Below are 229,686 nucleotides of genomic sequence, written 5' to 3'. Positions count from 1 at the left end.
AAACGCTGCGAGCCGCGCCAGACAATTTCTTTGCCAACCAATGCGTTGAGCGGGATGGTTAAGTCGCCGGTGACGCCCACCTGCACGATAGTGCCGCGTGGACGCACGCACGCAAAGGCGGTGCGAAGCGCAGGAGCTGCCGCCGAGCAGTCGAAGATGACGTCGAAGTATCCTTTACTCTCCTGATACGGCAGAAGGGCATGGGCATCTGTCGCAACGTTGATCGAACGATCAGCACCCATGGCCGGCGCGCGTTGCAAGGCTGCATCGGTAAGATCTGTGGCGACGATGACGCCGGCTCCCGCGTGGCGGGCAGCTGCGATGGTGAGAAGGCCAATAGGTCCCGCCCCGGTCACAAGCACCTTGGCCCCTCTGAGGTCGCCGGCCTGCGCCACGGCGTGCAGGCAGACGGCGAGCGGCTCGGTACAGGCGGCCTCGGCAGGCGAAGTCGCGTCTGAGAATGTCACGCATTGTTTTGCCGGAACCACCAGCCGGTCGCGGAACATGCCCTGCTCATGCGGCAGGCGCATGGCGCTGCCCATGAAGCGCATGTCGAGGCAATGGATGGGTTGGCCCTTCTGGCAGAACTGGCAGTGGCCGCAGGGCTGCGAGGGATTGACGGCGACGAGTTGGCCGATGGCGAGCCCGCTAACGCCTTCCCCCAGCGCCCGCACATGGCCGGATGCCTCATGCCCGCAGATGATCGGCTCGCGCACCCGGACCGGGCCGAAGCCGCCATCCTGATAATAATGAAGATCGGAGCCGCAGATGCCGCCCGCCGCCATGGCGAGCAGCACTTCGCCGGGTCCCGGCTCGGCGAGATCCTGCGTCTCGACGCGAATGTCCTTCTCACCGTGTAGACGTGCCACGCGTGTCTGCATGACCATGCCCTCATGTCTCGATATGGAATGATGAACCCGCGCGGCGATCCGCGCGGGCAATAATGTTATGTTGACGTCAGCGGATCAGGCCCATCTCGGTCGGCAGCCATAGGGTGATTGCCGGAATGAAGGTGATCAGCAACAGTGCGACGAACAGAGGCACCAGCCATGGCAGGATTGCGACGGTCGTGCGTTCGACGGAAAGTTTCGCCACGCGCGAGAGCACAAAAAGCACCATGCCGAGCGGCGGATGCAGCAGACCAATCATCAGGTTGAGTGTGATGATCAGGCCGAAATGCACCGGATCGATATGAAACTGCAGCACAAGCGGCAGAAGGATCGGCACGAGAATGGTGATGGCCGCAATCGTATCGAGGAAGCAGCCGACGAAGAGCATCAGCAGATTGACCAGCACGAGGAAAATCCACTTGCTGTCGGTGATCGTGAGAATTGCCGCCGACAGAAGCTGCGCTGCCTGACTGACGGTCAGCAGCCATGCGAAAACCGAGGCAGCCGCGACGATGAAGAGCACCGAAGCGGTGGTTTCGATGGTGTCGAAGGTCGATTTCGCCAGCGTCTTGAAGGTCATCGTCCGATAGCGGACGAGGCCGAGGAACAGTGACCAGAGAACGGCCGCTACAGCCGCCTCCGTCGGCGTGAACCAGCCCATGGTCATGCCGCCGATCAGGATCACGGGTGTCATCAGCGCCATCACGGCGGAGAAGTCGAAATACCAGTCGCAGGCGAGCAGGATGACCAGCGCGATCAGGATCGACAGGTTGAGCGACAGGCCGAGCGCCGTGAGGATATAGATGCCGAGCGGCACCATCATCACCACGAAGACTTCGATCGATGCGCCGAAGATGGTTCTGAGACTGAACGGCGTATCGGAGCCCCAGCCCTTAATATAGGCGAACACCGCGACCGTGATCATCATCAAAAGCGTCATGACGACGCCGGGCACGATGCCTGCCATGAACAATGCGCCGATCGAGACATTGGCCATCATGCCGTAGATGACGAAGGGCAGGGACGGCGGAAAGATCGGGCCGAGCGTTGCGGAGGCGGCGGTGACACCGACGGCGGCTTCGACGGGATAACCGTGGTCCTTCATGGCCTTGATTTCGATGGTGCCGATGCCGGCCGCATCGGCAAGTGCCGTGCCTGACATGCCGGAAAAGATAACCGAGCCGATAATGTTGACCTGGGCGAGACCGCCCTTCATCCAGCCGACGAGGGCGACGGCGAAGGAATAGATACGTCCTGTCACGCCTGCCGTATTCATCAGGTTACCGGCAAGGATGAAGAAGGGCACGGCGAGAAGCGGGAAGCTTTCCACACCCGCGATCAGGCGCTGCGCCGCGATGATATCAGGCGCGACATCGTAGATGATGATGTAGAGCAGCGAGGCCGAAGCCATGGAAATGGCGACGGGAAGGCCGATCAGCATCAGGAGAAGAAATGAACCGATAAGAAGCAGCATCTGATCAATCTCCCGCGCTCTGGAATTCTTCGGGCCGTTCCAGAACGGAATAACCGCGCCTCATATTGGCGACGAAGACCTGCACCGATCGGAAGAACATCAGAACGAAAGCGGCCAATACCGTGTAGAAAACGATATTGCGCGGCAGCGCAACGGTGACCATCTCCTCATCGGCAACGATTTCCAGATAACGCCACATCAGCCATGAGGTGTAGGCGAAGAAGAGAATACGCAGAACGTCGACGAGGATCGACATGGCACGGGCGACCTGCGGCGGCACATAGTGATAAAGCACGTCCACCTGGATGTGGCGCGACATGCGCACACACATGACCGAACCTAAAAAGACGACGCCGATCAGGCAGTTGACGGCGATTTCTTCCGTCCAGGCGTAGCTGTCGTTGAGCACGTAGCGGGTGAAGAACTGAAGGAACACGCACCCTGTCATCAGCCAGAAGAGGCCGAGCGTGACCCAGTCCTCGAATGAATAGACCTTGAGATCGACCTCGGGCGGCGCCTCATCGAATGAATGGGCGAGCTCCTCAGGCGTGACCTGAGTATGGATTTCCTGCGACATTGAGATATCCCGTCTGAAGAGAAAGGGCGGTGCGGCAACGGGGCCGCACCGGATCTTGGCTCACTTGACGGCGCGAATGGCTTCCCAGTCGGCCTTGTCGTAACCGAAGTCTTCGAACTTCACTTTTTCGATGACGTTCTTCTCGAAGTCGGCCTTGTCGACTTCAGCGACGGTCAGGCCGCGCTTCTTGAACTCTTCAACCAGTCCTTTTTCGCGTTCATCAATGGTCTTGGTGGTCCGCTCGGCCGCCTGCTGCATGACCTCGGTGAAGATTTTCTTGTCTTCATCTGACAGCTTGGACCACAGGTTCTTTGAGATCACCGTGTTGAGGTGGTCAACGATGTGGCCTGTGAGCACGATGTTCTTCTGCACTTCGAAGAACTTCTTCGCCTCGATGGTGGTCAACGGGTTTTCCTGCGCATCGACGGTGCCGTTCTGCAGTGCCAGATAGACTTCCGCAAATGCAATCGGCGTCGTGTTGGCGCCGCAGGCCCGTGGCATGGCCAGATAGGCTGGAACGTCGGGAACGCGCATTTTCAAGCCCGCCATGTCGGCGCAGGCGGCAATCGGCTTGTTGGATGTCGTGTGCCGCGTGCCGTAATAGCTGACGGCGGCGATGTGGTTGCCGGTCTTGTCTTCGTAACCCTTGGCGAGGCGCTTGAAGATATCGCTCTTGGTATAGGCGATCAGATGGCTCGGATCGCGGAAGATATAAGGGAAGTAGGTCACGCCGATCGGCTTGTAGTCACGCGCCGCGAAGCTCGAACCGGAGATGATGATGTCAACCGTACCGATTTTGAGGCCCTGGTTGATATCGGCTTCCTTGCCAAGCTGCGAGGCCGGGAAGACATCGATCTTGTAGCGACCATCGGTGCGCTTGGCGATCTCTTCCGCAGCCCAGACCGAATCCGTATGGAACGGCTCGGAGGTCTCGTAAACATGGGCCCATTTCAGCGTGGTCTGTGCCTGCGCAGTTAGCGCGGATAGCAGGATGGCGGCGGTTGCGCCCATCAAAGTCGACAATCTGATTTTCATTCTTAACTCCTCCCGAATTAAAGCCAGATGTGCTGTTTTCTCCGTCGCCGGTGGTGGCAACGGTCAGTCTTCCCCGATTGCTTCCTCCCCGAAGCTCTCGGAAAATCTCTTCTGCGACAGTGTCAGGTGCTGCCGCATCGCCTCGCGGGCGCGCGCAGGGTCGTTTGCTGCAATGGCGTCGCGGATCACCCGGTGTTCCTGCACGGCGAGGTTCCAGGTGTGCGGACCTTCAAAATAGCTGGCAAGCTTTTCGAAAAAAGGGGAAAGGCTGCGCTCGTCGTAAATCAGGCCGGTGAAGCGATTGAGCGCGGAATTGCCGATGATATCGGCGATGGCAGTATGGAAGGCCCGGTCGAGATTAAGCGCCTGCGGAGAATTATCAAGCGCACCGGCCATGCGTTCAATAATATCGTTAATTTTGGCGATACAGTCCGGCGTAGCAAGCCGTGCGGCTTCCTCCGCAATCGCGCTCTCGATGATGCAGCGCGCCTGCAGGATTTCGAACGGACCATGCGCATCCGGCACCGGCGCTTTTTCCCGGGCCTGTCTTCCAGCAGAGCTAACGTAAACGCCAGACCCCATGCGGATATGGATGTGGCCTTCCACTTCAAGAACGATAAGCGCTTCCCGGACCGTGGGGCGTGATACGCCAAAGCGTTCCGCAAGGTCGCGTTCTGCCGGCAGGCGCTGACCTTCGGTCAGTTCCCCGCTTTCGATGAGCAAACGAATTTGTTCCGCGACCAGCCGATAAAGGCGGCGCGGCTCCAGAGCCACGAACATGATGTCCTCCCAGCGCGAAGGTCTCCCCCCGTTCGCGCAAGCGGTAAGATGGTCTTACCAATTTTATTAGGACGCATTTATGCCGGGCTGTCAATTAGCCGCTATTTAAAAGTCTGCTGTTATCCGGAAATGCCTTATTAGGCTCTGCTACCCGTCAGCTTCAGCTTACCGTTCTCACCAATGACCACAGTTACCTCGCCGTATCCAGAAATGGAAAGATGAGGGGTTTCTATCGGGTGAGAGTGAGTGACGTTAATCACCACGACCGCAGCACCCATCCGCTCCCCAGCCTCAATGCCTGCGGGCGCATCCTCAAAGACAACACACATTTCCGGGGTAACACCCAGCCTGTCGGCGGCCTTTCGGTATCCTTCCGGATCGGGTTTGCCGTTGACCACGTCGTCGGCGCAGATCATGACGGCCGGAGGAGTGATGCCGGCCGCAGCAAGCCGTCGCTCGGCCAATGCACGCACAGCCGAGGTCACGATGGCCCATTTATCTGCCGGTAAAGTCGCAAGAAAATCTGCAGCACCCGGTATCTGGATGATGCCATTCACATCGTCCATTTCCGCACGCAATATCATGTCCGCCTCAGCATCGACATCAAGGCCGGGAACTGCCTCGCGGCGGATCACCTCCGAGGCGCGCATGCCGTGAATACGCTGCAGGAAAGCATTCGGCTCGATGCCATTTGCGATGGCCCATTCCCGCCAGACTCTCTCGACGACGGCTATCGAATTGACGAGAGTTCCATCCATGTCGAACAGGAAGGCCCCGAACTCTTGCGAAAATATCTCGTTCTGGAGCGGGACTTTGCTGTGCATCTTATTCTTCCGTTAAAACTGTCGGGGCGGTCCGTGTCTATCTTATCCGGAGACGGAACGGAATCGGTTTTCGGTGAGGACGTCGATGAATGGCTCAAGGGACGGTAGGCGGCGTTGTACCGGAATCGGACAGCCATGATTCTATTGGTGCGCGCTGCGGGCGCACCCCCGGTTCAAAACACGCCCAACATGACGCCACGTCAGCCTCCTGCAAGGATGAAAGGGCATCATAGGCGTTCGTGGGTATCAGAATGGTGTGTAATCAAAGGGATGACCAGGAATTCGAAAGTTCCCTGCGAAGGAATTCCCGGCGGAATTTTCTTAACGCTACCGCCCATTTAGGGTCCGCGTTAACCTTTTGTTAACCATATTCGAGGTACCTAATTGTCAACGATTTGTTTACCAAGATGACCAAAGTGCTAACAGACCAGCGTTCGATCCGTATCAAAGGCCGCTCTTTTCTCGCGGTCGTCCTTTCTCCCGAATCTCCGGTCGATCAGTGGCTTGAAAGGCTCGATGATCTGGCGGCGCGCTCGGCTGGCTTCTTCCTGTCGCGGCCGGTGGTACTGGATGTGTCGGAGCTGGCGCTCGACAAGGCGGGGCTGAAAGAGCTGCTGGCGTCACTGCGCGAGCGCAATGTCGGCATCATGGGTATCGAGGGCGTTCGCCCGTCGATGATCGAGCCCGGCATGCCGCCATCGCTGAAGGGCGGGAAGCCTGCCTCCGATGTAGAGGTTGAGCCGGTCGCGGCCGCTGCCGAACTGCCGGAAGAAAAGCCGCACACGTCCGGCGAGGTCAGGGCTGTCGTCCAGTCGCTGGTCATCAACGAGCCAGTTCGCTCCGGCCAGTCGATCATGTTTCCTGAGGGCGACGTCACTGTCATCGGTTCGGTCGCTTCGGGGGCGGAAATCATCGCCGGCGGTTCGGTGCATATTTACGGGGCGCTGCGCGGCCGCGCCATGGCCGGTTCACTTGGCAACACCTCGGCGCGCATCTTCTGCCGCAAGCTCGAAGCGGAGCTCCTGGCCATCGATGGGGTCTACAAGGTGGCCGAGGACATTGACGACAAGCTGCGGGGCCAGCCGGTTCAGCTCTGGCTGGAAAACGATACGATCAAGGCCGCGAAACTCGGCTGATAACACAGAAACGAACAGGAACAGGAGAGAGCCATATGGGGAAGGTAGTCGTTGTTACTTCCGGCAAGGGCGGGGTTGGTAAGACCACCTCGACCGCAGCGCTTGGCGCCGCATTGGCGCAAAACAAAGAGAAGGTCGTGGTCGTCGATTTTGACGTCGGTCTGCGTAACCTCGATCTTGTCATGGGTGCCGAACGCCGCGTGGTCTACGATCTCGTCAACGTGATCCAGGGCGATGCCAAGCTGACGCAGGCGCTGATCCGCGACAAGCGCCTCGAGACGCTGTTCCTCCTGCCCGCCTCGCAGACGCGCGACAAGGATAACTTGACGCCGGAAGGTGTGGAATGGGTCATCAACGAGCTGAAGAAGCATTTTGACTGGGTGATCTGCGACAGTCCTGCTGGCATCGAGCGCGGTGCAACGCTTGCCATGCGCCATGCGGACGTCGCTGTCGTTGTCACAAATCCGGAAGTCTCCTCCGTGCGTGACAGCGACCGTATCATTGGCCTGCTCGATTCCAAGACGCTCAAGGCCGAACGCGGCGAGCGCATGGAAAAGCACCTTCTCATCACCCGTTATGACTCGGCCCGTGCGGAGCGGGGCGATATGCTGAAGGTTGACGACGTTCTCGAAATCCTGTCGATCCCGTTGATCGGCATCATTCCCGAGAGCTCGGATGTCCTGCGTGCTTCCAACGTCGGCGCGCCTGTGACGCTTGCGGATGCCCGGTGTGCGCCGGCGATGGCCTATTTTGACGCTGCCCGCCGCCTCTCTGGTGAGGATATTCCGGTGGTCATTCCGGGCGAGAAGCGTGGCATCTTCTCCAAGATCTTCGCAAGGAGGGCCGCATGAGTCTCTTCAATCTTTTCCGCAAACAAAAGTCGGCGCCGCTCGCGCGTGAGCGTCTGCAAGTGCTGCTCGCCCACGAGCGCGCATCGTCAGGCTCTGATCTTGTGGCTATCCTGCGGGAAGAAATTCTCGCGGTCATTGCCAAGCACGTGCAGATCGATGGTGACCGCGTGCATGTGAAGATGGACCGCGACGAGCATTTCTCGATTCTCGAGATCGATGTCGAAATTCCGCTGGGTGCCGACCTGCGTGCCGCCTGACAAGGATTCTGCGATGAAAGCCGCCCTTTCTCGGGCGGCTTTCGTTTTTATTCTGCCGTCGTATCAACCGGTCTTCTAAACGACTCCTTCAGGTCCCCGGGCAATGGGCGCTTGAGGTTGATCCCATCAGGTGCGATCGGCGCGTTGAACCACTTGTCGTAAATCGTCTCGATTTCGCCGCTGGCATAGATTTGTCCCAGCGCCTCGTTGACGGCATCCCTGAAGCCGGTGTCGCCGTGGCGGAGCATCAGGCCATAGGGCTGAGGCGGGGCAAGATATTCGTCGGAGATGACGTAATCATCAGGCCTGCCGGTTTCAGCGACGAAGGATCGCAAAAGTATATCGTCCATTACGAAAGCCGAGGCGCGATTTTCCGTCACCATATCGAAACTACCTTCCGTGCTGTCATTTTGCAGGACGGCGATGTTGAGGCCGAGCTTACGATTGAGCACGTTCAGCTGGCTGATATTGATGGTTCCTGTCGTCACCACCACCGTTCGCCCGGCAAGGTCAGCAACCGTTTTCAGACCGCTCGATTTCAGCGCCACGTAGCGCGTGCCGGTAATGAAATGACTGTAGGAAAACCATACCGCCTTTCGCCTCTCCTCCGTGTTCGTGCTCGCCACACACTCCATGTCCATCGTGCCGTCGTTCAGAAGCGTGATGCGATTGCTGGGGGTGCGCTTGACGAACTCCACCTTCAATTCCGGCAAACCCAGCCTTCTTTTGATGGAGTCAGCCACTCTGAGGCACAGCTCAATGCTGTAGCCGATCGGCTCCGTCCCCGTTCCCAGATAGGAAAAGGGCAGGTTGCGGTCGGCATAACCGAGCTTAATGGTGCCGGTTCTGGCGATCGTCTCAAGCGTCGGCGGCTGGGTATTGTCGCTGGCCGCGCGGGCGGGCAGAAGACTGAAGAAAAATAACAAAAGCCATAATGTCGATCTCAGCATCGCTCATCTCCAGCTAAAATAATCCGTCAAAATATTGTTGTTAAAATCATTGCGGCCAACCACTCCGGGCTCTTAATCCCGGTATTCGCTTGGATCTTCATAGGCCCGCCTCAACGACGCGGCCATCGGCAGGTTCAGGTTCATGCCGTTCGGAGGAATGGGTTTCGCGAACCATTTCTCGTAGAGGCCGTGAATATCCGGCCCGGTGAAGATGTGCCTGAGGCTTTCATTGACTGCCGCCTTGAAGGCCGGATCGTTGCGCCGGAAGACGAGACCGTATGGTTCAGGCGCGCTCAGCGTTTCCTCCGACAGCGCATAAAGCTCGGGTTTCTGCGATGTCGCTGCAAGTGCCGCGAGCAATATGCCGTCCATTACAAATGCGGAGGCCTTTCCGGCGACGACCAGTTCAAAAGCCTCCTCGTTCGTTTTTGTCGGCATGACCGAGATATTGAGGTTCTTCGCCCGGTTCACCGCGTTCAGCTGCTCGATATTGACGGTGCCGGAGGCTGATGTGACAGACCGTCCTGCAAGATCGTCCAGGCTTTGCAGATTGTCCTCCTTGCGGGAGAGAAACTGTGTCGCGGTCATGAAATTGGGGTAGGAGAAATCGACCATCTTGCGGCGTTCGCTGTTATTGGTCGTCGCCGCACATTCGATATCGATCTGGCCACTGCGAACGAGGATAAATCGGGTCGCCGGCGTCGCCTTGACGAACTCCAGCTCGATCTTGTCGAGCTTCAGCTTCTTTCTGATGTCCTCGCTAATGATCCGACAGAGATCAGTCGAGAAACCGGTGACCTCGCCGTCGGGCAGCAGGTACGAAAAGGGCGGCTCCGCCTCACGATACCCGATGCGGATTTTTGCTGTTTTGGCAATTCGCTGCAGGGTATCGATGTCGTCGGCGGCCTGGACGGGCGGGATGGGGATAAAGCATGTGAGTAAAAGGCAAAATACTGGCAGACGCATTTTATGTCCTTTGGCCTGTGGCCGGTTTCTCAAATCGCTTTCTGTGTTGGGCAAAAGGTATCCGTCGCCGCCGGACCAAAAACATCCGGTCCGCTTCTTACGATTGGAGGGATAGTGCCTCGGTTTTTCAGAATGTGGGCAAGCGGGGCGGGCTCGGCGAAATAGTAGCCCTGCGCCTCGTCGCACCCGACGCGCCTCAGGACGTCGATCTGCTCACTGTTTTCCACGCCTTCGGCTGTGACTTTGAGACCGATCTGCTCCGCCATATCGATGACGGTGTTGACGATGGCTGAGCACATCGGATTGTCGGGCAGACCCGAGACGAATTCCCTGTCGATCTTGATCTTGTCGAAGGCCACATGGGTCAATGTGCTGAGCCCGGCATAACCGGTACCAAAGTCATCGAGTACCAGACGAACGCCTCTCTCTTTCAGCATGTTCAGCACGCGCGTGCTGCTGTCGCGCTCCAGCATGGCGGTTTCAGTGACTTCGAGTTCAAGCCGCCCAGCCGGCAAGCCGGACGCCTCGAGTGCCTGATCGACGATAGGGACGATATCGTCGTTATAGAGCTGAACGGCCGATAGGTTGACGGCAAGCCTGACATCTTTCGGCCAGCTCATTGCATCCATGCAGGCCTGAGCGAGAACCCACTCGCCCAGCGGTTTGATGAAGTTGTTCTCCTCCGCAAGCGCTATGAAACGGTCGGGCGCAATAAGTCCGAGCTTGCCGTGGCGCCAACGGGCCAATGCCTCGTAGGCGACGATGCGGCCACTCTCAAGATTGACCACGGGTTGATAGTGCAGCTCGAATTCCCTGTTTTCCAGCGCGGACTTCATGTCGATTTCAAGCGCATGCTTGTGCTGCGCTGCCATGTCCATGCCCGGCTCATAGAAGACGAAATAGCCGCAACCCATTGACTTCGCGCGATACAGACCGAGATCGGCATGTTGCAGAAGCTGCGTGGCGGATGTGCCGTGACCGGGGGCGCAGGCAATGCCGATGCTGGTATCGATGCTGATCGTGCTGTCTTCAAGGCTGAAACTACGCGAGACCGCGTGAACCACCCGGGCCGCGAGCATTGCGGCATCACTTTCGCAGTCGCCTTTCGGTGTCTGGATGATCGCAAATTCATCGCCGCCGAGACGGCTTACCAAGTCATTTTCACCAAGGACGGCGGAAATTCGTGACGCGACCGCGACGAGCAGGGCATCGCCGGCGGCGTGTCCAAGCGTGTCGTTGACGGCCTTGAAGCGGTCGAGGTCGAGCAGCATGACGTTGAACGGCTGGCCGGAGGCCGAAAGATGGTCAAGACGGTTTTCCAGCGTCTTCATCAATAGCACGCGATTTGGCAGGCCGGTCAGCGCATCGTGATGGGCCATGTGCTCCAATTGTTGCGCCATGTCACGTATCTGCCGCAGGCGTCCGCGTTCCAAAACCGCCTCACGCAGGGTCTCGACGGCGCGTGCCATATCGCCGATCTCATCCCGCCGTCTCTGAAAAGGCGTAACGACATCAGTTTCCTCACGGGCAATTCTCAGCGTCGCCTGCACCAGCGCCGGGACCGGCTTCAGGAAATGCCGTGCGATAACGGTCACAACGATGCCGGTGACGGTCAGCACCACGATGAGCGCGGCAAGAGAGTTGTAGATCAACTTGCGTTGCGCGCCGTAAAGCGCATCTGAAGCACCAATGCTGACGGCGACGGCGCCGATCGGCTTTTTCGTTTCCGTGCTGATGATTGGCAGCAGGCCGATATAATGGCTCGAGTCGCCAATGGTCGCAAAGCCGGTGGAAAATCGTGCCGCAACCGCGTCACGGGAAAAGATCGGGTCGGTCGCAAGCGGCTTTTCGTCGTCATCGGTGGCGTTATCAAAGGCTGCTGCGATCTGCCTGAAACCGGAATCGTCTTCGTCGTAGCGGAACAGCGACACGGCATTTTTGGTTTGCGCTCCGATGAGCGCCAGAACGTCGCTGGGGTTGAAACCGGTAACGAGAATGGAGTCATCATCACCGATCGGTTTGTCGGTCAAAATGCCATTGACCTGTCCGTCCGCGTCGGCGGTCACGCTGACATAGGTATAGATGCTGCGAAGTGTTGCGCTGGCGATCTGTGAGTTGACGCGGGCTTGATTGAGCCATTGCTCGCTGGCGGCGGCCACGAACATGTACCAGCCGACGAGTGCGCCGATGCTGTAGGAAAAGATCACGCCGCCCAGAAAAATCAGGATAATCTTGCTGGCAAGCGAACGCCGCCGCGAAAACCGGCCTGTTTCCGGCTGTGTCGGTGAGCGAAGCGTGCGGCCCGATTCAACCTGTCTATCCGTCCCGCGATAGGCAGTCTCTTCCATTCGCGATAGTCCCCCGCGATGTCGCGTTATAATTGTTATTTGGAATTTTATAGGGCATGCGTTTCATCGATGTCTGCTAAATAATTCAACAAAGTTTAGAGGCAATTAAGAATTAATCCGTCTTTTTATAGTCGTCGCTTATATATAAATCGCGTGATGCACACTGCAGGTTGAAGAAATCGTGCCTCTTTAACGCGTTGAAGCGCAAAGTCGACCAAGCTCCCGGTGCGTCCGGCTTCCTTCGGATCAGAGGTTTGGAGCTTCGATATCGCGCCGATTGAACTTGCCAAGCAGACGATAAACGGCATCTTGTGCGAAACATGCCGCGTCAGGGAAAACATCATGGCTCACACTAGAAAAAACATCGCGCAGCTTTCGGTTTTGATCCAGAGCGGTCAGCTTGATCCGCGCGAGTTGGCGGAGGATACACTGAGTGCGATCCGCAATGACAAAGATCAGTCGATTTTCGTCGCGTTGACGGCGGAGCGGGCCATGGCGGAAGCAGAAGCCGCCTCAAAGCGCATCCGTGAGGGTCGTTCCTGCGGCGTGCTCGATGGTATTCCAGTGGCATGGAAGGACCTTTTTGATCTTGAAAACATGGCGACGACTGCGGGATCGACGGTTCTTGCAGATGATGCGGCTGCGACCCACGACGCGGATGTGGTTGCCGCGCTGAAGCAGGCGGGCATGGTCTGCATCGGCCGCACCAATATGAGCGAGTTTGCTTTTTCCGGTCTCGGTATTAACCCGCATTATGGCACTCCGCGTAATCCAGCCTCGAGGGATGGTCACCGACTGCCGGGCGGTTCCTCTTCCGGTGCGGGCGTGAGTGTCGCCGCTGGCCTGGTGCCTGTGGCGATCGGCACGGATACCGGCGGATCGGTCCGTATCCCCGCTGCTTTCAACGGCGTTGTCGGCTACAAGGCGAGTCGCGGCCGTTATTCGATGCGGGGAGTCTATCCCTTGGCAAAAAGCCTCGATTCGCTCGGCCCGCTGACGCACACCGTGCAGGACGCCGTCTGGGTCGATGCCGCGATGCGCGGCAAGGTCGCGGCTGATGTCCAGCGCGCGCCTCTTGCCGGCCTTTCGCTGGTGGTGCCTGAAACGGTGTTTTTCGACGGTATCGAGGATGGGGTCGCCGCGGCCTTCGAAGAGGCGGTAGACCGTCTTGTTCGCGCTGGTGCTACCGTGCGGCGGCAGTCATTCCCGGTCTTTTCAGAGCTGTTCGACCTGATCAAGGAAAAGGGGGCGCTGGTGACGGCGGAAGCTTTTGCTTTGCATAAGACACGGCTGGAAAGCGCAGATGCCGCGCGCATGGATCCCCGGGTGGTTGCTCGAACACGGCTGGGTGGCAATATGTCCATGCCTGATTACATCGCCATCATCGAGGCGCGCCAACATATGACCGCGGCTTTTGCCGGTATGATCGGCAGGCACGAACTGCTCGTTTCTCCGACGCTGCCGCATGTCGCCGCCAAGGTGGAACCGCTTCTCGGTGATGACGACGCCTTTTTCGCCATGAATGCAAAAACGCTGCGCAACACGCAGATCGGCAATTTCTTCGACCTCTGCGGTGTCTCGATCCCCTGCGGAACCGGTGAGGCGGGCATGCCGGTTGGGTTGCTGCTTTCCGCCCTGCACGGGATGGATGAACATGTTCTCAGCGTGGCGATGGCGGCGGAAGAGATTATTCGCGGCCGATGAAAGGAAAAGGCGGCCTTGTTCGGCCGCCTCTCCACCTATGCCTCAGCGGGCCGCCCAGTTGGCACCGCGGCGGAACATGGTTTTCATTTGCGGGACGGAGAACTCCTTGGCCTGGTGGCCGAGTGCCGAATAGAAAACCCGGCCCTTGCCGTATTTGCGTTTCCAGACCACTGGCATCACGACACCGTCGATCCACCAGGCGTGGTCACCGGTGAACGTCGTCGTCGCCAGCACCTCGTTGGAGGGGTCGACATGCATGTAATATTGCTCCGACGTGTAAGGAAAATCGGAAATCCCCTCCATCAACGGATCGTCGGGGCGGGTGATGTTGACGGTGTAATCGATGATATTGCCGGGATGGGCGACCCATTGCCCGCCGATCATGAACTGGTATTCCACGCATTCACGGAAACTGTCACCCGCACCGCCATGGAAACCGGCAATGCCGACGCCGTTTTCGACGGCAGCCGTCAGGTTCTTGATCTCTTCTTTCTCGATCTTCGACATGGTGACAATAGGCACAACAAGGCTGAGATCATGCACCGAAGGATCTGCAAAAGCTTCCGTTGAGTGCTCCACATAGACCTTGAAGCCATCCTCTTCGAGGATGTCCTTGACGATGGTCGCGCATTCCTGCGGTTCGTGGCCGCTCCAGCCGCCCCAGACGATGAGTGCTTCGCGCATTTATTTCCTCCTCAGGATTATTTGCCAAGCTGGCCGTCGACCAGCGATGTTTCGAGCGGGGCAGGGCGCTCCGCCTTGGTGGTGATGGAAACGGTGGCGCCGCTGTCCGATGCGGTCTGGAAAGCTTCCATGACTTCCAGCACATGCAGGGCAAGATCGCCATTGGCGCGGTGCGGTCGGTTTTCGCGGATCGCATGGGCCATGTCCGCCACACCGATGGACCGGTAATTGCCGTCGGCATAGGGAGATGATAGCGCCTGCGTCTCGAACTGGCCGCCCTTTTTCAGCAATTGCACCTCGCCGCCGAAATGGTTGGGGTCAGGCACGATGAGCGTGCCCTCGGTGCCGTAGAGTTCCAGCGGTACATGCTTGTGGCCCGCCACATCGAAGCTCATGCCCATCTGCACCACCGCACCGTTCTCGAAGGCGAGAACGCCGGAGACGTGGGTGGCGACATGAACGGGGATTTTCTCACCGTTCTTCGGCTCGCTGGTGATGAGACGCTCATTGCGCGGCGCTATGGCAAAACCTGCCACCTTGGCCACCGGGCCGAACAGATTGACGAGATCGGTGATGTAATACGGGCCCATATCGAGCATCGGACCGCCGCCGACCTCATAATAAAAGGCGGGGTTGGGGTGCCAGCGCTCATGGCCGGGGCACATGAAGGTTGCCGTTCCGCCCACCGGCTGACCCAAAACGCCCTCATCGATCAGGCGACGCGCCGTCTGATGGCCGCCGCCAAGGAAGGTGTCCGGGGCAGAGCCGATGCGCAGGCCTTTGGCCTTTGCCGCATCCGCAAGGCGTTTGCCTTCGGCGAAATTGATGCCAAGCGGCTTTTCGGAATAAGCATGTTTGCCGGCGTCCAGCGCCCGCAGACCGACTTCGACATGCGCCTTGGGGATCGTCAGATTGACGATGATCTCCACTGACGGATCGGCGAGAAGTGCGTCGATGCTTTTCGCCTGGAGGCCAAATTCATCCGCCCGCGCCTTTGCGGCCTCCGCGTTCATATCTGCAAGACCACGAATGTCGAGAATGGGAAACGATGCCATGGCCTTGAGATAGGCGCTGGAGATGTTTCCGCAGCCGATGATGCCGATACCGACCTTGTTCATATAGTTCCTCCCGTAAATCAGAAATGCCTGCGCCCGTGCTCGCCCTGCGGGCTAGAGTGCCGGCCCGGTTGTGTTCCATGGCGATTCGTAAAGTTCGTAAAGCGCAACGGCCGCGGCCCCCTGCGCCCACAATTCGTCGCTCGCAACATCGAAAACCAGTTCCGCCACACCGGCCAGAGATGGCGGCACGGCGGCGTTGTAGCTGTTGCGGATGCTGGCGATGAAAGGTTCGCCAAGTTCGAGGCTGGAGCCGGTAATGATGACCCGTGGCGGCGCAAACAGCGTGACGATATTGGCTAGTGTCAGGCCGAGGGCGGCACCGGCGCGCAAGGCGGCCGTGATGAGATCGTGGTCTTCAGCCGCAATCAGTGCATGGGCATGCTGCATGCCGCGGCCGAGCCGGATCGCTTCGGCAAAACGTCCGTCGGCCGGGCGGGAGCCCAGAATTGCGTTTTCGCCCGCCTGGCTTGCCAGCCGCACCGTGCCCTCATTGGCAAGGCCGATGACGAGGTCACCGAGATTGTGGCTAAGGCCGCCCGCGCCGCGAAATAGCTGGTTTTGATGCAGGACACCCAGCCCAAGCGTCTGTTCGAGTGAAATCAACACCATGTCTTCGAGATCGCGCGCATGGCCGAACCAGTGGTGCGCCAGCGTGATGGCATGGGCATCGCTTTCGATAATGGTCGGCGAATTCAGCCTTGCCGTCATTTCCTCGGCGAAATTGACGTTCACTTCCCGGAGAATAGGGCTGCTGCGGATCTTGCCGGTGCGATGCTCGATGACGCCGGGCAGCCCGAGACAGACCATGTCCACATCCTCAAGCGAAAAGCCCGCGTCAACCACGCATCGGCGAACGCCGTCCTCGACAAGATCGGCGATAACGCCGATCGGCTGGCGATCGACACGAATTGGCAACGCGAGAGTAGAAAGGACATTTCCGCAGAAATCGGTAACAACGAACACCATGCGGTTGGCGGCAATCTTTGCCCCCACGACGCGGGCAGCATCCGGGTTCAGCTCCAGCATCACGCGCGGTCTTCCGCGCCCACCTTCCGTCCTGATGTCGCCGAGGTGGCGGGTCAGAATGAGGCCGTCATCCAGCAGCGAGGCGGTGATGGCGGAAACCGTCGTGGTGGAGAGCTGGGTGCGTTCGCTGATCTCTACTCGGGAGATGGGTCCGTGCCGGCGGATACTGTCGAGCACGCTCAGCCTGTTGATCGCGCGCATCAATTCTGGGTCTGCGGTCTTCATGGGGTCCTGCTGCGATCAATGTCGTCTCCCGATTTATATCGGAATACGGATTAAATAACGGCGCGGGGGAGGGGTGTGTCAAGCACTAAGCGCAAAAAATCGGCATCGTGCCTTGACAATGAGAGAACCCTGATATGAATTAATCCGCATCGGGGAATAAATGAGGATATCCCCAGGGAGGATCACCATCATGACGATTTGGCACGCAGGCGCAAGCCTGAGCGGCAGGCTCGTAAGCTTTGCCACAACGACAAGTATTGCTCTCATGCTCGGTGCAGCGAGCGCTTCGGCCGCGACGGTCGTAAAATGGATGCACGTGGAGCTGGATCCCAAATCCGTGGCCGTCTGGGAGGAGATCGCCAAGGAGTATGAGGCCAAGCACCCCGATGTCGATGTTCAGTTGCAGTTCCTCGAAAACGAGGCTTTCAAGGCAAAATTGCCGACGCTGCTGCAATCCAACGACGTACCTGATTTCTTCTACAGCTGGGGTGGCGGGGTTCTCGAAGAGCAGTCCAAGACCGGCGCGTTGAAGGACCTGACCGAGGTTTTCGATGCCGATGGCGGCAAGCTGCGTCAGGCCTATAACGCTTCCGCAATCGACGGCCTGTCTTTTGATGGCAAGGTCTGGGCCGTACCCTACCGCGTCAGCCTCGTCAGCTTCTTTTATAACAAGGAGTTGTTCGCCAAGGCGGGTGTGAAGGCTGAAGACATCAAGACATGGGCTGATTTCAACGCCACGGTCAAGAAGATCAAGGATGCGGGCATCGTGCCGATCGCCGGTGGCGGTGGTGAGAAATGGCCGATTCATTTCTACTGGAGCTATCTCGTGATGCGAAATGGCGGCCAAGCCGTCTTTGACGCAGCCCGCAAGGGCGAAGGCGAAGGCTTCATGGACCCGACAATCATCAAGGCCGGTGAGCAACTGGCTGAATTCGGCAAGCTCGAACCCTTCCAGCCGGGTTATCTCGGCGCGACATGGCCGCAGGCTCTCGGCGTCTTTGGTGACGGCAAGGCTGCGATCATTCTTGGCTTCGACAATACGGAAGCGAACCAGCGCAAGAACGCCGGTGACGGCAAGGGGCTGGCCCCTGAAAATATCGGCCGCTTCGCCTTCCCGGTCGTCGAGGGCGGCGCAGGCAAGGCCACCGACACTCTGGGCGGCCTGAACGGCTGGGCGCTTACCAAAAACGCGTCCAAGGAAGCGATCGATTTCGCCACCTTCCTGACCAGCAAGGAAAGCGAAGAGAAGATGGCGACTGCGGGCATGATCCTGCCGGTTGCCACGGGTGCCGCCGGCGCGGTGAAGAACCCGCTGCTGGCGGATTCGGCCAAGCAGTTGGCTGCCTCTACCTGGCACCAGAACTTCTTCGATCAGACATTGGGCGCCGCCGTCGGCCGTGTTGTCAACGATATCTCAGTCGAGATCGTCTCCGGCCAGATGACGCCTGAAGAAGGTGCCCAGCAGATTCAGGACGCTTTCGAACTGCGTTGATCTGACGGTTTCCATGGCAGCGCCGACACCGTGCGGCGCTGCCACTCTGCCTCCATGAAAGCGGATAGAGATGACGGATATTTCCATGACTTCTGCGTCCATACCGGCGCGCGGCGCTTCAAAGACCAAGCGCAAGCAAAGTTCAGTCGCGCATGACCGGGCGTTGACCCTTCTGGTCTTCCTGCCGCCCGCACTTCTGCTCTTTACCCTCTTCGTCATTCTGCCCATGGGCGAGGCGGCTTGGTACAGCCTTTACCGCTGGAACGGTTACGGCACACCGACCGATTTCGTCGGCTTGAAGAATTTCCAGGTCCTGTTCGGCAATGCCGCATTCTCGCAGGCCCTGATCAATAACGGCCTCATCATCCTCATTTCGATCCTGATCCAGATCCCGCTGGCCATCTGGCTCGCCATGATGCTGGCGCACCGCATCCCCGGCGTCGTCGCCTTCCGGCTGGTTTTCTTCCTGCCCTATGTTCTGGCGGATGTCGCTGCGGGTCTGATCTGGCGTTTCGTTTATGATGGCGATTATGGTCTCTTTGCCGCCATCTCCAATTTCTTCGGGTTTGCCAATCCCTATGTGCTGGCAGACAAGGATGTTGCGATTTACGCCGTGCTCGGCGTCATCGTCTGGAAGTATTTCGGTTTCCACATGATGCTGTTCATCGCCGGCCTTCAATCGGTCGACAAGAACGTGCTGGAAGCGGCCGAAATCGACGGCGCGTCCGGCTGGCAGAAATTCCGTTACGTCACGCTGCCGATGCTCGGCTCCACGGTGCGCCTTTCCGTCTTCTTTGCGGTCATCGGCTCGCTGCAGCTGTTCGACATGATCATGCCGCTTACCGGCGGTGGTCCGTCCAACTCGACACAGACCATGGTCACCTTCCTCTACACCTACGGCGTCATGCGCATGCAGGTTGGGCTTGGCAGTGCGGTCGGCGTCGTTCTCTTCGTCATCTGCGTGACGCTCGCCTTCGGTTATAAAAGGATTTTCATGCGCCATGACTGACACATCCACTTCCGTCCGCATGCCGCTGCAAACCAAGCTTTATCTCTATATCTCGCTGAGCCTGATTGCAGCCATCGTCCTCATCCCGCTTCTGACGACTGCCCTTGGCGGCTTCAAGACGCTGGGAGACCTGCGCGTCAATCCGTTCGGCATTCCGGCCGAGTGGCAATGGGCCAATTACGGCGATATTCTCTTCGGTAAACGCTACTGGCTGCAAATCTTCAATTCGCTCGTCATCGCACTGCTGACGGTATTCCTGACGCTGACCGTCTCGGCCATGGCGGCGTTCACTTTCGCGCATGTGAAGTTTTTCGGCTCGTCCTTCCTGCTCAACTATTTCTTGCTGGGGCTGATGTTTCCGGCGGCCACCGCCATCCTGCCGCTTTTCATCCGCATTCGCGATCTTGGCCTGCTCGATACCTATTGGGGCGTGGTGCTGCCGCAGGTGGCCTTTGGCCTCGGCATGAGCATTCTGTTGTTCCGCAATTATTTCCGTAACCTGCCGGATGAGTTGTTTCAAGCAGCCTTTGTGGATGGCTGCGGGTATCTGCGCTTCTTCTGGCATATCTCCGTGCCGCTTTCGCGGCCGATCGTGGCGACCGTTGGCATCGTCTCTTTCGTCGGCAGCTGGAACAGCTACATCCTGCCACTGATCATGCTGAATTCGGAATCGAAATATCCCTGGCCGCTCGGCATCATGGTCTATCGCGGTGAGTTCGGCACGGAATGGCAGCTGGTGCTCGCTTTCATCACGCTGACGATCCTGCCGACCGTCATCGTCTTCTTCCTCGCACAGAAACACATCATCGCGGGCCTGACGGCCGGTGCCGTCAAATCGTGACTTGAAAGGAGCAAAACATGGCTTCCGTCGAACTTAGGGATATCCGCAAGTCCTATGCCGCGCTCGATGTCATTCACGGCATATCGCTCGATATTGCCGATGGGGAGTTCATCGCGCTGGTCGGGCCTTCTGGCTGCGGCAAGTCCACGCTTTTGCGCATGATCGCCGGGCTGGAGGAAATCACCGATGGCGATATTCTCATCGGTGACAAGGTGGTGAACGGCATGACCCCGCGTGAACGCAACATCGCCATGGTGTTCCAGTCCTATGCGCTTTATCCGCATATGACGGTGGCCGAAAACATGGGCTTCAATTTGAAGCTCGCCGGCCAGCCGAAAAACGTCATCGAGGAGCGCGTGGCGGAAGCCGCCCGCATGCTCGATCTCGGCAAGCTTCTCGACCGCAAGCCCTCGCAGCTCTCCGGCGGCCAGCGCCAGCGCGTGGCCATGGGCCGCGCCGTGGTGCGTAATCCGGCCGTCTTCCTGTTCGATGAGCCGCTCTCCAACCTCGACGCCAAGCTGCGCGTGCAGATGCGCAGCGAAATCAAGGCGCTTCACCAGAAAGTCGGCACCACCTCCATCTATGTCACCCATGACCAGATCGAGGCGATGACGCTGGCTGACCGGGTGGTGGTGCTCAATCACGGCCGGATCGAGCAGCAGGGCACGCCGCTTGAGCTCTACAAGACGCCTGCCAATCTCTTCGTCGCCGCCTTCATCGGTTCACCCGCCATGAACCTCATCGAAGGTGTGGTCGATGGCGAGGGTGACCAACCCGCTGCCCGGCTAAAGGATGGAACCGCAATCCGCATTGGCGCCTCGCGCAAGGTCACGCGCGGCCAGCCGGTAACGATCGGGCTTCGTCCTGAACATATCGGCTCGGCGATCGGCGGAGACATCTCGCTCACCGGCAGAACGGTGCTGGTGGAGCCGACGGGAGCGCAGACCCATGTGGTCTTCGAACTGGCAGGGGATCAAGTGACGGCGGTGGTTGATGGCGAGCAACTGGTGAAGGTCAACACGCCCTTTGCCGCAAGCGTTCATCATGAGCGCGTGCATGTATTCGACAGAGCAAGTGGGTTGGCGCTTTAAGAGGCTCCCGTCTTTTGAATGAAATACGGAAATTTTCTTGCCCCCCGCTTTTGGGGCTTGTTTGAAAATCACGAGCGGTTAGCTTGGCGCTGGAGAAAGAGCGGGTTACCGCGCAACTGTATCGATGCAGGAGGAGATTTTTATGAGAACGATCAAGGGACCGGGTCTTTTTCTCGGTCAGTTTGCCGGTGATGCAGCGCCCTTCAACAGCTGGGACGGCATTACCAAATGGGCAGCGGAAAAAGGCTATGCCGGTGTGCAGGTGCCAAGCTGGGCAGGCCAGCTGATCGATCTCAAAAAAGCGGCGGAATCAAAAGATTATTGCGACGAGTTTGCCGGTATCGCGCGCCAGAACGGCGTGGAGGTCACGGAGCTTTCCACCCACTTGCAAGGGCAACTCGTCGCCGTTCACCCCGCTTACGATGAGGCATTTGACGGTTTTGCCGCGCCGGAAGTGCGCGGTAATCCGAAAGCGCGCCAGCAATGGGCGGTCGAGCAGGTGAAGCTGGCGCTGAAAGCGTCGAAGAATCTCGGCATCAAGGCACATGCAACATTCTCCGGCGCACTCGCCTGGCCTTTCATCTATCCTTGGCCGCAGCGCCCGGCAGGGCTGGTGGAAACCGCTTTTGATGAACTGGCAAAACGCTGGACGCCGATCCTCGATTATGCCGATGAGCAGGGTGTGGATGTCTGCTATGAAATCCACCCGGGTGAAGATCTGCATGATGGCATAACCTTCGAGATGTTCCTGGAGCGGGTCAAGAACCATCCCCGCGCCAACATGCTCTACGATCCCTCGCATTATGTGCTCCAATGCCTGGATTATCTCGACAATATCGATATCTACAAAGATCGTATCAAGATGTTCCACGTCAAGGATGCGGAGTTCAACCCAACCGGACGGCAGGGCGTCTACGGCGGTTATCAGGGCTGGGTGGAGCGCGCCGGCCGCTTCCGTTCGCTAGGCGATGGGCAGGTGGATTTTGGCGCGGTTTTCTCGAAAATGGCTGCCAATGACTTCGATGGCTGGGCTGTGGTTGAGTGGGAATGCGCACTGAAACATCCTGAAGACGGCGCCCGCGAAGGGGCGGAATTCGTCAAGGCGCATATCATCCGCGTCACGGAAAAGGCCTTTGACGACTTCGCATCCAGCGGCACCGACGATGCGGCAAACCGCCGTATGCTTGGGCTTTGAAAGCATTGCAGGGGAAACATTATGGCTATTGAAGGAAAGACAACCGACGCGGCGAACAAGCGGATTCGTCTTGGCATGGTGGGCGGTGGTTCGGGCGCCTTTATCGGCGGCGTTCATCGCATGGCTGCCCGGCTCGACAATCGCTTCGATCTCGTGGCCGGGGCCCTGTCATCGACGCCGGAAAAATCCCTCGCTTCCGGCCGCGAACTGGGGCTCGACCCCGAGCGTTGCTACGGTTCGTTCGAAGAAATGGCCGAAAAGGAAGCGCTGCGAGAGGATGGCATCGAGGCGGTGGCTATCGTCACCCCGAACCACGTCCACTACCCGGCGGCAAAGGCCTTTCTCGAGCGCGGCATCCATGTGATCTGCGACAAGCCGCTGACCTCCAATCTGGAAGACGCGAAGAAGCTGAAGGACGTGGCCGACAAGGCGGATGCGCTGTTCATCCTGACGCATAACTATACCGGCTACCCCATGGTGCGGCATGCGCGCGAGCTGGTGGAGTCAGGTGCCCTTGGCAATATCCGTCTGGTACAGATGGAATATCCGCAGGACTGGCTGGCGGAGCCCATTGAGCAGACGGGTGCCAAACAGGCGGTCTGGCGCACCGACCCGGCACAATCGGGTGCAGGCGGTTCCACAGGCGATATCGGCACCCACGCCTATAATCTCGGCTGCTTCATTTCCGGTCTGGAAGTCGACGAATTGGCAGCCGATGTACACACCTTCGTTGAAGGCCGCCGGCTGGACGACAACGCGCATGTGATGCTGCGCTTCAAGGCGAAGGACGGCAAGCAGGCGGCGAAGGGGCTGCTCTGGTGCAGCCAGGTTGCGGTCGGTCACGAAAACGGGCTGAAAGTTCGTGTGTATGGTGACAAGGCCGGCCTTGAATGGACGCAGGCCGACCCGAACTATCTCTGGTTCACGAAGCTTGGCGAGCCCAAGCAGTTGATCACCCGCGGCGGCGCAGGCGCAGGGGCTGCGGCGGCGCGCGTCACCCGCATTCCATCGGGCCACCCGGAAGGTTATCTCGAAGCCTTCGCCACCATCTATACTGAAGCGGCCCATGCCATCGAGGCACGCCGCGACGGATCGGCGCTGGACAAGGCGGTGATTTATCCGACCGTGGATGACGGGGTCAAAGGCGTCGCTTTCGTCACGGCCTGCATCGAGTCCGGCAAGAACAATGGCGGCTGGGTAAAGCTCTAATACTGAAGACCTTTTGCGGCCTGTTGCCTATCGGAACAGGCCGCATCAAAAACGCCGTCACACGGTGGTTGCTATCAAGCCTACGCGATCAAGATCGCCCTGATATCATTCACATTGGTGAGCGTTGGACCCGTTACGACGAGATCATCGGTCGCCTTGAAGGCTGTATAGCTGTCATGGCTCACCAGCGACTGGCGCGGATCGACCCCCGCCTCGCGCATGCGCTTTAAGGTATCCGGTGTAATCACGGCCCCCGCAGCATCTTCGACGCCATCGATGCCATCGCTATCGCCAGCAATAGCCCAGATGCCCTGGGCTCCCTTGAGGGTCAGCGCAAGGCTCAGAAGGAATTCCGTGTTGCGGCCGCCCTTACCGGCCGACCCTTTGCCGCCAACTCCCCTGTTCAGCGTGACTGTGGTTTCGCCACCGGAAAGCAGGACGGCCGGGCCTTTGATCGGCAGGCCCTTGCCGCTGGCGGAAACCGCAATACCGGCCATGACCGCACCGACATCTTTCGACTCGCCCTCCAGCGAATCCCCGAGGATAAGAGGCGTTAGCCCTAGCATCACCGCCTCGTCCGCTGCCGCCTGCAGGGCGAGCGAGGGAGCCGCGATGAGCCGGATATCCTCGTCGATATCGCCGGCCTTCGGGGTTTCCTCACCTTTTTCCAGCACCTGACGCACGGTTTCGGGGAGATCGAGGGCATAGCGCGCGACGATTTCCCGCACGGTTTCGATATCGCTCGGATCGGCAACCGTCGGACCGGAGGCGATTTCCGAGGGGTCATCACCAGGCACATCGGAAATCAGCAGAGAAACAACCTTTGCCGGTCTGGCAGCTAGTGCCAGCCGCCCGCCCTTGATACGCGAGAGGTGCTTGCGCACGGCGTTCATTTCGGAAATCGTCGCGCCGCTGGCGAGTAACGCGCGGTTGACCGCCATCTTGTCTGCAAGCGTCATTCCCTGGGCGGGTGCGACCATCAGCGCCGAACCACCGCCGGAAATCAGTGCAATGACCATGTCGTCTGCAGTCAACCCTTTAACGGCGGCGAGAATGCGTTTTGCCGCTTCGGCGCTCCTGTCGTCCGGCACCGGATGCGAGGCTTCGATGATCTCGATACGCGCAGTCGGCACGGCATGGCCGTAACGTGTCACCACCACACCTGAAAGGTCGACATCTGGCCATGCCGCTTCAAGCGCTGCGGCCATGGCGGCGGAGGCCTTGCCCGCGCCAACCACCACGCAACGGCCTTTGGGCGGGGAGGGCAGGTGGTGTTGCAATACCTTTGCCGGATCGGCGCTGGCGACGGCGGCCATGAAGATGCGGTTGAGTGCGTCCCTTGCGGAGGTGTCGTTCCAGGCGGTCATCGGTTCATGCTCCAAGCCAGAGGAAGCCAAGGGCAAACAATGCCGGCAATGCCTGGATGAACAGGATCTTCATATTGGCAGTGATCGCGCCAAAAATACCGGCCACCAGCACACAGATTAGGAAGAAGAGCTTGAAGCTCAACCCTTCATCGCCCTGTGTGAGCCCATAGATCAGCCCGGCTGCGAGAAAGCCGTTATAAAGTCCCTGATTGGCGGCAAGCACCTTTGTCTGCCGGGCGAAATCTGCCGAGAGACCGAAGGCTTTTCGGCCGGCTGGCTTCTCCCACAGCAGCATTTCCAGAATGACGATGTAGATATGGATGGCCGCAACCACGGCAATCAAGATGCTGGCGATCATCGGTGGTTCCTCCAAACCATGATGTCCGTTGCCGTTGTCGGGGTAAACACGGGGCGAGCGGACACTTCCGTTTTAACGGTGGGACGAAGGGCTGCAAGGGCAGAATCCCGTCCTCCCATGTAAACTGTTGATGAGCGTCAGCCTATTGCTTGACTCTTTGCTGAAATAGGAACAAAACATGAACAATAAGATGAATAACCCAAGTTGAAACCTGTCATGCCATGCAGAAGCGCGCGGATCAGTTGCTCGTTGTCGAAGAGCTGCGTGAAAGGCTGGAAAGGATCGGTAACGGCGCTCAGCGCCTGCACGAGACCTTGCCTTTCGGCGTGGATGCCATCGACCATCACCTGCCGGGAGGCGGGCTCAAGCTTGGTTGCCTGCATGAGCTGAGCGGCGCCGGCAATGGCGCTGCCGATGGTGCGGCCGCCGCGCTCTTTGCGGCTGGTGTGGCGGCAAGGCTTTCCGGCAAGGTTTTATGGTGCGTCACCCGTCGGGATCTGTTCATGCCGGGTCTGACGCAGGTGGGCCTGTCGCAGAACCGGCTCATCATCGTTGAATGTCGTGATGAAAAAGGCGTGCTCGACTGTTTCGAAGAAGGGCTGCGCTGCAACGGTTTCGGCGTGGTGATGGGTGAAATGGCGAAACTGCCGATGAATGCTTCCCGGCGACTGCAACTGGCGGCGGAAACATCAGGCGTGACCGGCCTTGCCATCCGTCGTTTCCGGCGTGCGGACGATGCAAAGCTGTTTGGTGAACCGACAGCGGCCGTCACCCGCTGGCGTATCTCCGTGCGGCCTTCTACGCCCTTGCCGGTGCCGGGTGTGGGCAGGCCGCGCTGGATTCTTGAACTCTTGCGATGTCGCGGCGGCGAAAGCGCCGAATTTGAAGTGGAAGCCTGTGATGCAAAGGGTCGTCTCGCTCTACCTGCCGACATGGCCGACGGATCGTTTCCGGCGTCTTTTGGGACAGAACGCGCCGCCGGCTGAAAAGCCGCTGGTCATGATCGGTCGCCAGGGCAGCCGCCGGCTGGTGCTGGCACTCGACCAGGCCGCAAAGGCGGCAGGCATCCGTGCAGGCACACCGGTCAGCAAGGCGCAGGCGCTGGTGCCGGGTCTTCTTGTGGAAGATCTGGATGCGGCGGGAGATGCCCGTGCGCTTCAACAGCTCGCATTTCATTTCCTGCGCATTTATGCCCCTATCGTCGCCGCCGATGCGCCTGATGGGCTGGTGCTGGACACGGCGGGTGCGGACCATCTGCACGGCAATGAGACGCTGATGTTGAGCGGCATGGTCAACCGTCTGCATGCCGCAGGCTTTGCCGCCCGCGCGGCCATTGCCGATAGCTGGGGGGCCGCTCATGCGCTTGCACGTTTCAGCCGAGAGGAAATCAGCATCGTGCCGCCAGACGGGCAGCGGGCGGCGATCAGTGCTCTGCCATTGGCCGCGCTGAGGCTGGAAGACCGTGTCGTTTCCGGGTTGAAGGTGCTCGGCTTTCGCACCATCGGCGATCTTGCCGAAGCCCCGCGCGCACCGCTCACCCTGCGTTTCGGCCCGGAGGTCGTCCGTCGTCTGTCGCAGGCTTTCGGGGAGATCGGCGAACCCATCGAACCGGTGCGTGTGGCCGATCTGGTGGAAGTACGCCGCGCCTTTCCCGAACCGATCGCGGCGGCGGAGACGATAGCCCGCTATACCCAGAAGCTGGTTACCGGCCTTTGTGTCGCGCTGGAAAAACGTGGCCTTGGCGCGCGCCGGGTCGATCTGGTGTTGCACAGGGTCGATAGCGGTCTGCAGGCCATAAGAGCGGGCACATCAAGACCGGTGCGCGACGTCAAACAGCTGGTTCGGCTTCTGACCGACCGCATCGACACGATCGATCCCGGTTTCGGCATCGAGATGATGGTGCTGACCGCCACCCATGCGGAACCGCTTCTCGCCGCCCAGGCCCGTTCTTCCTTGCTGGACGAGGAGCGTGCCGACATCGCTGGCACTGTGGATGTGATCCTCAACCGCGGCCATCGCGTTTATCGCTATGCAGCGGTGGCAAGCGATGTGCCGGAACGGTCCGTTACTTCAGTTGCGGCCCTATCCCCCGAGGACCAGCTTGGCTGGCCCGGTCATTGGCCACGTCCCGTGCGGCTGCTGGCAAGGCCTGAACCCGTCGAAACCATGGCGCTTCTGCCAGACCATCCGCCGCGCTATTTCATCTGGAAGGGCGTGCGCCATCTCGTGCGGCGCGCCGATGGACCCGAGCGGGTGTTTGGTGAATGGTGGAAACGCGACCGGGAAAAGGCCGCCGTTCGCGATTATTTCACGGTCGAAAACCAAAGCGGCGAACGCTTCTGGATTTTCCGCTCCGGTGACGGCGAGCATGCCGAGACGGGTTCGCAGGGCTGGTTTATTCATGGGTTTTTCGCATGAGTGCGCCGCGTTATGCCGAGTTGCAGGTCACCACGCATTTTTCCTTTCTGCGTGGCGCAAGCTCCTGCGACGAGCTTTTCGAACAGGCAAAAACCCTCGGCATCGAGGCGCTGGGCATTGTTGATCGAAACAGCCTTGCCGCTATTCCCCGTGCCTATGAGGCCGCCAATAATCACAATATCCGGCTCGTGATCGGCTGCCGGCTCGATCTGGACGACGATCTTTCGGTTCTCGTCTATCCCATGGATCGTGCGGCCTATGGGCGGCTCTGCCGGCTTCTTTCCGTGGGCAAGAAAAGGGGCGGCAAGGGCAAATGCCGACTGGCATGGGATGATCTGGTCACCTATGGCGAAGGCCAGATCGTCGTTCTGTTGGCCGATCTGGCCGACGATCTCTGCGCTCTTCGTTTGCGGCGACTGAAGGCCGCCTTTGCCGACCGGGCCTATATGGCGCTCAGTCTTCGAAGACGCCCCAACGACCAGATGCGGCTTTTCGAATTGTCTGATATGGCGCAGGCCGCTGGCGTGCCGACTGTGGTGACCAATGATGTGCTGTTCCATGTGCCCGAGCGGCGTATGTTGCAGGACGTCGTCACCTGTATCCGGCACAATTGCACCATCGACGAGGCGGGTTTCCGGCGTGAGCGCCATGCCGACCGCTACATGAAGCCGCCGCAGGAAATGCACCGGCTGTTTGCCCGTTACCCCGAGGCGCTGGCTCGCAGCCTCGAAATTGCCAAACGCTGCAAGTTCTCGCTGGAGGAGTTGGTCTATCAATATCCCGAGGAGCGCAGTCTGCCCGGGCTGACGGCGCAGCAGGCGCTGGAGAAGATGGTCTGGGAAGCGGTGCCGACCCGTTACCCGGATGGTTTGCCGGAGAAGGTGGAGAAGGCGCTGTGTCATGAGCTCGGTCTTATCGGCAGGCTGGAATACGCCCCCTATTTTCTGACGGTCAACGCAATCGTGCAGCATGCCCGCAAGCTGGATATTTTATGTCAGGGACGAGGATCCGCAGCCAATTCCGTCGTCTGCTTCGTGCTCGGGATTACATCGATTGATCCTTTGAAAGTCGATCTTCTTTTTGAGCGTTTCGTGTCCGAAGAGCGCCGGGAACCGCCTGATATCGACGTGGATTTCGAGCATCAGCGGCGTGAGGAAGTCATCCAGTGGGTCTATGATACCTATGGGCGGGATAAGGCAGCACTCTGTTCAGTCGTGACACGCTACCGTGGGCGAGGGGCGTTGCGGGATGTCGGCAAGGTTCTGGGCCTGCCCGAAGACCTGACGAAACTGCTTTCATCGCAGGTTTGGCGCTGGAGCGAGGGCGTTGGCGAAAAGCAGGTGAAAGAGTTGAACCTCAATATGGAGGACCGCCGCCTGCAACTCGCCTTCGAGCTTGCCAACCAGCTCGTCGGCACGCCGCGACATCATAGCCAGCATCCCGGCGGCTTCGTTCTCACGCACGATAGGCTCGATGAATTGGTGCCGATTGAACCTGCCGCCATGGATGATCGACAGATCATCGAGTGGGACAAGGACGATATCGATATCGTCAAATTCATGAAGATGGATTGCCTGGCGCTCGGCATGCTTTCCTGCATGAAGCGCGGCTTCAACATGCTGGAGGAGCGGACAGGCAAGAAATACGACCTCACGTCAATGCCAGCCAAGGACCTCGCGACGTTCGCAATGATCCAGAAGGCCGATACGCTTGGCACCTTTCAGATTGAAAGCCGGGCGCAGATGTCCATGCTGCCTCGCCTACAGCCGAAAGAATTTTATGATCTCGTTATCCAGGTGGCTATCGTTCGTCCCGGTCCCATTCAGGGCGATATGGTTCATCCCTATCTCCGTCGAAGACAGGGAAAGGAGCCGGTCCATTACCCCAAGGAGGAATTGCGACGCGTTCTGGGCAAGACGCTGGGCGTACCGCTGTTTCAGGAGCAGGCGATGCGTGTTGCTATCGAATGCGCCGGTTTTTCGCCGGGCAAGGCGGACCAGTTGCGCCGTGCCATGGCGACTTTCAAGAATGTCGGCACCATCTCCAAGTTCCAGCAGGATTTGATCGATGGCATGGTCGGACGCGGCTATGACAAGGACTTCGCCGAACGCATCTTCAAACAGCTCGAAGGGTTCGGCAGTTATGGTTTCCCGGAAAGCCACGCGGCGTCCTTCGCGCTGATTGCCTATGCCTCCGCATGGCTGAAGTGCCATCATCCGGATATTTTCTGTGCCTCGCTTTTGAATTCGCAGCCCATGGGCTTTTACGCCCCGGCGCAGATCGTGCGCGATGCGCGCGATCATGGGGTGGAGGTTCGCCCGGTCTGTGTCAATGAAAGCCGGTTTGACTGCACACTTGAGCCGACAGGCGAGATGAATGCGGAGGGCAAAGAACGTTATGCCGTGCGGCTTGGCATGCGTCTTGTGAAGGGTCTGGCCAATGATCACGCCGCAAAAATCGTCGCGGCGCGGCAGGATCGGCCTTTTGCCTCCGTGGATGATCTGTGGCGACGGGCAGGTGTTCCGGTCGCTGCCCTCGTGTGCCTTGCCGAAGCCGATGGCTTTTTGCCGTCGCTTCGCCTTGCCAGACGCGAAGCACTCTGGGCGATCAAGGCCTTGCGGGATGAGCCTCTGCCGCTTTTTGCCGCTGCCGCCATTAGGGAAAACGCCGTTATCGAAGAGCTTCAGGAGCCTTCCGTGGCGCTTCGCGCCATGACTGATGGCGGCGAGGTCGTGCAGGATTATGGCCATGTGGGGCTGACCCTTCGGGAGCATCCCATGACATTCCTGCGTCGTGATCTTTCGAGCCGTCGCATCGTCACCTGCGCTGAAGCCTATCGATCAAGGGATGGCGCGTGGCTGGAAACAGCGGGCCTGGTGCTGGTGCGCCAGCGTCCCGGTTCGGCAAAGGGCGTGATCTTTATGACGCTGGAGGACGAGACGGGCATTGCCAATGCGGTGCTATGGGTGAAAACCTTCGAAAAGTACCGCCGCGTGGTGTTAACGGGCAGCATGGTCGGCATTTACGGCAAGATTCAGCGCGAAGGCGAGGTTGTGCATCTGGTCGCCCACCGGCTGACCGATCTTTCGGGAGAACTGGCGAGCGTCGGGGAGCGAAATCATGCTTTTCCGCTGCCCCATGGGCGTGGCGACGAGTTTCATCGCGGCATATCCCATCTGGACAGGCGCGATCTCAAGAAGCGTCCTTCGCCGGATCTGGAAGAATATGAAAGAGAGGAAATCCGCGTGAAATCCCGCGATTTTCATTGAGCCGTTCAGGCGGCGGCATCCTCCAGCGCCACCGCGTCTTTCCTGCGGAACTGGCTGGGCGGCGCGCCGATCACACGTTTGAACGCGCGGCTGAACGAAGCTTCGGAGTCATAACCGAGCTTTTCCGCCGCCACTGTCACACGCATTCCCTCGCGCAGCCACAGGCGTGCCTGATGCATGCGTACGCGCACGACATAGCGGGCGGGGCTTTCACCGACGATACGTGTGAAACGTTCAGCAAAGCTGGAACGGGATGCGCCCATCAGAGACGCAAGTTCCTCGACGTTCCAGTCTTTTTCGGGGTTGAGGTGGATGGCCGCCAGCACCCGTCCGAGTTCCGGATTGCGCACGGCAGCAAGCCAGCCGCTCGAATCGCCGCAGCCATGTTCCACCCATGTGCGGATCAACGTTGCCGTCAGCACGTCGGCAAGCCTTGCCAGAATGCCGCCCGCACCGACGCGGTTCAACTCCACCTCGCGCGTCATGGCTTCCAGCAGGTGTGGAATGGCTGGATCGCTCTTGGCGAGGTCGCTGGTCAACATCACATCTGGCATCATCTGGAGCAGGGGATGCAGATTGTCCATGTTGAAACGCATCGAGGCGGTAAAGGCAATCGTATCCCCGCCGGCACTGGCACATTGCAGGTCGAAGACACCCTGACAGACTTCCTTCTTGCCGAAGTTATCAAAAGGAGAAGGTGTCACGGTCTCGCCGCTGCCAAGAACATGCGCGTGGCCTCGGGGAAGAAGCACCGCGTCGCCGCATGTGAGCGTCAGCCACTCGCCGGACGGTTTGCGCAACTTCGCCTGGCCAACACCGATAAAATGAAACCGTGCGGCTTCCTGCTCGGGAAAGGCCGTCGCCCATGGGGTAGCCATGCGGCACCGGCCATATTCCACCCCGTCAAGCCGCAGGCCACGCAACATTTCGGTGAGGGCATCATTCATGCTTGTTTCCAGATGTGGACGCAAAGTTAAGGAATATAAAATTCCTAGCATGAAAACGCCGGGATGTCACCCTTGGCGTACCACCTTCCACTCGCGAGGGCGGAAGCTCTAGATCGGTTTGATCGCGTTCTGTGTCCTGTCCTTGCCCACCTCGATAACGTGACGCATGGCCTTCACCGCGGCATCGGCGTCCCGCGCCGCAATTGCATGCACGATGCGCAGATGGTTGGAAGCAATTTCGGCGATGGTGCCGGTTGAAGCGGCCGGTGACGACAGCTGGAACGAAATGGCCAGCGCAGCTTCAATCAGGCCGCTTGCCGAGCGCATGAAGGGATTGCCGGACATATGCGCCACGGCAAGGTGGAATTCGAGATCGACCTTCGCGATACTTTCCGGCGTATGTTTCGGATTGTCGAATTTCGCGGCGATGACGTAGAGGGAGACGATATCGTCGTTGGAGGCCTGCAGGGCTGCAGCCGCGGCGGCAGCCGGCTCCAGCGCGAGGCGGATTTCCGCCAGATGGGTCACGAATTCCTGATCAATACCGGCCTCGCACCGCCACCCCAGCACGTCAGGATCGAAGAAATTCCAGCTGGAGCGATCAAGAACCCGCGTGCCCACCTTGGCCTTGGGCTCAACCAGCCGCTTGGCTGCCAGCGTCTTCATGGTCTCCCGCAGCACGGTGCGCGAGACACCGAAACGCAGCGAGAGTTCGGCATCATTGGGGAGCAGGGAGCCTTCCGCAATCCGGCCCGAGACGATGGCGCTGCCGAGTTCGGAAACCACATGGGCGTGGCTATTCCGGCGTTTTCGTCCGCTAATCGTCGTTTCGAGCAGCCCCAATAAAGCCTCCGTTTGCGTTATGCCGGATGCGGTCCGGCCATTCTCCTGTTTGAATACCAGATGATTGCGCGCTGCAACACGATGAAGACAAAAAGCAGCACGCCGATGACGATTTTCGTCCACCAGGAGGACAGCGTCCCGTCAAAAACGATGTAGGTCTGGATCAGCCCCTGGATCAGCAGGCCGACAAAGGTTCCCGCCACCAACCCTGTGCCACCCGTCAAGAGCGTGCCGCCGATGACGACGGCTGCGATGGCGTCCAGCTCCACGCCCACCGTCGCCAGCGAATAACCCGACGACGTGTAAAGCGTGTAAACGATGCCGGCGAGACCCGAAAGGAAACCCGAGAGCGCATAGATGCCGATAGTCGTCGCCCCGATCGGGACGCCCATCAGTTCTGCCGACTGCTGATTGCCGCCGAGCGCATAGACATTGGCGCCAAACCGGGTGCGGCTGGCGATCAACATGCCGGCCGCGAAGACGACAAGCATCAGCATGGCGAGCGCCGTCAGCCTGCCGCCGCCCGGAAAGCGGAAATAGAAGCCCTGTATCGCGTCAATGACGGGGTGCGAGATTGGCACTGACTGGGTGGAAATGAGGTAAGCTGCGCCGCGTGCCAAAAACATGCCCGCGAGCGTCACCACGAAAGGCGGGATCGACAGGAAGCGGATCATCGCCCCCATCAGGCATCCGAACAGCGTCGAGATAGCGAGCACGATCGCGAAGGCCAGCAGGGGGTGGAGATTATAGGTGCCCACCATGACCGCCACGAAAACGCTGGTGAATGCGATGACCGAACCGATCGAAAGGTCGATGCCACCCGACAGGATGACGAATGTCATGCCGACAGCGGCGATGCCGAGGAAAGCGTTGTCCGTCAGAAGATTGCCGATCACCCGCGTCGAGAAGATCGCTGGATATTGCAGCACGCATAGCAGATAGGCGACCACGAAGATCGTCAGTGTGGTGAGGAACGGCAGATTGCGGCTATGGATCATCGCACGGTTCCTTCCTTGGTGATGCCGTTCGTAGCAGCCGGTTTGGCCTGTGGCTTGGGCGCCTTCACGAAACCGAGCAGGGCCATGATCGCCGGCGATTGCAGCGTCAGCACCACCATGATGATGCCTGCCTTGATGATGAGATTGAATTCCGGCGGAAAGCCCGAGACGAGAATACCGGTATTGATTGTCTGGATGATCAATGCCCCGATCAGCGATGCGGTGATGGAGAAGCGGCCGCCATTCAGCGATGTCCCGCCGATCACGACCGCCAGGATCGCATCAAGCTCCAACCACAGCCCGGCATTGTTGGCATCCGCACCGCGAATATCGGCGGTCACGATCATACCGGCTATGGCGGCGCAGAGGCCGGAAACGGCATAGACGAAAAACAATAGGAAGCGTGCCCGCACCCCGGCCAATGCCGCGGCGCGACGGTTGATGCCGGTTGCTTCGATCAGGAAGCCGAGCGCGCTTTTGCGCACGAGAAGACCGATAACCAGCGCCGCCGTCACCCAGATGATGACCGGCAGGGGGATCCCCGCAAATGAGCCTGAGCCGATGGCGGCGAAGCTGTCATTATTGAAGGTGAGAATGACGCCTTCGGTTATGAGCTGGGCAATGCCGCGCCCCGCCACCATGAGGATCAGCGTGGCAATAATCGGCTGGATGTCCAAAAGAGCGACCAGCACCCCGTTCCAAACGCCACAGACGATGCCAACCGCGAGCGAGATGGCGATGACCGAGGGAATGGAATAACCATTGCTGATAAGCGTGGCCGCGACCGCACCACAGATGGCGATGACAGCGCCGATGGAAAGATCAATACCCTTGGTGGCGATGACCAGCGTCATGCCTATGGTCAAAAGCGCCACGGGAGCGGCACGCACGAGAATGTCGACCAGGCTTCCGTAAAGCCGACCGTTCTGCAGCGAAACATTCAGAAAGCCGGGCGAAATGATTGTTATCGCGCCCAGAATGATGAACAGCGCTGCAAGTTGCGGCGCAAGTCTTTTGAGACGTCGTGTCAAAGCCACCATCATGCCGCCTCCGTTTTCGCTGCATCGGCAATGGCGCGCATGATGTTATCCGCGGTCACCTCGCTGCCCTTCAATTCGTTGACGTGGCGGCGGTCGGAGAGGACGATAACCCGGTGCGCAACGGCCGTCAGCTCTTCCAGCTCGGAAGAGATGACGACGAGCGACATGCCCTCGGTGCAGAGTTTTTCGATCATTTTAAGAATTTCCGCATGCGCGCCGATATCGATACCGCGTGTGGGCTCATCGAGGATCAGAAGTCGCGGCTGCGTAGCGAGCCAACGGGCAAGAATTGCCTTCTGCTGGTTGCCGCCTGAAAGGAACTTGATCGGCCGGTCCGGATCCGCAGGACGGATATCCAGCGACCTAATGAAGTTTTGGGCAAGCTCCGCCTTCTGCCGTCGCGAAAGAGGGCGCGCCCAGCCTTGTCTCGCCTGAAGCGCCAGCGCGATATTATCGGTAACGGAGAAGTCGCCGATAATCCCATCCGTCTTGCGCTCTTCGGGACAGAAGCCGAAGCCCGCAGAGATTGCCGCCTCCGGCGACGAGATGGCCGCCTGCTTGCCGTCGATCGTCGCAACGCCGGTGTCGGGACGGTCTATGCCAAACAGCAGGAAGGCAGTTTCTGTTCGGCCAGAACCAAGGAGACCGGCGATGCCCACGATCTCGCCGGGGCGGATGCCGAGATCGAAGGGGGCGATACTGCCGCGTTTTCCATAACCTTCGAAGCGGATCGGTGGCTCGCCTTCAACGACCGTGTCGTCGGTTGCCTGATGTTCGTGGGTGATGTGCTGAAGCTCTCGGCCGAGCATCATGGAAATGAGTTCCGGCCTCGGCAGATTGCCGATGTCGCGGGTGCCAACGAGACGACCATTGCGCAGCACCGTCACGCGATCGGCAATATCGTAGACCTGATTGAGAAAGTGAGTGATGATGACGATGCCGATGCCCCGGGCGCGCAGCTTCTTCAGAACCCCGAAAAGCATCTCAACTTCATGGGCGTCCAGGCTGGCCGTTGGCTCGTCGAGAACCAGCACCTTGCCGGAAAGATCGACGGCACGCGCAATGGCTATGATTTGGCGGATAGCGACGGAATAGCTGGAAAGCAGGGCGTTGACGTCGATGGAGAGCCCATACTGGGCAAGCAGCGCCTTTGAATTCTTTTGCATCGTGCTGCGGTCGATCAGCCCGAAGCGCCGCGGCTGGCGGCCAAGGTAGAGGTTCTCCGCAACGGTAAGGTTTTCGAGAAGGTTGACCTCCTGGTAGACGGTGCCGATGCCAAGCGCCTGCGCTTCACCCACATTCGCGGGCGAGATTTCGCTGCCTTCCAGAAAGACGGATCCGCTGCCGCGGCTGTAGACGCCCGTCAGAATTTTGATCAGCGTCGATTTGCCTGCGCCGTTTTCGCCGAGGAGGGCATGGATTTCGCCGCGTCCAAGCGTAAAATCAACGCCATCAAGCGCCGTGATCCCTAGAAAGGATTTGCCGATGGCGCGTGCTTCCAGAAGTGGTGCCGTTTCGGACATTGAGCAGGTTCCGCATTACAATGGGTCTTGGAATAATCGTGTATCGAGCGGCGTATTTCTTCTCCGCGCCGGGGAGAAGGTGGGCCGAAGGGCCGGATGAAAGGGCTAGCTCTCGGCCTATCGCTACCGTCGCCCCCTCATCCCGCTGCCGCGGACTTCTCCCCGGCGGGGAGAAGAACAAGTGGGGTCCGCTCGCTCCATACGTGATCATTCAGCAGACAAAAATCGGAGAAGTTTCCTTCTCTTCAGCAGAAAGAAACGGCACAGTCATGTGCCGTTCCTCCGAAGAATGGCTTAGTAACCCAGACCCTTCTTCGCCTCGTAGACCTTCATCGGGTCATCAGATGCCGTGTAAAGTTTGGATTCGGTCTGTATCCACTTCGGCGGCTCTTTCTTGTCCTTCAAGTAGGCTTCGAGCGCGTCGAAGGCTGGGCCTGCCATATCGGGCGTCAGTTCGACGGTGGCGTTGGCTTCACCGGCTGCCATGGCCTTGAAGATATCAGGCACGGCGTCGATGGAGACGACCTTGATGTCGGTTCCGGGCTTCAGACCGGCTTCCTTGATGGCCTGGATTGCGCCAACGGCCATGTCATCATTATGGGCGTAAACGGCACAGATATCCTTGCCGCCGCCCTCGGCCTTGATGAAGCTTTCCATCACTTCCTTGCCCTTGGTCCGGGTGAAGTCACCCGTCTGCGAGCGCGCGATCTTGATGTTTTTGTGCGAGGCAATGGCTTCTTCGAAGCCCTTCTTGCGGTTTATGGCAGGCGACGAGCCGGTCGTGCCCTGCAATTCCACCACCTTGCAATCCTTGGAGCCGACATCCTTGACCAACCAGTCGCCGGCAACCTTGCCTTCATGAACCTGATCGGACGTGACGGCTGTCAGGTAAAGGTCGTCGGGAGCCTCGATCTGGCGGTCGAGCAGGATGACAGGGATTTTTTCTTCCTTGGCTTCCTTCAGGACAGCATCCCAGCCCGTGGCGACCACAGGTGCAATCAGGATTGCGTCGACGCCCTGCGCGATAAAGCCGCGCACGGCCTTGATCTGGTTTTCCTGCTTCTGCTGTGCGTCGGCAAATTTCAGCGTTACGCCGCGCTTTTCGGCCTGCTGTTTTGTGACGGTGGTTTCAGCGGCGCGCCAGCCCGATTCCGAACCGATCTGCGAGAAGCCGACGGTCAGCGATTTTGCGGAAACACTTGATGCAAGGCACAGCGAAACGGCGACAGTAGCTGTCGCGAGAGCTTTTCTCATCTTATTCCTCCCAGAGATGATGTCAGCGTGACGCAGACACTATGAGCATATAGTAATACTCTTGAAAAGAGGCATTTTCGTATATTTCAGGTTTCGAATGGGCTTTCACGCCCTGAAAGAGAGAATATATTGTGTTAAATCAATATGATAAATAATTCACAATTTGTGGTTTGGAAGATCTCGCTTACCGCTGGGTCTGGTATTCGAGTGCTTGACAGGGCGTGGTTCTATCTAATAGTCATACAAATAAGAAGATGATTTTTTGCCGGAATTTCGCCCCCTAGGGTCGAAGTTAAACGGCAAAAGAGGGAGGGAGATTCCGTTGCGTAATCCCGCGATGGCCGTAACTGCCGAAAAATATTCGGTTAAAGCCGAAGTGCCGCTCGATGCCACTCGTCTGGCGCAGCACTGTCGGTTATGCGTGATCTCCGAAACGCTGATTCCATTTTCCTTGCGCGCAACATAAGCTTGTCGCATTTCGTAATATTTTACCGTTGGCCACTTCCGGCTGGAGACCCGCATCATGACGACATCTGATAATCTTCCTGCAACTCAGGGCAAGCTGCGTTCGCGCGCCTGGTTCGACAATCCCGCCAACGCGGACATGACGGCGCTTTATCTCGAGCGCTACATGAATTTTGGTCTCAGCCAAGCCGAGCTTCAGTCTGATCGCCCGATCATCGGTATCGCACAGACGGGCTCTGACCTTTCCCCTTGCAACCGCCACCACCTCGAACTCGCAAATCGCCTGCGTGAAGGTATCCGTGAAGCCGGCGGCATCGCGATTGAGTTTCCGGTGCATCCGATTCAGGAAACCGGCAAGCGTCCGACCGCCGGCCTCGACCGCAACCTGGCTTACCTCGGCCTCGTGGAAGTGCTTTATGGCTATCCGCTCGATGGCGTCGTGCTGACCATTGGCTGCGACAAGACCACGCCTGCCTGTCTTATGGCGGCGGCCACCGTCAACATCCCGGCCATTGCTCTTTCCGTCGGCCCCATGCTGAACGGCTGGTTCCGCGGCGAGCGCACCGGTTCCGGCACCATCGTCTGGAAGGCACGCGAATTGCTGGCCAAGGGCGAGATCGATTACCAGGGCTTCGTCAAGCTCGTCGCTTCTTCGGCTCCGTCGACCGGCTATTGCAACACCATGGGTACGGCAACGACCATGAACTCGCTCGCCGAAGCGCTCGGCATGCAGCTTCCAGGCTCCGCCGCCATCCCCGCGCCTTACCGTGACCGTCAGGAAGTCTCCTACCTTACCGGCCTGCGCATCGTTGAAATGGTCAAGGAAGACCTGAAGCCATCAGACATCATGACCAAGGATGCGTTTATCAACGCCATCCGCGTCAACTCGGCGATTGGTGGCTCCACCAACGCACCGATCCATCTGAACGGCCTCGCGCGCCACGTCGGCGTCGAACTGACAGTGGACGACTGGCAGACCTATGGTGAAGACGTGCCGCTGCTCGTCAACCTGCAGCCCGCTGGTGAATATCTCGGCGAGGATTACTACCACGCCGGCGGCGTTCCCGCTGTCGTCAACCAGCTGATGAACCAGGGACTGATCATGGAAGATGCCATGACGGTCAACGGCAAGACCATCGGCGAAAACTGCCGTGGCGCGATTATCGAAGACGAAAAGGTCATCCGCCCCTATGAGCAGCCGCTCAAGGAGCGCGCTGGCTTCCGCGTGCTGCGCGGCAATCTCTTCTCCTCCGCCATCATGAAGACAAGCGTCATCTCGGAAGAGTTCCGCAACCGTTATCTCTCCAATCCTGACGATCCGGAGGCCTTCGAAGGCCGCGCCGTGGTGTTCGATGGTCCGGAAGATTACCATCACCGCATCGACGATCCGTCGCTCGGCATTGACGCCAACACCGTTCTCTTCATGCGCGGCGCAGGCCCCATCGGTTATCCGGGTGCCGCGGAAGTCGTGAACATGCGCGCACCGGATTATCTTCTGAAGCAAGGTGTCAGTTCGCTGCCCTGCATCGGTGATGGCCGCCAGTCCGGCACGTCAGGCAGCCCGTCTATCCTCAACGCTTCCCCGGAAGCAGCTGCAGGCGGCGGCCTTGCCGTTCTTCAGACGGGCGACCGCGTCCGCATCGATGTGGGCCGCGGCAAGGCGGACATCCTGATTTCCGGCGAGGAACTCGCAAAGCGCTACGAGGCGCTGCATGCGGAGGGCGGCTACAAGTTCCCAGACCACCAGACACCATGGCAGGAAATTCAGCGCGGCATCGTCAGCCAGATGGAAACCGGCGCGGTTCTCGAACCGGCGGTGAAATATCAGCGTATCGCCCAGACCAAGGGTCTGCCGCGCGATAACCACTGACCAGCCCAAAATAAATTAGCGGCCTCGAGGTTTCCTCGGGGCCGCTTTTTTGACTTTGAAAATACGAATAATGCGCCGTCTCGTGGGATCAAAACAGGCGTTCTGCACCGGGTAAACGCCTTAGTATATCGCCTTGAAAGCTTTAGATCACCGGATAAAGCGACCAGAAAAACAGTTCATATTCTTGATCTCGGTCGTCGTTCTGCGACTCGTCATCAGGCCGGCGCGGCGTCTTTTCCTGAAATTCGGTCTCCACCCGCTCATTGACGAGGGGCATTCTTCGGCCGATGCCAAAGAGGTCAAAGGAGAGCATGTTGAACCCTGCTACCATGGCCATTCCCTTCTTCACGCAAGTTAACGCTGCGTTAAGTTTCGCGCTTTGCCATGATTTCGTCAAGATTGACGGAGGAATTTGTCTACTATTTTTAACAACAATGTCGTGAGCAACGTTTCAAAAGACGTACAATTTCCGCAACGATCTTTTCCTGGCAGCATCAGGCACCGGTCGAACCAGCATCAAGGTAGACAGTGTCAACTGCTTCGAGAGTAGAGGAAGCTTCTGCGGCGTACCCTAGGTCTTTTAAAGAGCTGGCGAATGCTTCGATGTTTGCCTCGACCGCCTGCCGGTTCGCCCGCCGGCCGGTGTGGTTGAGCCTTATCAACCTCTCGGCGCCGGGGCCGACACCGGCGGTGATGTCAGCACCATCTTTCCGGGATGCAGCTTCAAGCAGCGCCTTGAGGTTGACGCCATCAGGCAGAATTGCCGTGGAAACGAGCGCTGACGCCTTCGCCTCGTCGGCCCAGTTTTTGATGCCGAGCGCCTTTATGCCGTTGCGCGTGGCTGCGGCCGCCATCTCGTGGCGTTGAAGCACCGATGCCAAACCTTCCGCCTCTATTCGATCAAGGGCTGCCTCCAGCGCATAAAACTCCAGTGGAGCCGGCGTCCCGGGCAGCGCGCCGCGGCCGGCATCCAGCCAGAGCCTTTTCTGGTCCAGAAGCGAAAGCATGGAATTTTCAGGCGCTTGCCCATGCGATAGAAGGCCCCAGGCCTTGTCGCTGACGGAAATAGCCGACACGCCGGCCGGCCCGGCCAGTGCTTTCTGCGGTCCAATGACGGCAATGTCGATACCGAGCCGATCGACGTCCAGCGGGTGCCCGCCAATGGAGGCGACCGCATCGACAAGAGTGACGATGCCGCGTTCGTGCGCGAGTGCCGTAATGGCTGGCAGAGGGTTGAGAATGCCGCTTGCCGATTCCGCATGGACGACGGCGAGAAGATCAAAGTCGGGTGCCTCGTACAGCGCCTGTTCAACCTCCTCCAGCGTTACTGGTTTTGCCGGAGTGGCTGTCAGATTTCGCACGCTGGCGCCGCCCCTGGCGAGCCAGCCGCCGAACCAGGCGCCGTAGGGGCTCGTGACGATGTTGAGCGCCCTCAGCCCGGGCCGGGCAAGGCTTGTGGCCGCCGCCTCAAGCGCCAGCACGGCTTCCGCCTGTATAAGGAGGACATCGTTCTTCGTGCCCATCAAGGCTGCGAGCCGGTCGGCAAGGATCGCGTAACGCTCCGCGGGAAAAGCAGGTGGGTCAAGCAGCAAGGCGTAATCCGGAGCGGGCATGTCTCTTCCTTACCTGGTTCTGATCAGCCGCGGTGCGGCGTCAATCAATGTTCTGGCTGTCGACGATTGCGGTGCCGAGATGATGTCGCGCGTCGTGCCAATTTCAACGATCCGCCCGGCTTCCATGATGGCAACGCGGTGGCAGACGGCGCGTATCACAGCGAGATCGTGCGAGACGAAAATGCAGGACACGGCGGTATCCCTTTGGATTTCCACCAGCAGCTCGAGGATTTGCCTGCGCACTGACACGTCGAGGGCAGAGACGGCCTCGTCAAGAATGAGCACCGCCGGCCGGACTGCAATGGCCCTCGCTATGGCAACACGTTGCCTCTGCCCACCGGAAAGCTCCAATATCGAGCGGCTGGCATCGATGTCCGCCAGGCCAACGCGGTCCAGAAGACGGCGTATTTCCGCCGCGCGATCGCGCCGTCTGACGAGGCGATGAATGCGCAGCGGCTCACCGATGGCATCCTCGACACGCGCGCGCGGATTGAAGGCGCCGTGCGTATCCTGAAAGACCATCTGCACGTGCCGGCGGGCGGAACGCAGCCCGCTCCCGTCAAGCGTGAGCCAGTCGCGATTCTGGAAACGGATTGTCCCAGAATCGGGGGGATGAGCCGCATCAAAATGCGAGCCAGTGTCGACTTCCCGCAGCCGGAGGGGCCGGCCAGTCCCAGAGTTTCCCCGGGCTGGAGCGAAAAAGAAATATCGGAAAGTGCCGCCACCGTTCTGGCGGGGGTGCGATAGGTTTTCGACAGTCCTTCGACGCTGAGAAGGGCCTCGTTCATGACGCAGCCTCGCTGATGAGCGGCGGAGTGGACAGGTCCAGATAATCCGCAAGCAGCGCCCGTGTGTAGTCATGGCTGGGTGCAGACAGGACCCGCCGCGTCGGACCGTGTTCAACCAGCCGGCCGGAATGTAAAACTGCGATTTCGTCGGCAAGACTGGACGCGAGGCCAATGTCATGGGTGATGAACACAAGCGTTTTGTTTTCCCGCCGCACCAGATCGTCAAGAAGCGTGGCAATGGCGGCCTGACTGACCGTATCCAGTGCGCTCGTTGCCTCGTCGGCAATCAGAATGGAAGGGCTTGCGGCAATAGCGGCGGCAATCGCAACACGCTGCCTTTGGCCGCCGGAAAGCTGGTGCGGGAACGCTTTGAGAAGATGGGATGGATGTGGCAGCCGAACCCGTTCCAAGAGGTCGCGAGCGAGATCCTGGCCTTGCCGCCAGGACAGGCCCAGATGCCGGACGGCACCTTCCGCCACCTGTTCCGCTATTGTGAGAACCGGATTAAGCGTCGCGCCGGTATCCTGAAAGATCGTGCCGATATCGCGCCCCGGCTTTGGCCGGCCCTGAAACAGGCCGCTGTCGCGGCTCCAGGAAATGTCGCCGGTAACCCGTGCGTTACCGGGAAGAAGCCCGGCAACGGCTTTGCCAAGCGTGGATTTCCCCGAGCCGCTTTCTCCGATGATCGCCAGCCGTTGCCCTTGGCGGATGGTCAGTGAAACATTCAGCAAAGCGGGAGCCTGACCCGGCCTGTAGTGAACGCTGAGATCGTCGATGCGGCACAGAGCGTTACCGGTCATGGTCCTGCCTCCCTGTCGCCATCGCCCTGTTGATGCCCTCGCCAAGGAGATAGACGCCGAGAACCGTAACGAGTAACCCGAGACCGGGAATTACAGACAGGAAGGCGGCCGAACGCAGGACGTTGCGTCCTTCCGCAATCATCGAACCCCAGGTGACGATATTAGGGTCCCCAAGCCCAAGGAAAGAAAGGGCTGCTTCTGTGAGGATGGCGGCAGCGACAATGATGGCGGCGAGAGCCATGACGGGCGGCAGCGCATTCGGCAAGATTTGCCGGAAGGCTATTTCCAACGGATGCATGCCGATGGCGCGGGCGGATTGCACATAGTCACGCTCGCGGATACTCAAGACCTGTGCCCGCATCAGCCGCGCCGGATCGGCCCACGCGCCAAGCGCAATTGCCAGAATGACAACAGGCATGGAAGGGCCAATGGTACTGACAAAGGCGAGCGCAAGCAGGAAATTGGGCACGATCTGAAATGCATCCGTGAGCCGCATCAACGCCTCGTCCACCAACCCGCCGGCGAAACCGGCAATGGTTCCGATAAAGGTGCCGACGATCAGCGCCGCAGCGGCGGCGCCGATGCCAACGAGAATAGAGGCCTGCGCTCCGTGGATGAGTTCGGCCAGCACATCTCGGCCCAGCCGGTCTGTCCCCAGCGGAAGGGCTGTATTGGTGAAAGGCGCAATCAGCGGATCGCCGACGATCGCCAAGGGATCGCCCGGGAAAACGAAGGGGGCAGCGAGCGCCATCACGGAAAGCAATACCAGAACAATGGCGCCAGTTGCTCCTTCTAAACTGCGCAAAAGCCGGAGAGCGAAACTCATGCCTGTTGCTCCCCGCTGCCGATGCGCGGATCAAGAACGGCGTAGAGAATGTCAACGACGAGATTGATGACAATGACGAAAACAGCGCTTGTCAAAATAATGCCCATCAGGAGCGGCGTGTCGCGTCCACTGACAGCTTCCTGCGCTAGCCGGCCAAAACCGGGAATGGCAAAAACGCTCTCGATCACCACGCTGCCGCCGAGCATCGTGGCGGCCTGCAGACCAAGCACCGTGATCAGCGGCAGGGCAGCGTTGCGCGCGACATGGCGCAGCACGATGCGTCGTCTGGAAAGCCCCTTGGATCGGGCAAAAAGTACGAAATCCAGTGGCCAGACAGCGGCCATGGCGGTGCGCATGACGCGAAGAAAAAGTGCGAGATAAATAAGCCCGAGACTGGCAACGGGCAACACGAGATGCCGCGCGATGTCCAACGCGCGCGCCAGTCCCTGCTTGCCCGAGGCGATGGTTTCAATGCCTGACGTCGGCAGCCATTTAAGCTGGACCGCAAAAACGATCGCGAAGACGAGGCCAAGCCAGAAGCCGGGCGTGGCGTATAGGGCAAGCGACAGGGTTGATAGCACGCGGTCTACCGTTCCGCCGGGGCGCGCACCCGCCACGATGCCGAGACCGGTGCCCAGGATGAAGGCAAGTGTCGTGGCGCTTCCCATCAGGAGAAGGGTGTTTGGGAGACGCTCGAGGATCAACCCTAACACCGGTCGTTCGAAGGCGAGCGACCAACCGAAGTCGAGCCTCAGGACCGAACTGGCATAGAGCCAAAAACGTGCGAGGACCGATCCGTTCAGACCATATTGCTCGCGCAGCACATCCCTCAGCTCGGCATCGCCACCGCCGATCGAGACGAGATAGGCATCAACAGCGTCCCCGGATGCATTTTCAAGCAGAACGAAGGTGAAGACCAGAACAATAAGCAGCACCGGAATGGCGCTTACTGCCCTTCTCCTCAGCATTCTTATGGCACGCTTCACCCCTGTTCCTCAGCTTTCGACCGCCGTATCCGCCCAGTTTGAAACGGCCCAGCGCGGGTTGGTGGCGATCTGTTTCACCGTGTCGCGTGCGACGGTGATAAAGCCCCATTCGGCGACGTTGATCAGCGGCAGATCGGCCGCAACCTGCTTCTGGAAATCCTTGTAAAGCGCGGTGCGTGTCGTGGCATCCACCGTTGCGGCTGCCCGGTCGATGAGTTCATCGAGCGTCTTGTTCTCGTAACCGCCCTGGTTGGAGAATCCGACGCCTGCCGGAATGCCGGAGCGCACCAGGATGGTGGTGGAAATTGCCGGATCGCCGCGGAAGACCGGCGGTGCGACGGCGAGATCGAAGGCGTGGTCGGTATAAACCGCTTTCTGGTGGGCCGCCGCATCATTGTTGACAAGTTCAGCATCAATGCCGATTTCCTGAAGCGCCTGGCGAAGATACGAACCGAACTGTTTGGTTTCGTTGAAATACGGCGCGGGCAGAAGCTTCAAGGAAAAGCGCTTGCCATCCGGCCCCCGCGCATATCCCGCCTCGTCAAGCAGAGCGTTCGCTTTGGCAACATCGAAATCATAGGTCTCGACGTCACCTGTATAGAATTCCGGCGCATTCTTCGGTACAGGGCCCGTCGATGCCGTCGCGTAGCCGAGGAAGACCTTGTCGATCACGAATTTCTTGTCGATGGCGTGGGCGATGGCTTGTCTGACGTTGAGGTCTGCCAATTCCTTGCGGCGATGGTTGATTTCGACCGCCAGCTGATAGGTGAGGGCCTCGTATCCATCGGCGATCACCTTGATACCCTCGACCTTCGAGATGCGGGCGAGGTCGGCCAGGGGAACGGCGGAGAAGGCCGCGAGCTGGATTTCCTCCGCCTCCAGCGCGGAAGCAGCTCCCGCCCTGTCCGGCAGGACGCGATAGATGACCTCCTCGAGGTGCGGCTGATCCTTACCCCAGTAATTCGCATTGCGAGTGAGACGATAATATTCGCCAGGCTTGTATTCGGTAAAGACGAAAGGTCCGGTGCCGACTGGTTTGGTATTGGCGGGATTGGTAGCGATATCCGTGCCGTCATAAAGATGTTTCGGTACGACGCTGGTGACGACCGGCAACGCGTTGCGGATCAGCTGGAACGGCGTCGGCTTTGAAAAGCGGAAGATCGCCGTGTGATCGTCCGGCGTCTCCACCTTCTCCAGATTGGCAAAGACCAGCCGTCCCAGGTTCTGCAGCGGTTTCCAGACCGACAGCGCCGAAAAGGCAACATCCGCAGAGGTGAACGGCTTGCCGTCATGCCAGGTCACGCCTTCACGCAACTTGAAGGTGGCGCTCAAGCCATCGTCCGATCCCTGCCATTCGGTCGCAAGGCGTGGCTCCAGCCCATCCTTGCCGCTAAAAGAAGCTTCCGCCAATGGCTCTATGATCTTGCTGGCAATGTAGAATACACCGTTGGAGGCGACGATTGCCGGATTGAGATTTTTCGGCTCCGAATCGGCTGCTACGATCAACCTTCCTCCAGGTGTCGCCTGCTGCGCGGCGGCAATGCCTGCCAGCCCCGTTGTCGCGGCCAGAAAAACCGAGGTCTTGAGCAACGAACGGCGGGAGAGTTGGACAGGTGACATGGTTCACTCCGGAAATGGGGCTGAGCGGATCTTTTGATGGGGCCGCGGCCGACCGATCTTAAGGCTGTAATGCCGGCAGTGTCCACGTTAATTCACTGGCTTTACGGCAATGATTTTACGTTGCGCGCGCCTTTGCGGAAACAATATGCCTCACGGACCCAAGGCGCTTTTCCATGCTTGCTTCTCTGCCTCTTAAATGGCGTAAAAAACCCGATTTTTATACAACAAAATCAATAAGGTGATTGGAGTCTTCCTTCGGCGCGGGTTCTCTCAGCACCTCGTGGCCGGCTCGAAAAATTGCCGCCGCCGTCCCGTTTGGAAAGGGGTAATTAACCTTTATTTTTTATTTCAGGGAGACCGAAATATGTACGTTTATGATGAGTGTGCACGCTGCCATGAGTTTCTCCCGATCCAGATTCCAGAATTCGTCCAATAGCGTAGGGGAGGGGAGCGAAAAGGCTCGTCATGCCGGCGGCCAGATGGTTGCCGGTCAGCCGTCGGCCACAGTGAAGGCGAGTGCTGCGTCTCGGCCCAACGCCGATATCAGTGCTGCCGATGCCATTGAAGGCCGCGCTGAAATGCCTGGCTGGCAGAATGCTTTCGTGCTCGGTCCTAATGTCCGTTTCACCCGCACGCCCGAGAGCGCGTTCAATCGACGTATGCCGGTGGAGACCCCCAATCTGCCTGAGGAGGAGCTGCCTGTTGCGTCGCTTGCGCCGGTAGACTCGGAGCCGGTAACGCAGCAGCAGTCAGTGGAGCCGCATTGTGCTCCTGTCAGCGAAGTCACGGTAAGGCCGGCAGAGCAACGTCTGCCGCCGCCACGCATGCCATTTCTGCCGCAGCCGCCGGATGCCCGGGGCGCAAGGGCGCTGACCTATAAACTGCGGCTTGAGCTTGCCCGCAAGCAGGCCGAAGAGGCCGCGGCCGCAACAATGACGCCGGTGCCGAGCGATATGTACGCGACCGTAGTAAAGTCTGCGCAGCCGTCGGTCTCTCCAGTTGAGGCAGCCTCCGTTGCGCCGGCTGTTGAGGCGATGCTGCCTCCCGTGCCGCAGGTGGTGATTCCAGCTTTCGCCGCCCATCTGCCGGATGAGCTTTTCTGGGAAGTGATGACGCTCGATCTGCCAGGCAGTGCCGGCGAGGGCATCGTTGCGTCCGCGCGCGAGGTTCTGGCAAACTCGGTTGTCACGGCACCTGCCAGCGCTGCGCCGAACACCATTTTGTCATCCCCGGCCGCCGCTATCGTGCTCTCGGCTGAGCCGCCTGTTGTCAATGTGCCGGGCGGTTCGGCCATTCGGCTATACCGTGAGATTGGCGTTCGCCAGTCCGTCGCGCCTGCCATCGTGCCGGTCGCGGAACAGGAAGTCTTGCCGGCGCCAGCTACGGAAGTTGCGACTGTTGTCGAGCCGCAAAGGCCTGTCGAGCAAGTCATGCCGGCCGAGAGAGTCGCCGTCGAGCCGCGCTTCACGCCGCGCGCTCCCATTCAGGCCTCACAGCCGATGTTCCGCGAAGCCCCCGTTTTCGCAGATGGCGAATATGAGTATCCTTCGATCGACCTCTTGCAGGAGGCGCGCGTCCAGCAGACGACCACGATGACGCCGGAAGCGCTGGAACAGAGCGCCGGACTTCTGGAAAGCGTTCTTGAGGATTTCGGCATCAAGGGTGAGATCATCGATGTTCGCCCCGGTCCCGTTGTGACGCTTTATGAATTCGAGCCGGCGCCTGGCGTCAAATCCTCGCGGGTCATCGGCCTTTCGGATGATATCGCCCGCTCCATGTCGGCACTGTCGGCGCGTGTCGCCGTCGTGCCCGGCCGTAATGTCATCGGCATCGAGCTGCCGAACCCGGTGCGTGAGACTGTTTACCTGCGCGAACTGATCGAGGCGACCGACTATGCCGAGACGCGTCAGAAACTCGCGCTTTGCCTCGGCAAGACAATCGGTGGCGAACCTGTCATCGCTGAACTGGCGAAGATGCCGCACCTGCTTGTTGCCGGCACCACCGGTTCGGGCAAGTCGGTCGCCATCAACACCATGATCTTGTCGCTGCTCTATCGTCTGAAGCCGGAAGAATGCCGCCTGATCATGGTTGATCCAAAGATGCTTGAGCTTTCCGTCTATGACGGCATCCCACATCTTCTGACGCCTGTGGTCACGGATCCGAAAAAGGCGGTCATGGCGCTGAAATGGGCCGTGCGCGAAATGGAAGACCGGTATCGCAAGATGTCGCGTCTTGGTGTCCGCAACATCGACGGCTACAACGCAAGGGCAGCAGCCGCCCGCGCCAAGGCTGAGACGGTGTTCTGCAATGTCCAGACCGGTTTTGACCGTGCGACCGGCGAGGCGGTCTACGAGCAGGAGGAAATGGACCTCACGGCCATGCCCTATATCGTCGTCATCGTCGACGAGATGGCCGACCTGATGATGGTGGCGGGCAAGGAGATCGAAGGTGCGATCCAGCGTCTTGCGCAGATGGCCCGTGCTGCCGGTATTCACCTCATCATGGCAACCCAGCGTCCTTCGGTCGACGTCATCACCGGCACGATCAAGGCGAACTTCCCGACGCGCATTTCCTTCCAGGTGACATCTAAGATCGACAGCCGGACCATCCTTGGTGAACAGGGTGCGGAACACCTCCTCGGCCAGGGCGACATGCTACACATGATGGGCGGCGGCCGTATCGCCCGTGTTCACGGTCCTTTCGTCTCCGATGAGGAAGTGGAAAAGGTCGTTGCGCATCTGAAAACGCAGGGGCGTCCGGAATATCTCGGCACTGTCACGGAAGACGCCGATGAGGCCGACGAAGAGGCGGAGGAGGAAACAGCGGTTTTCGACAAGTCCGCCATGGGCGAAGACGACAGCGACGACCTCTACGAAAAAGCCGTGAAGGTGGTAATGCGCGACAAGAAGTGCTCGACCTCCTACATCCAGCGCCGCCTATCTGTCGGCTACAATCGCGCCGCGTCACTGGTCGAGCGCATGGAGCAGGAAGGTATTGTCGGACCCGCTAACCATGTCGGCAAACGCGCCATCATCGTTGGTGAACGGCCTGCTTATGATGCCATGGGATCGGAAGACTGATCGAGCATTCGAGGCGCGGAAATGCATTGCAAAACCGCGACCCTTGAATAGCTTGTGCAGCGTCTATTCTGGAATTGGGAGATTCCCTCATGGCGCAAGGCAATGAAAAAGCGACCGTTCTTGCAAGGCTGGACGAACTGGAGCGGTTTTGCCGCGCCGTTTTCCTCGCCGCAGGCACTGATGACGAGACGGCCGATGCGGCAACGCGCGCCATGATGCATGGCACAAGGCTCGGTGTGGACAGCCACGGCGTTCGCCTTCTCGCCCACTATGTCACCGGTCTCGAAGGTGGCCGGCTCAATGGGCGGCCACAGATCAGCCGCGTTTCCGGCTTCGGCGCAGTTGAAACTATCGACGCTGACAACGCGCACGGTGCCCGTGCCACCTATGCCGGGATGGAAAGAGCCATGGCGCTGGCGGAAAACTTCGGCATCGGGGCGGTGGCCATCCGGAACTCGTCGCACTTCGGACCTGCCGGTGCTTATGCCTTGGAAGCCGCTCGACAGGGATATATCGGCCTTGCGTTCTGCAACTCCGATAGTTTCGTGCGCCTTCATGACGGCGCCATGCGTTTCCACGGCACCAACCCGATTGCTGTCGGCGTGCCTGTTGAAGACGACATGCCCTGGCTGCTGGACATGGCGACCAGTGCGGTGCCCTATAACCGCGTTTTGCTTTACCGAAGCCTTGGCCAGCAATTACCCCAAGGAGTCGCCTCCGATGGAGACGGCGTTGACAGCCGCGATCCCAACGCCGCGGAGATGCTGGCGCCATTAGGCGGTGAGTTCGGCTTCAAGGGTGCTGCGCTTGCGGGGATGGTGGAGATTTTCAGCGCCGTCCTCTCAGGCATGAAACTCAGCTTCGACATAGCGCCGATGGGCGGCCCCGATTTTTCCACGCCGCGGGGGCTTGGCGCCTTCGTTCTTGCGCTGAAGCCGGAAGCTTTCGTGGAGCGCGGGACATTCGATGCCGGCATGAAACGTTATCTTGACGTTCTTCGCGAGTCTCCCGTGCGCGAAGACTGCAAGGTCATGGCGCCGGGTGACCGGGAGTGGGCAGTGGCCGCTAAGCGGGAAAGAGAAGGCGCGCCTGTCGACCCTGTGACGCGCGCGGCTTTCCTGGAACTCGCCGCGAAATTTTCGGTCGATCCGCCCGCCTATCAGTAATTCATCTTGTCGCGATAGGCTTCCACAGCTTGCGATCAGCTAGGCGGGGCGAAGCATCATCATGGGACGCGGAAAGTGTGTTGTGCTCGCGCCCAAGCGCTCCGCAGCGACCGGGCGTCCGATATAGTAACCCTGCGCGTAATCAATCTCCATCTGCCGCACCAGTCTCAGCTGCTCTTCGGTCTCGACACCTTCCATCAGGATCTTGTGCCCGCGATTGCGAATGAGGCGGATCATATCCTGCAGCATCGCCCGTCCGCGCGGGGTCATGCTGTCGTGCAGGAACGAGCGGTCGATTTTCACGGTATCGAATTCTGTCATGCGCAGCCATGAAAGGCCGGCAAAACCGGTTCCGAAATCGTCCAGCCAGATGTTAATACCGAGCGTCTTGAGGTCATTCAGGCAGCGAAGCACGTCCGAATGCATTTCCATGTCGACGCCTTCGGTGATTTCAAAAGCGAGTCGGTTTCCGGCGATACCTGCCTCTACCAGAATGGCCGCTACGGACGTGGCGAATCCGGGATTTTTCAACTGCATCGGCGAAACGTTGACGCTGACGACGGATACGCGATCATCGGCCAGAAGCTGTTTGCAGGCCGCCTTGATGGTCCACAGACCAAGTTCCATGATCGTGCCGGTCCGCTCGGCTATCGGAATGAAGATGCCGGGTGCCACGGGGCTGCCGTCCAACAAGCGGAGGCGCATTAACGCCTCGACGCCCTCGGTCTGGTTGGTCGAAACATTGAGTATCGGCTGATACACAAGTGAAACGAGATCCTCCGCGACAGCAATTTTCAGAAGGGCGGCAATATTCTCGGTCTCGTCACTGGTTTGCGGATCGGCCGGATCGAACAGTTTCATGCAGTTGCGGCCGTTGCCCTTGGCGATATAGAGCGCGCGGTCGGCCTCGTTGATGATCTTTTCCAGCTTTCCATCGGGGTTGGCGCGGGTGAAGGACGCGCCGATGCTCACGGTGACGATGAAGGTTCCGTCGCGGCGCTGGTCATGCGCGAGCGACAGGCTTTCGACGGTGTGACGGATCGTTTCGGCAAGCTCGCCCACTTGCTGCCTGGATTTGAATGGCGCAAGGACGATAAATTCCTCGCCGCCATAGCGACCGATAGAGGCCCTGTGTTCGCTGATCGCGTCCTGGAGAGCGTTGCCAACGGTAATGAGGCATTTGTCGCCTTCCTGGTGACCGTAACGGTCATTGTACTTCTTGAAGAAGTCGACATCGATCAGGAGGACGGCGAAGCCTTCTCCCTTCTTGCTCCAATTATCCCAGAGCAGGCGCAGTTGATGGTCGATCGCGCGTCGGTTTTGCAGGCCGGTCAGGGAATCGGTGTTGGAAAGCCGCAGCAGGGCCTGCCCGCGCTCATCCGCCGCCCTCTGCTGCGCCTTGGCCTCAAGGGCGTTGACGAAGACCTGGTAGCGCTCCCGGTTGAGATTCCAGTTTACGTAGGACGTGAAGACAAAACAGGAAATGTAAAACGTACCGAAGGCGAATTTGTAAAAGGAATCCTCCGGAAACTGCATCGCTGCCAGAAAGTAGGTGGCGAGGATAATGCCAGAGGAGATCAGGGACAGGTGAAACCGAAAGGTGAAGAACAGATTGGCGCCCATCATGAAGATAGCCCCGAAAACCATGTAATAGGACATGTTTTCGATCTTGTCGGTCATGAGGGCAGGGACGAGCCATCCAATATAGCCCATCACCAGCGCCGCAGCGCAGGTAAGATCGAGTGCCGCGGTGCTGGCACCCCGGCTTAGTTGGACCTCGAGAGTGAGAAGACACGACAACACGACGATCCATCGCGCCAGAATTGTCTGGAAGGCGACGTCCGGTATCAGAACGATGTCTGAAGCGGCAAACAACAGATAGATGAAAACAGCGGTCCAGAGACCCCGGCGGATGGAACCGCGGCGGCTGCGCTCACCTTCCTGCTGGTAGAGGGCAAGAAGTTCATCAGAAAACCGGGAGTCCGGCCGCCGATAGTCTTGCCGTTCACTCACCTCTCCCACTGTGTGCTTCATGCACTTTCCCATAGTGTTGCGTCTACTTTATCAAGTAACTGCTTATTCCACTTTTCCGTGTGCTTTTGCACCCACTGCGGGTTTCCGCCGATCTCTGCCGATGTCGACCGAGACCAAGGAAAGGAAGAACGCATCATATGTTCGCAGCATTAAGTTTCACTAAATTGCGTATCTGCTTTCTCCCGTCATCGTGAGTGTGACCAAAAAAATACGCTAATTTACTAATCTATCCCTACACCGCCGAAAATTCGAAAGCGAGTGGCCTTCCAGTTCCCAGAAACGTATAGTTAACAATGTGTTAATACTGGAGGCTGATGTGGTGCGGGTAAAGAAGAAAAGTCTGGACGGAGCAAGTTTGATCACCCCGGATACTGTCGCAAAAGAGGTTTTTGCGCGCAGAACGGAAACGTTCGATGAGCAGTTTGCCATTGCGAAAGCAGAAACGGCGCTCATTCTCGAATTGGCACAACAGCAATTCGACAACGGTATTTTAGCGCATGAGATAATACATCGAACGGCTGGAGCACTGCATGGTTTGAGAGAGAAGCTCCACTCAAGCGTGTGGGCTGAACTGATCCCACTGGTGCAGAATCACCCGGTCTCGGCCAGGTTCCTGGAGGATCCGTTCACGCGCTGGTCTTTCGAAAAACCGCGCGGCTATTCCGGCGACGCGCAGTTGCTCGATTTCATTTATGGTCACGCCAGCGTTGCGGATCTGGTCAATAAGGCCAGCCCGCTTGGTGCTGCGCTTTACAATTACACGAAAGACGCCAGTTCCTCTGTCGCGGTTCGCGAGCGGCGCGATCTGCTGACCAGGTTCGTTGACGAGGCCGCAGCGCAGCATGGCAAGGAAACCGAAATATTGACCATTGCGTCCGGGCACCTGCGCGAGGCAGACGCGTCCGTCGCGTTGAAAGAGGCGGGAATCAAGCGCTGGGTGGCGCTCGATCAGGACCCCTTGAGTGTCGGTTCCGTCGCCCGCGATTTCAACGGCACGTGCATTGAGGCCATCGATGGCTCCGTGCGTGATATCGTCCTTCGCACACAGGCGCTTGGCAGCTTTGATCTGATCTATGCCGCCGGCCTCTACGATTATCTGAATGACAGGGTCGCCATCAAACTGACGCGCCGCTGCATGGAGATGTTGAAGCCCGGCGGAATGTTCCTCTTCGCCAATTTCTCGGAAGACATCGTTGTCGACGGTTATATGGAGACCTTCATGAACTGGGCGCTGCTGCTGCGCTCGAAAGCGGATATGTGGCGGATCGTCAACGCCAGCGCCGAACCCTCCTCCATAGAGGCTGACGTGTTCTTCGGCGAAAATCACAACATCGTTTATGCGACTATGCGCAAGAAGGTGTGACGGTCTTCCAACCGGTCTTTTCTGGCCAATAACCATTTGCTTAAACCTCGGCGCGGCCGTAAGAATCCGCGCCGAATGCGTTGCAGAATGGAATGGCTGAAATGAAGAGATATTATTCGGATATGGGTGGTCTGCCGGGACAGACGGAACTTTTGTCGAGCAAGGCGGTGTTCAAGACCGCCTACGCGGTCATTCCCAAAACCGTCATGTCCGATATCGTGACGAGTGTGCTGCCGCACTGGACGGGCACGCGAGCCTGGATCATCGCGCGCCCGATGACAGGTTTTTCCGAGACTTTCGCGCAATATATCGTCGAAATCCAGCCAGGTGGCGGCAGCGAACGGCCGGAGCCGGACGCAAGGGCTCAAGCCGCGATCTTCGTCGTCGACGGTGAAATGTCCATCGAATTTGAGGGTGAGCAGCACGCGTTGCGGGAAGGCTCGTTTGCCTACCTGCCGGCGGGCGCGCGCTGGCAGATCAAGAATTCCGGTCACGCGCCAGTCAAGTTTCACTGGGTTCGCAAGGCATTCGAGGCAGTGGACGGCCTTGAGGCGCCGCCAGCAATCTTTTCGCATGAAGACGACGTCGCCATGTCGGCCATGCCTGAAACGGAAGGGAAATGGGCGACGACCCGTTTCATCGATCCGGAAGACGTCCGTTACGACATGCATCTCAACATCGTCACCTTCGAGCCGGGCGCGACCATTCCCTTCATGGAGACCCATGTGATGGAGCATGGCCTCTATGTGCTGGAAGGCAAGGCCGTCTACCGTCTGAATGAGGACTGGGTGGAAGTGCAGGCCGGCGACTTCATGTGGCTGCGTGCCTATTGCCCGCAGGCTTGTTATGCGGGTGGACCCGGCCGCTTCCGTTACCTGCTTTACAAGGACGTCAACCGTCACGTGAAGCTTTGGTAACGGCTTCCCGGCCACATGCCCGAGGAATTATCGCGCAATCCGGCGGTTTGCGCGATAAACGCTTGCGTTCAATCTCATAACCCTAATAAATCGGGTGACACAGTCAGTCATACCGTCGTGCGGCCTTTCGGCCTCCATCCGCATTTACCCAAGAAGAATGCCCGCATGAGTGAGACGATCGATACCAATATCTTCATTCTTGCCCCGGTGGCGATGTGGATAGAGGACTTCAGCGCGGTGAAAAGCCAGTTCGATATCTGGCGGTCGCAGGGCGTGGACGATATCAGGGCGTTTCTTCTGGAAGATTTATCCCGGGTAGCGGCCTGCTCGCAGAAAATCCGCGTCATCAAGGTCAACGCCAGGACGCTCGAGTTGTTCGAGGCGCGCGATCAGGTGCACCTGGTCGAGAATCTGCATCGCATTTTCCGCGACGACATGCTGGAAAGCCATATCAACGAGCTTTCCGAGCTCTGGGCAGGCAAAACTGAATTTACCAGCAACGCCGTCAATTACTCGATCGGCGGCAAGCGGCTCGATATTCAGCTGCGCGGCACGGTTCTTCCCGGACATGAGGAAACGCTCGATCGGCTGCTTCTGACGACCGAAGATGTGACGGAACGGGAGGAAGCGCGGCGCAAGGAGCTTCTCAACCGCCGTTATGCCGAAGGCATGTTCAAACATTCGCCGGTTTCCCTGTGGGTAGAAGATTTCAGCCGGGTTCGCCGGTTGATCGAAGAGGTGCGAGAGCGCGGCATCGTTGATTTCCGCGTGTTCATGGATGTGCATCCTGAATTCGTGCGGCAATGCATGAGCGAAATCCGCGTCATTGACGTCAACCGCGCAACGCTGGATTTGTTCTGCGCGCCGGACCGGCAGGTTCTGTTGCAGCGGCTTGGCGACATTTTTCGCGGCGAAATGGAAAAGCCGTTCCGCGAACAGTTGATCGAGCTTTGGAACGGCAATCTCAACCACCATCGCGAGGTGGTGAATTACGCACTCGATGGTTCCGAGCGGCATCTTCTCCTGCATTTTTCGGTCTTCCCGGGCCACGAGCGAGACTGGTCTCTGGTGCAGGTAGCGCTGACAGACATCACGGCGCGCAAGAAGGCGGAAGCCTATCTCGAATACCTCGGCAAACACGACGTGCTGACCAAGCTGCACAACCGCGCCTTCTATTCCGACGAGCTGAATCGGCTGGAGCGCAGCACGGTCCGGCCCGTATCCGCCATCGTTATCGACCTTAACGGGCTGAAGGACGCCAACGACAAGCTGGGTCACGATGCCGGTGATGCGCTGCTGCGGCGCATGGGAGAGGTGTTGAACGGCGTCGTTACCGCACCCAACCACGCCGCGCGTATTGGTGGCGATGAGTTTGCCATTCTTCTGCCTGGCGCCGACAAGCAGGTGGCGGCAGCGATGGTTGATACCGTTTACGAGCTGCTGAAAATCAACAACCAGTTCTATTCCAGCGCGCCCCTCAGCCTGTCGCTGGGTGTGGCAACGAGTGAAGCCGGGGAAACGATGGAATCGCTTGTGCGCCGCGCGGACATCAATATGTACGAGCATAAGAACGCCTATTATGCTGCTCTTCGCAGCCGCTCCGCGGACAATAGCGACGAGACGACGGACGGGGCGCAGACGGAGCCGGGCTCCCTGAAGCGTCAGCTCTGACGAAGGCGGCATAGTCCGCTTCATCTCCGTCATCTGGTGGCTGGTTCAAATTCAAGCAGACCGGCGCTCCGTGGTCGCGTGCTCTCTTTGACGCGTGTTGCCGCTGCCTTCCTTACAATTCAAGCTTCACAAGCGCGTGAAACCCTTTTTGCAACGCAACAAATGTGTTGTCGGGGTTTTACATACGTCTTAGTATGTATGTAAATAGGACGTATTTTATGGATTCGGAGCGCAGTATGGCGAAAAGATTGGGGCAGATGGTAGCGGTGTTCTTGACGGGCATCGTTCTTGTCGGATGTAGCGACGAGCAGGCTGCTGCACCCGGCGCTCCGCCGCCTGCTGCGGTCAAGGTCGTGACGGTAAAGCCGGAAGAGCTGCCGATCACGAACGAGTTGCCCGGCCGCATCGCCCCGACACGGCTTGCCGAAGTTCGTCCGCGGGTGTCTGGCATCATCGTCGAGCGCGTGTTTGAACAAGGCTCGCTCGTGAAGGAAGGCGACGTTCTCTACCGGATCGATCCCGCGCCATTCCAGGTGCGCGTTGACAGCGCTGAGGGAACATTGCGCAGGGCACAGGCAGCCCAGCTTCAGGCGCGTCAGACGGCCGACCGGCAGCAGCAGCTGCGCCGTTCCAATGTCGGTTCGCAGCAGGAGTTCGACAACGCCATCGCGCTGCTTGCCCAGGCCGATGCGGAGGTCGCAGTGGCTGAAGCCGGTGTCGCGGAAGCGCGGCTCAACCTTCAATATGCCGATGTGAAAGCGCCGATCAGCGGCGTGATCGGTCGCGCGCGCATCACCGAAGGTGCGCTTGTGAGCGCTACCGGTTCGGAAAGTCTGGCGACGATCCAGCAGCTCGATCCAATCTATGCCGACTTTACCCAACCGGCCGCCGACCTCATTCGCCTGCGCAAGGCGCTTCAGGACGGCCAGCTGATGACAGGGCCCAATGAGGCGGAAGTTAATCTGTTGTTCGATGACGGCAGCCGTTACCCGGTTCCCGGTCGCCTGTTGTTCTCGGAAGCGGCTGTGGACGAAACGACCGGTCAGGTAACGCTGCGTGGCGAATTCCCCAACCCGAACGGCGATCTGCTGCCGGGCATGTATGTTCGCGTTCAGATCCAGCAGGGCATTCAGAAGGCGGCTTTCGCCGTGCCGCAGCAGGCCGTGCAGCGTGACGCCGGCGGGCAGGCGAGCGTGCTGGTTGTCAATGCCGAAGACACTGTCGAACAGCGCCGGGTGAGCGTCGGACGCGCCATCGGCGACCGCTGGGTTATCTCCGACGGCTTGAAGGACGGAGACCGGGTTGTTGCCGAAGGCTTCCAGAAGACGGCTCCCGGCGCCAAGGTAAAGCCTGAAGCGTGGTCCGCCGAGCCCGTCGTCGCTGCCGAGGGTGCAGCGCCGGCTCAGAAGCAATAAGGACCGATTTCATGGCACGTTTCTTCATTGACCGGCCTATCTTTGCCTGGGTCGTCGCCATTTTCATCATGCTTGCGGGCCTGCTGGCCATTCCGAAGCTGCCGATTGCGCAATATCCGAATGTTGCGCCGCCACAGATTTCCGTTTCGACCTCTTACCCCGGCGCTTCGCCTGAGGACATCTACCAGAGCGTGACGCGACCAATCGAGGAAGAGCTGAACGGTGTCCCCGGTCTGATCTATTTCGAGTCGACCTCGGAATCGTCCGGCCGGATTTCCATCAATGTGACGTTCGAGCCCGGCACCAATATCGGCGAAGCTCAGGTGGAAGTGCAAAACCGTATAGCGCGCGTCGAGCCGCGTCTGCCACGCTCTGTGACGCAGCAGGGACTGCGTGTCGAGCAGGCCGGTACCTCGTTTCTAATGATGGTCGCGCTGACCTCCGTTGACGGCAACACCGACGCCATCGGACTTGGTGACTATCTGAGCCGCAACGTGCTGGGTGAATTGCGCCGTGTGCCCGGTGTTGGCAGCGCGCAGCTTTTCGCTACCCAGCGCTCCATGCGAATCTGGATGGACCCGGACAAGATGCTGGGCCTTAGCCTCACCTCGAATGATGTTATCAGCGCCATCCAGGCGCAGAACTCGCAGGTCGCGGCCGGCCGCATCGGTGCATCGCCAAACCCTGTTGGCCAGCAGATTTCCGCAACCGTCAACGTCCAGGGACAGTTGACCTCGCCGGAGGAGTTCGGATCCATCGTGCTGCGCGCCAACCCCGACGGGTCTTCCGTTCGGCTGCGTGATGTCGCGCGCGTCGAAGTGGGCGGCGAGAGCTACAACTTCTCGAGCCGTCTCAACGGCAAGCCGAGCGCGGCGATCGGCGTCCAGCTGTCGCCGACGGGGAACGCGCTGCAGACCTCAGAAGGTGTGCGCGCCACGATGGAGGAGCTGTCGCAATACTTCCCTCAGGGCATCGAATACGAAATTCCCTATGACACCAGCCCCTTCGTCAAGATTTCGATCGAGAAGGTCATCCATACGCTGATCGAGGCGATCATCCTCGTCTTCATCGTGATGTTCGTCTTCCTGCAGAACATCCGCTACACGATCATTCCGACATTGGTGGTGCCTGTCGCGCTGCTCGGCACCTGCGCCATCATGTATGTCTCGGGCTTCTCAATCAACGTTTTGACGATGTTTGCGATGGTGCTTGCCATCGGTATTCTGGTGGACGACGCGATCGTCGTCGTCGAGAACGTCGAGCGCATCATGGCGGAGGAGCACCTCTCGCCGAAGGAAGCCACCCGCAAGGCAATGGGCCAGATTTCGGGCGCGATCATCGGCATCACACTCGTGCTGACGGCGGTGTTCGTGCCCATGGCCTTCTTCCCCGGTGCGGTCGGCATCATCTACCAGCAGTTCAGCCTGACGATGGTGGTGTCGATCCTGTTCTCGGGCTTCCTCGCCCTGTCGCTCACGCCGGCGCTCTGCGCATCGTTCCTGAAGCCAATCAAGGCGGGGCATCACGAAAAGAGGGGTTTCTTCGGCTGGTTCAACCGGAACTTCGATAAGGCGTCGCATAAATATTCGTCATCGGTCGGCGGCATCATCAAGCGGTCGGGCCGGTTCATGGTCATCTACGCGGCACTGCTGGCCGGTCTTGGTTGGGCCTATATGCAGTTGCCGAGCTCGTTCCTGCCGAATGAGGACCAGGGCTATCTGATTGTCGACATTCAGGCGCCGGCCGAGGCCAGCACCGAGCGCACACTGCAATCCATCCAGCAGATCGAGAAGATCTTCATGGAAGAGCCGGCTGTCGAACGGGTCATTGCGGTTTCGGGCTTCTCCTTCTCCGGCTCCGGCCAGAATGCGGGTCTTGCCTTTGCGACCCTGAAGGACTGGAGCGAACGTGGACCGGAAGATTCCGCTGCGGCAATCTCCGCCCGGATTAACGGCAAGCTCTGGGGTCTTCCGGACGCCATGTCCTTTGCGCTTTCGCCACCGCCGATTCAGGGTCTTGGCAATTCCAGCGGCTTCACTTTCCGTCTTCAGGACAGGTCGGGCGCCGGGCAGACGGCACTCAGCGCAGCTGGCGCGCAACTGATGGCTGCTGCGCGAAAGAGCCCCATCCTTGCCGGCCTTCGCATCGAAGGCATGCCGGATGCGGCGCAGGTCAATCTCATCATCGACCGTGAAAAGGCCAACACATTCGGCGTCACCTTCAGCGACATCAACGCCACTATTTCGGCCAATATGGGTTCGTCCTACGTTAACGACTTTCCCAATGCCGGCCGCATGCAGCGCGTGACGGTGCAGGCCGAACAGGGGCAGCGCATGAAGACCGAGGATCTTCTGAACCTCAACGTGCGCAATGCCAATGGCGGGATGGTGCCGGTCAGCTCGTTCGCTTCGGTGGAATGGGTGCGCGGTCCCTCGCAGGTGGTCGGCTACAACGGCTATCCCGCAATCCGCATCAGTGGCCAATCCGCACCGGGTTACTCCTCTGGCGACGCGATCGCCGAGATGGAGCGTCTGGCACGGGAACTGCCATCTGGTTTCGGTTTCGAGTGGACCGGCCAGTCGCTGCAGGAAATCCAGTCGGGCTCGCAGGCGCCAGCCCTGATCGGCCTCAGCGTGCTGTTCGTCTTCCTGCTCTTGGCGGCCCTTTACGAAAGCTGGTCGATTCCGATTTCGGTCATGCTGGTCGTCCCGCTTGGAGTGATTGGTTCGGTAGCAGCTGTGATGCTGCGCGGCATGCCCAACGACGTCTACTTCCTTGTGGGGCTGGTCGCCATCATCGGCCTGTCCGCCAAAAACGCGATCCTGATCATCGAATTCGCCAAGGATCTGCGGGCGGAAGGCAAGTCGACCTACGATGCGACGGTGGAGGCTGCGCACCTGCGCTTCCGGCCGATCCTGATGACGTCGCTTGCCTTCTCGCTCGGCGTCCTGCCGATGGCGATCGCCTCGGGCGCGAGCGCGGCCAGCCAGAACGCCATTGGTACCGGTGTTCTCGGTGGCATGATCTCGGCGACGATCCTTGCGATCTTCTTCGTGCCCGTTTTCTTCGTCTTCGTCATGAGGATTTTCGGGGATCGGAAGAAGGACGACAAGATTGCTGCTGACGCCATATCGCCAGCGGAATAAAATCGGAAGGTAAGGCCGTTCCGAACGTGATGGAGATGTATTCATCGTAAGGAAAGACTGGCACTGAACAGAAAGCACGGTGCGAAAGCGCCGTGCCGCGAGTGGAAGGAAACATCAGCATGCGCCGAACAAAGGCCGAGGCAGAAGAGACGCGTCAGGCGATCCTTGCCGCTGCCGAGCGGGTGTTCTTCAGAAAGGGTGTGGCCAACAGCTCGCTGGACGAGGTGGCGGCAGCGGCCGGCGTAACCCGCGGAGCGATCTACTGGCATTTCGCCAGTAAGACTGATCTCTTCATCGGTCTCTATCAATCGGTGGCCTTGCCCGAGTCGGACCTGCTGGATTTCGGTGATCCCGGCCTCAAGGGCTCGGCGCTCTTGGACAGGATAGAGGAGGCGGCCTGTAAATGGCTGAAGCTTCTTGCCGAGGATGAGCAACGCCAGCGCATCATGACCATTAGTCTGCGCACCAATTATTCCGATGAATTTGCGCCCGTGCTGCATGCACAGGAAGAGCTGGATCGCTATCACAAGGAGCGGCTCGAGGCCGCTTTCGAGCGGGCGCAGGCGGAAGGCGCGTTCAATGACAATTGGACGGCAGATTCGGCACTTGGTGCGCTCTATTGGCTGCTCAAGGGAATGTGTTCGGACTGGCTGCTTTTCGGCAAGCGATTCGACCTTGCCAGAGACGGCGCCGAAGCTGTTCACCGCCTCATGAAAGGGTTCCAGCGTTTAGCGGAACCATGATTGTTCTGACGTGACCGCAAAGAGCGGCATCTGCTGGTCAAATTTGAGTGTATTCTAAAAGACGAGCGAAATTTGCTTTACGTACCTCAAAACCGACGCTAGCTTCTTCTTCGAGCTTTGGGAGGAGTTCGCGGATGGTCATTTTCACGAGAACAAAGAGACTGCTGTCGCCCGTTCTTTCGCGGAACTGGTGACGACACATGGCTTTTGCTGACGACTCTCCAGACGGCGGTCTTATCCGAACAGTCGGCCTTTCGAAATCTTTCGGGCCGGTACAGGTTCTCAAGGATATCGAGATTTCTGTCCGGGCCGGCGAGGTTCACGCGATCATCGGCGAAAACGGTGCCGGCAAGTCGACGCTGATGAAGCTTCTCGCAGGCAACGAGAAGCCGACGGGCGGAGAAATCCGGATTGATGGTGAAGCGGTGGTCCTCAGCGGCCCCGTGGACGCCGAACATCGCGGCATCGTTCTTGTACATCAGGAAATTTTGCTCGCACCCGATCTGACGGTGGCGCAGAACATCTATCTCGGCCGTGAACTTTGCAGGGGTGCGAGCGTGGACGACCGCGCCATGCGCGAGGGCGCCCGCAAGGCGATCGGCGATCTCGGCGGTACGATTGATCCGGACGCGATTGTCGGCAGCCTGTCGATTGCCCAGAGGCAGCTGGTGCAGATCGCGCGGGTTTTGCTGGTGCCGCACCGCGTGGTGATTTTCGACGAGCCGACCGCCAGCCTCACACCCATCGAAACAGATGCGCTGCTGAATGTCATCAGAGACATCAGGGCAAAGGGCGTGGCGGTGCTTTATATTTCGCATCGTCTGCCTGAAGTGAAGGAGATTGCCGACCGGGTGACCGTACTGCGTGACGGCAAGCTGGTCGCTTCCCACCCCGCCTCGGCGCTGGAGCCTGCCGATATGGCACGGCTGATGGTCGGGCGCGATGTGGCAAAGCTTTATCCGGATCGAGCCGCCGGCGGCGAGCGGGAGCCAGTTTTGGAGGTGGAGCATTTTACCGTGCCTGGCTATGCCCAGGATGCCGGTTTCAGCCTGCGCAGAGGTGAAATTCTCGGTTTCGCGGGGCTTGTCGGTGCCGGGCGAACGGAACTTATGGAAGGCATACTCGGCCTGCGGCCAGGACGCGGAACAGTGCGCCATAACGGCCGCCTCGCCCATTTCGCCAAAGCTGAAGACAGTCTGAAGGCTGGCATCGTCTATCTGAGCGAGGACCGCAAGGGAAAGGGATTGCTGCTCGGCAAAGACTTGCGGATCAATCTCACGCTTGCGTCGCTTAAGAAATTCAGCCGGCTGTTCCAGATCGACACCCGCCGGGAGACGGCGGCGCTCGATGATGCGGTGCGCGATTTCGACATTCGCACCGGCCGCAAGGATTTGCTCGCGGGTCAGCTTTCCGGCGGCAACCAGCAGAAATTGCTGTTGGCCAAGATGATGCTGCTCGATCCGTCGATCGTCATCATCGATGAACCGACACGCGGCATCGACATCGGTACCAAGGAGCAGATTTACCGTTTCATCGCCAGGCTTGCTGACGAGGGGCGGTCGATCATCGTGGTTTCGTCGGAAATGCCGGAGCTGATTGGCATCTGCGACCGCATTCTGGTCATGCGTTCTGGCAGGATCGTTGGCGAGGTGGCGGGCGAGCGCATGACCGAAAACGACATCGTGGCGCTTGCGACGGGCGTTCACACACAGGAAGTCGCCTGAGAAGCGAGCCCTTTGGAAAAGGCCTGACGAAAAGACAATTGAGGGGAAAAATGACTGAGGCCGCACTCGATTCCGGCAAAACGCCGAAGACTTCCAAAGACTGGGACCTGCGCGCCGTAGCGCCATTCGTGGCGCTCGCCCTGCTTCTGGTTCTTGGCGCCATTGCCAACCCGAATTTCATCGGCATCGACAATCTGTTGAATGTCATCACCCGCAGCGCCTTCATTGCCATTATCGCGCTGGGTGCAACCTATGTCATCACGTCCGGCGGGCTTGATCTCTCAGTCGGGGCGATGGTTGCTTTCGTGGCCAGCCTGATGATCCTGTTCATGAATAGCGGTTCGATCGCGAACCCGGCGGTCATGCTGATTGCCGCCATGGCGCTGGCGCTCGCCATCGGCGCGGCTTGCGGGCTTGCCAACGGCCTCATCACCACCATCGGCCGTATCGAACCCTTCATCGCCACACTCGGCACCATGGGCATCTATCGCGGCTTGACCACCTGGTTGTCACAGGGCGGCGCGATAACGCTGCGTAACCCCGAAATCCAGACGCTTTATCGCCCGGTCTACTTCGGCAATGTGCTCGGCGTACCCGTGCCTGTGATCGTCATTTTCGTCACCGCCGCGCTTGCGGCCTTCGTGCTTTACCGCACGCGATACGGCCGGCATCTGACGGCGGTGGGGTCGAGCGAAGATGTCGCACGCTATTCCGGCATATCGGTCGCGAGGGTGAGAACCATCGCCTACGTCGTGCAGGGGCTCTGCGTCGCCGTTGCGGTCCTGCTTTACGTGCCGCGCCTTGCTTCGACGTCTGCGACCACCGGCATGCTCTGGGAGCTGCAGGCGATCACGGCGGTTGTTGTCGGCGGCACGGCGCTGCGCGGCGGGGTAGGGCGCATCTGGGGCACGATCTGCGGCGCCTTCATTCTGGAAATCGTCGGCAACATCATGATCCTGTCGAACTTCGTCAGCGAATATCTGATTGGCGCCATTCAGGGGGCCATCATCATCATTGCCATGCTGGTGCAGCGCTCGCTCAGCCGCAGGTAAGGTATCACGCCGCGCCATCTGGGGCAGGTGCGGTTGGAGGAGGAACGCCCCGGTCTTGGGAGGAAAGAGACTATGCGTAGAAAATTCATCGGCGTGGCCTTTGCCGCGCTGGCAACGGTCCTTGCGGGTTCTGCCCATGCGCAGGACAAGAAGGTCACGATCGGCGTCTCCATTCCGGCGGCCGACCACGGCTGGACGGCGGGCGTGGTCTATCACGCCGAGCGTGTGGCCAAGCTTCTGATGCAGGAGCATCCGGGGCTCAATGTCATCGTCAAGACATCGCCGGATGCAGCCAATCAGGCGAACGCGCTGCAGGATCTGGCCGTGCAGGGGCTCGACGCGCTGGTCGTCCTGCCGTCCGATCCCGACCCGCTTGTCAACGCCATCAAGGAAATCAAGGACAAGGGCACCTTCGTCGCGCTCGTCGACCGCGCGCCGAGTGTCAACGACAATTCGATCCGCGATCTCTATGTGGCCGGCAACAATCCGGCGCTCGGCCAGGTGGCCGGCGAATACATCAAGAAGACGACACCGGATGCCGAAGTCGTGGTCATTCGCGGGCTGCCGATCCCGATCGACCAGCAGCGCCAGGATGGTTTTGACAAGGGCATCGCCGGCTCCAGCGTCAAGGTTCTTGACCGCCAGTACGGCAACTGGAACCGTGACGACGCCTTCCGCGTGATGCAGGACTATCTGACCAAGTACAAGAAGATCGACGTGGTCTGGTGTCAGGATGACGACATGGCAATCGGCGTGCTGGAAGCCATTCAGCAGGCTAAGCGCACCGATATCAAATACATCGTTGCCGGCGCCGGTTCCAAGGACATGATCAAGAAGGTCATGGACGGCGACAAGCTCGTGCCGGTCGACGTGCTCTATCCGCCGGCGATGGTGGCGACCGCCATGCAGCTGACGGCCGGGCATTTCTTCGATCAGGTGCCGGTCGCGGGTGAGTACATCCTTGATGCGACGCTGATCACCAAGGACAATGCCGAGCAGTTCTACTTTCCGGATTCGCCGTTCTGATCTGATTTCAGCGGCTGTAGACGCCCGCCGCGAGGCGGGCGTTTCATTTTCGCATCACGCGTTCTTCCTGAACCACGCCGAGAGATAATCAACAAAACTGCGTACTTTGGCTGGCAGGTAGCGGCGGTGCGGGTAGACGGCATAGATGCCGCGGTCCTTTGAAATGTAGTCGTCAAACAGCGTCACAAGTTCGCCGGACTGGATATGAGGACGGGCAATGAAGTCAGGCACCATGGCGATGCCGAGACCCGCTCGCGCAGCGCGTAATGTCGCCTGCGGACTATTGACTTCGATCGGTCCGCTGATGGTCACGGAATTCGATCCGCCATCCGGCTCCAGATACCGCACCGTATTGTGGAAACGCGTGTTCGTATCGATGATGAAAGGGACGCGGGCGAAATCCTGCGGGCCGTCAAGGGGTCCATGTTTCGCCACGAAATCCGTCGTGGCAACCGCATAGACCCTGAAGTCGGACAGCTTGCGGGCGATGAGGCCCGAATCTTCCAGGCGGGTGATACGGATCGCCAGGTCGAAACCTTCCTCGATCAGATCGACGAACCTGTCATCGGCAACGATCTCCAATGCGAGTTCCGGATTTTCCTTGGCAAAGTCGATCAGGCTTTGGCCGACATCGGCATCGATGAAGGTGCGGGGAACGGAAATCCTGAGCTTGCCCTTCAGATCGGCATTTTTTTCCCGCACCAGATCAGCGAGGTTATCGATCTCTTTGAGGATATCGGAGGCAGTGCGATAATAGGTATGTCCAGCTTCGGTCAGAGAGAACTGCCGTGTGGTGCGGTTGAGGAGCAGCGCGCCGAGATCATCCTCCAGTTCCCGGACATATTTCGACAGCAGCGCCTTTGAACGGCCTGTCTTGCGCGCCGCTGCAGAAAATCCCTCCGCTTCGACAACATCGATAAAGGCGCGGATGCGGGTCAGGGTATCCATGAAATCCTCCGGTTTGTTCCATATAATTGAACGTGTGGCGGTCACTGTTCAACCCTTAAATCGCTGCCGAAAAAATCCGCTCTTTGGTGAAAAATTCCTCTTGATTATGACTGCGAATATTCTTATCTCCCGTGCTGCCCAAAGTCGCACGTGCCCATGTGTGTCCGCCGATTCCTCGATGTGGTGAGGATTTAGGTAAGGTACCTGGAACTAACCCCTCCAGTCGCTATTCCGGCCAACCGGGAAATGCGAGGACATACGAAGCAACGACGGTGCGGGCCTTTCTGGTTCTCTGCCGGCTTTCCATCAGCCGGGGTACTGAAGAGGCACACCATCATTGCCTGAAGTGCGGTCGGGTCATTCCCTCCAATCCATGGCAGACAAAGCCGAATGATGCTCTGGCAGGGCGTCGTTCACATTCGCGCCTTGAGCGTATGCTATCGATTCTGCGCCTCCACCGGCTGATTCGAATGCATATCTCGAGCGTCCTTTGTCCTCCGGATTTTTCCGGAGCCGGTTTAACAGGGAATACATCGATGACGACTGCACGCATTCTCGACTTCATCAAGACCCGACGTCCCGAAGGCCCTTGCCTCGTGGTTGATCTCGACGTCGTGCGCGATAATTTCAACGCGTTCCGGCATTCCCTGCCAAACAGCGCGATCTATTATGCCGTCAAGGCGAACCCGGCTCCCGAAATCCTGACGCTGCTCGCGTCGCTCGGCTCCAACTTCGATTGCGCCTCCGTGGCTGAAATCCAGATGGCGCTCGACGCCGGTGCGACGGCTGACCGTATCTCCTTCGGCAACACCATCAAGAAGGAACGCGATGTTGCTCGCGCCCACGCGCTCGGCATCGATCTTTTCGCCGTGGACAGCCATGAGGAAGTCGAGAAGGTTGCGCGTGCCGCTCCTGGCGCCCGCGTTTTCTGCCGCGTGCTCACGGATGGTGAAGGTGCCGAATGGCCGCTGTCGCGCAAGTTTGGCTGCGTGCCGCAGATGGCGGTGGACGTTCTCGTCTACGCCCATCAGCTCGGTCTCGAGTCCTACGGCGTATCCTTCCACGTCGGCTCGCAGATGATGAACCTCGACGCATGGGATGCGGCGCTGGCTGACGCCAAGCGTGTGTTCGCATCGCTTGCCAAGCAGGGCATCCACCTGCAGATGGTCAATATGGGCGGTGGTTTCCCGACCAAGTACCTGCGCGACGTTCCTGCTGCCGAAGAATACGGCCAGGCAATCGATACCGCGCTGCGCAAGCACTTCGGCAACCAGATCCCGAAGACGATCATTGAGCCGGGCCGCGGCATGGTCGGCAATGCTGGCGTCATCAAGGCGGAAGTCGTTCTCGTCTCGAAGAAGTCTGACAACGACAACCACCGCTGGGTGTTCCTCGACATCGGCAAGTTCGGCGGTCTCGCCGAGACGATGGACGAGGCAATCCGTTACCCGATCCGCACCGAGCGCGATCAGGACGAGATGCAGCCCTGCGTTCTGGCCGGTCCGACCTGCGACAGCGCCGACGTGCTGTATGAAAAGAACATGTACCCGCTGCCGGTCTCTCTGACCATCGGCGACGAAGTTCTGATCGAAGGCACGGGCGCCTACACGACCACCTATTCGGCGGTCGCGTTCAACGGTTTCGAACCGCTGAAGGCCTACGTCATCTGATCCGAACGCCGTCCGCTGAAAAGGGCGGCGTCTCGACCAAGCTTCCGTTCCGGCCCTGCCGATTGTGCTGTTGCGCAATCCCCTGCTTGCTGCGCCTCTTCCAGCCGAGGAAAGCGTGTCGGCGGGCCGGGACGGCTCCACCAATTTTTATCAAGGGCCGCGTGTGGGCGGTGTTGCGACGGGAGGCCAAGGATGGCCGCTCTTTTGAATTCGGTACGGGCATTTTTCACCCCGCAGACATTTCATGTCGATCAGGAAAATCCGGGCGATGTCGTTGCCCGTGAAAACCTTCTGGACCGCGCCATGGGTGCGGGCCGCCGCCGCAAGTCTTCGGAAAAGCTGCGCGCTGGCCGGGTCCCAGCCGAGGGCCTGGCACTGGTCGCCCGCGATGAGAACGGCCATGTCATTGGCACGGTGCGCCTGTGGAACGTCGAGGCGGGGATCACCCGCGAAGGTCGCGCCGTCGAAGCCCTGCTGCTCGGCCCGCTCGCCGTCGATGCCGCCCATGAAGGCAAGGGCATCGGATCGGCGCTGATGCGTGCCGCCATTGGCGAGGCCACCAGGCGCGGCCACGGCGCAATCCTTCTGGTTGGTGACGCCCCCTATTACGAGCGTTTCGGTTTTTTTGCCGACAAGACGCAGCACCTGATGATGCCCGGCCCGTTTGAACGCAGCCGTTTCCTGGCGCTGGAGTTGAAATCCGGTTGGCTGGAAGGCGCGGCGGGAATGCTCGTCGCGGCCGGCCGCCGGCTCTCTGCCTGAGACGAATTTCCCGTCTGATGTCAAACCCCGGCCCAAAGCCGGGGTTTATTGTTTCCGCTTTGCGCGATTGCGAAGCCGCCCCTGCGGCGGCCGACAATTTCCGGGAAGGGCTTGCGCCCGACAATCTGCGGGTATATACCCGTGTCATGTCAAACAGTCACTGCCACTGTATCCTGTTGCGCAAAGCATCCCGCAAGGTCTCGTCCTATTATGACGAGGCGCTGGCGCCGCTTGGTGTGAATATCGCTCAGTTTAGCCTGCTGCGGAATATCAATCGAACGGCGCCGGTCTCGCTCACGGATCTGGCCGCCCGGGTGGAGCTGGATCGCTCCACCGTTGGCCGCAATGCAAAAGTGTTGGCGCGGATGGGTCTGGTCGCTATAGGCCACGGCGAGGATCAGCGGGAAGCGATGCTCTCCGTTACCGAGGAGGGTCATGCGATTTTAAAGGCGGGGGCTCCGCTTTGGGATCGGGTGCAGGATGATATCGAGGCCCGGTTGGGGCCAGAGAAAACAGCGCAATTGCAGCAGTTGCTGGAAGCACTGTAATTTTTTGATTCTAACGCGGGCATATACCCGTAAATTGGATAAGTAGAGAAGTCAGGCAATCGCGCTTTAAGGGAAATTTGAACATGATATCCGCACGCCTCGCCAGCTGGATGGCCGCCAGAAACCTGCATTACGGCTGGCTCGTTGCCGCCACCACCTTCCTCACCATGCTGGCCACCGCCGGTGCGATGGGATCGGCGGGGGTGATGATCCAGCCGCTGCACCAGGAATTCGGCTGGGATATTGCCGATATTTCTTCGGCCATGGCCGTCAGGCTTGTGCTGTTCGGTCTGCTTGGGCCCTTTGCCGCCGCTTTCATGAATCATTTCGGCATCCGGCAGGTGGTGTCCACCGCCCTGGCCTTGATCATGGGTGGCATCGTCGCGTCGTTCTTCATGACTGAGGTGTGGCAATTGCTGCTTCTATGGGGTGTGGTGATCGGTGTCGGCACCGGCATGACCGCGCTGGTATTGGGCGCCACCGTGGCGACACGCTGGTTTTCGAAGCGTCGTGGACTGGTAATCGGCCTGATGACGGCAAGCAATGCCACTGGCCAGTTGGTTTTCCTGCCGCTGCTTGCGGCGCTGACGGAAGCCTATGGCTGGCGAACCGCGTTGACGTTATCTGTTGCGGTGATTGCGACAGCCATGGTCCTCGTCATGCTTTTAATGCGTGACCACCCCGCCGATGTCGGCCTGCCGGCCTATGGCGAGACAGTCGTGGCAAAGCCGGTCAAGCAGGACCACAATCTCCTCGCCACGCTGGCATCGCCGCTGGTGACGCTGAGAAGCGTCTCGGGCAACCCCGTCTTCTGGGTGCTTTTTGGCACCTTCTTTGTTTGCGGCCTTTCGACCAATGGCCTGATCCAGACACACTGGATTTCGATTTGCGGCGATTTCGGCATGGCTGCGGTGACAGCGGCGGGTACGCTGGCGGTGATCGGGGTTTTCGATTTCTTCGGTACGATTTTCGCCGGGTGGCTTTCCGACCGGTTCGACAATCGCTTTCTGCTGTTCTGGTTTTACGGCCTGCGCGGGCTCTCGCTGCTTTATCTCTCATTCTCAGGCTTCAGCTTCGTTGAGCTTTCGGTCTTTGCCGTCTTCTACGGGCTGGACTGGGTGGCGACTGTGCCGCCGACGGTGAAGCTCGCCGCGGAAAACTTCGGTCGCGAAAAAGCTGGGCTTGTGTTCGGCTGGGTGTTCGCCGGCCACCAGCTGGGGGCAGCCACCGCGGCCTTTGGCGCCGGTTTCTTCAAGAGTGACTTCGATACCTATATGCCCGCGCTGCAGATTGCCGGTCTGATGTGCATGATCGCCGCCGTCTCCGTTCTGCTCCTGCGTAAGCCGGGTTCCGCCGCGCTAACCACGCAAGCGGCTTGATAAGACGGGAGGAGGCTCGCAAGTGCCGGCCTCCACCCTGTTTCCGGCCTCTGTATGGCGCTGTTGCGAAATTGTCACAAATCCTGCCGGTCGATCGCTCCGATCCATCTTCTCCGCCACGGTTTGATCCATCTCAATCGGCCTGTCTCTCCCGTCGACATAGTGGCTTCCAAGCGGTAGCGGCAGGCGGGGATTCGCATTGGCCCGCCGTGATCGACCGGTTGCGGGGAACGCCCCGCTGCGGTGCGCCATAGGAGAGATGGAATGACGAATAAAAACAGAAATAATGCCTTGCTTGCCAGTGTTGCGATTGGCGTTGCGGCCATGCTCGCGTCGGCCAATGCGATGGCCGCTGATATGACCGAGGCGGCGCCCGCGCCGACGGCAGAAGAAGCGATTGCGGCGGCAAGCCCTTGGATGTTGCGCGTGCGTGGCCTCGGCGTCATCACCAATGACAGCGGCAGCGTCGATGGCGTCCCCGGGGCGGGCCTGTCCTATTCGGATACCGTGATCCCGGAACTCGACATCAGCTATTTCTTCACCGATAACTTCGCCGCCGAACTTATCCTCGGCACCACCTATGCCAGGATCGACGGCGAAGGCGTGCTGGCTGGCACACCTGTCGGCAAGGCCTGGCTGCTGCCGCCGACGCTGACGCTGCAATATCATTTCACCGATTTCGGTGCGTTTAAGCCCTACATCGGCGCTGGCGTGAACTATTCGCTGTTCTACAACCAATCGGAAAAGCCCGGCTTCAGCAATCTCGACGTGAAGAACAAGCTTGGAGCCGCCGTACAGGTCGGTTTCGACTATATGCTGGACGAGCATTGGGGCGTGAACTTCGACGTGAAGAAAATCTTCCTGAAGACCGACTGGACGGCGGAACTCGGTGGCACGCCCATCAGCGGCAAGGCCAAGCTCGATCCCTGGCTGATCGGTGCAGGCATCACCTACCGTTTCTGATCGAGCCATCAGCGCATCGCCACCTTTGACGGGCGGCGCTTTCTAAGCTATAGGGACGGCCACGGGCAAAGAGCCCCGGCCGTCCGCAGGCGCTTGCGCCCCTGGTGAAGCTCTTTCTTTAATAACGGTCATCCCATGTTTTGCATGTCGTCGATGGCAACGCGGACACCCCTCGGAACATTCGGCATGCACATGTTGGAGAACCGTTATGATTGTGTCCAAACCGCTTCCCGCACTTGAGGGTCTAAAGGAACAGGCAAAACGCCTGCGCGTCGCCCTTGAAGATGAGGGGCAGGGAATCACCCACTCGAAAGCGCTGGAGCTTATAGCGGCGCAATATGGCTTCCGCGACTGGAATACCCTGCACGCTGCGGCCGGCAATCGCCCCGCCTTCAATCCTTATCTTCTGGGTTCAAGAGTGGAAGGCTTTTACCTTGGCCAGCCATTTGTGGCCTCCGTTCTGGGCGTACAGGCGCTCGGCGGGGAGCCCGAACGTTTTCGGCTGACGCTTCATCTCGACGATCCCGTGGATGTAGTGACATTCGAAAGCTTTTCCGCTTTCCGCCAGCGTATCCACTGCAATGTCGATACCGCCGGACGGACAGTGGAGAAAACGTCCAATGGCCGTCCGCAGGTGGAGTTGGTTTGGTAGCGAGTCGTTGGGAATTCCAGTGGTCGTGAAGGCACCCGCCGATTGGCGGGTGTTCCGTGCCTGCGACGAGGCTAAAGCCGTTTGCCCGCCTTATCGAACAGATGGAAATTCCTGGCCTGTGCAGCGATCCTCAACGTTTCGCCGATGCGCAGTTGTGAGCGACCGGGAACGCGGAAGACGATTGTCGTGCCGTCCGAGAACGAGCCGTGGACATAGCTTTCCGCACCTACAAGTTCCACGGCATCCACCTGAACGGTGCCGGAGAAGGCGGAGTCAGAAGGAGCCTCGGTGGCAAGCGTAATATCTTCCGGGCGGATACCGAGTGTAGCGACGCCTTGCGGCAGTGCGGTGGTTCCTTGTACCGCCCAGCCGGAGGAAGCGTTGGCCGTCGCTGTTCCGTGGTTCAACAGGTTCATGGACGGCGAGCCAATGAAGGTGGCGACAAAGGTAGTGGCGGGTTTTTCATAAAGCTCGATCGGCGTGCCGATCTGCTCGATGCGGCCGGCATTCAATACCACCAGCCGGTCGGCGAGCGTCATCGCTTCCATCTGGTCGTGGGTCACATAAACGCTGGTCGTGGCGAGCGAGCGTTGCAGGCGGCGGATTTCCACCCGCATCTGCACGCGTAGCTTGGCATCGAGGTTGGAGAGCGGCTCGTCGAACAGGAAGGCCGCCGGCTTGCGCACGATGGCGCGGCCCATGGCCACACGCTGGCGCTGCCCACCGGAAAGCTGACGAGGCTTGCGTTCCAGGAACTGCTCGATTTCAAGCGCCTTCGCCGCCTCCGTAATGCGCCGCTCGATTTCTTCCTTCGGCGTGTTGCGGTTCTTCAGGCCATAGGCGAGGTTCTGCCGCACCGTCATATGCGGGTAGAGCGCGTAGTTCTGGAACACCATGGCGATGTCGCGGTCTGAGGGTTCAAGATCGTTGACGACCCGGTCACCGATGATGATCTGGCCGCCGGAAATGCCCTCCAGACCGGCGATCATGCGCAGCAGGGTGGATTTTCCGCAGCCGGAAGGGCCGACCAGCACGATCATTTCGCCGTCGGCGATGTCCATGGACACGCCCTTGATGGCCTCGACATTGCCGCCATAAACCTTGCGGACGTCTTTCAGCGCAATTTTTGCCATTACTTCTCGGTCTCCACCAAACCTTTGACGAACCAGCGCTGCATCAGCACCACAACGATAACAGGGGGGATGATGGCGAGGATCGCCGTCACCATCACATAATTCCAGGGCGTCGAAGCGTCGGTGAAATCCACCATGCGCTTAAGGCCGATAATGATCGTGTTCATCTTGGCGTCGTTGGTGACGAGCAGCGGCCAGAGATATTGCGTCCAGCCATAGATGAAAAGGATCACGAAAAGAGCCGCGATATTCGTTTTCGACAGAGGCAAAAGAATATCACGCATGAAGCGGAACGGTCCGGCATTGTCGATACGCGCAGCCTCTACCATCTCACCGGGGATGGTCAGGAAGAACTGCCGGAACAGGAAGGTCGCCGTTGCCGACGCCATCAGCGGCAGCGTCAGTCCGGCATAGGTGTCGATCAGCCCCAAGTCGACGATGACCTTGTAGGTGGGCAGAATACGCACCTCCACCGGCAGCATGAGCGTGATGAAAATCATCCAGAAAAAGCCCATGCGGAATGGAAAGCGAAAGAAGACGATCGCGAAGGCCGACAGGAACGAGATGACGATCTTGCCGATGGCGATGGCGAGTGCCACCACGAAGCTGTTGAACAGCAGCCTTTCAAGACTGACGCCGACGACGCGCTCCACGCCGCCCACCATGGCGTCTGTGTAGTTTTCGGTAAGATGGCCGCCGGGCAGCAGCGACATGGGCGGACGGATGATGTCGTTCGACGTCATCGACGAAGCGATGAAGGTGTAATAGATCGGGAAGGCCACGATGATGATGCCGAGAACCAGCATCAGATGGGCGATCACGCGGGCGACCGGGCGATTTTCAATCATGATAAATCCTCAGCCGTAATGCACGCGCTTCTCGACGAAGCGGAACTGGAAGGCGGTGAGCGCGATGACGATCACCATCAGGATGACCGATTGCGCGGCGGAAGAGCCGAGGTTGAGGTTCACGAAGCCGTCATTGTAGACCTTGTAAACCAGCGTTTCCGTCGCCTTGGCAGGACCGCCTCCGGTCACCGCATGGATGATGCCGAAGGTGTCGAAGAAGGCGTAAACCGTGTTGACGACCAGGAGGAAGAAAGTGGTCGGTGCCAGCAGTGGGAAAACGATGGTCCAGAAGCGTCGCGCTCCGCGGGCTCCGTCAATGGACGCCGCCTCCAGCAATGATTTCGGAATTGCCTGCAAGCCGGCGACAAAAAACAGGAAATTGTAACTGATCTGCTTCCAGGCGGCGGCCGCGACGACCAACAGCATGGCCTGATCGCCATTCAGCAGCGGATCCCACATGATGCCGTTGCGGCGCAGGATGTAGGAGAACGTTCCCATGGCCGGATTGAACATGAACAGCCACAGCATGCCTGCCACCGCCGGGGCGACGGCATAGGGCATGATCATCATGGTGCGGTAAAGACCCTTGCCGCGGACCACGCGGTCCGCCGCCGTCGCCAAAAGCAGCGCTAGCCCCATGGAAACCAGCGCCGTGAGGATGCTGAAGATGACCGTGACCTTGAGCGAGTTGAGGTAGCTCTCATCCGACAGGACGGCGGAGAAGTTTGCCAGCCCAACAAAATTGCTGCTGAGGCCGAAGGCGTCTTCGCGCATTGTCGACTGATAAAGAGCCTGGCTTGCGGGCCAGAAGAAAAAGATCACCGTCAAAATGATCTGCGGTGCGACCAGCAGATAAGGCAGGATCTTGTTTGGGAATACGACGCTTTGCACGGCGATCTCCTGGTGACATGAAAATACCGCCCGCACCTGTCGAGGCGCGGGCGGAGCAGGGGATCAGTTACTTGCCGGCCGCCTGCTTGATGGCGGCATCGCCACGCTGGACGATCTTGTCGAGCGCCGCCTTGGCGTCCTGCTTGCCGGCCAGCATCGCCTCGAACTCTTCGTTCATGATGTCGCGCACCTGTGGCAGGTTAACCAGGCGCACACCCTTGGAGTTTTCTGTCGGGGGCTTGCCCATCATCTGGAGCAGCGGCGTCTCGCGGCCCGGGTTCTTGTCGTAGAAGCCGGATTTCTTGGTTTCCTCATAGGCTGCGATCGTCACCGGCATATAGCCCGAGACCTGATGCAGGCGAGACTGGATCTTTGTCTGCGAGAGGAAGTGGAAGAATTCCGCCACACCCTTGTATTCCGCATCGCTCTTGCCACCGAACACCCAGAGGCTGGCGCCGCCCGGAATGGTGTTCTGCGGTCCATGGCCCTCATAATAGGGCAGCTGGCCGATGCCGTAATTCATGCCGGTCTTGATGATGTCGCCCAGACCGCCGGACGATTCGGTCAGAATGCCGCATTCGCCGGACATGAACAGCTGCTTGGCTTCGGACGTGCGACCACCATAACGGAAGGTGCCGTCCTTCGCGAGATCGGCAATCGCCTGGAAATGCTCGACGAAGAGCGGCGCGTTGACCGCAAGCTTCACATCCGTGCCTCCCAGCCCGTTTTCATTGCTGCCATAGGAAACGTTGTTCCATGCGGCAAAGTTTTCGGTCTGGATCCAGGTGAGCCAGGTCGAGGTGAAACCGCACTGCGCGGCACCGCTGGTCTTGATCTTCTTGGCGGCTTCGAAGACTTCAGGCCAGGTCTTCGGCGGGTTGGCGGCGTCAAGGCCGGCCTTCTGGAAGACGTCCTTGTTGTAATAGAGGATCGGCGAGGACGAATTATAGGGGAAGGACAGCATGGTGCCATCGGGCTTGGAATAATAGGCGACGATGCCGGCCAGATATTCGTCCTTGTTGAAGGTATAACCGCCTTCCTTCAGCACCTCTGCCACCGGCTTGATCGCGCCGGCAGCACCCATCATTACACCCGAACCGGCGTCGAAGACCTGAATGATCGCCGGCGGCTGTTTGGCGCGGAATGCCGCAATGCCTGCGTTAAGTGTTTCCGGATAGGTGCCCTTGAACACGGGCGTGATCTTGTAGTCTTTCTGGCTTTCGTTGAATTCTTTCGCCAGCGTATCCACGACCTCGTTATTGGCGCCGGTCATGGCGTGCCACCACTGGATCTCCGTCACGGCATAGGCATTCGATGTGACAAAAAACGAAAGTGCAGATGCCGCGGCAAGGCGGTAGCTGAGTTTTTTCAAGGCGATTCCTCCCATTATGAAAACAGTAAAAGATACAGCCCCTTATTGCAGCTTGTCCTCCACGACACGGCTGCGGGCGACCTCTCCTGTATTAGCACTGTCGATTAAAAGCGAACTCTAACGAAAATGCAAGAGAACGTGGAACGATTAAAACGAAAGTGAAGGGAACGGATTAATTATTCCATTTTACTAGGTCGGTGGTTTTTTCGTACGCTCGGGTGGCGTTTTGCCAAGACGCACTGCCGCGTTATCATATTAGGCGATGCCGGCAATCATGGCGCTTCGCAGATGAAGGTGACATGTCATCACATGACGAGTCGATTGCTGTGACCTTGTTTAGCTGCCTGATTGCCCGCCGCTGGAAACGACGATTGTCGTTCTGTCCGACTTCGGCGATGTCAGGCAGATATACATCCACTAGGCGCTGCTCGCGGTGGATCATGACAATATCGTGTGCGCCGTTGCCGCGAATTTTGCCTGAGAATCAGCCTCTACGCAGCCGAGGCGCTTGACCACCGCCATCCTCATCCGCCACTTCAGAAGCGGCGGCGGGATTCGACGGTGATGAAGGGCAGGGAATGGGCGATCTGGCGGTATATGCGGGCTTGTTTCTGACGGCGTTCATCGCTGCGACCATCCTGCCCATGCAGTCGGAGGCGGCGCTTGCCGGTCTCATCCTTCTGAAATCCCAGCCTGTCTGGCTGCTGGTGGCTGTGGCCAGCGTCGGCAATGTCGCCGGTTCTTTCGCCAACTGGCTCCTTGGGCGTGGCATCGAACGTTTCCGGCATGAGCGCTGGTTTCCGGTCGGGGAGGCGGCGCTGCAACGGGCGCAGAACTGGTACCGACGTTATGGCAAATGGTCCCTGCTGCTCAGCTGGGCGCCGATCATCGGGGACCCTCTAACGGTTGCGGCTGGCATCATGAAGGAGCCGCTGCCGGTGTTTCTGCTGCTGGTCACCATCGCCAAGGTAGGGCGATATCTCGTTCTGGCGCTGCTGACGCTAAATTTTCTATAGTGTTTCGCAAGAACGGTGCGGCTTGTTTCTTCTCCCCGCCGGGGAGAAGATGGCGCGAAGGTCAGGTGAGGGGGTAACTTACCGCATATCGCTACCCTCGCCCCCTCATACCGCTGCCGCGACCTTCTCCCCGGCGGGGAGAAGGCGAAAGACGTAACCGCTCGCGTGAAATGCGGGCGGTGGAGACAATCAAGCCGCCTGCCTGTCCCAGCTTGCGAATGGATCGGGCAGGTGCTGCCATGCATCCGGCGTGAATGCATCCGTATCGATCAGGCAGGCATCCAGCAGGGAGCGGATACGGGCTTCATTCATTGGATCGGAACCGATGAAGACAATTTCCTGCCGCCGGTCGCCAAAGACGGGGTCGAGATAAGGCTTCATCATATCCAAAAACTGCTTTTCGCGGGGCCATTGCTCTTTTGGAACGGCCGACCACCAAAGACCCATCTTCCCGGTACGGACCAGGGCGCCCGCCTGGCTGATCTCGCCGACATAACGCGGCCGCGTCGCCAGCCAGAAGAACCCCTTGGCGCGCACCACCCCCGGCCAAGGGCGATCGATGAAGCGCTGGAACAGCACGGGGTCGAAGGGACTCTTGGCGCGGTAAACGAAAGAGCGGATGCCATATTCCTCGGTTTCGGGGATGTGATCCTTAAAACCGTGCAATTCCTTGAACCAGAGAGGGTGTTCTTCCGCCCGTGCAAAATCGAAACGGCCGGTGCCCATAACCTCTTCCAGGGCCACCTTGCCGAAATCTGTCTCGATGAGTTTCGCATCAGGGTTCAGCCCGACGATAATCTTGCGGGCTGCATCGCGCTCTTCCGCCGTTGCAGTACCGATCTTGTTGAGGACGACGACGTCAGCGAACTCTATCTGCTCCACCAGAAGGTCGACGATGGTGCGGTTATCGCCATCACCCGCCGTTTCACCCCGGGCGGCCAGAAAATCCGACGAACCGTAATTTTTGAGAAGATTGGCGGCATCGACCACCGTTACCATGGTGTCGAGACGCGCGATATCAGACAGGCTGCGGCCGTTCTCGTCGCGGAAATCGAAGGTGGCGGCCACGGGAAGCGGCTCGGCGATGCCGGTCGATTCGATCAGGAGGTAATCGAAGCGGCCCTGTTCGGCCAGCGCCCGCACCTCCGTCAGGAGGTCGTCGCGTAGCGTGCAACAGATGCAGCCATTGGTCATTTCAACCAATTGTTCTTCCGTGCGGGAAAGATTGGCACCGCCATCGCGCACCAATGCGGCATCGATATTGATCTCGCTCATGTCGTTGACGATCAACGCCACCCGCAGACCATCGCGATTGGCGAGGATGTGGTTCAGAAGCGTTGTCTTGCCGGCGCCTAAAAAGCCGGACAGTACGGTGACGGGAAGTTTTTTCGACATAGAGACCTCTTGGTGTGAGCAGAGCGTGCGTGGGCCACGGTGTTGGCGTCGAGGAGGAAAGATAACGACGCGGATCGCAGTTCTTTTTCCATACGCAGTAATGTAATAACATAACAAACATCGAGCATGTCAACAGGCAACAGGAGAATTGAAAGCGGCCTGAGTAGCAAAGCTGCGCGAGCGGAGGTCTAAGCGCGTTCCTGGATCGAGACGGTCTCCATGCTTGAAGCCATCCTTGGGCCTGACTTTAGAAGCCACAGCCCAGCATGGCCGTGGTCCATCGGGTCAAAACCGAGGGTGACGACGGGCAAGCCATTTTCCAATAGATAATGTTATTTCATTACATATTCATTTGACGAATGTAATAACATTACGTATCAAGAGCCATCGAATGTCATCCTGCCCGGAGGGATCAATGGCTGATCCGTGCCTTGCCTTCAAAAACCTGACGCTTGGATATGCCGGCCGTGCGGCGGTGCATCATCTGAATGGCGATATTGCCAAAGGCTCGCTCACTGCGGTGGTCGGCGCCAACGGCTCTGGAAAATCGACGCTGATGAAGGGCATTGCCGGCATATTGAAGCCGCTCGGCGGTGAGTGCCGCGTGAGCTCAGATGTTTCCGTCGCTTATCTGCCGCAGCAATCGGAACTCGACCGCTCATTTCCCGCGCAGGTGCGGGACCTGGTGGCGCTCGGCCTTTGGCCGCAACGCGGCCTGCTTGGCCGCCACCGTGGCGAAGACCGGGCGGCGATGGCGCGCGCGATGGAGGCGGTGGGGCTTTCCGGGTTTGAAAGGCGCAGTATCGATTCACTCTCTGGCGGGCAGATGCAGCGCGCGCTGTTTGCCCGCGCCATGTTGCAGGACGCGCAGCTGATCCTGCTCGATGAACCCTTCAACGCCGTTGATGAGAAGACTGTTGCTGACCTTATGGTCATGATCAAGTCATGGGTCGCGGAGGGGCGCACGGTGTTGGCGGTTCTTCATGACTTCCAGCTCGTGCGGCAGCATTTTCCAGAGACCCTGTTCCTTGCCCGAAAGCTCATCGGGCTGGGAACTACGGCGGAGGTGTTGACGGCTGAGAATATCCGGCAGGCGCAGCATTTCCACGAGGCATGGGAGGAAAACGCACCCTGGTGTGAGCCATCCGAGGCGCCTTCACTGCAAACCGCAGGGGCAAGTCCGCGTCAGGCCCCCTCCCATTCCCCTTCTCATCTCCCCGCGAACGCCCATGGCTGATCTCTTCATCGAACCCTTCGTTCAATATGTCTTCATGCAGCGGGCACTCGCCGGTGCCTTGATCCTCGCCATCACCTGCGGGCCGGTCGGAGTATTCCTGATGCTACGGCGCATGAGTCTCACGGGCGATGCCATGTCCCACGCCATCCTGCCCGGTGCGGCCGTCGGTTTTCTGTTTTACGGGCTGGAAATCCTGCCGATGACTGTCGGTGGCCTCGCAGTTGGCCTTTTGGTCGCGCTCGGTGCCGGTGCCGTGTCGCGTTTCACCGTCCAGAAGGAAGATGCGTCGCTTGCCGCGTTCTACCTTATCTCGCTGGCGCTCGGCGTGCTGCTCGTTTCGTGGCGTGGCTCCAGCGTCGATCTCATGCATGTGCTGTTCGGCACGGTGCTGGCGCTGAACAACGAGGCGCTCGGCCTCATCAGCGGCATCTGCGTCGTGACGCTTGTGGTGATGATTACCTTCTGGCGGGCACTGCTGGCGGAATGCCTCGACCCCCTGTTCCTGCGCTCCGTCAGTAACTGGGGCAGCCCGGTGCACTTCCTCTTCCTTGCTATCGTCGTGCTCAATCTGGTTGGCGGTTTTCAGGCGCTGGGAACTTTGCTCTCGGTCGGCCTGATGATGTTGCCCGCCGCCGCCAGCCGCTTCTGGTCCAACCGCGTGGCACCCATGTGCTTCATCTCGATCGGAATCGGCATGGTATCCTGCTTTGCCGGCCTGCTCTTGTCCTATCACGCATCGCTGCCATCCGGCCCGGCGATCATTCTTTCCGCGGGCGTCATCTATGCGCTCTCCATCCTCGTCGGCACGCGCGGCGTGCTCAGCGATCTTCTCGGTTCCAGCCGTCACAGAACGGCCTGAAAACAGCGTTTAAAAAAGGAGAACCCTCATGTTCAAAACCTTCCGTCTGGCAACCTGCGCCAGCCTTCTTTCCCTCTCCCCAGTTCTGATGGCGCAGGCCTCCGCCGCCGAACTCAAGGTCGTGGCCAGTTTTTCGATCATCGCCGATTTTGCGAAAAACGTCGGCGGCGACCGCGTTGAGATTACAACGCTGGTGGGGCCAGATGGCGATGCTCACGTTTATGAACCGCGCCCGGCCGATGCCGTCGCCGTCAGCAAGGCGGATGTGGTGCTGGTCAATGGCCTCGAATTCGAGGGCTTTCTGAAGCGCCTTATCGACACGAGCGGCACCAAGGCTCCGGTGGTTGAATTGACGAAGGGCGTTGAACCCCTCAAGCTTTCCGACGAGCCGGCCGGTCACGCCCATCCGGAAGCAGAAGAAGAAGGCCACGACCACAAAGCCGAAGAGGCTGGCCACAAACACGAGACCGCTGAGGCTCACGATCACAGCCACGAGGGGCACCATCACGGCGAGTACGATCCCCATGCCTGGCAGTCGATCAAGAACGCGGAAATCTACGTGAAGAACATCGCCGGCGCATTTTGCGAAGTCGACAAGGCCGGTTGCGCAACCTACACCGCCAACTCGGATGCCTATATTGCCAAGCTTGCTGCGCTGAACGAGATGGTGAAGACCGAGATTGCAGCCATCCCGCCGGAAAAACGTGTCATCATCACCTCGCATGATGCCTTTGGCTACTTCGAGCACGCTTATGGCCTGAACTTCCTTGCCCCTGAAGGCATATCGACGGAATCAGAAGCCTCGGCCGCCGATGTCGCCAAGCTGGTGGATCAGGTAAAACACGACAAGGCCTCGGCGATCTTCGTCGAGAACATCACCGACAAGCGGCTGATCGACCAGATTGCCAGCGAAACCGGCTTGAAGGTTGGCGGCACGCTCTACTCTGACGCGCTTTCGACCGCCGACGGCCCGGCTTCGACCTATATCGACATGATCAACCACAATATGCAGACGATCACGGCGGCGGTTCTCAGCCAGTAAGTTCAGTTCTTTCGCTGCGATGATGGGGAGGGTGGCTTACGCCGCCCTTCCTGCATTTCTGTGAAGCCTCTTCTGCTTGCCGAGGAACGCGAGACGGCATCGGAACGAAATATTCCCGTCCGATGACCTGTTTGTTTAGCGATCTCCAATTCGGTGCTACACACCCTCATGGCTGACCCGCTTCACATCTTCACCGACGGCTCCTTCAACGATGCCTCCCGTTCCGGAGGGTGGGCTTTCGTCGTTCATGAAGCAGGCAACCAAATCCATTCGGCCTCGGGCAAAGCATCCGGCACATCTAATAATACTTTCGAGGTCCTCGCCGTCCTGAACGCCATGTCGTGGATCGCCGCCGAGGCGCCAACGCGTGCGGTCACGCTCTGGACGGATGCCGTTCATGTCATTGAGGGCTGCAATCGATATCGGGCGATCTGGCGCAACAATGGCTGGAAGCGCATCACGCCCAACCAGCACACACGCCGAAGACCGATCCCTGACAGGGAAATCTGGCAGCAACTAGACACGCTGCTGGAGCGGCATCCCCACGTGGCCGTGGAATGGTGCAAGGGGCATTCGGGCTCTGTCGGCAATGAGCATGCCGACGCATTGGCGCGTCTGGCGGCGCGCGTGAAGACGCCGTAATCGGCGGCTCTCCGTCGCCTTGATGCGGCGCAATTATCTCTTCCCGTAAAGCGTTACCCTTTGACTTTTTCGATGTCGAGGGACGATGCGGTATGATTTTTTGCCGGACTGGCCACCCACCAAGCCGGGTAGCCTAATTGATAATATATAGTTATTTCAGAGGGCTAAGTCATTTTGTTGAGAGGTGTGTGCAACATGATTTGCCCGTTGACATTCCTTTTACCTTTTGGAATGGTAAGATGTCAGACCAATTTAGGGGATGCGTCTTTGGACAGGTCCAGCCGGGAACTCATGCAGCCGATTCCGCCGAGCGACCGCGTGCGCCAGGTGGAGGCCACGCTTTCCGACTATGTGGAGCGGGCAGGGCTGAAGGCGGGAGACCGGCTACCAGCCGAGCGGGAGCTTATGGCGGCGCTGGGTGTGGGGCGGTCCACAATCCGCGAAGTCATCCGCAAATTTCAGGCACTCGGCGTCATCGACAGCCGCAAGGGCAGCGGCAATTACCTCTTGAAGCCGATTTCCGCCGCCACCGTGCATATGCCGATTTCCATCGACGCCGAAAGCCTGCGCGATGCGTTGCTGATGACGCTGGAGGTGCGCCGCGGCATCGAGGTCGAAGCCTCCATGGCCGCTGCGCGCCGTCGCACGCCCGAGGACATCGCCACCATGGAAGCGCGGCTCGATGAGATGGAGCGGGTGCATCTGGCCGAGGGAACCTCTGGCAAGGCGGATCTCGCCTTTCACCTCTCCATCTATGACGCCACGCATAATTCGCTGTTTAAGCAGCTGTTGGAGCAGATGCGCGAGGGTTTTGAACGCTTCTGGTCGAAACCCTTTGACCGGCCGGATTTCGCCAGTCGCTCCTTTCCCTTTCATCGCACCCTGTTCAACGCGATTGCCGCCGGAGACGCAGAAACGGCGCGGGAAGAAACACTGAAAATCCTCGCCGTCGTCGAGGAAGATATCAAGGACATGTCGAAATGAACCATGGCAACGATCTCTTCGATCCCGCCTCCCTGATCGTCGCCCATGACGAAGCCCACGCCTTCGAGGCCGTGGTGCCGCCCATCGTGCAGACGTCGCTGTTCACTTTTTCCAGCTACGACGAAATGGTCTCCACCTATCGCGGCGAGAAGGTGCGGCCGGTCTATACGCGCGGACTGAACCCTACCGTTCGACTGTTCGAAGAGATGCTGGCGAAACTCGAGGGTGCTGAAGACGCACTTGGTTTTGCCAGCGGCATGTCGGCGATCTCATCCACCGTGCTTTCCTTCGTGTCGCCCGGTGACCGGATCGTCGCGGTACGCCACGTTTATCCCGATGCTTTCCGCCTGTTCGGCACCTTCATGCAGCGCATGAATATCGAGGTCGTCTATGTCGATGGTCGCGATGAGGCGGCGGTAGAAAAGGCGATGCCGGGCGCGAAACTCTTCTACATGGAAAGCCCGACAAGCTGGGTGATGGAGGCGCATGATGTCGGTGCCCTCGCCGCCATCGGCAAACGGCATGGTGCGGTCACCGTCATCGATAATTCCTGGGCGAGCCCGGTTTTCCAGCAGCCGATCTCGCTGGGTGTCGATCTCGTTCTGCATTCCGCCTCGAAATATCTTGGCGGCCATAGCGATGTGGTCTCCGGCGTGGTTGCCGGTTCGAAGGCCATGATCGACCGCATTCGGGCAGAGGCCTACCCCTATCTCGGCGGCAAGATGTCGCCTTTCGATGCGTGGCTGCTCATCCGTGGCTTGCGTACCCTGCCGTTGCGCATGAAGGCGCATCAGGCCTCGGCTATGGATATAGCGACGCGCCTTCACGCTCTCGATGTGGTGGAAACCGTTTGCCATCCGGGGCTGGCGAACCGCCTGCCGCCCGGCCTCAACGGCACCTCCGGCCTGTTCTCCTTCATCTTCAAGGAGGGGGTGGATGTGCGCGCTTTTGCCGACCGCCTCAAGCTTTTCAAACTGGGTGTTTCCTGGGGCGGGCATGAAAGCCTGATCGTTCCGGGGGAAGTGGTGCTCGAACAGAAGGCGCAGCCAAACTCCGCCCACACTTTCGGCATCAGCGCACGGTCGGTGCGCCTGCATGTCGGGCTGGAGGGCACGGAGGCTCTCTGGAACGATCTCGAACCCGCGATCAAGGCGGCCACCATCGCTTGACGTGTTTTAACTGACCACAAAAAGGGGAGAACGACATGAAAAAACTGGTAGCAGCAGCAATTTTTACCGCCCTGATGACCGGAACGGCGCTGGCGGATACGACCTTGAAGCTGGTGGAAGTCATCACCAGCCCGGAACGAACCGAAACGCTGAAGGGCATCGTCTCGAAATTCGAGACCGCCAATCCCGGCACCAAGGTCGAAATCATCTCGCTTCCCTGGAGCGAGGCCTTCCAGAAATTCGCGACTATGGTGTCTGCCGGCGATGTTCCTGACGTTATGGAAATGCCCGACACCTGGCTGTCGCTTTACGCCAATAACGGCATGCTCGAAAGCCTTGAGCCCTACCTCGCCAAATGGGAACACACAGCAGGGCTCAGCGAGCGCACGCTTGAACTCGGCCGCGACGTGAAGAACACGGCCTATATGCTGCCCTACGGCTTTTACCTGCGCGCCATGTTCTACAACAAGAAGCTGCTGGAACAGGCTGGTGTGAAGGAGCCGCCGAAGACGCTTGAGGAATTTGCGGACGCCTCCAAGAAGGTCGCAGCCCTTCCGGGCAAGTATGGCTATTGCCTGCGCGGCGGCCCCGGCGGCCTCAACGGCTGGGTGATGTTCGGCGCTTCCATGGCCGGTTCGAACGAGTTCTTCACCAAGGACGGCACCTCCACCTTCGACAGCCCCGGCTGGGTGAAGGGCCTGACCTATGTGATCGATCTCTACAAGAACGGACTGGCGCCGAAGGACAGCGTCAACTGGGGCTTCAACGAGATCGTTGCCGGCTTCTATTCCGGCACCTGCGCTTTCCTCGATCAGGATCCGGATGCGCTGATCGCCATTGCCCAGCGTATGAAGCCGGAAGATTTCGGCGTCATGACCATGCCGAAGGGGCCTGACGGCAAGACTTTCCCGACGATTGGTTTTGCCGGCTGGTCGATGATGGCGAAGTCTGAAAACAAGGACCTTTCCTGGAAGCTGATCGAGACGCTCGAAGGGCCGGAAGGCAATATCGAGTGGAACAAGAAGACCGGCGCGCTGCCGGTGCACAAGTCGGCGGAGAAGGACCCCTTCTATGCCAGCGAGCAGTTCAAGGGCTGGTTTGACGAACTGGCCGACAAGAATGCCGTGCCGACGAAAATGCCGACCTATCTTGAGGAATTCGCCTTCTTCAAGGACTCGCTCGTGATCAAGACCTCGCAGGAAGCGCTGCTCGGCGACATCACGCCCGAAGATCTGGCCAAGCAATGGGCTGATTACATGACCAAGGCGCAGCAGAAGTTCCTCGCCTCGAAATAACGACACGCACCAGCCGCGCGGGCGCAAATGCCTGTGCGGCGGTCTTGCCGGCCTTCGCTGCGACAGGCCTTTTTCCTGCAATTTTTCGGATCGGCAAGCCGAGAGGCTGGAAAACCCGTCCGTTTCGTCGTCCGATCAGGGAGCGATACAATGTCCTATGCCCATGGCGCCGGGCCGGTGGCTGCGCGCAAACCGGCTGGTAAGCCAGCGATGCGGCGGTTTGCCGATTGGGCCGAACCCTGGCTCTATAGCGCGCCCGTGCTTGTGCTGATCGTCGCCGTCATGCTGGTGCCGCTGGTGCTCGGCCTTTCCTATGCTTTCCGTGATGTGCAGCTGCTCAATCCGTTCTCGGGCGGTTTCGTTGGCCTGAAACATCTGGAGACGCTGTCGCAGGATGCGGCCTTTTACCGGGCGTTGAAAAACACGCTGTGGTGGACCGGCGCTTCGGTTTTCCTGCAATTTTTCTTCGGCCTCATTCTGGCGCTTCTGCTCGATAAGCCCTTTGCGGGCAGGGGACTGGCGCAGGCTTTGGTGTTTCTGCCATGGGCCGTTCCGACATTTCTCGCTGGCCTCAACTGGGCATGGCTGTTCAATCCGGTCATTGGCCCGCTGCCGCACTGGATGGTCTCGCTTGGGCTTTTATCCGCCCCCAACAATATCCTTGCCGATCCGCAGCTTGCGATGTGGGGGCCGATTATCGCCAATGTCTGGTGGGGCATTCCCTTCTTCGCCATAACCCTTCTTGCCGCCCTTCAGGCGATCCCGCGCGATCTTTACGAGGCTGCAGAAATTGACGGGGCGAACCCGCTGCAGCGGTTCACCTCCATCACCCTGCCGTTTCTGGCGCCCACCATCGCCATCACCATCCTGCTGCGCACCGTCTGGATCGCCAATTTCGCCGATCTCATCATCGTCATGACCAATGGCGGCCCAGCCGACCGCACGCAGATTGTTGCGAGCTACATCTTCACGCAGGCCTTCAAGCGGCTGGACTTCGGTTACGCCTCGGCGATTGCGCTGGTGCTTCTGGCGTTGTTGCTCGCCTATTCCATGCTGATCGTCCTGCTGCGCCAGCGCCTGATTGAGAAGGACTGACCGATGACATCAAGGATTTTTCTCACCCTTGCCCATCGTCTCGCGATCCTCGCCTATATCGCCTTCGCACTGTTCCCGCTGTTCTGGCTGCTGAAGGTTTCCGTAACGCCGAATGATCTGCTTTACAGCGAAGGGGTGCGAATGTGGCCATCGCGCGCGACATGGGATCATTATCGTTTCGTCATAGAAAACAGTGCTTTCCCGACGTTTTTTAAGAACAGCGTCATCGTCGCGGGCTCCACGGCGATTGCCGTCACGATACTCTCCTCGCTCTCGGGTTACGCTCTGTCACGCTTCCGTTTCAAGGGCAAATATTGGATCGTGGCGCTCATGCTGATCACCCAGATGTTTCCGCTGGTCATGCTGGTCGCGCCGATCTTCAAGATGCTGTCGCCGCTCGGCCTCACCAATAGCCTAACGGGCCTCGTCATCGTTTATACCGCCTTTAACGTTCCCTTCGCCACCTTCCTGATGCAGTCGTTCTTCGACGGCATTCCGAAAGATCTGGAAGAGGCGGCGATGATTGACGGGGCAAGCCGGTTTACGGCCTTCCGCCAGATTATCCTGCCGCTGACGCTGCCAGGCATTGCCGCGACGCTCGGCTTCGTCTTTACCGCCGCGTGGAGCGAGCTTCTGTTTGCGCTGATGCTGATTTCCGGCAATCAGAGCGCCACTTTCCCGGTTGGCCTTCTGACCTTCGTCTCGAAATTCTCCGTCGATTTCGGGCAGATGATGGCGGCGGGCGTCCTAGCGCTCATTCCGGCCTGCCTCTTCTTCCTGCTCATTCAACGTTATCTCGTGCAGGGCCTGACGGCCGGTGCGGTGAAAGGATAATCCCATGGCTTCCATCGAGCTGAAGAATGTCGGCAAAACCTATGGCGATCTCGCCGTGCTGCATGGCGTCGATCTTGATATCAGGGATGGCGAGTTCATCGTCCTTGTCGGCCCCTCAGGCTGCGGAAAATCGACGCTGCTGCGCATGATCGCGGGATTGGAAGAGATAACGTCCGGCGACCTCTCCATCGACGGTGAACGTGTCAATGATCGCCGGCCGAAGGACCGGGATATCGCCATGGTGTTCCAGTCCTATGCGCTCTATCCGCATATGAGCGTTGCCGACAATATGAGCTACAGCCTGCGCCTGCGCCGCAGCCCCAAGGAAACCATCGCCGCGGCGGTTTCGGGCGCTTCTGCCAAGCTAGGACTCGATCCCTATCTCGCACGCCGCCCGAAGGCGCTCTCTGGTGGCCAGCGTCAGCGCGTCGCCATGGGCCGCGCCATCGTGCGCCAGCCGAAGGCTTTCCTGTTCGATGAGCCGCTCTCCAACCTCGATGCCCGGCTGCGTGAACAGATGCGTGCCGAAATCAAGCGCATGCATGCCGACCTTGGCGCGACCTCGGTTTACGTCACCCATGACCAGATCGAGGCGATGACGCTCGCCTCACGCATCGTCGCCATGAATGCCGGCCATGTGCAGCAGATCGGCGCGCCGCTCGATCTCTATGATCGTCCTGCCAATCTGTTCGTTGCCGGCTTTATCGGCTCGCCCGGGATGAATTTTCTCGAAGGGCGGCTCGGGCAGGAGAGTGGCGACAGTTTCGTCGTGCTGGGTGACGGCACGCGCCTTGCGCTTGGCCGGGAAGTGGACCTCGCCGATGGCGAGCCGGTCACGCTCGGCATCCGCCCGGAACACGTCACTGTTGCGCCAGCCGACGGGGGTATCGAGGCGACCGTCGATCTCGTCGAGCCGACCGGTCTCGGTGTCATCCTGCATCTGACCGTGCATGGATTGCCCTTCAAGCTGTTTTCGTCGGATCGGGCGCTATTGCAGCCGGGCAAATCCCTCCGGGTCGGGTTCCCGCAGGCGCGGCTGCATGTTTTTGACAGACATGGCGTCAGGATTGGCGCCGATAGCCCCTGAAGGCATCCAGCTTCCTTTCTGATAGGAAAGTATAGTTTACATCGTATCATGTTTAGGGTTCGAGCAGCCTATGCAGCCGCCCTTTCGTGACAAGAAAGAGCGATGTAATCTGACCATGAGTCTTTCATGGGGGCAGCATCTTGGCAAAGTCTATCAGAACGATGGAGGAGTTTTCGGAGTTCGTCGGGCTCTCGCGCCCCACGGTGTCAAAATACTTCAACGACCCATCGTCGGTGCGTAGGAAAACACGGGAGACGATCGAGGAAGCGCTGAGGAAATCTGGCTTCCGGCCAAATATTTTTGCCGTCAATCTCAACCGCCGTCGCAGCAATATTATCGGTATCGTCATTCCGAACTATGCCGATCCTTTTTACATGGCGCTGACGAACCGTATCGAATCGATCGCCAACGAGGCCGGTTTTCTCGCCTTCGTGCTGTCTTCGGACGGAAAACCGGAAATCGAAGACCGGGCCATCCGCACTTTCAAGTCCATGAATGTGGCGGGCGCTATCATCGCGCCGCTCGGCGTCACATCGCACTGCTCGACGCTCGAACAGCTCGCCGCCACGATACCCATCGTTTATGTCGATTCGCCGCTGGACGAGAGGTCGGCCTTCGTCGGGACGGATAACCGGCAGAGCGTTGACCTGATCGTTGATTACCTCTGTCGCTCGGGTGAGCCGCCAAGCTATTTCGATATGCCGCAGGTCAACACCAACTCCGTGACCCGGCGCATAGCCTACGAGGAGGCAATGCAGCGCCTTGGTCGCGAACCCCTATGCCTCGATGTCGCCAAGCAGGCGCGATGGGATTTCGAGCGGTTCGCATTCGATGAGGCGAGCCGGCTTTTTGAGAACATGGGCCAGTTGCCCTCCCGCACTATCCTGTGTGCGAACGACCGGATCGCCTTTGGCGTCATCGCCGCGGCCGCGCAGAAGGGCCTGAAGGTTGGTCATGGCGCTGGCTATGATCTTCGGGTGGCAGGGCATGACGACCATCCGCTATCACGTTACGCCAACCCGCCGATCACGACGGTGGCACAGAATTACAACGAGATCGGCCGACTGGCGATCGAGCTTCTCTTTCAGAAGCTGGATGAGGAGGAGGGTCAGGTGACCCGCATCCGCGATCGAATTCTCCTCAACGCCGATCTTATGTTACGAAAATCGGCTTGATGCGGGACGGCGGTCAGGTTTGAAGTGACCGCCGCTTTTGTCCAGCCCTATCGATGGCTCGGCAGTTTCGGCAGGAATACCGTGAGGAGGCCAAGCAGCGGCATGTAGGAGCAGATGCGGTAGACGAACTCGATGCCTTCCTTATCCGCATAGACACCCAGAACCGCAGCCCCGATGCCGCCGAAACCGAAGGCGAAACCGAAGAACATGCCGGCGATCAGGCCTACGCGGCCCGGTACCAGTTCCTGCGCAAAGACGACGATGGCCGAAAACGCGGAAGAAAACACGAAGCCGATGACGACGACGAGAATGGCCGTCCAGAACAGGTTCGCATAGGGCAGCAGCAGCGCGAAGGGAATGACGCCGAGGATCGAGAACCAGATGACGACTCGCGAGCCGAAGCGGTCACCGATCGGGCCGCCGAAGAACACGCCCAGTGCCGAGGCGCCGAGGAAGAGGAACAGCAGAACCTGCGCATCCTGTACGCCCAGGCCGAACTTGTCGATGGTATAGAAGGTGAAGTAGCTCGACAGGCTGGCGAGATAGGCGTTCTTCGTCGCAGTCAGCACCACCAGCACCAACAAAGTCATCATGACTGTGCCGCGTGCGAGCGGCAAGGTGCGGCTGGCGGCGGGCCTGCCGACCGTCGCGCGGCGGTGACGGGTGTACCAGACGCCGACCCACGACAGAACACCGAAGCCGAGCAGCGCGATCAGTGAGAACCAGCTGAGGCTCGTCTGGCCAAACGGGATGACGATGAAAGCGGCGAGCAGCGGGCCGATGGCCGTGCCCGTGTTCCCGCCAACCTGGAAAAACGACTGCGCAAGGCCGTGACGCCCGCCGGACGCCAGACGGGCTACGCGAGAGGCTTCCGGATGGAAGATCGCCGAACCGACGCCAATCAGGCATGCACCGAGAACAAGAACCACGAAGCTGTGAGCGAAGGCAAGGGTAATGAGCCCAGCACAGGTGGAGAGCATGGCGACGGGCAGGGAGAAGGGCATCGGCCAGCGGTCGGTCACCATGCCAACGACCGGCTGGAGCAGCGACGCGGTCACCTGAAAGGCGAACGTGAGCAGGCCGATCTGCATGAAGTCGAGCGCGTAGTTCGCCTTCAACAGCGGATAGAGCGACGTCAGCAGTGATTGCATGATGTCGTTCAGCATATGGCAGAAGCTCGCGGCTGCGATGATTGAAAACGCCGTGCGTTGCGGGTTGAACCCGGTGCTGGTGACGGTGGCCATGGTAAGTCCTCTTCAGATCCCCGCTGATGGCGCGGAAAACATGTCTTTATTTGCTCCTGCTTTTATTCATATTGTGTCTGGCCTGCATTTGTGTTCTGGACGATTTTCTTTGTGAGTGGGCCAAATGGCAAAAATCAAATCGCGTCAGGCGATGCTGGCGCTCGAAGAGCATGAGCGTAGCCTGAAACTGATCGACGGCACCAACGAGCCGGTGCTGGCGCTTCATCGCATCTATCCGACGGGGCATCGCACACCACCCCATAACCATAGCCGTGTGCAGATATGGTGCGCGCGCCGGGGTGTGGTGCTGGTCAGCACCGCGGATGGACGCTGGATGATACCGCCAGGTCATGGTCTCCTCATTCCTGCGGGTCTGCAACACGAGGCCGAAGTCATATCCAATGTGGAGATGCACTCCATCTATGTGCATCCTGATCTCTTCCAGGCTACGTCTCCAAGGGTCGTGGAAATAACCGATCTGGCCTCGAGCCTTATTTCCGAATTGCTGGCGGAAGAGCATCAGCCCTCGGCGTTTCACAGGCAGGGGCTGGTGCGTGCTCTTTTGCTGGATGAAGTGAATCGGCTGCCGGAACGTCCGCTGGGTCTGCCCTTTCCGGACAACCAGCGGCTGGCGGCGCTTTGTCGGGAGTTCCTCAACAGGCCCGTGGCGCGGGTGGAGATCGACGATTGGGCGGCGGCCATGGGCATCAGCCGACGCTCCTTCACGCGTCTGTTTCGCAAGGAGTTGGGCGTCAGCTTCGTCACCTGGCGCCAGCAGGCGTGTATCTTCGCCTCGCTGCCGAGGCTTGCGGCGGGAGAGGCGGTGACCAATGTGGCGCTGGATGCCGGTTATGAAAACATTCCGGCTTTCACCACCATGTTCCGGCGCATGCTGGGCAGTTCGCCACGCGCCTATCGGCAGGCCGCGAGGCAGCGCAATGGTGCGACTTCCCTCCAAGAGGATGCCGTCGATTAAGCCGCCACCGACCGCGTGTCGCGGCGGAAATCGGAGGGAGACATGCCTGATATCTGGCGAAATGCCTTATTGAACGCGCTGACCGAACCGAAGCCGCTTTCCATCGCGATCTGCAGGATGTTGTCCTTGCCGGTCATCAGCATCGCCTGCGCGCGGGAAAGTCTGAGCAGCGTCAGATATTTGATAAGCGTCATGCCGGTGGATTTGCGGAAAAGGTTCATTGCATATTTCGGATGAAGCGAGGCGGCGCGGGCAATATCGGTCGCGTCGATGTCCTCGAGAAAGTTGGCGGCAATGAAGTCGCACATGCGCACGACGCTGATGGAGGGCGCCGTGCCATCATCCTCTCTGCTTTTTCCAGAAGAGGCGGAGGAAATAACGGAATAGGGTTCAAGGAACATGCGCTCCACCCTGAGCAGCAATTCCTCCACGGCATGCTGTGCTTTCGCGGGGTTACCTGATGTTGCATAGCGGAACCAGCGGCCGAAATTTTCCGGATCGGCCCCGTCGGTTTCGGCGCTGACCATCGTCGCGCCGCCCATCAACTGGCTGGAAACGGCGGTCGGCAGGCGCATCCGGAAGAAGTGCACAAGCGGCAGATGCGCGCCAGCGTAAAAGGAATCGTCCGAGGAGCGGTCCATCTGGTGCGGCTGGCCGCCCCAGAAGATGCACATCTGCCCGGCGTCAAGCGACAGGTCGTGATCGCCCATGCGGTAATGCACCGATCCTGACATGATATAATTCACCTCCACTTGCGCATGCCAGTGCGGCCGGAGCATGATGGGTGGATGATTATGGAAGAGTTGAAGCGTGGTCGGCATGCCTTCGATGCTGCTGGCGCCCGGCTGGTAGAAGGCTCTTTCGGCAATCTTACTTTTCGCCAAATCGATGTTCCCGTTTTACGAGACAGATTTCCTGCCCTCGCTAATGTGCCTATGTTCGCTGAAGAACAGCAATTGAAAAAGGGAGGTTTTCAATGTGCTTTAAATTTCTTGGCGCGTCTACGGCCCTGCTGCTTCTTGCAGCACCCGCTTTCGCGCAAACCGAGACCGTCACCATCTGGAGTTGGAATGTCGCGGCTTCCGCGTTGAAATCCACGGTGGAAGGCTTCAACAAGCAGAATCCTGATATCAAGATCGTTGTTGAAGACCTTGGAAACAATCAGGTTTTTGACAAGACGCTGGCGGCATGCGCAGCCGGCGGAGATGGTCTTCCGGATATCGTCACGATCGAGAATTTCGAAGCGGAACTGTTCTGGAGCCGCTTTCCCGATTGTTTCGCCAATCTGACCGAGCTTGGCTATACGCCTGAGAAACAGGCGCTTTTCCCTGACTTTAAGCGCACCGAACTTGAGGTTGACGGTGTCGCCTATGCCGTTCCGTGGGATTCCGGTCCGGTGGCGGTCTTTTATCGCCGGGACTTCTATAAGAAGGCAGGCGTCGATCCGGCCACCATCAAGAGCTGGGATGATTTCATCGCTGCCGGCAAGAAGGTCATGGCCGCAAATCCCGGCACCGTCATGGCACAGGCCGATTTCAACGGCGATAGCGAATGGTTCCGTATGATCGCCAATGAGCAGGGATGCGGTTACTTTTCGACCGATGGCCAGAACATCACCATCAACCAGCCCGCCTGTGTTGCGACCCTTGAAAAGGTCAAGGAGATGAAAGACGCTGGCATTATCACGGCGGCAATTTGGGATGAGAAGATCCAGGCCAACACGGCCGGCAAGGCCGCGAGCCAGATGTATGGCGCCTGGTATGAGGGTACGATCCGCTCCGGCTCTCCCGATCTCTCCGGCAAATGGGGTGTCTATCTGATGCCAAGCCTGACGCCTGATGGTCCGCACGCGGCCAATCTCGGCGGCTCGTCGCTGGCGATCAGCTCCACATCCGAACACAAGGAAGCCGCGTGGAAATATATCGACTATGCACTGACCACCAATGAAGGTCAGGTGACGATGCTGAAATCCTTCGGCCTCGTTCCCTCGCTGCTTTCCGCCATCGATGATCCCTTCGTCAAGGAAAAGCAGGCCTATTGGGGCGGGCAGGCGGTGTGGACCGATATTCTCGCCACCCTGCCGAAGATCGTGCCGAGCCGCGGCACGGCATTCCAGTCAGATGCGGATGCGATCTACAAGGCGACGCAGACGAAATATTTCGCGGGCGGCTACCCCGATGCGAAAGCAGCGCTTGACGATGCGGCCAAGCAGATCGAAACGGCAACGGGGCTCCCTGTCGCGCAGTAAACCTTCGCTGGTTTAGGAACCGGGCGGGTGCCACAAGTTTCCTCTCCCCGAGGGGGAGAAGTCCGCGGCAGCGGGATGAGGGGGCGAGGTTAGAGATATACCAAGAGCCAGCCCCCTCATCCGACCCTTCGGGCCACCTTCTCCCGCGCGGGGAGAAGAAAATAGGCCGCACCGTTTTGCAAAGGCATTCCCCGCAAAGGGGCGCGCTCTTTCTGAAGCTTTTCCATCTATCCGGACACCGTCCGGCACATGGAGGTCGTCATGCCGTCCAGGAACAGGATCGCTTATGCGTTTCTTGCGCCCTATCTCCTGATCTTTGCCACCTTCTGGCTCTGGCCGATCATCAGCTCATTCATGCTGTCGTTCCAGAATACGCGCATCAACCCATGGCGGTTCGCGCCTTCCATGAACTGGGGGCGGCTGGTTTCCGATCCGGCCTTCTATAATGCGCTTTATAATACGCTGATCATTCTGGTCATTCAGGTGCCCGTGATGATCGCGCTTGCCACCGTCATGGCGGTGCTCCTGAATTCGCCGCTGCTGAAAGCACGCCCGCTTTATCGTTTTGCCTTCTTTGCACCTGTCGTTGTCGGCGAGGTGGCCTATGCGGCGGTGTTCCGGCTGATGTTCAGCTCCGATTTCGGCATCATCAACAAGCTCATCACGTCGGTTGGCCTTTCGCCCATCTCGTGGTTCGACAATGCCAATGCGGCGATGGCGCTCGTCATCATCGCGGTGACCTGGCGCTGGGCCGGGTATAACGCCATCATCATTCTGGCCGGACTGCAATCGGTCCCCGGCGATGTCTACGAGGCGGCGACGCTGGACAAGGTGAGCAAGCGCCAGCAGTTCTTTTACATCACCCTGCCGTTGCTTAAACCTATCATCCTGTTCTGCGTTGTCCTGTCGGTCATCGGCACCATGCAGCTGTTTGCGGAACCCTTCCTCATTACCAACAGGGGCGGGCCGGGCGGCGGCACGGAAACGCTGGGGCTGTTCCTGTATCGACAGGGCTTCACCTCGCTCAATTTCGGTTACGCCTCCGCCATTGCCTACACCATGGCGGCGCTCGCCATCGCCATTTCACTGCTCAATCTCTGGGTCGGGAGGGAGCCGAAATGAGATCGAAATCGAGATCGCTTTTCTGGCAGAAGATTGCGCTGCATGCGGCGCTGACACCGCTTGCCATCATCTGGCTGTTTCCGCTGTGGATGATGTTCGTGTTTTCGACCATGCCGGATTACGGCATTTTCAGCCCCGATATCGTTCTGGTGCCTTCCACCAATTTCGTCGAGAACTTCAACAACCTGCAGGCCGATACGAATTTCCTCCGGGCCATGTTCATCTCGATCACCGTCGCCGTCATCTATACGGTGCTCTCGGTGATGCTGACGTCAATGGCGGGCTGGGCGCTGGCGCGGTATCGTTTCACCGGACGCCGGGTGGTGATCGCCATCATTCTTGGCACCATCACCCTGCCTTTTGCCGTCGTGGTCATCCCGCAATTCATCATGGTGGCGCGGGAGTTCAAGCTCGCCAACACCTGGGTGGCCCTGATCGTGCCGCCGCTCTTCAACTCGCTCGGCGTGCTGTTCATGCGGCAATCCTTCTCGATGATGCCGACGGAGCTTTTCGATGCGGCACGCGTGGAAGGGGTCAAGGAATGGCAGATCTTCCTGCGCATCGCCCTGCCATTGGCGCGTCCCACCATGGCGGCGCTCTCCATCATCCTCTTCCTGGCCTCTTGGAACAACTATCTCTGGCCGCTTCTCATCAATTCCCGCCCAGGAATGATGACCGCACCCGTGGCGCTTGGCACCCTCATCGGGCTCACCAAAGTGTCATGGGGCGGCATCATGGCGGGGGCTGTGCTGCTCACCGCACCCATCATCGTCGTCTTTGTGGCTTTGCAGCGTCACTTCATCGCCGGCATCTCTGCCGGAGCAGTCAAGTAAGGGGAGGCCCCATGGCGGAACTTTCGCTCAAAAACGTGGTCAAGCGCTATGGTGCGCTGGAAGTGATCCACGGCGCCAATCTGGAAGTGAAAGACGGCGAATTCGTCGTGTTTGTCGGCCCGTCCGGCTGCGGCAAATCCACGCTTCTGCGCATGATAGCCGGGCTGGAAGATATCTCCGGCGGCGATATCGTGATTGGCGGCAAGACGGTGAGCGACGCCGATCCAGCGGATCGCGGCATCGCCATGGTGTTTCAGTCCTATGCACTTTATCCGCATATGACTGTCGCCGAAAACCTCTCATTCGGGCTCAGGATGAACGGTAATCCCAAGGCCGACACGCAAAAGCGTGTCAGCCGCGCCGCCGAAATCCTGCAGATCAACGAGCTGATGGATCGCCGGCCAAAACAGCTTTCCGGCGGGCAGCGTCAGCGCGTTGCCATCGGCCGCGCCATCGTGCGTGAACCGCAGGTTTTCCTGTTCGACGAGCCGCTGTCCAATCTCGATGCGGAATTGCGGGTGCAGATGCGCGTGGAAATATCTCGGCTGCACAAGCAACTCGGCACGACGATGATCTATGTGACGCATGACCAGACCGAGGCGATGACGCTGGCCGACAAGATCGTTGTGCTGCGGGCGGGCAATATCGAACAGGTCGGCGCGCCGCTCGATCTCTACGATGATCCCGCCAACCGCTTCGTTGCCGGTTTCGTCGGTTCGCCGAAGATGAATTTTCTCGACGCTACCGTCGTCGGCAGCGGGGCCGACAGCGTCACGCTCGCTCTCGACAGCGATCCTGCGGTGCGGCTGACTTTGCCGATAAAGGAAGGTGTCAACGAGGGGGCCAAGGTCTCGCTTGGCATCCGGCCAGAGCATTTTGCCGATGCGGCCGGGGGCGATGCCGATCTCACCGTGCATGTCGATGTCGCCGAACATCTCGGCAATACCAGCTATGTCTATGCCCGAACCGAAGGCGGCGAGCAACTGATCATCGAACGGCCGGAATCGCGCGATGTCGGCAATCGCGACCGGCTGACGGTCGGCCTTTCCGCCCGCCGGGCTTTCCTTTTCGACAGCAAGGGCGACCGCCTGCGCTGAACCCTTTCCCAAGCACCCAAGACTGGATATGAAAGACGAGGATTTTATGACGACCGAACAACCGATCCGCTGGGGCATCATCGGCCCGGGCACCATCGCCAGAACCTTTGCTGACGGTATTGCCCATTCCCGCACCGGCAGGTTAGAGGCCATCGCCACCCGCAATCCGGACAAGCCCGGCCTTGCCCAAGCCTTTGCCGGCGCGCGGATTGTCAAGGGTTACGATGCGTTGCTTGCCGATCCCGATATCGATGCAGTCTATATCGCCACGCCCCATACCGGCCATGCCGAATGGGCGATCAAGGCGATCCGGGCCGGCAAAAACGTGCTGGTGGAAAAACCCATCGCACTCTCGGCCTATGATGCCGACGCCATTTTCCACGAGGCGAAAAAGGCCGGCGTCTTCGCCGGCGAGGCCTATATGTACCGCCTGCATCCGCAGACGGCGAAATTGCTGGAACTGGTGAAAGCCCGTGCCGTCGGCGATATCCGTATCATCCGCTCCAGCTTCGGTTTCAACATGGGCTCATTCAGGGCTGATCACCGACTTTTTGCCAATGAAACCGCGGGCGGCGGCATTCTCGATGTCGGCGGTTATCCGGTTTCGATGGTGCGGATGATTGCAGGTACGGTAGACGGAAAACCCTTTGCAGAACCGGAAAAGGTGGCGGGGGCGGCGCATCTCGGCCAGTCGGGCGTCGATGAATGGGCCTCCGCCGTGCTGAAATTTGCAAACGGCATCGTCGCCGAAGTCTCTTGCTCGATCATGGCGGCGCAGGACAATGTATTGCGCATCATCGGCTCGGAAGGGCGCATCGAGGTCAAGGATTTCTGGTTTGCCGCCGGCCACAAGGGTGGCACCGGACGGATCGATATCGTCAAGGGTGACAAGGTCGAAACCATCGAGTTGCCCGAGGATCGCTGGCTTTATTCCTTCGAAGTCGATGCGGCCGGTGAGGCAATTCGGCAGGGCAGACAAGAATTCGCGGCACCCGGCATGACCTGGGCCGACAGCCTCGGCAATCTGCGTGTCATGGACCAGTGGCGGGTTTCCGTCGGGCTGGAATACAGCGTCGAAAAGGCGACGTCGCGCGTTGCCAACATTGCCGGCGCCAAGGTCACGGCTGGAAATGCGGTTCCCAAGCGCCAGATACCAGGCCTTGCCAAGCCCGCTTCCGTGGTCGCGCTGGGTTTCGAATTCTTCCCCAATTTCGCTTCCGCATCCCTGACGCTCGATGCATTTTACGAGGCAGGCGGCAATCTCTTCGATACGGCCTATGTTTATGGTGGCGGCAAGACCGAGGCGATTTTCGGCGACTGGTACACCAGCCGCAACGTGCCGCGCGAAGAGATCGTGCTGATCGGCAAGGGCGCGCATTCGCCCCTCTGCTATCCCGACATGATCGCCAAGCAGCTCGATCAGTCGCTGGAACGGCTCAAAACGGATTATGTCGATGCCTATTTCATGCACCGCGATAATCTCGATATTCCGGTCGCCGAATTTGTCGACGCCATGGATGCCGAAGTCCGGCGCGGTCGCATTCGCGGCATTTTCGGTGGCTCGAACTGGACGCGTGAGCGGCTGGATGAGGCGGCCGCCTATGCCCAGAAGAACGGTAAGCAGGCTCCCGGCGCGCTCTCCAACAATTTCTCGCTCGCCGAAATGCTCGATCCCATCTGGGCGGGCTGCGTGGCGGCATCTGACGATGAGTGGAGGTCATGGCTGAAATCCCGCCAGATACCGAATTTTGCCTGGTCCAGCCAGGGGCGCGGTTTCTTCACCGACAGGGCAGGGCGGGACAAACACGATGACGAGGAAATCGTCCGCGTCTGGTATTCCGACCGCAATTTCGTCCGCCGCGACCGGGCGATCGAACTGGCGCAGAAACTCGGGCGTCACCCGATCCACATCGCGCTCGCTTATGTCGTCGCCCAGCCTTTCCCGGTCATTCCGCTGATCGGGCCGCGCACGATTGCGGAACTGGAAGACAGTCTTTCGGCGCTGGATATTCCGTTGACGGATGAGCAGGTGAAGTGGCTGGAGGCTTAAAAGACGATGGGGCGGCAGATTTATCCGCCGCCCCTTTGGATAGGGGCAAGGCGTTGCGGATATTTCTTCTCCCCGAGGGGGAGAAGGTGGCCTGAAGGGTCGGATGAGGGGGCTAGCTCTCCGAAGATCTCTACCCTCGCCCCCTCATCACGCTGCCGCGGACTTCTCCCCGGCGGGGAGAAGAAGCAAGTGGGAAGCGCTCGCTCCCACAGACGATTCTCAGGATGGAGATGTCATCTTCCACCTTCTTTCCTCTCCCGGTGACTGCTAAAGCGGAGGTTCACAAAACTGCCGCCAGACAATCACCGGGGTTCCCATGAGAGATATCGACCGAAGCCGTGCGCAGCAGCTAATGCGGGAGGCGGAGATCGATGCGCTGGTGCTGTTCCAGCCAGAAGCTTTCCGATATGCGGTGGGCGCTGACGCCGGTGTTGCGACCATGTGGGGCAGGGCGGGTTCGGCGATTGCGCTCGTTCCGGCCGACGCCGGAGCGGAGATTGCCGCCATCGTCAGCGATCATGCCGCGCCGCTCGTTCGGCGCGCTGCGCCTGATGTCGACCTGCGTTGGCATCGTATCTGGATCGATATGGTCGATCTTTCCGGTGCCGAAACCGTGCGCCAAGTGGATGACGCCTATCGCCGCACCAAGGCGGGCGGGCCGCGCCCGGAGACATTTGACCGCGCCGCCTGTTTCAGCCTTCTCGCGGATTTATTGCGGGAGCGCGGTTTATCATCGGCCCGCATTGGTGCCGACCTTGAATTCATGCCCGCGGCAGATTTCCTGGCGCTGCGTCAGGCATTACCTGGCGTGGACTGGATCGACGGTTCGACGGTGCTGAAACGGCTGAAGGCAGTGAAATCGGAACGGGAAATCACGCTTCTGAGGCAGGCTGCGGCCGCTGCCGAGGCAGGGCTGGTCGCGATGGCGGCAGCCGTCAGTCCAGGAGCGGCGCTCGGCCGGCTTTCAGCCGCCTGGAAGACTGGCGCGCAGGCGCATGCCGCGGCATCAGGTTTTTCGCTCAGCGGACATTGGGATTACATATCGGTCGGACCGGCCCTGTCGCATATGGCGGCTGTGGTAACGCCGGGGGCATTGATCAAGGCCGATGTCGGCACGCTGGTCGACGGTTATTCCTCAGATAGCGCAAGAACCTTCTCATGGGGCCCGGTCTCACCCTTGGCGGGGGATATCTTCAAGGCGCTGGAAGCGGCCTTCGCCTGCGGGCTGGAGGCGCTCCGCCCCGGTAACAGCTTTGGTGCGGTTCACGCTGCGATGCTCGCCTCCATGCGCCGGGACGGCTTCAGTGAATATTATCGCGGCCATTTTGGCCATTCCGTTGGCGGCGGTGTCGGTATCGAGGAATGGCCGTTCTTTTCCCATGACAATGCGGAAACCATTCTTCCGGGAATGGTGGTCGCGCTCGAAGCGCCGTTTTATGGTGAGGGGCTGGGGGCGCTGATGATCGAGGATCAGTTCCTCGTCACATCGTCAGGCGCAGAATGCATGAACAACCTGCCACGCACTCTCAGGGATTTATCCAGAGGCTGAGTACCGGTTCAGAGAAAATCGTCGCGGCGCGGCGTGAAGCAGTCGATCAGCTCGCCCTCTTCCAGACACAGGCATCCGTGTTCGATGTGCCCGGGAACGACGAGGCTGTCGCCCTTCTCTAGATCATAGGCCTCGCCATCGCGGTAAAAGCGAAAGCTGCCGCTGGCGACGTAGGTCGATTGCACATGCGGATGGCTGTGCAGCTTTCCTTCGGCACCGGTCTTGAAGCGGAAGGATACGACCATCAGCTCCGGCGCTTCGGAAAGCACGGTCCGCTCCACGCCGTCGTCGGGCGAAACGGTGGCGAATGTCGGAAGCTTCTGCATGGGTTTTCTCCTCAGGCTTGCAATGTGGTTCAGCGTGGTGCGCGCAACATGGCGCGGTAACGCGTCTGGCTGCTCTTCAGGTGATGGCGCATGGCGCTTCGTGCAGCCTCCTCATCGCCGTCCTGGATGGCGATCAGGATCGCCTCGTGTTCACCGACCAGGCGCTCGAGTTCGGAGGGTGGGAGAACGTTTTCCGTGCCGTTTTCGGCAACGGCCCTGCGCGGAATGAGGGTGGGGCCAAGCACCTGCAGAAATTCGCTGAAGCGGGGATTGTTGGTCGCTTCCGCGACAGCGATGTGGAAGGCAAAATCAGCCTCGGCGGTCGGCATTCCCTTTGCCGCACTTGCGCGAAAGGCATCAAAGGCTTCGATGATCTTTTCTTCCTGCGCGGGAGACCGACGAAGGGCAGCGAGCCCGGCCGCATCGCCTTCCACGGCGGTGCGCAGTTCGAGCATTTCGATAAGGGAAGAAACGCGGGCAAGATCGACATTGTGGAAAGGTCGTCGCTCAGCTGGCGCCGGCTCCAGCACGAAGACCCCGGCACCCTGACGGGGTTCGACGAGACCATCGGATCGCAGCGAAGCGATAGCCTCGCGAACCACCGTGCGGCTGACACCAAACTCCTGCGTCATCTGCGCTTCGGATGGCAGGCGGTCGCCCGTTTTGTACCGGCCTTTGGCGATCTGGCCTCGCAGTTCCTCCGAAACCTTCACCACAAGAGTTCTGCCCTGTGGAGCCGCCTGCTCGGAGGTTGATGCTTTTGTCATCTCTGTTCGCCGTTCTCGAAAATGTCGTTTACGTCTGCCGCTTCTGGATACGTCATTCCCGGCCCGGCACGCAATCCCGCCGCCGTCGCCAGACCGCCGCACATGGTCGTCAACCCTCCTTGAGGATCGGATTGTCGACAAAAACGCCGCCCTGGAAGCGGACCAGCGAATCTGTCGGATCCGGCTTGGGTGTGGTCTCCATAATATGGTGTCGGAAGTTTTCGGCGTTATCCTTCGGTTTCCAGCCGAGGAACCCGAGATGTGAATTGTCCCACCAGTCGGCGTCGTTCGCCGAGGCGCCCCAGATGACCGGGCAACCAAGCACCGGGGCACGAAACACGGCCTCGATCAGGGATACGAAATCATCCTGGGAGAACCAAGTCGATAACATGCGGATATTCTCCGGCTGCGGCGTGCAGGAGCCGATACGGACCAGCGCCGTCTCCTGGCCGAATTTCTCGAAATACATGCGGGCGAGGTTTTCGCCGAAACATTTCGAGACGCCATAAAGCCCGTCTGGGCGGAAGGGAACATCGGGGCCGAGCCGTTCTGTCTGCGGGTAATAACCAATCGTATGGTTCGAGCTGGCAAAGACGACGCGCGGCGCTCCATGGGCGCGTGCGGCCTCGTAAAGGTTATAAAGCCCGATGATGTTTCCCTGAAGAATCTGATCGAACGGACGCTCGACAGAAATGCCGCCGAGATGAACGATACCGTCGCAACCGGCCACCATCGCGTTGACAGCGTTCGCATCCGCGAGATCGCATTGAAGGCATTCTTCGCGCGGTCCTGGCGGATCGAGCGGGGCGATGTCGGCGATGCGCAGAGTTTCGGCCATAGGTGCGAGACGTTTGCGCATCACGCGACCCAGTTGCCCCGCCCCACCCGTGATGAGAAGCCGTTTCATTCCCACTCCCCGTTTCGGCTTGCGCGTCCTTTGCACTTGAAAGAATACGAGCCCTTGACGTTATCATACATATAATTCACAAATCGCGTAACATATAATATGTGCATGACGCAACAATGATGAGGGAGAGGTTGGATGCTGACCGTCGAGACCAGGCAGGCTGTGAATCCGGACTATGCTAAAACGCTGGCTACCGACGGGCTCCGCCGCCATTTCCTTGCGAGCGATATGTTCCGGCCCGGTGAGATCCGGCTCATCTACACCCATTACGACCGCTTCGTCATGGGTGGTGCGGTGCCGGATGGCGCGCCGCTGACGCTGGACAAGGTCGAGGAGACAAAAACGCCGTCTTTCCTCGACCGGCGGGAAATGGGCATTGTCAATATTGGTGACGCTGGCACGGTCAGCGCCGGTGGCGAGACCTATTCGCTCAATCGCGGCGACGTGCTTTATCTCGGTGCGGGCAGCGGTGCGGTGACCTTTAATGGCGCGGGCCGGTTCTACATCACGTCATGCCCGGCCCATCGCAGTCTCCCGGCAAAACTCGTCAGCCTTGCCGAAAGTAAGGAGGTCAAGCTCGGTGCGACCGAGACCTCCAACAAGCGCACCATCAACCAGTTCATCCATCCGCTCGTCATGGAAAGCTGCCAGCTTGTTCTGGGCTATACGACGCTGGAGGAGGGGTCTGTCTGGAACACCATACCCTCACATATCCATGACCGCCGCATGGAGGCCTATCTTTATTTTGGCATGGATGAAACGTCGCGCGTATTGCATTTGATGGGCGAGCCGCAGGAAACCCGGCACCTGTTCATCTCGAATGAAGAAGGCGCGATCTCGCCGCCCTGGTCGATCCATTCCGGTGCAGGGATCGGTTCCTACACCTTTATATGGGCAATGGCGGGTGACAACGTCGACTACACAGATATGGACTTCATCCAGCCGGGGGATCTGAAATGAAAAATCCCTTTTCGCTTGAGGGACGTAAAGCGCTGGTCACGGGCGCGAATACGGGGCTTGGCCAGGCGATTGCGATAGGCCTCGCCGCCGCCGGTGCAGAAGTTGTCTGCGCCGCCCGCCGTGCGCCGGACGAAACCCTTGATATTATCGCAAAAGATGGTGGCAAGGCGAGTTCGCTGCTTCTCGATTTTTCCGATCCGCTGGCGGCGAAGGACAGTTTCAATGACGCCGGTTTCGATATTCTCGTCAACAATGCCGGCATCATCCGCCGCGCCGATTCCGTCGAGTTTTCCGAGCTCGACTGGGACGAGGTGATGGACGTCAATCTCAAGGCGCTGTTCTTCACCACGCAGGCCTTTGCGAAGGAATTGCTGGCAAAAAGGCGCTCCGGCAAGGTGGTCAATATCGCCTCGCTCCTCTCCTTCCAGGGCGGCATCCGCGTGCCGTCCTATACAGCGGCGAAACATGGCGTTGCCGGCCTCACCAAGCTCCTCGCGAATGAATGGGCGGCCAAGGGCATAAACGTCAACGCGATCGCCCCGGGTTACATGGAAACGAACAACACTGAGGCGCTGCGGGCCGATGTTGCTCGCAACAGGGCTATTCTGGAACGCATCCCGGCCGGGCGATGGGGCCGGTCTGACGATATTGCCGGCGCCGCCGTTTTTCTGGCCTCGCCCGCTGCCGATTATGTCCATGGCGCCATTCTCAATGTCGATGGTGGCTGGTTGGCGCGCTGATGCCCGGAAATTCATCTTACAAGTTGTATGATGAATTATTGACAAAGCGAGGCGGAGCGGTTTAGGTGATTTCAATCCAAGATGTCGCAGAGGAATTCCGGCCATGAACCCTGAACAGATCAAGAAAGCGCTGGGCTCCGGCCTCCTGTCCTTCCCGGTCACCCATTTCGATGCGGACGGTCGTTTCGCTGCCGATAGCTACAGGGCGCATGTGGAGTGGCTCGCCGGTTACAAGGCGCCGGTGCTGTTTGCCGCCGGCGGCACAGGCGAGTTCTTTTCGCTGAAGCCGGATGAGATTCCGACCATCGTTTCCGCCGCCAAGGAGGTCGCCGGCGAAACCGCCATCGTTTCCGGTTGCGGTTACGGCACTGAAATTGCGGTCGATATCGCGCGCTCCGTCGAAAAGGTCGGTGCCGATGGCATCCTGCTTCTGCCGCATTACCTCATCGATGCGCCGCAGGAAGGGCTCTACGCGCACATCAAGAAGGTCTGTCAGTCGGTCGGCATCGGCGTGATGGTTTATAACCGTGACAATTCCGTGCTGCAGGCGGATACGCTGGCGCGTCTTTGCGACGAATGCCCGAACCTCGTCGGCTTCAAGGATGGCACCGGCGATATCGGCCTCGTGCGCCAGATCACCGCCAAGATGGGCGACCGCCTGATGTATCTTGGTGGCATGCCGACCGCGGAACTGTTCGCCGAAGCCTATCTCGGCGCCGGTTTCACCACCTATTCCTCGGCCGTCTTCAACTTCGTTCCCGGCCTTGCCAACGAGTTCTACGCGGCGCTGCGCGCCGGAGAGCGCGCTACCTGCGAGCGCATTCTTGTCGATTTCTTCTATCCGTTCATGGCGATCCGCAACCGCGCCAAGGGTTATGCTGTCTCCGCCATCAAGGCCGGTGTTCGCCTGCAAGGCTTTGATGCCGGTCCGGTGCGTGCGCCGCTAAAGGATCTGACCAACGAGGAAATCCGCATGCTCGAAGCCCTGATTGGCACGCACAAGCGGAAAACCTGAGGAAGACTTAACGGGAGGGGAGCGATGAAGATCACGGCGGTGCGCACGCATCTGCTCGAACATCGTCTGGACACGCCGTTCGAAAGCGCCTCCATGCGCTTTGATCGTCGCGCCCATGTTCTGGTGGAGATCGAATGCGACGACGGAACGGTCGGCTGGGGCGAATGCCTCGGTCCGGCGCGGCCGAACGCTGCCGTGGTTCAGGCCTATTCCGGCTGGCTGATCGGCCAGGACCCTCGGCAGACCGAAAAAATCTGGGCCGTGCTTTATAATGCCCTGCGCGATCAGGGGCAGCGCGGCCTCAGCCTCACCGCCTTGTCCGGTATCGATATCGCGCTCTGGGATATCAAGGGCAAGCACTACGGTGCTTCAATCTCAATGCTGCTCGGCGGGCGCTGGCGCGAGAGCGTGCGCGCCTATGCCACCGGCAGCTTCAAGCGTGATGGTGTCGACCGCGTTTCAGACAATGCGTCCGAAATGGCGGCGCGCCGCGCGGAAGGTTTCCACGCTTGCAAGATCAAGATCGGTTTCGGCATCGAGGAAGATATCAGGGTCATCGCCGCGGTGCGCGAGGCGATCGGGCCGGATATGCGGCTGATGATCGACGCCAATCACGGTTACACCGTCTCCGAAGCGATCACTCTTGGCAACCGTGCGGCAGACTATGGTATCGACTGGTTCGAGGAGCCGGTGGTCCCGGAACAACTCGACGCCTATCAGCGCGTGCGGGCCGGTCAGCCGATCCCGGTTGCGGGCGGCGAGACGTGGCACGGGCGTTATGGCATGTGGCAGGCGCTTTCCGCCGGCGCCGTAGATATTCTTCAGCCTGATCTGTGCGGCTGTGGCGGTTTTTCAGAAACGCAGAAGATTGCCACGCTTGCTACGCTGCACGGCGTGCGTATCGTGCCGCATGTCTGGGGTACCGGCGTGCAGATCGCCGCCGCGCTGCAATTCATGGCGGTGATGACGCCGGACCCGGTGCGGGTCAATCCGATCGAGCCGATCATGGAATTTGATCGCACCCATAATCCGTTCCGCCAGGCTGTCCTGCGTGCGTCTCTCGAGGCGGTAAACGGCATCGTCGCCATTCCCGATGGTCCCGGTCTCGGCATCGAGATCAACCGCGATGCATTGACAGAATTCAGGATGCCAGACCCATGAGCGAACTTGTCAGAAAACTGAGCGGCACTGCGCCGAACCCCACTTTCCCGAAAGGGGCGGTCGATACGCAGATGCACATGTACCTCCCCGGTTACCCCGCCTTACCGGGTGGTCCGGGGTTGCCGCCGGGCGCCCTGCCGGGGCCGGAGAATTATCGTCGCCTCATGCAATGGCTCGGCATAGATCGGGTCATCGTCACGCAGGGCAACGCCCATCAGCGCGACAATGGCAACACGCTCGCCTGCGTCGCAGAAATGGGCGACGCAGCCCGCGCCGTGGTCATCATCGATGCGAGCACGACCGAAAAGGAGATGGAAAAACTTACCGCTGCGGGTGCGGTCGGCGCGCGTATCATGGATCTGCCGGGTGGCGCGGTGAACCTTTCCGAGCTCGAGGCGGTGGACCAGCGGGCGCATGCGGCCGACTGGATGGTGGCGGTACAGTTCGACGGAAACGGTCTTCTCGACCATCTGCCGCGCCTTCAGAAAATCCGCTCCCGGTGGGTGTTCGATCATCACGGCAAGTTCTTCAAGGGCATCAAAACCGATGGGCCCGAAATGGCGGCGCTTCTCAAACTCATCGACCGCGGCAATCTATGGTTCAAATTTGCCGGCGTCTACGAAAGTTCGCGGGAGAGTTGGCCCTATGCGGATGTTGCCGCCTTTTCCCGGGTGATTGCGGCCCACGCGCCGGAGCGCATCGTCTGGGGCACCAACTGGCCGCACAATTCGGTGCGCGAGACGGCGGCCTATCCCGATGATGCCCGGCTGGCGGAACTGACGCTCGGCTGGTTGCCGGATGAGGCGGCGCGCCGTCGGGCGCTGGTCGAGAACCCGGAAGCGCTGTTCAAGCTGTCGCCCGTCAAGGCGACTTAGTTTCGTTGGGGATGGTTGGGGAAGGGCCCATCATCTCTTCAAGCGAAAGGTCTTTGCATGCCGGCCCGGAGGGGCGTCACAAATCGGTCCGCTAGGCCTTGGAGGGGCCGGGCCGTATCAACAACGGAGGAGGAAAGCATGAAAAAGATTGCAAGCATGATGTGCGTCGCGATGGGGCTCGCGCTGTCAGGCGTTCCCGCCGCGGCGCAGGAAATCACTCTGCGGTCGGCCGACATTCATCCGGATGGTTATCCGACGGTCGAGGCTGTGAAATATATGGGCGAGTTGCTGGCCGAACGCAGCAATGGCCGCATCAAGATACAGGTGATGAACAATTCCGTGCTCGGCGGCGAGAAGGACACTATCGAGCAGACCCGCTTTGGCGTCATCGACATGAACCGAGTCAACGCCGCGCCCTTCAATAATCTGGTGAAGGAAACCACGGTTCTCGGCCTGCCTTTCCTGTTCCGCTCGACGGAGCATATGCACAATACGGTCGACGGCCCGATCGGTGACGAGGTTCTGGCGGCCTTCGAACCGCACGGCCTTATCGGCCTTGCCTTTTACGATTCCGGTGCGCGTTCCTTCTACACCACCAAAAAGCCCATCGAGAAACTGGCCGATTTGAAGGGCCTTAAAATCCGCGTGCAGCAGTCTGATCTGTGGATTTCAATGATGCAGGCCTTTGGCGCGAACCCGACGCCGATGCCGATGGGCGAGGTCTATTCGTCCCTTGAAACCGGTGTCGTCGATGGCGCGGAAAACAACTGGCCATCCTACGAATCCGCGCGCCATTATGAGGTGGCGAAAAACTATTCTCTGACCGAACATTCGCTGAACCCGGAAATCCTCGTCATTTCGAAGATCTCCTATGACAAGCTTTCGCCTGAGGACCAGAAGCTGCTGCGTCAGGCAGCGAAGGATTCCGTTGGCAAGATGCGCGAACTCTGGAGCGCCCGCGAAAAGGCGTCGGAAGAGAAGGTGCGCGCCGGTGGCGCCAATGTCATCAAGGTCAACAAGGAGGAATTCGCGGCCGCGATGGGTCCGGTCTACGACAAGTTCGTGACCGATCCGAAGATGAAAGACCTTCTGGAACGGGTGAAAGCGGTCAAGTAACGCGCGGAAAACCGGCCTTGGAGACAGGGCCGGTTTTCTTTTGCCACCGTTGATGCGGGAGGAACAGACAATGCGAAATTTCATGCGGGCAATCCGCCCCCTTCTCGGCGCGCTCAGCCACGCGTCGCTCTATATTGCCGGTATCGGCATGATCGCCATGACGCTGATCGTCGGCTGGCAGGTTTTCGCGCGATATATTCTCAATGATTCACCCAGCTGGTCGGAGCCGCTGTCGCTGCATCTGATGTCATGGTTCATCATGCTGGGGGCAGCCGTTGGCGTGCGCGAAAGCGTGCATCTGGGGCTCGATATCCTGCGCTACATGATGCCGCCCCGGGTTCAGAAAGGCATGGACATGACCAGTCTTGCGCTTATCTTCTTTTTCGGCGCCGGCATGGCCTGGTACGGCACGTCGCTTTCAATGGGCACGTGGTCAGCGACCATTCCGGTTCTCGGCTGGCCGGGCGGAACGGACTTCTTTCCGTTGATCGGTGGGGGTTTCCTCATCGCGCTTTTCGCCGCCGAACGTTTCGTCGACCTTGCCATCGGCGAGGACATCGCAGCTGACGTCGTTGTGCAGGAGGCCGCGTAATGGCTTACACCATTCTCTTCGGCGTCTTCACGCTGCTGATGCTGATCGGCACGCCGATTGCGTTCTGCCTCGGCATCGCCTCCTTCGCCACCGTTCTTTATCTCGGCCTGCCGCCAATCGTCGTCTTCCAGCAGATGAATTCGGGCATGAACGTTTTTGCGATGATGGCGATCCCGTTCTTCATCTTCGCAGGCGACCTGATGGTGCGTGGCGGTATTGCCCATCGCCTCATCCGCTTCGCCGCCGGCCTCGTCGGGCACCTGCGCGGCGGTCTGGGACAGGTAAACATTGTCGCTTCGACGCTGTTCGGCGGCATCTCCGGCTCGGCCGTCGCCGATGCCTCGGCTGTGGGTGGGCTGATGATCCCGCAAATGGCCAAGCGCGGTTATGACAGGGATTACGCCGTCAACGTCACCGTCAACGCGGCTATCATCGCGCTGATGATCCCGCCGTCGCATAACATGATCCTTTATTCGATCGCGGCCGGCGGCAACGTCTCGGTGGCCGATCTTTTCACCGCCGGCATCATTCCGGGCTTCCTGCTTGCTGCGGCGCTGATGGTGACGGCCTATATCGTTGCGCGGCGCAAGGGTTATCCGTCCGAGCCATTCCCGGGTTTTTCCAGGCTGATGTATTACCTGCTGGCCTCATTTCCGGGCATCCTCCTGATCGGCATTATCTTCGGCGGCGTCCGTTCAGGCGTTTTCACGGCGACCGAAAGTTCCTGCATTGCGGTGCTCTATGCCTTTCTCGTCGCCATGCTGGTCTACCGCGAGCTCAACTGGGAAGGTTTCGTGGACGCGGTGATGGGAGCGGTCCGTACCACGGCTATGGTTCTGCTCGTCATCGGGACAGCCGCATCGTTTGGTTGGCTGATGGCCTTTCTGCAGGTGCAGACGCTGATGATTGCCGCGATCAGCGCGATTTCGGACAATCCGATCATCGTGCTGCTGGTCATCAATGTCATCCTGCTGTTGCTCGGCACCTTCATGGACATGGCGCCGATGGTCATCATCTCCACGCCGGTGCTTCTGCCCGTCGTGAAGGCCTTCGGCATAGACCCCGTCCATTTCGGCGTGGTCATGATCCTGAACGCTGGTATCGGTCTCAACACACCGCCGGTCGGAACCGTGCTCTTCGTCGGCTGCGCGGTCGGCGGCATATCGATACGGGAGGCGATGCGCACGATCTGGCCGTTCTTCGGCGCGAGTATCGCCGTGCTGCTGGCCGTGACCTATATTCCGTCGCTCTCCCTTTGGCTGCCTTCGCTTTTCCGCTGAAGCGGGATTGGCGGGTAAAAATCAATGGGCGCCGGATGTCGCGATCAACCGGCGCTTTTACAGTTGCGGCGAGGCGATTAATGAATCCCATCGACTATTTTGACCAATTTTCGAGCCGATATGGCCACTACAAGGGCGGCAGCTGGTGTTACGAGGACGGGTGTGTCTATCGTGGTTTGCAGCAGCTTTATGACGCGAGCGGAGATCGTCGCTGGAATGAGCATCTTCATCGCCTTGCCGATCAACAGATAGCGCCTGATGGAACGCTCGCTGGTTACGATCCGCAGGAATATAATATCGATCACATTTTAGCCGGGCGTGTTCTCTTTCCACTCTCGGCGGAAACGAACGATCCGCGTTACCTCAAGGCTGCGGAGCATCTCGCCGGGCAACTCAGCACGCACCCCCGAACGGCAGCGGGGAACTATTGGCACAAGAAGCGCTACCCGCACCAGGTCTGGCTGGACGGCCTCTACATGGGTCTTCCCTTCCAGATCGAATATGGCCTTGCCAAAGGTCGCGAGGATTTGATCGGCGATGCCTTACGCCAGTTTTCGACCGCACTCGCCGTCACGAAAGACGGCGGCGACCTTTATGTTCATGGTTACGATGAAAGCCGCAGCCAGCTTTGGGCCAACAACGAAAGCGGCAAATCACCCGCCGTTTGGGCGCGCGCGGTCGGGTGGCTCGCCATGGCGCTGGTGGACGCGCTGACACTTCTTCCGGAAGACAACGCAACGCGAACGCTTCGGGATGCGGCACGGCACCTTCTGGCGGGCATCGTGGCGCGACAGACCAACAACGGCCTCTGGATGCAGGTTCTGGACGAACCGCACCTCGCGGGCAACTATGAGGAGACGTCGGCGTCTGCCATGTTCGCTTATGCATTGTTGCGCGCGGTGCGACTGAAGCTCGTGCAGGGGAGAGCGGCGAACGACGCCCTTTCAGCGGGTCGTCGCGCCCTTCAGGCGATCTTGCAGACGCGCCTCAAAACTGATGAGCAAGGTGTGGTGCGGCTGATCGGTATCGTGCATGTCGCCGGGCTTGGCGGCTTCGAGGGGAATTATCGCGATGGGACGCCGGAATATTATCTCACGGAGCCTGTTGTCTCCGACGATGCCAAGGGTGTAGGGCCGTTAATGATGGCCTATGCGGAGAGCCTGCGTCTTGCCGGGGTGAATGCCGGCCAAGGGGCCCCGCCGATGGGATGAAACGCCAGGTTCAGGCTTTGTTTTTTTCAATGAAACGAATGGCGTCGCCGACAGTCAGGATGGTGTTGGCGGCGGAATCAGGGATTTCGACCCCGAATTCCTCTTCAATTTCCATCACGATCTGGACGGTCTCGAGGGAATCTGCACCAAGATCGTCTGCGAAGTTGGCGTCATCGACGACTGCGGCGGGGTCCGCACCAAGCTGGTGGACGATGATGTCTCTGATACGTTCTGCAACGGTGGACATGGTAATACTCCGCAAGACTTGTCTGCCGGGCACCCCGACCCAGGTAAAATCGCCTTAAATTTCCAAGACAAAACCAAAACAGATTTCGCTGGGACAGGCAGCAGAGTCACCCGGTCGAAAGATGATGACATCGGGGCGTATCATGCCTTTCGCAACAGCGAAAGGGCAGGGGGTCCGACATCATAGTCGAGGATAATGCGGTTTGCTCGCGATCCCGAACATATTTTCGCTGGCTAAGATGAACCTGCTCGCAGTAAAGCTCGTCCATTAGAACATCAAACTGTTCAGTCACCCCAGAGCCATAACCCATGATAAACTCATCTTCGGAACGGTTCATATTGCTAGACGGTATCAGGGGGGTGGCCGCTCTTTTCATCGTTCACCGCCATGCCGAGGACCTGTTTGGAAAGAGCACGGCGTCGAGTTATCTGGCCGTGGACTTGTTCTTTGCGCTCAGCGGTTTCGTGCTGGCGCATGCCTATAGCCGCAGATTGGGCGAAGGCGCCATGACGCCCAGCTTTTTCATGAAGGCGCGCTTCGCCCGGCTCTATCCGCTTTATGTCCTGGCGCTGACGTTGATGGCCGCTTATTTCATCTGTCTCTACGCGCTCGGCCTGCCGACGCCGATCGATGATCTGCATCGCCTCATCAATCCCGGCGAACTCGCTTTCGCCCTCATCACGGGCTTGCTGTTTTTGCCAGCACCCTTCACACTGACGCTAAACGGCGCACTGTTTCTCGTTAGTCCGGCGTGGTCGCTCTTCAACGAACTTGTGGTGAATGCCGTTTATGCCCGTTGGGGTGTGCGGTTTTCGGTGCGGCAGACTGCTCTTGTACTGGGAATCAGTGCGTTTGTGCTGATGGTTGCGGCGGTCGAGTTCGGCCGTCTGCATGCGGGCTTTCGCTGGCACGAGATGTATGCCGGCATGGGACGCGTCTTCTTCTCGTTCTTTGCTGGCGTGCTGATTTATCGCTTCCGCGATCGCACACCGCAAATAAGACCCGTTCAGGCGATCCTTTGCCTTCTCTTGGTCTGTACCATTCTCGCAGTTGCGATGTCGCCCGAGCTTCGGCCATTTTTTGACCTTGCGGTCGTTCTGTTCGTCTGGCCTCTGCTTCTGGTCGTCGCCAGCAAAACGGTGCCGGGGCGCAGCGTCGGCGCGGTATCGGTGTTTCTCGGAACGGCGTCCTATGCGGTCTATGTCCTGCATATTCCGCTTCTCGCCTGGACCGAATTTCTGATCCCGGCGGTTCACCGCGACGATATGGCCCTGCCGGCGGGCGTCGTTTTCCTCATTGCCACGACGTGCCTCTCCTGGTGGCTGACGGTCTATTACGATCAGCCAGTCCAGAGATGGCTGAAAAGCCGATTGAAGAAGCAACGCGACGTCCGCCAGCCGGTCTGATCCTGTCCTGTGTTCGCGCTGTCAATAATGCGCGAAAATCGGTGCCGTTATCACGAAGGCCGCAACGAGGCTGATGATCGTCAGTTTCGCCGCTCGCATGCGGCGCATTCTGCGACCGCTCCAGTCATACGTCATACCCACCTCCACGCAGACGCAAAACATATCGGCAGGGGCTGCATCCGAATAGCGGAGCCGTTATGGGATCCCACTCGTCAGACGTACATTCCATGCCTCAGCGTTCCCAAGCCCGCCTGATCGCAGGGGGGACGCTTAATATCAGTGTTGCCTGATATAGGGAGTTTGCCAAGCCATTATTTTCATCGGTGATTTCGGAGGTGATTTTGGAGGCTGGATAACCAGCGCCTGTCACGCCGAAAACAAAAAAGGCCGGGGCAATATTGCACCGACCTTCCTCACATCGCTCTCAACACCAGTGCCAGTACATCCGTGGTCAAAAGTCTAAAAGCGACTAACGCAACTGCGAACGTCGATTTCATTCGCGCTCACCAGCAGTTGCTATGAGAGATATTTAGTTTGGCAATGTGGCCAAATCAAGTCCGGCATCGATATCGATGAATTTATTCGACTTGATACGCAGGCCACAGGCCGCACTATTTCTTTTTGCCGTCCGCCGTGGTGGCGTTTGCGAACTTGACCTGCGAGCCAGCAGGGGCTGCTGCCGGCGCTTTCGTCTTGTCCTTTTTGGGTTTTCGGATTTCCTTGTTGCTGCGCAACTGACCCTTGGCCATGGTGTCCTCCTCCTGAATTCCATAGCCACTGGCGGCTATGGATGATCCGCTCCTGATGCAGTTTTCGCAGCGTTTCCGGAGATCCCGAACGGCTATCTCTTGCCGGATCGTTTTTTCGCGGCAACGGGAGCGTCGACAATAACAGTCGCTTCCTGTGCTTCACGAAGCTGACGAAGTCGTTCCGTTTTGCGGGCGCGCTGGTCAGCCTCGGCATTGATGATCTGCTTTGCGGCGCTATCCGTCAATGATGCTTTGTCCTGCGCAGATAATTTGCCGGGTTTGAAAAAAGCTTCTTTAGTCGCGGCCATGGCATTCTCCTTTGGGCAAGAGCAGTGTCGAGCGGCTTAGCGGGTGCGGGCAGCCTTCTTCGGCGCCGGCAGCAGGCCCTCACGCTGCATCTTCTTCTTTTCCAGCTTGCGATGACGACGCACGGCTTCGGCCTGTTCACGGACCCGCTTTTCCGAAGGCTTTTCGTAGGATTCGCGTGCACGCATTTCGCGGAATATGCCCTCGCGCTGCATTCTCTTTTTCAGAACGCGAAGGGCTTGGTCTACATTGTTGTCGCGGACGAGTACTTGCAAGAAATTCTCCTTTAGCAGCCGACGCTGCTACTTTCTGACTTTGATGGAACTCAGGTTGATCCAGCTGGATCCCGCTTCGCGCACCGACGTGTTTTCGCTGGCGCGTGGCGTCGGCGTGGTGGACGCTGACAAATCTATTTCGTCGATCGCAATACTGCGGTCGAAATTTTCCTGCTGGAAGCGCACCCTGAGACGAACGACGCCCTGTCCCTCCGGCATGACGGACATCACGCGCGCAGGACCTTTGGGCTGGTTGTTGCCGATGACACCGGGCTTCAGAAAAACCGTGTCCCCGGACTTGTAGGAATTTTTACGCATAGGACCTCCATGGCCCAAAAACAAAAGGCCGGGCGTTGACCCGACCTCTCACAGTCATCCTAACCTGCAGCCAGTACATCCGTGGTCTGCGGTTTGGAAATGACGAATATCAAGCTGCCTGAAGGTTGTCAGCCGAGCTTTTGCCAGAACGACGGTCCTGGACGATCTCGTAGCTGATCTTCTGGCCGTCGTTCAGAGAACGCATGCCTGCGCGCTCAACAGCGGAGATGTGAACGAAAACGTCCGTGCCGCCGTTGTCAGGCTGAATGAAGCCGAAGCCCTTGGTGGCGTTAAACCACTTTACAGTACCAGTGTTCATAACGATTTCCTTTCGTAGAATCGTTGTGGTTCCCGCGATACCTTGCGGGATAAGATCGATTATTTGAGAGGAAATCCGACGGGGAACAGTCTGTTCCAGAACGACGTCACAAGCAATGGTCGATGAAGCAAATATAGGCTCAATTTTTGATTTTGCAATGACCGAAGCGGAGAAACAGGATTTTCGTCTCGTATTTGAAGGCTAAGCTGCTGTTAATGCGCCGAGATATATTAAATGTATGATATTTCGGCGCTATTGGCGTCAACCGGAGCCCGGCGTGACATCCTTGCCATCGCCATCCGGCAGGCTGCCGGCGCCAGGGGTCTTTTCATTGTCTGTAAGCGAGGGTTTGGCGTGGGGACCCGCCGGCGGAATATCGCTGGCCTTGGAGGGCTTGTTATCATCGCGTTTTGGCGTTTGCTCTTGCGTCATGAAGGTTCTCCTTTTGACGGGAAAACGCTGTTGCGCAGACGAGGTTCCGCAATCAAGGCGGAGAACGCTTCAGGAGAACGAGCTTAGCGTCGGGAACGCGGTTTTTTCTCTTCGCGGTTCATATCCCGTCCCACCCACTTGAAGAACACAATGAGGCAGAGGACGATGACGATAAGCGGAACGATGGACTGCAAACTGGACATGACTCACTCTTTCTTCCCCCGGCAGTCACTCTACCGGTAGGGAAGAAGCGCGTAATCTGCGGAATATCGCCCGTTCTTTTTCGTAAATTGAGCAGCAACAACCTTGTCTGCGGATCGAAGACTAAAGCGGCAGCGATTTTATAGGCTGGGATCCGCCTTCACGGGCGCTTTTCAGGGCCGCCACGCCGGTCAGAACGGACATGGCGCCTGCGCGTGAGCCCGCCCGCTGCCGCAGCCGATCATTGGAGCCAGGCTTGAAAATCATGTCGCGCATACGGTTGTCCCCGCCATAGTGGCCGCCCGGCTCATGCGGCACCCATATGCGCTCGACACCGCCGCCAAAACTTTTGACGACGAGGATTTCGTCGGCAGGGGGTTCGGTCCACGGCTGCTTTTCATATTGGCGCATCTCGATGCGACCCTTGTGGCCATTGAAGGCAACGTGGTGGCCCTCTATCGGCATGTAGGTGTTGAGCGAATAGGAAACCTGCACGCCGCTCTCGTAACGGATCGAAGCGCTCATCGTGTCGGGAATGTCGATCTCCTCCCGGAAGACACAGGCATCACGCATGTAGCCGTCAATGCTCGACGGGTCTTCATAGAGAGCATCAAGGAAGGGATCGGCACCGAGATCCATGAAATAATCACACTCATCCTTGTGCGGACAGGTGCGACAGCGCGTTCCGCGGAACGGGCCATTCTTGCCATAATGCAGCAGCTGTCCGAACCCCTTCACTTCCACGGGGTCGGAATCGAGATACCAGTTCAAGAGATCGAAATGGTGGGTGGCCTTGTGGACGAACAGACTGCCGGAATGTTCGGTGAAGGCGTGCCAGCGGCGGAAATAATCCGCGCCGTGGTGGTTATCGAGATACCAGTGGAAATCGACCGAGGTTACCGTGCCGATGGCGCCTTCGTCGATCAGCTCCTTGATGCGGGCGGCGGTGGGGGAGAAACGGTAATTGAACGACACGTCGACACGGCGACCGCTTTTGGCTTCCGCCGCGCGAATGCGATCGATCTTCTCCGGGGTAGTGGTCATCGGTTTTTCGCTGATGACATCGGCTCCGCCTTCCAGCGCACGGATGATAATGTCATCATGCGTGTCGTCAGGGGTGCAGACGATTACCAGTTCCGGGCGCTGCTCCAGCATCATTTGGTCGAAATCATCGTAAAGCGGCGCGATCGATCCCATCATGGCGCGGGCGCGTTCGGCGCGCATCAGGTTCAGGTCGCAAATGCCTACCAGCTCGACATAATCGCTCCAGCCGGCCAGCAATTCGCGGCCCCACATGGTGGTGCCGCGATTGCCGGTGCCGACCAGCGCGTAACGTTTGCGTTTCACCCTTTCAGGCATTGTCACTCTCCCGGATAATCAACAAACAGTCTTGAATCGCTCGACCACGGTGGACAGAACCTCATCCATCGGCCGTGCCTGCCAGCGATGCGAGAAAATCTCCACTTCCTGCGGGCCGTGGAAGCCGGCGGCCTCGATCATGGCGCGAAACGCCTTGAGATCAATCACGCCGTCGCCCATCATGCCGCGATCATTGAGCGGATCGGTGGTCGGCACCAGCCAATCGCAGATGTGGTGGGCGAGAATTTGCCCGTTCCTGCCCGCACGCGCCACCTGCTCCTCCAGTTCCGGATCCCACCAGACATGGTAGACGTCGATCGCGACGCCGGTTCCTTCGCCCAGCCGATCACAGAGATCGAGCGACTGTTTGAGCGTGTTGAAACAGGCCCGGTCCGCAGCATAAAAGGGATGAAGCGGCTCTATGGCGAGTGGCACGCCGGCGGCTCGGGCGTAGGGAAGAAGTTCGGCCATGCCGTCCTCCACCATCTGCCGCGCACCTTTAAGATCGCGCGAACCGGCGGGAAGGCCGCCCACGACAAGCACGAGGCAGTCCGCATTCATGGCCGCGGCCTCATCGACGGCGCGTTTATTGTCCTCGATGGCGAGCCGGCGGCCTTCGGCATCGGTGGCGGGGAAAAAGCCGCCACGGCAATGGCCGGAAAGGCGCAGGCCGTTCGCTTCGACGATGCGCGCGGCTTCGGTCAGCCCGATCCCGTGGACCTGCTCGCGCCACGGCGAGATAGCTGTGATGCCGTGGGCGAGGCAGGCGTCAACAATGGCGCTGAAGTTAGCGCCTTGCCGCACGGTGGCGAAATTGATTGAAAGGCCTTCAAGGCTCATATCGATATCTCCCCTGGTTCTGCTGCCTTAGCCGATGCCCCGGACCGAAAGGAACGCCTTCATGCGGTGCGTCGCCAGGTCAGGTTCAGCCAGCACGTTGGCCTTGTCCGCCAGCCGGAAAAGCTCGGCGAAATGCTGCGTGGAACGAGTGCTTTCCTGTCCGCCAACCATGGTGAAATGGTCCTGCGATCCGTTGAGGTAGGCGAGGAACACCACACCTGTCTTGTAGAAGCGGGTAGGTGCCTTGAAGATGTGACGCGAGAGCGCCACCGTCGGCTCCAGAATGTCGAAGAATTCATTGTCAGCGCCGCGCTTCAGACTAGCGAGAGCTTTGGAGGCGGCGGGCGCAATGGCGTCGAAAATGCCGAGCAGGGCGTCCGAATGTCCTTGTGCGTCGCCGGCGATCAATTCGGCATAATTGAAATCGTCACCGGTATACATGCGCACGCCCGCGGGCAGGCGGCGGCGCATGGCAATTTCCTTCTCCTTGGAAAGAAGCGAAATCTTGATGCCGTCGATCTTGTCGGCATTCTCCTCTATCATGGCAAGGCAGGTGTCCATCGCCATCATATGGTCGCCCGAGCCCCAATAACCCTCAAGCGCCGGGTCGAACATCTCGCCCAGCCAGTGGATCACAACTTTCTGCTCGGCGCGCGAGAGCACTCTGGAATAAGCCGTGAGATAATCATCCGGGGAACGAGCGGCAGCGGCCAGAGCGCGGCTCGCCATCAGGATAACGCGACCGCCTTCACCCTGAACAAAATCAAGCTGTTCAAGGTAAGAGTGGACAATCTGATTCAGATCGTAACCGCTGCCGTTCAGATGATCGGTGCCCACCCCGCAGGCAATCAGCGCATCCTTGCGACTGGCGGCTTCCTTCAGCGACCGGGAGATCAGCTCCTGCGCCTGCGGCCATGCCAGCCCCATGCCGCGCTGCGCCGTGTCCATGGCTTCGGCCACGCCAAGGCCGAGGTCCCACAGCCGGTAACGGAAACGTAAGGTCGCATCCCAGTCGATGGCCGGTGTCAGCCACGGATCGTTGTCGGCAAGCGGATCGGCCACCACGTGAGCGGCGGCGAAGGCGACGCGGTTGAAATCCGCAGCACTTCGTTTTTCAACAGCGACCGGTGTGCCGGACAGCGTGTAGACCTCGATGCTGCGGTCGTCCTTCGGAAGCTTGAGTTCGTTCACGTCAGCCTCCTCAGGAAATGGCGGGAACGTCGAGCCAGCGGCGTTCCTTCCACGATCTCAGCCCCAGCTCGGCAAGCTGCACGCCCTTCACGCCTTCCATCAGCCCATAGGGCCATGGGTCATTGTCGACGAGATGGCGCACGAACATTTCCCACTGCGCCTTGAAGCCGTTGTCATAGACGACATTGTCAGGCACTTCCTGCCAGGTCTTGTAGAAGTCGATGGTCTGCGGCTGGTCGGGGTTCCACACCGGCTTTGGCGTGTTGGTGCGGTGCTGGGTGAAGCATTTCGTCAGGCCCGCCACCGCCGAACCATGGGTGCCATCTACTTGGAAGGTGACGAGATCGTCGCGACGCACGCGCACCGCCCATGAAGAGTTGATGTGGGCGATAATCCCGCCCTCCAGTTCAAAGGTGGCGTAGGCGGCGTCGTCCGCATCCGCCTTGTAGGCTTTGCCCTGTTCATCGAAACGTTCGGGAATGTGCGTCGCGCCGAGGCAGCTCACGGATTTCACCGGGCCGAAGAGATTGTCGAGCACATAACGCCAGTGGCACAGCATATCGAGAATGATACCGCCGCCGTCCTTCAGGCGGTAGTTCCATGACGGGCGCTGCGCCGGCTGCCAGTCGCCCTCGAACACCCAGTAACCGAATTCGCCCCGCACGGAGAGGATTTTGCCGAAAAAGCCGCTGTCGCGCAGCATGGCGAGCTTTCGCAGGCCGGGCAAGAACAGCTTATCCTGCACCACGCCGTGCTTGACGCCGGCGCTTTCGGCGAGCCTCGCAATTGCCAGCGCCTCTTCCATCGTGTCGGAAATGGGTTTTTCGCAATAGACGTTCTTGCCGGCCTTGATGGCTTTCTCCAAAAGGCTGCCGCGCATCTGCGTGGTGCCGGCATCGAAGAACAGCGTGTCATCGGGGTTTGCCAAAGCTGCGTCGATATCGGTCGTCCAGCGGGCAACATTGTGCTTCCTGGCGATTTCCTCGATCTTCGCGCCATTGCGGCCGACCAGAATGGGGTCAAGCATGACCCTTTCGCCGTTCTTCAAAAGCACGCCGCCCTGATCGCGAATAGCGAGAACGGAGCGCACGAGGTGCTGGTTGTAACCCATGCGGCCGGTGATGCCGTGCATGATAACGCCGATACGTTTCATGAATTTCCTCCCAAGGCGGCCTTTTCCCGAAAGCCGCTTCCGTCAAACATGGCTATTTGTAACCATTTGGTTATTTGTGATCGTGAAGAGTGCGATCTGTCAAGGTGTTTTTGGCAGGAAAAGTTCGGATTTTGAGAAGAGCAGCGGTCAGCCTTCCCCACCGCGGTGCAAAAGAAAACGACGCGCTTCGCGGATGCGAATAGCGCGTCCTCGCTGTTGTTAAACGAGAATTCGCTTCTCTTGGTTCAGACTGGCCGCACTGCAGCAAGCAGGGTGTGGACGATATGCTGGCCCCAGCGTTCCAGTTCAGATGGGTCGGTCAGGTCGCGCTGGAAGATCGTCGACAGCGTAAACCGGTTCGAAAGATAGAAAGCGCCGAGCGAGGCGATGGTCAAATAGACGTCGATCGGATCGAGGCCGTCGCGAAATTCGCCCGCCTCGCTGCCCCGCCGCAACACGTCTTCAAGTTCCGAAATGAAATTCGAATGCATCGCCGTGATCGTCGGGGATTGCCTGAGATAGCGGGCTTTATTGAGGTTTTCGGTGGCGAGAATGCTCAGAAATTCCGGATGGTCGAGGAAATAATGCCACGTGAAAAGTGCAAGTTCCCGTAAGCCCTCCGACGGGGGCTTGCGGGTCAGGTCAAGCCGTCTTTCGGTGTGGCGGATATGGCGATAGGCGTCCTCCAGAACCGCGAGATAAAGTGCGTCCTTATCGCCGAAATAGTGATAGATCATCCGTTTGTTGGTGCCGGCGCGACGAGCGACAACATCGATTCGAGCGCCGGCAAGGCCCTTCGCCGCCACCTCGCGGCGGGCCGCTTCAAGAATGGCTGCCCGGGTTCTTTCAGGGTTCCGCACCTGTGCCGTCGCGCGTTTGCGCTTGGGCGCTGGAGTTTCTTGCGGGGCCGCGTCGAGTGGCTGGTCCTTTGTCGTTTTTTCCATTTAAGCACCCGCTTGACAATGTTTGCGATCAGTGTTCCCATGTAACCAATTAGTTATAAAACGGCAAGTGTCGTTTACGCTCATCATCAATTTGGCAGTCATTAGGGAGGAGTTGCCAATGTCCGTGATGCTTCACAGGAGAAGTGTGCTTTCAGCGGGGCTTGCTGCCCTGTCGCTAGCAGCATTTGGAGGAGGGTCGGCGCAGGCGCAGGCCGCGCGACTTCGCATGTTGTGGTGGGGTTCGCAGGAGCGCGCCGATCGCACCAACAAGGCGATAGCAGCCTATAAGCAGGTTAAGCCGGATCTCGACATTGCCGGGGAATTCGCCGGCTGGAGCGATTACTGGCCGCGCCTTGCCACCCAGGTGGCGGGCCGCAATGCGCCTGACCTGATCCAGATGGATTATCGCTACATCTTCGAATATGGCCGTCGCGGCGCGCTTGCGCCGCTGGACGAGTATATTGGCAAGGGCCTGAAGATCGAGGATTTCGGCAAGATGAACATCGATTCCGGCAGGGTCGATGGCAAGCTTTACGGCATCAATCTCGGCGTCAATTCCAGCGCCGTTTTCTTCGACAAGGCGGCCTGGGAAAAATCCGGCGCGACACCGCCAGCGATCGGCCAGACCTGGGAAGAGTTTGCCGAAAACGCCGCCAAGCTCAGCAAGAATAAGCCGAAACCCGGTTATTATGCCACGGCCGATGCGAGCGGCGTGGAACCGAGCTTCGAAAACTGGCTTCGCCAGAACGGCAAGTCGCTTTATACGCAGGATGGCGGCATCGGCTTCGATCCTGCTGACGCGACCAAATGGTTCACGCTCTGGGCGGATCTGCGCAAGAGCGGCGCCTGCGTGCCCGCCGATGTGCAGGCACTCGACCAGCTCAACATAGAAACGAACCCCCTGACGACGGGCAAAGCGGCAACCGCATTTGCTCATTCCAACCAGTTCGTCGGTTATCAGAAGCTCAACAAGGCGAAGCTGGCGATAAGCTCTTATCCAAAGAGCACGAAGGATGGCCCATCCGGCCACTACCTCAAGCCCTCCATGTTGATCAGCGTTGCCGCCGGCAGCGCCGGCATCGAGCAGGCGGTTGGTTTCATCAATTTCCTCGTCGCGGAACCTGAGGGTATCGATATTCTCGGTGTGGAGCGCGGTGTTCCTGCTTCGGAATCCATGCGCAATGCGCTTACCCCCAAGCTCGATGAAGTCAGCAAGAGCATGGTGGAATATATCGCCGAGATTACCCCCGGCGTCGGCGATCTGCCGCCGGCGCCGCCTCCGGGGGCGGGGGAGTTTGCCTTTGTCCTGAAACGTACGGCGGAAGAAGTCGGCTTCGGCAAGATCACCCCGAAAGAAGGCGGTGACCGCCTCGTCAAGGAATCCGAAACCGTTATCAAACGGAAGTGATGGTTTATGGCCTTTCGATCTGAAACTCTTGTGGGGGAGAGCCGTGGCGCGGCTCTCCCGAAGCGGGGCGGCATGAGGCGGATGTTCGACCGCAACATTCACGCCTACCTGTTTCTTCTGCCCTGGCTCATCGGCTTTTTCGGCCTTACCCTCGGCCCGGCGCTTGCGTCGCTTTATCTGTCTTTCACCAATTACGACCTGTTGCAGTCGCCGGACTGGGTTGGTGCGGCCAATTATGTGCGCATCGCCACGGCCGACCCGAAATTTGCCGCCGCCATGCAGGTCACCTTTACCTATGTGCTGCTGTCGGTGCCGCTGAAGCTGATCTTCGCGCTGCTGGTGGCGCTCGCTTTCAATCGCGGCATTCGCGGTCTCACCCTCTACCGGGCAATCTTCTATCTGCCGTCGCTGCTGGGTTCGAGTGTCGCAATCGCCGTTCTCTGGCGCCAGCTTTTCGCCTCTGACGGTCTCGTCAACATGATCCTCTGGCAGGCTTTCGGTTACGAGGGACCGAGCTGGATTTCCAATCCGGATTATTCGATCTACACTCTGGTCATCCTGTCGGTCTGGCAGTTCGGTTCGCCGATGATCATCTTCCTCGCTGGTCTGAGACAAATTCCGCAGGATATGTACGAGGCCGCCGAAATCGATGGCGCGAGCAAAGTGCGGCAGTTCTTCCGTATTACGCTGCCCCTTCTGACGCCGGTGATCTTTTTCAACGCTGTCATCCAGACCATCGACGCCTTCAAGGCCTTCACGCCAGCCTTCATCATCTCCGAAGGCACGGGTGGGCCCATCAATTCGACGCTGTTCTACACGCTCTACCTCTATCAGGAAGCTTTCGGTTTCTTCCGCATGGGCTATGCCTCGGCGCTTGCCTGGATACTGGTGATCATCATCTCGCTGTTCACGGCCTTCTCGTTCCTCAGCGCAAAATACTGGGTACATTACGATGACTGACGCTGTTACCGCCCCCCGACCGGGTCAAGGCCCGCAACGCTCGCCGCTGAAATCGGTGATGCTCCACACGGCGCTGATCATCGCATCATTCGCGATGCTCTATCCGATCCTGTGGATGATTTCAGGTTCGTTCCGTCCACAGGATGAGCTGTTCGGTTCTTCGTCGCTCATCCCCTCGTCGGTCGATATCGGCGGTTATATCCGTGGCTGGACCGGGCTGCAGGTGAGTTTCGGTCAGTTCTTCTGGAACTCCTTCTTCATCTCGGTGCTCGCCACCATCGGCAATGTGGTCGGCTGCTCGCTCACCGCCTTTGCTTTTGCGAGGCTGCGGTTCGGTGGACGCAATTTCTGGTTCGCGCTGATGCTCGGCACCCTGATGCTGCCCTATCACGTCGTGCTCATCCCGCAATATATCCTGTTCCTTGAAATGGGCTGGGTGAACACCTCGCTGCCGCTGATCCTGCCGAAGTATCTGGCGACGGACGCCTTCTTCATCTTCCTGATGGTGCAGTTCTTCCGCGGCATTCCGCGTGAACTGGACGAGGCGGCGGTCATGGATGGCTGCTCGCCCTTCCGCATCTACTGGAAGATCATGTTGCCCTTGTCGTTGCCGGTTCTGGCAACCGCCGCCATCTTTTCCTTCATCTGGACCTGGGACGATTTTTTCGGTCCGCTGATCTATCTGAACGACATCAACACCTACACCGTGCAGCTCGGCCTCAGGTCCTTCGTGGATTCCACCGGCAGTTCGGACTGGACCTCGCTTTTCGCCATGTCCAACCTGTCGCTGGTGCCCGTCTTCCTGTTTTTCCTGTTCTTCCAACGGCTGCTGATTGAAGGCATCGCGACGACAGGAATGAAACGCTGAACGGGACCCGGATCGGGAACGCACTTTAAGACAATCAACACTGTCGCAGCCGTCCCGCATGCGGCGCGACAGTCGGGAGAAACAGCATGGCAAGCAGCATTACGCTCGAAAAAATCGTCAAGCGGTTCGGCGCTTTTCCGGTCATCCACGGCATCGATCTCAAGATCGAGCCGGGCGAGTTCACCGTTTTTGTCGGCCCTTCGGGCTGTGGCAAATCCACGCTTCTGCGCATGATCGCCGGGCTTGAGGAAATCTCCGAAGGGGATCTTCGCATCGACGGTGAGAGGGTCAACGAAACCGCCGCATCGAAACGCGGCATCGCCATGGTCTTCCAGTCCTATGCGCTCTATCCGCATATGAGCGTCTACAAGAACCTCGCCTTCGGGCTGGAAACGGCGGGCTACAAAAAACCGGAAGTCGAGGCACGCGTGCAGAAGGCCGCCGATATCCTGCAGATCGGGCCGCTGTTGCAGCGCAAGCCGAAGGCGCTTTCCGGCGGCCAGCGCCAGCGTGTCGCCATTGGTCGCGCCATCGTGCGCGAGCCGAAAATCTTTCTGTTCGACGAACCGCTCTCCAACCTCGACGCGGAGCTGCGCGTGCAGATGCGTGTTGAAATCGCCAAGCTGCACCAGACGCTCGGCAGCACGATGATCTATGTGACGCACGACCAGGTGGAAGCCATGACCATGGCCGACAAGATCGTCGTGCTGCGCGACGGCCGGATCATGCAGGTCGGTCGGCCGCTCGATCTTTACAACAATCCCGCCAACCAGTTCGTGGCCGGTTTCATCGGCTCGCCGAAGATGAATTTCCTCTCCGCAAAGGTGGCTCCAGGCGACACCTCCAACCGCACCATTGAAGTGGCGGGACAGCGCATCGTATTGGAAAAACCGGTCGCCGCGCAGCAGGGGGAACCGCTCACCTTCGGCGTGCGCCCGGAACATGTGAACCCGCAGGCCCCATCCTCGCTCGGCGAAGCCTCCATCCAGCTTGTGGAACATCTCGGCGGCTCGACGGTGGTTTACACCAACACCCCCGACGGCCAGCCCGCCACCGTGCTGCTGGACGGCCAGCGCCAGATCCGCGTCGGCGAGACCATTCCCTTTGCGTTCGATCTTTCGAAGACTCATCTGTTCGGGGCGGATGGACGGCGGATATAGCGCTGCCGGCAGCCGTCTTACGCCGCGTGTTTCGGGCGTCCGGGACGGCGTGGCCGGAAATGCGCATGCATGAGAAGCGGGTCGCGCTGGGTGGCCCGCAACAGCATCTTGACCGCGTGGCTTACGGGCGTGCCTGCACGATAGTTGTTCCACGTCCGTAACGTGACGCCGAGAAAATCCGCCGCCTCATTGTTGGAAAGGCCGATTTCCTCCTGCCATTTACGCAGGTCGTCCACATCGAAGTCCCGCTGGTCCTCAGCGATCTGGTAAAGGTGATAGGCATCGATTGCCAGGTCGTCTCCGTCCCATTCTACAGTCGCGCCATAGTCGGCGACTGTCGCGGTCTGCCAGATCTCTGCCGAATGGAGCGGATTGAGCAATTCTCCTCCGGTCGCTATCCATCCTGTCAGATCCGCGGTCGACTGGCTCCCGTCCGCCCAGTCGATGATGAGCGTGCAAGGCGGTTTGGGCAGGATGGTTTTGATGCGTGGTGTCATGACTTCTTTCCCCTTCCTACAATGGGAAAACGCGGGTTCGTCCTATTCCATTCATTGACAATCAGGTTCCCATTACTTCTCGCCCATGCCAAAGCTTCGGCTTCAGCCCTGCGGGATAGCTTGCCGCGCAAAATCTCCAGCGTTCCAATATCGACAAGAGCATCAGCGTCCGGTGTTATAATGTGGAAGTGGGGCGGTAAGTGGTCATTCGCATAGACGCGTATGATGATGTTCCCGATCTGAACCAGCTTGCCCATGCAGCCTCCACGGCACCAATAAAACATAGTGCATAAATTTCACTATGTGAAGGGAGGCAGACAAGCATATCTCCGGTAAGTGGTAGTCGGGCTCTATATTCTATAAAGAATGTCGGTGAGAACCGCCGCATCTTCCGCGAACTGTCCGGCATCGTCGCCTTTGACGAATTCAAGCATCGCGAAAGCCGGTTTTTTCCAGTCGCCTTCCGGCAATGCATCCACGCACGCCCGCCAGTACTCTGCGCGGTCGGCAAGCGGCAGGCGGCTGGCGTCGGAGAGCCAGGCGAACACATGCAGATGGCATATGCGTGGACCGAGTGCGGATATTTCCGCGAGTGCCTCTTCCAGCGGCAGACCGGGTGCCGGCTGCCAGTAGAAAAACAGGTTGGACATCGGCAAATCCTGCGCCAGTTGCTTCGCGGAGGGCAGGGTGTCGGTCAGCGAGTTGGGGTGATACTCGAGGCCGACCGTCATCCCGCAGTCGTTCGCCCTGTCGGCGATTGTCGCCAGCGCCTGTGTTGCATCCCGTCGTTCGGCGGCAGAGTATTCCGTAGAAGGGCGCTTGCGGCTTCCGGGCCAAATACGGATATGGCGTGTGCCGAGCGCCCCTGCCGTTTCGAGCACAGCGGTCACATCGTCGGGTGTGAAATCCGGCGCGAAGATATAGGAACCGTAGGACGAGACCGAGAGACCGGCTTCTGCTGTCCGCGCCGCAACCTGCCGCGCATTTTCTAGGTCGCCCGGCGGCACATGGACATCCCCGCCCCATTCGATTGCCTTGATGCCATTGGCGGCGGCAAGGTCGATGACGGCCTGTGGCGTCAGGGAGCGGAAGGTGACAGAGCAGAGGCCCGGCTGCAACATCCTCATGCGATCAGTTCCAGATGCTCCGGCCGGACCTGCTGCTGCAAGGGCATGCCGAGGCAGAAGCGCTCGATCTCGGCGATGGCCATCTCTCCGAGCCTTGCCCGCTCAAGGCCGGTGGCGCCGGCGATATGGGGAGTGAGAAAGACATTTGGAAGCGTGTAAAAGGGTGAATCCAGTGGCGGCACTTCCGGGTCGGTGACGTCGATGATGGCTTCGATGCGGCCGGTTTTCAGTTCGGTTAGGAGCGCGGCTTCATCCACCAGCGCGCCTCGAGCGGTGTTGATCAGTGTCGCGCCGTCCTTCATGCGGGCGAGTTCCGGAGCGCCGATCATATGCCGTGTCTGCGGCAGCGAGGGAGCATGCAGGGAAATGACATCGCTCAGGGTCATCAACTGATCGAGTGGGACGAGACGCACGCCGAGTTTTTCCGCTTCCGCAGCGCCAAGAAGTGGATCGAACAGGATCAGGTTGAGATCGAAGGGCTGCAACAGGCTGATCACCCGACGCCCAATGCGTGAGGCGCCGACAATGCCGACCGTCAGACCGAGATTGCCGATCGCCTGCGCCTGCAATTGCTCGACGGGCCCGCGGCCACGATGTTCGAGATAAAGACGCCGGAAGCCGAAGGTTCTCTTACCGGCGAGCAGGATCATCGCCAGCGAAAATTCGGCAACCGGCTGTGCGTTCGCCTCGGCCGCGCTGCACACCGTAATGCCCCGATCAAACACCGCTTGCGACAGGAAATATTTGACCGTGCCGGCAGCATGGGAGATCAGCCTGAGCCGCGGCATCGAAGCGAGCTCCCTTACCCCGATCTCCGGGCAGCCCCAGCCGGTCAGAAGAATATCCGTCTGCGCGAGCTGCTCTTGCACCGCGGGATCGTGGAAGTCGCTGATCGGAAGAGTATCGAGTATATCGGCAATCTGTGAAAGCTTGGTCAATGCCTGCGAAGTCAGCACGTGCTGTGTTCGCTTGGTATCCATCGCCAGACTGAGACGCGGAAGCGGGCTTGTCATTGCGGCAGTCCTGCCATGGCGCTGACCGGAGCTCCCTCATCAGCAAACAGGCGATCAAGCGTTTCGAGGTCCGGGAGGCGCGGAACAGAAGCCAGTGCCTCCTTGCTTTCTGCCCCGCTGACACCGACAAAGACGGCACAGGCAAGCAGAGTGTCCCCCGCGGGGATATCACCCCGCAATTGCGGCACCGTGGTCTTGGCGTTGATGAGGTTCGTGTTGGGAAGCGCTTTCAGCGCGACGCCGTACCGGGTGATGCTCGAACCAAGATCGACAATGGCGGAAATATCGGTCCCGCAATCGGCCGTCGCCCGTCCGGTCTCTTCGCGCAAGGCATCGCCGTCGCCATCGTTGCGGTTGATTGCAAAGCCGCCTTCGATCAGGGAAAGGGGGCGTTCGGACGTGATCCGGTGCAGCCGGATATGCCAGTCGCCAGCCACAACCAGCGTGGTTTCAACGGCGACATCGGCAAACGGCTTCCATGTCGCGCGCAGGTTTTCCCCCGCCAGCAGAACCTTCTCGTTGGTTTCGCGCACGCGGTAATGCAGGCCGTCGTCGGAAAAGGCCAGAATATTGTCGAAGCCATTGGTCTTGAAACCACGTTCATCCACTTCGACGCCGAAACCATAACGGGAGGAATAGGCGAATTTGGCATATTTTTCAGGGCCGCCGCGCATGGCGAGGTTTTCCTGGCCGCTGGAAAGTGCGGTGACATTGCCCTTCGTCCGCATCACCACCATGCCGGGATGAACAAGCGGCTTAGGGCTTGCGGATGGTTCGGGCAGCTTTTCTTCCGCCTGCCAGAAGGGGTGGCTTTCTGGCAGGGCGAGCGGCAAAAAAGCCTTGAAGGCCCAATAGGGCGAACCGGCCGAATTATAGCTTTCCGACATGGTAAGCTGCGGATAGGCGTAACCGATGGAAAGCACGCCGTCGCGATCGGCAATCGGCTTGTCCGCCCACCAGCGCAGATGGCTCAGATAAAGCCCCTTGATCTCGCCCCAGGGCAGCGCCTCCTCGTCGGCAAAGGCAAGGCCGGCCCAGAAACCGCCGCAGGCAAAACGGTAGGTCATGGAGCGACCAAAAGCCAGTGTACCGCCATCGTTATCGAACCAGCGGGCGAAATCGCCAGCGAAAAGGCGGGCGCGTTCGCGGTAACGTTCGGCATAAGCATCACCCGGCTTGCTGAGTTTCGCATAAATCAGGCCATAGAAATGCATGGCGAAGGCAATATAGTGATCGACGCGGCGGTAATTGCCATCGCGATACCAGCCGTCGGCTATATAGAAATCGTCGAGTTCCTTCTGAAAGGTTTCGGTCAGGCTGCGGTCGAATTCGATACCGAGATGGTCGAGCGCCATGTCGACCATGATGCGAAAAAACTTCCAGTTATTGTCGGCGTATTGGCGCTCGCGCGCTGCCAGGAGATAGCGGCGCACATTGTCTTTCTGTGTAGCGGACAGCGGCTCCCAAAGGTGCTGCGGCGCAAGGCGCAGCGCAAATCCGATGGCCGCGAGCTCCACAAGTCGCTGGTCTTTTTCGCGTACGTCGCCCCAATACTCAGGGTGGGAAGGGTCGGTGCCATTAGCGATGCCGCGTGCCAGAAGCGGCCAATGGTCGAGTGGATCGCCGCCCATCGCCAGCGGCGCGATGCCCCATAGCGGCCGGGCAAAGCCTTCCAGATCAGCCGCGGCGCGGTCGAAATGTGCGGCGGTGCCGCTCAGCGTCACCCTTGCGCCGCCTGGCGAAAAATAGCGGAGAAGCGGCGCGAAACTGTCATCTAGCGCCCGGCGCACATCGGCGCGGCTTTTCAGCGGGTTACCGTATAGCGGGTTAAATCTGGCCATTGCGGGTCTGGTCATGGTGTCATGCATCACGTGTTGCCTTCCGCGTCACTTTCGCCTTGCCTGCGGTTTGCCCCTCGACAAGATGAACGCCGAGCTGCACCTGACGGGCGTTGGCGGAAGGCTCGGTCAGACGCCGCCGCAACAGGTCAACCGCTTCGCGGGCGATCTCGCGGCGGTCGACCCGGATCGTACTGAGACGCGGCGTGGAGAGTTCGGCAAAAGGAAGGTCGTCGAAACCGATGATGGAAAGATCCTCGGGCACGCCGAGGCCAAGCTCCTGCGCTGCGCCCAGCGCACCAAGGGCAATGGCGTCATTCATGCAGAATAGGCCTGTCAACTCAGGGTTCTTGGCCAGCAGCTGACGAACCGCATCGCCGGCCTGCCCGAAGCCGCTATCCGCCGTCGAAAGCAGGAACTCCTCATAGGTCGCTCCCTCTTCCTCAAGAATCGTCTGTCGGAAGCCGCGCATACGCTCCCTGATGGTGTGGCGATGATGTGGGCCTATATAGGCGACCTTGCGATGCCCCAGTTCCAGTAGCCTTCGCGCTGCCAGCGCACCCCCGTAAAAATTCGAAGGCGAGACGCAATCGAGGGCCATGGCGGGATCGGCGCTGTTGACCAGAACCGGTTGCACGACGCCCTGCGTGATGCGGTGGATGATCTCCTCCTCAGGATCGAGGCCGATGGCGAGGAGGCCGTCCACCTCGCAAACCCGCTGGATCAGCGCGTCGTCAATCTGCTTCTGGTGTAAAAGCCTGATATCGAGTTCGAATCCGTCCGTCTGCGCAAGGCTTCGCAACGTATCGAAAATGTCGTGGTAAAAAGCGCCGATATCGCCCGTTGCCCTTCCCGCGGACATGAGCGCAAGAATTGTCTTGCCTTCCAGCGGCACACCGGTTGCCTGGTTCATCGCCGGTCGCAGGGGATAGCCGAGCTCCGCCGCAACGCCCAGAACCTTGGTCTGGATCGATGCGCTTATTCCTTTTTCGCCAGCCAGAACGCGCGAGACAGTGCTGATGGAGACGCCAGCGCGTTGGGCGATATCCGACTGACGCGGACGGCTGATGTCGGGCGTATCGTTCATATCGTCTCCTGCGCTTGCAAAAAAATCATTTGTCATGCAAATATTGCAACGAAAGAAAAATTGCAAGAAATTAAGCCGTTCTTGAAAAATTTGCAAAACGCGGGAGGAGCAGATGCAAATGATCGATAGACGTGGATTTTTGGTGACCGCGGCACTGGCCGGCCTTGGCGTTGCCGCTGGCGGCTTGCGCGCGTCCGCAGCAGACACGCGCCTCCGTTGCGTATGGTGGGGATCTGCCGATCGCAGCAAGCGCACCAACGATGTCATTGCTCTTTACCAGAAGGCCAATCCGCAGACGGAGGTGAGCGGCGAAATGATCGCCGGTTCCGATTACTGGACCAAGCTTGCGACGTCGATGGCGGGACGCAACGTTGCCGATATCTTCCAGCTCGAGCCTTCCACCATTGCCGATTATTCGGGTCGAGGCGCCTGCATGGAGCTGGATCAGTTCGTCGGCAAGTCGCTTGATCTTTCTACCTTCGGCAAAAGCGAGGTGGATCTCTGCCGCATCGACGGCAAGCTTTACGGCGTCGGCCTCGGGCTGAATTCCTTCTGCATGATGTATGACGCCGATACGCTGAAGGAGGGCGGCGTATCTGTGCCGAAGGAGCAGATCACCTGGAAGGCGCTTGCGGAACTGGCGCGCGATTTCAAGAAGAACTTCCCGGCAAAACGCAACTATTGGGCCGTGCCCTATGGCGCGCGTTATCATTATGTCTTCGATGTCTGGCTGCGTCAGCGCGGCAAGCTTCTGTTCCAGGACGGCACCATCGGCTTTAACAAGGAAGACGCCAAGGAATGGTTCGCCTATTGGGAGGACCTGCGCGAGAACAAGCTTTGCGTTTCCGCCGATATCCAGACGCGTGACGACAATACCATCGAGTCCAACGCCTTGACGCTTGGCAATTCAGCCATCGGTTTTGCCTATTCCAACCAGCTTGTCGGCTACCAGAAACTCAACAAGCAAACGCTCTCCATCGGTATGCTCCCGGGCGAGGGGCCGGGGAAGCCAACCGGTCATTATTACCGGCCAGGGCTCATCTGGTCGATTTCGTCCACCTCGACAAATGGGGAAGAGGCGGCGAAATTCATCAACTTCTTCGTCAATGATCTGGAAGCGGGCAAGGTGCTCGGCGTCGAGCGCGGCGTGCCGCCCGCCAAGGTGGTGCGTGAGGCCCTGTTGCCGACGCTCAATGAGACCGAGCGCAAGACGGTGGATTACATTGAGAGCTTGTCGGGCAAGTTGGATTCCTACCCCGAGCCCGCCCCGATCGGCGCCAATGAGTTTGACCGCGGCGTGATGCGTCCTATCGCCGATTCGCTCGCCTTCGGCCGCGCCAGCGTGGATGAAGCAGCGCAAAATCTTGTCGACACCGGCACGCGGACCCTGCGCAAGCGCGGCTGACGACGAAAAGGCACCGCCGTGCGGTCTCGCAGCCGCATGGCGGTGCCTTTCCCTTGAGATCTGGCGACGTGGGGAGGCTTTCTTTCCTTTGCGCCGGCTTTATGACAAAGAGGACTGGACAAGTACGGGTTATTTGAGCCAGAAATTCTGATCTGGATCGATAAATCTGAAGATTAGACTATGGCGCCCAATTTCCTGCTCGTTGATGCTGAAAAAGAGTTCGATGTTCTGAAGGCGGCTGCGTCTCTGATCCGCGTACAGATATTGAAGTTGCTACATGAGCAAAGCGGCCTCAACGTCAACGAAATTGCTCAAAAATTAGAGCTGCCGCAGTCCACCGTTTCCGCCGGTGTGGCTGTGCTCGAAGACGCGGGGCTGTTGCGGACGGAGGCACGCAAGGCCCGTAAGGGAAGCCAAAAAATCTGCTTTGCCACCTGCGACGAATTGATCGTTTCCTTCCGGAAACCCGAGGTGCCGGTAGTCTCAAATTACATCGCGGTCGCCATGCCGCTCGGCCTCTATACCCAGAGTTCTGTCACCGCGCCCTGTGGCATCTGCTCGCCCGATGGTATTATCGGGCTTCTCGATGTGCCTGATACTTTCATGGATCCAGACCGGATGAAGACGGCGCTGCTATGGCTGACATCGGGTTTCGTGGAGTATCAATTCCCTAATAATGCCAAGATTCAGGGCCGTGAAGTCGAGGAAATCGAGTTTTCGATGGAGGTGAGTTCCGAGGTGCCGGGAACTCACAGCAATTGGCCCTCCGATATCACGCTGTCCGTCAATGGCAAGGAAATCGGCGTCTGGACCTCGCCAGGGGACTTTGGGGACAAACGTGGGGCGTTCACGCCGGACTGGTGGAAACTGTCCGGCTCCCAATACGGTATGCTGAAAACCTGGCGCATCACCGCACAGGGAACCTATGTCGACGGAACCCGCATTTCGGATGTCACGCTCGCCGATATCGATCTCGCCAGCCACCGTTCCATCCGGTTACGCATCGAGGTCAAGGCCGATGCCAAACATCCCGGCGGGCTGAACATCTTCGGTCGTGGTTTCGGCAATTATGATCAGGACATTATCCTGCGGCTGCGAACGGCCGGCTGATCTCATAAAACTCATAAGTATGATTTTCGCGGTTGACAGGCGCGAATTCCCTCGGCAACTATATCGATAAATATGGTTTATATCATGTTTTGAAATATGAATGCGCAGGGAGGAGAGCCTATGAAAGCGCGGGTTTCAGTCCACCGGGATTTCCGGATTGGGCGTATCGACGATCGCCTATATTCCGCCTTCATCGAACATATGGGGCGTGCGATCTATGGCGGGATCTATGAGCCCGGCCATCCGCAGGCGGATGCAAATGGCTTCCGCAAGGACGTTCTGAAGTTTGTTCAGGATTTAAAAATTCCAGCCATCCGCTACCCCGGCGGCAACTTCGTGTCTGCCTATCGCTGGGAAGACGGCATCGGCCCGCGCGACCAGCGTCCCATCCGCCTCGACCTCGCCTGGCGCTCCAAGGAAACCAACCAGATCGGCATCAATGAATTTGCTGACTGGGCGCAGATGGCCGGCATCGAGATGATGCTCGCGGTCAATCTCGGCTCCCGTGGTCTGGATGACGCCCGCAACTTTCTTGAATATGTGAATTTCCCAGGCGGTACTGCTCTCAGCGACCTGCGCCGCAGCCACGGCACCGAAAAGCCGCATGGCGTGAAAATGTGGTGCCTCGGCAACGAGATGGACGGCCCCTGGCAGATCGGCCACAAGACGGCGGTCGAATATGGCCGCCTCGCCAATGAAACAGCCAAGGCTTTCAAGGGCTTCGATCCGACCATTGAAGCGATCGTCTGCGGCAGCTCCAATGACGGCATGCCGACCTATCCCGAATGGGAGCGCGAAGTGCTGGAGGAATGCTACGAGAATGTCGATCACATCTCGCTGCACAAATATTTCGGCAACAGCAGCCGCGACACGCTGAACTATTTCGGCAAGATCGAGGAAACCGGGCGCTATATTCAGACGATTGCAGGCGTCATCGATTATGTGAAGGCGAAGAAGCGCGCCAAGAACGATGTGTCCATCTGCTTCGACGAATGGAACGTCTGGTATCACATCCGCGAAGAAGACGGCAAACGCATCAAGAGCTGGGACTGGCCCGAAGCGCCTGCACTTCTGGAGGAAACTTACAACTTCGAGGATGCGCTGTTTGTCGCCGGTCTGCTCAACGAGTTCATCCGCCGTTCGGACCGGGTGCGCATCGCCTGTATCGCCCAGCTCGTCAACGTCATCGCCCCCATCCGGGCGGAAAAGAACGGGCCTGCCTGGCGCCAGACTATCTATTATCCCTATCAGTTCGCCTCGCTTTATGGTCGCGGTGTTGCGCTGAACGTTGCTGTCGATTGCCCGACTTATGATTGCAACGCGGCCGATGACGTCAAATATCTTGATGTCGCCGGGGTTTATGATGAAGCCGAAGGCATGGTGACGCTGTTCGTGTTGAACCGGCACTTGACCGAGGCAGCCGATCTCGATGTCAGCCTCACCGGGTTCTCGTCGGCGTCACTCGACCTGCATCTGGCCATGGCGGGATATGACTTGCGTGTCGGCAACGGGCCGGATCAGCCGGATCGCGTCGTGCCGACGCCGGGCAGCGGCGTTGGCGTCGAAGACGGAGCGCTGAAGGGTTCCGTGCCGGCGCTGTCCTATCACGTGCTGCGGCTGAAGGTTCAGTGAGGCGGCCATGGGTGTCCGTCTCAACAATATAGCCAAGTCCTTCGGGTCCTTTGCGGCGATCCGGGATGTCTCGATGGAAATCCCGACCGGCAGCTTCGCGGTCTTCGTCGGGCCTTCCGGTTGTGGCAAATCCACGCTGCTGCGCATGATCGCCGGTCTTGAGGAGACCAGCGGCGGGCGCATCGCCATCGACGACCGTGATGTCACGGCCGTCGAACCGGCCGATCGTGGTGTGGCCATGGTGTTCCAGAACTATGCGCTCTATCCGCATCTGTCCGTGTTTGAGAACATGGCTTTCAGCCTGCGGCTTGCGCGCCGCCCGAAAGCCGAGGTGAATGAGAGGGTGGGCGAGGCTGCCCGCATCCTGCAACTCGAAGACCATCTGCATAAAAAACCCTCGCAGCTTTCCGGCGGGCAGCGGCAGCGCGTCGCGATTGGCCGCGCGATCGTGCGGCAGCCGAAAGTGTTCCTTTTCGACGAGCCGCTTTCGAACCTCGATGCGGAATTGCGCGTGCAGATGCGGCTGGAACTGACACGCCTTCACCGCAAGCTCGGCGCCACGATGATCTATGTCACGCATGACCAGGTGGAGGCCATGACGCTGGCTGACAAGATTTTCGTGCTGAAGGGCGGCGTGGTGCAGCAGGCTGGTGCACCGCTCACCCTTTATGACGATCCTGATAACCGGTTCGTCGCGGGCTTCATCGGCTCGCCGGCGATGAACTTCCTACAGGCGCAGATTGTCGAACAGCGAAACGGCGTCGTGACGATTTCGCTCGATGGCGGGCAGAAGCATCTGGAAGCACGGCTTTCACAGCCTGTATCCGCCGGCCAGCGGGTCGAAATCGGCGTTCGGCCGGAGCATCTGACGATAACGGAGGAGGGTGCCTTGCCCGTCAATGTTGAGGTGGCGGAGGAGCTGGGCGATGTTTCCTATCTCTACACCCGCGCGCCCTCGGGCAAGGAAATCATCGTGCAGCGGCAGGGCTCACGCGAGAGCCTCGATGGCCGGTCCGTGTCGCTGAGCGCGGCGCCTGAGCACATCCTGGTCTTCGACAGCGAGGGCAGGAGATTGCGATAGGCGCGAGGAGGCGCCTTTCGATTGAGCAGACCACCTCTACAAGGGGTGTTTCCACATAACGGGAGGAGTGAACGATGCGACTGATCAAGACATTGCTTGTGGGCACGGTTTTGGGTTTGACCGCCCTGCCGGCGCTGGCCAAACAGGATATCGTCTGGTGGGACTTTCTGTCCGGCGGCGACGGCGTGCGCATGAAGGCGCTGATCGATGCCTTCAACAAGGAACATCCGGATATCCAGGTGAAGGGAACAACGCTTGAATGGGGCGTGCCCTTCTACACCAAGGTGCGGACCGCTTCTGCCGTCGGTGAGGGGCCCGATGTCATGACCTACCACCTTTCCCGTGCGCCGCTGGCGCTGCAGGAAAAGGTGCTGAGCGAGATTACCGACAAGGACCTCGAAGATGCCGGCCTGAAGAAAGATGATTTCTTCACCGCACCGCTTGAGGCGGCGACCCATGACGGCAAGCTCTATGCCGTGCCTTTCGATATTCACGCGCTTATTCTTTATTACAATGCCGATCTTCTCAAAGGGTCGCCCTATATCGACGCCGAAGGCAAGTTGACCGGCATCAAGACGATGGATGACTTTGAGAAGGCGCTGGCCTGGGCGAAGGAGAATGGCGTTGAGACGCCGGTGACCTACCAATCCGGCGGCGAAGCCGGGGTCTGGCGTGTCTTCTACACCCTCTTCTCGCAGCAGGGCGGCGAGCTCGTCACCAATGGCGAGGTGCTTGCTGGCGACAATGCCGAAAAGGCCGCCAAGGCCATCGACACCATGTCGAAATGGCGTGAAAACGGATGGGCGCCGGAGCAGGCGGAATATCCCGCCTCGGTTGCGCTCTTCTCCGCCGGAAAATCCGCCTTCCAGCTAAACGGCGTCTGGGAAGTGCCGACCTACAAGGATCTGGAAAAGAACAACAAGCTGGGCTTCAAATGGAGTGCGGTCGAGGTTCCGCCCTTCATGGGGAAACGCGCCACATGGGCGGATTCACACGCCTTTGCCATTCCCAACCAGGGCGACAAGACCGTTTCGGGTGAGAAGCGCGCCGCCGTCATGAAAGTGATCGGCTGGATGGAAAAACATGCCATCAGCTGGGCGGATGCGGGCCATATCCCGGCCTATAAGTCCATCACCGAAGGCAGCGACTACAAGGCGATGCAGCCGAATGCGACCTATGCATCTCTTGCGGAAGCGGCAGTATTTGATCCGAAAACCACGATCACCGGTGTTGCCTCGCCCGCCTATGATGCGGCGCTCAACGTCATTGCTCCCGCCATCCAGGGCTTCATGAGCGGTGCGGATGCGGTGGCGCAGATCAAGGAAGAGCTGCAAAGCAAGCTGAAGTGACAGGATACCAGCCCTCCGGTCTCTGGCCGGGGGGCGCCTGCAATGCGTGAAGTTCCGGAGACAGTCCATGGCAATGATTGAAAACCGGCGCAAGAAATCGCTGATCGCGCTGTCGATGGTGACGCCGTTCATCGTGGTCTTCGCCACCTTTTTCCTTTATCCGCTGATTGAAATGGTGCGCATGAGTTTCACAGATGCGCCGCTGATCGGTGACGGAAACTGGGTTGGGCTGGCCAACTACACCAAGCTGCTGAGCGACAAGCTCTTCGTAACCTCGCTGAAGAATAACGGCTATTTCGTGCTTCTGACCGTCGTGCCGACGACCGTCATCGCCCTGATGATAGCGCTCGCCGTCAGCCGCCTTTCGGGCGTCAAGCAGACAATTGCCATGAGCCTGTTTTTCCTGCCCTATGTGCTGCCCGTATCGGTCGTGACCGAAATCTGGGCATGGATGCTCGATCTGCAGTTCGGCATTCTGCAGCCTGTCATTTCGCTGATTGCCGGAAAGCCGGTCGCGGTCTTCAAGAACCCGTACTGGGTCATGCCGATGGTCGCCGTCGTGACCATCTGGTGGACGAATGGCTTCAACGTGCTGCTGTTCATTGCTGGGTTGCGCAATATTCCCACCGAGCTTTACGAGGCCGCCTCGCTCGATGGTGCGACAACCTGGCAGCGCTTCTGGCGGGTGACTTGGCCGCTTCTCTGGCCTGTGACGGCTCTCGTGCTCACTCTGCAATTGATCCTGCAATTAAAGATATTCGATCAGATTTATCTGCTCAGCGGCGGCGGACCCTTCAACTCCAGCTTCGTGCTTCTGCTCAAAGTCTATCGTGAAGCCTTCCAGCTCAACAATGGCGGTTATGCCTCCGCTGTCGCGACCGTGCTGTTCCTGCTGATCATGATCGTTTCCATTCTCCAGTTTCAGCTGCTGCGCATTCGGAGGAACTCATGAGCCTCACCAGAAGAATAGAAAACATTATCCTGACCGTGCTGACCTTTTCTGCGGCATTGGTCTGGATTTTCCCGCTCTACTGGACGTTCGTGACCTCCATTCGTTCGGATGAGAATGTCGCGGGCAATACGTCGCTGATCCCGGATGAATTCCGGCTGAGCGCCTATGTCAGCGCCATATTCAATACCAAATTGATGAACTGGTATATCAACTCCGTTGGCACGGCGGCGATCGTTACCGTGTCGGTCCTGCTGATTTCGATGTTGTGCGCTTATGCCCTGTCGCAGATCCGCTTTCCTGGCCGACGGCTGCTTTACGGCATCGTGCTGGCGAGTTTCATGGTGCCGGCGCAGACGCTTGTGGTCACCCAGTTCATCCTGATGAAGAACCTCAACCTCATCAATACCTGGGCGGGCATCATCCTGCCGCAGCTGATCACGCCCATCGTCATCATCGTCTACAAGCAGTTCTTCGACAGCGTGCCGAAAGAGATGCGAGAGGCTGTGGTGCTGGATGGCGGCGGCGAATACACCATTCTGTTCAAGGTCTATCTGCCGCTCAACTGGGGCATCACGACCGCCATGGCGATCGTAACATTCATCACGGTGTGGAACGCCTTCTTCTGGCCTTTCCTTGTTGTCACCTCGGAAAACATGATGACCATCCCTGTTGGCATCACGCAGGTCAACGACACCTTTGGTGTCGCTTATGCCAGGCTCATGGCCATCGCCATGCTGGCGGCGCTCCCGGTGATCATCGCTTACGTCATTTTCCAGAGACGCGTCACGGAGGCGATCATGATTTCTTCGGGGGTGAAGGGATAAATCCCACTTTCAGCCGGAGCGCGGCGGGCAGCAAGGAACAGGTCTGCCCGGCGAAAGGTTCGTGTCAACCGCGTCGCGCGGCTTCGATGGCGGCGATGTCGATCTTTTTCATTTCCATCATGGCGTCAAAGGCCCGCTTGGCTTCTGCGCCCCCGGCGGCCAGGGCTTCCATCAGCACGCGGGGCGTGATCTGCCAGGAAACGCCCCATTTGTCCTTGCACCAGCCGCAGGCACTTTCCTGGCCGCCATTGCCGACGATGGCGTTCCAGTAGCGGTCGGTCTCTTCCTGGTCTTCGGTTGAAATCTGGAAAGAAAAAGCCTCGCTATGTTTGAAGGCCGGTCCACCGTTGAGACCGATGCAGGAAACGCCCGCGACCGTGAACTGCACGGTCAGCACATCGCCCTTCTTACCGGAGGGAAAATCGCCGGGCGCATGGTTGACCCCGGTAACCGCGCTGTCGGGAAATGTCTCGGCATAAAATCTGGCGGCAGCCTCGGCGTCCTTGTCATACCAGATGCAGATCGTGTTCTTTTCCATTTGTGTGCTCCTCCCAAATTGAAATCGTCGTCGTGCCGGCGCGGAAATTCGCCGGCCATTGCCGGTTCCCCATCGGGCGTGAAATGCGGCTGTGGCGCAAACGTTCCGAAAACGTTGCGCCCTACTGCGTCAAAGCCAGCGCCTTACCCTGCGGCGATAGGCATCATAGGCCGGACCGAGTTCCTTTGTCAGCACGCGCTCCTCAATACTGACCTGCAGCACCACCGCGACGATAACGGCGATGGCGACGGAAAGCTGCAGGACCGAGGTGAACACCAGCCCCAGACCGGCAAACAGGACAGTCTGCCCGACAAAGACCGGATTTCTGGAAAAGCTGAAAGGCCCGCCATCCACGATGGCGCCGAGATGGCCCTCGGCCGCACCGATGCGCCATGATTTTCCCATGTAATGCTGGGCGTAGAGTGCGAGCAAACTTCCCGCCAGCACCATTGCCACCCCGAGGATACGGATAGCTGTGCCGGCATCGTGGCGGTCCAGAAGCGAGCTGGCCTGTTGCGGTTCGAGCCACAGAGTGACAAGCGGCAGAAGCGCGCCGAGAAGAAAGGCGACACGGAAAAGCATAGCGGGAATGGCTTGCCGTTCACGGCCTTTGGTGAAAAGCCAGATCGGCTCGCCCGTTTGTTTGGCCGATCGGGCCGTCAGCACTAAAAATCCGCCGATATAGGCCCACACCGAAAGCACTGTTATATTGTCGATCATGTTTCCCCCAGAAGCATTGTCAAACTCTGCAATTTCAAGAGGCATCGGGCCTCCGAATCGAAACCCAAGTATAGACACGAGTATTGCGCCGCCATGACTTCGGCCATGTGGCTTCAGGCCGTGTGGGGAATTTTGTAGGCAAGTGGCGGAATCGCCGGCTTTCCCTTGATGTTCAACTGCCGGCTGACGAACATCAACTTTATCCTTAAATATTATTTAAGAATGTAATCATAATATTCACGAATGATTTTGAATAGGAATCATCCCTTTCCATCGGAGAAACGCGCGTGAGTATTCTTGATCGTGGTGCCAATGCTTTTGCGGTTCTCGCCGCGCTTTCCAAATCCCAGGCCATCATTGAATTCGACCTTTCGGGAAAAATTCTCAACGCCAACGAAAATTTCTGTCGGGCGCTCGGTTATGAGCTTTCGGAAATCGTCGGCAGGCACCACAGCATGTTCGTGGAGCCTGCGGTCGTGTCCTCGCAGGAATACAAGGCCTTCTGGTCCAAACTTTCGGCCGGCCAGTTCGATCAGCGGCAATATAAGCGCATCGGCAAGGGCGGCCGGGAAGTCTGGATCGAGGCGTCGTACAATCCGGTGTTTCGTCGTGGCAAGCCGGTGAAGGTGGTCAAGATCGCCACCGATATTACCGACCGCAAGCTGAAGGCGGCGGAAGATGCGGGCAAGATCGACGCCCTGTCACGGGCGCAGGCCATCATTGAATTTTCTCCCGAGGGTGAAGTCCTGACTGCGAACGACAACTTTCTGGCAGCGCTTGGCTATTCTCTTTCCGAAGTGCAGGGCAGGCACCATTCCATGTTCTGCGAACCCGCCTATATCCAGTCGCCGCAATATAAAGAGTTCTGGGACAAGCTGGCCGGCGGCAATTTTGTGGCGGATGAGTTCATGCGTCTTGGAAAAGGCGGCCGCAAGGTCTTCATTCAGGCCTCGTACAATCCCATCTTCGATCTCAACGGCAAAGTGTTCAAGGTCGTCAAATTCGCGACCGACGTGACCGGCCGCGTCGAAAACGTCGAAAAGCTGGCGCAATGTCTCACCGATCTGGCCGAGGGCGATCTTGCCCAGAGCATCGACAAGCCGTTCATTCCCTCTTTGGATCGCTTGCGCACGGACTTTAACGCCGCGTCTGAAAAGCTGAAAAGGGCGATGACGCTGGTTTCTGAAAATGCCGGCGCCATTTCGTCCGGCTCGAACGAAATCAGGTCCGCTGCCGATGACCTTGCGAGACGCACCGAACAGCAGGCGGCCTCGATCGAAGAAACGGCGGCCGCACTGGAAGAGATCACCACTGCAGTGAATGATTCGAGCCGCCGTGCCGACGCGGCAGGAAAGATCGTCGCCCGTGCCCGCGACCATGCCGAACATTCGGGCCAGGTCGTGCGCGACGCCATCAGCGCAATGGACCAGATCGAAAAATCGTCCCGTGAAATTTCCAGTATCATCGGCGTGATCGATGAAATCGCCTTCCAGACCAATCTTCTGGCGCTGAATGCCGGTGTGGAAGCGGCGCGGGCAGGCGAGGCGGGCAAAGGCTTCGCGGTCGTGGCGCAGGAAGTTCGCGAACTCGCCCAACGCTCCGCGACGGCCGCAAAAGAAATCAAGAGCCTGATCAATGCCTCCGGCGCGCAGGTGGAGAACGGCGTGAGCCTCGTCACAAAGGCTGGCTCGGCTCTTCAGGAGATTGCCGAGCAGGTTCGGGATATCAATGGCAACGTCGTGGCGATTGTCGACGCTGCGCGTGAACAGTCCACGGCCCTTGCGGAAATCAATCAGGCGGTCAACACCGTCGATCAGGGTACGCAGCAAAACGCGGCCATGGTGGAGGAGCAGACGGCAGCAAGCCACAGCCTGGCGCGCGAGGCCGCGGCCCTGTTCGAACTCCTGGGGCAATTCAAGTTCGAGGATGCGTCTCGATCGGTCTCGTCTTCACGGAGCGTCCACCATCAGGCGTCGCCGCTGGCTCCGCGCCGCGCCGTCTCGCGTCCCCTTGCCACACGTGGCTCTGCTGCCCTTGCTGCCAACCACGAGGAATGGCAGGACTTTTGAGGACTGGTCAGTCATCGCCCTCGGGCGGCAGGTGCTAATCGAGTAGTCTCCCGCTCCTATGCCTCGGGCCGGTCCCGTCGCAGGGGGCGGGATCTCCCGTTTTGCCAGCGCATCCTTTGAACGGGGCTTCTCGACCGGGGTGGCCACGTGATGACAAGGCTAAAGACAACGGATATGGTTGTGGATCGGCCGATACAACCATTTCCGCCTTAGCAGTCTGGGGACATTCGTTTGTCAGGACCATCGATAAGCCGCCTGGCTCTTGTCATCTGCCTGCTGGCCGCGGGGGACGCGGCGGCGCGGGATCAAGGTGGCGCTGATCCCAAAGCCGTCTGCACCTATAGGCACGATGTCGCACCGGAATTGTGCATCCATGCAGCGACCTACAACAAAGATCTTTGCCGTGCCATCGAAGCGCTGGCTACCCGGCACGCGGTTCCGCCGGATTATTTCGCGCGTCTGATCTGGCGGGAAAGCCTGTTTCGGCCGAATGCCGTCAGCCCCAAGGGGGCGGAAGGCATTGCACAGTTCATGCCGGGAACGGCGCGGCTGCGCGGTCTGAACGACAGTTTCAACATTATCGCCGCACTGGAGGCGTCTTCCCGTTATCTGTCCGAACTCAATACGCGGTTCGGCAATTTCGGTCTCGCCGCAGCGGCCTACAATGCGGGCGAGGCAGGCCTTCGCAATTTTATTGCCAACGGTCGCCTGCCGACGGAGACACGGGACTACGTCTTTGCCATTACCGGTCATCCGGTGGAGACCTGGAAGGATAATCCGCCTGAAAAGGCCGCTCCGGCACTGGACGACAGCCGCCCTTTTTTCGATGCCTGCGTGCGGCTCGCCGACACCCGCACCATGAATGATCCCGTCCTTGTTTCCTCGGCAGACTGGGCGCCCTGGGGTGTGCAGCTTTCCGCGCACTATAATCCCGGCGTGGCGAACCGCCTGTTTACGCGCGCAATTGTTCAATTGCCCGAGCCGCTCAATGCAGAACGCGCACTGATCGTGCGCCAGAGAGGCGGAAATTTTGGCTCGCGCCCGCGTTATGCGGCCCGTATCGGCCGTGAAAATAGAGCCGAAGCCAACGCTCTCTGTCATGACATCAGGCAAGCGGGGGTACCCTGTACCGTTTTTCGCAACAGATAGCCGCGTGCCCCGTGACCGGTTCGCAAGGCGCCGCATCATCATAACAAGTTGATCTCGCAAAGCAGTGCTCGATCTTTAAGGGAGCCATGAACGTGCCTAGATTGGCGGCGATTGCCGGCCAAGGGGGCCGCTGTATCGGTGGGGATTGATCTGAAAATGAAATGGTTTGAAACCGCTTGTCTCGCAGCCGTTCTCGTCTTCGTAGCGGCCTGCACCACGACAGGAGAGACGCAGATTTCACGCGCTGTCGCGGCTTTTGTTGGTCAACCGCGGGAAGCCGCGATCGCTCGCCTTGGCCGCCCGAACAAGGTTATCATCGAAAACGGCGCAACCCAATCCTATTGGCTGAAGGTCGATGTGGAAACCTATGCGGGTCTCAGCAACAGGCGCGATATCAGGACCGTCGATGGAAAGACGCAGGTTTCGGAGACGGAGGGCATGAAGATCAAGGAACATCGTCGCGACTGCATCATCAAGATGACCGCCGACGCAGCATCGGTCATCAAGACGAGCGAAATCATCGGTCGTCCCGCCAATTGTAAGAATGTCCTCAATCGCCAGACGTCGTAAAGCGTTCCGTTGTGGTTGAGAGGCGGTCCGGGCGGTTCAGCGCCCGACCGACTTAAGCCACAATCTCTTTTGGGTCGTCGCTCCAGAGGTGTTCCATTGTCCTTGGCAAACGCCCGGCTGTTAGAACTCCATCTTGAACGTCAGCATATATTCCGTTCCCTTCGAGCGGTCTCGGGTCCGGGAGACTTCAAGTGAGGCCTTTTCGAATTTGTGGCCGATCGTTTCCTTGATCATGCCCGGCTTATCTTCCCGGCGCAGCGAGGTATTGCCGTATCCGATACCGATTTTGCGGGTGATCGCGTTCTCCGTGTAGGTTCTGCCAAACATCGCTGAAGCCCCGCCGCTGCGGACGGTCGTCTCGAAGCCGCGGGAATCGACATCGCGATAGGCGGAAGCGGCGATCGAATTGTCGGACTGGGTATAGCTGCCGCCGGCGCTGATTTTTGCAAGCCGGTGCCCGTCATGTTCAAGCGAAATGTTACCATCGGCCGATGGACCGAACTGGCCGCCATACATGCTGTCTTTGTAAGTGAAGCGGAAGCGACCACTTCGCGCGTCGATCTGATAATTATAGGATGCATCGCCGCTGCGTATCTGGATGCCAGGCGCCGGCTCACTGCCGAGGATCGGCGAAACCTTATCGGCAAACTGGAAGAGCGGTCGCGTGACCTGGTCGAATTCCGATTTCGATAATGGCAGCGGCTTGCCATCCGGATCAAATTTACCCACAGCGAGGCAGGGGCGCTGATTGATGATGCTTTTCAGTGCAAAGACGGTGCAATTGTCGCTGGTGATGCCAGCAATTGCGGCGTGGACGGAATTGCGCAATGTATAGCTGCCGCAGCAGGAGAAGGCTTCGTTGTCCACGCTCGCGTCGCGCGTATAGCCCGTGAAAATGATGCCGCTCGCTCCGGGCGACTGGTCGACATTCGCGAAATGAGGACCGCTTTGCAGCGGGAAGAGCCTCAGCTGGCCCCCATTGGCTTGCGTTTTCGGGTTGGAAGGTAGTGGAAGCGCCATTCTCTTCTCTCCTGGAACACGGGAACGATGCGCTTTTTTACCATCCTGAATTGAGGCTGCAACCCTCAACTGTACCCGTGGATATTCGTCGTTCCTGTGGATGAGGTTTCATGCTGTTGTTACCGTCAGCCTCTGCGCATATGTTGGGTCCCTTAATTTCGATCTTTCGGCAAGGCGGACAGGCGCATAATGACCTCTCAGTTGGACTTCTTTGCTCCTGCCGCGTCGCGGCTTTCCCAGGCTGACAAGGGGCGGAAAGCGTTGGTGCGCGATAGAACTCAGCGCGCCGCGCCTGATGATGAAGCGCTTGCCAACTATCTGGAGTCCACTGGCAACTATCGCGTCCTGCGCCGGCTGCAACAGCGCGCCGTCGTTGACCGGCCGAGGCCGGACTATCCGCGCCGGGGCGTGATTCTCGATACGGAAACGACGGGCCTCGACCACCGCGCAGACGAGATCATTGAAATTGGCGTCATCGCCTTTAGGTTCGACGATCGCGGGATGATCGGCGATGTGACCGGCGTCTATGGCGGACTTCGCCAGCCCGGTATCGCCATTCCAGAGGACATCACGCGCCTCACGGGGATTACCGACGAGATGGTTCTGGGGCAGTCTATCGATATCGACGTCCTCACCTCCCTTGTCGCTGATGCGGATTTGATTATCGCGCATAATGCCGGGTTCGACAGGCCGTTTTGCGAGGCTTTCTCCCCTATTTTCCACGACAAGGCCTGGGCCTGTTCCGTTTCCGAAATCGACTGGAAGGTCCGGGGCTTCGAGGGTAACAAGCTCGGCTATCTCATTGGACAGTCGGGTTACTTCCATGACGGACATCGCGCCGTGGATGATTGTTTCGCTCTGCTGGAGGTTCTTGGGCAGACCAGAGCCGGCGACAGCGACACGCCGTTTGCCGAACTTTATGCGGCAAGCCAGCGATCAAAAGTGCGCCTGTATGCGGAGAACAGCCCCTTCGACATGAAGGATCATCTGAAAAAGCGAGGATATCGCTGGTCGGATGGTTCCGATGGCAGACCGAAATCCTGGTGGGTGGAATTACCGGAAGAGAGTCTCGACGACGAACTGCATTTCCTGCGCACGGAAATCTATAGGTGGGAAGCTTATCCTGTTATCCAGCATCTCACCGCTTTCGAGCGGTTCAAGGCCCGTTAGAAGCTGCAAAATCCGCCGGCCAGGATTGCATACAATTTCTGCAATGGATCGAAAACAATCGACCTAAATTTGAGCATGTCCGAATTCACCTTTTCGGGCAGCGGACAAATATTATTTTAGATCAATGGCAAAGCCCAACTGGCACGGCTCCTGCATGACCAAGATGTCGCAGGAGAGTGTTTATGAGCAAAGCCGCAGCAATCGACATCGCTTCCGTTTCCAAGGTCTACGGCAGCACCACCGCCGTGCATGCGATCAGCCTCAAAATTCCCGCCGGCAGCTATTGCTGCCTTCTTGGTCCCTCGGGCTGCGGCAAGACATCGACGCTGAGGATGATCGCCGGCCATGAGACGATTTCCACCGGCGATATCAGGCTTGGCCATACGGTGGTGACGGACTTGCCGCCCGCCCGGCGCGGCACGGCGATGATGTTCCAGTCCTATGCGTTGTTTCCGCATCTCGATCTCGTCGACAATGTCGCCTTCAGCCTCAAGATGAAGGGTGTGGACAAGGATGCCCGCCGGGCCAAGGCACTTGAGATGCTGCAACTGATGCAGCTCGAGCCCTACGCCAACCGCCGCCCCGCACAGCTCTCCGGCGGGCAGCAGCAGCGTGTGGCGTTGGCGCGTGCACTCATCACCGATCCCGAAGCGCTGTTGCTGGATGAGCCGCTTTCGGCGCTTGACCCCTTCCTCAAGATCCGCATGCGCGCCGAGCTGAAGAAGCTGCAGACCTCGCTCGGCATCACCTTCGTCCATGTCACCCACAGCCAGGAAGAGGCGATGGCGCTTGCCGATATCATCGTCGTGATGAACGACGGACGCATCGAGCAGGCTGCCACGCCACGTGAGGTCTTCGAGCGTCCGGCGACCGCTTTCGTTGCCCGCTTCATGGGCGACCACAATGTCATCTCCGGGCGCTTCCGGGAAAAGACCGGTGATCTCGTTATAATGGAAGTTGTCGGCGGCGGCAGCTTCACCGCAAGCGGCGTCGCGCCCGACGATGGCGCGGTCGATATTGCCGTGCGCACCGACCGCGTGCGCGTCGGCGAGGCGGACCAGCCGGGCCTCGGTTTCACCGGCATCGTCTCGAATGTCGAATATCGCGGCGCCAGCGTGAAGATTGCGGTCACCGGCGCGGGCATCGAGGATTTCAACGTCATCCTCAGCGACGCCGCCTTTTTCGAGAACCCGGTCAAGGCCGGTGATGCCATACCGCTTTCATGGAATGCGGCCGATGCCATCGTGCTCGGCCGGGTAGAGAAGTGACCCCAAAAATAACCAGAGGAGAACTTTGAAATGACCGATACCACCAACAGCAAGAAGGGCCTGACCCGCCGTGGCCTTCTGAAGGCAGGCGCGGCTGCGACAGGTGCGGCGATTGGCTCCGGCCTCATCACCGGCTTCCCGACCATCTGGGCACAGAACCCCATCACCATCCGCCAGTTCGGCACCGGCGTGTCGAACCTCAACGCCATTGCCGAAAAGTGCAAGGCCGATCTCGGCATCACGCTTGAGATGACGGCGACGGATTCCGATGCAGCCGCCCAGCGCGCCGTCACCCAGCCGAATTCCTACGACATCGCCGATATCGAATACTGGATCCTCAAGAAGGTCTATCCGGCGGGTGTTATCCAGCCGATGGAAATCAAGAAGCTGAAGTACTACGACAAGATCGTGCCGCTGTTCAAAAACGGCAAGCTGAAGCCTGACAGCGTTGTGGCGCAGGGCACCGCGCCGCACACGGTCGGTTACGTCGAGAAGCCCGGCGACAAGACCTTCGCCAAGGGCGAAACCGATTATTTCACCATGGTTCCGACCATCTACAATGCTGACACGCTCGGCATCCGCCCCGATCTCGTCGGCCGTGATATCACCAGCTGGGCCGATATCATGGACCCGAAGTTCAAGGGCAAGACCTCGATCCTCAACATCCCGTCCATCGGCATCATGGACGCGGCGATGATCATGGAAGCCATGGGCAACATCAAATATGCCGACAAGGGTAATATGACGAAGGAAGAGATCGACAAGACCATCGACTTCCTGATCAAGGCGAAGAAGGACGGCCAGTTCCGCGCCTTCTGGAAGAGCTTCGACGAAAGCGTCAACCTCATGGCCTCGGGCGAAGTCATCATCCAGTCCATGTGGTCGCCCGCCGTTGCCGCCGTCCGCTCCAAGGGTATCGCCTGCAAGTACCAGCCGCTGAAGGAAGGCTATCGCTCCTGGGGCGGTGGTCTGGGTCTCGCCAAGCATCTGTCCGGTGCGAAGCTCGATGCAGCCTATGAATATATCAACTGGTACACCTCTGGCTGGGTCGGTGCTTACCTCAATCGTCAGGGTTATTACTCCGCGGCGATGGAAACAGCAAAGGAGCACATGACCGCCGACGAGTGGGGCTACTGGGTCGAAGGCAAGCCCGCGCAGGGCGATATCATCGCACCAGACGGCAAGGTCATGGAAAAGGCCGGCGCGGTGCGCGATGGCGGCTCCTTCGAGGAGCGCATGGGCAAGGTGGCGTGCTGGAACTCTGTCATGGACGAAGACCGCTATATGGTCCGCCGCTGGAACGAGTTTATCGCCGCATAGCACCCGAAAAAGTTGAGATCGGTGGCGTCGGCTGCCGGTCTTGACAGGGACAGAGCCTCTAATCTCTCCGTCATCCTCGGGCTTGACCCGAGGATCTCACGAGCCACCACATCAAATGTGGTTGGATCCTCGGTACCCGCCCGAGGGTGACGTCGCGTTTGAAGAGAGCTTTGCCTGACACATTGCCCGGTGCGAAAGCCGCCGGTGCATCCGAAAATCCACCGAAAGGCTCCCCCATGGTGACGGTCAGACTCATCGGCGTCAGCGATAAAAATAAGGACAAGCCGCCCCGCAGCTTCGCGCTGCCGCCAAAGCTCGTCTCCTATGTGCAGGCGACGCCGCTTTTCCTGATCCTCGGCTTTTTCCTGGCTCTGCCGATCCTGATGATCGCCGTCGTCAGCTTCTGGGATTACGACTTCGCACAGATGTACCCCGATTTCGTCACTTTCAATTACCTGGAGACGCTCGGCTCGTGGGTCACCTGGCAGACCTATCTCAACACGCTGAAATATGCCGCCATGGTCTGGGCGATCACGCTTTTCTGCGGTTTCTGGGTAGCCTATTTCCTCGCCTTCCACATTCGCACCACCACCATGCAAATGGTCCTGTTCCTCGTCTGCACCGTGCCGTTCCTGACCTCGAACATCATCCGCATGATTTCCTGGATTCCCGTTCTCGGGCGAAACGGTCTCGTCAACAGCGCATTGGTCGGCACCGGCATCATTCCCGAGCCGATCGAGTGGTTGCTCTATTCCGACTTCGCCGTGGTGCTGGCCATGGTGCATCTCTATACGCTTTTCATGGTCACGCCGATCTTCAACACGCTGATGCGCATCGACAAATCGTTGATCGAGGCGGCGCGTGACGCCGGCGCGACCGGCTGGCAGACACTCACCAATGTCATCATTCCGCTCGCCAAGCCCGGCATGGCCATCGGCAGCATCTTCGTCGTGACGCTCGTCATGGCGGATTTCTCCACGGTTCAGGTCATGTCCGGCGGGCAGAGCGCCTCGGTGGCGCTGATGATGAAAAACCAGATGTCGCTGCTGCAATATCCGGCTGCGGCCGCCAACGCCGTCATCCTGCTCATCCTCGTTCTTCTGATGGTCGCGGGCATCCTGCGCATCGTCGATATCCGCAAGGAGCTTTGATCCATGCACCGGGAAAAACGCAGCCGCGAATTTTATATCCTCGCCTTCTTTTTCGCGCTCTTTGTGCTGTTTCTGTATGGCCCGCTATCGGCCATTCTCATCCTCGCCTTTCAGGGTCCGAATGGCGGCCTGACCTTTCCGCTCAACGGCATGTCGCTGCACTGGTTCGGCAACCTCTTCGAGCAACAGGCGGTCGGCGACTTTGGCGGCTCTTTCCGCCGTTCCTTCGGCCTCGGGCTGATGGTGATGATCGTCACAGTCCTTGTCTCGCTGCTGGCGGGCCTCGCTTTCCGGCGCAGATTCATCGGCGCGACACCGCTGTTTTATCTCTCGGTTGCCAGCCTTGTCGTACCGTCGATCATCATATCGCTGGGCATTGGTGTTCTTTTTCAGCAGCTTGGGTTGGAACCCTCATGGTATACATCAGCTTTCGGCGCGCATCTGACCTGGACGTTGCCCTTCGGCGTGCTCATCATGTTCGCCGTCTTCAACCGCTTTTCTCCGTCCTATGAGGAAGCGGCGCGAGATCTTGGAGCATCCTCCTGGCAGACCTTCGCCCATGTGGTGCTGCCGATGATCGCACCGAGCCTGATCGGCGTCGGTCTTTTCGGCTTCACGCTGTCTTACGACGAGTTCGCCCGCACGTTGATGACGGCAGGCACTTACAATACTTTGCCGCTGGAAATCTACGGCATGACCACCAACGTCACGACACCGGTGCTTTATGCACTGGGCGCTGTGACAACCCTGTTCTCATTCCTGGTGATCGCGGCCACGCTCGGTCTGATCGTCATGCTCAATCGCCGCCATTCTCGCGGATAAAGAAACGGAAAATGCGCGTTCTCGTCATCAATCCGAACACCACGCAGTCCATGACGGCAACAATTGCCGATGCCGCCAATCGGATCGCTGGCCGCGACACGGAAATCGTTGCCGTCACCTCTTCCATGGGCCCTGTTTCAATCGAGGGTTACTACGACGAGGTTTTTGCCGTCCCGGGCCTGTTGCTGGAACTCGCAAAGGCGCCGCAGCTTGGAGCCGATGCTGCGATCATTGCTTGCTTCGACGATACCGGGCTCGATGCGGCGCGCGCTCTGGCCGATATTCCCGTTCTCGGCATTTGCGAAGCCGCGGTGTCGGCGACCGCTTTCATCGCCCAGAAATTCACCGTCGTCACGACGATGGAGCGCTCAAGATTGCCCGTGGAACACCTTGTCCATCGATATGGCATGTCCTCGCGCTGCAATGTGAGGGCCGCGGATATTCCGGTGCTGTCGTTGGAAGATCCCGGCTCCAACGCGCGCGAAAGGTTGCGCGAGGAAATCGCGCTGGCGATCAGAGATGACAGGGCGGAAGCGATCGTGCTCGGTTGTGCCGGCATGGCTGACCTTGCCGCCGAATTGCGCGAGGAATTCGGCGTGCCTGTTGTCGATGGTGTCGCGGCAGCCGTCAAACAGGCGGAATCGCTGGTCGCCATGGGGCTTTCCACTGCCAAGCGCGGTGCCTATGCCACCCCGCTCGCCAAACCCTATCGTGGATTGTTGGAAGCCTTCCAGCCGGACAGGCTCTCGGCGATGTCGGCAGGTTGAGTTAGCGACGCCGTTTTACTGGTGCCACCCCTTCATATCCCTGTCATCATGGTGTTTGATATCGAGACCATTTCAAGACAGATCTGTGTTGACGACTAGCCGTTTGCACACAAGGGAGCTTCCGTGGAATCGTCAGCGCGAACTGTAGAGACAGAGGGGCGCAGCCTCCGGCATGGCACACCGGGGGAGGTTTTTGCGGCGTTCCTGAAGCTCGGGGTTACGTCCTTTGGCGGTCCTATCGCGCATCTCGGCTATTTTCGCGATGAGCTGGTTGTCCGGCGCAAATGGATCGATGAGACCGCTTATGCCGATCTTGTGGCGCTCTGCCAGTTCCTGCCGGGGCCGGCCTCAAGCCAGGTCGGTTTTGCGCTGGGGCTGCTGAGGGCAGGGCCGCTCGGTGCCCTTGCAGCGTGGACGGCATTCACCCTGCCTTCGGCTATTCTGCTTGTTCTCTTCGCCACGGTTGCGGCTTCCATCGATGGACCTGTCGGGACGGGCTTGCTGCACGGCTTGAAGATCGTTGCCGTTGCCGTTGTGGCGCAGGCGGTCTGGGGTATGGCGAAAAGCCTCACGCCGGACCGGGAGCGCGCAAGCATCGCGCTTGCCGCGATTGTCTGCGTCGTCTTTGTCGCTGGCGCCTTCGGACAGGTGTTGGCGCTCGCTGTAGGTGCCGTCGCCGGTCTGGTCTTTTGTCGTGCAGAAGCCGCTGGGCAGGCGAGCCATCTCAGTTTCGGGGTGCCGAAAACTGTCGGCTTTGTCTCGCTTGCCAGTTTCGCTCTCCTTCTTGTTTTTCTGCCCCTGCTCGCGGCATCGGATGCATCGCAGGGCCTTTCCCTGTTTGATGCATTTTATCGGGCTGGCGCTCTGGTTTTCGGTGGCGGGCATGTGGTCCTGCCGCTGCTGCAATCGGAAGTCGTTTCAAACGGCTGGGTGACGAAAGATGCCTTTATCGCCGGTTACGGGGCGACCCAGGCCGTCCCCGGGCCGCTTTTCACCTTCGCGGCCTATCTCGGCGCGGTTGTCGGGCCGCAGCCGAATGGTCTGGCAGGTGCTGCCATTGCGCTTGTTGCGATCTTCCTGCCGGGTATGCTTCTGCTTGTCGGCGCGCTGCCATTCTGGGAGGGGTTTCGGAAGCGGCTGCTCGCGCAAGCGGCCATGCGTGGCGCAAACGCCGCCGTCGTCGGCATTCTCGGTGCTGCTCTCTATGATCCGGTGTGGACGAGTGCCATCTTTACGGCAAAGGATTTCACACTCGCGCTTGCCGGGTTCATCCTGCTGACGGTGTGGAAAACACCGCCATGGGCGGTGGTGTTGTTCTGTGCCGCCGGCGGCGTCCTGCTGGCTATCTCATCGGCTGCTTAGGAGGAACCAATCGTCTCAAACATCCACTCGGAAAACGCCTGCATCGCTGGTGTCGGCGGTTTTGATTGCAGCCGGGTGAGCCAATAGCTCCCGAGCGAAATCGTAACGGGAAATGGCTGAACGATCGCACCCGAGGCAAGATGCCGTGAAAACATCGATGGTGGCGCAAGCGCAACGCCAAGCCCCTGAAGCGCGGCTTCCATCATTCCAAGCGAGGTATCGAAGACAATACCCGCGTTGACCTGCGCGGCGGGCGTCACGCCGGCCGCTGCAAACCAGGTGCTCCATTCATCCGCACGGTAACTGCGCAGCAAGGTCGCTTCCATGAGGTCGGTGGGAGTTTTTAGTGTCTCTGCGAGTTTCGGCGTGCACAGCGGGGAAAGCGGCGCCTCGAAGAGCCGGAATGCATCGGTGCCGTGCCATGAGCCCTGGCCATAACGAACGGCAAAATCAAGGCCCTCGGCCGCCATATCCACTCGGTTGTTGTTTGTCGAAATCCTGACGTCGATAAACGGGTATCGCTTTTGAAAAGCCGCCAGCCGTGGCAGCAGCCAGCCCACGGCGAAAGTGCCGACGACGCCCAGAAACAGCAATTCGCGCACGTGTCCGGCTTCGATCCTGTCAAGCGTCGTTGCCATCTGGTCGAAGGAACTGGTAACCGTCGGGAGCAGTGCCTCGCCTTCGGCCGTGATTTTCAAACCGCGCGGAAGCCGTTGGAAAAGCGCCACGCCAAGACGTCTCTCCAACCCCTTCACCTGCTGGCTCACAGCCGCTTGGGTCACGCAAAGCTCGATGGCCGCACGGGTAAAACTCAGATGCCGGGCGGAGGCTTCAAAAGCCCGCAGACCGTTCAGGGGAAGAAATTGCCGTACCATCCAAGACCTAGATTTTCTTGTGTCTCGTCCCAGATATCATGGTTTGTTCGTGCAATGTAGCGCGGTTACACGTTTTTCGCTGGGGCTGGCTGAGAGGCCGAAAATCCACCTGAGGTTTTGGAGAAAGCGAAACATGAAATTCACCCGCCGACATATCGCATTGGCTGCCTTGCTCTCGACGGGCCTTTCCGTGCAGGCATCTGCCGCCGATGAGGCCGAGCTGAGAGCGGCAGCCGACGCCGCCATCAGGCCGATCATGGAGAAGAACGGCATTCCCGGCATGGCCGTTGGCATCACTGTTGACGGACAGAGCCAAGTCTTCACCTACGGCGTCGCCTCAACCGAAACGCGCGCGGCGGTTACGCCGCAGACGCTGTTCGAACTCGGCTCGATCAGCAAGACCTTTACCGCGACGCTCAGCGCCTATGCCGCACTAAATGGTCAGCTTTCGCTTGAGGGGAAGGTTGCGGACTATGTTCCGGCGCTGAAGGGCAAGCCTTTTGGCAACGTCCAACTTTATCATCTCAGCACCCATACGGCAGGCGGCTTTCCCTTGCAGGTGCCGGACGACGTGAAAACGGAAGAGCAACTGATGTCCTATCTGAAGGGGTGGAAACCTTCCTATAGGGCCGGCACCCACAGAAGTTACGCCAATCCCAGCATCGGCATGCTTGGATACATCACTGCAAAGGCGATGGGGCAGGGCTTCGATGACGCCATGCACAACACGCTTTTTTCTGCGCTCGGTCTCAAAAACACCTTCACCGTGGTGCCGAAAGCAAAGATGGACGACTATGCGCAGGGTTATAAAAAGAATGGTGACCCCGTCCGCCTGACACCCGGTGTCCTCTCTTCCGAGGCCTATGGTGTGAGATCGACGGCCGACGACATGATCCGCTTCGTCAACGCTAACATGGCGCTCGAAAAACTGGATGCAAAAATCCAGCAGGCAGTTACGGCTACCCACACCGGCTATTTCAGCGTCGGTCCCATGACGCAGGACATGGTATGGGAGCAATTTGCCTATCCGGTTTCGCTCAACACTTTGAGTGAGGCGAATTCGGGTGCACTGGTGAAGACCGTCCCGGTCACGGCAATCTCCCCGCCCATGGCGCCGCGAAAGGATGTGCTGATCAACAAGACCGGATCTACCAATGGTTTTGGTGCCTATGTCGCCTTCATTCCAGAGCGTAAGATCGGCATCGTCATCCTGGCCAATAAATTCTATCCCAATGTCGAGCGGGTTCGCGCCGCCTATGAGATATTGGCGGCTATCGAAAAAAGATAAAGCTGCGATCGCGGCGCCGGCTACTGACTTGTAGGGCCGGCGCCGTCCGCAATTACGCTATAGCTAAAATAAAGCATTAACCCACACGTCTGAAAAAGCAGAGATCGTAACCGCTGTTAAACGCCGCAACTTCAATATGCCGTCTCCACGACATCAGGACGCCTATTAAGATGCGCTCAACCCAATTCAGACTTGTAGGCTCCGCCGTCCTGCTCGTCGCGGTCCTTCTGATCGGTCTTGCCGCGATCCCGTACTTCGGGGTTGCCCGGCTAGACAGGGAAGTCCGCGAGCGTCAGGAGACGCTGGTATCCCGCAATATTTCGATCTGGATTTCCGACGTAGAGTTCGCTTTGACGGCCTGGACGATATGGGATGAGGCCATCGCCAAGGTCGACAATGCCTTCGATCTGGAATGGACTGACCGCAACATCGGCCGTTCGCTGATCGGGACGTCACGGACGCGCTTCGTCATGATCATCAACGGTCGCGGAGACATCGTCTACACTAAAACGGACGATGAATTCCAGGGCCGGCCCTTTTTCGCTCGCGGGCCGCAAATGATAGCCGCTGATGCGCGTCCGCTCATCGATTCCGTCAGAGACAAGGAAAAGGCCGGTCGCCCAGCCGGTATCCCTCAGCCGATCGCCTTCAGCAAGATCGAAGTGATTGGCGATGAAGCAGTGCTGCTGTCGGCAAGCCTGTTTCAGCCGGATTTCAGCACCACCGTTCCACAAGGTACACATGCCCCCATCCTCGTCTCAGCAATCCCTATCGCCGGCAGTCTTCAGGAATTCCTCGGTAATCGTTTCCTGCTCGACGACGCGACCATGGGACCCGCAGTGAACGTTTCCGAAGGGCGTGCGAAGGTGGAGGTGGCAAGCGGGCCGAACGGGCAGGCGCAGGCATTGTCCTGGCGTCCAGCGACGCCGGCACATGATCTGCTAAGGCAATCGCTGCCACTCGCAGTCGCCGTCATTCTGGTTCTCGTTGTCGTCTGTACGGTTGCGGCACGCATTTCACGGCGTGCCATCGTTTCTCTCGTCGAAGCCGAGCGCCGGATGAGGCATGCTGCCACGCATGATTTTCTGACTGGCCTCGCGAACCGATCGATGGTTTCCCCGGAATTCGGTCGAATGTCCAAAACCGGAGAGGTTGCCGTCGTTTGCCTTGATCTTGACGGTTTCAAAGCGATTAACGACCGCCATGGCCATGCAGCGGGTGACGCGTTGCTAAAGGAAGTCGCTGCACGTCTGAAAGCGGCCTGTCGTGCAGGAGACAGCGTCTTCAGACTTGGAGGTGACGAGTTTGCCCTCCTGATGTCAGACGTTTCTCCGGCGAAAGCCGAGTTGTTTTGCCGGCAACTCTGCTTGGAGATTTCCCAGCCTTATTTCATACAGGAAAAGCCCGTGGTTATCGGAGCGTCGTTCGGGCTCAGCGTCGTGCCTGCCGGCGAGACGAGCTGTGACGCTGCGTTTCGAAATGCCGATGAGGCGCTTTATCGCGCAAAAAATACGCTTCGATACACACCGCCTACCCAGCAACCGGAGAGCGACCACGTGCGGCGTGTTGGCTGACAAAACACTGACATCTGGAAAACCGGCCGGAGCGGATGACAGTCGGGGTGAACCGCTGTACCTGACAATAGTGCGCCGGCAACCGATTCGGCTTCGTGCGCAAGCGGTATGTCATTAAACGGCAGACGTTCTGTGAGGCGGTGAATCCAGGGGAGGAGCCTCGCGCATGCCTGCCGGTTGTTTCCTTGGGGGACGAGAATGAGCGATAGGGGTGGATATTTTCCGCGTTGGAGACTGAAAACCGAAGGGCGCATCCTGCCCGATGAGCGGTTGCCCGCCGGACAGACGGCTGTGCTTGGGCTGCAGCATGTCGTTGCGATGTTCGGTTCTACGGTTCTAGCCCCGCTGATCATGGGTTTCGACCCCAACGTCTCGATCCTGTTTTCCGGTATCTCGACGCTGATCTTCTTCATCGCCGTTGGCGGTCGCGTTCCAAGCTATCTTGGCTCGTCCTTCGCATTTATCGGGCCCGTGCTTGTTGCAACGGGTGCCGCTGCCGGTGCCGCGAGCCCGAATATTGCCCTGGCGCTCGGCGGCATCATCGCAGCCGGTATGCTCTATGCGTTGATCGGCGTTATCGTCATGATCGCCGGACACAACTGGATCGAGAAACTGATGCCGCCGGTTTTGACGGGCGCGATCGTCGCGGCGATCGGCCTCGTTCTCGCGCCTATTGCGATTGCCAGCGCTTCCGGCTCTGGTCCCGGTAATCCCGATGGCGACCAGCTCTCGCGTTGGATTGCGATCCTGACTGTCGCATCAGTCGGTGCCATTGCCGTCTATGCGCCCGGCATGGCGCGCCGCCTGCCGATCCTCCTGGGTGGTGCCATTGCCTATATCGCCTATCTCGTGGTGGCAAACGGCCTCGGTCTCGGCAAACCCGTCGACTTTAGCGGCGTCGCAGCTGCATCATGGTTCGGTCTGCCGACTTTCACCGCTCCGGTGTTTTCCGCATCCGCCATCACGCTGATTGCGCCCGTGGTCGTTATCCTTGTTGCTGAAAATCTGGGGCATATCAAAGCGATCGGCGCAATGACCGGCCAGAACCTCGACCGTTATCTCGGGCGCGCCTTTATCGGTGATGGTCTAGCGACGATGTTTTCCGGCGCCTTCGGCGGAACCGGCATGACGACTTATGCCGAAAACATGGGCGTCATGGCGATCACCCGCATTTTCTCGACGCTCGTGTTCGTTGTTGCGGCACTGGTCGCCATCCTCCTCGGTTTCTCACCGAAGTTCGGTGCGCTGATCCAGACAATACCGGGACCCGTTATCGGCGGGCTGTCCGTTGTCGTTTTTGGCCTGATTGCCGCGACTGCGGGCCGCATCTGGGTTGAAAACAAGGTAGATTTTTCCGAGCCACGCAACCTCATCACCGTCGGTATCGCGCTTGTTCTCGGTGCCGGCAACTTCAAGCTCAACGTCGCCGGCTTCACGCTTGACGGTATCGGCACGGCGACGATCGGCGCGATTGCCTTTTATCATCTGCTGGGCCTCGGCAGATCAACGGGCGCGAAGTGACGCACATATAATGTTGTCGCTTGGATGGTGATGAGATCATGAAAACCATCGGAATTCTCGGCGGCATGTCGGCCGCATCGACCCAGATCTATTATCGGACGCTGTGCGAGATCACCCGTGATCGTCTCGGCGGCCTTCATTCGCCCGAGCTTTTGATCCGCTCTCTCGATTTTGCGAAGATTGAGGCGCTGCAGGCGCTCGGGCAATGGGATGCTGCGGCCTCCATTCTCAATGCCGAGGCGAAGGCGTTGGAAAAGGGCGGTGCAGACTTCATCCTGCTGGCGACGAACACGATGCATAAGGTCGCATCGGCGATGATGGCTGACGTGACCATTCCGTTACTGCACATCGCTGATGCCACCGCGCAACGCATTTCAACCGCCGGTCTCAACCGCCCGGGGCTGATCGCCACCGCCTTTACGATGGAGCAAAGCTTCTATCGTGACCGGCTTGTCGAAGCATCACTTCACCCAATTATTCCAGACGAAAATGACCGGGCAGAGGTGCATCGCATCATCTATGATGAGCTCTGCATGGACATCATCGAGGACGAAAGCCGCTCGAAATTCGAAGACGTTGCCCAGCGTCTGGTGGCCGTCGGGGCTGACAGCGTGATCCTTGGCTGCACGGAAGTATGCATGCTACTCAACCAGGGCAATGTGACGGTGCCCGTCTTCGATACGACACGGATTCATTGTGAGGCAGCCATCGATCTGGCCCTTTCGCCGTGACGGTATCCGCGCCGGCATTCTCGCGTCTTGCCGAGGCCCGGATAAACGCCTGTCTGAGCGCCGGACGGAACGGGCGATGCTAAAAAAGTAGCCATATTGCTCCTCCTTTCGTCGCAATTCCAAATCATGTATAGCGGCATCAGTTTTACATGCCTGGTGACACTATGGATCGGAATGTGACCGCCGAAAGGCAGTTGGAACTTACGGTATTTGCGCCGATTGCGCCTTCTCTTCCAATCCGAGAGGATGAGCCTTATGCCCGCGACGAGATGCTGCACGAAATATTCGAGCAGACAGCGAGGCGTTACCAAAACAAGTGCGCAGTCCGACTGCTCGGGAATGACCCCGAAAACAGCCGCCGCAAAGAACTGACCTACGGACAGCTTGCCGAGCGCGCCGTCCGGTTTGCGAGGCAGCTGCATTCGATGGGCGTCAAGCGTGGTGATCGTGTCGTCATCTGCCTGCCGCGCGGCCTCGATCAATATATGGCCATTCTCGGCACGCTTTGGGCCGGCGCGTGCTACGTGCCCGTCGACTGGACCTATCCGCAGGATCGCATCGATTTCATTGCCGAAGATAGCGGCGCGAAGCTAATCGTTACGGATGCCGAGCGCGCGGGCGGCATGCGGGTCACGACCCTTGTCGTCAACGAGACGCTTGGCGATCTTGCCGCTCAGGACGCCGTGCCAATTACCCGCGCCGAAAGCGGCGCGACGCCTGATGATCTCGCCTATATCATCTATACATCTGGAACCACCGGGCGCCCGAAGGGAGTGATGATCTCCCATTGCAGCGCCTGCCACTTCCTGCGGTCCGAAGGCGCAATCCTTGCTATCGAAGACAGCGACCGGGTGTTCGGCGGCTTCAGCATCGCTTTCGACATGTCCATCGAAACCATGTGGAGTGCATTTGCCGCCGGGGCAGAGCTGCTTGTCGCGACCGAGGCGCTTCACAAAGCTGGCCCGGATGTGGCGATCACCCTTGCGGAAGAAGGGGTTAACGTCTGGCATGTCGTGCCGTCGCTCTTTACCCTCGTTGAGACGCAGATACCGACATTACGGATTGTGAACCTGGGTGGCGAAGCCTGCCCGCCTGATCTGGTCGACCGTTGGGCGCGTCCCGGTCTTCGTATCCTCAACACCTATGGCCCGACCGAAACGACTGTCACGGCAACCTGGACGGAGGTGCAGCCCGGCCGCCGCGTAACGATAGGCCGGCCGCTGCCGGGCTATACCGCCTGGATCGTCGATGACAAACTCTGGCCAGTCAATGCCGGTGCCGAAGGCGAACTCGTCATCGGCGGGCCTGGGCTCAGTGGCGGTTATGTGAACCGGCCGGACCTGACGGCCGACAAATTCGTGACAACGCCTTTTAACGGGCCGGACGGCCGCCCCGCCCGAATTTACCGATCCGGCGACCTTGTACGTCTCGATGCCGTCGGTGACATCGAGTTCATGGGCCGTATCGATACGCAGGTAAAAATTCGCGGTTTCCGTGTCGAACTCGCAGAAATTGAAGCAGTCATTGCCGAGGATGCGTCCGTCGCCCAGGCGGTCGTCCACCTCTTCCGCGACAACGACGGATCGGAGCTTTTGGCTGCATTCCTTGTTGCGCGCGGCAGTGCCGCAGTCGACATCGAAGCCGCGCGCAAACGGGTGAATGACCGTTTGCCCAATTATATGCGGCCGGCCGCCTACCAGGTGCTGGATGCCCTGCCGACACTGCCGGCCTCTGGCAAGGTGGATCGCAAAGCGCTGCAGCGTCCTGTGGTCGTTTCCGTTTCCGACCGCGAGATGGTCGCTCCCGAAACGCCGCTCGAAATGCAGCTTCATGGCATCTGGTCGGAAGCTTTCGCCCCGCAGAAAGTATCGGTGGTGGACGATCTATTCGAGGATTTGGGTGGCCATTCCCTTAAAGCCGCCCGCCTGGCATCGGCGATCCGCAAATCTCCCGGCCTATCCGGCGTTTCCATTCAGGACCTTTATGCCGCGCCGACTATCCGTCTGCTTGCCGAACGGCTGCGGGACCGCGTCATAGCCGAGAGCGTGGTGCAGGAACCGTTCCACCGGGTCAGCCAGTCCCAGAAACGCCTATGCTGGGCGCTTCAGACACTTGCCCTCATCCCCATTTACGCTGTGGCGGGCCTGCAATGGTTCTTCCCCTATCTCGCCTATACCTATCTGGTCGAAGACTTCGGGCGCGTCTCAGCGCTGCTTCTTGGCGGCCTGAGTTTCATTTTCATTCCGCCCCTGGGTATGTTGTTTGCCATTCTCGTCAAATGGCTGATCATTGGCCGTTATCGGTCGGGCGACTATCCGCTCTGGAGCAGTTACTATCTGCGCTGGTGGTTCGTCAGGCGCCTTTCAGACATCATAGCCACGCCTTATCTCAGCGGCACGCCGATGATCCGTTTTTATTATCGGTTGCTTGGCGCCAGGATCGGTCGTCGTGCCTTCATCGGAACCGTCAACATCGACACGGCCGATCTCGTCAGCATTGGCGATGACGCCATTGTCAGCGATTACGCGATGTTGGCAACAAGTTCGGTCGAACGCGGGCTGCTCCGCATCGGTCCGGTATCAATCGGCAACAGCGCCTTTATCGGGACGATGTCGGTGGTGGGACGCAATGGGGCAGTTGGCGACGCTGCAGCACTCGATGATCTTTCGTCCCTGCCGATGAACCAGTCGATCCCGGCGGGGCAAAGCTGGAGCGGCTCCCCCGCCAAATGTATCGCGACCGGACGTGTTCCAAAGCGGGATGAGGAGGCGGGCTTCCTGCGCCGGTTCCTCGTAGGTTTTGGCCTTTTCGTTGCCGCCGCCGTTCTTCCGCTCGTTGCGATCCTGCCGATCGCGCCGGGTCTGATTGCGATGATCGAAATCGACTGGAATACGGACGGGTATTCCTACCTGTTGATTTCGCCGGTCCTGGCGCTCACCTATATCGTCCTCATGTGCGTTCTGACGGTCGCTGCCAAGCGGCTGATCCTCGGGTCGGTGCGACCGGGGCGCTACTCGATCCACAGCTGGTTCTACCTGCGGTTCTGGTTTGTCCAGCAGGTGAACGATCTCGCATTGGCACTGCTTCATCCGATCTACGCCACGCTTTACGTCATTCCCTGGTACCGGGCGCTTGGCGTGCGGATCGGCAAGCGCGCCGAAATCTCCACCGCCGCGAAGATCGTTCCCGACCTCGTCGATATCGGGCCGGAAAGCTTCATCGCCGATGCGGTTGTCTTCGGCGCGGCGCGCCATGAGCCAGGCATTATCGAACTTGCGCATACGCGCATCGGGCGTCGATCCTTCATCGGCAACTCGGCGCTTTTGCCAACGGGCGCAACCATTGCCGATGGCGTTCTGATCGGCGTCCTGTCCAAGCCCCCGGCAGATGGTGGCGCCGAGAAGCCCGATGGGACGTGGTTCGGCTCCCCGCCGATTTCGCTCCCCGTGCGACAGGCCGTTGGCCTGTTCGATGAGGGTGCGCGCTTCAATCCCGGACCGCGCCTCGTTGCGATGCGCCTTGCGATCGAGGCGATCCGCGTGATCCTGCCGCTGACATTGTTCCTGGCGTTCTTCAGCCTGCTGTTCTCCATCGTCGGTGATATCCAGGATTTTGACGACAGTCATTGGTTGATCGCAGCAGTTTTCCCTTTCCTCTATATCGGGTTTGCTGTCGCCTGCGGCTTGTCTGTCGTCGGCCTTAAATGGCTGGTAATGGGGCGTTACAAGCCGACGACAAAGCCGCTCTGGAGCACCTTCGTGTGGCGGACGGAACTTGTGACAGCAACCTACGAGAACCTTGCAGTACCGAACCTGCTCCAGCCGCTGCGTGGAACGCCTTGGCTCGCCTTTTATCTCCGCCTTCTCGGCTGCAAGATCGGTCGGGACTGCTTTATCGACACGACCGACATCACCGAACATGATCTTGTACGGATCGGCGATGAGGTCGCGCTCAACGAATATTCCGGCTTGCAGACACACCTGTTCGAGGATCGCGTCATGAAAGTCAGCGGCGTGGCGGTTGCTGACCGTGCCGTCATCGGTTCTTATGCCATCGTGCTTTACGATGCCGAGATCGGCGAGGATGCCCAGCTCGGCGATCTCTCTGTCGTCATGAAAGGCGAGACGCTGCCGGCCGGAACATCTTGGGAAGGGTCTCCGGCGCAGCTCGTGCGGAATGCATGAGCGGCATTATCTGGCATTCGGGAGATGGCGGTTCGCTGAAGCAGGCGGGCGATCAGGGGCTCGTCTGGCACTTCCGTCTCGATGAGGTTGCGACGGAGCGTATGGCGGGCGGGGCAACGCTGTCTCGCTCCGATTTCGAAGATCTCGCATCTCGACCGGATGCTGGGGTGCGCGGCCTTCGCCGACGCCTGGTGAAGGTTCTTCTTGCGCGCGCGTCAGGTTTGCACCCGGACGAAATCATTGTCGGCAGGACGCAATTTGGCGGGCCGCACGTCTTTCATCCGACCGGATGGCATATGAGTGTTGGGGGACGCTTTCCACATTGCCTGATCGGCCTCAGCCGTGCGCCAATCGGCGTCGATATCGAGCCGCTCGATGCCGAGCCGCCACCTGACGACAGCTTTACGGACGCGGAGGCGGTCGAGCTTCATGGTGGCGCGCGAACGTTCCTTCTTTCCCGCTGGGCAGCGAAGGAGGCGCACGCAAAATGTCTCGGTATCGCATCGCGCATCGAGGCGGTTGAGATTGAAACACGTCTCTATGAAGGCAGGTTAAGCGCCGTCTCGAGTTACGGCGCGACAGAGGTCTTTTGGCGGGTGGAGGGGAGGCTGTACAGGCCGCCGCCATTCTTCAGCCTGACGCGTAGCTCCGTCTTCAACGCCACATCGTCGTGAGGCCGCCGACCGCGCCATGCACCGGGTCGGTCTCGGGCTTCGGCAGTGACTTGATCGCCGCCAGCATGTCGTCGTCAGGCGAAGACGTCTGGATGTCCGCTTCCTGGCCGGGTGGATAGGCGCCGACGACCTGAAAGTCGGCCGAAGCCTTCAACCTCTTGTGGCCGGTTCCGGCTGGCAGAATCAGGCAGTCTCCCTGCTTGACGTCCACCGCCTCACCCTGTGGTCCGCCAATCTGCAATGTCGCTTCGCCACGCCCGACGCCTAAAACCTCATGCGCTTTCGAGTGGTAGTGGTGGTAGTCAAACACGCCATTGCGCCAGATGCCGGTCCACCCGTTGCGGGAGAACAGCGCCTCAAATCCCGCGGAGTCAAGAGCCGGTCCGACGCCCCGATAGATCACTACCGAAAATCTCCCGTTGTTGGGGACTTGCTCGCTCGGGGGGAATGTTAATTCTTGGGTCTTCAAGGGACTGATCCTCATGCCTATGACCGCAATGACCGTCAGCGGATACGACCGTCATAATCCCTGCACGCGCGGGGAAGTTCCCTGCCCACGACTTTCTGATCACGCAGAAAGGCTGGTCTCAAGCCCGACAGGTCGAGCTTGAGACGTTCGGCATGGTCGGATTATTCGGCGGTTGCCTGAATATCCACCTTGTCGAGAAGAAGCATCGGATTATCAGAGGCCGCGATCAGGTCGAACATGCCGAGGCCGTTTGCACCTGTGGATTTCACGGTCACCGTCAACGTCCCGGGCTTGCTGATAAATTTGACGAGCGCGTCCACGGCATTTTGCAGCTTTGGCTGGTCGGCGGCCAGTTGTGGCAGCATCATGCCGGCAACCAGCGTGAGCATTGCCCGCACCTGATCTTCCGACATGTTGTTTTCGAGCGCGTAGAGTTTGATCGCCTTCGCCACCAAGCCTTCGTCCTTGACGGTCAACGTCAGCTCACGGCCGGCCAGACCGAAGAGAGCCGCCTGGGCGCGATTGATGTCGAAGGAGAAAAACTCCTCCGTAAAGCCGCTTGCCAGACCCGAGAACTTGATGCTGCCGATATCCTTGCTGCTGAGCGAGATGTCGCGGATCACGAGATTGCTGTTCGGCTCGTCCCAGCCCGCGGAAAGCCCATAAGAAACTGCGAGCGTTTCGAGACCAAGCTTGCGGGCCTGAACGAAAATGTCTTCTTGCGAGTCCGCTGGAACTGGAAGCGTCAGGTCTTCCTGCCTGATCTCGATGTCGGTCGGAATTCCGTTGTAGGGCTTCGTCAGTCCCATATCGAAATTCTTGAGCGAGAGCTTGATGCGCTCAGGCTTGGCGGGAGCCTCTTCATCGGGTTTTTCCGGCGCGGCGAAATCGACGTTGATACCACCCAGATGCATCCGGCCGAATTCCGGAATCAGGCGGTTGAAGGCAAAGGTCTCCATCTCGCTCTCGTCAAGCCCGACGATGTCGGACATTCCCTTGAGCGTGGAGCTCCAGTCAAAACCTGTCAGGCTCGCTTCGGCGACTTCCATCTTTCCGTCTTCATCGCCGATCGACATGCCTTTCATGCCGATGTCGAGCTTGCGGCTATCCATCTTCATGTCCATGCGGTCGATGGTAGCCTTGACCCTTTTGCCAGCGGCCCCTTCCTTCTCGTCCGGCACGTCGATCTTGAAGCCGATCAGCTGGATGTTGCTGTTGCCGATCATGTCGATGATCGACACGGCCTTGGCGAAAAGCGCTTGACGCGCCTGCGGCGACAACTCTTCAGGGTTTTGAGTTGCCGTCAGCGCTTTCAAGGTCTCCGAGAGCGGCTCTGCCGGCATGCGAGCTGTGAAACCGTCGCTGCGGATTTCGTCGTAGCTGAAATGAGCGGTCCCATCGGTGAGGGTCACGGCGCGGATGGAAAGCGGGCCATAGAGCGGCTTTGCTTCCTTGTCTTCAGGGCCGGCCTTTTCCGTGTAGAACCGGGCGAGATAAGCGACGTCGATGCTTTCGCCCGCTATGGTGCCGGTGGAGGCCACGATGTGGCTGTCTTTCATCGCGCCTTCTGCGTCGGGCAGCTTCATCTTGATGTCGTAGCTGCCGCTCTCGATGGAATAATGGCCAATGCGGCCGCCTGCGATGTCCGAAAGCGCGAGGTTCTTGTAAACGGTCGTCTGTTCGGTGGTCGCGACAGACTGGGTAAACGTCAGCGCTGGGGTGGAAATACGCGTCGCGCCGAAGCGCTCGAGGCGCCGGGGCAGGGAGTTGCTGTCTCCGCCGGCTGGCGCCGGCTTCGGCCTTTCGAACACCGCGTTCTCGATGCGCGCATCGTCCATCGAGATTTTCCCGGTCGGCACCTCGATGTCGATTGATTTCACATCAAGCGCGCCATCCAGAAAAGGCAGCTTCGGGCGTCCGTCGATGGAGGCAATCTTGATGTTCTTGCCGTCTTCCAGCGGCAGCGTCAGGTCGCGAACATGGATTTTGCCAAGAAAATCGACCTCCACGGAGGCGGCCTTTGCGCCGGCGCGGGCAACGACTTCCTTCACCTTTGTTTCCAAAAAGATCTTGCCGCCGATGACGCCGGTGGCGGCCACCGCAATGATTGCAACCGCCGCCCAAAGCGCCTTGCGCCGAGCCTTTCCAGGTTGGGTAGTTTCCTGTTCCACGACGTGGCCCTCTCTCACGAACTGATCATATTGCGCACCTTTTAAGCACGCGGAGGTTGCTTATCAAGTGGTCGCTTGAATGCTTGTCAGGAGCCGAAATATCGCCGTGGTTTCGGCGCTCCCCAGGCGGTTCTGCAGTGTTTTGGCTATTTCCAGAACATCAGCGCCATCCCGGCCACGACCAGCGCGGCGCCGGCCCAGGCGCCGGGCGCCGGTACTTCGCGTGTTTTCAACCAGAGCAGCGGCAGGATGATCACGGGTGTCGTCGCCGATAGTGTCGAAACGATCCCGACCTTTCCGCCGGAAAGGGCAAAAAGAAGCAGCGTCATGCCGAAGGCCAGAGCAATGAGGCCCGTGGCCGCCGTCTGCACGAACAGGGCCGGGGTCAGCCTTGTCTTCGGTTTCACGGCTTGGATTGGCAGACTGGTCAGAGCGGTGAGGCAGATCGCCGCTATGCCGACGCGTACCATGGAGGCCGCCAGAGGGTCGATCCCGGTCGCCATGACAGGCCTTGCGATCAGCGATCCCACCGCCTGGCTGAGCGCGGCGAGGAGCCCAAGAAGCACGCCGATCCAAAGCGGCCCTTTGACGTTTTCCCATTCGTGCAGCTGTGCCTTACGCTTGCCGAAAAGAATGGCGAGCAGCACGCCGCTCAGCGTCAGGCCGATACCCGCAATGGCCTTTCCGGAAAGCTGTTCGCCAAGCACGAGCCATCCCAGCAGCGCGGCCATCGGGGCGTTCAGCGCAAACAAAATGCCGGACCGACGCGGACCAACGCGATTGAGGCAGGTGAAAAGCAGCGTGTCACCGACAAAAATGCCGATGAAACCGGACAGGAGAAGCGACCATAGTGCCTCGGGCTGAAGCTCCCGCCAGCTGCCCGAAGCAAGTACATACACCCCGAGCAGGGCAGCGACGAAAAGCTGGCGCGTCCTGCTGAAGGCGAGCGCGCCCAGCCGACCCGCAGGGCCCGCCGAAAGCATGCCAGTCATCGCCCAGCACGTTGCCGCACCCAAGGCGGCCAGTTCATAAATCGGCATGGTCCCCCCAACCGCTTCCAGGCCGATTTCAGGCCAAAGGCACAATTCGTCCGGCACTCATGGCAGATTCTGGCACTTCCTGCCACACCATAAGCGCGGTCCACGGCGTGCGGTCGGGCGGCTCGGTGCTTCGTGGGTCAGGCGCCCTTGATGATGTTGCAGATCCCCTCACGGATGACGTTCTTATCCGCGATCTGCCCTGCCTGAATATTGAAGACGGCGTCAATCCTCACGCTGGCGCCTTTCTGCCGGGCCACGACCCGCAAGGTCTGGATTCTGCCGCTGCCACTCGTTTCCTGATGTGCGTCGATAGCGGACAGTTCCTTGTTGATCTGGATACCGGAAAAGCCTTCCGCCGCCACGGCCTGTGCGAGCTTTTGCAGCACCGCCGGAGCCTTGGCCTTGGGCAGCTCCTGCCATGATTTGTAGGAAACGGCCGTGACCATCGGTACGCCTGAAACGGAGAAGTTTTTCTCGCAGGATGCCGCAAGGACAGGGCTTGAGAACGCAATCAGGGCGAGGGCTGCGATAAGTGATTTCATTGAATCTATCCAATTGCTGGTGAAGGTTTATCGGCTGTTGCCGCGTTAAAACGACGATCGCTTTCCTCGGTACGCTGCGGGTGGCGGGAGCGCCTCATGGGCTTGCGCCAGCGTTTCAAGCCATGTGGCAAGGCCCTCGGGCACGATCTCATTGCCGGCTTCCAACGCCTCAATCCACGAAAGCTCGCATTGCAAGGCAGAGGCAATGTTGATCGGCGTCCAGCGGATCACCCGCAGGCATTGATTAAACCGTTCCGGCGACATGATGATTGGTCGTTCCTCGTCGTTTTCGCGAAGCTCACTCACACTGACACGAGAGTCAATCCTTTTCTGCAACCTTTGATCGCCGACGCGAGTTCTTGGGTTGCATTCACCTTGAGGGCATGACGTTCCGGATGTGTTTGCAACGCCGTCTCGCGTCACACGGCTCCAATCGTTGCCGCATCGCTGGATCGTTCTATGACGCCGCTTTCGTCGCCATCCCAGAACTTGATTGTATGCGCCGACACTTTGATAAGAAGAAGATGTGGCGTATCCGTTCCCTGTGGAAACCATCTGTCGAGTTCATTTACCCAATGGGCCTCGAACTCGGCCTTGTCTCGAATTAAGCTCGCCTGGCCGTCAACGGAGATGAATATCCCCGGCTTTCCCAGAATGCTGGGCGGCGCGGAAAACGTCAGTGTGACCGTAGAATCCCGCTCGATTTCCGCGACCTTAGCGGTGTCTTCATACGAAAAGAACCAAGAGTCGCCGTCATATTCCACATCGCCATTATTGCTCATCGGCCGAGTATTAATTCGCCCAGCTGCACCTTTGGTGTTAAACATGCAAAAGTCTATCTTGCTCAGTTTCTTAGAGAGCTCATCCATCGTCATTTGCAACTCCTCGCTTTCGACCGACGAATTTCAACCCTCACCGCGGTTTGAAGTTCCGCGAGCTGGGAAAGATCGTCAAAAAGCCCAATGGACGATAGGGAGAAAACAGGTTCAACCGGTGAGACGGCATGAGATATTAACGCTTTTCATCGACTGGCCGGTGAGCCTCGTGGAGGAAGGGATCGACTTTCCCTTGCGTATCGTCCATCCGCAAGGGCGCCACGCTCCAGCAAAACTTCGCGCATTCGTCGACATGGCTGCGGCCAGCCTGCGCGAGAACCGCCTTCTCAATCAGCCCTTTAATATCACCAAACGAAGCCTGAACGTTTGAGCGAACTGCCTCCGTCCGCCGCGCAGTAGCGTAAGCTGAAGCGTTTGACGCGAAGATCCTCACCCGAGTTGTCGACATAGGCCGCAAAAAGGTTGTGCCCGGCGGACGCGAGGTTGGTGGGCGTGACGGATCTCGCGCTGGAGCTCGGCGGCAATCGGGGCTTACGGCGTGAGCACAATCTTGAGTGTCACCATCGCGATGCCATCACCGCAAGGGCGCACGGACTACAGAGCCATATGATCCGCAAGATCCTCGGCCGACAGAGCATCAATGCTTCATCCGGTTAGCGCTGCTTACGTGTGGTGTCATACTGTAGAATCGCCGCCTCGATCTTGGCACCGTTGGCGGCGGCCCATAGGCACAATGCTTCAAAGGGCTCCCGCAACGAGTGCCCTAGCGGCGTGATCGCGTATTCAACTCCAATTGGCTGCGTGGGAAGGACTGTTCTGGTGACAAGTCCGTTTCGCTCCAGCCGCTTCAAGGCGTCGGCTAGAGCCTTGTGAGTGATACCATCGAGACGGCGCTTGATTTCGTTGAAGCGCGAGGGTTTGGGACAAATCACTGTCAGGATCAGAATTGTCCATTTGTCCGCGATTTTATCCAGAACCGGGCGAACCAGCGGCATGTCGCAAAGCGCGCGATGAGAGAGGGTCTCGAGGTCGGTATACTCATCCATATCTAGGCTATTCCAGGTGCGTAATTGATATCAGATATCCAGCGTATATCATGAATGGATCAACGCGTGAAAGGCTTTACGATGGATAGAATGAAGAACAAGGTGGCTCTGGTTGCAGGTGGCGCAAAAGGGATTGGTCTGGCGATTGCAAAGCGCCTTTCTGACGAAGGGGCCCACGTCTTTCTCACCAGCCGGAGCGGAGAGGATGCCGAAAATGCAGCCGCGGGAATTGGCAACGGCGCGATTGGACTTAGGGCTGACGCAGGCTCACCGGAAGACATGGTCGCTGCCGTCGACGCTGTCCGCAGGGCATATGGCCGCATCGACGGACTGGTCTTGAATGCGGGTTTATCCGAACACTCGCAGATAGCCGAGATAACCACGGAGCATTTTGACCGCCATTTCGACGTCAACGTCCGGGGGATGGTGTTCGGCTTCCAGGCGGCTCTGCCCGCCATGACGGAGGGCGGTTCGGTGGTGCTTGTCGGGTCCATCGCCGGGACCGCAGGCTATAAAGGTTACGGAACCTATGCCGCCACGAAAGCAGCGGTTCGTTCTTATGCGCGAACCTGGACAGCAGAACTCACCCCGAAGGGTATCCGGGTGAACGTTGTTGCGCCCGGACCCACAGATACGGAGATGATGGCTGCTGTCGCGGAAGAGACGCGAGCGGAAATTGTTGCACCAATTCCGATGGGACGTATGGCGCAGCCTTCAGAAGTTGCCGCAGCCGCTTTGTTTTTGTTGAGCGACGACGCGAGCTACATTGCCGGTGCCGAACTATGCGTCGACGGCGGCTTACGACAGGTTTAACGCGCCGCCGAAACCTTTCCCGGGTGTCAGATGAGTAAAGGTGCTCAATGACATCCGGGTTTGCGAAAGAATAATTCTATCGCCCTGCTTAGGTGTCTTAGAGCAATGCGCCGCGGATCGCCAAACCGGCGGCCGCAACGCTTCTGAGCCTACCATCCTGAGCCCCAAGGACCATAGTAGTTTTTGGAAGTCGTCACTCATCATTGGTAGCCTGCCTCAGGATCGACCTTTCCGCGGAATTTGGACGCGCCACAGCCCGTTCGTAATTGTCTTAAACGGGTTCGCTCATATCCAAGCATTTTCTTAAAGCTGAGATAAAGATGAGAGAAATACTCCTCTTTAACTTCTTCAGAACAGCCGGGCGCTGGTAGCGCTGAGAACCTAACGCGGGTGGTGGTGTTCTGGAATATCAGTGCGGATCTTGCATGGTTAAAATCAACGACGCGATCTCCGGTGACGCGGGCCGGACACCCACCTTCCAGTGGTCGTTGATGTATGTGCTAGGGGGGCTTTATCTCGCTCAGGGCATACCCACCTATCTGCTCTTGGTGGCGCTGCCGCCGATCATGCGGGAGAGCGGTGCATCACGTACGGCCATCGGGCTGTTCTCTTTGCTGATGCTGCCGCTGATCCTGAAATTTGCGGTCGCGCCACTTGTAGATCGTTGGTCTCCATTTCCCAGACTTGGTCATCGCCGCGGCTGGGTGATCCCAACGCAGCTCCTTGTGAGCGCCGGGATCGCGTCCATGGCACTGGTAGAGCCAAGCGACGCCGCAATTTTGTTTGCGATCTGCATATCGATTACACTTGTCTCCTCCATGCAGGATATCGCAACGGACGGTTACGCCGTCAGGCACCTGACCGACAGGAACCGCTCTTTCGGCAACGCGGTGCAGGCAGGGGCTGTTGCGCTCGGCGTCATCATTGGTGGGACGGCGGCGCTCGTGGTGTTCCATATCGCGGGATGGCGCACGATGATCCTTCTGGTCGCCGTGCTGTCGCTGCTGCCCCTCTTGGCCGCTTTGGCGATGCAGCCGGAGGAAACCACAGGTAAAGAGACCAAGCGTGCCAGTCTCGCCCGTTTTTTCCGTCGCCCGAATGCCTGGCTGATCCTTGGTTTTGCGCTGACATACAGGGCAAGCGAAGGTCTCGTGCGGGGTATGGAAGGCACTTATCTGGTTGACAGCAAGGTGCCGACCGACTGGATCGGGTACCTCTCGGGAGGAGCGGCCGCAACGGCGGGTCTGATGGGTGTTGCTATCGCTGCGCTGATTATCCGCAAGGTGGGCCTCACAGCAACGCTTATCCTGTTGGGTGGCCTTAGAACCCTCTGCTTTTTCGCCTTTGCGCTCAATGCCTTCGGTGTATGGCCCGGCATGTGGGTGGCGATGTCGGCTTCGGCATTTCAGACCCTGATCCGGTACATGGAACTGGTTGCCATCTATTCCTTCTTCATGAAGAACTCATCGGATGATCAGCCGGGAACGGATTTCACCATCCTCACCTGCGCGGAACTCATCGTTTACATGGCGGGAGCCTCTGCAGCAGGTTTTGTTGCGGACCGTATGGGATACCCATCGCTGTTTTCGACTGCAGCCATGCTGTCACTCGCCGGAATGGGGCTGTCGGTCTGGTTCCTTCGACGGATCGGCCGCTGTCCGAAGGCACCTGTTATGGCAGGTGCCTGATACGGACGCGAATCCACAACAATTCCATTGGAGTTGATATCATGGACCCGTTCCCACGGCACGATAACGATTTTTACCTCAAGCGTCAGGCACGCCGCGAATCCAATGCGCGCAGCTATCCGCGGCGGTTTCCCCTTGCGCTGAAATCAGCGTCCGGTTGCCTCGTCACAGATGTTGAGGGACGCACCTATCTCGATTGCCTCGCCGGTGCCGGGACGCTTGCACTCGGGCATAATCACCCGGAAGTCATTGCCAGCCTTCAGGACGTGCTGGCCTCCGGCCTCCCGCTGCACACACTCGATCTTGTGACCCCCGTCAAAGACAAGTTCGTTTCCGATATCTTCGAAACATTACCCGCCGGATTGCGAGAAGAGGCCAAAATCCAGTTCTGCTCACCGAGCGGAACGGATGCGGTGGAGGCAGCTATCAAACTTGCCAAGACCGCCACCGGACGCACGGATGTCATTGCGTTTCGTGGCGCCTACCATGGCATGTCGCAGGGATCACTGTCTTTGATGGGATCGCTCGGCCCGAAGGCGTCAATCGGCCAATTGGTGCCGGGAACACACTTCTTCCCTTATCCCTATGCATATCGATGCCCCTTTGGGCGTGGCGGCGATGAGACCGCGACGCTAGCGGCAGAGTATTTCGAAAAGGCGCTACGCGACCCTGAGGGTGGAATAAATCTACCTGCGGCCGTTATCCTTGAGGCTGTTCAGGGCGAGGGCGGCGTTATTCCGGCACCTGCCGAGTGGCTGCGGAAGGTCCGCTCTGTCACCAGCGAACTCGGCATTCCACTCATCCTAGACGAAGTGCAGAGCGGCGTCGGGCGAACCGGCACCTTCTACGCATTCCAGAAAGCGGGCATCGTGCCCGACATAATCGTCCTGTCCAAGGCGATCGGCGGAGGTCTACCGATGTCTGTCACGATTTATCGACAAGGTCTCGATCTGTGGAAACCGGGTGCGCATGCGGGGACTTTCCGAGGCAACCAACTGGCCATGGCAGCCGGATCGAAAACCCTCGAAATCATCAAGCGCGATGGGCTCGTGGAGCGGGCAGCGATTGCCGGTCGCAGGCTGCGGGCCAATCTGGAACGCACTCAGAGCCATACGCCCTATATCGGCGAGGTCCGCGGCGAAGGGCTGATGCTCGGCGTAGAAGTCATCGACCCAACGCGCAATCCTGACAGCTTGGGCCATCCACCGCACGGTGGCGATATCGCCAGGGCGATCCAGAGCGCGGCATTTCGCGACGGTCTGATCCTGGAAACCGGTGGTCGCCATGGCAGCGTTCTGCGGCTTCTTCCACCGCTGACCATTTCCGACGCCGAGATCGATCAGGCCTCCGATATCCTGTCCGACGCTTTCCTGCGCCTTGGACGCAACGCCGCATGAATGTTACCCTGCTACACAGTAAACAGGTCGACGTGGCAGAGGACGCGTTGTCCACCGCGATCCTTGGCCCAGGGGACCCCGCGCTCAGGGCTTATCGTCAGGCGATGATGACCGCGGTAACGATGATCACCGAAAACGCCATCCGGGCTGACATTCACTCCGGTGTCGAAGCCGACGATATCCGCGGCTTCCTGGCGACGTTTGATGTCTGCCCGAACCGGGGAACCGGCGTTTCCGCGGCGCTTGAGCATGTCGGCGTTCCGGCTGTGCGGCATGCGCTGGACGTGGGCAATCCCGCCACCATGGCACATCTCCATTGCCCAGTGGCGATTCCGGCTCTCGCAGCGGAAGTGCTGATTTCCGCCACAAACCAGTCCCTCGATTCCTGGGACCAGTCACCATTCGCGACGCTGGTCGAGGAACGGGTGCTTTCTTGGCTGACAGGTTTTATGGGATTGCCAGAAACGGCAGGTGGAAGTTTCACCAGCGGTGGTAGTCAGTCCAACATGACAGCCCTCTATCTTGCAGCAGAGAAGCAGGGGCTCGCGGTTCGGCGGAACGGTGTCATCTTCACCTCGGAACAGTCGCATTTCAGTATCCAGAAAAGCGCCTCCCTTCTCGGTTTCGCGAAGGACGCGGTCCTGACCATTGCGACGGATGACGAAGGCCGCATGTCAGTTCCCGCCCTCCAACGGGCAATCGCTGAAACGGCTGCACAGGGACGGCCGCTGGTTGCTGTGGTGGCGACGGCGGGCACAACAGACCTCGGCGCGATCGACCCGCTGGAGGGTATCGCCGATATAGCGAAGGAACACGGCTTATGGCTCCATGTGGATGCGGCCTACGGCGGGGGACTTCTGTTTTCAAACTATCGCCATCGCCTTCGTGGAATAGAGCGGGCTGATTCGATCGCGCTGGATTTTCACAAGATGCTGTTCCAGCCGATCAGCTGTGGCGCCCTGCTTCTTGGTGAGCGCATCCACTTTTCGCCGCTTGCGACGAAGGCAGATTACCTTAATCCCGAAGTGTCTATTTTCGGTGATGTCCCCAACTACGTGGAGTCGTCGGTGCAGACGACCCGCCGCAGCGACGCACTGAAGGTGCTTATGACGTTACGCTCTATCGGGCTTGACGGTCTCGACGAGCTGATCTCGAAGACGCTCGACAATACGAAGGCAGCAGCCGGGGCTGTGCGAATGCGTGATTATCTTCATCTTGCGCAGGAGCCGGAATTGTCGACGGTGCTTTTTCGTTATGTTTCGCCACATGGGCCGGAGCGTTCCGACGAAGTGACGCTTGCCGTTCGCGCTAAACTTTTTCGAAAGGGCATTGCTGCTCTTGCTACCACCGTTCTTGGCGGACGGGTCCATTTTAAACTGACGCTTCTTAATCCCCATTCCACACCCGACGTCATTGGCCGCGTTCTGGACGCGGTTGGAGAGATGGCGCGCGAACTGGAGAACGACCATGTATGCCCGTAAAGCCGCAACCCTTGCGCTTCGATCCTTGCTCAATTGCGTGGCTCGCGAATATACCGAGCATTGCATATGGGGGCACGACAGTGGCAGACAAAAGCTGACGCTGGATTTTCCCGATAACGGCGGCAGCCTTAGGGTGCCGATACTCTATCGCTCCGCGACGGGCCATCATCTCTTCGGCGAGCCGCTGGTGCTGAGCGATGACGCCGGTACGAACACGATCAGCCCGGAACGTGCGATCGACATCATCGTCGAGCGCGTCGAGGCTACTGCCAGCGAAGAGGGACGCAAAGATCTTCTGGCTCGCACCCATTCCAGCCGTTTGTTGGTGGAGGCTGCGCTTCACGCGCGCGAGAATGATCTTTCCGAGCTTATTGGCGACCATGTCTCCTTCATCGAAGCGGAGCAGGGACTGATTGCCGGTCACGGAATACACCCTTGCCCTAAAAGTCGCGAAGGCATGACAGAAGAGGAGGGCAGACGCTACTCGCCCGAATTTGCCGCAAGCTTTCCGCTGCGCTGGTTCGCCGTTGCACGGGACGTTTATCACACAGGCCATTCAGATGGGTCGGCCGCTGCCGAAGAGTGGCTTGATGCCGTGGACGGCGAAACGTTGGCTGCTCTGCGTACCAGCCTGCCCAAGGGTGACTTCGCGTTCTTGCCGGTACATCCCTGGCAGGCGGACGCCATGCTCAAACAGGCGGATGTGGCAGCCCTGGTAGCCGCCGGTAAAATCGTGGACTGCGGCGAGGCGGGCAAACCATGGTTTCCTACCTCCTCCGTGCGCACGCTCTACCGGCCGGATGCACCCTTTATGTTGAAACTATCGCTCGGTATCGGCATCACCAATTCGGTGAGGGTCAACCTTGCCCGCGAACTGCTCCGGGGCGATGACATGTATCGCTTCCGGGCAAGCCATTTGTGGCAGGACCTGAAATCGGATTATCCGGGCCTGAATTTCATGCCGGACCCTGCCTATGTGGGTGTTTCGGTCAATGGCGGCGTGATCGACGGTCTTTCCGCCACGATGCGTGAAAATCCGTTCCATGATGACGACGTTGGCCGCAACGTCAGTCTGCTCGCCGCATTATGCGAGCACCTGCCGGAACGTGGCAGCAGGTTGGGTGCGTTGATCCGCAGGCGGGCGGAAATGGAGGGCCGCCCGGTGGCAGCGGTCGCTGCGGACTGGTTCTCACGGTTCCTGACGGTTTTCGTGACGCCGGTATTTGCTCTTTACCTGCGTCATGGCATTGCCATTGAAGCCCATCAACAGAACATGTTGCTCGAAATTGCCGATGGTTATCCCGTTGCCGCGTTCTATCGCGATAACCAGGGTTTCTTCCACCACGAGCGCGGCCATCTGGCGCTGAATGCTGCTATTCCGGGCATTGGGGTCCGCAGCGAGTCCGTCTTCGGCGAGGAGCCGGTCGATGAGCGCATCCTCTATTACGCCTTCATCAATTCCGTTCTCGGCATGGTCGGGGCTCTGGGCCGTGAGGGCCTGATCGAGGAAGAGGCCTTGATTTCGCAGTTGCGCGCAGCGCTTGTCAAACTCAACGCTGAAGAAGGCGGACAGTCCCGTCTGGTGGAAAAGATGCTGGCGCCCGTTTTGCAGTGCAAGGCCAATCTCAAGACGCGGCTTGCGCAGATGGATGAACTGGTGGGGCCGCTGGAAACGCAATCGGTCTATCTGCAAATCGACAATCCACTGTTTCAGCATGCGCGGGCGCAGGCTCATGGATAACCTGACCACGACTGGCGCCGGCTTTGCCTATTCCCGATACGATCCGGATATCGGCAAGACGATCAGCTTCAGGCTGCTGGACAAGGGGCGCGACCTTGACCTGTTGTGGCGCTGGATGAACCAGGGCCATGTCGTGCCGCAATGGAAGATGGCGAAGCCGAAAGAGCATATTGCCGCCTATATCGACGCCAATCTGGCTGACCCGCATCAGGATCCGTATATCGGCTTCATCGATGGCACACCCATGAGCTATTGGGAGGCCTATTGGGCCAAGGACGATATTCTCGGCCGCCATTATGCCGCTGCCGACAAGGATCGCGGCTGGCACATGCTGGTGGGAGAGCCTTCCTTTTTTGGGCGAGGCATCGCGCCTGCGGTGATCCGTGCGTTTACGCGTTTCCTTTTTCTCGATGATCCCGCCACGGAAAAGGTCGTGGGTGAGCCGAGCGTCGAGGCGCGGCGTTTGCTGCGTTATGCGCCGGTTTGCGCCTTCGAGGAGCAGGGGGAAATCGACCTGCCAGATAAACGCGCCAAACTGATGTTCTGCCATCGACAGCGCTTCATCGAACAATTTGGACTATGACCATGACCACACTCGATCTTACCGGTATCGGTATCGGGCCTTTCAATCTTGGCCTCGCCTCGCTTCTCTCCTCGCACCCCCAGGTTTCGGCAACGTTCCTGGAGCGCAAACCTGGTTTCCGCTGGCATGAGGGGCTCATCCTGCCGGGAACGACGTTGCAGGTGCCGTTTCTTGCGGACCTCGTTTCGATGGCGGATCCGACGCACCGCCTGAGCTTCCTCAACTATCTGGCCGCCCACGACCGTCTTTATAAATTCTACTTCTATGAGAATTTCCTGATCCCGCGCCAGGAATATGATGATTATTGCCGTTGGGCCTCTCAGCAGCTCGATAGCTGCCGGTTCGGCGAAACGGTTGCCGACGTGCGGCACGACGCTGCGACCGATACGTTCGTAACTGAAACCTCCGCTTTGGGCGGCACGACGCGCAGCTATCGAAGCCGCAATATCGCCATAGGGATTGGAACGTCTCCCTACCTACCGAAGTGGTCAGGGTTGAATGCCAACTCGCCGGTTTTCCATTCCGCCGAATTTGCCAAGCGCAAGGCGGAGTTGATGAAAGCCCGTCGGGTGACCGTGATAGGATCGGGCCAAAGTGCCGCTGAATGTGTGCTCGCGCTCTTTAGCGAACTGACACCGCAAAGGGTGGCGGCAGGAGCATCAATTCGCTGGATCACCCGCTCGGCGGGTTTCTTCCCCATGGAATATTCCAAGCTCGGATTGGAATATTTCACGCCCGACTACATGCGCGAGTTCCACAGGCTGCCGCGTACGACACGACGGCAGACGGTTGCCGATCAAGGATTATTATACAAAGGCATCAGCTTTTCGACGATTGGGGATATCTTCGACCTGCTCTACGAGCGCTCCATCGGTGGGCGAGATCCGGGCCTGTCGCTCGCGCCCAACTGCGATGTCACCGATATCCGATCATCCGGGTTTTCTGGTGGACTGAAGATCGGTCTGCGGCACAATCTTTCCGGCGAGGAAAGTGCTGTCGAGGCTGATGCGGTCGTTGCGGCAACCGGCTATCGCCACGCGTGGCCGCAATGGCTGGACGGGTTGAAGGAGCAGATGCTGGAAACCTGTGACGGTGGCGACTTGATCGTCGACGCTGATTTCCGCGCCAGACGACGCGACGGCGGCGCAGGAGCGATTTTCGTCCAAAACGCCGAAACCTTCCAGCATGGCGTTGGCGCGCCGGACCTTGGCCTCGGCGCGTTCCGCAACGCTGTCATCATCAATCAGTTGCTCCAAAGAGAACACTACCGAGTCAATGCGCGATCTGCCTTCCAGGATTTCGCAATTCCGAAAGACCACGCCCCGTCCTCGACAATTTCAGGAGACGTCTATGCCCGCGCCGTTTGACACGCTTTATCGCCCCGCCTTTGCGCCGTCCCTTTGGAAAGAAACTTCCCGCCGATTGCTCGCCAAGGTTATCGAGGAATTCGCCTATGAACGTGTTTTCCCGGTAACGTCCGACAAGCCGGGTCACTATCGGATCGACTTTTCGGCGGCTTCCTACAGTTTCAAGGCCAAGCAATATGTCTTCGATAATCTCTCGGTCGAACCCCAGAGCATTCTGAGACATGCTAATGGTATCAGCACGCCGGTTCATGATCCGCTGGCCTTCTGCGCAGAGGTGCTGCCGGAACTGGGCGTCAAGCCCATGACGACAGCGCATTTCATCCGTGAGCTTGGCAATACCCTCGTCTCCGATGCTCACATCGCAGCCCGTGCCGGCAAGACCGGTGCAGAGCTCGCCGAGCTCGATGATATCCGTATGGAAGGCGAGATGACCGGACATCCTTGGGTCACTGTCAGCAAAGGTCGGATCGGCCTCGGTTACGCGGACTATCTTGCTTATACCCCGGAAAACCGGTCGCCATTGAAGATCGTCTGGATCGGCGTAAGCCGCGAGCGGGCGTCCTTCGCTGGTGAGGCGGGGCTGACAAACGAACGGCTGGTGGCCGAGGCAATTGGTGAGACGCTCTACGAGTCATTTGTTGGCAGGCTGAATTCTGCTGGGTTCTCGACCGAGACCCATCATATCATGCCGGTTCACCCGTGGCAGTGGGACCATATGATCTTGCCGCACTTTGCAGCGGATATTTCTTCGGGGCATATCGTGCTTCTGGGGGAGGGAGACGACCTGTATCTGCCGCAGCAATCTGTCCGCACCCTTTCGAACGTCAGCACTCCTGCAAAACCGACGCTCAAACTGTGCATGACAATCCTCAATACGGCGGTCTATCGCGGTATTCCCGGAAAGCGGGCGCTGACGGCTGCGCCGTTCACGACCTGGCTTGATGACCTCCTGAAGGATGACGCTTTCCTCTCGAAAGATTGCGATCTCGCGCTTCTGGGAGAGCGGGCAGGCATGCATTATACGCATCCGCAATTTTCGAAGGTTCCCGGCGCGCCTTATCAGTTTAACGAGATGCTTGGATGCCTGTGGCGCGATAGTCTACAAGGACATTTGAAGCCCGGTGAAACCGGCATGCCGCTCGCCGCATTCATGCATGCCGGTAGCGATGGCAAGCCGGTGGTGCAGGCGCTGGCGGAAAAAGCGGGGGTCAGCGTCGAAAGCTGGCTGGGGCGGTTCTTTGATGTCGTGCTGCCTCCGGTTTACCACCTCCTTGCCCGTCATGGCCTTGCCTTTTCCGCCCACGGGCAGAACGCGACGGTTATCCTGAAGGACGGGCTACCGGTGCGGTTGGCGTTGCGCGACTTCATCGACGATGTCATCGTCTGCGATCTTAATTTCCCTGAAAGCGACAGCCTGCCGAAGGAGGTTCAGGATGTGCTGCTGCGCCTGCCGGCTGATTTCCTGATGCACTTCATCCAGACAACGCTGTTCATCTGCGTCTTCCGTTACATGTCGGTGCTGCTGGACAAGAGGTCGGGCCTGTCGGAGGAGGCGTTCTGGACGCTGGCTGGAGAAAGCGTCAGGCGCTATCAAGCCCGTTTCCCAGACATGGCTGCACGTTTCGCAATCTTCGATCTGTTCGCAGATGAGTATCCCCGCCTTTGCCTGAATCGCGTGCGCCTGTTCACCCATGGTTATGCCGACGATGACGAGCGGCCGGTGCCGGATTTCCAGGGCATGGTCAACAATCCTCTCGTCCATTTCGACCGGAAGAAAGACGCAGCCTGACGAGCCGGCAATCGGTTCGAAGGTTTCAACGTATCAAACGGTTTGCGTCGTCATGCGGCGCAAATCCGTCGGGCGTATGCCGTAGCGGCTGCGGAAAGTACGATTGAAATAGGACAGGTCGTTGAAACCCACGCTGTAGACGATCTGGCTGATTGGCGTTGCGGCATTATCGGAAAGAATTCGGGTTTTGGCGAGCACCAGCCGCCGCTCCAGCACGTAGCGTGAAAAGGTGGTTCCCGCCTTGCTGAAAAGCTTTTGGATCGCGCGCGGTGTGATCCCCTCGGCCTGTGACACATCGGCAATGGAAAACGAGCCATCGGCCAGATTTTCCTCGATCATCCCTTTGATTGCCTCAAGCCGGCTCTGCGGCACTGCCGAAGGTGCCGCCTCGGCCACGTATTGGGCGAGAACGGGCAGCAGCGAATAGAAGTGAGCCACCATCATGCTGGCGTGCTCCTTGTCCTGATGGTCCTGGCGCAGCAGATAACCCGCATAGTTGGTCAGGAGCTGTAACGGCAGGCATTCTGCTGAAAACGGCCGCAACAAAATCCGGTCGACGGATTTCCGCGCGAGCGTAATGCCGGCGTGGGGAAGATGCGCGCAGTCGAGGCGCCCGCCTTCGGGCAGAACGATTTCCGACATCATGTCGGAGGGAAGGAGGATGACATCACGCGGTGCCATCTCGAAGCTCTGTTTGCGATGATGAACGATCAACGGCCCGTCCGTCGCCCTCAACATCACGATATCAGGCCTGCCCACCCCATATGCAGTCAGACGCAATGCGGTCCTTGGCAGGTAAACGGTGGCCAGCGACAGTTCCTGATGTTTCCAGACAAGGCCGGTCACGCCTGCCAGATCACCGTCTTCGACGGTTATCGTTGCTTCTCCCAGCATATCCAGAAGTATCGTGCGGCAGACCAGCCTGCTTTCTGAATCGGGCAGGGTAAGGGTTCCAAGTTTCAAGGGTCGGATCACTTCCATGAAAAATCAAACCTGTCTTTTCTGTTGATGTTCGCATCTATCCAAATCGGGTTCGTCCCCATCCAAGCCCGGCCGTTTCATAGCGCATAAAACATGATAAAAATAGTCTTGTATTCTTCCCGGTTGGACTAACCCGGAGATATTTTTTTCGCATTGGGGGCGACATGATCGGAAAGTGGAATGTCGGCGTTAGTCTTCTGGCTATCGTCGTTGCAATTGGTGGCGGCACCAGCCGGGCGCAGGCGCAGGATGCATCGCAGAGCGAGCAACCAAACAGCGGTTCGACGGTGCTGCAGCCGATCGTCGTGACCGGCAGCCGTATACCCCAGCAGATTTCGCGAACGGCGCGAACGATTTATGTCGTCGATGCACAGGCCATCGAGACTGAGGCCCGCTCGGGCAAGTCGCTACAGCAGATTCTCGCCGAGAAAGTTCCAAGCTTCGATCCCGCGAGCGAAGGCGCGCGCACGGCTTACGGCCAGAACCTGCGAGGACGCACGGCCCTCATTCTTATCGATGGTGTTTCGATGAACTCGGCCCGCTCGCTCAGTCGCCAATTCGATTCCATAGACCCCTTCAATATCGAGCGCGTGGAGGTCCTGTCCGGTGCAACGGCGATCTATGGCGGCAATGCGACAGGCGGCGTCATCAACATCATCACGAAGAAGGGCAAGGATGCGCCGGAAGGTCTGCATGGCGAAGTGACGGCTGGCCTCGGCAGCGGCTTTGGGCACACCCGCGACATTGACCGCAATGGTGCGGGTGCGGTGACCTATAACAGCGAAAACTGGGACGCGCGTTTCGCCATTGCCGGTAACCAGACAGGTGCCTTTTACGACGGCTCCGGCACGATGCTCACGCCTGATATCACCCAGACATCCACCGCTTTTAACAAGCGCGTCGATTTCATGGGTACTGTCGGCCTTCAGTTTGACGACAACAGACGCCTCGAAGTATCAGGCCAATTTTACGACAGCGCACAGGATTCGCCATTTGGGCTTTATCTTGGCGCGGGGCTTGCCGGCATACGCAATTCCAAACTGGTCGAAACGCGGGATGGATACCGGTCGGATTTCAATCCCCGAACGCGTCGCACGATGGTCAACGCGACCTATACCGACAATGACTTCTTAGGCCAGGAGCTTCTTCTGCAGGGCAGCTTCCGACGGGAAGAAATCCGGTTTCACCCTTTCCCCGGCAGCGCGATTTTCTCTCCCTTCGTCTATTTCGGCGGCAGCTCGCAGGATACCGATTATTACAGCCTGAAGGCAGCGATGATCTCGGAGCCTCTGGACGGGCTGAAGGTTACCTACGGCATCGACGCCGACCGGGATTCGCTGAGTTCCAAACAAAATGTCTTCGATTTCCTCAGCGTTGCAACGACTGGGGCCATGGACTTCAAGACACGCGGCATAACGGGACTCTACCCCGATATTGATGTCTCGACCGTTGCCGGTTTCATCCAGGGATCTTATGAGGCGACAGATCGGCTGACGGTCAACGGCGGGGTGCGTTATCAATATGTTACCACCGATGTCTCCAGCTTCGCCGGAGCGGCACAGCAGGTCGCCGTCCTGAACAGGGTCGGTTCCTCCGTTGATAGCATCCCCGGCGGCGACGTCAGTTACGATGCCGCCTTGTTCAACGCAGGCGCGACCTATGAATTGACCGACGCGCAGCAGGTCTATGCCAATTTCAGCCAGGGCTTCGAGCTGCCTGATCCGGCGAAATATTACGGGATCGGCAGCTACAGGCTCGTCGGCGGCCGTTATGTCCTCTTGAACAGCGTCAACGTGGGCGACTCGGCACTTCAGGCGATCAAAACGAACTCCTTCGAAGTTGGTTATCGCTTCAATGACGATACATATAGCTTCGAAACGGCGGCATATTATTCGCTCTCCAACCGATCCATCGAGCTTAACCGCACGACCTTGGCCGTTGATGTGGTTGATCGTGAACGACGCGTCTATGGTATTGAGGCGAACGCCAGCGCGAAACTGGATTACGGCTTCGACGTTGGCACATCAGCGCATTGGGTGAAGTCGGAAATAAAAAGCGACGGTCAGTGGGAAAAGGAAAGCATCGGCAGTGCCAGTGTTTCCAAACTTGGCGGTTATGTCGGCTGGACGAAAGATAACTTCAACGTCAAGCTTGCCGGGCAGCATGTCTTCAGCCTCAGTGACGATGACAGGCGGACGATCGATGGTTACACCCTGTTTGATCTAACCGGCGCGTATCGTTTCGAAGCTCAGGAGACGACGCTGCGCTTCGGCGTGATGAACCTCTTCGACAAGGATTACTCGACTATATGGGGCGCTCGCGCCAACGCTCTTTACGGGGCTTTAGCAAACGAGGCCGTGTTCGACTACAAGGGGCGCGGACGCACTTTCGCCGTGTCGCTAACGAAAGTTTTCTGATGAATTGGCAGGGCGACATGCGGCGGAAGATCGTTACTCCCGCCACACCCCGCGACGTGGGCGGAATGACCAGTCCTGGTGTCTATCTCGCCTTCAATCTCCATCGCCGCGGACCAGTTGGAGTCTATCGAGACGGTCAGCAGCTTCTGGTTTCTGATGCTCATGGGGCAAAGGCAGCCTTCCATCTTTCAACGGATGACAGTGCTGGAAAGATCGAGGTTTCCGACCTGTCGGTCGCGGCGTCCGGTGCTTGGCGTCTTGCCGCCGCAGCGTTCGAATGCCTGTTTTCCTCGTCTCCAGCGCTTCGGTTTATGACGCTGTCGGGCAATGGTTGGGCAAGTTTCGAAGAGGAGTTTGCGGCCCACGGGCTTTATATGCACGCGGCATCCACCTCGTCACTTCCTTCCGTGTGGGCAGATATGTTCTGGCAGACGCAAGGTCTTTGGAATGCACCCGCCACCGCGTTGTTCCCCCGCCACGAAATCCATGACGGCAGAGTGTCGCATCCCTCACGTCCACGCAAACCTGTCGGGACGGTCTATGCCCGCTACATTCCCTGGCTAGGCGGCGTCCTTTCTTTTGATGTGGCGACCCTAGACGACCTGCCGGAGGTGCACCGCTGGATGAACAGTCCCCGTGTGAACGAGTTCTGGCATGAAGCTGGAGACGAAGATCGCCACAGGCACTATCTGGAAGGCATGTTCGCAGACCCACATATCATGCCGCTTATAGGCCGGTTCGGTGGCAGGGCGTTTTCCTATTTCGAGGTGTACTGGGCAAAAGAAGATGTCGTCGGGACCTTCTGCGATGCGAACGACTATGACCGCGGTTGCCACGTTATCGTGGGTGACGAGGCATGTCGTGGCCGCGAGTGGTTCACCGCCTGGCTGCCTTCCCTTCTGCACTACATGTTTCTTGACGATCCGCGTACAGAGCGCATCGTGCAGGAGCCAAGCAGCAACCATCACCGGCAATTGAGAAATCTGCAAAAGTCCGGCTTTTCACATCTCAAAAGCGTTGATCTGCCGACGAAACACGCCGCCATCATGACCATTGGCCGACAGCGCTTCTTCTCTGATCGGCTGTGGCATCCGGCCGATTAGTGGCTGGAATTTTGGACTAGCATTCTTGCCGCATGAGAAAGATTGATATGCGCACCGGCGGTGAATGGGGTCATTGATATGCTCGGCCTGGTGGCGCAGTTTTCCCGAGCCGTCATTGTCATGTCGTCAACCGTTCCGAAATGAAGATTTCCTGTTGGCTGTCGTTATTCAAGAACGGCCCGCTATGTGTCGACACCTAATTCGAAGAATGGGGTGGGACAAGAAAAAATGGGGCGACAAAAGCGGCGCTGGGCGGTTTGGCGAGCATGCAAGCCGAGTTTCGGCAAGCGGAGTGTCTTCGCGCGGCTTGGTCAGTCAGCGCATGTCAAACGTCAACCTATGGCCAAGGCGCTTTAGATGTGGCGCACCCCTAATGCTCGTGCAGGTGTTTCGACACTCGCCTTGTATCCAGGCCATCAATCAGTCGCAACCGCTTTGCGCGGTCGGATCGTCTTGCCGGTCCCGCTGTCCTTTTTGCCAACTATCTCGGATGACTGGGGCGTGGTACAGAAAAAATCCCTAGATGCATCACTCTCGTATCGAATGGCAGCAAGCCATTGTCAGCTTATCTTAACCCATGGTGCAGGCTGATCGGACACAATAGAATTGAAATCGCTGATGGAAGCGTAACGTGCGGCTCGCACCTTGGTGAACTTGCTGCTGTCCACGACAAGATGCTTTTGGACCGAGCGCTGCATAACGATCTGCTTGATTGGCACTTCATGGAAGTGCGAACAGGTCACGCCATGCTGTTCGTCTACGCCGCCGGCAGATAAAAATGCCTTGTTAATGTTGATGCGCTTCAGCACCTCGATGCCCTCATCACCTGAAAACGAGGCCGCTTCCGGGTGATAAACCCCTCCAAGCATGATCAGGCGGGCATCGCTTCTTCTCGCCAGCTCCTCTGCAACATTAAGGGAATAGCAGATGACGGTGACATGGGCATTTGCCGGAATCTGCCGCGCCAAATGCGGCATCGTCGTTCCGCAATCGATAAATACAGTATCATACGGTTCGATCAGAACCGCCGCCTGCGTACAGGCCCGCGCTTTTGCAGTCGCGTGACTGTCCTTCTCCTGCTCCAGCACATAGTCGCTGCTAACGTTGCCGTCCTGAACCGGAACAATATATCCGCCAAGACAGCTTAGCCGCTCGCCATCGGCAGCAATGTCGCGCCGAATGGTAATTTCTGAGACGCCAAGCCGGGACGCGGCGTCGCGCAGCCTCAGGATACCCGTCTCCTGAACCAGCCCAGCCAAGGCATCCAACCTGGCATTGTGTGCACTTATTCTACTCACCTTGTCTCCGCTTTCCGCTTGTCGCTGCGCTTCAAATTTCGGTGTTATTTTGCTCGCAATCGCACTTCTCTGCGCTTGACAGGAGAATAACAAACATGAAACGATCGAAACATAATGATCGGATTGTATCATAATAGTTCGCATTATCGGGAGAGGAAAACAACAGGTTTCTAGGCCACATCTTGGCTAATGCACCGGGGCATGGGAGGCCTTTCCGGGAGAATAAGGAGGCGTCGGACGCGGAAGCGGTTCCGGCGTTAGGGATCGAACATTTTCGGGTGCTGCGACTGGAGTTGGTCCGGCACATTGCGGTTTCAAAGGGAGGAGTTATTCGTGAACAAGATTTTCACTACCATAGCGCTTGCTGCAACGCTTTCGGCCTCGGCTGTTTTTGCGCAAAGCGCCGTCGATGCATCTAAGGTCAACAAGGAGCTGATCACAGCGGCGAGCGGCAAGAAATACACCATCGCAACTGTCGTGAAGGTGGATGGTATTGCGTGGTTTGACCGCATGCGTGATGGCGTCGAGCAGTTCAAGGGCGATACCGGAAACGATGTCTGGATGGTTGGCCCAAGCCAGGCTGATGCCGCCGCTCAGGTGCAGATCGTTGAAAACCTCATCGCACAGGGCGTTGATGCGATCGCCATCGTGCCGTTCTCGGTCGAAGCGGTAGAGCCGGTGCTCAAGAAAGCCCGAGATCGGGGCATCGTCGTCATCAGCCATGAGGCTTCCAACATCCAAAACGTCGATTTCGACATCGAAGCCTTCGACAACAAAGCCTATGGCGCCAACCTGATGAAGGAACTTGGCAAATCCATGGGCGGTAAGGGCAAGTACGTCGCCACCGTTGGCAGTCTGACTTCGAAGTCGCAGATGGAATGGATCGACGGCGCCGTCGAGTACCAGAAGGCAAACTTCCCGGAAATGTCGCAGGCGACCGAGCGGCTGGAAACCTATGACGACGCCAACACCGACTACACCAAACTCAAGGAAGCAATGACTGCCTATCCGGACATTACCGGTATTCTCGGCGCGCCGATGCCGACATCCGCAGGCGCTGGCCGCCTGATCGCCGAGGGCGGCCTGTCGGGCAAGGTTTTCTTCTCGGGAACGGGCCTGGTTTCCGTTGCCGGCGAATACATCAAGAACGATAATATCCAGTACATCCAGTTCTGGGATCCGGCCGTGGCCGGTTATGCCATGAACATGCTGGCTGTCGCGGTTCTCGAGAAGAAGAATGAGCAGATCAAGGCGGGTCTCAACATGGGTCTGCCCGGTTATGAAAGCCTGCTGGTTCCTGACGCCTCCAAGCCACACCTGCTCTACGGCGCAGGTTGGGTCGGCGTGACCAAAGAAAACATGGACAAGTACGACTTCTGATCCGAACCACGGAGGGAGGGGCAACTCTCTCTCCGTGCACCCCCGTGTTTCCAGCCTTGCACGAGGCCATTATGACTGAAAATCTGATCGAGCTGCGCCACATCGGTAAGCGGTTTGGCGGCGTGAAGGCGCTCGATGACGTATCGTTGAGCATTCGCCCTGGCGAAATCCATTGCCTTGCCGGGGAAAACGGTTCCGGCAAATCCACCGTCATCAAAATCATGTCCGGGGTTTACACACCCGAGGACGGTGAAATTCTGATCGACGGGAAGCCTGTCGGCAAACTCGATCCGGTAAAATCCGTTCACCACGGTATTCAGGTAATCTATCAGGATTTTTCGCTGTTCGGTAACCTGACGGTCGCCGAGAACCTGGCCATCAATACCTTTCTGATGGAAGGTCGCAAGACGGTCGACTGGCGACATGTCCGTGAGCTGGCCCAAAAGGCGTTGGACCGCCTCGGCGTGAGCATCGATCTTGATACGGATGTCGAAACCCTGCCGACCTCTGGAAAGCAGATCGTGGCGATTGCCCGTGCCGTCATGGCCGATGCACGCCTGATCATCATGGATGAGCCGACGACGGCGCTGACGCGCCATGAGGTTGATGCCCTCTTCAAGATTGTGCGTGACATTCAGGCGCAGGGCATCGCCGTGCTCTTCGTCAGCCACAAAATGCGCGAGATGCTCGAAATCAGCGAGCGTCTGACAGTTTTCCGCAATGGCAAGAAGGTGGCCGAAGGGCCGATCGCCGAATTCGATGAGCCGGCAATCACCCGCGCGATGACCGGGCAGGAGCTGACCGCTCACAGCTACCAGTGGGCACCGCAGGAAGGTGCCGATACACCGGTGCTGGAGGTCCGCAACCTCTCGGTTCCGGGTTCCGTGGAAAACACCGACCTGACGTTAAGGCCGGGCGAAATCGTCGGTATTTCGGGTTTGATCGGTTCCGGGCGTACCGAACTTGCGCTGGCGCTGTTTGGCATGCGCCCCGATTTTACCGGTTCAGTGCGCCTCGCAGGCCGCGAGGTTCACCCAAGGACCGTTCAGGAGGGTATTGCCTGCGGTGTCGCTTATGTGCCGGAGGATCGCCTGACCGAGGGTCTATTCCTGACGCAATCGATCGAGCGCAACATCATTGTCACGTCGATTGAGAAATTCGTCCGCGGTCTTTTCATCAATCGTAAAAAGGCGGACGAGACGACCCGCGAAATGTTCTCGGCCATGCAGATCGTGGCACCAGGACCGCACACGCCGGTCAACCATTTGTCCGGTGGCAACGCACAGCGCGTCGTTCTGGCTCGCTGGTTGTTGACTGGGGCCAAGGTGCTGATCCTGAACGGCCCGACCGTCGGCGTCGATGTCGGTTCCAAAGCACAGATCCACACTATCATCCGCAAGCTGGCCGAAAAGGAAGGGCTGGCCGTGCTGATGATTTCCGACGATGTGCCGGAACTGGTGCAGAACTGCAACCGCGTGCTGGTCATGCATCGCGGCCGTTTCGTTGACGAGTTGTCTGGAGAGAGCATGACCGAAGACGCCGTTAACGACCGGCTCAAGATGCTGAATTGAGGGGCCGCAAGACATGAAATTCCTGAAAAGCACAGAATCCATTATCGCCTGCGTCTTGCTGGCGGCCATGGTCATCATCGGTCTCATCAATCCAGCCTTCTGGTCGCTCGACAACATCTTCGGCCTGTTGCGCTCCAATGTCGTGATTGGCATCATGGCGCTCGGCGTATTGCTGGTGATGATTTCCGGCGGTATCGACGTATCATTCACGGCCTTTGCCATTGCGGCGATGTATCTGACTGTGCGTAGCATGGTCTATCTCGGCTATGACGGCGTGCTCATTCCCTTTGTGGCGGCAACGCTGATTGGGCTCGTTCTCGGTGCTTTCAACGGTTTCATTATCCATCGTTTCAGGATGATCCCGCTGATCGTGACGCTCGGAACCGGATCGATCGTGCGTGGTCTGGTGCTCGGCCTCGTCGGCACCAGCATCGTCAACATCAACAAGATGCCAAAGGAACTGATCGAGTTCGGCAAGACCGATGTGATCTCGCTGACCTCGGCCACGGGATCGACTTTCGGTCTGACCGCGATGTTCCTGGTCTATCTGGGGCTGGCATTGGTCATTCATCTCATCCTGACCTACACCATGATCGGGCGCAGCGTTTATGCGTATGGCGGCTCTCCTGAAGCAGCCAAACGTGTTGGCTTTAATACAGGCGCGACGATCTTCTTTGTCTATTGCGTCGCAGGCGCGCTGGCGGGCTTCTCGGGCCTGCTGCATTCCTCGATGATCTGGCTTGCCAACCCGCGTGATTTTGTCGGTCTCGAACTCGACGTAATCGCGGCCGTGGTTCTGGGCGGTGCATCAATCTTTGGCGGACGCGGTACGGTTCTCGGCACATTGATGGGCGTGTTCATGCTGGTGATGGTCAAAAACTCTCTGATCATCATGAAAGTGGACACGACCTGGCAGCGCGTCGTTGTCGGCCTGATCATCATCATTGCCACCGCCATCACAGCATGGCGCGACCGCAAAAGCATAGCGTGACGGGAGAGCGCATCATGAAAAATTCGTTCGACATGCGTCGGCTTTTCGGCAACGACAGCAACATCATTCAGCTTCTTGTCATCACCGTCATCGTCTTTGCGCTGATGACCTGGATGAACCCCGGCAAGTTCCTGAACTACTACAATTTTGAATCCATCAGCTACATCATGCCCGAACTGGGGATCCTCTCCATCGCCATGATGATTGCCATGCTGACCGGTGGTATCGATCTGTCCGTTGTAGGGATTGCAAATCTGGCGGGTATCATCGCCGGCGTCTATTTTCATTCCACAATGGTTCAGGCGGGGCAATCCTCCACTTCGGGCGTTGTGTTCTACACCGGGCTCGGCATCGTCCTCGCCATGGCGGTCGGCCTGCTGGCCGGTCTGATCAACGGCCTTTTGGTCGCGAAGCTGCGTATTACCCCGATACTGGCGACACTCGGCACAGGTCAGGTGCTGATGGGGCTGGCGCTGGTATTGACCGGCGGCCCGGCAATCGTCGGCTTCCCTGACGCGTGGAACTGGATCGGCAACGGCAAGATCCTGGGTATAGCGACGCCGTTTCTGCTGTTCATCGGCGTCTGCATCACCGTGGCGATCCTGCTGACGCGCTCGACGCTCGGCATTAACCTGATGCTGATCGGGACCAATCCGCGCGCAGCCGTCTTTGCAGGCATCCGCAAGGATCGCATGATGCTCTATTCCTACATGCTGACCGGCGTTCTGGCGTCGCTGGCGGGCATCATTCTGTCTGGGCGAACCAATGCAGCGAAATCCGACTACGGCGCGTCCTATCTGCTTCAGGCGGTGCTGATTGCAGTTCTCGGCGGCACAAATCCGGCAGGCGGGAAGGGGCGGGTTCTTGGCATCGCCATTGCGCTGATCGCCCTCATGCTGCTCTCCTCCGGTTTCCAGATGATGCGGTTCTCCAACCACCTTATCGACTTCATCTGGGGCGCATTCCTCATTCTCGTCATCGCCATCAATGCGTGGCGAAACCCGGGCAGGTGATCCCATGCAGGCGACAGAATTTCATCTCCGCAGGCAGGACTTCGCCGATCTTCCGCATCTTCTAGCCGCAACCGATGGGCTGAAGGTTACCACCTTCCGCTACGCCAGCGGCGTTGAGGCGCTGCAATTGGAGAACCGCCACGGCCGGATCGTCATATTGCCATTCATGGGGCAGATGATCTGGAGCGTCGAGTTCAACGGTGTGGACCTGACTATGGGAAGCCGCTTTTCGATGCCCCGACCTGCCGGTTCAATCGTTGAGACATACGGATGTTTTGCATTCCATAGCGGCATGTTGCGCAACGGATGCCCGTCGCCGCAGGATAATCATCCGCTGCATGGCGAAATGCCCTGTGCCGCCATGGACAAGGCTGGTTTCGCTATCGGTCACGATGCGCGCGGCCCCTATGTTCGGGTAACAGGCGAAGTCGAATATGTCATGGGCTTCGGCGCCAATTATCTGGCCCGACCCAGCGTGACTTTGCATGCTGAGGATACGCTTTTTGACATGGTCATGGACATCCAGAACCTCTCATCAGCGTCCATGGATCTCATGTATATGTGCCATGTAAACTTTGCCTATGCCGAGGGTGCGCAAATCGTTCAGCCGGTGCCATACACCCCGGAGCAGGTGATGGTGCGAACGGCCGTACCCGGCCACGTCACACCAAACCCCGATTATCTTTCCTTGCTGGAGACGCTGGCAAGGCAGCCTTCGGCCATGGAAGTGCTCAACGAACCACAACGTTACGACCCCGAACAGGTGTTCTACATAAACGGCCTGACGGCGGACGGTGAGGGGCTGACGCATCTGATGATGCAACGACGTGAGGGCGACGGCTTTGCCATCTCCTATCCGCTCGCCGCCTTCCCCAAGACAGTGCGTTGGATCCTGGTCAATGGGGATTCGCAGGTTGCCGCTTTTGCCCTCCCATCCACCTGCGAGCCGGAAGGCTATCTGGCGGAGAAGGCCAAGAACAACGTGCAGAGACTATCGCCGGGTGAGCGCAGGGTCTTCCCGGTACGGCTGGGCTATCTCGACCACGCTGCCGCCGATCGGTTCGGCGCCAGGATCAGCGCCCTTTAAAACAGATAAGCAGGGAATATCGGCATGAGTAAGAAAATCGGGGTCGTCGGCTCCAACATGGTCGATCTCATCACCTATGTGGATCGTATGCCCGGACCGGGAGAGACACTTGAGGCGCCCACTTTCGAAATGGGGTGCGGCGGCAAGGGTGCCAATCAGGCGGTTGCCGCGGCGCGTCTTGGTGCCGAAGTGATGATGGTCACCCGGGTCGGGGACGATGTCTTCGCGGATAACACCATCCGCAATCTTGCAAGCTTTGGCGTTGATACGCGTCATGTAGTGAAGGTTCCCGGTAAATCCAGCGGTGTCGCACCAATCTTCGTCGAACAGTCCGGCGAGAATTCCATCCTCATCGTCAAGGGAGCCAATGCCGACCTTTTGCCTGTTGAGGTCGACAAGGCGGCCGGCGATCTCAAAGAGTGCGGCTTGATCCTGATGCAGATGGAGGTGCCAGTCGAGACCGTCTACCATACTATCGAATTTGCAGCCCAGAACGGTATCGAGACGATTCTCAATCCCGCCCCTGCCGCTGCCAATCTCGATCCTGAGCGCATCCGCCAGGTAACCTTCCTCGTGCCGAACGAGAGCGAGCTTGCCTTGCTGTCGGGGTTGCCGACCGACACCGACGAAGACATCGTCAGCGCCGCACGCTCGCTGATCGCACGCGGCATTCGCACCGTCATCGTGACGCTAGGCGGGCGCGGTGCGCGTATGATTACGTCAAATGAAATCGTCAACATCGAACCCGTTAAGGTTACGCCGAAGGACACCACGGGTGCGGGCGATGCCTTTATTGGCTCCTTTGCCCGCTTTTACGCCGAAACGCGCGAGGTCGTATCCTCCCTGAAGAAGGCATCGCTTTACGCGGCGCATTCCATCACCCGTCCCGGAACACAGAAGGCCTATGCCAGCATCGAAGAGTTCGAGGCATTTTGCCGCGACCATGCCGATGCCGCAGCCTGACCAGAAAAATGGACAGAAAATGAGCGAAGCATTCCCCAGAAATAACGGCACCGCTCTCAAACCGGAATGGTTCGAAGATGTGTCGGTCAATCGCAGCGCCTCTGAACGGCGCGCAGCGACGATCACCACCCGGCGCTCGGTCAAGAAGGAATACCAGGTCGCCTGGCAGATCAAGGCCATCACCTGCATCGATCTGACGACGCTCTCCGGCGACGACACGCCCGGCCGTGTGCGCCGCCTGTGCGCGAAAGCGCGCCGTCCGGTCCGGGAAGATATTCTCGAGGCACTCGGCCTTGCGGATGCCGGCATCACCACCGGCGCCGTCTGCGTTTATCCGACCATGGTGCCCCACGCCGTCAAGGCGCTGGAAGGCACGGCTATTCCGGTCGCATCGGTGGCGACGGGCTTTCCGTCCGGCCTGACGCCGCTGCCACAACGGCTGGCCGAAATTCGCTATGCCGTCGAGCAGGGCGCCAAGGAGATCGATATTGTCATTACCCGCGAGTTCGTTCTGACGCAGAACTGGACAGCACTTTATGACGAGATTGCCGCGATGCGTGAAGCCTGCGGCGACGCTCACATGAAAGCTATCCTGGCGACGGGCGATCTCAACACGCTGACCAACGTCTATCGGGCCTCGATGGTGGCAATGCAGGCAGGCTCGGACTTCATCAAAACCTCTACCGGCAAAGAAGAGGTCAACGCCACCCTGCCGGTCAGTCTGACCATGGTACGGGCACTGCGCGATTATGGCGAACTGACCGGCCAGATGGTCGGCTTCAAGCCCGCAGGCGGGTTGAAGACGGCAAAAGACGCACTGTCGTGGTTGACGCTGATGAAGGAGGAGCTGGGCAATCGCTGGCTGGAGCCGGACCTGTTCCGCATTGGCGCCAGTTCGATGCTTGGCGATATCGAGCGGCAGCTCGAACATTTCGTAACCGGCCGCTATTCCAGCGCTCACCACCACGCTGCCGCATAAGGACTGAAAAATGCGACCCATTAAGGACATTTTGGAAACCATGGAATATGGACCTTCCCCCGAAGCCAATGGTGATGTGAAGCAGTGGATCGACACTCACGGACGTTCGTTCGGACATTATATCAACGGCCGGCTTGTTTCTCCCGATGGCCGCAAGACGATTGCCGTCTCAAACCCCGCAAACGGGGACAAGCTTGCGGACATTATTTGTGGCAATGAGGAAGACGTGGATCAGGCGGTCAAGGCCGCCCGCGCGGCCTTCGGAAAATGGTCAAAACTGTCGGGTCACGAACGCGCCCGTTACCTCTACGCCATCGCCCGCCATATCCAGAAGCGCGAGCGCTTCCTTTCCGTTCTGGAAACGATGGATAACGGCAAGCCGGTTCGCGAAACCCGTGATTTCGACATTCCACTTGTCGCGCGACACTTTTACCATCACGCCGGATGGGCTGAAATGGTGGAAGACGAGTTCCGTGGTTTTTCGCCGGTCGGTGTTTGCGGTCAGGTGATCCCCTGGAACTTCCCCCTACTGATGCTGGCCTGGAAGATCGCGCCGGCGCTTGCCGCCGGCAATACCGTGGTGTTGAAGCCCGCCGATCTCACGCCGCTGACGGCTGTCGCGTTTGCGGAAATCTGCCACGAGGTTGGCCTTCCGGCCGGTGTCGTCAACATCGTGCAGGGCGATGGCTCGACAGGCGCTGCGATCTGCGGCCATGACGGCGTCGACAAGGTCGCCTTCACCGGTTCGACCAAGGTCGGCCGCGTTATTCGCGAGCAGATTGCGGGTTCCGGCAAAAAGCTGTCGCTGGAACTCGGCGGCAAGTCACCCTTCATCGTGTTCGAGGACGCCGATCTTGATGCGGCGGTTGAAGGTGTTGTTGACGCGATCTGGTTCAACCAAGGCGAAGTGTGCTGTGCCGGTTCCCGCCTCCTGGTGCAGGAGGGTATCGCCGAGAAATTTTATGCACGCCTGAAAAAGCGGCTGGAAACCCTGCGGGTCGGCGATCCGCTCGACAAGTCGACTGATGTCGGTGCCATTGTTTCCGCCACGCAGGTAAAGCGCATCACGGATCTTGTCCGCAAGGGGGTGGAGGAGGGTGGTGAACTCTGGCAGAGTTCCAATCCGTTACCGTCTACTGGCAATTACGTCGCTCCCGGCTTCTTCACAGATGTCGATCAGGCGTCGACGGTCTGCCAGGTAGAAATCTTTGGCCCGATCGCCGCAGCAACCACATTCCGCACGCCGGATGAAGCCGTTTCGCTGGCCAACAATACCCGTTACGGCCTAGCCGCCTCCATTTGGTCGGAAAACATCAATGTTGCACTCGATGTCGCTGCCCGCGTCAAGGCAGGTGTGGTCTGGATCAACTGCACCAACATGCTGGACGCCGGTGCAGGTTTTGGCGGCTACCGCGAAAGCGGATTCGGTCGTGAAGGTGCGCGCGAAGGGCTTTACGAATATCTGGCGGCAGACTGGGAGAAGAGCCTGCCGGTCGCAAAGCCCGCTGAAGCATTCACGCCATCTGCATTGCCGAATGCTGAGAGCAAGATGGCGATCGACGGCCTTGATCGAACCATGAAAAACTACATCGGCGGCAAGCAAGCACGCCCCGACGGTGGCTACAGTTATTCGGTCCCCGGAAAGGGCAACGCCGTGATTGGTATGGCCGGAATAGGTAACCGTAAGGACATCCGCAATGCTGTGGAAGCCGCGTCCAAGGCAGGCAGCTGGAGTTCCGCAACCGCCCATAACCGCGCGCAGGTGCTCTATTATCTCGCAGAGAACCTCGATACGCGGCGTGACGAATTCGTTGCCCGCATCATCGATAGCACCGGTGTGAGCGAAAAGAAGGCAACGGACGAATTCGACGCGTCTCTGCGCCGCATTTCCTATTACGCGGCCCAGGCCGACAAGTTCGATGGCGCCGTACACTCCACCAGGTCGCGTCACGTCACGCTTGCCATGAATGAGCCGTGGGGCATCGTCGGTATCATTTGCCCGGATGATGCGCCGCTGCTGTCGCTGGTGTCGCTGGTGCTGCCGGCAATCGCCATGGGCAATCGCGTCGTGGTCATCCCGTCATCGCGACATCCATTGATTGCCGGCGATTTCTACCAGGCGCTGGACACGTCGGATGTGCCCGGCGGGGTCATCAACATTGTGACCGGCGAACGCGACATGCTTGCAAAGACGCTGGCCGAGCATGATGAGGTCGCAGCCATCTGGTATTTCGGATCGGCTGACGGAAGCGAGATGGTAGAGCGGGCTTCTGCGGGGAACCTGAAGGCCACTTGGGTCAATAATGGGCGTCAGCCGGATTGGCTTGACCGCACACAAGGGCAGGGACGTGACTATTTGCGAAGGGCGATTCAGGTGAAGAACATCTGGGTCCCATACGGAGCCTGATCGGCATCTCGGCGGATCAATAACTGACAAGTGTGTCTACGGGGGCCAGGCACCCCCGTGAGGTCTTCGCGTGAGATCACCCCTGGGACCGCACCTGCGCGTTGCTGCCGCCAGTCGTTGCTGGCAGCTCTCTCTTCCTTGGACTCGAAGCCACGATACCCTTGCAGCTATGCCGCATTTCGAGTGCGGTGCATTCGACCACTCTGCCACCTCTCCGCATGCGCGAACGCTTGCGTTGCCAGGCCGTTCATATCGGTTGATGCGGCAATCCGACCGGCTAAGCAGTCACTTGCGCCGCATGTGTGGCGGTAGGATTTTAGACAGTTAACGCACCCTGTGCCTTACGAATGCCGCTAAGGAAAGAGGAGAACACGTCTCCTGTCAGCCACTCGTCCTTTGAGGATGATAAACGTGTGAAGCGCTTAAATTGCGAATGAAGCTCAGCGATTAGCTCAGCGTCTTCCTTGCTGATTTTGTTCGTTCGTCGCCCGTGGGAAAGCCGCCAAGCCATCGCGCCGATCTGACGACGATCGAAGTATTCTGGATTACCTAACCGTTCTCTAAGGGTCTCAACAAGGGTGTCCCATTCGCCTTTTAAAATATCCATCATCTCATCGGCAGATGGGTCTGCGCCAGTAGCTACTATGACACTTTCCTCATCAGGTAGTGGGCCATCGACAACCCTATTTATCTCCTCCTGGACCTCGACAATCCTTGATTTATCCATCTCGTCCAGCGCTTCCCGGACTTCTGTGAGTTGATCAGAGATACGTTTAGAGAGACGGTCGATTCGATCCTCCAGTCCCTTATACTCTTCAGAAAACCTCGTGGTTATCTCTTGCGCTTTCGCAACCAACGTTTCGGTATCGGAGCGGAGAACAGACGCCGTCTCCTTCAATTCTGGAATAGCTCGCGTGAAATCGCTGATGGACCGGCCCAAACGGTCTGTAAACGCCAGTAAAACACCGCCAGGACCTAAAACCATTATCCCGATGATGGCGACGATTGGCCACGCAGCAACATCGAGAAACTTAATAAGGAAATCCATTTAAGAGCCGCCCAACAATTTTACCGCTATCAACTGAAGATAGATTTACTACAAGTCAGATACAATCAACTAATAGAGTTGACCACAGCGATTTTTGATAGGCTTTGGCCTTCAGAATATTTCCTGAGCTCCGCTCTAGCTCAGGTTACGCTATCCTTCTTCATAGGCCCGCCGCAGCAGCACCTGTGCTTTCTCAAAATCCAACATCGATTTCAATGAAATCTCTAGATCTCCTGTGCCGTGATGACCGATATTCCTCACATCCCGAGAGAAACCTTCTTCAAGGTCCACTGTAGATGGATCGACTTTAAGATACGCCACCACACTGCGGGCGTGCGGATAGATTTGTAGACAAACAAAGTTTTTGAGGCGCTTAAATCCTGTATACTGCTGCAATTCCTTCACCTGCACGTCATCACCAAGCGCAGAGACAAATTGTTGCACGGCATCGTAGATGTCGCGCAATTCGGGCGACGACTGGGAGAGACGATAGGCCATCCGATTTCTCCAATAGGGATCGCTTTCGTCGGATTCATCTTTCGGGGTGGTCTCTGCAGTTGTGGTGTTACCGGACACCGAAACGATGGTCCTCGCCGACTTAGGTGCATGAACAAGCTCAATCATCAACAGGTCATCACCAAACTTACGGTAACGAATAAGCTCGATGTTTCGTGCAATCTGCTTGACTGCGTGCTCGTCATATCGCGTAAAATCGCCGGCAATACAAAGCAGACGCGGCGAGGTCCAATCTACGGCTTTGGCTGCCTCCGGCCCCAGGCGCTCCATCACCAGCCATTGAAACTCCTTGCGATGATCCAGCAACCAATCGAGGTAGAAGAGCCCTTGATTGATGACATTCTCATTGACCGAACGCTTATATTCGATGATGACGGGCGAATTGTCTTCATCCACACCCAGCGTATCAATCCTGCCGCCATGGACTGCACCAGTTGAATGTTCGCTGGCGAGAAATCGAATTCCAAGGAGAGCTTCTAGGTTTGCCTCGAATAACTTTTGGAGCGATTTCTCGACTTGGACCGCAGCACCGGCAAGCTCCGTCACTTGGGCACCATGGAAATGAAACAGCTTGATATCGCTCAAAATTTACTCCGGTGAAGATCAGAGATTGCATACAAAGTTCTATTCGCCTTTGCGCCGATGTCCAGATAAATTGCCACGCGGCTCCGATTTGCTATTGTGAGCGCTGAGCATGACGGGGAATAAATAACGTGACGACTTTGAGCCTTTCGCAGCTGGAAAACCATCTCTGGCGGGCGGCGGATATTTTGCGGGGATCGATCGATTCCGGCGATTACAAGCACTACATTTTCGGTCTTCTGTTCTTCAAGCGCCTCTCGGATGTCTGGGAGGAGGAGTATGAGGAACGGCTGGCGCGCTATCACGACGCAGATCTAGCCGCCGATCCGGATGAGCACCGCTTTGATATTCCCAAGGCGCATTTCTGGAAGGATGTGCGCAAGCATACGACCGATATCGGCACGCATCTGAACGCCGCCTTCCGCGCCATTGAAGACGCGAACATGAAGCTGCGCGGCGTCTTCCAGGACGTCGATTTCAACAACAAAGAGCGCTTTCCGGATACCATGCTGGAAAAGCTGCTCCAGCATTTTGAGACCTATCGGCTCCGCAACAGAGATGTCGAGCCGGATGTGCTGGGCCAGGCCTATGAATATCTGATCGCCCAGTTTGCCGATGATGCCGGTAAGAAGGGTGGCGAGTTCTACACGCCGAAGATGGTCGTGCGGCTGATCGTCGAGTGCCTGAAGCCGGAAGAAGGCATGTCGATCTATGACCCCACCTGCGGCTCGGGCGGCATGCTCCTGGAGGCGGTGCATCATCTGGAGCGACAAGGCAAGAATCCAAAGAGCCTGTCGCTGTTCGGCCAGGAGCGCAACCTCAACACCTGGGCCATCTGCCAGATGAACCTGTTCCTGCATGATATCGACGATGCGCAGGTTGCGCGCGGCGATACGCTGCTGGAGCCAAAGCATCTGGCGGGCGACAGCGTGAAGGCCATCCGCACCTTTGACCGGGTGCTGGCCAATCCGCCCTTTTCGCTGAAAAGCTGGGGCCATGATGTCTGGTCGAAGGGCGATACCTATGGTCGCGACCGCTATGGCTGCCCGCCGAAATCCTATGGCGACCTCGCCTTCGTGCAGCATATGGTGGCAAGCCTCAAGGCAGACGGCGTCTGCGGCGTGGTGCTGCCCCACGGCGTGCTGTTTCGCGGCGGCGCGGAGGGTAAGATCCGCGAGGGGCTGATCAAGGATGATCTGATCGAGGCGGTGGTCGGTCTGGCACCTAACCTGTTCTACGGCGCCGGCATTCCGGCCTGCATCCTGATCCTGCGTAAACGGAAGCGTGCGGCCCGCAAGGGCCAGATCCTGATCATCAACGGCGCCGAGCATTTTGTCGAAGGAAAGGCACAGAATCATCTGTTGGAGGGCAATGTCGCCACGCTCGCAAATGCTTATAGCGATTTTGTCGATGCCGAGCGGCTGGCACGCGTGGTGCCGGTGAGCGAGATCGAGGCGAACGATTTCAACCTCAATATCAGCCGCTATGTGCATCTGAGCGAACAGGCGGCGGAAGCGGATGTCGCGACGGAAGTGGAAAGGTTAGTGGAACTTCAGGCCGATCGGGATACAGCAGAAGCGCGGATGATGGGCTTCCTGCGGGAGCTTGGCTATGTCGCTTAGCCCGGAAGTCATCGAAGAGTTGAAAAGTGAATGGCTGAGCGAGCTGCCGTCCAGCTGGCGGTTTGCCCGTTTCGGTGATGTTCTTCACATCAAGCGACGACCGATCGAGATGGAGGACCATGTCGAATATATACAACCCGTCATCCGACGAGGGCATGGCGGAATTGAAATTCGCGAAAGACAATTAGGAGCGTGCATCAAGACGAAGGCACAGTTCCTGGTTCATGCGGGCGATTGGCTTATGTCCAAAGTTCAGATTTTGCATCGCGCTTATGGCGTTGTGCCACCCGAGTTGAACAAGGCTATTGCTTCCAGCAGCTACTATGCTTTTGAAATCCAGAAAGACCTTGATCACAAATTCTTGTGGTATTTGTCGCATGCGAACGCTTTCCACAAATCTTGCGAATTGGCCAGCGTAGGCGTTGTTATCGAGAAGATGGTCTTTCGCGCGACCGACTGGCTCGACTTTGAGTTCCCGCTACCCCCGCTACATGAACAACGCCGCATCGCCGAAATCCTGTCCAGCGTCGATGAAGCCATAGCGGCAACGCGGGCAGTGGTCCAGCAGACCAGAAAGGTCAAGCAGGGCGCGCTGGAGCGGCTGCTTACCAAGGGTATTGGTCACACGCGCTTCAAGCAGACGGAGATCGGGGAGATCCCGGAGGGGTGGGAGGTCGTAAATCTGTTCGACGCCCTTCGCGAACCAGTGCGAAACGGATACTCGCCTGTCAGTCCACCGTCGCCTACCGGCGGCTGGCTACTGAGCTTAGGAAGTCTCTCGAATGACGGTCTAACTGGCGAAAATCTCAAGCCTGCACCACTTGACGATCCCAGGATGGGTGCAGCGAGGCTATCCTATGGGGACGTGTTGATCAGCCGCTCAAACACGCCGGATAGAGTGGGAATGGTCGGCATTTACAAAGGGCAACCATCCAACTGCTTCTTTCCCGACCTCATGATTTGCTTGCGTTTCAGGGAGAGCCTGATCAACGCTGACTTTGGTGCGCTTTGGCTCCGTCATTTGCAGGCGACTGGTTACTTCAAGCGTGCAGCGGCGGGCACAAGTGCGAGTATGGTCAAGATCAACCGGGGGCTTCTCTCTCAGATCCGGATTGCTGTTCCCTCGATCGGAGAGCAGAAAACCATTGTGAATAAAATTAATGACATACAGCTCACAATTGCCGCTCTAGAGGATCAGTTGCGTGCGGCGGTTTCTATGAGAGTCACCCTGATGTCCGACCTCCTCACCGGTCGCAAGCGTGTGACCGACGCCCTGCCCATGGCAGCGGAGTAACGCCCATGAGCCACGGCCCCGAATGGCATTTTGCCGAGCGCCCTACGATTGAGCATCTAAAGGCCATGGGCTATGGCTTCGTGGCGCCTGCGGAGCATGCCGCTCTGCGCGAGGGCGAAAATCAGGTTCTGTTCCGCCCGCATCTGATCGAGGCGCTGATGCGCATCAACGGGATAGACCGCGCCTCTACCGAAGCCGCCTATGGCGAGCTTGCCGCGATCAGCGACAACGAGACCTGGCTAAAGGTGCTGCGCGGGGACTATGCCCGCAAGGTGACCGGCCAGGAAACGCGCCAGACGCTGCGGGTGATCGATTTTCTCGACCCCGGCAACAACCAGTTCACCGTCACGCATCAGCTCAGGGTGAAGGCGGAGAACACGCGCAAGCCGGATATCGTTGTATATGTGAACGGTATTCCGCTGGTCGTGATCGAAGCAAAAAGCCCGCTGAACGTAAAGGACAAGACCGGCGAAGCCTTCGAGCAGATCAGGCAATATGAGCAGGACATTCCGCGTCTGTTCTTCTCCAATGTCTTCAATATCGTCACTGACGGTGCGCTGGTGCTTTATGGCGCGACCGGGTCCGGCTCCAAATACTTTGCCGAGTGGCGTGACCCGTGGCCGAAGGTGGAGGGTGATTTTCCCGATACACTCGCCAAGGGTCTTTGGTGCCTGTTGGAGCCGAGTCGGCTGCTCGACCTGATCGCGCACTACGTCGTGTTCGAAAAGACAGAGACCGGCACGATCAAGAAGATCTGCCGCTACCAGCAGTTCCGCGCCGTCAACCGCATCGTGGATCGCGTGATCGAAGGCAAACACCGTCAAGGGCTGATCTGGCACACCCAAGGCAGCGGCAAATCGCTGACCATGGTGTTTGCCGCGCTGAAGCTGAAGACGCACCGGACGATCCAATCCGAGCGGCTCACCAATCCGAACATTCTGGTGCTGACCGACCGGGTGGACCTGCACAGCCAGATCAGCGGAACTTTCGTCGCCTGCGACCTGCCGAACCCGACGGCGATTGAGAGCATCAGGGATCTGCACGCGCTGATCCGGAGCGGCAAGGACGGGCACACGACGCTTTCCACAATCTTCAAGTTCCAGGGCTCGAAGGAGGCGATCGCTAATTCTGAAAACTGGATCGTGATGGTGGACGAGGCTCACCGGACCCAGGAAAAGGATCTCGGCGCATACTTGCGCGCCACACTGCCGAACGCCCGCTTCTTCGGTTTCACCGGCACGCCGGTGAAGAAGGACGACAAGAACACTTACGAAAACTTCGGGGTGCCAGGCGAAGGCTATCTCGACAAATACGGCATTGACGACGCCGTGGCCGATGGCGCGACCGTGCCGATCTACTATACCGGGCGCAAGACCGACTGGCATATCGACGAGGCCAAGATCGACATCCTGTTCGACACCTGGTTTGCCGAACTGGACGACGACAAACTCAACGAGATCAAGAAGCGCGGGGTGCAGATCGAGGATCTGGTCAAGCATCCGCGCCGCATCGAACTGATCGCCTACGACATCTGGACGCATTTCAAGCAATATGCCCAGCCTGATGGCTTCAAGGCGCAGATCGTCGCCATCGATCGTGAGGCGGTGATCCTCTACAAGCAGGCGCTGACCAAGGTCATTGCCGAGGACCTGAAGGCCGACGGCATGGAGCCCGCCGAGGCGCTGGCCCGCGCAGATGCCATGTCGGCCTGCGTCTACTCCGTCAACCAGGAAGACGGCAAGCCGAGCGAGGATGCCCACAGGCAGGCGATCCGCACCGAGCTGAAAGCGCATTATCTGGATGCCGAGGCGGAAAAGCTGGCGAAGAAAGCTTTTGGCCGTAAAGGCGACGACCCGCAGTTCCTGATCGTCTGCGACAAGCTTCTGACCGGCTTCGATTGCCCGATCGAAAGCGTGATGTATCTCGACAAGCCGCTGAAGGAACACGGGCTGCTGCAGGCGATCGCCCGCACCAACCGCGTATCCGACGCAAAGAAGCGCAATGGGCTGATCGTAGATTACATCGGCGTGTCCGGCCATCTGGAGGAGGCACTGTCCTCCTATCGCGCCGATGACGTCAAGAACGCCATGCGCGACCTGGACGACCTGCGCAATCAGCTGCGGGCAGCGCACTCCGCCGTTGCTGCGCTGATAAAGCCGTTGAAGTGCAAGGCGAGCGATAAGGACAGGCTGAAGGCGGAATACGATGCCTTCGTGAAGCTGCTCGGCAGCGAAGACAAATGGTTCGACTTTAAGGCGAAAGCCCGCACCTTCATCGCGCTCTATGAAACGCTGAGCCCGGACCCAAGCGTTCTGGAGTTCACCGCCGATCTAAAGTGGGTCGCCAACTTCCTGCTCTATGGCACACAGCATTTCGAAAAGCGTCAGGCCTTCGATCAGATGAACTACAGCGAAAAGATCCGTGAGATGTTGGAGAAGCATCTGGAGGCGACGGGCCTGAACGTCACGGTCAAGCTGCGCCACATTACGGACCCGGAGTTCTGGGAGGATTTCGATCCCGAGGCCAAGACCGAGGAAGACCTGATGACAGCGGCGATCCGCAAGACGACGGAGCTGCGCAAGACCGTTACCGAGCGCATCGACGACAGCCCGCATCAATATAGCAAGTTCTCCGAGCGCCTTCGCCAGCTTCTGGAAAAGCTCGAAAGCGCGCAGCTCTCTTGGGGCGAAAAGCTGAAGGCTGCGGAAGAGCTGGCGAAAGACATCACGGCCGAGGATGCCGCCCATGTCGAAGCGGGCCTATCCCCCGGCGCCTATGGAATCCTACAGATCCTAAACGGCTTCACCTCAGGACCCGACGGCGAGAATCTGGCGATCCGGCTGGAAGGTCTCTACACCGACCCGGTGACGGCACCGGCAGGCTGGTGGGAAAAGGATGGCCTGCGCAAGAGTCTGCGTCAGCAGGTTCGCTTCATGGCGCATGAGGCTGGCCTGACCCAGTTCCGCCAAATCCCTGAAGAGGTCGAGGCCTACGCACTCAAGCATTTCGTGGGGCAGTGATATGGCCCTCTATCGCATCGGTAGCCAAGAGATCGAATACACCCTGCGACGATCGCCCAGGGCCCGAAAGGCGAGCCTTAGCGTCACGCCGAAATCCTTCGAGCTCCTGGTGCCTGACAGCGCCACCGAAGAACAGATCAGTGCCGTGCTGGACCGCCGACGCGCGTGGATCATAGAGACTGTGCAGCACATGGCGGAACGCGCCAAGGCCCAGACGCGTGTCTACCAGTTCGTCACCGGCGCCAAGATTCCGTATCGAGGACGGATGACGAAGCTGACAATCGAACCGTTCGGCGGTTCTTTGGTAGAGGTTAGCTTCCGGAATGGTTTTCAGATCCGCAAGCCCGCCGACCTGCCTTCCGAGTCGTCCGACGCCATCATCGAGAGCGCCCTCCGGCTTTGGCTGAAGCGCCGTGTGCGCGACGACGCCCGCGACTTCGTCCGCCGACACGGCGAACGTCATCGCTTGAAGCCGCGTGGGGTCCAGATCAAGGACCAGAAACACATGTGGGGCAGCTGCGGCCAGGACCGACAGATCAACCTTAACTGGCACCTGATCTTCGCGCCGAAGCCCGTGCTGGAATATGCCGTGGTTCACGAAATGTGCCATCTGAAGCACCGCAACCACGAGCCGGAGTTTTGGGATCTCGTCGGGCGAGTTCTGCCGGACTGGCAGGAGCGCAAGGCCTGGCTCGACAAGAACGAGCATATGCTGGGGTGGGAGAAGGTGGAACTGTCAGTCTAATTGGCAGTATGCGTTCTTTGACTCGAGGATGGTCACCGGCTGGCTCCGAGCCATTCATCGATGTCGGCAGCGGAAATGGGCGGCATACGTCCGTGAGTGGCTCCAGCGCGTTTACGTTTACGCGCCGATCACCGACCAGCCAGAAGTTCACAGCTTCGAACCAGGGTGGCAGCCTCTGTTCTGAATGCTGAATTTAATGCTTCTTCACGAAGAGATGGACCACGGCCTCTTCAGCCCCGATTTCCACGGTAGAACTACATATCAACGAGGACAGGGAACCAACCTGCGCTGTTTTTCCCTGAAACGTCCAGTTTTTGGAATCCGATTAAAGCACTTTGCGATACTTCAGCTTGGAAAAGAGGGAACCGTTGCCGCTGGCGGCAACTTTCGCCGCAACCCAGTGGCACGCCATAAAAAAAGCTGATGATGCAAATAGTATCCAATCAGCGGAAATGAGGCAAACGATGACTACGGGCCCATAGAAGAAGCACAGGATTTTGTGAATAAACTCGCCGGTCCGCGCAAGCCGCCTCCTTGATTCGATACTTTTTCCGAAAAGCGACCACAGTGTGCCTCCGATGACTACCAATACAGAGCCCAACATAGCTACGGCAAACAGCGTTTGAGCAAAACTGAATTTGATGTTGACTCCAGTTGCGAGTTGAATTGACGTGAAATTTTCCATGTTCCCTACCTGATGTGACAAACTCCATTCACACCAATTGGTTTAAGAATTAATACCGTAGTTGCATCCGACCCAACAAAGCAGTCAAACGCATACCGTTAACACCCTCTCTGATCGAAGGAGCCGTGCCAGCGTTTTTGGATGAACGCCGTAGTTCGCCGCGACCTCCGCGACAGGCTCCAGGTCGATCTCGATTGCCAAGCGCGCAGCTTCGGTCTGCTCTGGTGTCATCGAGCGACGGCGTCCAATCCGCGATCCTCGCGCTCTCGCAGCTTCCATTCCTGCCTTGGTTCGCTCGCTTATGATCGCTCGTTCAAATTCTGCCATTGCTGCCATCATGTGAAAAACCAGCCGTCCGCCCGATGATGATGTGTCGATACTCTCAGTCAAAGACCGGAAGTCACAGCCCCTCTTCGATAGACCGTTCACGGTCTGAATCAGGTCGACAAGAGATCTTCCAAGCCTGTCGAGCCGCCAAACGATGAGCATGTCACCCCGCTTTAGTTTCTTGAGAGCCTTGAGAAGACCAGGACGCTGGAAGTCGGCACCGGATAGTCCGTGATCGGTGCAGATTTCCGAGCATCCTGCCGCCTCCAACGCGGCGATCTGCAGTCCGACGTTCTGTTCGACCGTTGATACACGGGCATAACCGACCAGCTTCATGTTCATCACCTTCACACGCCGTTTTCTTGCTAAGCGATTGACATAAAGGAACCTTTTCGCTCTGTCGGTCATTAAATGGAGCTTCTCCGGAAGCCCTTGAAACTACAGGATGCTTCCAGATAAGCAGTTACACCTGACCTCTATCGGACAAAGGTTCCCTTTCGTTCCCTCGGGTCGTTCGGCTGAAGGGGAAATAGCAATGTTTTTATTTTTGCTGATTGTGTCGGGGTGTGTTTTTGGCGGCGGCAGCGCAATCGTTGCTGCGAATAAAAATCGTAATGCGCTTGGTTGGTTTGTTTTGGGTTTCTGCTTCAGTTTTGTAGCGCTCATAGTCGTTGCTGGCCTGTCTCCGGTCGAACAAGTCAAACGGACTAATCGCGCCAAAAGAGCAGACCCATCGGTCAAGCCGAAAAAGCCTTCACAGACAGAAAACTTTGAATGGAAGGCTGGAGGCGAGTTCACGAGCAAGCCTCAGGACCCAGAACGGCCGTGGTTGGGATAGTCTGGATTTGATTGAATTTACGCTGTCGATACTTGGTGCTTGAAACAATCACACTGACACAGAGAGGCGCACTGGCTACGATTTTCGATGTTCACTGTAATTCCACTGGCATATAGCAGACGCGCGCGTGCGACTCTCTATGAGGCGCTATTGCACGGGCGAAAATTTATAGAGAATTCACGAAAATTCGTAAAATTTTTTCGTAATCCCCCAATAAAATGCTATATTATCTCCAGTTGAACTTTGTTCGATCTTCTTAGGGAGTAATCACCCAAAGATGATTTTCTCGAAGGCTCCGGGTCCGATCCCCGAAGTCACATTGCAAGCGTCCAAGCCATCCTTTGTTGAGGTGGCAACGCCATGGTTCGGGACATGAAGGGAAAGAAGGGCGTAGCGCGACCCCGTGACTAAGATCATGGACAGCCTATGTGCTTCGTCGCCTGTGCGTTTGCACGAATGGACACCGAAAGATTCGGGCTCTGTGTGGTCGCCTTTACGGCGTGGACCACATCCCGAAATTCCCTACAGGTTGAGACGTATGCTTGCAGGGAATGCGGTCTCGGCACTCCGTGCTGCGACTAACCGATGGAGATACGAAGGTATCTCGGATACGGCATTATGGAAGGAAAACGGCATCCGCCTTCCGCGTAGATTAACGCTATTTGCTTTAGCTCTCTGTAGACGCAGATTTACATAGTATCCTCCCTCCCTTGAGACGGTCTAGACATATCAATGTTTTGACTTTGGCTGTTGCCAGAGCTTTATGCTTCAGTCTTAAGGGAGGGGGATAGCTCTATTCCGCAGTTATTTAGTAGGCTATATAGAAGGTTGTTTTCAGAAACTCTAAGGTCATGCTGTTTTAGGCTACTACTCCACTTGCATACCTATCATAAACACCACGGTAGATGCGCCCATTAAATCTTCAGGTGGCGACCGGTGTCTTTTTGCTTCACCACACAAAACGAAAAAAGCGTTCTCATCAAACGTTCAATAGTTACCGAACCTCAACACGCCAAAAATGAACGAAAAAACGTGAAATTACTAGTTTCGCGACAACTTAACGCAAAGATAGCGGAAACGAGTTTCTTATTGCTCATAAGAAGCCCATTGCCAGCCCCGCTTGCTATTCCGCTCGGATTACAGCTGTTCCAGTGTGGCCGACGCCACTTATTTGTCGGAATGTAAATATCCGTCTGCTCGCGGGAGAGGTGGTTTGGCTTCTGAAACTCGGTGGCAACCCAAGGCATCCCCTACGGCTATAGCGAATTTTTCTAGGACTTCGATGTCCTCCGGCGCAGAGCAATAGTGCAAACAGTTCGTGGATCACCTACCCAAGGCGTGCCACGAGATCGTCAGCGGCGAGGTGCGTGTATCTTTTCAACATACGTATCTCCCTATGACCGCTGATGCTGCTGACTTCGATCACGTTCAAACCGCGCTCGAACAGCCGGCTAACACCTTCATGCCGGAGATCATGAAAGCGTAATCCATTTATCCCAGCACGCACCAGCAACCTTCGCCATGCCTGTTCCAGCGTCCCAGCACGCATCGGGAAAATCATAGACTGGTCCACCGCCGGATGTTCCTTCCACGCTAGCAGCATATCGAATGCCCGCTGTGACAGAGGAACGTCACGACCGGAACCATTTTTGGTAAGGGCGAGCGAGAGCACACGGCGATTGTGCGAAAAATCTGTCCACTTCAATCCTAGAAGTTCACCACGGCGCATCCCGGTTTCGATTGCAACGACCAACGGTGCGCGGAGGAAAGGTATTTTTCCGACGTCGCAAGCGTTCAGCAGCCGCTGCTCTTCGTCGGGTGCAAGGCGACGGCTCCGTTCATTGCGGATGACCGGACGGCGAACCAACTTCACGACGTTCTTTGCGATTGGCAAACCCCAATCGCGGATGGCGACTTCGAGGACGTGGCTAAGGATCGCAAGCTCCCGGACAGTCGTAGATGGAGACACACTCTGAAGACGTTCATCCCTTAAGGAAGCGATGTCCTGCTGGCTCAGTCCGATCATCGTCCTGTATGCGAGATCATGACGACGCAGCACATCGATCCGCTGGATCTCTTGGGCGGACCCGCGCTTCAGAGGCGACACTTCGCGCTGGTAACGTTCAAGAAGCTGCCCGAGCGTGGTGCTTTCGAGGATTTTCGTATCCGGTGCCGCGCCGAACCTGTCGACCTGTGTTTCGAGGTCGCGTGCCCACTTTTCGGCTTCGAGCTTGGTGTCGAACGATTTGCAGCGAGGCTTCATACCGCGCCGACGCACCTGAGCCTGCCATCTTCCTCTTAGCTTTCGGATCGTTGCCATCTAAACTCCAATGGTTATTGAAGATCACGCGTAGGACGCCCGCTGCGGGGTGCCAAGGATTATCCCGGCAGCAGTCAAGCCAAGCCAATATTGCCCCCACGGCGAGGACCACCATGTCAGGTTGAAGCTTTATAGAATTTGTAACTACTAAGAGCCGTGCTGGCGGTAAGCTTTTTTTATGTCAGCTATAGCCTGCGCTCCATACTTGCTAGCGAGACGGGCAACAAAATCAGGCTCGATATCCTCGGCAAATGACAACTGACCTGCTAACCGGCAGGTGTCTGCATTGGACAGCAGCCCCAACATCCACCTATGAATGCCAGCTCTGAGGTTTCGCTTTCTAAGCTGTCCTAAAGAAACACTCCCATCGTTTGTTAATATTAATCCAGTCACCATACGCTTATACTTTTTAGTCGCAAGAACAGTTTTTTCATAGTTAATTTTAAGTCGCGGAGACGTTAGATCCTTTACTATGCGCTTTAACGCTTTCGGAACACCTATGAGAAAACCAGTTCTTTGCGCTGAAAAGGTTAAGTCATCTGCATATCTTGTATAAGTTACCTTCTGGGACGCACAATAAGCTTGAATCGCAGCGTCGAACTCAAACATAAGTATATTAGATACATGCGGCGATGATGGAGCCCCTATAGCTAACCGTAAAACGGATGAATGACGGTTTTTTCTTCTGAAGATTATTTTTGAGCTTAACGCTACATCCTCTTCATTGTTAAAAACATCATGTCGATGGCAATATTCCTCCCAGTCCTCAGCCCGAAGTGATGGAAAAAAATCTTGAAAGTCAAACTTCAGGATCGGACCATTGTGGGAGTGGGCCAGAGCATTCTGTCTCAGGCCGATGCCAGGACGATAAGCCATCGCAGCCGGGTGCACCGGCAGTCTAGCGAGAAAAATATCGTGCAGGGCTCGCTGCAGAACCTTTAGCTCGCGAGCTGGCTGCGCTATTTCTCGCCGACCCCCCCGGCGCTTGTCGATATGATAAACTTTATATCTATCCGGTGCATTGCTTATAATCGCGCGGAGGTCCCACTCACTTAGACCTGTAGCCTCGGACAGTGCTCTTAAAATCTCACTCATGCGACGCTGCCGTAAAATTGGGTAATAACGCTGTAGCGGAGTGGCTCATGGTCTTTCCAATGTTCGCGTATTGCGAAGCGACGCCGGCCCTTGTTTTGAAGGGATCTACCTGCTTTGGTTGTGATGACAGCGGCATCAGGAAGTGGGGTCGCAATGAAAAACTCGTCAAGACCCTTTTTACGTCGAACGATCCATTCAACAGACTCGGCGCATAGAAGATATCTCTTCAAGTCCGAAGTGGGAACATAGACCCCCACAGTCAAAAGCAATTCGTCTATTTCACTGAAAGTCAACGCGCCGTATTCTTGTATCAAGCCAACAATTAGTTTTATGATGTGCCCTGGCCGGTCAACGTTGAAAGTTGTAGGATCCCGCGTGGTGGCCAATCTCAATTTTAATGGCGCCTGCAGTTGGTCTTTCAGGACCCCGATTTTTATGCCCCCAGGCGCACTCACGTCACCGACGTCGGCATCATCAATTACGAAGATTGAAGTATTCCCGTGCTTGCGTTCCAGAGAGCGCAGCGGACCAAGCCGAATAAAAGAGGTTTCGCCTTTTCCCCGCCAGTGTCTATCTCGAACTACGACAAGGAGCCTCGAAGCGATCTCTTGGATTACGCAAAATGCTCCGAGCTCCGCCATGCTCCCTTCGCTCTCACAGAAAAGCAGAACGAGATCGGATATTTCCGCCAAATCGGTCTCAAACTGGAGGACATCCTCGTATGCATCAGCGAAGACATGAAGCTTTGTAATATCTTCCGCCTGGATTATCGCCTTTCCTTTGATCGCAGGATTATCGAGTATCTTGAGAAATCCATCGCGCAACGAAAGCGCAACTGGCTCGTTGATGTTTGAGTATGGCCCCCCGCAAAGGAACACCACCGCAGAAGGAGATTGGACATGGATTTTGTCCACATCCATCTCCTCTGCGAATAGCAACATAGCTTACCCTTAAAGCCCTGTAAGGTAGGGATTGATTATCGAGCGGAGCGTCCCGAAGGGCGATGTTCAATCGCTACCTTACAGGGCACCAAAATTCCGCAATATAATGAGGTCCAGCGAAGCGCTAGACCAAGTGCTAAACGACGCACTCAATACACGTAAGCCGAGCGACGATAGCCGGACGACGCGAAATGTCAATGTGGCTTGCATGCGATTAGCGCCATATCCTCGGGCGACGCGCTTAAATTTTTCCCAGCGTTCCCCTGAGCTTTCCGATAGTCACCATGTGACCTCCAACGTTTATTGTCGATCATGCGTAGAATGCCCTGAAGATGGGGCAAGGGCATATCCCGCGCTCAATGGTGACATCAATTTGTGCTGGTAAGGGCGATAATTACAAGAGGACAGTTGGGCCAGCATCGCTACACGCCCACTTGTCATCCTCTGAATGCGTGTGCTATCCGAAAAACTGGGTGATGGTGTAAGGGGAAGCACACTCTTCGGAGAGGATTTGTAGGATTCGAATTCCTACCACCAAAAGACATGAGCTTATGTTTTTTGGTGGTAGGAATTTTTGGCATACAACCCGAGCAAGCTTTACAAAGCCCACGTGGCCAACCTCAAAGAGCTTGATATAGCCATTGCAGTTGTGCGGCGGCAAGCACGATCCGCAATAGCCCGTAAAGACCCGGAGCATTCACTGAATTCACTCGTGCGATTGCTAGCCTTCCTCACAGGCGCATGGGCTGAAACACGACTTAATAAGCTACTCCATGAAGAATTCGGCTTTTCCGATGCTCAACGAGATAAAATACTTGAAGAAGACGCGCAAATCGAGCGATGGAAAAAGGCTGTCGATGTCGCTTTCCGAAAGAACATCGGAAAGCCCAGAGCGAAGCTAAATCGTTCTACACTAGGCGTTGCTGGATCAGCTCGACGGGATGTGATTCATGAAATAATTGAATCCGATCTACGGATTATCATTGAAATACGAAATAAGTTAGCACACGGCCAATGGCATTTTCCGCTCAGCAATGACGGCACGAAAATTGAGAGTAAAAAATACACTCTAATCAACAAAGAGAATTTAATGTCTCTTCAGTTCAAGCAAGATATGATCAAACACCTATCGAGTTTGATCCATGATTTGATTGTGAGCCCAGTTGCTTTTGAACGAGATTTCGAGAGTCATTATGTTAAACTGGAAAACGCGAAGCGGTCACTACTTAATGAAAGCTATTCCAGATATGAAGCCACTCTTCTGACAAGCCGGGAAAAGTTCAGATCAAAACTGACCACCAAGGCTTAAATGCAATCGTCACAACCACACCACTAGCCTTGTCTCAGAAAAATTTAGTGTAGACGTGCCTGAAGTGTGGCCCACGGCGTCTTAGATTGCACTATATGACATCGAGTTAATCAAAAAGATATGTGGGAAAGCCACTACGGTCCCAGAGTTTCATGGCGGAGAGGGTGGGATTCGAACCCACGATACCCTTGCAGGTATGCCGCATTTCGAGCGCTGTGCATACCACTTTGCACCTCTCAGCCGGAATGAACTACAAGGTTCGCGCGGGCACACCACCGATTATCGCAGACGGCATTAGGATTCTGAACTTGCGATAACAGCACTTTTCGCTCTCACTTCCGCGTCGATCACGAGCTAACGTTCCATCAAGCGATCCAAACTACAGGATTGTTGCAGGGATGAAAAGATTAGATCATTTGCTACCGACTCAATCCAAGCCCCTGTGACCGGTTAAGCTCCCGTCTCAGCGTATGGTCATGACTAAGCTCGGCATGGCGTGTCCGATCCACCATGCGGGCGATTGTCTGGATCTGCTCGGCGTGCTTTGTGAGCTCGGGACGTGTCTCCAGCTTTTCGGCGAACCTGCGAGGATCGGAACTACCAAACCGCCGCGTGAGCGCTTCGGCCACCAGCGTGGCCTCATCAAGCGCGGTCCGGCCCTCAGGCGATGATCGCAGCTCTTTGATGAACTTGCTTCGCCTCTCGACCGGCATTTTCTCCACCTGGCTGATGATTTCGGTGCTACGCGGCGTGAGTCCAGGCACTTCGATCACGTCACGCTTGTCGCGCTGCCACTGTTCGCTTTGACGTTCTTCGCCAAGCCGGCGCTCCCATGCTTCGGAGACATAGCCGATATGGGCAGAGAGAGACCTGGCATATTGCAACGCCTCCTTCCGCTCCTTGTTATATCCGAACAGACCTGACCTGCCACGTAGTTCCCCGAAGCGCTCTGGTTGCTCTGCCATGGCCTTCGCCATGATCTTGCCATTGCCTTCCTTCTCGGTCATCGCGGTGCGCAATCTTGCGGCGACCTGGGAAGGATCACGGAACACGTGCCGCACCAGAGATTCCACCGTATCGAATTGCTGTTCGATAACGGACATCGCCCTGAGCTGCGCCACCGCTTCGATGCTGCTTTCGTAACGGGTGATGGCTGGCACAAGCGGCGCTTGCTTACCGGGTTCCAGTGACGATTGCTGGCCGACAGGTTCTGTGGGGGCAGGGACGGCGCGGTCTTGCGACATGAGGTCGGACCACCGGATCCGGCGATATCCTTTATTGTCCTCTGCCTTGTGCTGATCTTCGCGGCGAACAGGGCCGGCCAGATCGCCGCCAGGTTCCTCGTCAACCTGCTGACGCTCTGATGGCCGACCCTGTTGCTCCCGTTGCAGATGGGCCGAACGGGACAAGACCTCTTGACGCTCATCCCGGGTGGAAGCAAGTTCAATCTCGCTCCTGAGCCCGAGCTGCTCCGCGATCGCTTGGTCGCCTGCGATCCATGGGTCGCTGGCGATCCCACGCCGCTCGGCAAAGTCGCTGATGTAATCCAGCGTGGTTTCCTTTGCGCCGGAACGCGACAGGCGGCTTGCCAGCTTCTGGTAGGCGAGTTCATCACCCTGGACAACACGCCACGTATTGCGCTCGGCCCGCTTGCCGTCCGGAAGCGTGACGGGCGTCGCGCCTTCATGCTGCAGTCCGATCCTGTCCCCGATCTCTGGTGATGCGTCTCGCATGGCCCGCTTGAGATCGACGCCCCACACCGTGCGCTGTTCGCCCTTGTCATTTTCCAGCGTCACGAAATAGTTCTCGCGTGATTGCGAATTGTGTTCATAGGGCGCAACGCCGTGATCAACCAGCCGGCCCGCCTTGGCGAACTCCTTGATGTCGGCATAGAGCTGCACGCTGTCGCGATGCCTTGTCATGGCAACATAGGCCAGATGCCGATCCATGGTGCTGGACGCCAGCACAAAGGCGCGATCGACCGTCGCCCCCTGATTTTTATGGATCGTCGTCGCATAACCGTGGTCGATCGCCTGATAGCTGTCGGTCAAAATGCTGACACTGTCGCCACCTCGACCATCGAGCCGGGCGATGATCTTATTCGGCTCGACATGCTCGACCGTGCCAAGCATGCCGTTTTTCACGCCGAGGTCGCGGTTGTTTTCGAGGAAGATGATCCGGTCGCCGGCGGCAAAAGCGCGTTTGCCGTTATTGGTCTGGAACGTGAGTTCTCCACCGTCCTCATTGTTCCCACGGTCGTCACCATCCCCACGGTCTCCACCCGCGCTCGGTCCGCGGTTGCGCTCCAGCCTTTTCCGGTTCTGAAGCTCGGAGCGGATGGCAACATTGAGGGCGCGCACATCGGCACGGCGATGCGCCATGGCAACCCGGGTGCCATCGGCACGCTTCTCACTATCGGCAAGATAATCACGCACGATCCGCGCCATCGCTTCGTCGCGGCTTTCCGCAAAATGGATGCCGCCGTGATCGCGATAGGCGGCAAGGCCCTCGGCCGTCTTGTGGGTCGCAAAGGCAACCGACGCCTGTCTCTGCCAATCCTGGTGCTGGCGGCGAATGCCTGAAAGTTCGACATGGCCGATCTGCTCGGCAATCGCCCTGAAGGGTGCACCGGCCCCGATTGCCTGCAATTGCTCATGGTCGCCAACAAGAACGATCTTTGCGCCGCGCTCTTCCGCTTCTCCGATAAAGCGGGCGAGTTGCCGGCTTCCGACCATGCCAGCCTCGTCGATGACGAATACGTCGCTGCTGCCGATCAGATCCCGGCCATGGTCCCAGCTGTATGACCATGACGCCAGCGTGCGGCTCTCTATGCCGGAACTTTCCTCAAGACCCTCGGCAGCCTTTCCGGCAAGTGCTGCCCCGTGGACCTGATAACCTTGAGCCTCCCACGCCTCGCGCGCGGCTGCGAGCATGGTGGACTTTCCAGCACCGGCAAACCCGACCACGGCAGCGATGCGTTCTCGCCCGGTAATATGCGCAATCGCCTGACGCTGTTCGTCCGACAATCCTGAAGAAGGATCGCTCGCGACTAAGATTCCGCCGGAGCTTTTGCGAAGAGCGTGATCCTGCCTTTCCATCGCACGTTCGACATGGCGAGGATCGACGCCATGGGAATGCGCCTGATGCAACCGCTCCGCCGATCGCGCCATGCCCAGTTCCAGGTCAATCATTTCCCGCGTCGAATAACGCGCATTGGAAACCTCGCCTGTCTCAGGATCGATGCGCTCAGCCTGCAGTTCCACCAGCGCTGGCGAGGCCATCACAGCCGCAAAGGCGTTCCGGAACATTTGCGCGTCATCGTTGATGTAGCGATGCAGGGTTTTGGCAATATCGTGCCGGTCGAACACGCTCTTCTCGTTGCTGATCAGCGTCAGAACCTGTTCCGGTTTTTGCCGGATCAGTTCGGCATTTTGCCGTGCTGCCTCGTCATCCAGCCTGCCGCGCTCGACCGTCAATCCTTGCTGGCGCATCTGCGAGGCATGCACGCCCATATGTTCGGTCGGCGACAATTCGAGACCGCGCTCCACATGCGATCGATGATCGATGCGGATATCCAGGCCTTCGCGCTGAAGCTGACGGTTGGCGATACCTTCCCATGCCTGCCTGATATCGCGAAGCTGTATATCGGTTGTCGCCATGCCATGTGCCAGCAGCCGTGCGTTCTTGTGCTCGAGATAAGTTTTCTCGCGAAGGCCGGTTCTGCCTACCTGTCGCGTCGTCATCAGCACATGCGCATGATAGTTCCTGATATCACCATTCTCACTGGGCGAATGGATGGCAAAATCCACGGCCGCGCCATAGCGGTTTGCCAGATCCCGGGCAAAGGCGCGTGCAGCCTTCAGTCGCCCTTCTGGCGACAGCTCATGCGGAAGCGCAATCTCGAATTCGCGGGCGACGCGGGCGTCTTTTCGCTTTTCTGCAAACTCGGCAGCGTTCCACAATGCCGAACGATCCAGAGCCCAATCGGCAGAAAGACCGTCCGGCAGCACGATCTCTTTATGCTCCACGCCCTCTTTGCGGGTGAAGTCATGGACGAGGCCATCGCGATGATTGGTGAGGAGAACCGCGCAACGATAGGCGGCGGATGCCACAGCACTGCGGCCGGATGAGCGCGAGACAGGTTTGGTGCTGAGATGATAAATCGCCAACCGAAATCTCCGATCCGCAAACGGGGAAACCGAACGCTGATTTCCGCTGCAAGTCGTAAGTGCGCCCTTGTCTGTTTACCGGTGGCGAGGCTAGCAACATCGAACGGGCATTTCGACTACTAAAAGTAGTAGTCGCCAAATGGCAATTGCTCGTGTTTGAATAGGGATACAAACGCATCAATCAGGGGAGGGCGATAGGCGCGGGCTGATCGCACGGCGGAGGAGGGATAGGCTCCAAAGGGAGCCGAACGAGTGGAAAGAGATATTGCAGGCGGGGCGCGACAAACAGTAGCGGGCGCAGGCATTCGATTGGCAGCTGCCAAAAATCGGAGTTTCAAAGAAGTTTACAATGGCCCATACAGGATACCGTCCAGAAACGGAGCAGACATGAAGACCAGCCTTGAACATTTGCCGGAACGAAAGCAACGCGAGCTCGCGCGCGTCGTCGGAATTATTCAGGAAGAGTTTGCTGATCTGGTGGAGCGCTCCAAGTCTGACGCCAAGAAGGATGGCCGTATTTTCAAAATCATTCTGTTCGGTTCTTACGCGCGTGGCACCTGGGTGGATGAGCCGCATACGTCGAAAGGCTATCGCTCGGATTTCGACATCCTCGTCATCGTCAGCAACAAGGAACTGGCCGATCCCAAATACTGGGACAAGGCGACAGACCGGCTGATGTGGGACAAGGAGATCGAGACGCCCGTGGGGCTTATCGTGCATGGCGCTCGCGAAATCAGCAATTTTTTGCAGGAAGGGCAATATTTCTTCAACGATATCCGGCGTGATGGCATTGCGCTGTACGAGCTGGATGACAGAGAGCTCGCCGAGCCCAAAAGCCTTACGGTGCAGCAGGCATATGAGGTTGCCAAAAAGCATTTTTCGGCTCGCTCTCGCACTGCTGAATTCTTCGTCAAGCACGTCCTGTACGGGCTGAGAGATGGTGATTGGAAAGAGACAGCTTTCATGCTGCATCAATCCATAGAACAGGCCTATTCCACGCTGCTTTTGACTCTCACCAACTACAGTCCTGCGAGCCATAATCTGAAGTTTTTGCGTGGGTTGGCTGAAGGGCAGGATATCCGCCTTGCCGAGGCCTGGCCGCGGGATAATCATCGGTTTCAGTCGTGGTTCAATACGCTGAACGAAGCCTATGTGAAGGCTCGCTACTCCGATCATTACGAAATCACCGAGGAGGCTCTGACCTGGCTGACCGCCAGAACGTCCATCCTCTACGATCTCGTCAACACGGTCTGCCGTGAGCACATCGAAAAGCTGGAACAGGTCGCTGGACAAGCCGCAAATTCCAGCGACTGAGCTTCACCGGTGGCGCAACAATCCTGAGCTCAGGTGACAGCCACCGCAGCGTCATGAACCACAGGGTCCAACCTACTCTCACAATCGCTATGTCGATCTCCTCATAGAAACTGGTCTTTCTTCCAGGAGCAAAGCCGTGGGCATCTGGCGCCAGTCGAACGCGCGATGGGTCTGATGGCGGGTTATGGTGTTCAGCTTTGGCCCATCCTCCAGGACATCCATCAGCTGCGCGCCACATACGGTCACCGCGCCGGAACTTTCCTGTCAAACGCTGGCGTGCTGCAGGTCTTCGGCGTCAACGATCATGACAGCGCCCGCCTCATCTCTGATTTGCTCGGGCAGGAAACAGTCGTGTTCCAGACGATGGCGAGAGCCCTCGATTCCGACAAGACCAGGATCTCCTATAGCCGACGGCATACCGGCCGGCCGCTACTCACCCCTGATGAGGTGCACAACCTGCCCGCAAATGGACAACTTCTATTCCTGGCCGGGCAGCGGCCAATTTTTGCCGAGAAGCTTGCCTACTTTAGCGATCCCGAATTCAAGGAAATGTTCGATCCTGTCTGACGGAAGCGTGACAAACAGGCAGTCTGGCATTCGCATCGCAATCTTGTATCAGAGGTCCTTGGATCTGCTCGGCGTGGACTTCCAATTGTTATGACTGATAATTCCAATAGCCAAGGAATTGGAAACGGGTCGGTATGAACGTCTACAGCAATCGACGCGGTGATCCAGCCTGTCCTGACGGAAACGCGCTCCCCCATAGCGCCGAAGTGAGCGGCAGGACAGGCGTGCGTCTTGCTGCAAAGGCATGAAAACGGAGGCGTGCTGCATGTCTTCAGCGACAACGAGGGCTGCCGCCGCATCTTTGGCGAGGTCCGGGTCGCATGTGTTTTCTTCTGCTTCCATGGCCCTACGCCTTGCCCAGTCGGTCTACCGTGACACCAAGGGCACTTGCCAACGCGAGCTTGCCGTTGTCTGGCATTAATACGAGGCCCGACAGGATCGCTTCCTGCCACGCCTCTCCGCGCGCCCACGCTTCGCGGTAGGCATCGGCAAGCAAATAGCTCTGTCGCGTCTCCACGAGCGCCTCGGACAGCAGCGAGGCCTGTACGAGGTCCTTATCCCTCTTGGCTCGCCCGAGTGCATCCGTGCGCCTCCTGGATGCAACGATCAGCTTGTGGACGGCATACCGCTCGGGAGCGGGAATATTCACGCTTACGCCTTCCCGGTGCAGCAGTACCGTTCTTACGGGTTCGTAGATCAGGAAGTCCAGGAACCGCAGGTTTTCAGCAGACGCGCCTCCAAGGGCAGGCATCGGGGACGGCTTGCCCGTATAGTCATCCGATCCACGGTTGGTCGTCAGGAATTCGACGCGGTAGTTTACCGAATTCGAAAAGGCCACCACCTTTGCGTTATCGGCCTGGTGCGGGACCGCCCTGAACGTGCTGTCTATCGATCTCAGGAGATCGAGGATTGGAGGCAGGCTGTCCTCGACTTCCGCCGAGATCGCGAAGTCCTGCGCGAAGTCCGCATCGCCTGTTTGCATAGCGGTACCAGGCAGACGAACGCCAAGGAGGCCTGAGTAACAGCTGAAAGCCACAGAACCGACGAGGAGTGCCCTCAGACGGAATAGGCCTGCGTCAGCGAGTACTTTGGTCACTTCACCCGCGAAGCGATCCGGTGCGGACATGCCACCGCTTCGCAGCAGCATGCCGACGAGCTTGCGCCGCTCCCGGATGTCGTCTTTGACTTGCCTGTGGGCTTTCACCCGGGCAGTGATGTCTGCGTCATCCTGCGGGCCGACATAGCGTCTCTTGTCCTTACCCTCGGGAGTTGGGAGATCAAAATACCAGTAAATGCGGCCCTTGACCGGAACGGCAACAAACCGGCCTTCGAGGGGAAAGTCTGCCTGAAACTGAGCATCGAACGTCCGCTGTGCCAGTTCAGCGAACGCCGTTCTGTAAACGAGGTCAATCTGTTTCATCGCCCGATCCCGTTATAATGAATTTGCAAAAACATTATAACTATGCTGTCAGATGTCAATGGAGCGATGCAAGACCACTTCGTTTTCATTCAAAAAGTGGACACTGGTTCGCTTCGACACCATTGCTTAGGACCAAAGCTGTCACGGCGTTCACGGAGAATTGGATTCAGCCATACAAAGCTTCTGCCGAACTCGGCTGCGACATTGACGATGTCTGCGGTTCCACCTTTTCCAAACGAAGGTTTCCCATCCCAAATAAACACCATCAACTCACTGAGTTCGCAGACCTTCTTTCCGGCCTCAAAAAATAACCTTTCATCATCGCCTTGTTTGTTGATGAAAATCTGATTGGAAGCCTTTTTAAGCAGTTCCCTGTAGTCCTGCAAATTCAACGCTGAAAAGCATCGATCGTAGTCGGAGAAAGGAATAACTGCCTCTACCGGAATACCTAAGGCGATTGCCTCTGCCGCGAAAATTTGATCGGAGCCAACCGCCAACGATGAGAACGCTGTCGATACCTTGTTCTCAATGAGAATCTGTCGAATGGAAATTCGTACCCAATCCCAGTCGATGCAGTCGCGTTTCTGATGACCGCTGACCCCGATCTTCATTTACTGGCCTAGGTTCTTGCGAAGGGTGGCATAAAAGTCTTGGTTGGATGCCATCCGTGCCGTGCTTTCGTTGAGTGTCGCGCGCTTTTGCCCGAAGGAGCTTACGCCGGTCTTTGACGCATGAGCGTAATGATCAACGTCGGTGAGGCTGCGTAAATAGGGCCATTTTTTGAGAAATTCAGGTGGTGAAGTGTTTCCACCGGAATACGTAGCAAGGGGGTAGTCTTTCTCAGTCGCGACACCGATTTCCCAAGGTACCCACCAAGACAATTGAGTTCGTTCCGAAACGACCGCAAGTAGCTGCGTACATTTCCCTAACTCGGTTTGAATATGCTTTGCTAAATCTTCGCCCTTTCGAACGTTGGGGTCAATAACATCCAGATAGCTCTCGATGCCGTGGTAAACTTTCAGGCGCTGGGAGATTTGGACGGCCAAAGAAGAGTCGGCCGACTGATGGGATAGAAAAACTTTGATCAAATGAGACCTCGGTGTACGAGTTGACGATAGTGCTCACCAAGCGCGGTTAGTCGTACGGAACGACTCTCCATTGCGGCGTGATACATGTGTGGTGCTCCAACCGGAACGAGGAGATTGACCCGGTTGAATTTTTGCAAGATCGAGAAGACCGCAGTCTTGTCCGTGTCAGGTGTCTCGCTTTCAGGTTCGTAATCCGGGCTGAGCGGAAATTCGTATCCTGCCGACGGGAAAAACTCACTAATTCGTCGTAAATCGCTTAGCTCCAGCGGAGGTTTTACCGATCGCAGCGAGACAAACGTTTTCACATTGGTTTTGAAGACCGGTCGTTGCGCCCAAGGCCCCAACGACTGGTCCACATGGGCATACACGCCACCGGGCGTGACTTCTCCAACAAGATTCGCCGCTGCACCTCCCAAGGCGTCAACCAGCAGACTCGTAAAAACACCAGAGCCGTTCTCTTCCGACGCATACTGGTCTGCGGTTGACGCCGTTAGGATAGTCATTCCGTCTGACAGTTCTGAGAGAGTAGTCTGCCCGGGGTCCTGAGCGATGCCTCCTCCGTGGCAACTGTCCAAGATAATGATCTTGTTTCGGACTTTGGATTTATTGGCGAACGTCATAATGTCCGATAGTGCGACACCGTCGTCGCCGGTCTTCGTGTCAGTAGCGCATAAATAGCCACCGGTTGACTCGATGTAGCCGTGGCCAGCGAAATAGAGAAGGGCGACTTGATCATCCCCCTCAAAAAGCTCTCGGAAGGCGTCACGAAGCGCCGAGCGATTGACCTGATCGCTGGCGCTGGTCAACAGTTTGACGCCGAAATTAACCGACCCATCGGCGTTTCGGTCAAGCATAGCCTTGATGGCATGGGCATCGTTGACGCATCCGTGCAATCCAGAAATGTGATCGTAAGCATCAATTCCAACAACAAGTGCCTTGCGCATAAAACCTCACAGCCTGTCGATGAAATTTTTGATGTTGTCCCACGTCCATGTCACTGTATTGACCGTGGTTAGCGCGGTTCGGTCATCGCTGTATGCCCATATCGCCAGAATAGGTTTTCCTTCTTCTTTGGCGCACTGTATTTCCCATTTTTGTCCGGACGATTGAAGGGAGTTTTTGCTGACAAGCGCAATCAGACCGTGAGAACGCCGGATGCGTGTCCTCACCTTTTCCTTCCAGTCGGTCTCGTAAGCTTCTTTCACTGACATATCTATGTATTCAAATGGTGATCTTGTAGAGAGGGATTGCCCTTTCAAGAAGTCACGGCATCGCTCATCCTCTATGGCGAACGCTACGAAAATAACCTTTCTGTCTGCCAAGATATTCTCCAATTTTATATTTGTATAATAAATGTGATAGACTTTATGGGCAACAAATCTCGAAGATAGTGAAAATAAATTTCTCGTGTTTTCGAGATGACCCGTTGAAACGCCCATTGGGTCGGAAAGGCCGCAGTAGCCTGCGGCCTTTCCTAGACTTATTTTTTCTCGTAGTGATGATTGTTTAGCGAAGGCGGAAAACGCTCCCCCTTGTCCACCCTCTTGTCATAAGATGTTCCCGCATAGCTATTGTCCGTATCACGATACTGACCGTAGTTACCCGTTTCAGGGCAAATTTGCCCCGACCAATGCTTACTCGCCATTCGCGCCTCCTCGTTTCGCCCATGATTGGGTTACGCCAATTTAGAAACCGCTATTGCAACTTTCAATTGGATTTGACGAAAATACACGGGTAATTTGTTATACTTTGGTCGTATTTCGATTGCGCTCGTGACGAGGGTTTGGGAGACGTGATATAAGGGTGCAGATGAGGTCCGTTGGCAGTAAATTAGGTAACGCATGGCTAAAGATATAAAGATCGTCCGTAACGCATCCTCGGGGAAGATTTTGACCCAACCTATTGGTGTCAAAAAAGCGACGAAATTTGCTGAAGTCGAAGGCATGAAAAAGAGCCTTGCTTCGAGCGCACTATCTCAACGCGCAGCCTCCAGCGGATTGAAGGGCGACGCGTACCGCAAGGAAATCGTGAAGGCCTTTAAAAAGGCCTGACGGCGATGCGATATAATGCCGTAGATGATCCCCTGTGCTATCCCGACACCCACGTCTTGCGTAACGAAGCGGATATTGCAGACCAAGCCGAACTTGATGAGTTCGAGCAACTTATGTTCGACTCCCGGGCTGAGGAAGAGCTTCCCGGGGGAAACCTCGATTTTATGCACTTTTGTGCCCTCCACCACCATTTTTTCCAAGATGTCTACGAGTGGGCGGGACAGCCTCGTACGGTCCGCACGGGCAAGGGTGATAACTGGTTCTGTTACCCGGAATATATCGGCTCGGAAGCGACCAAGTTGTTTACGGAGTTGGCCAATCGCAACTTCTTCGCCGACGCGAAAGACGAGGCCGAATTTGCGCAGGACGCGGCGTGGTTTCTATCGGAGTTAAATGCCATCCACACGTTCTGCGAAGGGAATGGCCGGATTCAGTTGGTGTTTTTGACGCTGCTCACCCGTCATGCTGGCTTCAAGTTTGACGAAGACCAGTTGCGTCCGGAAGAATTCTTAAAGGCCATGATCGTCAGTTTTGACGGTGAGTTAGGTGCGCTTGCTGACGAGATAAAACGAGTTATTTAGGAACGTCATCAGAGATAGGTCTTTCGCCAGAACTCCTTCTTGACGGTGTTCCAGTTGTGCTTGAGAACTTTGCGTTGCTGGCGGATGTAGTCCATGTCAACGGTTACTCCCGCACGTGCGAGGCGGGCTCCCAGATCTGCTTCCATCTCCAGTTCATCCAGAGATGACCCGCTTCGGCCATCCGGATTGATCATCAAAAGCATTTGCATGGCAAGCGTGCGGGCTTCGGCTTGAAGCCTTCTGCGCCGGATGGAGCGTGGTAGTTTGCCGGGTTGCATGAGGCGTGTCGTTTCAAACAGAATACTGTCCATTCTCACGGCAAGATCACGATAAGTGTCTGCCCATCCCAAGCGGGCTTCGGCAATTTTTTGGCGCCCGGCTCGTTGGAGTTGGAACCAAGCAAAGATACTTGCACCAACAGCTGTAAGCGCTACGAGAATAATGCCCACGAGCCCGAAGAGGCCATCATAGTTTTTTGACGCTGATATCAGATCCATGCCTCACCTTTTTTTTGATGGATGACAACCATAAGCGGCAAATATTGATTTATGGTTGAAGTGAGGGTGGCCATCGTTACCGCAAAAAGCGATTTCGGGCACTATTGGCGTACCGGTAGTCGAGTTCAATGCCGACATAGCGCCGTCCGCAGGATTCAGCCGCGACAAGCGAAGAAGCCCGAACCACAGAACGGGTCCAGCACCAGCCCGCCCTCCGGGCAGTACGTGCGGATCAAAGGCTCAAGCACCTCGACCGGCTTCTGGGTCGGGTGCAAGATGTTGCCAGTATAGACCCAGCCGGACAGGTCGGATAGCGGCGCGTTCGGCAACTGCGGGCGGCCTTTGGCCAGCGCGTAGGCGCATTCGTAACGGGCCTCGAACAGGCCCTTGCGGGACGGGTAGTCCTTGCAGAACACTATGTGCCTGTCAATCGGCATGGAATATTGGCTCTGACTCACTTTTGATGAATTCTGAGCGTCGGCTGGCGTTGGTTTTCCAGAAGGAATTAGCGCCATGGTTCATTCGTTTCGCCCCTCCGCACTCGTGCCTCGAGGCTTTGTCATCGATGAGACAGCATCTGCTGGCGACGCGATAATACTCACTGTCCGCTCGTCGGATATGTCTAGCCGTTGTCCGAGCTGCGGAACAAGATCAGAGCGGATACACAGTCGTTTTCATCGACGCCTGACGGATCTTCCCGTCGCGGAAAAGTCTATGCGATTGGTTATTGCCGCGCGCCGATTCTACTGTGACGGAGTGCTGTGTGGCCGAAGGATATTCACCGAGCGTTTCGAGGCAGATGTCCTGGCGCCGTGGGCACGGCGTACTGCGCGGCTTGATCATATCGTCCATCATCTTGGGCTTGCTTTGGGTGGCCGTCCGGCGGCCGCTTTCGCCTGCAGACTGATGGTGCCGGTCGGCAACGACACCTTGTTGCGCGTCGTCCGACGGCGCGGCACGCCGCATTTTGTCCGCCGACGGTGATCGGCATCGACGACTGGGCATGGCGGCGCAACCAGCGCTACGGGACAATCATCTGCGATCTTGAACGACGTAAAACCATTGCACTTTTGCCCGACCGAGAGCCGGCAACCGCTCAGGCCTGGCTTTCGGGTCAGCAACAAATCAGTATTGTCGCCCGCGACCGCGGCGGCGCCTACTCCCTTGCGGCAGCCAAAGCGCTGCCTGAGGCAACACAAGTGGCCGATCGATGGCACTTGATGGAGAACGCCAGTCGGGCATTCCTCGACGCCGTCCGCAAATCCATGGGACAGATCAGAACAGCGATCGGGTCCACGACGATCAATCCGGACCTGCTGACGGCCGCTGAGCGGATCCAGTATCAGGGATATCTTCATCGAGAAGACACGAACGCAGCTATTATGCACTTGGCCAAGTCCGGAGTTGCAATCAAAGAAATCGTTCGTCGCACCGGGCACAGTCGCGGCCTCGTCAGGCGGGTGCTGCGTGGGCAAAGATCCGACGTGTTCCGCGTGCGGGAGAACTCGCTTGAAGTTTATCTGCCCTGGCTCGATACTCAATGGAGTGCCGGTCACCGCAATGGCACCCAGTTGTAGCGAGAGTTAACGCGCCAGGGATTCCGGGGCTGCCTTCGTGTTGTAACCGAGTGGGCGACGCGTCAGAGAAAGGCCGACAAGATGGATTGTGATGCCTTGAGCCGTACGCCGTCGGCACGGACTGTCGCACGCCTCATGACCATCGGGCGCGACGATCTTTCCAAGTCTCAGACCGTAACGATTGCCGCAATTGAAGGACGAGTGCCACAACTCGTCGAAGCACGGGAAGTGGTCGCCGCCTTCCAAGCTATGATCCGCAAGAAATCTCTTGCTGATCTCGAACCGTGGTTGGAACGCGCTCGATCAAGCATAGTAGCAGCCCTCGCCAATGGTGTCGCCAAAGATCGGGCGGCTGTCAGTGCCGCGATCAGTTCGCCCTGGTCAAATGGACAGACAGGGGGGCAGCTTACCAAGCTCAAGCTCGTAAAACGCCAGATGTACGGTCGAGGAAAAATCGACCTCCTTCAGGCCCGCGTCGTTGGCGCCGGATAGGCCTCTGACCACCAAAATTGCGTCAGAGCCAATATTCAACGCCGATTGACACCCCGTGAACGCGCCGTGCTTCTCGTGCTCGATGTAAGCGAAGAACGCCGCAAATGTCGTGATGCCGAGGCGCAGCAGCGTGTAGTAGCCGTATGGCAACGGCAATACAGCAATCACCAATGCTACTGCTGGAACGAGGATGGTTTGGCGTGGAAACGTTGTCATGTAAGCCCCCAAACATGTCTTTGAATAATCGCATATTAGACAAATAAAAGTTTAGAAATCGAGATATACTACCTTGTGTGGAATTCGCGAAGGTGGTTCTTGTATATTCCCGGCGGGTATTACCAGCCCATTCAGGGACACGGCAGACGCGGTGGACTACGGTATGGGCCGGGAAGCACGACGCTCGGCCTTTCCGGTATCGCTCACCATGCTGCTGCGCTCCGGGCCCTTGGGCGCTGCGAAGCTGCTGCCCTGGCTTGCCAATGTTGGCCTGCCTTGGTGCATAGCTGTCGACATCATTCTGTCTCCCGACAGACTTCCTTCGT

200 protein-coding genes and 4 pseudogenes (1 of these 204 only partly in view) are annotated in these 229,686 nt (G+C 58.4%); 118 read left to right on the top strand and 86 right to left on the bottom strand.

The annotated features are described in order from the left end of the window. The 6 genes from AT6N2_RS15210 to AT6N2_RS15185 all read right to left on the bottom strand — a co-directional run. On the bottom strand, positions 1-881 hold the 5' portion of the coding sequence (locus AT6N2_RS15210) for an L-idonate 5-dehydrogenase (RefSeq protein ID WP_209090044.1). It extends 166 nt beyond the left edge of the window; 881 of the gene's 1,047 nt are visible here — the first part of the coding sequence; it begins with the start codon at positions 879-881; the stop codon falls past the left edge of the window. 76 nt (positions 882-957) lie between these two features. After that, positions 958-2,364 carry a TRAP transporter large permease gene (locus tag AT6N2_RS15205; protein WP_144577801.1) on the bottom strand — a complete coding sequence of 469 codons (1,407 nt, stop codon included), beginning with the start codon at positions 2,362-2,364 and terminating at the stop codon, positions 958-960. 4 nt (positions 2,365-2,368) lie between these two features. Further along, the gene (locus AT6N2_RS15200) at positions 2,369-2,941 is read right to left on the bottom strand and encodes a TRAP transporter small permease (protein ID WP_209090041.1); all 573 of its coding nucleotides are present in this window, start codon (positions 2,939-2,941) and stop codon (positions 2,369-2,371) included. A 60-nt stretch (positions 2,942-3,001) separates the two neighbouring features. Beyond that, complete coding sequence (locus tag AT6N2_RS15195) at positions 3,002-3,976, bottom strand: sialic acid TRAP transporter substrate-binding protein SiaP (protein ID WP_209090039.1); 975 nt, start codon at positions 3,974-3,976, stop codon at positions 3,002-3,004. 63 nt (positions 3,977-4,039) lie between these two features. Further along, complete coding sequence (locus AT6N2_RS15190) at positions 4,040-4,756, bottom strand: FadR/GntR family transcriptional regulator (protein ID WP_209090038.1); 717 nt, start codon at positions 4,754-4,756, stop codon at positions 4,040-4,042. A 137-nt stretch (positions 4,757-4,893) separates the two neighbouring features. Then, positions 4,894-5,580: an HAD family hydrolase gene (locus AT6N2_RS15185; protein WP_209090037.1), complete on the bottom strand. Its 687-nt coding sequence runs from the start codon at positions 5,578-5,580 to the stop codon at positions 4,894-4,896. Positions 5,581-5,987: 407 nt separating this feature from the next. Here AT6N2_RS15185 and minC point away from each other — a divergent pair, with 407 nt between their 5' ends. From minC to minE, 3 genes are read left to right on the top strand one after another with little or no spacing between them, the layout of a single operon-like run. Continuing rightward, positions 5,988-6,716: a septum site-determining protein MinC gene (gene minC / locus AT6N2_RS15180; protein WP_063949989.1), complete on the top strand. Its 729-nt coding sequence runs from the start codon at positions 5,988-5,990 to the stop codon at positions 6,714-6,716. Positions 6,717-6,751: 35 nt separating this feature from the next. Then, complete coding sequence (gene minD / locus AT6N2_RS15175) at positions 6,752-7,567, top strand: septum site-determining protein MinD (protein WP_004438810.1); 816 nt, start codon at positions 6,752-6,754, stop codon at positions 7,565-7,567. Then, a complete protein-coding gene (gene minE, locus AT6N2_RS15170; RefSeq protein ID WP_063949988.1) occupies positions 7,564-7,824 on the top strand; it encodes a cell division topological specificity factor MinE in 261 nt (86 codons plus the stop codon). The genes minD and minE overlap by 4 nt, the downstream gene beginning before the upstream one ends. Positions 7,825-7,871: 47 nt before the next feature. Here minE and AT6N2_RS15165 read toward each other — a convergent pair whose 3' ends face one another. The 3 genes from AT6N2_RS15165 to AT6N2_RS15155 form a co-directional block, all read right to left on the bottom strand. Further along, positions 7,872-8,774: an amino acid ABC transporter substrate-binding protein gene (locus AT6N2_RS15165; RefSeq protein WP_209090036.1), complete on the bottom strand. Its 903-nt coding sequence runs from the start codon at positions 8,772-8,774 to the stop codon at positions 7,872-7,874. A gap of 72 nt (positions 8,775-8,846) precedes the next feature. Then, positions 8,847-9,740: an amino acid ABC transporter substrate-binding protein gene (locus AT6N2_RS15160; protein WP_209090035.1), complete on the bottom strand. Its 894-nt coding sequence runs from the start codon at positions 9,738-9,740 to the stop codon at positions 8,847-8,849. 29 nt (positions 9,741-9,769) lie between these two features. Further along, the gene (locus AT6N2_RS15155) at positions 9,770-12,088 is read right to left on the bottom strand and encodes an EAL domain-containing protein (protein WP_233282511.1); all 2,319 of its coding nucleotides are present in this window, start codon (positions 12,086-12,088) and stop codon (positions 9,770-9,772) included. A 342-nt stretch (positions 12,089-12,430) separates the two neighbouring features. Between AT6N2_RS15155 and AT6N2_RS15150 the strand changes: the two genes are divergently transcribed. Next, complete coding sequence (locus tag AT6N2_RS15150; RefSeq protein ID WP_209090034.1) at positions 12,431-13,792, top strand: amidase; 1,362 nt, start codon at positions 12,431-12,433, stop codon at positions 13,790-13,792. A gap of 42 nt (positions 13,793-13,834) precedes the next feature. On the opposite strand, the gene AT6N2_RS15145 is transcribed toward AT6N2_RS15150, so the two are convergent. Genes AT6N2_RS15145 through AT6N2_RS15135 form a run of 3 tightly spaced genes read right to left on the bottom strand, consistent with a single transcriptional unit; the run spans position 13,835 to position 16,845 of the window. Beyond that, complete coding sequence (locus tag AT6N2_RS15145; protein WP_004438834.1) at positions 13,835-14,476, bottom strand: ThuA domain-containing protein; 642 nt, start codon at positions 14,474-14,476, stop codon at positions 13,835-13,837. A 17-nt stretch (positions 14,477-14,493) separates the two neighbouring features. Continuing rightward, on the bottom strand, positions 14,494-15,594 hold the full coding sequence (locus tag AT6N2_RS15140; RefSeq protein ID WP_209090033.1) for a Gfo/Idh/MocA family protein: 1,101 nt from the start codon (positions 15,592-15,594) through the stop codon (positions 14,494-14,496). A gap of 51 nt (positions 15,595-15,645) precedes the next feature. Then, positions 15,646-16,845: an ROK family transcriptional regulator gene (locus tag AT6N2_RS15135; RefSeq protein ID WP_209090031.1), complete on the bottom strand. Its 1,200-nt coding sequence runs from the start codon at positions 16,843-16,845 to the stop codon at positions 15,646-15,648. Positions 16,846-17,035: 190 nt separating this feature from the next. Between AT6N2_RS15135 and AT6N2_RS15130 the strand changes: the two genes are divergently transcribed. The 6 genes from AT6N2_RS15130 (at position 17,036) to AT6N2_RS15105 (ending at position 23,682) form a co-directional block, all read left to right on the top strand. Then, positions 17,036-18,337: an extracellular solute-binding protein gene (locus AT6N2_RS15130; RefSeq protein ID WP_209090028.1), complete on the top strand. Its 1,302-nt coding sequence runs from the start codon at positions 17,036-17,038 to the stop codon at positions 18,335-18,337. A gap of 70 nt (positions 18,338-18,407) precedes the next feature. After that, complete coding sequence (locus AT6N2_RS15125) at positions 18,408-19,346, top strand: carbohydrate ABC transporter permease (RefSeq protein ID WP_209090026.1); 939 nt, start codon at positions 18,408-18,410, stop codon at positions 19,344-19,346. After that, positions 19,339-20,187 (top strand): carbohydrate ABC transporter permease, encoded by an 849-nt coding sequence (locus AT6N2_RS15120; RefSeq protein ID WP_004438848.1) that lies wholly within the window; start codon positions 19,339-19,341, stop codon positions 20,185-20,187. Before AT6N2_RS15125 ends, AT6N2_RS15120 begins: the two co-directional genes overlap by 8 nt. A gap of 17 nt (positions 20,188-20,204) precedes the next feature. Continuing rightward, the gene (locus AT6N2_RS15115) at positions 20,205-21,278 is read left to right on the top strand and encodes an ABC transporter ATP-binding protein (RefSeq protein WP_209090025.1); all 1,074 of its coding nucleotides are present in this window, start codon (positions 20,205-20,207) and stop codon (positions 21,276-21,278) included. A gap of 142 nt (positions 21,279-21,420) precedes the next feature. After that, complete coding sequence (locus AT6N2_RS15110) at positions 21,421-22,473, top strand: sugar phosphate isomerase/epimerase family protein (RefSeq protein ID WP_063950163.1); 1,053 nt, start codon at positions 21,421-21,423, stop codon at positions 22,471-22,473. Between the two features lie 21 nt (positions 22,474-22,494). Further along, a complete protein-coding gene (locus tag AT6N2_RS15105) occupies positions 22,495-23,682 on the top strand; it encodes a Gfo/Idh/MocA family protein (protein WP_144577826.1) in 1,188 nt (395 codons plus the stop codon). Between the two features lie 80 nt (positions 23,683-23,762). On the opposite strand, the gene AT6N2_RS15100 is transcribed toward AT6N2_RS15105, so the two are convergent. Next, the gene (locus AT6N2_RS15100; RefSeq protein ID WP_209090024.1) at positions 23,763-25,049 is read right to left on the bottom strand and encodes a glycerate kinase type-2 family protein; all 1,287 of its coding nucleotides are present in this window, start codon (positions 25,047-25,049) and stop codon (positions 23,763-23,765) included. 4 nt (positions 25,050-25,053) lie between these two features. Continuing rightward, a complete protein-coding gene (locus AT6N2_RS15095) occupies positions 25,054-25,407 on the bottom strand; it encodes a DUF1304 domain-containing protein (RefSeq protein WP_144577830.1) in 354 nt (117 codons plus the stop codon). A gap of 221 nt (positions 25,408-25,628) precedes the next feature. Between AT6N2_RS15095 and AT6N2_RS15090 the strand changes: the two genes are divergently transcribed. Genes AT6N2_RS15090 through AT6N2_RS15080 form a run of 3 tightly spaced genes read left to right on the top strand, consistent with a single transcriptional unit; the run spans position 25,629 to position 31,094 of the window. After that, on the top strand, positions 25,629-26,393 hold the full coding sequence (locus AT6N2_RS15090) for an ImuA family protein (RefSeq protein ID WP_209090023.1): 765 nt from the start codon (positions 25,629-25,631) through the stop codon (positions 26,391-26,393). Then, positions 26,308-27,825, top strand: a complete 1,518-nt coding sequence (locus tag AT6N2_RS15085; protein WP_209090021.1) for a Y-family DNA polymerase — start codon at positions 26,308-26,310, stop codon at positions 27,823-27,825. The genes AT6N2_RS15090 and AT6N2_RS15085 overlap by 86 nt, the downstream gene beginning before the upstream one ends. Beyond that, a complete protein-coding gene (locus AT6N2_RS15080; protein ID WP_209090020.1) occupies positions 27,822-31,094 on the top strand; it encodes an error-prone DNA polymerase in 3,273 nt (1,090 codons plus the stop codon). The genes AT6N2_RS15085 and AT6N2_RS15080 overlap by 4 nt, the downstream gene beginning before the upstream one ends. A gap of 5 nt (positions 31,095-31,099) precedes the next feature. On the opposite strand, the gene AT6N2_RS15075 is transcribed toward AT6N2_RS15080, so the two are convergent. From AT6N2_RS15075 to ytfQ, 6 genes are all read right to left on the bottom strand, one after another. Continuing rightward, a complete protein-coding gene (locus AT6N2_RS15075; RefSeq protein ID WP_144577836.1) occupies positions 31,100-32,041 on the bottom strand; it encodes an AraC family transcriptional regulator in 942 nt (313 codons plus the stop codon). A 108-nt stretch (positions 32,042-32,149) separates the two neighbouring features. Continuing rightward, positions 32,150-32,884: a FadR/GntR family transcriptional regulator gene (locus tag AT6N2_RS15070; protein WP_063949973.1), complete on the bottom strand. Its 735-nt coding sequence runs from the start codon at positions 32,882-32,884 to the stop codon at positions 32,150-32,152. Between the two features lie 17 nt (positions 32,885-32,901). Continuing rightward, the gene (gene yjfF, locus AT6N2_RS15065) at positions 32,902-33,882 is read right to left on the bottom strand and encodes a galactofuranose ABC transporter, permease protein YjfF (RefSeq protein WP_209090019.1); all 981 of its coding nucleotides are present in this window, start codon (positions 33,880-33,882) and stop codon (positions 32,902-32,904) included. After that, positions 33,879-34,922 (bottom strand): ABC transporter permease, encoded by a 1,044-nt coding sequence (locus AT6N2_RS15060; protein WP_209091870.1) that lies wholly within the window; start codon positions 34,920-34,922, stop codon positions 33,879-33,881. Before AT6N2_RS15060 ends, yjfF begins: the two co-directional genes overlap by 4 nt. Further along, positions 34,922-36,445 carry a sugar ABC transporter ATP-binding protein gene (locus AT6N2_RS15055; RefSeq protein ID WP_209090017.1) on the bottom strand — a complete coding sequence of 508 codons (1,524 nt, stop codon included), beginning with the start codon at positions 36,443-36,445 and terminating at the stop codon, positions 34,922-34,924. The genes AT6N2_RS15060 and AT6N2_RS15055 overlap by 1 nt, the downstream gene beginning before the upstream one ends. Positions 36,446-36,739: 294 nt before the next feature. Next, entirely contained in the window at positions 36,740-37,699 is a 960-nt protein-coding gene (ytfQ, locus tag AT6N2_RS15050; protein ID WP_063949970.1) for a galactofuranose ABC transporter, galactofuranose-binding protein YtfQ, read from the bottom strand. A 523-nt stretch (positions 37,700-38,222) separates the two neighbouring features. On the opposite strand from ytfQ, the gene AT6N2_RS15045 reads away from it, so the two are divergent. Further along, positions 38,223-40,034, top strand: coding sequence for an IlvD/Edd family dehydratase (locus AT6N2_RS15045; protein WP_063949969.1), 1,812 nt, complete (start codon positions 38,223-38,225; stop codon positions 40,032-40,034). Between the two features lie 142 nt (positions 40,035-40,176). Here the strand turns inward: AT6N2_RS15045 and AT6N2_RS15040 are convergent, their stop codons facing one another. The 7 genes and pseudogenes from AT6N2_RS15040 to AT6N2_RS15010 all read right to left on the bottom strand — a co-directional run bounded on the left by AT6N2_RS15040 (position 40,177) and on the right by AT6N2_RS15010 (position 46,667). Then, positions 40,177-40,371 carry a hypothetical protein gene (locus AT6N2_RS15040; RefSeq protein WP_209090016.1) on the bottom strand — a complete coding sequence of 65 codons (195 nt, stop codon included), beginning with the start codon at positions 40,369-40,371 and terminating at the stop codon, positions 40,177-40,179. Positions 40,372-40,528: 157 nt separating this feature from the next. Continuing rightward, entirely contained in the window at positions 40,529-41,647 is a 1,119-nt protein-coding gene (locus tag AT6N2_RS15035; protein WP_209090015.1) for a pyridoxal-phosphate-dependent aminotransferase family protein, read from the bottom strand. 9 nt (positions 41,648-41,656) lie between these two features. Beyond that, positions 41,657-42,435 (bottom strand): annotated as a pseudogene (locus AT6N2_RS15030) (ABC transporter ATP-binding protein). Then, a complete protein-coding gene (locus tag AT6N2_RS15025) occupies positions 42,432-43,235 on the bottom strand; it encodes an ABC transporter ATP-binding protein (RefSeq protein WP_209090014.1) in 804 nt (267 codons plus the stop codon). The pseudogene AT6N2_RS15030 and the gene AT6N2_RS15025 overlap by 4 nt, the downstream one beginning before the upstream one ends. After that, positions 43,225-44,061: an ABC transporter permease gene (locus AT6N2_RS15020; protein ID WP_209090013.1), complete on the bottom strand. Its 837-nt coding sequence runs from the start codon at positions 44,059-44,061 to the stop codon at positions 43,225-43,227. The genes AT6N2_RS15025 and AT6N2_RS15020 overlap by 11 nt, the downstream gene beginning before the upstream one ends. Further along, complete coding sequence (locus AT6N2_RS15015) at positions 44,058-45,029, bottom strand: ABC transporter permease (RefSeq protein ID WP_425292754.1); 972 nt, start codon at positions 45,027-45,029, stop codon at positions 44,058-44,060. The genes AT6N2_RS15020 and AT6N2_RS15015 overlap by 4 nt, the downstream gene beginning before the upstream one ends. Before the next feature lie 27 nt (positions 45,030-45,056). Further along, positions 45,057-46,667, bottom strand: coding sequence for an ABC transporter substrate-binding protein (locus AT6N2_RS15010; protein WP_209090010.1), 1,611 nt, complete (start codon positions 46,665-46,667; stop codon positions 45,057-45,059). A 374-nt stretch (positions 46,668-47,041) separates the two neighbouring features. On the opposite strand from AT6N2_RS15010, the gene AT6N2_RS15005 reads away from it, so the two are divergent. Both AT6N2_RS15005 and AT6N2_RS15000 read left to right on the top strand, forming a co-directional pair. Beyond that, positions 47,042-49,747, top strand: coding sequence for a DNA translocase FtsK (locus AT6N2_RS15005; RefSeq protein ID WP_209090007.1), 2,706 nt, complete (start codon positions 47,042-47,044; stop codon positions 49,745-49,747). A gap of 89 nt (positions 49,748-49,836) precedes the next feature. Beyond that, positions 49,837-50,913: an Ldh family oxidoreductase gene (locus AT6N2_RS15000; RefSeq protein WP_209090005.1), complete on the top strand. Its 1,077-nt coding sequence runs from the start codon at positions 49,837-49,839 to the stop codon at positions 50,911-50,913. Between the two features lie 39 nt (positions 50,914-50,952). Here the strand turns inward: AT6N2_RS15000 and AT6N2_RS14995 are convergent, their stop codons facing one another. Next, positions 50,953-52,947: a putative bifunctional diguanylate cyclase/phosphodiesterase gene (locus AT6N2_RS14995; protein ID WP_209090002.1), complete on the bottom strand. Its 1,995-nt coding sequence runs from the start codon at positions 52,945-52,947 to the stop codon at positions 50,953-50,955. 316 nt (positions 52,948-53,263) lie between these two features. Between AT6N2_RS14995 and AT6N2_RS14990 the strand changes: the two genes are divergently transcribed. The 9 genes from AT6N2_RS14990 to AT6N2_RS14950 all read left to right on the top strand — a co-directional run bounded on the left by AT6N2_RS14990 (position 53,264) and on the right by AT6N2_RS14950 (position 66,004). Beyond that, positions 53,264-54,310: a class I SAM-dependent methyltransferase gene (locus AT6N2_RS14990; RefSeq protein ID WP_209089999.1), complete on the top strand. Its 1,047-nt coding sequence runs from the start codon at positions 53,264-53,266 to the stop codon at positions 54,308-54,310. A 92-nt stretch (positions 54,311-54,402) separates the two neighbouring features. Next, complete coding sequence (locus AT6N2_RS14985) at positions 54,403-55,227, top strand: bifunctional allantoicase/(S)-ureidoglycine aminohydrolase (protein WP_209089997.1); 825 nt, start codon at positions 54,403-54,405, stop codon at positions 55,225-55,227. A gap of 165 nt (positions 55,228-55,392) precedes the next feature. Continuing rightward, positions 55,393-56,898 (top strand): sensor domain-containing diguanylate cyclase, encoded by a 1,506-nt coding sequence (locus AT6N2_RS14980; protein WP_209089994.1) that lies wholly within the window; start codon positions 55,393-55,395, stop codon positions 56,896-56,898. Positions 56,899-57,134: 236 nt separating this feature from the next. Further along, positions 57,135-58,313, top strand: coding sequence for an efflux RND transporter periplasmic adaptor subunit (locus tag AT6N2_RS14975; RefSeq protein ID WP_077224906.1), 1,179 nt, complete (start codon positions 57,135-57,137; stop codon positions 58,311-58,313). Between the two features lie 11 nt (positions 58,314-58,324). Then, a complete protein-coding gene (locus AT6N2_RS14970) occupies positions 58,325-61,459 on the top strand; it encodes an efflux RND transporter permease subunit (protein WP_209089992.1) in 3,135 nt (1,044 codons plus the stop codon). A gap of 119 nt (positions 61,460-61,578) precedes the next feature. After that, positions 61,579-62,202, top strand: coding sequence for a TetR family transcriptional regulator (locus tag AT6N2_RS14965; RefSeq protein ID WP_209089988.1), 624 nt, complete (start codon positions 61,579-61,581; stop codon positions 62,200-62,202). Positions 62,203-62,402: 200 nt separating this feature from the next. Further along, a complete protein-coding gene (locus tag AT6N2_RS14960) occupies positions 62,403-63,926 on the top strand; it encodes a sugar ABC transporter ATP-binding protein (protein ID WP_209089985.1) in 1,524 nt (507 codons plus the stop codon). Between the two features lie 50 nt (positions 63,927-63,976). Further along, complete coding sequence (locus tag AT6N2_RS14955) at positions 63,977-64,978, top strand: ABC transporter permease (protein ID WP_063949952.1); 1,002 nt, start codon at positions 63,977-63,979, stop codon at positions 64,976-64,978. Positions 64,979-65,050: 72 nt separating this feature from the next. Next, complete coding sequence (locus AT6N2_RS14950) at positions 65,051-66,004, top strand: substrate-binding domain-containing protein (RefSeq protein ID WP_063949951.1); 954 nt, start codon at positions 65,051-65,053, stop codon at positions 66,002-66,004. Positions 66,005-66,058: 54 nt separating this feature from the next. On the opposite strand, the gene AT6N2_RS14945 is transcribed toward AT6N2_RS14950, so the two are convergent. Beyond that, on the bottom strand, positions 66,059-66,952 hold the full coding sequence (locus AT6N2_RS14945; protein ID WP_063949950.1) for a LysR family transcriptional regulator: 894 nt from the start codon (positions 66,950-66,952) through the stop codon (positions 66,059-66,061). A gap of 536 nt (positions 66,953-67,488) precedes the next feature. On the opposite strand from AT6N2_RS14945, the gene odc2 reads away from it, so the two are divergent. The 6 genes from odc2 (at position 67,489) to AT6N2_RS14915 (ending at position 72,926) form a co-directional block, all read left to right on the top strand. Then, positions 67,489-68,622 (top strand): ornithine/lysine decarboxylase, encoded by a 1,134-nt coding sequence (gene odc2 / locus AT6N2_RS14940; protein WP_209089983.1) that lies wholly within the window; start codon positions 67,489-67,491, stop codon positions 68,620-68,622. 192 nt (positions 68,623-68,814) lie between these two features. Beyond that, positions 68,815-69,384: a GNAT family N-acetyltransferase gene (locus tag AT6N2_RS14935; protein ID WP_063949948.1), complete on the top strand. Its 570-nt coding sequence runs from the start codon at positions 68,815-68,817 to the stop codon at positions 69,382-69,384. Positions 69,385-69,530: 146 nt separating this feature from the next. Next, positions 69,531-69,932, top strand: a complete 402-nt coding sequence (locus tag AT6N2_RS14930; protein WP_209091869.1) for a MarR family winged helix-turn-helix transcriptional regulator — start codon at positions 69,531-69,533, stop codon at positions 69,930-69,932. 83 nt (positions 69,933-70,015) lie between these two features. Continuing rightward, positions 70,016-71,311 (top strand): MFS transporter, encoded by a 1,296-nt coding sequence (locus AT6N2_RS14925; RefSeq protein ID WP_209089980.1) that lies wholly within the window; start codon positions 70,016-70,018, stop codon positions 71,309-71,311. Between the two features lie 264 nt (positions 71,312-71,575). After that, a complete protein-coding gene (locus AT6N2_RS14920) occupies positions 71,576-72,274 on the top strand; it encodes an OmpW/AlkL family protein (RefSeq protein ID WP_209089977.1) in 699 nt (232 codons plus the stop codon). A gap of 208 nt (positions 72,275-72,482) precedes the next feature. Then, complete coding sequence (locus AT6N2_RS14915; RefSeq protein WP_063949944.1) at positions 72,483-72,926, top strand: glyoxalase superfamily protein; 444 nt, start codon at positions 72,483-72,485, stop codon at positions 72,924-72,926. 71 nt (positions 72,927-72,997) lie between these two features. Here the strand turns inward: AT6N2_RS14915 and AT6N2_RS14910 are convergent, their stop codons facing one another. The 4 genes from AT6N2_RS14910 to ugpB all read right to left on the bottom strand — a co-directional run bounded on the left by AT6N2_RS14910 (position 72,998) and on the right by ugpB (position 77,176). Continuing rightward, on the bottom strand, positions 72,998-74,059 hold the full coding sequence (locus AT6N2_RS14910; RefSeq protein WP_209089974.1) for a sn-glycerol-3-phosphate import ATP-binding protein UgpC: 1,062 nt from the start codon (positions 74,057-74,059) through the stop codon (positions 72,998-73,000). Beyond that, positions 74,059-74,907 carry a sn-glycerol-3-phosphate ABC transporter permease UgpE gene (gene ugpE / locus AT6N2_RS14905; RefSeq protein WP_063949942.1) on the bottom strand — a complete coding sequence of 283 codons (849 nt, stop codon included), beginning with the start codon at positions 74,905-74,907 and terminating at the stop codon, positions 74,059-74,061. The genes AT6N2_RS14910 and ugpE overlap by 1 nt, the downstream gene beginning before the upstream one ends. A 9-nt stretch (positions 74,908-74,916) precedes the next feature. Next, positions 74,917-75,798: a sn-glycerol-3-phosphate ABC transporter permease UgpA gene (gene ugpA / locus AT6N2_RS14900; protein WP_063949941.1), complete on the bottom strand. Its 882-nt coding sequence runs from the start codon at positions 75,796-75,798 to the stop codon at positions 74,917-74,919. Positions 75,799-75,865: 67 nt separating this feature from the next. Then, the gene (gene ugpB / locus AT6N2_RS14895; protein ID WP_209091868.1) at positions 75,866-77,176 is read right to left on the bottom strand and encodes a sn-glycerol-3-phosphate ABC transporter substrate-binding protein UgpB; all 1,311 of its coding nucleotides are present in this window, start codon (positions 77,174-77,176) and stop codon (positions 75,866-75,868) included. Between the two features lie 572 nt (positions 77,177-77,748). Between ugpB and AT6N2_RS14890 the strand changes: the two genes are divergently transcribed. Then, a complete protein-coding gene (locus AT6N2_RS14890; RefSeq protein WP_209089970.1) occupies positions 77,749-78,186 on the top strand; it encodes a YqaA family protein in 438 nt (145 codons plus the stop codon). 189 nt (positions 78,187-78,375) lie between these two features. Here AT6N2_RS14890 and AT6N2_RS14885 read toward each other — a convergent pair whose 3' ends face one another. Further along, the gene (locus tag AT6N2_RS14885) at positions 78,376-79,581 is read right to left on the bottom strand and encodes a GTP-binding protein (protein ID WP_209089967.1); all 1,206 of its coding nucleotides are present in this window, start codon (positions 79,579-79,581) and stop codon (positions 78,376-78,378) included. Between the two features lie 415 nt (positions 79,582-79,996). Here AT6N2_RS14885 and aztA point away from each other — a divergent pair, with 415 nt between their 5' ends. From aztA to AT6N2_RS14830, 11 genes are all read left to right on the top strand, one after another. Continuing rightward, positions 79,997-80,818 carry a zinc ABC transporter ATP-binding protein AztA gene (gene aztA / locus AT6N2_RS14880; RefSeq protein ID WP_209089965.1) on the top strand — a complete coding sequence of 274 codons (822 nt, stop codon included), beginning with the start codon at positions 79,997-79,999 and terminating at the stop codon, positions 80,816-80,818. Next, positions 80,811-81,677 carry a zinc ABC transporter permease AztB gene (aztB, locus tag AT6N2_RS14875; RefSeq protein WP_209089963.1) on the top strand — a complete coding sequence of 289 codons (867 nt, stop codon included), beginning with the start codon at positions 80,811-80,813 and terminating at the stop codon, positions 81,675-81,677. Before aztA ends, aztB begins: the two co-directional genes overlap by 8 nt. Positions 81,678-81,705: 28 nt before the next feature. Further along, entirely contained in the window at positions 81,706-82,719 is a 1,014-nt protein-coding gene (gene aztC / locus AT6N2_RS14870) for a zinc ABC transporter substrate-binding protein AztC (RefSeq protein ID WP_209089961.1), read from the top strand. Positions 82,720-82,887: 168 nt separating this feature from the next. After that, positions 82,888-83,361, top strand: coding sequence for a ribonuclease H family protein (locus AT6N2_RS14865; protein WP_209089959.1), 474 nt, complete (start codon positions 82,888-82,890; stop codon positions 83,359-83,361). Positions 83,362-83,652: 291 nt separating this feature from the next. Next, entirely contained in the window at positions 83,653-84,345 is a 693-nt protein-coding gene (locus AT6N2_RS14860) for a FadR/GntR family transcriptional regulator (protein ID WP_209089957.1), read from the top strand. Further along, positions 84,342-85,514: a PLP-dependent transferase gene (locus AT6N2_RS14855; RefSeq protein ID WP_209089955.1), complete on the top strand. Its 1,173-nt coding sequence runs from the start codon at positions 84,342-84,344 to the stop codon at positions 85,512-85,514. The genes AT6N2_RS14860 and AT6N2_RS14855 overlap by 4 nt, the downstream gene beginning before the upstream one ends. A gap of 35 nt (positions 85,515-85,549) precedes the next feature. Then, positions 85,550-86,809, top strand: coding sequence for an ABC transporter substrate-binding protein (locus AT6N2_RS14850; protein WP_209089952.1), 1,260 nt, complete (start codon positions 85,550-85,552; stop codon positions 86,807-86,809). Between the two features lie 150 nt (positions 86,810-86,959). Next, a complete protein-coding gene (locus AT6N2_RS14845) occupies positions 86,960-87,904 on the top strand; it encodes a carbohydrate ABC transporter permease (RefSeq protein WP_063949931.1) in 945 nt (314 codons plus the stop codon). A gap of 3 nt (positions 87,905-87,907) precedes the next feature. Continuing rightward, positions 87,908-88,738, top strand: a complete 831-nt coding sequence (locus tag AT6N2_RS14840; protein ID WP_035228147.1) for a carbohydrate ABC transporter permease — start codon at positions 87,908-87,910, stop codon at positions 88,736-88,738. A gap of 4 nt (positions 88,739-88,742) precedes the next feature. Further along, positions 88,743-89,825, top strand: coding sequence for an ABC transporter ATP-binding protein (locus AT6N2_RS14835; protein ID WP_209089949.1), 1,083 nt, complete (start codon positions 88,743-88,745; stop codon positions 89,823-89,825). 161 nt (positions 89,826-89,986) lie between these two features. Beyond that, positions 89,987-91,000, top strand: coding sequence for a LacI family DNA-binding transcriptional regulator (locus AT6N2_RS14830; RefSeq protein WP_209091867.1), 1,014 nt, complete (start codon positions 89,987-89,989; stop codon positions 90,998-91,000). 47 nt (positions 91,001-91,047) lie between these two features. Here the strand turns inward: AT6N2_RS14830 and AT6N2_RS14825 are convergent, their stop codons facing one another. Continuing rightward, on the bottom strand, positions 91,048-92,244 hold the full coding sequence (locus AT6N2_RS14825) for an MFS transporter (RefSeq protein WP_209089947.1): 1,197 nt from the start codon (positions 92,242-92,244) through the stop codon (positions 91,048-91,050). Positions 92,245-92,368: 124 nt separating this feature from the next. Here AT6N2_RS14825 and AT6N2_RS14820 point away from each other — a divergent pair, with 124 nt between their 5' ends. Further along, positions 92,369-93,220, top strand: a complete 852-nt coding sequence (locus AT6N2_RS14820) for an AraC family transcriptional regulator (RefSeq protein WP_209089943.1) — start codon at positions 92,369-92,371, stop codon at positions 93,218-93,220. Here AT6N2_RS14820 and AT6N2_RS14815 read toward each other — a convergent pair. Further along, positions 93,217-94,110: a helix-turn-helix domain-containing protein gene (locus AT6N2_RS14815; RefSeq protein ID WP_209091866.1), complete on the bottom strand. Its 894-nt coding sequence runs from the start codon at positions 94,108-94,110 to the stop codon at positions 93,217-93,219. The genes AT6N2_RS14820 and AT6N2_RS14815 overlap by 4 nt on opposite strands. A gap of 86 nt (positions 94,111-94,196) precedes the next feature. Here AT6N2_RS14815 and AT6N2_RS14810 point away from each other — a divergent pair, with 86 nt between their 5' ends. The 6 genes from AT6N2_RS14810 to AT6N2_RS14785 all read left to right on the top strand — a co-directional run bounded on the left by AT6N2_RS14810 (position 94,197) and on the right by AT6N2_RS14785 (position 102,119). Next, complete coding sequence (locus tag AT6N2_RS14810) at positions 94,197-95,468, top strand: ABC transporter substrate-binding protein (RefSeq protein WP_209089940.1); 1,272 nt, start codon at positions 94,197-94,199, stop codon at positions 95,466-95,468. Between the two features lie 261 nt (positions 95,469-95,729). Further along, a complete protein-coding gene (locus AT6N2_RS14805) occupies positions 95,730-96,590 on the top strand; it encodes a carbohydrate ABC transporter permease (RefSeq protein WP_209089936.1) in 861 nt (286 codons plus the stop codon). Further along, complete coding sequence (locus AT6N2_RS14800; RefSeq protein WP_209089933.1) at positions 96,587-97,423, top strand: carbohydrate ABC transporter permease; 837 nt, start codon at positions 96,587-96,589, stop codon at positions 97,421-97,423. The genes AT6N2_RS14805 and AT6N2_RS14800 overlap by 4 nt, the downstream gene beginning before the upstream one ends. Positions 97,424-97,434: 11 nt before the next feature. After that, positions 97,435-98,520: an ABC transporter ATP-binding protein gene (locus AT6N2_RS14795; RefSeq protein WP_209089930.1), complete on the top strand. Its 1,086-nt coding sequence runs from the start codon at positions 97,435-97,437 to the stop codon at positions 98,518-98,520. A 46-nt stretch (positions 98,521-98,566) separates the two neighbouring features. After that, a complete protein-coding gene (locus AT6N2_RS14790) occupies positions 98,567-100,570 on the top strand; it encodes an aldo/keto reductase (RefSeq protein ID WP_209089927.1) in 2,004 nt (667 codons plus the stop codon). Between the two features lie 316 nt (positions 100,571-100,886). Beyond that, positions 100,887-102,119 (top strand): M24 family metallopeptidase, encoded by a 1,233-nt coding sequence (locus tag AT6N2_RS14785; protein ID WP_209089924.1) that lies wholly within the window; start codon positions 100,887-100,889, stop codon positions 102,117-102,119. A gap of 8 nt (positions 102,120-102,127) precedes the next feature. Here AT6N2_RS14785 and AT6N2_RS14780 read toward each other — a convergent pair whose 3' ends face one another. The 3 genes from AT6N2_RS14780 to AT6N2_RS14770 all read right to left on the bottom strand — a co-directional run bounded on the left by AT6N2_RS14780 (position 102,128) and on the right by AT6N2_RS14770 (position 104,119). Continuing rightward, on the bottom strand, positions 102,128-102,445 hold the full coding sequence (locus AT6N2_RS14780) for a cupin domain-containing protein (RefSeq protein ID WP_209089921.1): 318 nt from the start codon (positions 102,443-102,445) through the stop codon (positions 102,128-102,130). Between the two features lie 29 nt (positions 102,446-102,474). After that, complete coding sequence (locus AT6N2_RS14775; protein ID WP_209089918.1) at positions 102,475-103,212, bottom strand: FadR/GntR family transcriptional regulator; 738 nt, start codon at positions 103,210-103,212, stop codon at positions 102,475-102,477. A gap of 109 nt (positions 103,213-103,321) precedes the next feature. Beyond that, entirely contained in the window at positions 103,322-104,119 is a 798-nt protein-coding gene (locus AT6N2_RS14770; protein WP_209089915.1) for an NAD-dependent epimerase/dehydratase family protein, read from the bottom strand. A 135-nt stretch (positions 104,120-104,254) separates the two neighbouring features. Here AT6N2_RS14770 and kduI point away from each other — a divergent pair, with 135 nt between their 5' ends. From kduI to AT6N2_RS14725, 9 genes are all read left to right on the top strand, one after another. After that, positions 104,255-105,079 carry a 5-dehydro-4-deoxy-D-glucuronate isomerase gene (gene kduI, locus AT6N2_RS14765; protein WP_209089912.1) on the top strand — a complete coding sequence of 275 codons (825 nt, stop codon included), beginning with the start codon at positions 104,255-104,257 and terminating at the stop codon, positions 105,077-105,079. Further along, on the top strand, positions 105,076-105,819 hold the full coding sequence (gene kduD / locus AT6N2_RS14760) for a 2-dehydro-3-deoxy-D-gluconate 5-dehydrogenase KduD (RefSeq protein WP_209089909.1): 744 nt from the start codon (positions 105,076-105,078) through the stop codon (positions 105,817-105,819). Before kduI ends, kduD begins: the two co-directional genes overlap by 4 nt. A 103-nt stretch (positions 105,820-105,922) precedes the next feature. Next, the gene (gene kdgD / locus AT6N2_RS14755; protein ID WP_209089906.1) at positions 105,923-106,834 is read left to right on the top strand and encodes a 5-dehydro-4-deoxyglucarate dehydratase; all 912 of its coding nucleotides are present in this window, start codon (positions 105,923-105,925) and stop codon (positions 106,832-106,834) included. Between the two features lie 24 nt (positions 106,835-106,858). Further along, the gene (locus AT6N2_RS14750; RefSeq protein ID WP_209089903.1) at positions 106,859-107,995 is read left to right on the top strand and encodes a mandelate racemase/muconate lactonizing enzyme family protein; all 1,137 of its coding nucleotides are present in this window, start codon (positions 106,859-106,861) and stop codon (positions 107,993-107,995) included. Then, positions 107,992-108,870 carry an amidohydrolase family protein gene (locus AT6N2_RS14745; protein WP_209089900.1) on the top strand — a complete coding sequence of 293 codons (879 nt, stop codon included), beginning with the start codon at positions 107,992-107,994 and terminating at the stop codon, positions 108,868-108,870. Before AT6N2_RS14750 ends, AT6N2_RS14745 begins: the two co-directional genes overlap by 4 nt. Before the next feature lie 138 nt (positions 108,871-109,008). Next, positions 109,009-109,986 (top strand): TRAP transporter substrate-binding protein, encoded by a 978-nt coding sequence (locus AT6N2_RS14740; RefSeq protein ID WP_063949914.1) that lies wholly within the window; start codon positions 109,009-109,011, stop codon positions 109,984-109,986. 70 nt (positions 109,987-110,056) lie between these two features. After that, a complete protein-coding gene (locus tag AT6N2_RS14735; RefSeq protein WP_209089898.1) occupies positions 110,057-110,578 on the top strand; it encodes a TRAP transporter small permease in 522 nt (173 codons plus the stop codon). Then, the gene (locus AT6N2_RS14730; RefSeq protein WP_144577941.1) at positions 110,578-111,858 is read left to right on the top strand and encodes a TRAP transporter large permease; all 1,281 of its coding nucleotides are present in this window, start codon (positions 110,578-110,580) and stop codon (positions 111,856-111,858) included. Before AT6N2_RS14735 ends, AT6N2_RS14730 begins: the two co-directional genes overlap by 1 nt. A gap of 80 nt (positions 111,859-111,938) precedes the next feature. Beyond that, positions 111,939-113,069: a glycoside hydrolase family 88/105 protein gene (locus tag AT6N2_RS14725; RefSeq protein ID WP_209089895.1), complete on the top strand. Its 1,131-nt coding sequence runs from the start codon at positions 111,939-111,941 to the stop codon at positions 113,067-113,069. Positions 113,070-113,079: 10 nt separating this feature from the next. Here the strand turns inward: AT6N2_RS14725 and AT6N2_RS14720 are convergent, their stop codons facing one another. Next, positions 113,080-113,316, bottom strand: coding sequence for an acyl carrier protein (locus tag AT6N2_RS14720; protein ID WP_144577945.1), 237 nt, complete (start codon positions 113,314-113,316; stop codon positions 113,080-113,082). Positions 113,317-113,624: 308 nt separating this feature from the next. Here AT6N2_RS14720 and AT6N2_RS14715 point away from each other — a divergent pair, with 308 nt between their 5' ends. After that, the gene (locus AT6N2_RS14715; RefSeq protein WP_209089892.1) at positions 113,625-114,722 is read left to right on the top strand and encodes an acyltransferase family protein; all 1,098 of its coding nucleotides are present in this window, start codon (positions 113,625-113,627) and stop codon (positions 114,720-114,722) included. Positions 114,723-115,333: 611 nt separating this feature from the next. Here AT6N2_RS14715 and AT6N2_RS14710 read toward each other — a convergent pair. From AT6N2_RS14710 to AT6N2_RS14660, 11 genes are all read right to left on the bottom strand, one after another. Continuing rightward, the gene (locus AT6N2_RS14710) at positions 115,334-115,471 is read right to left on the bottom strand and encodes a hypothetical protein (RefSeq protein ID WP_172801636.1); all 138 of its coding nucleotides are present in this window, start codon (positions 115,469-115,471) and stop codon (positions 115,334-115,336) included. Positions 115,472-115,563: 92 nt separating this feature from the next. After that, positions 115,564-115,779 (bottom strand): hypothetical protein, encoded by a 216-nt coding sequence (locus tag AT6N2_RS14705; protein WP_063949908.1) that lies wholly within the window; start codon positions 115,777-115,779, stop codon positions 115,564-115,566. 36 nt (positions 115,780-115,815) lie between these two features. Next, positions 115,816-116,052, bottom strand: a complete 237-nt coding sequence (rpsU, locus tag AT6N2_RS14700) for a 30S ribosomal protein S21 (protein ID WP_063949907.1) — start codon at positions 116,050-116,052, stop codon at positions 115,816-115,818. Between the two features lie 27 nt (positions 116,053-116,079). Continuing rightward, positions 116,080-116,370, bottom strand: a complete 291-nt coding sequence (locus AT6N2_RS14695) for a cold-shock protein (RefSeq protein ID WP_209089889.1) — start codon at positions 116,368-116,370, stop codon at positions 116,080-116,082. Positions 116,371-116,479: 109 nt separating this feature from the next. Then, complete coding sequence (locus AT6N2_RS14690; RefSeq protein WP_003508146.1) at positions 116,480-116,689, bottom strand: cold-shock protein; 210 nt, start codon at positions 116,687-116,689, stop codon at positions 116,480-116,482. A gap of 261 nt (positions 116,690-116,950) precedes the next feature. Next, entirely contained in the window at positions 116,951-117,121 is a 171-nt protein-coding gene (locus AT6N2_RS14685) for a hypothetical protein (protein ID WP_209089887.1), read from the bottom strand. 324 nt (positions 117,122-117,445) lie between these two features. Further along, the gene (locus AT6N2_RS14680; RefSeq protein WP_209089884.1) at positions 117,446-118,681 is read right to left on the bottom strand and encodes a Gfo/Idh/MocA family protein; all 1,236 of its coding nucleotides are present in this window, start codon (positions 118,679-118,681) and stop codon (positions 117,446-117,448) included. Between the two features lie 18 nt (positions 118,682-118,699). Beyond that, complete coding sequence (locus tag AT6N2_RS14675) at positions 118,700-119,521, bottom strand: sugar phosphate isomerase/epimerase family protein (RefSeq protein WP_209089880.1); 822 nt, start codon at positions 119,519-119,521, stop codon at positions 118,700-118,702. A 27-nt stretch (positions 119,522-119,548) separates the two neighbouring features. Next, positions 119,549-120,712 (bottom strand): dihydrodipicolinate synthase family protein, encoded by a 1,164-nt coding sequence (locus AT6N2_RS14670; protein ID WP_209089878.1) that lies wholly within the window; start codon positions 120,710-120,712, stop codon positions 119,549-119,551. Positions 120,713-120,722: 10 nt separating this feature from the next. Then, positions 120,723-121,865 (bottom strand): Gfo/Idh/MocA family protein, encoded by a 1,143-nt coding sequence (locus tag AT6N2_RS14665; RefSeq protein ID WP_186376847.1) that lies wholly within the window; start codon positions 121,863-121,865, stop codon positions 120,723-120,725. Positions 121,866-122,110: 245 nt separating this feature from the next. Then, positions 122,111-122,809, bottom strand: a complete 699-nt coding sequence (locus AT6N2_RS14660) for a TetR/AcrR family transcriptional regulator (protein WP_144577955.1) — start codon at positions 122,807-122,809, stop codon at positions 122,111-122,113. 118 nt (positions 122,810-122,927) lie between these two features. Between AT6N2_RS14660 and AT6N2_RS14655 the strand changes: the two genes are divergently transcribed. The 4 genes from AT6N2_RS14655 (at position 122,928) to AT6N2_RS14640 (ending at position 127,205) form a co-directional block, all read left to right on the top strand. After that, the gene (locus tag AT6N2_RS14655) at positions 122,928-124,217 is read left to right on the top strand and encodes an ABC transporter substrate-binding protein (protein ID WP_209089876.1); all 1,290 of its coding nucleotides are present in this window, start codon (positions 122,928-122,930) and stop codon (positions 124,215-124,217) included. A gap of 72 nt (positions 124,218-124,289) precedes the next feature. Next, positions 124,290-125,177 carry a carbohydrate ABC transporter permease gene (locus AT6N2_RS14650; RefSeq protein WP_010972768.1) on the top strand — a complete coding sequence of 296 codons (888 nt, stop codon included), beginning with the start codon at positions 124,290-124,292 and terminating at the stop codon, positions 125,175-125,177. Continuing rightward, on the top strand, positions 125,170-126,045 hold the full coding sequence (locus AT6N2_RS14645) for a carbohydrate ABC transporter permease (RefSeq protein WP_209089875.1): 876 nt from the start codon (positions 125,170-125,172) through the stop codon (positions 126,043-126,045). The genes AT6N2_RS14650 and AT6N2_RS14645 overlap by 8 nt, the downstream gene beginning before the upstream one ends. 86 nt (positions 126,046-126,131) lie before the next feature. Continuing rightward, positions 126,132-127,205, top strand: coding sequence for an ABC transporter ATP-binding protein (locus AT6N2_RS14640; RefSeq protein ID WP_209089874.1), 1,074 nt, complete (start codon positions 126,132-126,134; stop codon positions 127,203-127,205). A 17-nt stretch (positions 127,206-127,222) separates the two neighbouring features. Here the strand turns inward: AT6N2_RS14640 and AT6N2_RS14635 are convergent, their stop codons facing one another. The 6 genes from AT6N2_RS14635 to AT6N2_RS14610 all read right to left on the bottom strand — a co-directional run bounded on the left by AT6N2_RS14635 (position 127,223) and on the right by AT6N2_RS14610 (position 132,767). Further along, entirely contained in the window at positions 127,223-127,702 is a 480-nt protein-coding gene (locus AT6N2_RS14635; RefSeq protein WP_144577959.1) for a hypothetical protein, read from the bottom strand. Next, positions 127,699-127,959 (bottom strand): DUF4160 domain-containing protein, encoded by a 261-nt coding sequence (locus tag AT6N2_RS14630; RefSeq protein WP_209089873.1) that lies wholly within the window; start codon positions 127,957-127,959, stop codon positions 127,699-127,701. Before AT6N2_RS14630 ends, AT6N2_RS14635 begins: the two co-directional genes overlap by 4 nt. Before the next feature lie 93 nt (positions 127,960-128,052). Continuing rightward, positions 128,053-128,829 carry a sugar phosphate isomerase/epimerase family protein gene (locus tag AT6N2_RS14625; protein WP_209089872.1) on the bottom strand — a complete coding sequence of 259 codons (777 nt, stop codon included), beginning with the start codon at positions 128,827-128,829 and terminating at the stop codon, positions 128,053-128,055. Beyond that, on the bottom strand, positions 128,826-129,842 hold the full coding sequence (locus tag AT6N2_RS14620) for a hydroxyacid dehydrogenase (protein ID WP_209089870.1): 1,017 nt from the start codon (positions 129,840-129,842) through the stop codon (positions 128,826-128,828). Before AT6N2_RS14620 ends, AT6N2_RS14625 begins: the two co-directional genes overlap by 4 nt. Beyond that, positions 129,839-131,710, bottom strand: a complete 1,872-nt coding sequence (locus AT6N2_RS14615; RefSeq protein WP_209091865.1) for a DUF2264 domain-containing protein — start codon at positions 131,708-131,710, stop codon at positions 129,839-129,841. The genes AT6N2_RS14620 and AT6N2_RS14615 overlap by 4 nt, the downstream gene beginning before the upstream one ends. Further along, on the bottom strand, positions 131,703-132,767 hold the full coding sequence (locus AT6N2_RS14610; protein ID WP_209089868.1) for a LacI family DNA-binding transcriptional regulator: 1,065 nt from the start codon (positions 132,765-132,767) through the stop codon (positions 131,703-131,705). Before AT6N2_RS14610 ends, AT6N2_RS14615 begins: the two co-directional genes overlap by 8 nt. A gap of 112 nt (positions 132,768-132,879) precedes the next feature. On the opposite strand from AT6N2_RS14610, the gene AT6N2_RS14605 reads away from it, so the two are divergent. From AT6N2_RS14605 to AT6N2_RS14575, 7 genes are all read left to right on the top strand, one after another. Next, entirely contained in the window at positions 132,880-134,172 is a 1,293-nt protein-coding gene (locus tag AT6N2_RS14605) for an ABC transporter substrate-binding protein (protein ID WP_209089865.1), read from the top strand. 180 nt (positions 134,173-134,352) lie between these two features. Continuing rightward, the gene (locus AT6N2_RS14600) at positions 134,353-135,282 is read left to right on the top strand and encodes an ArsR/SmtB family transcription factor (RefSeq protein WP_209089863.1); all 930 of its coding nucleotides are present in this window, start codon (positions 134,353-134,355) and stop codon (positions 135,280-135,282) included. Positions 135,283-135,402: 120 nt separating this feature from the next. Further along, on the top strand, positions 135,403-136,914 hold the full coding sequence (locus AT6N2_RS14595) for an alpha-N-arabinofuranosidase (protein ID WP_209089861.1): 1,512 nt from the start codon (positions 135,403-135,405) through the stop codon (positions 136,912-136,914). Between the two features lie 7 nt (positions 136,915-136,921). Continuing rightward, complete coding sequence (locus AT6N2_RS14590) at positions 136,922-137,995, top strand: ABC transporter ATP-binding protein (protein ID WP_209089858.1); 1,074 nt, start codon at positions 136,922-136,924, stop codon at positions 137,993-137,995. A gap of 74 nt (positions 137,996-138,069) precedes the next feature. Then, complete coding sequence (locus tag AT6N2_RS14585) at positions 138,070-139,344, top strand: extracellular solute-binding protein (RefSeq protein ID WP_209089856.1); 1,275 nt, start codon at positions 138,070-138,072, stop codon at positions 139,342-139,344. Between the two features lie 67 nt (positions 139,345-139,411). Continuing rightward, complete coding sequence (locus AT6N2_RS14580; RefSeq protein WP_063949888.1) at positions 139,412-140,296, top strand: carbohydrate ABC transporter permease; 885 nt, start codon at positions 139,412-139,414, stop codon at positions 140,294-140,296. Next, positions 140,293-141,120: a carbohydrate ABC transporter permease gene (locus AT6N2_RS14575; protein WP_209089854.1), complete on the top strand. Its 828-nt coding sequence runs from the start codon at positions 140,293-140,295 to the stop codon at positions 141,118-141,120. The genes AT6N2_RS14580 and AT6N2_RS14575 overlap by 4 nt, the downstream gene beginning before the upstream one ends. Positions 141,121-141,184: 64 nt before the next feature. On the opposite strand, the gene AT6N2_RS14570 is transcribed toward AT6N2_RS14575, so the two are convergent. Both AT6N2_RS14570 and AT6N2_RS14565 read right to left on the bottom strand, forming a co-directional pair. After that, a complete protein-coding gene (locus AT6N2_RS14570) occupies positions 141,185-141,658 on the bottom strand; it encodes a VOC family protein (protein ID WP_209089852.1) in 474 nt (157 codons plus the stop codon). A 129-nt stretch (positions 141,659-141,787) separates the two neighbouring features. Next, positions 141,788-142,378, bottom strand: a complete 591-nt coding sequence (locus AT6N2_RS14565) for a methyltransferase family protein (RefSeq protein WP_209089850.1) — start codon at positions 142,376-142,378, stop codon at positions 141,788-141,790. Positions 142,379-142,665: 287 nt separating this feature from the next. Here AT6N2_RS14565 and AT6N2_RS14560 point away from each other — a divergent pair, with 287 nt between their 5' ends. From AT6N2_RS14560 to AT6N2_RS14550, 3 genes are all read left to right on the top strand, one after another. Then, the gene (locus tag AT6N2_RS14560; RefSeq protein WP_209089847.1) at positions 142,666-144,447 is read left to right on the top strand and encodes a methyl-accepting chemotaxis protein; all 1,782 of its coding nucleotides are present in this window, start codon (positions 142,666-142,668) and stop codon (positions 144,445-144,447) included. Between the two features lie 255 nt (positions 144,448-144,702). Beyond that, entirely contained in the window at positions 144,703-145,596 is an 894-nt protein-coding gene (locus tag AT6N2_RS14555; protein ID WP_209091863.1) for a lytic transglycosylase domain-containing protein, read from the top strand. Positions 145,597-145,752: 156 nt separating this feature from the next. Next, a complete protein-coding gene (locus AT6N2_RS14550; RefSeq protein WP_209089845.1) occupies positions 145,753-146,166 on the top strand; it encodes a hypothetical protein in 414 nt (137 codons plus the stop codon). Between the two features lie 120 nt (positions 146,167-146,286). Here AT6N2_RS14550 and AT6N2_RS14545 read toward each other — a convergent pair whose 3' ends face one another. Beyond that, the gene (locus tag AT6N2_RS14545) at positions 146,287-147,186 is read right to left on the bottom strand and encodes a hypothetical protein (RefSeq protein WP_209089842.1); all 900 of its coding nucleotides are present in this window, start codon (positions 147,184-147,186) and stop codon (positions 146,287-146,289) included. 189 nt (positions 147,187-147,375) lie between these two features. Between AT6N2_RS14545 and AT6N2_RS14540 the strand changes: the two genes are divergently transcribed. From AT6N2_RS14540 to chrA, 7 genes are all read left to right on the top strand, one after another. Then, a complete protein-coding gene (locus AT6N2_RS14540) occupies positions 147,376-148,356 on the top strand; it encodes a 3'-5' exonuclease (protein ID WP_209089840.1) in 981 nt (326 codons plus the stop codon). 182 nt (positions 148,357-148,538) lie between these two features. Further along, the gene (locus AT6N2_RS14535; RefSeq protein WP_209089838.1) at positions 148,539-149,624 is read left to right on the top strand and encodes an ABC transporter ATP-binding protein; all 1,086 of its coding nucleotides are present in this window, start codon (positions 148,539-148,541) and stop codon (positions 149,622-149,624) included. A gap of 30 nt (positions 149,625-149,654) precedes the next feature. Next, complete coding sequence (locus AT6N2_RS14530; RefSeq protein WP_063949882.1) at positions 149,655-150,944, top strand: ABC transporter substrate-binding protein; 1,290 nt, start codon at positions 149,655-149,657, stop codon at positions 150,942-150,944. A 236-nt stretch (positions 150,945-151,180) separates the two neighbouring features. Then, positions 151,181-152,095, top strand: a complete 915-nt coding sequence (locus tag AT6N2_RS14525) for an ABC transporter permease (protein WP_063950154.1) — start codon at positions 151,181-151,183, stop codon at positions 152,093-152,095. Between the two features lie 3 nt (positions 152,096-152,098). Further along, positions 152,099-152,917: an ABC transporter permease gene (locus AT6N2_RS14520; RefSeq protein WP_209089836.1), complete on the top strand. Its 819-nt coding sequence runs from the start codon at positions 152,099-152,101 to the stop codon at positions 152,915-152,917. Between the two features lie 11 nt (positions 152,918-152,928). Further along, on the top strand, positions 152,929-153,684 hold the full coding sequence (locus AT6N2_RS14515; RefSeq protein WP_209089834.1) for an aspartate/glutamate racemase family protein: 756 nt from the start codon (positions 152,929-152,931) through the stop codon (positions 153,682-153,684). A 123-nt stretch (positions 153,685-153,807) separates the two neighbouring features. Next, positions 153,808-155,046 carry a chromate efflux transporter gene (chrA, locus tag AT6N2_RS14510; RefSeq protein ID WP_209089832.1) on the top strand — a complete coding sequence of 413 codons (1,239 nt, stop codon included), beginning with the start codon at positions 153,808-153,810 and terminating at the stop codon, positions 155,044-155,046. Here the strand turns inward: chrA and AT6N2_RS14505 are convergent. Continuing rightward, entirely contained in the window at positions 155,043-155,921 is an 879-nt protein-coding gene (locus tag AT6N2_RS14505) for a LysR substrate-binding domain-containing protein (RefSeq protein ID WP_209089830.1), read from the bottom strand. The two genes, chrA and AT6N2_RS14505, sit on opposite strands and share 4 nt — an antisense overlap. Before the next feature lie 133 nt (positions 155,922-156,054). Between AT6N2_RS14505 and ampC the strand changes: the two genes are divergently transcribed. The 6 genes from ampC to AT6N2_RS14475 all read left to right on the top strand — a co-directional run bounded on the left by ampC (position 156,055) and on the right by AT6N2_RS14475 (position 165,893). Continuing rightward, entirely contained in the window at positions 156,055-157,209 is a 1,155-nt protein-coding gene (gene ampC, locus AT6N2_RS14500) for a class C beta-lactamase (protein ID WP_209089828.1), read from the top strand. A gap of 170 nt (positions 157,210-157,379) precedes the next feature. Further along, positions 157,380-158,783 carry a diguanylate cyclase domain-containing protein gene (locus tag AT6N2_RS14495; RefSeq protein ID WP_209089825.1) on the top strand — a complete coding sequence of 468 codons (1,404 nt, stop codon included), beginning with the start codon at positions 157,380-157,382 and terminating at the stop codon, positions 158,781-158,783. Between the two features lie 198 nt (positions 158,784-158,981). After that, positions 158,982-160,304 (top strand): solute carrier family 23 protein, encoded by a 1,323-nt coding sequence (locus AT6N2_RS14490; protein ID WP_209089823.1) that lies wholly within the window; start codon positions 158,982-158,984, stop codon positions 160,302-160,304. Between the two features lie 38 nt (positions 160,305-160,342). Next, positions 160,343-161,035 (top strand): aspartate/glutamate racemase family protein, encoded by a 693-nt coding sequence (locus tag AT6N2_RS14485; protein WP_209089820.1) that lies wholly within the window; start codon positions 160,343-160,345, stop codon positions 161,033-161,035. Between the two features lie 176 nt (positions 161,036-161,211). Then, positions 161,212-165,219 carry a Pls/PosA family non-ribosomal peptide synthetase gene (locus AT6N2_RS14480; RefSeq protein WP_233282510.1) on the top strand — a complete coding sequence of 1,336 codons (4,008 nt, stop codon included), beginning with the start codon at positions 161,212-161,214 and terminating at the stop codon, positions 165,217-165,219. Beyond that, positions 165,216-165,893: a 4'-phosphopantetheinyl transferase family protein gene (locus tag AT6N2_RS14475; RefSeq protein ID WP_209089813.1), complete on the top strand. Its 678-nt coding sequence runs from the start codon at positions 165,216-165,218 to the stop codon at positions 165,891-165,893. The genes AT6N2_RS14480 and AT6N2_RS14475 overlap by 4 nt, the downstream gene beginning before the upstream one ends. Here AT6N2_RS14475 and AT6N2_RS14470 read toward each other — a convergent pair. From AT6N2_RS14470 to AT6N2_RS14445, 6 genes are all read right to left on the bottom strand, one after another. Continuing rightward, on the bottom strand, positions 165,874-166,377 hold the full coding sequence (locus AT6N2_RS14470; protein WP_425292743.1) for a cupin domain-containing protein: 504 nt from the start codon (positions 166,375-166,377) through the stop codon (positions 165,874-165,876). The two genes, AT6N2_RS14475 and AT6N2_RS14470, sit on opposite strands and share 20 nt — an antisense overlap. Before the next feature lie 146 nt (positions 166,378-166,523). Then, positions 166,524-168,533, bottom strand: coding sequence for a hypothetical protein (locus tag AT6N2_RS14465; RefSeq protein WP_209089807.1), 2,010 nt, complete (start codon positions 168,531-168,533; stop codon positions 166,524-166,526). 146 nt (positions 168,534-168,679) lie between these two features. After that, on the bottom strand, positions 168,680-169,573 hold the full coding sequence (locus AT6N2_RS14460; protein WP_209089806.1) for a DMT family transporter: 894 nt from the start codon (positions 169,571-169,573) through the stop codon (positions 168,680-168,682). Between the two features lie 137 nt (positions 169,574-169,710). Then, the gene (locus AT6N2_RS14455; RefSeq protein ID WP_209089805.1) at positions 169,711-170,115 is read right to left on the bottom strand and encodes a hypothetical protein; all 405 of its coding nucleotides are present in this window, start codon (positions 170,113-170,115) and stop codon (positions 169,711-169,713) included. Positions 170,116-170,160: 45 nt separating this feature from the next. Continuing rightward, a complete protein-coding gene (locus tag AT6N2_RS14450; protein WP_063950150.1) occupies positions 170,161-170,379 on the bottom strand; it encodes a hypothetical protein in 219 nt (72 codons plus the stop codon). A 155-nt stretch (positions 170,380-170,534) separates the two neighbouring features. After that, positions 170,535-170,990, bottom strand: a complete 456-nt coding sequence (locus AT6N2_RS14445; protein ID WP_144578013.1) for a pyridoxamine 5'-phosphate oxidase family protein — start codon at positions 170,988-170,990, stop codon at positions 170,535-170,537. Here AT6N2_RS14445 and AT6N2_RS14440 point away from each other — a divergent pair. Both AT6N2_RS14440 and AT6N2_RS14435 read left to right on the top strand, forming a co-directional pair. Continuing rightward, positions 170,941-171,321 carry a hypothetical protein gene (locus tag AT6N2_RS14440; RefSeq protein ID WP_209091992.1) on the top strand — a complete coding sequence of 127 codons (381 nt, stop codon included), beginning with the start codon at positions 170,941-170,943 and terminating at the stop codon, positions 171,319-171,321. The genes AT6N2_RS14445 and AT6N2_RS14440 overlap by 50 nt on opposite strands. A gap of 116 nt (positions 171,322-171,437) precedes the next feature. Further along, positions 171,438-171,608: pseudogene (locus AT6N2_RS14435) on the top strand (acyl-CoA dehydrogenase); the annotation flags it as partial. On the opposite strand, the gene AT6N2_RS14430 reads toward AT6N2_RS14435, so the two are convergent. Next, positions 171,605-171,997: a winged helix-turn-helix transcriptional regulator gene (locus tag AT6N2_RS14430; protein ID WP_209089804.1), complete on the bottom strand. Its 393-nt coding sequence runs from the start codon at positions 171,995-171,997 to the stop codon at positions 171,605-171,607. The pseudogene AT6N2_RS14435 and the gene AT6N2_RS14430 sit on opposite strands and share 4 nt — an antisense overlap. Positions 171,998-172,078: 81 nt before the next feature. On the opposite strand from AT6N2_RS14430, the gene AT6N2_RS14425 reads away from it, so the two are divergent. From AT6N2_RS14425 to AT6N2_RS14390, 8 genes are all read left to right on the top strand, one after another. After that, on the top strand, positions 172,079-172,810 hold the full coding sequence (locus AT6N2_RS14425; protein WP_209091861.1) for an SDR family NAD(P)-dependent oxidoreductase: 732 nt from the start codon (positions 172,079-172,081) through the stop codon (positions 172,808-172,810). Positions 172,811-173,235: 425 nt separating this feature from the next. Next, a complete protein-coding gene (locus AT6N2_RS14420; RefSeq protein ID WP_209089803.1) occupies positions 173,236-174,498 on the top strand; it encodes a RhtX/FptX family siderophore transporter in 1,263 nt (420 codons plus the stop codon). A 41-nt stretch (positions 174,499-174,539) separates the two neighbouring features. Further along, positions 174,540-175,895: a diaminobutyrate--2-oxoglutarate transaminase gene (locus AT6N2_RS14415; protein WP_209089802.1), complete on the top strand. Its 1,356-nt coding sequence runs from the start codon at positions 174,540-174,542 to the stop codon at positions 175,893-175,895. Next, positions 175,892-177,376, top strand: a complete 1,485-nt coding sequence (locus tag AT6N2_RS14410; protein ID WP_209089801.1) for a pyridoxal phosphate-dependent decarboxylase family protein — start codon at positions 175,892-175,894, stop codon at positions 177,374-177,376. Before AT6N2_RS14415 ends, AT6N2_RS14410 begins: the two co-directional genes overlap by 4 nt. After that, positions 177,363-179,117, top strand: coding sequence for an IucA/IucC family protein (locus AT6N2_RS14405; protein ID WP_209089800.1), 1,755 nt, complete (start codon positions 177,363-177,365; stop codon positions 179,115-179,117). The genes AT6N2_RS14410 and AT6N2_RS14405 overlap by 14 nt, the downstream gene beginning before the upstream one ends. Next, complete coding sequence (locus AT6N2_RS14400; protein ID WP_209089799.1) at positions 179,110-179,700, top strand: GNAT family N-acetyltransferase; 591 nt, start codon at positions 179,110-179,112, stop codon at positions 179,698-179,700. The genes AT6N2_RS14405 and AT6N2_RS14400 overlap by 8 nt, the downstream gene beginning before the upstream one ends. Before the next feature lie 2 nt (positions 179,701-179,702). Then, the gene (gene basC, locus AT6N2_RS14395) at positions 179,703-181,067 is read left to right on the top strand and encodes a putative histamine N-monooxygenase (protein WP_233282509.1); all 1,365 of its coding nucleotides are present in this window, start codon (positions 179,703-179,705) and stop codon (positions 181,065-181,067) included. Then, entirely contained in the window at positions 181,051-182,856 is a 1,806-nt protein-coding gene (locus tag AT6N2_RS14390; RefSeq protein ID WP_209089794.1) for an IucA/IucC family protein, read from the top strand. Before basC ends, AT6N2_RS14390 begins: the two co-directional genes overlap by 17 nt. Before the next feature lie 33 nt (positions 182,857-182,889). On the opposite strand, the gene AT6N2_RS14385 is transcribed toward AT6N2_RS14390, so the two are convergent. After that, positions 182,890-183,750, bottom strand: a complete 861-nt coding sequence (locus tag AT6N2_RS14385) for a helix-turn-helix transcriptional regulator (protein WP_337926177.1) — start codon at positions 183,748-183,750, stop codon at positions 182,890-182,892. A 251-nt stretch (positions 183,751-184,001) separates the two neighbouring features. On the opposite strand from AT6N2_RS14385, the gene AT6N2_RS14380 reads away from it, so the two are divergent. Beyond that, positions 184,002-186,254 (top strand): TonB-dependent receptor, encoded by a 2,253-nt coding sequence (locus AT6N2_RS14380; protein ID WP_209089788.1) that lies wholly within the window; start codon positions 184,002-184,004, stop codon positions 186,252-186,254. Further along, positions 186,146-187,357 carry a GNAT family N-acetyltransferase gene (locus tag AT6N2_RS14375; protein WP_233282508.1) on the top strand — a complete coding sequence of 404 codons (1,212 nt, stop codon included), beginning with the start codon at positions 186,146-186,148 and terminating at the stop codon, positions 187,355-187,357. Before AT6N2_RS14380 ends, AT6N2_RS14375 begins: the two co-directional genes overlap by 109 nt. A gap of 560 nt (positions 187,358-187,917) precedes the next feature. Here the strand turns inward: AT6N2_RS14375 and AT6N2_RS14370 are convergent. Beyond that, on the bottom strand, positions 187,918-188,655 hold the full coding sequence (locus AT6N2_RS14370) for a DeoR/GlpR family DNA-binding transcription regulator (RefSeq protein WP_209091860.1): 738 nt from the start codon (positions 188,653-188,655) through the stop codon (positions 187,918-187,920). 333 nt (positions 188,656-188,988) lie between these two features. On the opposite strand from AT6N2_RS14370, the gene AT6N2_RS14365 reads away from it, so the two are divergent. The 8 genes from AT6N2_RS14365 (at position 188,989) to AT6N2_RS14330 (ending at position 199,046) form a co-directional block, all read left to right on the top strand. Then, on the top strand, positions 188,989-190,035 hold the full coding sequence (locus tag AT6N2_RS14365) for an autoinducer 2 ABC transporter substrate-binding protein (protein ID WP_209089783.1): 1,047 nt from the start codon (positions 188,989-188,991) through the stop codon (positions 190,033-190,035). Between the two features lie 71 nt (positions 190,036-190,106). Next, positions 190,107-191,606, top strand: coding sequence for a sugar ABC transporter ATP-binding protein (locus AT6N2_RS14360; protein ID WP_209089780.1), 1,500 nt, complete (start codon positions 190,107-190,109; stop codon positions 191,604-191,606). Positions 191,607-191,619: 13 nt separating this feature from the next. After that, positions 191,620-192,597 (top strand): ABC transporter permease, encoded by a 978-nt coding sequence (locus AT6N2_RS14355; protein ID WP_135855779.1) that lies wholly within the window; start codon positions 191,620-191,622, stop codon positions 192,595-192,597. A gap of 14 nt (positions 192,598-192,611) precedes the next feature. Continuing rightward, positions 192,612-193,610 (top strand): ABC transporter permease, encoded by a 999-nt coding sequence (locus AT6N2_RS14350; RefSeq protein WP_010974216.1) that lies wholly within the window; start codon positions 192,612-192,614, stop codon positions 193,608-193,610. A 4-nt stretch (positions 193,611-193,614) separates the two neighbouring features. Then, entirely contained in the window at positions 193,615-194,697 is a 1,083-nt protein-coding gene (locus AT6N2_RS14345) for an aldose 1-epimerase family protein (RefSeq protein WP_209089779.1), read from the top strand. A gap of 24 nt (positions 194,698-194,721) precedes the next feature. Continuing rightward, on the top strand, positions 194,722-195,660 hold the full coding sequence (gene rbsK / locus AT6N2_RS14340; protein ID WP_209089778.1) for a ribokinase: 939 nt from the start codon (positions 194,722-194,724) through the stop codon (positions 195,658-195,660). Between the two features lie 19 nt (positions 195,661-195,679). After that, a complete protein-coding gene (gene deoC / locus AT6N2_RS14335; protein ID WP_209089777.1) occupies positions 195,680-196,639 on the top strand; it encodes a deoxyribose-phosphate aldolase in 960 nt (319 codons plus the stop codon). A 10-nt stretch (positions 196,640-196,649) separates the two neighbouring features. Further along, the gene (locus AT6N2_RS14330; protein ID WP_209089776.1) at positions 196,650-199,046 is read left to right on the top strand and encodes an aldehyde dehydrogenase family protein; all 2,397 of its coding nucleotides are present in this window, start codon (positions 196,650-196,652) and stop codon (positions 199,044-199,046) included. Between the two features lie 316 nt (positions 199,047-199,362). Here AT6N2_RS14330 and AT6N2_RS14325 read toward each other — a convergent pair whose 3' ends face one another. Then, a complete protein-coding gene (locus AT6N2_RS14325) occupies positions 199,363-200,094 on the bottom strand; it encodes a hypothetical protein (protein WP_209089775.1) in 732 nt (243 codons plus the stop codon). Positions 200,095-200,244: 150 nt separating this feature from the next. After that, positions 200,245-201,195, bottom strand: a complete 951-nt coding sequence (locus tag AT6N2_RS14320; protein ID WP_209089773.1) for a DUF5655 domain-containing protein — start codon at positions 201,193-201,195, stop codon at positions 200,245-200,247. A gap of 128 nt (positions 201,196-201,323) precedes the next feature. Here AT6N2_RS14320 and AT6N2_RS14315 point away from each other — a divergent pair, with 128 nt between their 5' ends. From AT6N2_RS14315 to AT6N2_RS14300, 4 genes are read left to right on the top strand one after another with little or no spacing between them, the layout of a single operon-like run. After that, the gene (locus tag AT6N2_RS14315; RefSeq protein WP_209089770.1) at positions 201,324-202,814 is read left to right on the top strand and encodes a type I restriction-modification system subunit M; all 1,491 of its coding nucleotides are present in this window, start codon (positions 201,324-201,326) and stop codon (positions 202,812-202,814) included. Then, positions 202,804-204,108, top strand: a complete 1,305-nt coding sequence (locus AT6N2_RS14310; protein WP_209089768.1) for a restriction endonuclease subunit S — start codon at positions 202,804-202,806, stop codon at positions 204,106-204,108. Before AT6N2_RS14315 ends, AT6N2_RS14310 begins: the two co-directional genes overlap by 11 nt. Positions 204,109-204,113: 5 nt before the next feature. Beyond that, on the top strand, positions 204,114-207,128 hold the full coding sequence (locus tag AT6N2_RS14305; RefSeq protein ID WP_209089766.1) for a type I restriction endonuclease subunit R: 3,015 nt from the start codon (positions 204,114-204,116) through the stop codon (positions 207,126-207,128). A gap of 1 nt (position 207,129) precedes the next feature. Continuing rightward, positions 207,130-207,873, top strand: a complete 744-nt coding sequence (locus AT6N2_RS14300) for a M48 family metallopeptidase (RefSeq protein ID WP_209089765.1) — start codon at positions 207,130-207,132, stop codon at positions 207,871-207,873. A 325-nt stretch (positions 207,874-208,198) separates the two neighbouring features. Here AT6N2_RS14300 and AT6N2_RS14295 read toward each other — a convergent pair whose 3' ends face one another. After that, on the bottom strand, positions 208,199-208,558 hold the full coding sequence (locus AT6N2_RS14295; RefSeq protein WP_115062882.1) for a hypothetical protein: 360 nt from the start codon (positions 208,556-208,558) through the stop codon (positions 208,199-208,201). An 84-nt stretch (positions 208,559-208,642) separates the two neighbouring features. Next, entirely contained in the window at positions 208,643-209,221 is a 579-nt protein-coding gene (locus AT6N2_RS14290) for a recombinase family protein (protein ID WP_209091859.1), read from the bottom strand. Between the two features lie 199 nt (positions 209,222-209,420). On the opposite strand from AT6N2_RS14290, the gene AT6N2_RS14285 reads away from it, so the two are divergent. After that, the gene (locus tag AT6N2_RS14285; RefSeq protein ID WP_209089764.1) at positions 209,421-209,723 is read left to right on the top strand and encodes a hypothetical protein; all 303 of its coding nucleotides are present in this window, start codon (positions 209,421-209,423) and stop codon (positions 209,721-209,723) included. A gap of 1,327 nt (positions 209,724-211,050) precedes the next feature. On the opposite strand, the gene AT6N2_RS14280 is transcribed toward AT6N2_RS14285, so the two are convergent. The 3 genes from AT6N2_RS14280 to AT6N2_RS14270 form a co-directional block, all read right to left on the bottom strand. Further along, a complete protein-coding gene (locus AT6N2_RS14280) occupies positions 211,051-212,043 on the bottom strand; it encodes a site-specific integrase (protein ID WP_209089762.1) in 993 nt (330 codons plus the stop codon). 147 nt (positions 212,044-212,190) lie between these two features. Continuing rightward, positions 212,191-213,138: a retron St85 family RNA-directed DNA polymerase gene (locus AT6N2_RS14275; protein ID WP_209089760.1), complete on the bottom strand. Its 948-nt coding sequence runs from the start codon at positions 213,136-213,138 to the stop codon at positions 212,191-212,193. Further along, positions 213,135-214,052, bottom strand: coding sequence for a retron St85 family effector protein (locus AT6N2_RS14270; protein ID WP_209089758.1), 918 nt, complete (start codon positions 214,050-214,052; stop codon positions 213,135-213,137). The genes AT6N2_RS14275 and AT6N2_RS14270 overlap by 4 nt, the downstream gene beginning before the upstream one ends. Positions 214,053-214,689: 637 nt before the next feature. Here AT6N2_RS14270 and AT6N2_RS14265 point away from each other — a divergent pair. Continuing rightward, on the top strand, positions 214,690-215,388 hold the full coding sequence (locus AT6N2_RS14265) for a hypothetical protein (protein ID WP_209089756.1): 699 nt from the start codon (positions 214,690-214,692) through the stop codon (positions 215,386-215,388). A gap of 419 nt (positions 215,389-215,807) precedes the next feature. Here the strand turns inward: AT6N2_RS14265 and traA are convergent, their stop codons facing one another. After that, complete coding sequence (gene traA / locus AT6N2_RS14260; RefSeq protein WP_209089753.1) at positions 215,808-219,557, bottom strand: Ti-type conjugative transfer relaxase TraA; 3,750 nt, start codon at positions 219,555-219,557, stop codon at positions 215,808-215,810. Positions 219,558-219,944: 387 nt separating this feature from the next. On the opposite strand from traA, the gene AT6N2_RS14255 reads away from it, so the two are divergent. Both AT6N2_RS14255 and AT6N2_RS14250 read left to right on the top strand, forming a co-directional pair. Then, positions 219,945-220,871, top strand: coding sequence for a nucleotidyltransferase and HEPN domain-containing protein (locus AT6N2_RS14255; protein WP_209089751.1), 927 nt, complete (start codon positions 219,945-219,947; stop codon positions 220,869-220,871). A gap of 117 nt (positions 220,872-220,988) precedes the next feature. Beyond that, positions 220,989-221,438: pseudogene (locus AT6N2_RS14250) on the top strand (type IV secretory system conjugative DNA transfer family protein); the annotation flags it as partial. Between the two features lie 346 nt (positions 221,439-221,784). Here AT6N2_RS14250 and AT6N2_RS14245 read toward each other — a convergent pair. From AT6N2_RS14245 to AT6N2_RS14225, 5 genes are all read right to left on the bottom strand, one after another. Beyond that, entirely contained in the window at positions 221,785-222,858 is a 1,074-nt protein-coding gene (locus tag AT6N2_RS14245; protein WP_209089750.1) for a nucleotidyltransferase family protein, read from the bottom strand. An 89-nt stretch (positions 222,859-222,947) separates the two neighbouring features. After that, on the bottom strand, positions 222,948-223,469 hold the full coding sequence (locus AT6N2_RS14240) for a hypothetical protein (RefSeq protein WP_209089749.1): 522 nt from the start codon (positions 223,467-223,469) through the stop codon (positions 222,948-222,950). Further along, positions 223,470-223,946 carry a toll/interleukin-1 receptor domain-containing protein gene (locus tag AT6N2_RS14235; protein WP_209089748.1) on the bottom strand — a complete coding sequence of 159 codons (477 nt, stop codon included), beginning with the start codon at positions 223,944-223,946 and terminating at the stop codon, positions 223,470-223,472. Then, positions 223,943-224,890, bottom strand: coding sequence for a caspase family protein (locus AT6N2_RS14230; protein ID WP_209089747.1), 948 nt, complete (start codon positions 224,888-224,890; stop codon positions 223,943-223,945). The genes AT6N2_RS14235 and AT6N2_RS14230 overlap by 4 nt, the downstream gene beginning before the upstream one ends. 6 nt (positions 224,891-224,896) lie before the next feature. Continuing rightward, the gene (locus AT6N2_RS14225) at positions 224,897-225,268 is read right to left on the bottom strand and encodes a TIR domain-containing protein (protein WP_209089746.1); all 372 of its coding nucleotides are present in this window, start codon (positions 225,266-225,268) and stop codon (positions 224,897-224,899) included. Between the two features lie 519 nt (positions 225,269-225,787). On the opposite strand from AT6N2_RS14225, the gene AT6N2_RS14220 reads away from it, so the two are divergent. Both AT6N2_RS14220 and AT6N2_RS14215 read left to right on the top strand, forming a co-directional pair. After that, on the top strand, positions 225,788-225,997 hold the full coding sequence (locus AT6N2_RS14220) for a hypothetical protein (protein WP_209089745.1): 210 nt from the start codon (positions 225,788-225,790) through the stop codon (positions 225,995-225,997). 5 nt (positions 225,998-226,002) lie between these two features. Beyond that, a complete protein-coding gene (locus AT6N2_RS14215) occupies positions 226,003-226,578 on the top strand; it encodes a Fic/DOC family protein (protein ID WP_209089743.1) in 576 nt (191 codons plus the stop codon). 8 nt (positions 226,579-226,586) lie between these two features. Here the strand turns inward: AT6N2_RS14215 and AT6N2_RS14210 are convergent, their stop codons facing one another. After that, the gene (locus AT6N2_RS14210; RefSeq protein WP_209089740.1) at positions 226,587-227,075 is read right to left on the bottom strand and encodes a hypothetical protein; all 489 of its coding nucleotides are present in this window, start codon (positions 227,073-227,075) and stop codon (positions 226,587-226,589) included. A gap of 155 nt (positions 227,076-227,230) precedes the next feature. Next, positions 227,231-227,590, bottom strand: coding sequence for a DNA methyltransferase (locus tag AT6N2_RS14205; RefSeq protein WP_233282507.1), 360 nt, complete (start codon positions 227,588-227,590; stop codon positions 227,231-227,233). On the opposite strand from AT6N2_RS14205, the pseudogene AT6N2_RS14200 reads away from it, so the two are divergent. Beyond that, positions 227,589-229,144: pseudogene (locus tag AT6N2_RS14200) on the top strand (ISL3 family transposase). The gene AT6N2_RS14205 and the pseudogene AT6N2_RS14200 overlap by 2 nt on opposite strands. Here the strand turns inward: AT6N2_RS14200 and AT6N2_RS14195 are convergent. Then, positions 229,034-229,360: a DUF6804 family protein gene (locus tag AT6N2_RS14195; protein WP_209091991.1), complete on the bottom strand. Its 327-nt coding sequence runs from the start codon at positions 229,358-229,360 to the stop codon at positions 229,034-229,036. The pseudogene AT6N2_RS14200 and the gene AT6N2_RS14195 sit on opposite strands and share 111 nt — an antisense overlap. Positions 229,361-229,686 lie beyond the last annotated feature (326 nt).

This window comes from Agrobacterium tumefaciens, from assembly GCF_017726655.1.
Classification (GTDB): domain Bacteria; phylum Pseudomonadota; class Alphaproteobacteria; order Rhizobiales; family Rhizobiaceae; genus Agrobacterium; species Agrobacterium tumefaciens_B.
This window is presented reverse-complemented; position numbering and strand designations above follow the sequence as displayed.

What these genes read in the sequence shown, in the direction of transcription:
- ampC (WP_209089828.1), top strand. Translation starts at nt 156,055, where the DNA reads ATGAAATTCACCCGCCGACATATCGCATTGGCTGCCTTGCTCTCGACG.
- AT6N2_RS14915 (WP_063949944.1), top strand. Translation starts at nt 72,483, where the DNA reads ATGATTGTGTCCAAACCGCTTCCCGCACTTGAGGGTCTAAAGGAACAG.
- AT6N2_RS15095 (WP_144577830.1), bottom strand. Translation starts at nt 25,407, where the DNA reads ATGATCGCCAGCATCTTGATTGCCGTGGTTGCGGCCATCCATATCTAC.
- AT6N2_RS14585 (WP_209089856.1), top strand. Translation starts at nt 138,070, where the DNA reads ATGCGACTGATCAAGACATTGCTTGTGGGCACGGTTTTGGGTTTGACC.
- AT6N2_RS14825 (WP_209089947.1), bottom strand. Translation starts at nt 92,244, where the DNA reads ATGGCCACCGTCACCAGCACCGGGTTCAACCCGCAACGCACGGCGTTT.
- AT6N2_RS15045 (WP_063949969.1), top strand. Translation starts at nt 38,223, where the DNA reads ATGACGACATCTGATAATCTTCCTGCAACTCAGGGCAAGCTGCGTTCG.
- AT6N2_RS14355 (WP_135855779.1), top strand. Translation starts at nt 191,620, where the DNA reads ATGAAATTCCTGAAAAGCACAGAATCCATTATCGCCTGCGTCTTGCTG.
- AT6N2_RS14570 (WP_209089852.1), bottom strand. Translation starts at nt 141,658, where the DNA reads ATGGAAAAGAACACGATCTGCATCTGGTATGACAAGGACGCCGAGGCT.
- AT6N2_RS15055 (WP_209090017.1), bottom strand. Translation starts at nt 36,445, where the DNA reads ATGTCCGAAACGGCACCACTTCTGGAAGCACGCGCCATCGGCAAATCC.
- AT6N2_RS15150 (WP_209090034.1), top strand. Translation starts at nt 12,431, where the DNA reads ATGGCTCACACTAGAAAAAACATCGCGCAGCTTTCGGTTTTGATCCAG.
- AT6N2_RS14245 (WP_209089750.1), bottom strand. Translation starts at nt 222,858, where the DNA reads ATGAAACAGATTGACCTCGTTTACAGAACGGCGTTCGCTGAACTGGCA.
- AT6N2_RS14230 (WP_209089747.1), bottom strand. Translation starts at nt 224,890, where the DNA reads ATGCGCAAGGCACTTGTTGTTGGAATTGATGCTTACGATCACATTTCT.
- AT6N2_RS14220 (WP_209089745.1), top strand. Translation starts at nt 225,788, where the DNA reads ATGGCTAAAGATATAAAGATCGTCCGTAACGCATCCTCGGGGAAGATT.
- kduD (WP_209089909.1), top strand. Translation starts at nt 105,076, where the DNA reads ATGAAAAATCCCTTTTCGCTTGAGGGACGTAAAGCGCTGGTCACGGGC.
- AT6N2_RS14615 (WP_209091865.1), bottom strand. Translation starts at nt 131,710, where the DNA reads ATGCATGACACCATGACCAGACCCGCAATGGCCAGATTTAACCCGCTA.
- AT6N2_RS15080 (WP_209090020.1), top strand. Translation starts at nt 27,822, where the DNA reads ATGAGTGCGCCGCGTTATGCCGAGTTGCAGGTCACCACGCATTTTTCC.
- AT6N2_RS15185 (WP_209090037.1), bottom strand. Translation starts at nt 5,580, where the DNA reads ATGCACAGCAAAGTCCCGCTCCAGAACGAGATATTTTCGCAAGAGTTC.
- AT6N2_RS15120 (WP_004438848.1), top strand. Translation starts at nt 19,339, where the DNA reads ATGACTGACACATCCACTTCCGTCCGCATGCCGCTGCAAACCAAGCTT.
- AT6N2_RS14280 (WP_209089762.1), bottom strand. Translation starts at nt 212,043, where the DNA reads ATGGCAACGATCCGAAAGCTAAGAGGAAGATGGCAGGCTCAGGTGCGT.
- AT6N2_RS14780 (WP_209089921.1), bottom strand. Translation starts at nt 102,445, where the DNA reads ATGCAGAAGCTTCCGACATTCGCCACCGTTTCGCCCGACGACGGCGTG.
- AT6N2_RS14800 (WP_209089933.1), top strand. Translation starts at nt 96,587, where the DNA reads ATGAGATCGAAATCGAGATCGCTTTTCTGGCAGAAGATTGCGCTGCAT.
- AT6N2_RS14540 (WP_209089840.1), top strand. Translation starts at nt 147,376, where the DNA reads ATGACCTCTCAGTTGGACTTCTTTGCTCCTGCCGCGTCGCGGCTTTCC.
- AT6N2_RS14920 (WP_209089977.1), top strand. Translation starts at nt 71,576, where the DNA reads ATGACGAATAAAAACAGAAATAATGCCTTGCTTGCCAGTGTTGCGATT.
- odc2 (WP_209089983.1), top strand. Translation starts at nt 67,489, where the DNA reads ATGACGACTGCACGCATTCTCGACTTCATCAAGACCCGACGTCCCGAA.
- AT6N2_RS14655 (WP_209089876.1), top strand. Translation starts at nt 122,928, where the DNA reads ATGTCCGTGATGCTTCACAGGAGAAGTGTGCTTTCAGCGGGGCTTGCT.
- AT6N2_RS14415 (WP_209089802.1), top strand. Translation starts at nt 174,540, where the DNA reads ATGGACCCGTTCCCACGGCACGATAACGATTTTTACCTCAAGCGTCAG.
- AT6N2_RS15160 (WP_209090035.1), bottom strand. Translation starts at nt 9,740, where the DNA reads ATGCGTCTGCCAGTATTTTGCCTTTTACTCACATGCTTTATCCCCATC.
- AT6N2_RS14945 (WP_063949950.1), bottom strand. Translation starts at nt 66,952, where the DNA reads ATGGATACCCTGACCCGCATCCGCGCCTTTATCGATGTTGTCGAAGCG.
- AT6N2_RS14630 (WP_209089873.1), bottom strand. Translation starts at nt 127,959, where the DNA reads ATGGGCAAGCTGGTTCAGATCGGGAACATCATCATACGCGTCTATGCG.
- AT6N2_RS14345 (WP_209089779.1), top strand. Translation starts at nt 193,615, where the DNA reads ATGCAGGCGACAGAATTTCATCTCCGCAGGCAGGACTTCGCCGATCTT.
- AT6N2_RS14885 (WP_209089967.1), bottom strand. Translation starts at nt 79,581, where the DNA reads ATGTCGAAAAAACTTCCCGTCACCGTACTGTCCGGCTTTTTAGGCGCC.
- AT6N2_RS14490 (WP_209089823.1), top strand. Translation starts at nt 158,982, where the DNA reads ATGAGCGATAGGGGTGGATATTTTCCGCGTTGGAGACTGAAAACCGAA.
- AT6N2_RS14845 (WP_063949931.1), top strand. Translation starts at nt 86,960, where the DNA reads ATGTCCTATGCCCATGGCGCCGGGCCGGTGGCTGCGCGCAAACCGGCT.
- AT6N2_RS15200 (WP_209090041.1), bottom strand. Translation starts at nt 2,941, where the DNA reads ATGTCGCAGGAAATCCATACTCAGGTCACGCCTGAGGAGCTCGCCCAT.
- AT6N2_RS14470 (WP_425292743.1), bottom strand. Translation starts at nt 166,377, where the DNA reads ATGAGGATCAGTCCCTTGAAGACCCAAGAATTAACATTCCCCCCGAGC.
- AT6N2_RS14840 (WP_035228147.1), top strand. Translation starts at nt 87,908, where the DNA reads ATGACATCAAGGATTTTTCTCACCCTTGCCCATCGTCTCGCGATCCTC.
- AT6N2_RS14640 (WP_209089874.1), top strand. Translation starts at nt 126,132, where the DNA reads ATGGCAAGCAGCATTACGCTCGAAAAAATCGTCAAGCGGTTCGGCGCT.
- AT6N2_RS14425 (WP_209091861.1), top strand. Translation starts at nt 172,079, where the DNA reads ATGGATAGAATGAAGAACAAGGTGGCTCTGGTTGCAGGTGGCGCAAAA.
- aztB (WP_209089963.1), top strand. Translation starts at nt 80,811, where the DNA reads ATGGCTGATCTCTTCATCGAACCCTTCGTTCAATATGTCTTCATGCAG.
- AT6N2_RS14955 (WP_063949952.1), top strand. Translation starts at nt 63,977, where the DNA reads ATGACTGAGGCCGCACTCGATTCCGGCAAAACGCCGAAGACTTCCAAA.
- AT6N2_RS15060 (WP_209091870.1), bottom strand. Translation starts at nt 34,922, where the DNA reads ATGGTGGCTTTGACACGACGTCTCAAAAGACTTGCGCCGCAACTTGCA.
- minE (WP_063949988.1), top strand. Translation starts at nt 7,564, where the DNA reads ATGAGTCTCTTCAATCTTTTCCGCAAACAAAAGTCGGCGCCGCTCGCG.
- deoC (WP_209089777.1), top strand. Translation starts at nt 195,680, where the DNA reads ATGAGCGAAGCATTCCCCAGAAATAACGGCACCGCTCTCAAACCGGAA.
- AT6N2_RS14360 (WP_209089780.1), top strand. Translation starts at nt 190,107, where the DNA reads ATGACTGAAAATCTGATCGAGCTGCGCCACATCGGTAAGCGGTTTGGC.
- aztA (WP_209089965.1), top strand. Translation starts at nt 79,997, where the DNA reads ATGGCTGATCCGTGCCTTGCCTTCAAAAACCTGACGCTTGGATATGCC.
- AT6N2_RS14215 (WP_209089743.1), top strand. Translation starts at nt 226,003, where the DNA reads ATGCGATATAATGCCGTAGATGATCCCCTGTGCTATCCCGACACCCAC.
- AT6N2_RS14295 (WP_115062882.1), bottom strand. Translation starts at nt 208,558, where the DNA reads ATGGAAAATTTCACGTCAATTCAACTCGCAACTGGAGTCAACATCAAA.
- AT6N2_RS15190 (WP_209090038.1), bottom strand. Translation starts at nt 4,756, where the DNA reads ATGTTCGTGGCTCTGGAGCCGCGCCGCCTTTATCGGCTGGTCGCGGAA.
- AT6N2_RS14515 (WP_209089834.1), top strand. Translation starts at nt 152,929, where the DNA reads ATGCGCGTTCTCGTCATCAATCCGAACACCACGCAGTCCATGACGGCA.
- AT6N2_RS14440 (WP_209091992.1), top strand. Translation starts at nt 170,941, where the DNA reads ATGCAAAAGTCTATCTTGCTCAGTTTCTTAGAGAGCTCATCCATCGTC.
- AT6N2_RS15140 (WP_209090033.1), bottom strand. Translation starts at nt 15,594, where the DNA reads ATGAACAAGGTCGGTATCGGCATCATCGGCTGCGGAAACATCTCCAGC.
- AT6N2_RS14600 (WP_209089863.1), top strand. Translation starts at nt 134,353, where the DNA reads ATGGCGCCCAATTTCCTGCTCGTTGATGCTGAAAAAGAGTTCGATGTT.
- AT6N2_RS14385 (WP_337926177.1), bottom strand. Translation starts at nt 183,750, where the DNA reads ATGCTGGGAGAAGCAACGATAACCGTCGAAGACGGTGATCTGGCAGGC.
- AT6N2_RS14970 (WP_209089992.1), top strand. Translation starts at nt 58,325, where the DNA reads ATGGCACGTTTCTTCATTGACCGGCCTATCTTTGCCTGGGTCGTCGCC.
- AT6N2_RS14645 (WP_209089875.1), top strand. Translation starts at nt 125,170, where the DNA reads ATGACTGACGCTGTTACCGCCCCCCGACCGGGTCAAGGCCCGCAACGC.
- AT6N2_RS15165 (WP_209090036.1), bottom strand. Translation starts at nt 8,774, where the DNA reads ATGCTGAGATCGACATTATGGCTTTTGTTATTTTTCTTCAGTCTTCTG.
- AT6N2_RS14485 (WP_209089820.1), top strand. Translation starts at nt 160,343, where the DNA reads ATGAAAACCATCGGAATTCTCGGCGGCATGTCGGCCGCATCGACCCAG.
- AT6N2_RS14350 (WP_010974216.1), top strand. Translation starts at nt 192,612, where the DNA reads ATGAAAAATTCGTTCGACATGCGTCGGCTTTTCGGCAACGACAGCAAC.
- AT6N2_RS15015 (WP_425292754.1), bottom strand. Translation starts at nt 45,029, where the DNA reads ATGCTGAGGAGAAGGGCAGTAAGCGCCATTCCGGTGCTGCTTATTGTT.
- AT6N2_RS14290 (WP_209091859.1), bottom strand. Translation starts at nt 209,221, where the DNA reads ATGAAGCTGGTCGGTTATGCCCGTGTATCAACGGTCGAACAGAACGTC.
- AT6N2_RS15075 (WP_144577836.1), bottom strand. Translation starts at nt 32,041, where the DNA reads ATGAATGATGCCCTCACCGAAATGTTGCGTGGCCTGCGGCTTGACGGG.
- AT6N2_RS14665 (WP_186376847.1), bottom strand. Translation starts at nt 121,865, where the DNA reads ATGAAACGTATCGGCGTTATCATGCACGGCATCACCGGCCGCATGGGT.
- AT6N2_RS14975 (WP_077224906.1), top strand. Translation starts at nt 57,135, where the DNA reads ATGGCGAAAAGATTGGGGCAGATGGTAGCGGTGTTCTTGACGGGCATC.
- AT6N2_RS14710 (WP_172801636.1), bottom strand. Translation starts at nt 115,471, where the DNA reads ATGGCCAAGGGTCAGTTGCGCAGCAACAAGGAAATCCGAAAACCCAAA.
- AT6N2_RS14910 (WP_209089974.1), bottom strand. Translation starts at nt 74,059, where the DNA reads ATGGCAAAAATTGCGCTGAAAGACGTCCGCAAGGTTTATGGCGGCAAT.
- AT6N2_RS14680 (WP_209089884.1), bottom strand. Translation starts at nt 118,681, where the DNA reads ATGCCTGAAAGGGTGAAACGCAAACGTTACGCGCTGGTCGGCACCGGC.
- AT6N2_RS14255 (WP_209089751.1), top strand. Translation starts at nt 219,945, where the DNA reads ATGAAGACCAGCCTTGAACATTTGCCGGAACGAAAGCAACGCGAGCTC.
- AT6N2_RS14635 (WP_144577959.1), bottom strand. Translation starts at nt 127,702, where the DNA reads ATGACACCACGCATCAAAACCATCCTGCCCAAACCGCCTTGCACGCTC.
- AT6N2_RS14965 (WP_209089988.1), top strand. Translation starts at nt 61,579, where the DNA reads ATGCGCCGAACAAAGGCCGAGGCAGAAGAGACGCGTCAGGCGATCCTT.
- ugpE (WP_063949942.1), bottom strand. Translation starts at nt 74,907, where the DNA reads ATGATTGAAAATCGCCCGGTCGCCCGCGTGATCGCCCATCTGATGCTG.
- AT6N2_RS14450 (WP_063950150.1), bottom strand. Translation starts at nt 170,379, where the DNA reads ATGTCGCCGGAACGGTTTAATCAATGCCTGCGGGTGATCCGCTGGACG.
- AT6N2_RS14935 (WP_063949948.1), top strand. Translation starts at nt 68,815, where the DNA reads ATGGCCGCTCTTTTGAATTCGGTACGGGCATTTTTCACCCCGCAGACA.
- AT6N2_RS14580 (WP_063949888.1), top strand. Translation starts at nt 139,412, where the DNA reads ATGGCAATGATTGAAAACCGGCGCAAGAAATCGCTGATCGCGCTGTCG.
- AT6N2_RS14650 (WP_010972768.1), top strand. Translation starts at nt 124,290, where the DNA reads ATGAGGCGGATGTTCGACCGCAACATTCACGCCTACCTGTTTCTTCTG.
- AT6N2_RS14785 (WP_209089924.1), top strand. Translation starts at nt 100,887, where the DNA reads ATGAGAGATATCGACCGAAGCCGTGCGCAGCAGCTAATGCGGGAGGCG.
- AT6N2_RS14620 (WP_209089870.1), bottom strand. Translation starts at nt 129,842, where the DNA reads ATGACAAGCCCGCTTCCGCGTCTCAGTCTGGCGATGGATACCAAGCGA.
- AT6N2_RS14240 (WP_209089749.1), bottom strand. Translation starts at nt 223,469, where the DNA reads ATGAAGATCGGGGTCAGCGGTCATCAGAAACGCGACTGCATCGACTGG.
- AT6N2_RS14675 (WP_209089880.1), bottom strand. Translation starts at nt 119,521, where the DNA reads ATGAGCCTTGAAGGCCTTTCAATCAATTTCGCCACCGTGCGGCAAGGC.
- AT6N2_RS14410 (WP_209089801.1), top strand. Translation starts at nt 175,892, where the DNA reads ATGAATGTTACCCTGCTACACAGTAAACAGGTCGACGTGGCAGAGGAC.
- AT6N2_RS14830 (WP_209091867.1), top strand. Translation starts at nt 89,987, where the DNA reads ATGGAGGAGTTTTCGGAGTTCGTCGGGCTCTCGCGCCCCACGGTGTCA.
- AT6N2_RS14770 (WP_209089915.1), bottom strand. Translation starts at nt 104,119, where the DNA reads ATGAAACGGCTTCTCATCACGGGTGGGGCGGGGCAACTGGGTCGCGTG.
- AT6N2_RS14685 (WP_209089887.1), bottom strand. Translation starts at nt 117,121, where the DNA reads ATGACGCAAGAGCAAACGCCAAAACGCGATGATAACAAGCCCTCCAAG.
- AT6N2_RS14330 (WP_209089776.1), top strand. Translation starts at nt 196,650, where the DNA reads ATGCGACCCATTAAGGACATTTTGGAAACCATGGAATATGGACCTTCC.
- AT6N2_RS14545 (WP_209089842.1), bottom strand. Translation starts at nt 147,186, where the DNA reads ATGGCGCTTCCACTACCTTCCAACCCGAAAACGCAAGCCAATGGGGGC.
- kduI (WP_209089912.1), top strand. Translation starts at nt 104,255, where the DNA reads ATGCTGACCGTCGAGACCAGGCAGGCTGTGAATCCGGACTATGCTAAA.
- AT6N2_RS14810 (WP_209089940.1), top strand. Translation starts at nt 94,197, where the DNA reads ATGTGCTTTAAATTTCTTGGCGCGTCTACGGCCCTGCTGCTTCTTGCA.
- AT6N2_RS14520 (WP_209089836.1), top strand. Translation starts at nt 152,099, where the DNA reads ATGCACCGGGAAAAACGCAGCCGCGAATTTTATATCCTCGCCTTCTTT.
- AT6N2_RS14735 (WP_209089898.1), top strand. Translation starts at nt 110,057, where the DNA reads ATGCGAAATTTCATGCGGGCAATCCGCCCCCTTCTCGGCGCGCTCAGC.
- AT6N2_RS14850 (WP_209089952.1), top strand. Translation starts at nt 85,550, where the DNA reads ATGAAAAAACTGGTAGCAGCAGCAATTTTTACCGCCCTGATGACCGGA.
- AT6N2_RS14985 (WP_209089997.1), top strand. Translation starts at nt 54,403, where the DNA reads ATGGCTGAAATGAAGAGATATTATTCGGATATGGGTGGTCTGCCGGGA.
- AT6N2_RS14805 (WP_209089936.1), top strand. Translation starts at nt 95,730, where the DNA reads ATGCCGTCCAGGAACAGGATCGCTTATGCGTTTCTTGCGCCCTATCTC.
- AT6N2_RS14855 (WP_209089955.1), top strand. Translation starts at nt 84,342, where the DNA reads ATGAACCATGGCAACGATCTCTTCGATCCCGCCTCCCTGATCGTCGCC.
- AT6N2_RS14195 (WP_209091991.1), bottom strand. Translation starts at nt 229,360, where the DNA reads ATGACAACGTTTCCACGCCAAACCATCCTCGTTCCAGCAGTAGCATTG.
- AT6N2_RS15145 (WP_004438834.1), bottom strand. Translation starts at nt 14,476, where the DNA reads ATGCGCGAAGCACTCATCGTCTGGGGCGGCTGGAGCGGCCACGAACCG.
- AT6N2_RS14205 (WP_233282507.1), bottom strand. Translation starts at nt 227,590, where the DNA reads ATGGCGCTAATTCCTTCTGGAAAACCAACGCCAGCCGACGCTCAGAAT.
- yjfF (WP_209090019.1), bottom strand. Translation starts at nt 33,882, where the DNA reads ATGATCCATAGCCGCAATCTGCCGTTCCTCACCACACTGACGATCTTC.
- AT6N2_RS14575 (WP_209089854.1), top strand. Translation starts at nt 140,293, where the DNA reads ATGAGCCTCACCAGAAGAATAGAAAACATTATCCTGACCGTGCTGACC.
- AT6N2_RS15155 (WP_233282511.1), bottom strand. Translation starts at nt 12,088, where the DNA reads ATGGAAGAGACTGCCTATCGCGGGACGGATAGACAGGTTGAATCGGGC.
- AT6N2_RS15205 (WP_144577801.1), bottom strand. Translation starts at nt 2,364, where the DNA reads ATGCTGCTTCTTATCGGTTCATTTCTTCTCCTGATGCTGATCGGCCTT.
- AT6N2_RS14610 (WP_209089868.1), bottom strand. Translation starts at nt 132,767, where the DNA reads ATGAACGATACGCCCGACATCAGCCGTCCGCGTCAGTCGGATATCGCC.
- ytfQ (WP_063949970.1), bottom strand. Translation starts at nt 37,699, where the DNA reads ATGAGAAAAGCTCTCGCGACAGCTACTGTCGCCGTTTCGCTGTGCCTT.
- AT6N2_RS14660 (WP_144577955.1), bottom strand. Translation starts at nt 122,809, where the DNA reads ATGGAAAAAACGACAAAGGACCAGCCACTCGACGCGGCCCCGCAAGAA.
- AT6N2_RS14285 (WP_209089764.1), top strand. Translation starts at nt 209,421, where the DNA reads ATGTTTTTATTTTTGCTGATTGTGTCGGGGTGTGTTTTTGGCGGCGGC.
- AT6N2_RS15085 (WP_209090021.1), top strand. Translation starts at nt 26,308, where the DNA reads ATGCAAAGGGTCGTCTCGCTCTACCTGCCGACATGGCCGACGGATCGT.
- AT6N2_RS14745 (WP_209089900.1), top strand. Translation starts at nt 107,992, where the DNA reads ATGAGCGAACTTGTCAGAAAACTGAGCGGCACTGCGCCGAACCCCACT.
- AT6N2_RS14430 (WP_209089804.1), bottom strand. Translation starts at nt 171,997, where the DNA reads ATGGATGAGTATACCGACCTCGAGACCCTCTCTCATCGCGCGCTTTGC.
- AT6N2_RS14605 (WP_209089865.1), top strand. Translation starts at nt 132,880, where the DNA reads ATGCAAATGATCGATAGACGTGGATTTTTGGTGACCGCGGCACTGGCC.
- AT6N2_RS14860 (WP_209089957.1), top strand. Translation starts at nt 83,653, where the DNA reads ATGCAGCCGATTCCGCCGAGCGACCGCGTGCGCCAGGTGGAGGCCACG.
- AT6N2_RS14275 (WP_209089760.1), bottom strand. Translation starts at nt 213,138, where the DNA reads ATGAGTGAGATTTTAAGAGCACTGTCCGAGGCTACAGGTCTAAGTGAG.
- AT6N2_RS15100 (WP_209090024.1), bottom strand. Translation starts at nt 25,049, where the DNA reads ATGACCGCCTGGAACGACACCTCCGCAAGGGACGCACTCAACCGCATC.
- minC (WP_063949989.1), top strand. Translation starts at nt 5,988, where the DNA reads ATGACCAAAGTGCTAACAGACCAGCGTTCGATCCGTATCAAAGGCCGC.
- AT6N2_RS14930 (WP_209091869.1), top strand. Translation starts at nt 69,531, where the DNA reads ATGTCAAACAGTCACTGCCACTGTATCCTGTTGCGCAAAGCATCCCGC.
- AT6N2_RS14565 (WP_209089850.1), bottom strand. Translation starts at nt 142,378, where the DNA reads ATGATCGACAATATAACAGTGCTTTCGGTGTGGGCCTATATCGGCGGA.
- minD (WP_004438810.1), top strand. Translation starts at nt 6,752, where the DNA reads ATGGGGAAGGTAGTCGTTGTTACTTCCGGCAAGGGCGGGGTTGGTAAG.
- AT6N2_RS15125 (WP_209090026.1), top strand. Translation starts at nt 18,408, where the DNA reads ATGACGGATATTTCCATGACTTCTGCGTCCATACCGGCGCGCGGCGCT.
- AT6N2_RS14890 (WP_209089970.1), top strand. Translation starts at nt 77,749, where the DNA reads ATGGGCGATCTGGCGGTATATGCGGGCTTGTTTCTGACGGCGTTCATC.
- AT6N2_RS14390 (WP_209089794.1), top strand. Translation starts at nt 181,051, where the DNA reads ATGCCCGCGCCGTTTGACACGCTTTATCGCCCCGCCTTTGCGCCGTCC.
- AT6N2_RS14400 (WP_209089799.1), top strand. Translation starts at nt 179,110, where the DNA reads ATGGATAACCTGACCACGACTGGCGCCGGCTTTGCCTATTCCCGATAC.
- AT6N2_RS14505 (WP_209089830.1), bottom strand. Translation starts at nt 155,921, where the DNA reads ATGGTACGGCAATTTCTTCCCCTGAACGGTCTGCGGGCTTTTGAAGCC.
- AT6N2_RS14595 (WP_209089861.1), top strand. Translation starts at nt 135,403, where the DNA reads ATGAAAGCGCGGGTTTCAGTCCACCGGGATTTCCGGATTGGGCGTATC.
- AT6N2_RS15130 (WP_209090028.1), top strand. Translation starts at nt 17,036, where the DNA reads ATGACGATTTGGCACGCAGGCGCAAGCCTGAGCGGCAGGCTCGTAAGC.
- AT6N2_RS14720 (WP_144577945.1), bottom strand. Translation starts at nt 113,316, where the DNA reads ATGTCCACCGTTGCAGAACGTATCAGAGACATCATCGTCCACCAGCTT.
- AT6N2_RS14705 (WP_063949908.1), bottom strand. Translation starts at nt 115,779, where the DNA reads ATGGCCGCGACTAAAGAAGCTTTTTTCAAACCCGGCAAATTATCTGCG.
- AT6N2_RS14300 (WP_209089765.1), top strand. Translation starts at nt 207,130, where the DNA reads ATGGCCCTCTATCGCATCGGTAGCCAAGAGATCGAATACACCCTGCGA.
- AT6N2_RS14865 (WP_209089959.1), top strand. Translation starts at nt 82,888, where the DNA reads ATGGCTGACCCGCTTCACATCTTCACCGACGGCTCCTTCAACGATGCC.
- AT6N2_RS15115 (WP_209090025.1), top strand. Translation starts at nt 20,205, where the DNA reads ATGGCTTCCGTCGAACTTAGGGATATCCGCAAGTCCTATGCCGCGCTC.
- AT6N2_RS14625 (WP_209089872.1), bottom strand. Translation starts at nt 128,829, where the DNA reads ATGAGGATGTTGCAGCCGGGCCTCTGCTCTGTCACCTTCCGCTCCCTG.
- AT6N2_RS15025 (WP_209090014.1), bottom strand. Translation starts at nt 43,235, where the DNA reads ATGACCGGTAACGCTCTGTGCCGCATCGACGATCTCAGCGTTCACTAC.
- AT6N2_RS14525 (WP_063950154.1), top strand. Translation starts at nt 151,181, where the DNA reads ATGGTGACGGTCAGACTCATCGGCGTCAGCGATAAAAATAAGGACAAG.
- AT6N2_RS14530 (WP_063949882.1), top strand. Translation starts at nt 149,655, where the DNA reads ATGACCGATACCACCAACAGCAAGAAGGGCCTGACCCGCCGTGGCCTT.
- AT6N2_RS14790 (WP_209089927.1), top strand. Translation starts at nt 98,567, where the DNA reads ATGACGACCGAACAACCGATCCGCTGGGGCATCATCGGCCCGGGCACC.
- AT6N2_RS14550 (WP_209089845.1), top strand. Translation starts at nt 145,753, where the DNA reads ATGAAATGGTTTGAAACCGCTTGTCTCGCAGCCGTTCTCGTCTTCGTA.
- AT6N2_RS14380 (WP_209089788.1), top strand. Translation starts at nt 184,002, where the DNA reads ATGATCGGAAAGTGGAATGTCGGCGTTAGTCTTCTGGCTATCGTCGTT.
- aztC (WP_209089961.1), top strand. Translation starts at nt 81,706, where the DNA reads ATGTTCAAAACCTTCCGTCTGGCAACCTGCGCCAGCCTTCTTTCCCTC.
- AT6N2_RS14495 (WP_209089825.1), top strand. Translation starts at nt 157,380, where the DNA reads ATGCGCTCAACCCAATTCAGACTTGTAGGCTCCGCCGTCCTGCTCGTC.
- AT6N2_RS14460 (WP_209089806.1), bottom strand. Translation starts at nt 169,573, where the DNA reads ATGCCGATTTATGAACTGGCCGCCTTGGGTGCGGCAACGTGCTGGGCG.
- AT6N2_RS14375 (WP_233282508.1), top strand. Translation starts at nt 186,146, where the DNA reads ATGGGGCGCTCGCGCCAACGCTCTTTACGGGGCTTTAGCAAACGAGGC.
- AT6N2_RS14730 (WP_144577941.1), top strand. Translation starts at nt 110,578, where the DNA reads ATGGCTTACACCATTCTCTTCGGCGTCTTCACGCTGCTGATGCTGATC.
- AT6N2_RS14950 (WP_063949951.1), top strand. Translation starts at nt 65,051, where the DNA reads ATGCGTAGAAAATTCATCGGCGTGGCCTTTGCCGCGCTGGCAACGGTC.
- kdgD (WP_209089906.1), top strand. Translation starts at nt 105,923, where the DNA reads ATGAACCCTGAACAGATCAAGAAAGCGCTGGGCTCCGGCCTCCTGTCC.
- AT6N2_RS15005 (WP_209090007.1), top strand. Translation starts at nt 47,042, where the DNA reads ATGATGAGTGTGCACGCTGCCATGAGTTTCTCCCGATCCAGATTCCAG.
- AT6N2_RS14775 (WP_209089918.1), bottom strand. Translation starts at nt 103,212, where the DNA reads ATGACAAAAGCATCAACCTCCGAGCAGGCGGCTCCACAGGGCAGAACT.
- AT6N2_RS14310 (WP_209089768.1), top strand. Translation starts at nt 202,804, where the DNA reads ATGTCGCTTAGCCCGGAAGTCATCGAAGAGTTGAAAAGTGAATGGCTG.
- rbsK (WP_209089778.1), top strand. Translation starts at nt 194,722, where the DNA reads ATGAGTAAGAAAATCGGGGTCGTCGGCTCCAACATGGTCGATCTCATC.
- AT6N2_RS14980 (WP_209089994.1), top strand. Translation starts at nt 55,393, where the DNA reads ATGAGTGAGACGATCGATACCAATATCTTCATTCTTGCCCCGGTGGCG.
- AT6N2_RS15035 (WP_209090015.1), bottom strand. Translation starts at nt 41,647, where the DNA reads ATGCCCGCTCCGGATTACGCCTTGCTGCTTGACCCACCTGCTTTTCCC.
- AT6N2_RS14590 (WP_209089858.1), top strand. Translation starts at nt 136,922, where the DNA reads ATGGGTGTCCGTCTCAACAATATAGCCAAGTCCTTCGGGTCCTTTGCG.
- AT6N2_RS14535 (WP_209089838.1), top strand. Translation starts at nt 148,539, where the DNA reads ATGAGCAAAGCCGCAGCAATCGACATCGCTTCCGTTTCCAAGGTCTAC.
- AT6N2_RS15090 (WP_209090023.1), top strand. Translation starts at nt 25,629, where the DNA reads ATGCAGAAGCGCGCGGATCAGTTGCTCGTTGTCGAAGAGCTGCGTGAA.
- AT6N2_RS14695 (WP_209089889.1), bottom strand. Translation starts at nt 116,370, where the DNA reads ATGCGTAAAAATTCCTACAAGTCCGGGGACACGGTTTTTCTGAAGCCC.
- AT6N2_RS15195 (WP_209090039.1), bottom strand. Translation starts at nt 3,976, where the DNA reads ATGAAAATCAGATTGTCGACTTTGATGGGCGCAACCGCCGCCATCCTG.
- AT6N2_RS14715 (WP_209089892.1), top strand. Translation starts at nt 113,625, where the DNA reads ATGATAAACTCATCTTCGGAACGGTTCATATTGCTAGACGGTATCAGG.
- AT6N2_RS15000 (WP_209090005.1), top strand. Translation starts at nt 49,837, where the DNA reads ATGGCGCAAGGCAATGAAAAAGCGACCGTTCTTGCAAGGCTGGACGAA.
- AT6N2_RS15010 (WP_209090010.1), bottom strand. Translation starts at nt 46,667, where the DNA reads ATGTCACCTGTCCAACTCTCCCGCCGTTCGTTGCTCAAGACCTCGGTT.
- AT6N2_RS15105 (WP_144577826.1), top strand. Translation starts at nt 22,495, where the DNA reads ATGGCTATTGAAGGAAAGACAACCGACGCGGCGAACAAGCGGATTCGT.
- AT6N2_RS15020 (WP_209090013.1), bottom strand. Translation starts at nt 44,061, where the DNA reads ATGAGTTTCGCTCTCCGGCTTTTGCGCAGTTTAGAAGGAGCAACTGGC.
- AT6N2_RS14325 (WP_209089775.1), bottom strand. Translation starts at nt 200,094, where the DNA reads ATGGATTTCCTTATTAAGTTTCTCGATGTTGCTGCGTGGCCAATCGTC.
- AT6N2_RS15110 (WP_063950163.1), top strand. Translation starts at nt 21,421, where the DNA reads ATGAGAACGATCAAGGGACCGGGTCTTTTTCTCGGTCAGTTTGCCGGT.
- AT6N2_RS14725 (WP_209089895.1), top strand. Translation starts at nt 111,939, where the DNA reads ATGAATCCCATCGACTATTTTGACCAATTTTCGAGCCGATATGGCCAC.
- basC (WP_233282509.1), top strand. Translation starts at nt 179,703, where the DNA reads ATGACCACACTCGATCTTACCGGTATCGGTATCGGGCCTTTCAATCTT.
- AT6N2_RS15135 (WP_209090031.1), bottom strand. Translation starts at nt 16,845, where the DNA reads ATGAAGACCGCAGACCCAGAATTGATGCGCGCGATCAACAGGCTGAGC.
- AT6N2_RS14690 (WP_003508146.1), bottom strand. Translation starts at nt 116,689, where the DNA reads ATGAACACTGGTACTGTAAAGTGGTTTAACGCCACCAAGGGCTTCGGC.
- AT6N2_RS15040 (WP_209090016.1), bottom strand. Translation starts at nt 40,371, where the DNA reads ATGGCCATGGTAGCAGGGTTCAACATGCTCTCCTTTGACCTCTTTGGC.
- AT6N2_RS14820 (WP_209089943.1), top strand. Translation starts at nt 92,369, where the DNA reads ATGGCAAAAATCAAATCGCGTCAGGCGATGCTGGCGCTCGAAGAGCAT.
- AT6N2_RS14795 (WP_209089930.1), top strand. Translation starts at nt 97,435, where the DNA reads ATGGCGGAACTTTCGCTCAAAAACGTGGTCAAGCGCTATGGTGCGCTG.
- AT6N2_RS14305 (WP_209089766.1), top strand. Translation starts at nt 204,114, where the DNA reads ATGAGCCACGGCCCCGAATGGCATTTTGCCGAGCGCCCTACGATTGAG.
- AT6N2_RS14405 (WP_209089800.1), top strand. Translation starts at nt 177,363, where the DNA reads ATGTATGCCCGTAAAGCCGCAACCCTTGCGCTTCGATCCTTGCTCAAT.
- AT6N2_RS14445 (WP_144578013.1), bottom strand. Translation starts at nt 170,990, where the DNA reads ATGACGATGGATGAGCTCTCTAAGAAACTGAGCAAGATAGACTTTTGC.
- AT6N2_RS14455 (WP_209089805.1), bottom strand. Translation starts at nt 170,115, where the DNA reads ATGAAATCACTTATCGCAGCCCTCGCCCTGATTGCGTTCTCAAGCCCT.
- AT6N2_RS14420 (WP_209089803.1), top strand. Translation starts at nt 173,236, where the DNA reads ATGGTTAAAATCAACGACGCGATCTCCGGTGACGCGGGCCGGACACCC.
- AT6N2_RS14960 (WP_209089985.1), top strand. Translation starts at nt 62,403, where the DNA reads ATGGCTTTTGCTGACGACTCTCCAGACGGCGGTCTTATCCGAACAGTC.
- AT6N2_RS14750 (WP_209089903.1), top strand. Translation starts at nt 106,859, where the DNA reads ATGAAGATCACGGCGGTGCGCACGCATCTGCTCGAACATCGTCTGGAC.
- AT6N2_RS14210 (WP_209089740.1), bottom strand. Translation starts at nt 227,075, where the DNA reads ATGGATCTGATATCAGCGTCAAAAAACTATGATGGCCTCTTCGGGCTC.
- AT6N2_RS14740 (WP_063949914.1), top strand. Translation starts at nt 109,009, where the DNA reads ATGAAAAAGATTGCAAGCATGATGTGCGTCGCGATGGGGCTCGCGCTG.
- AT6N2_RS14925 (WP_209089980.1), top strand. Translation starts at nt 70,016, where the DNA reads ATGATATCCGCACGCCTCGCCAGCTGGATGGCCGCCAGAAACCTGCAT.
- AT6N2_RS14995 (WP_209090002.1), bottom strand. Translation starts at nt 52,947, where the DNA reads ATGAAGCACACAGTGGGAGAGGTGAGTGAACGGCAAGACTATCGGCGG.
- AT6N2_RS14475 (WP_209089813.1), top strand. Translation starts at nt 165,216, where the DNA reads ATGAGCGGCATTATCTGGCATTCGGGAGATGGCGGTTCGCTGAAGCAG.
- AT6N2_RS14835 (WP_209089949.1), top strand. Translation starts at nt 88,743, where the DNA reads ATGGCTTCCATCGAGCTGAAGAATGTCGGCAAAACCTATGGCGATCTC.